Here is a 230686-nt window from a genome sequence, read left to right as displayed (position 1 = left end):
CAACCAGGACACGCTGAAGGAGATGGACCTGCTGGTCGAGGAGGGCGTCACCTCCTTCAAGCAGTTCATGGCCTACCCCGGCGTCTTCTACAGCGACGACGGCCAGATCCTGCGTGCCATGCAGCGCTCCGCCGAGAACGGCGGCCTGATCATGATGCACGCCGAGAACGGCATCGCGATCGACGTGCTCGTCGAACAGGCCCTGGCCCGGGGTGAGACCGACCCGCGCTTCCACGGAGAGGTCCGCAAGGCGCTCCTGGAGGCCGAGGCCACCCATCGGGCGATCAAGCTCGCGCAGGTCGCGGGGGCTCCGCTGTACGTCGTGCACGTCTCGGCGCAGGAGGCGGTCGCCGAGCTGGCACGGGCGCGCGACGAGGGCCTGAACGTGTTCGGCGAGACCTGCCCGCAGTACCTGTTCCTGTCCACGGACAACCTGGCCGAGCCGGACTTCGAGGGCTCGAAGTACGTGTGCAGCACCCCGCTGCGGCCCCAGGAGCACCAGGCCGCCCTCTGGCGGGGACTGCGCACCAACGACCTCCAGGTGGTGTCGACCGACCACTGCCCCTTCTGCTTCGTGGGCCAGAAGGAGCTCGGCCGCGGCGACTTCTCGAAGATCCCCAACGGCCTGCCGGGCGTCGAGAACCGCATGGACCTGCTCCACCAGGCCGTCGTCGACGGGCACCTCTCCCGCCGCCGCTGGATCGAGATCGCCTGCGCGACCCCGGCCCGGATGTTCGGTCTGTACCCGAAGAAGGGCACCATCGCGCCGGGCGCCGACGCCGACATCGTCATCTACGACCCGCACGCCGAGCAGGTCATGTCCGTCGAGACGCACCACATGAACGTCGACTACTCGGCGTACGAGGGCAAGCGGGTCACCGGACGGGTCGAGACGGTGCTGTCGCGCGGCGAAATGGTCATCACCGACCGGGAGTTCACCGGGCGGGCGGGCCACGGCGTCTACACACCCCGTTCCACCTGTCAGTACCTTCTCTGAGCGACCAGGAGTGGCGCCATGGACTTCGGACTCGTCCTGCAGACAGACCCCCCGGCCTCCCGTGTCATCGACCTGATGAAGCGGGCCGAGGCCAACGGCTTCACGTACGGCTGGACCTTCGACTCCGCCGTGCTGTGGCAGGAACCCTTCGTGATCTACAGTCAGATCCTCGCGAACACCGAGAGGTTGACCGTCGGGCCGATGGTCACCAACCCGGGCACACGTACCTGGGAGGTCACCGCCTCCACCTTCGCGACCCTCAACGACATGTACGGCAACCGCACGGTGTGCGGCATCGGCCGGGGCGACTCGGCGATGCGCGTCGCCGGACGCAAACCGAACACGCTCGCCCGGATCAGCGGTGCGATGAAGGTCATCCGGGCACTCGGCCGGGGCGAGGAGGCCGACCTCGGTGGCACGGTCGTCAAGTTCCCCTGGGTCAGGCCGGGTGCCGAACTCCCGGTGTGGATGGCCGCGTACGGTCCCAAGGCGTTGAAGATGACGGGTGAGGAGGCCGACGGCTTCATCCTCCAGCTCGCCGACCTCTATCTGACCGAGTACATGGTCAAGGCGGTGAAGACCGCGGCGGCCGAGGCCGGCCGGGACCCGTCCGAGGTCACGATCTGCGTGGCAGCGCCCGCCTACGTCACCGAGGACGACTCGCCGGAGGCGATCGCCCACGCCCGCGAACAGTGCCGCTGGTTCGGCGGCATGGTCGGCAACCACGTCGCCGACCTCGTCTCCAAGTACGGCGAGCACTCCGCCGCCGTGCCCGAGGAACTCACCGACTACATCAAGGCCCGCGAAGGGTACGACTACTCCCACCACGGACGCAGCGGCAACCCCGACACCACGTTCGTGCCCGACGAGATCGTCGACCGGTTCTGTCTGATCGGCACGGCCGAGCAGCACGTCGAGAAACTGAACGCGCTGCGCGAGCTGGGCGTGGACCAGTTCGCGCTGTACGACATGCACGACGCGCAGGAGGCCACCATCGACGCCTACGGGTCGAAGGTCATCCCGGCCGTCAACGACCGATGACCGCCTGAACAACCCCGGACACCCCGGACACTCCAGACACCCCGGACACCGCGAACAACCGCTGGAGAAGCGGCCGTCGAGGCCCCGCCCCTGTCGCGCCTCTCGCCCCGCATCTCCTCCCAGTCCCCCCTTCCCGCCGTCCCGGGAAGGGGACCAGGGCGCTCCCACCGCGCACCCCCCATGACGCCACCCGCACGGCCTTTCCCGTCACTCCTCAGTTGATTGGCCTGCCCATGACCGACACCGTCCCCACCGACAGCCCACCGACCGCCCAGGTCACGCTCCCCGACGGCCGGGTGGAGATCGCCCCCGGCGCTCCGGCACCCACCGGTCCCTACGCCAACGAGGACCTGCTGCCGGTCCCGGTCGCACGGCGGACCTGGACCACGTACAACTTCTCCGCGCTCTGGGTCGGCATGGCCCACAACACCGCGTCCTGGACCCTGGCCTCCGGGCTGATAGCCGTGGGCATGGACTGGAAACAGGCCGTGTTCACCATCGCGCTGGCCAACCTGATCGTGCTGGTCCCGATGCTGCTCACCGGGCACGCGGGGCCCAAGTACGGCATCCCCTTCCCGGTCTTCGCCCGCGCCTCCTTCGGTGTCCGCGGCGCCAACCTCCCCGCCGTCGTAAGGGCGTTGGTGGCGTGTGGATGGTTCGGCATCCAGACCTGGATCGGCGGCGAGGCGATCTACTTCCTCGCCGGGAAGCTCTTCGGGGACAGCTGGGCGAACGCCTCGCACATCGGCGGCTACGCGTGGACGATGTGGCTGTCCTTCGCGATCTTCTGGGTGCTGCAGGTCGCGATCATCTACCGGGGCATGGAGACCATCCGCCGCTTCGAGAACTGGGCGGCGCCCTTCGTGCTCGTCGGCGCCGGCGTCATGCTGTGGTGGATGAGCAGCAAGGCGGGCGGCTTCGGCCCGTTGCTCGACCAGCCCTCCAAGCTCGGCTGGGGCGGCCACTTCTGGAAGCTGTTCTGGCCCTCGCTGATGGGCATGATCGGCTTCTGGTCCACGCTGTCGCTGAACATCCCCGACTTCACCCGGTACGGCAAGAGCCAGAAGGCGCAGACCTGGGGGCAGGCGCTCGGTCTGCCCACCACGATGACGCTCTTCGCCTTCCTGTCCGTCATGGTCACCTCGGGATCGCAGGCCGTGTACGGCGAGGCGATCTGGGACCCGGTCAAGCTGGCCGCCAAGACGGACAACGTGGTCGGCATCGTCTTCGCGCTGGTCACCGTGCTGATCGCGACGCTGTCCGTGAACATCGCGGCCAACCTGGTCTCCCCGGCCTTCGACTTCTCCAACATCGCGCCCAGGAGGATCAGTTTCCGGGCCGGCGCCATGACCACCTGCGTCCTCGGTGTGCTGATCTTCCCCTGGAAGCTGTACTCCGACCCGCAGGGCTACATCTTCACCTGGCTCGGTCTGGTCGGTGGTCTGCTCGGCACGGTCGCCGGCATCCTCATCGCCGACTACTGGATCCTGCGCCGCACCCGGCTCGACCTCGCCGACCTGTACCGCACCGGCGGACGCTACTGGTACGACGGGGGCTGGAACTGGCGGGCCGTGGCCGCCTTCGTCACCGGCGGTGTCCTGGCCGTCGGCGGCGCCGACTTCCACCCGCTGATCGACGGGCGGCCCATCCCGGCGCTGTCGTCGCTCGCCGACTACGGCTGGGCCGTGGGCCTGGGCACGTCGCTGGTGCTCTACACCGGCCTGATGCTGCTGAGGGGCCGGCCGGAGGCCACCGCCTGACACCCGCTCGCGCGAGGGAGGACGGTCAGCTCTTGCGGCCGTTCTCCAGCGTGGCCACCACTTCCTTGGCGGCCTTGATGGCGCCCTTGTTGATCTCGTCGGTGCTGGGCGCCTTCTTCGTCTCGAAGTCGCTTCCGTTGTAGGTGACGGCCACCAGCGCGTTCGACACACGGGCGATCACCACACCCTCGCGGGTCTGCTGCTTGTCCTCGGTGGTGAGGTTCACGACGGAGTAGCCCGCGTCGCCGAGGCCGGGCACCGCGCCCCCGCCGCTCTTCTTCGCCACCCGCTCCTCGTAGGACTTCTGCGCCGCAGCGTCCGAGGCCATGATCTCGTAGGACACGTCGAGCCACCGGTAGTCGAACCCCTTGAGCGCGTTCCAGGAGCAGGTACGACGCACGGACCTGTCGGTCGAGGCGATCTCCTGGCCGGCCGTCTTGGTGCCCGGGACCAGGGACGTGATCGTCTTCGTCGTGACGCTGGTGCACGGCGCGGGCGCGGCCGTGTACGTCTTCACGACCGCCGTCGCCGAGGGCTGGGCGGGGCTCTGGTCGTCCTGGGCCGACCTGTGCTCGGTCCCGGTCGGGGTCGAGGGCGACGAAGACGAACCGGACGACATGACCCAGCCCGTGCAGGCGAGCACGGCGACCGGCAGCAGGCGCACGGTGAGGGCGAGCGGCAGAGGAAGAGAACGCACGGCGCACTTCTCGTGGGGGACGGTGCGGAGGAGTCCGCACTGCGGACGGGACGACAGTGTCACATGACTCCCTGTGGGGCGGAAGGGCGAACTCGCTCCGTGCCTGTGCGGTGACTGTGTCTCACGCCTGGAGGGAGGGGCTCCGTTTCGCCGTCACCAACCACACCGCCGCCCGGAGTCGCACACCCCGATCCGTCTCATAAGGGCGCAAAGTGTCCTCCAGGGTCGTGCGGGTGACCGCGTCGACCGCCCGTCCGGGCGTACGAGAGAGGATGAAGCCGACCGCGTCGGCGGCGTCCCGTCCCCACACCGTCTCGGTGCCGACCGGCGTCACGCTCACCTCGTCCCAGCCCTCCAGCACCTCGCGGATCCGAGCCGGGTCCGACAGGGAGGCCATCGCGGTCTGCGCCGCGGCGGTGTGGGCGTCCGGCGCGTCGAGAAGCCTCGCGAAGAGACTCAGGGCGCGCGACTCCTCCAGATGCGGACCGGCGGGCTGCGGACAGACGAACGCGAGCCGCCCTCCCGGACGCAGCGCCCGCGCCAGGTTCCGGAACGCGGCCGCGTGGTCGGCGAAGAACATCACCCCGCCCCGGCTGATCACCACGTCGTATCCGGCGGCCGGGAAGCGGTGGCTCTGGGCGTCGCCCCGTTGGTACGCGACGTTGGTGACGTCCTCCGCGACGGTGACGGCACGCGCCCGGTCCAGCAGAGGCGCCGAGATGTCGACACCGACCGCGTGTCCGTGCGCGGCCAGCCGCCCCGCGGTCCTGGTCGTCGCGCCGGCCCCGCAGCCGACGTCCAGCACACGGTCGCCCGCGGCGATCGCCGCACCCTCGAAGAGCGCGTCGTCGAGACCCGACACGAGGGCGTCGTAGCGGGCGTGATGGGTGGCCCAGTGGGTGCCGAGCGGCCCGTTCCACACCTGCGCCTGCACGGAGCCGGCGATCCGCGTCATGAGGTCTCCTTCGCCGCGCGCACGGGCAGCGCGCCCTCGATCCGGTCGACGGCGGCGAACGCGCCGTACGCGACGAGACGCACCAGACAGGCGTCGGTACGGTCGGGGGTGCGCCAGGCCGCCACGTCCTCGTCCGTGATCCGGTACGGGGCGAGCGCGGCCAGCAGCGCCAGGCGGGCCCCGGGGCGGCCGCGGCCGGGAAGGCCGTCCCACGCGAGCGGCGGGTGCGCGCCGTCCCAGGCACCGAGCGTCTCCCGTACGAGGGTCCGGTCGGCGGCGTCGAGAAGTCCCTCGCCCTCGCCGGCGGCGGCACGCAGCGCGGCGTAGGCGGGGCCGACGGTGGTCGTGCGCGCCCAGCCGGGGCCGGGACCCGCGTGGTCGAGGACGGTCAGACCCGCGCCGTCGAGAAGAGTGAGACCGGCACCGGGCACGGGATGCCGGCGCACCGTCCCGGCCAGGGACCGGCCGCCGAGGCTCCGTACGGCCCGGAACCGCTGAACGTTGCCCGGCAGCAACCGCTCGGTCAGCAGCGCCGACACCACACGGTTGATGAAGTGGAAGGCGAGCGCGGTGCCGATGTACGCGGGTGCGTGCGCGGCGGCGAAGGGGTACGGGACCAGTTCCGGTGCCCCGGGCGTCCGGGTCGCCCGGCCCCAGGCCAGCACCCGCGCCTGCCACTCGTCGGCGGGCGGCTCACCACGGGCCACCTTCTCCGCGAGCGCGTGGTCGCCGGTCGCGTGCAGCAGCATCCGGTGCGCGTCCACGCAGAACGGGCACCGATTGGCTTCGGACACCCCGAGCGCCGCGAGCTCCTTCCCGGTCCTGCCGCCGTCGCCCGCGATCAGCGACTCACGCATCAACGCCCAGGCGGAGGCCATGATCCCGGGCGCGGAGGACAGCACGACGAAGGTGGACGCCCGCGCGATGCCGAAGTCCCTGGCCAGCTGGGTGTAGACGGCGCGGACGGGGCCGGCGGCGGACGCGGGATCGGGCGGATCGGTGTGACGGAACGGACTGGGCACGGGGTTCTCCTATCCGGACGGGCGATGCGGTGCGCCGACGGCCACCGACACGGCAACCCTGGTCCACGGGCGGGTGCGCGGTCGTCGTACGCCCGAAGGCACTCCGGGCTACCCCACCCGGTCCGGACGCGGCCCGGCCTACTCCGCCGGGAGTAGGCCCGGCCCCCTCCACAGGTCTGACGCCACCGGCCGAACAGCCGTCTATCGTGCGGAACATGACGCTGGACCAGGCCGTGCGCCGACAGCTCGCCGACATCGCCCTCGCGATCGTCGTCGGCGCCCTCGTCCTGAGCGCGGCCGCCTTCGACAACGGCACCGCCCCCGCCGACTACGCCCTGACGGCCCTCGCGTCCGCCGCCCTCGCGGGCTACCGCCGGGCACCGCGCGGGGTCCTCGCGATCACCACGGTCACCACGACGGCGTACGTCCTGCACGCCCACCCCGGACCCCTCGCCGCGCTGCCCGTCCTGGGCGCCGTCCACACGGCCGCGCGCGCCGGCCACCGAGGCGTGGCCGCGCTCGCGAGCGCCGCGTTCCTGGCCGGGTTCCTCACGACGGGCCCCACCCGGCAGGAGATCGTCGAACGAACCCTCCTGCTGGCCGGCTGGTTCCTGTGTGCTCTGGTGACGGGCCTCGCCGACCGCAACTGGCAGGCGTATCTGCGCCAGACCGAACAGCGCGCGCTGGAGGCGGAACGCACCCGGGAGGAGGCCGCCCTGCGCCGGGCGGGCGAGGAACGGCTGCGGATCGCGCGCGAGTTGCACGACTCGCTCACGCACAGCATCTCGATCGTCAAGCTCCAGGCCGGTGTCGCCGTCCACCTGGCCCGTAAACGCGGCGAGGAGGTGCCCGCCGCGCTGCTCGCCATCCAGGCGGCGGGCGGTGAGGCGATGCGCGAACTACGGTCCACGCTGGAGGTGTTGCGCACCGACGAGCCGACCGGCACACCCGCGCTGCTCGTCGAGCGGGCCCGCGCCGCGGGCCTCGCGGTCGAGCTGTCGGTCCGCGGCGACGAGCGACCGCTGACGACGACGGTGGACCGCGCCGCCTACCGCATCGTCCAGGAGGCGCTGACCAACGCCGCGCGCCACGCGGGGCCGGCCGAGGTGACCGTCCGGCTCGACTACTCGGCGGCCGAACTCGCGATCTTCGTGGACGACGACGGCGGCGCCGACCCGTCCCGCCCGCCCGCACCCGGCATCGGCCTCACCGGGATGCGGGAACGCGTCACGGCTCTCGGCGGCACCCTGCGGGCCGCTCCACGGGCCGGGGGCGGCTTCTCCGTCCACGCCCAACTGCCCCTGGGAACAGCCGAGGACGCGTCGTGATCAGGGTCGCGCTCGTCGACGACCAGGCACTCATGCGGGCCGGATTCCGCGCCCTGCTGGACGCCGAGGACGACATCGAGGTGGTGGGCGAGGCCGCCGACGGGAAACAGGGCGTCGCCCTGGTGCGGGACCGGCGGCCCGACGTCGCCCTCGTCGACGTACAGATGCCGGTGATGTCGGGCATCGAGGCGACCCGGCGGATCGCCGCCGACCCGCACCTGTCCGCCGTGCGCGTCCTCATCCTCACCAACTACGGCCTGGACGAGTACGTCTTCGAGGCGCTGCGGGCCGGGGCGAGCGGCTTCCTGCTGAAGGACACCGAACCCGCCGACCTCCTCCAGGCCATCGAGGTCGTCGCCCACGGAGAGGCGCTGCTGTCCCCGTCCGTGACGCGCACGCTGATCGGGGAGTTCGTGGCGCGGCCCCCCGACCGTGCCACCGCGCCGGGCCTGGAGGGCCTCACCCGCCGCGAACGCGAGGTCACCGCGCTCGCCGCGCGCGGCCTCAGCAACGAGGAGATCGCCGCGCACATGGTCATCAGCCCGTTCACGGCCAAGACGCACATCAGCCGCGCCATGACCAAACTGGGCGCCCGCGACCGGGCCCAACTGGTCGTGTTCGCCTACGAGTCGGGCCTGGTGACGGCCAGAGGGGGCGCCCCGTGGCGGCGTGCGATGATCGGCGAATGACCATGCCGCACCCGAGACAGCCGTCCAGCGGACCGCTCGGCCGCGCCGTCCTCGCGGGTGCGCTGGCACTCGCCGTGAGCGGCTGCGGCTTCTTCACCGAGCCGGACCACCGGCCCGCGCCGGGCCCCTCGCCCGCCGTCGCGCTCCCCCCGGCCGGCGACTGTCCGCCGTCCGGTGTACGCGTCGACGCCGACCGTGTCGACGGTGCCATGGGGCTGCGGGCGATGACCCTCATCCTCACCAACTGTTCCGGGCGGCCGTACCGGGTGAACGGCTACCCCTCCGTCCGCGTCCTCGACGCGAAGGGCGCCCCGCTCACCGGCGTGCGCACCGTCCAGGGCACCGACCAGGTCCCCATGGCCCCGGAGGACCCCGGCGCCGAGCCGCTCACCCTGAGCCCCGGCGAGAGCGCGCGGTCGGCCCTGTACTGGCGGATGGCGGCCGAGAACGGCACGTACCTCCGCGTCGTCCCGCAGAAAGGACGGCCCGCGGTGAACGTGCGGCCCCCGGAAACCCTCGACATCGGACCGGAGAACACACTCGGCACGACGGCGTGGGCGTCACCGTCCCGACCGTGACGCCCACGACGGCTACGGCACCCGGGCCGTCCACGCGGCCGACCCGAACTTCGAGCGCGCCAGCTCCTCGGCGCGGGCCAGTTCCGCGGCCGTCACCCCACCGTCCGCCAGCCCGTAGCGGCCGCGGAAGGAGTCGATCATCCGCCCGATGACCTCCTCGCGCGCGAGCCCCGTCTGCCGACGCAGCGGATCCACCCGCTTCTTCGCACTCCCGATGCCCTTGCCGGAGAGCTTCTCCCGGCCGATGCGCAGCACTTCGAGCATCTTGTCGGCGTCGATGTCGTACGACATGGTCACGTGGTGGAGCACGGCTCCGGGGCCGCCGCCCGGACCCACCACCCGCTTCTGGGCGGCTCCCGCGATCTTCCCCTGCTCCGTCGCGATGTCGTTCAAGGGCTGGTACCAGGCCTTGATCCCCATGTCCCCGAGCGCGCCGAGCACCCAGTCGTCGAGGTAGGCGTAACTGTCCTGGAACGACAGGCCCTGGACGAGTGCCTCCGGCACCGAGAGCGAGTAGGTGATGGTGTTTCCCGGCTCCACGAACATCGCGCCGCCACCGGAGATCCGGCGCACCACCTCGATGCCGTGCCGTGCGGCGCCCTCGGGGTCGACCTCGTTGCGCAGCGACTGGAAACTGCCGATGATCACGGACGGGGCTCCCCACTCCCACACGCGCAGCGTCGGCGGGCGGCGGCCGGCGGCGACCTCCGCGGTCAGCACCTCGTCCAGGGCCATGTGCAGCGCAGGGGACTGCGGCCCCTCGTGGATCAGCTGCCAGTCGTAGTCCGTCCAGTCGGTGGCGTGCGCGAGCGCCCTGCGCACCGCGATCCCGACGCCCTCCGAGGTCAGGCCGTACATCACCGTGCCCGCGGGCAGCGCGGCCTCGACACGGGCGGCCAGGCCCGCGGCGTCGGTGTCGGCGGGAGCGCCCTCCAGCGCGTGGTTCACGGCGTCCAGCGCCTCGTCCGGTTCGAGGAAGAAATCGCCCGCCACGCGCGCGTGGCGCAGCACCCCGTCCTCGACGTCCAGGTCCACCACGACGAGCTTGCCGCCGGGGATCTTGTACTCACCGTGCACCGATCCGCCTCCGTTCGTTCCACCGACACCAACGCCGACCTGCGGTGATTGATTCCGTTCCGGCAGGGCGCGACGCGTGGCGCCCCGACCGAACGGGCGCCCTGCCGCCCGGGAGATCACGAGTGCCATAGTCGGGCCCGAAGTTGATCGCTCCGCACAGCGAGGTGACACGGCATGTTCACGACCCGACCGACACTCCAGGGCACCTTCGGCATGGTGTCCTCCACCCACTGGCTCGCCTCCCAGTCCGCCATGGCCGTCCTGGAGGACGGCGGCAACGCGTTCGACGCCGCCGTCGCCGCGGGCTTCGTCCTGCACGTCGTCGAACCGCACCTCAACGGACCCGCGGGAGAGGTCCCGATCATCCTCGCCCCGGCGGGCGGCCCGGTCCAGGTGCTCTGCGGCCAGGGCGGCGCGCCCGCCGGCGCGACGATCGCGCACTACAGGGGGCTCGGTCTGGATCTCGTACCCGGTACCGGCCCGCTCGCCGCGGCCGTCCCGGGCGCCTTCGACGCGTGGATGCTGCTCCTGCGCGACCACGGCACGAAGTCCCTCGCCGACGTCCTGAAGTACGCCATCGGATACGCCGAGGACGGGCACGCGCCCGTGGAGCGGGTCGGCGAGACGGTGGAGGCCGTCCGTGAGCTGTTCGAGACGGAGTGGACCTCGTCCGCGGAGGTGTACCTGCCGGGCGGGACGGCACCGCGCCCCGGCGAGCTCTTCCGCAATCCCGTGCTCGCCGCCACCTGGAAGCGGCTTCTCGCGGAGGTCTCCGCGGCCGGGGACAGGAAGGCCGAGATCGAGGCGGCGCGGGAGGTCTGGCGCACCGGGTTCATCGCCGACGCGCTGGTACGCCAGGCCGGACGGCCCGCCATGGACACCAGCGGCGAGCGCCACACCGGCACTCTGACGGCCGCCGATCTCGCCTCCTGGTCCGCGGCCTACGAGGCGCCGGCGACGTACGACTGGCGCGGCTGGACCCTGTGCAAGGCGGGCCCCTGGAGCCAGGGTCCCGTCCTCCTGCAGCAGCTCGCCCTGCTCCCGCCGGAGCTGCCGCCGCACGGCTCCGCCGACTACGTGCACCTGCTCGTCGAGGGCTGCAAACTCGCCATGGCCGACCGGGAGGCCTGGTACGGGGACGCCGGCGAGGTGCCGCTCGACGCGCTGCTGTCGGACGAGTACAACACGGCGCGCCGAGCCCTCGTCGGCGCCGAGGCCTCGTACGAGCTGCGCCCCGGAGCCCCCGGCGGACGCGCCCCGAGGATGAGCGGGCACGCCCGGCGGGTGGCCTCCGGGGAGCCCGGCTTCGACGCGCTGGCGGTACCCGGCGCGGGCGAACCCACCATGGCCCGGGCCGCCGCCGAACCCGAGGTGGCACCGGACGGCTCCACCCGCGGCGACACCTGCCACCTCGACGTCGTGGACCGGTGGGGCAACATGGTCGCGGCCACCCCCAGCGGCGGCTGGCTCCAGTCCAACCCGGTCGTCCCGGAACTGGGCTTCCCGCTCGGCACCCGGCTCCAGATGGCCTGGCTCGACGAGGGCCTGCCCAACTCCCTGACGCCCGGCCGCCGTCCGCGCACCACGCTGACGCCGTCCCTGGCGTTGCGTGACGGGGTGCCGGTCATGGCGTTCGGCACCCCGGGTGGCGACCAGCAGGACCAGTGGCAGACCCACTTCTTCCTGGCCGTGGCGCTGGGCGCCGAAGTACGCGGCGGACTCGACCTCCAGGGCGCGATCGACGCGCCGAACTGGCACAACGACAGCTTCCCCGGCTCCTTCCACCCGCGCGGCATGCGCCCCGGCAGCCTCACCGTCGAGTCCCGCACCGACCCCGCCGTGGTCGCGGAACTGCGCCGCCGCGGCCACGACGTCCAGGTCGCCGACGCCTGGTCGGAGGGCCGGCTGTGCGCGGTCGCCAGGGACCCGCGCACCGGGGTGCTGTCCGCCGCGGCGAATCCGCGGGGGATGCAGGGGTACGCGGTCGGACGGTGAGCCGGCTGCCGGCCCGGGCGCCCGTGGACGCGGGGCCCGGGACGGGGGCCCGGTGCCGGGACCGGGGCGAGGGTCGGGGCGCGGGCCGGGCGAGGGTCTCTACGAGGGCGGGGGCGAGGGCCGGCGCGAGGGCCGGCGCCCCGGGAATTCACGGCGATTCCACCTGAAGTGCACCGGACGGGTGGGGATTGTCAGTGCCGCGTGCTGTCATGGGGGACATGATCGGACACATCGAAACCATCGACGAGTTTCTCGCCCACCGCACGCCCGACGTCGAAAAGGCGGTCCGCCACGCGGCCGCCACCGAGATCATGCCCCGCTTCAGGCAGCTCGCCGCGCACGAGATCGACCAGAAGAGCGGCCCGCACGACCTTGTCACGGACGCCGACCGCAAGGCCGAGGAGTACCTCACCGAAGCGCTCGCCGAGCTGCTGCCCGGCTCCGTCGTGGTCGGCGAGGAGGCGGTCCACGCCGACCCCGCGACGTATCACGCGATCCAGGGCGCGGCACCGGTCTGGATCGTCGACCCGGTCGACGGCACCCGCCAGTTCGTCCGCGGCGAGTCAGGTTTCTGCACGCTCGTCGCCCTCACGCTGGGCGGCGTCGTCCACGCGTCCTGGACCTACGCACCGGCCCGTGACCAGCTCGCCGTCGCCCTCCGCGGCCGGGGCGCCCGCCTCGACGGACAGCCGCTGCGCTCCGGCTCGCCCCTGCCCGGACGCGACCTCGAGATAGCCACCTCGCACCCCGACTACACGACGGACGAGCAGAAGCGCGCCCTCCTCGGCCTGAACGCCGAGGGAGTCCGGCCGCGCCCGTGCGGTTCCGCCGGCCTGGAGTACCTGGCCGTCGCCCGCGGCGAGTTGGACGCGACGGCCTTCTCCTGGGAGGCGGCCTGGGACCACGCGGCGGGCCTGCTGCTGGTCGAGGAGGCGGGCGGCACCCACCTGACGCTGACGGGCGAACCGTTCCGTGTCACCGGCGGCAACGCGCTGCCGTTCACAGCGGCCCGGGACGAGGCGACGGCCCGCCGGGTGCGGGGGCTGCTCGCCGCCGGAGCCTGACCGGCAGCCGCGGGCGCCCCACACCGCACGACCCGTGACGGTCGCGTCCCGCGTGGCCCGTGGGGGTCAGGGGCCTTCGCCCGCGAGGTCCGTGACGGTCGCGCCTCGCGCCTCGCGTGGCTTCGGCCCCGGGCGGTCCGTGACGGTCGCCCCGTGTCGGCCGTGACGGTCGCGTCCCGCGCGGTCCCTGGGTGGTCCGTGGCCTTCGCGCCTCGCGTGGCGCGTCGCCTTCCGCCTCGCCCGGTCCGTGCCGGTCGCGTCCCGCGCGGTCCGTGGCCTCGGTCCCGGCGCGGTCCATCGCCTCGCCCCGCGTGGTCCGTGGCCCCGGCCCCGCGCGCTCCGTGAGCTGGAGGGGTTCCTGCGGGGCGACGTCATTCGGATACGACGGGACCCCAGGGCAACTCCCTTGCCCGTGTCCGACTTCTCGCAGGCACCCCCACCTTCCTGGGCGGCCGCCGAAACCGAAGCCGCCGAAACCGAAGCCGGGGCAACCGAAGCCGGGGCGGCCTTCCGCGCCGGCACTCCGCTCGCCCTCGGCCGGCCTTGCCCCCGTCGTACCCGGCGGACGCTCCTCCGCCTGTGCCCGCGCGGCCCTCGGCTGTGCACAGCGAGGAGGGTGACCGGATGACCGGTGCGGCGTGCCGAATCCCTCCGCGCGGTGAGGTGACGGAACGCGGAACGGGCGGCCCCCGAGGGCTGTAAAGGAGGTCGAGAGCCTCGGATAGTCCCAGCTCAGAGCCCATTTTCCGGCCGGATTCGGGGCTCGCGGCTCGCGCGGGGAAACCTCAGTGTTCCGTCTTCCTCCCGGGCGGAGGCAACCTCTCGTTCACGGGGCCGTCGCCGGGGGACGGCTTGCTATGGAGCGAAGTTATCTAGACAACTTTGCTCACCCGGGTGCCGCCGAGGCGGTACCCGGGGCGGAGAGGACCCAACACCGTGTCATCCCTCTCACAGGCCGCCACGTCCGGGAGCAGCATCGCGATCGGCTCCACGACGCCCCCGCCGCGCGGCACCGAACTGGCCCTGACCTGGGCGACGGACGCCCCCGACCCCAAGAACTGGATCGGCGTCTACCCCGCCGACCGGCTGCCCGCCAGCGGCAGCAGCTCTCTCGTGTGGGCGTACGTGCCCGGCACGTCCGGGCAGACCACCCTCGACACCTCCGGCCTGAGCGGCGGCCCGTACATCGTGTACCTGCTGGCCAAGGACGGCTACGGAGTCCTCGCCAGGACCGAGCCGTTCAGCTTCGCGGGCGCGCCCCTCGGCGACTTCGTCGAGCTGACGACCCCCGCCCCGCACGAGGGCGACAAGCTCTCCTTCCACTGGACGACGGGCTCACCGGACCCGAAGAACTGGATCGGGGTGTATGACGGCGACCGGCAGCCGGGCCACGGCTCCTCCCTCGCCTGGGAGTACACCCCGGCCGCCTCCGGTGACATCACCCTGGACACCTCCGGCCTGAGCGGCGGCCCGTACACCGCCTACCTGCTGGCCAAGGACGGCTACGGCATCCTCGCCGAGACCGCCGCGTTCAGCTTCGCCGTGCGCCCGGTGATCCCGCGCCCGCACGCGGTCGTGGACGCCGTCACCACCGAGCCGCAGACCGCGGGCAAGGACTTCGCGGTGAAGCTGGGCGGTCTGTGGATCAGGCCCGAGGGCAACCCCGCGGGCGGCGCGACCTTCGAACGGGTCGGTGGCGACTCGTGGCTGTCGGTGGCCGCGGACGGCACGGTCAGCGGCAGGGCCCCGCACATCGCGCCCCGCAGACCCGGCCGCCTGGTGGCCGCCGTCACCGACAGCGCAGCCGGCAGCGACACCGTGACCGTCCAGGTGCCGGTGCGCACCTCCCGGGAGCGGCTGCGGCTGAAGGTGGCCACGCTGAACCTCTGGGACGCCGGCACGCACGTCGACGGCTTCCTGGAGAAGCAGCTGCGACTGGTGCTCACCCAGGGCCTGGACGTCGTGGCGCTCCAGGAATGCGGTGACAAGGCGGCCGGGAACCTCGCGGGCGCGCTCGGCTGGCACGCGTACCAGGCCGGCGGCCTCGGCATCGTGAGCCGCCACCCGCTCGCCGACGTCGTCGCCCCGACCGCGACGCTCCCGGCCGCGGCGGCGACGCTGCAGCTGCCCGACGACCGCACCGTACGCCTGTGGACGGCCCAGTTGGACGAAGCCGGCTACGGGCCGTACACGCTGACGGCGGGCCGGACGCCCGCGCAGGTCGAGGCGGCGGAGAAGGGCACGGTCCGCTACCGGCAGGTGCAGGCGCTGGTGGCCGCCCTGCGGCCGGAACTCGCCTCCCGGACGCCCGTCGTGCTGGCGGCCGGACTCGCCTCGCCGTCCCACCACGACTGGACGAGCCGCACGGCGTCCGCGCACGGGGGAGCGGGCCGGCTCCGCTGGCCCGTCACCGAGGCACTGGAGAAGGCGGGCCTCGTCGACGCCTTCCGCGACGCCCACACGAACCCGGAGAAGGCACCCGGCATCACCTGGTCCCCCGTCAGGCCGCGCCGCGAGGGCGGTGACGGGGCCGAGCCGCAGGACCGGATCGACCAGATCCAGTACGCGGGCCGCCTCAAGGTCGTCGAGGCGCACAGCCTGTTCACCGGCTGGCCCCGGCCGGTCCCGGACACCGCCGCCAACGGCTGGCCGTCCGATCACGCGGCCGCCGTCGTCACCTTCTCCCTGCCCGCCCGCGGCTGACCGCGAACGATCCGAAGGACCTTCCTCCCATGACCGAGATAAGCCGCCGCACCTTCATCGGCACCACCGCGGCCGGAGCCGCGATAGCGGCCGGGCTCCCCGGCACGGCGCAGGCCGCGGGGCGCGGCACCGGCCACGGCAGCATCGAGGACGTCAAGCACGTCGTCGTCCTGATGCAGGAGAACCGCAGCTTCGACCACTACTTCGGCACCCTGAGCGGGGTACGGGGCTTCGGCGACCGCCAGGCCACCTCCCTCCAGGACGGCGAATCGGTGTTCCGCCAGCCCGCCACGGGCCGCAAGGAGGGCCACCTCCTGCCCTTCCGCATGGACACCACGAAGTACAACGCGCAGAACGCGGGCGGCCTCCCGCACGACTGGGACAGCGGCCACTCGGCCGTCAACGGCGGCGCCATGAACAAGTGGGTCTCCGCCAAGGGCGAGCGGACCATGGGCTACTTCACGCGGGCCGACATCCCCTACCAGTACGCGCTGGCCGACGCCTTCACCCTCTGCGACGGCTACTTCTGCTCGCTCAACGGCCCCACCGACCCCAACCGCCTCTACCTGTGGACCGGCACCGCCGGTCCCGGCGTGGACGGCACCACCGGCCCGTGGACGGACAACACACCGGTCACGGACAACCCGGTGGCGGACTGGACGACGTACGCCGAACGTCTGGAGGAGGCGGGCGTCACCTGGCGCGTCTACCACAACCCCGACGGCTCCGACGACCGTTACGGCGACTACGACGACAACGCCCTGTCGTACTTCAAGCAGTTCCACGAGTTCCCCAAGGACGACCCGCGCTACGTCAACGCGATGACGAAGTGGGACCTCACGGCGTTCGACCAGCACTGCAAGGACGGCACGCTGCCCACGGTCTCCTGGCTGGTGGCGCCCTACCTGTTCTGCGAACACCCGGACGCAAGCCCCGACTACGGCGCCCACTGGGTCGACACCGCGCTGCAGTCGCTGTTCTCCAACCCCGACGTGTGGAAGCACACCGTCTTCCTGGTCATGTACGACGAGAACGACGGCTACTTCGACCACGTCATCCCGCCGTTCCCCGAGCCCGGCACCAAGGACGAGTTCGCGAACGGCAAGCCCATCGGCCTGGGCAGCCGGGTGCCGCTGTGGGTCGTCTCGCCGTGGTCGCGCGGCGGCTGGGTCAACTCCCAGGTGTTCGACCACACTTCGGTGGTCCGCTTCCTGGAGCGCGTGACCGGTGTGCGGGAGCCCAACATCTCCGACTGGCGGCGCACCGTCTGCGGCGACCTCACCAGCGCCTTCGACTTCACCAGGCCCGACTACAGCATCCCGGCCCTGCCTGACACGGTCGCGCTGATGGCCAAGGCGGACGCCGGCGACTCGCTGCCGGCGGTCAAGGTGCCGGACCAGCAGTCCATGCCCGCGCAGGAGGAGGGTCACCGGCCGCACCGCGCCCTGCCGTACCGCCCGTGGGCCGACGTGGAGGTCGACCGGAGCACCGGCAAGGTCACCTGCGCGCTCACCAACGACGGCAGCGTCGGCTACCACTTCACCGTCCTGCCGAACACGGCCCTGCCCTTCGCCGGCACCCCCTTCACGGTTCCGCCGCGTTCGTCCCGCACCTATGTGTGGGACGGCGCCGACACAGACGGCCGCTACGACTTCTCCGTGTACGGCGCCGACGGATTCGTCCGCCGCTTCTCCGGCACCGTCGTCCGCACGGGCCAGGACGACGTGGCGGTGCCGTCGGTGACGGCGGCCCTGCGGCACTCCGGGCGCGCGGAACAGGCCTCGGTGGAACTGGAGTTGCGCAACACCGGTGGCACCGAGGCGGCGTTCACGATCACGCCGAACGACTTCGCCGGCGAGGAGCGGACGGTCTGGGTCGGGGCGGGCGACCGTACCCGCCTGACGTGGCGCACCGACGCGGGACGGTACGACTTCACGGTCACCGCGGGCACCGGCACCCGGTTCGCCCAGCGCTACGCCGGAACGGTCCACACCGTGTGAGTCACCGCCGGCCGGGACCGGGCGCCGACGACGGCCCCCGGTCCCGACCGGCGCACAGGGCGACGCCCGCCTCGCTCGGCCGCCCGCCCCGCCCCGCCCCGCTCGGCCGCCCGCCCCGCTCGGCCGCCCGCCTCGCTCGGCCGCGCGGTGTGCCGGCCCCGCGTGGTGCGGCGGTCGCGGGCCCCCGCGGCTCGCGGATTCCCACCCCGCACCGCCGGGACCGTCAGTCCTCCGGCATATCCTGGTGGTCACTGGCCGTGGGCCGACAAAGGAGTCCGAAAGTGCCGTCGATGCTCGATGCCGTCGTCGTGGGTGCGGGGCCGAACGGGCTGACGGCCGCCGTGGAACTGGCCCGGCGGGGCTTCTCCGTGGCCGTCTTCGAGGCGCGGGACACGGTGGGCGGCGGCGCCCGTACCGAAGAGCTGACCCTGCCCGGATTCCGGCACGACCCCTGCTCGGCCGCCCATCCGCTCGGCATCAACTCGCCCGCGTTCCGCGCGATGCCCCTGGAGCGCTACGGACTGGAGTGGCTGCACGCCGAACTGCCCATGGCCCACCCGTTCCCGGACGGCACGGCCGCGGTGCTCGCGCGCTCCGTCGCGGAGACGGCCGCCTCGTTCGGGCCGCGCGACGCCGGCACCTACCGCCGGCTGGTCGCCCCCTTCCTCCCCAAGTGGGACACGTTGGCACACGACTTCATGTCGCTGCCGCTGACCGCGCTGCCCCGCGACCCGGTCACCCTGGCCCGGTTCGGCCTCACCGGACTGCCACCCTCCACCTGGCTGATGCGGCGCTTTCGCGACGAGCGGGCCAAGGCCCTGTTCGCGGGGCTCGTCGCCCACGTCATCGCCCCGCTGGACGGCATCGCCACCGGCGCCGTGGGCCTGGTCTTCGCCCTGGCCGCCCACGCCCGCGGCTGGCCCGTGGCGCGCGGCGGCTCCCAGTCGATCTCCGACGCGCTCACCGCCTACCTGCGGGACCTCGGCGGCAGCGTCCACACCGACTACGAGGTCAAGCGCCTCGACGACCTGCCGCCCGCGCGCGCCTACGTCTTCGACACCTCGCCCACCGCGCTGTCCCGGATCGCGGGCTTCGGCCGGTACTACGAGAACTACCGCTACGGGGCGGCCGTCTTCAAGGTCGACTACGCGCTGGACGGGCCCGTGCCCTGGACGGCGGAGGAGGCCCGTACCGCCGGGACCGTGCAGATCGGCGCGAGCCGGGCCGAGATCGGCGCCGCTCTGCAGGCCGTCTCGCGCGAGGGCCGGGCGCCCGACGCGCCCTTCCTGATCACCGTGCAGCCCAGCGTCGCCGACCCCTCCCGGGCACCCGAGGGAAAGCAGGTGTTCTGGGCGTACGGGCACGTTCCCAACGGCTGGACAGGGGACCTCACCGACGCGATCGAGCGCCAGCTGGAGCGGTTCGCGCCCGGATTCCGCGACCGCGTACTGGCCCGCGCGACCGCCGGCCCGCGCGAACTCGCCGCGCGCAACGCCAACTACGTGGGCGGCGACATCGCGTGCGGCGCCGCCTCCGGACTGCGGCTCCTGCTGCGCCCCCGGCTGTCCCTGTCCCCGTACAACACCCCGCATCCGGCCGTGTTCATCTGTTCCTCGGCCACCCCGCCGGGTCCCGGCGTGCACGGCATGTCCGGGCACAACGCGGCGAAGGCCGTGTGGCGTCGCCTGCGACAGACCTGACCGACCGGGGCAGCGGCACGGACGGCGGCGGGCCGGCGACCGGGGGACAATGCGGTGAGGACCATCTACGAGGAGGCTGGCCCGTCATGACCGTCATCACTCTGGTGCGGGGCGACATCACCGGGCAGAGCGTCGACGCGATCGTCAACGCGGCGAACTCCTCGCTGCTCGGCGGCGGGGGAGTGGACGGGGCCATCCACCGCCGTGGAGGTCCCGCCGTCCTGGCGGACTGCCGCAGGCTCCGCGCCTCGCACTACGGCAAGGGCCTGGCCACCGGCAAGGCCGTCGCGACCACCGCGGGTGACCTGGACGCGCGATGGGTGATCCACACCGTGGGACCGGTCTACAGCGGCACCGAGGACCGATCGGACCTGCTGGCCTCGTGCTACCGCGAATCACTGCGGGTCGCCGACGAACTCGGCGCCCGCACGGTCGCGTTCCCCGCCGTCTCGGCCGGTGTGTACGGGTGGCCGATGGAGGACGCCGCCCGGGTCGCCGTGCGGACCGTACGGGACACGGAGGCGGCGGTCGAGGAGGTCAGGTTCGTGCTCTTCGACGACCGGGGGTACGAGGCGTTCGCCGCGGAGGTCGGCTGACGGCCGCGCCGGCCGCCGCGCCGCTCAGGCGGAGGCGGCGCGCAGCTCCGCCAGGGTGGCCGTGGTCAGCGGCCGGGGTGCGCTGTCGGGGTCGACGAGGACGACCGCGCAGGCCGCGGTGTGCGTGAGCGCGCTGGTGAAGCTCCCGTCGGCGAACTGGGCCAGCGGACCGCGGGGCGAGCGGCCCACGGCGACGGTGCCGGCGTGGACGTCGGCGGCATGCCGGGCCAGGGCCCGGCCCGCGGCGGCGTGGTCGCCGACGCTCGTGAGTATCTGGCCGACGGCGGGGACGCCGTGGGCCGCGAGCCGGTCGAGGTGGGCGGCGACGGCGGAGCGGGCCTGGTCGGCCGTCTCGACGTCCACGGCCTGTTCCTCGACCACGGCGGTCTGCTGGACGTGCACCACCTCCAGCGCCGTACCCGTGTCCCGGGCGAGCCGAGCCGCCGTGTCGACGATGGCGGCGGCCCTCTCGTGGGCGCCGACGGCGACGATGAGCGGCGGCCCGGCGGTGACCGCGGCACCGCCGACCGGAGTGAGCGTGGGTACGACGGACGCGCCCTCGCCGGCCGTCCGTTCGGCCCGGCGGAGCAGACCGTGGCCGCTCGCCAGGACCGGAATGGCCACGAGGAAGGTCGCGGCGCCCAGGTAGAACGGGACGCTGAGGTCGGTCGCGTCGGCGAGCTTGCCGGCGGCATAGGGGGCGAGGCCGCCGCCGATGAAGCGGAGGAAGCCGTAGGCGGAGGAGGCCACCGGCCGCTCGACGGGCGAGACGAGCATGACGGCCTGGGTGGTGAGGGTGTTGTTGATACCGATGAACGCGCCGCTGACCACGACCGCCGTGATCACCACGCCGGGCGAGTCGACGCCGGCCGCGATGACCGCCATGACGATCCCGAGGCCGAGCAGGTTGGCGTACAGCACCGGGGCGGTGCCGTACCGGGCCTGCAGACGCGGGGCGAAGAACACGCTGAAGGCGGCCACCAGCAGACCCCACCCGGTGAAGACCAGCCCGAGCTGGTGCGCGCTCAGCTTCATCGGGTACGGGGCGTAGCCCAGCATCGTGAAGAAGCCCCAGTTGTACAGCAGGGCCATGATGCCCATGGTCAGCAGGCCGCGGTGGCGCAGTGCCCTGAGGGGGGCGAGCGGCGAGGTGGGCCGCTCGGGCTTGGGCAGGGCGGGCACGAAGGCGACTGTCGCGGCGAGCGCGACGGCCATCAGGACGGCGACGCCGAAGAAGGGACCGCGCCAGCTGATGGCCCCCAGCTCGCCGCCCAGCAGCGGCCCCACGGCGATGCCGAGGCCGAGGGCGGTCTCGTACAGGATGATCGCGCCGCCGAAGCCGCCGCTCGCGGAGGCGACGATGACGGCGAGCGAGGTGGCGATGAACAGGGCGTTGCCCAGGCCCCAGCCCGCCCGGAAGCCGACGATGCCGTTGATGGAGCCGGAGGAACCCGCGAGCGCCGCGAAGACGACGATGACGGCGAGTCCCACGATCAGGGTGCGCTTGGCGCCGATGTGGCTGGAGACCCAGCCGACGAACAGCATGGCGACCGCGGTGACGATCAGATAGCTGCTGAACAGCAGGGAGACCTGGCTCGGTGAGGCGTGCAGGCCCTCGGCGAGAGCGGGCAGGATCGGGTCGACCAGACCGATGCCCATGAACGAGATGACGCAGGCGAACGCGACGGCCCAGACGGCCTTGGGCTGCTTGAAGGGGCCGGCGGCCCTTTCGTGGGATGCACTCATGCGCGGTTCTCCGTGGTGTCGCAGGGAACGGGGTCAGGAACGGGAATGGCGGTCGTCGATGACCCGGGCCAGGGCCGGCAGCGCGACCCGGACCGCCCGCTGTTCCGGTTCGGTCAGGTCCTCGATCAGCCGGTGCAGAGCGTCCGCGCGCTCGGCCCGTCGCCGGCGGAAGACGTCCAGGCCGTCGTCGGTGGCCTCCACGAGCACGCCCCGGCCGTCGCTGTGGTCGGCGGTGCGCCGGACCAGGCCCGCGCGCTCCATCCGGGTGACCAGCTGGGTCATGTTCGGCTGGGAGACGTTCTCGGCCCTGGCGAGTTCGGTGAGCCGCTGCGGTCCCTCCCGGCCGAGCCGGCTCAGTGCGGACGAGGCCGCCGTGCTCAGGCCACCGGTGACGGCGCTGCGGCGGACGTATCGGACCAGCCGCTCCACGGCGATCATCAGATCCTCGGCCGGAGTCGGTGGGTCGGTTTCCATAACCCGCTTATGCATAACCGCATTATGCATCTAGGTGTAGAGGGAAACAACATCGCGCCGCAGACGCCGGTCTCGCCGCGGGCCCTCCGGGGGCCCAGGCGTGGGCGCGGACGCGGAGGCGCAGACGTGGGCGCGGAGGGGCTGGGGCGCGGACGCAGGCGCGGGTGTGCGCGGCGCGGTGTGCGCGGCGCGGGTCCGCGCCGTCGTCGGTGCGCCGCGGGTGACGCCGGAAGGCGCCCACCGCGGCGCACCGGTCGGCTGTCAGCCGTCGATGCGGTGCTGGGTCCAGAACGAGGTCAGGTCCGTGGTCGTGGCGGCCTGGGCGGCTGCCTTGAACTCGGACGTGGTCGAGACCCCGTACCAGTGCGAAGTGGCGTAGTCCTTCAGGAGTTTGGCCATGACCGTGTCACCGAGGACGCGGCGCAGGTCGTGCAGGGCGCACTTGCCGTAGCCGTAGACGACCGTGGAGTACCGGGAGGAGTGGGCGTCCCAGTAGGCCATGGAGTTGGTGATCTTCTCCGCCGACGAGGCCCAGGAGACGCTGTTCCAGCAGCTGGTGCCGGTCTTGTTCTGCGCCAGGTCGGTGGCGTAGTCCGTGAACGCCTCGTCGAGCCACGGGCTGTTGTACTCGTCGTCACCGACGATCCCGTAGAACCACTGGTGGCCGATCTCGTGGGTGAGCGCCGTGGTGCTGACCAGGTCGAGGACGAAGCCGGGGTACTCCATGCCGCCGAACCAGTAGTTGTTGTCGATCACCGCGTCCAACTCGCCGTACGGGTACGCGCCGAAGCGTGCCGCGTGGGCGTCCACCGCGGACTTGGCGGTGGCGAGCATCGACTGGGAGTCGGAGGAGCTGATGCCCGAGACGGAGTAGATGTTGATCGCGGTGCCGGCGGGGGAGGTGCCGGAGATCTTGCTGAACGGCCCGGCGGCCCAGGCGAAGTCACGGACCTTGGAGGCCGTGGCCGTGGTGACCGTCCGGCCGCTCGATCCGGCGGTGTCGACCGAGGTGCCGGTGGCCGGGACGAGGAGGCTCGTCGGGTGGTCGAGGGTCACTTTGAAGTCGGCGGCCAGCGAGTAGAAGGACTCGCCGTTGTTGGTGTACGGGTCCAGGTGCCAGCCGGCCGCGTCCTTGACCGCCAGGACGGGCAGCGCGTTGCCGATGTTGACGAAGGCGCCGTCGGCGCCGAAGCGGTCGGCGCCGCTGGGCACGGTGATGGTCAGGTCGAAGCCGATCGTCGCGCTCTGGCCCTGCGCCAGGGGTGACGCCAGGCTGATCTGGAGGGCCGTGCAGCCGACCGAGAGGGCGCCCGCGGTGCCGCCGCTGACGTTGCTGACGGCGATGGGCATCGCGGAGCAGGTGCCGTGGTAGTTGTCCCACAGCCTCAGGTACACCTCGCTGAGCGCGGTGGAGGAGGCGTTGGTGAAGGTCGCGCTCTCGTGACCGGTCCAGGTGGTGCCGCTGGTGTTGCTGCTCAGGCTGACGGTGTACGCGGGCGCGGCCGGGGTCCGGGTGGAGTCCGCGGGCGGGGTGGTGGTGCCGGAGGTGGCGAGCGCGATGTCGTCGAGGACGAAGCTCGTCCTGAGACTGGAGTCCTCGGTGCCGGTGAAGGCGACGGTCACGGTCTGGCCCGCGAACGCCGAGACGTCGAAGGACTTCTGCGCGTAGCCGGTGTTCTTGTTGAGGTTCGAGTACGTCGCCAGCGTGGTGGTGCCGATCTTCGCCGTCAGCTTGTCGTACGCGGTGGACGTCGTCGTCTCGGTGGTGTCGATGTGCAGCCAGAAGGTGAGCGCGGCGGAGCTGCAGCCGGACGGGATCGTGACGCTCTGCGAAAGGGTGTCGGTGTGCGTGCTGCCCACACCGTCCAGCCAGGCGAAGGAGGTGCCGTCGTGGGCGGTCTGGCCGGCGCGGGAGGTGATCACGCTGGTCGACGACTGGGTCCAGGGCGAAGTGCCGCTCTCGAAGCCGCCGTTGGTGACCACCTGGGCAGGGGTGCAGGCGTCGGCCGAGGGGGCGGTGGGCGGCGCGGCGGCCGCCGGGGAGACGGGAAGCAGGGCGGCGGCCAGTGCGAGGACGGCGAGTGCCGCCGTCGCGAGGGCCTTGTGGGGGGTCGGTCTCACGCGAACTCCTTTGAGGCGGCCGGGATTCCGGCCTGCTCGGTGACCGCCCGCCCGGCTCGGGTGCGCCGGAGGGCAGCCGGGGGCTGCGCGCGTCGCTCGCGCGAGCGCGGGGGTGAGATGTCCGCCGCGTTCCCCTGGGGTCGGGGTGACGGCTGCCGGAAGCCTGGCAGATTTGACCAGGGCATGCCATCCGAGATGAGTAAAAGTGTTCCGAACGACGCTCGTCGGGGCCCCGAAGGGTCGTCGCACACACGAGTGCACCGTCCTGCCTGCTCGACAGGACGGTGCACCGGTGCCTCGGGTCCGGCCCGCGCCGGCGATCGCCGCCGCGGGCAGGGGACCTGAGGGGTCAGGCGAGTTGTGAGACCTGGTAGTGACTGATCCGCCAGCCCTCCCGCGTGCGCTCGACCAGTACGCCGAGCGTGACGCCGAGGGTGGGCCGGTCCGTGAAGGAGAAGTCCACCGCCAGGTAACCGAGGACGAGGTGGTCGGCGGGACGCCGGGTCTCGAGGATGCGGTACTCGGCCCGCAGCCCGAGCGGCTGGGAGTCGTAGTACGCGGCGATGCCCGGCCTTCCGACGCTGTAGGGGCGCAGTCCCTGGAAGACGGCGTCTTCGGTGAACTGGGCGGCGGCCTGCTCCGGTTCGTGGCCGTCCACGGCCGCCTTCCAGCGGTCGAGGACGTCGCGCAGGACCGCCTCACTGTCCGTCGTGCTGTTCATCAGGGTCCTTCCCTCGTCGTACGGACTCAGTGACCGGCGCTCATGCCGCCGTCGACGTGGAGGATCTCGCCGGTGACGAAGGGGGCGTTCTCCAGGTAGATGACGGCTTCGGCGATGTCGCTCTGCTCGCCCATGCGCCCGACGGGGTGCAGGGAGGCGAGGGCCTCGTGGGTCTCCACGGGGTGCATCGGGGTCTTGATGGTGCCGGGGGAGACGGCGTTGACGCGGATGTTGCGCGTGGCGTACTCGATGGCGAGCGACTTGGTGGCGGACTGGAGGCCGCCCTTCGTCAGGGAGGCGAGCACGGAGGGGACGTTCGCGTCGGCGTTGTCGACGAGGCTGGTCGTGATGTTGACGATGTGGCCGCCGCCCTGGGCGAGCATGTGCTCCACGGCGAGCTGGGTCAGGTGGAAGAAGCCCGTGAGGTTGATGCCGACCACCGTGGCGTAGTCGTCCGGCGTGTAGTCGGTGAAGGGCTTGGCGACGAAGATGCCGGCGTTGTTGACGAGGGTGTCGATGCGGCCGAAGCGTTCGATGCCGGCGGCGATGACGCGCTCGGCGGTGGCGGGGTCGGCGATGTCGCCCTGGACGGTCAGGATGCCCGCGTCGTGGGAAGGGGCGATGGTGCGCGAGGTGGCGACGACCGCGTAACCGAGCTTGCGGTACGCCTCGGCGATGCCGGCGCCGAGGCCCTGCGAGGCACCGGTGACGACTGCGACCTTCTGGTCCTGAGAGCTCATGATGACTTCTCCGAGATGTGGGGTGAGGGTTCCTCGACCGGATTCCGATGGCCAGCTGAGCTAGCCGACCGGTCGACTATTTGGACCGTAGGGTGCGCCGAGGGGGAAGTCAAAGTCCCACGAGGCCCCGGCCGGGACGGATTTCCTCCCAGTTGGTAGGCGCGGCCTCCCAGTCGAGGTCGGAGGCGAACGGTGGCGGCTCAGCGCCGGTGCGGATCGCCTTCGGGCAGCCAGGAGTCCGGGGCGCCGAGGCCCAGGTCGCCGACGTCGGCGCAGAGGGCTTCGGCGGCGGCCAGGACCGCGGGCCGGTCCTCGTTCTCGCGCCGGACCAGGGACCAGGTCCAGTGGATCCGCGGCGCCACGACGGGGCGCTGGACCAGGTCGGGCGGCAGCGGAGTGGTCTGGCCCTTGGGGGAGTTGACGACCGGAAGGCCGATGCTGCGGACGTGGTCGAAGAACGCGGGGCCGGTGATGCCCCCGTCGGAGATCCGCACCGCGCGGGCCCCCGTGTCGCGCGCCAGCAGTTCGGCGTACACGTTCCAGGACGACCAGGAGGTGGTGTCGGCGTCGAGGAGCACGGCGGTGTCCCGCGCGGCCACCTCGCTGGTGTCGTCACCGGCGGAGACGGCGTAGAGCCGGTCGGCGCCGAGGAGCCGGGCGTGCAGACCGTGCCGCTCCACGTCCTCGGTCCGCACCCAGCACACCGCGAGGTCCAGGCTGCCGGCGGCGACCCGGGCGGCCTGGGTGTGCGAGGGGGCGACCCACGCGTCGAGGTGGAGCCGGGCCACGCCGGCGGTGCGGGCGGTCAGGTCCGGCGGGAGCCAGTTGACGTAGCCGAGCCGTACCGATTCCGATCCGGAGAGCCGCTCGGCGCACCGCTGGAGGTCCTCGGCCCGCTCCAGCAGCGCGCGGGTGTGCGGGAGCAGGGCCGCGCCCGCCGGGGTCAGGGAGACCGAGCGACGGTCGCGATCGAACAATCGTACGCCCAAGTCGCGTTCGAGTGCCTTGATCTGCTGGGACAGGGAGGGGCCCGCGATCAGCAGGCGTTCGGCGGCCCGGCCGAAGTTCAGTTCCTCGGCGACGGCGACGAAATACCGCAGTTGGCGCAGCTCCACGTCCGTCATGCTACGTCGCTGCGAGGCCGCGCCTCCCAGCGGGGAGGAAGCCGGTCGTGGCGCCGTGCCGGGGCCGGACGGAGGATGGGGACAGGGAGGTCCGGGTTCCTGGAACCGCGGGCGCCCTCCACCCACGGCGTCGGGGCACCGGCCGGACGCCCCACCGAGCGGAGCGGCATCATGCGAGAGTTCCTGGTCGAGATCACCACCACGATCCCCGAGGGCACCAGCCAGGACGAGGTCGACAGCCGGCGCGCCGCCGAAGCCGTCCGAGCCGGCGAACTGGCCGCCACCGGTCATCTGGCGCGGCTGTGGCGCCCGGTCGGTGAGCTGCGCAGTCTCGGCATCTGGCGGGCCGCCGACGAGGACGAACTCCACGAGAAGGTGCTCGGCACCCTCCCGCTGCGCCCCTGGATGAACCTGAACGTCACCGCGCTAGAGTCCCACCCGAACGACCCCGGCAAGGCCGCCACCAGCTCCTGACGGCGGCCGGTACGGCGTCCAAGGGAGCGTCGACGCCGTGACGGGCCCACGCGGTGACGGGCCCACGCGGTGAAGGTGTCACGCGGTGACGGTCCCAGGCGGTGACGGCCCCCTGGGCTGTCGTGCTGCGCATCGGCTGCCCGCGCCACATGGTGGTAGTACGGTATGCCGCCCCGTAGCGGCCGGTGGGCCGGCGCGCACGCGCCGCCGACGCCCGCGGCCCGCCACCGATGTCTCTGACGTGGAGTCCGACATGACCACACCGCAGGACCTGCTGATCATCGCCATGGACGTCACCTCCGGCCGTGACATCGGGCAGGGCGACCTGTCGCTGGCCCTCGCGGGCGCCGAACTGGTCGACCTCATCGAGGCCGGGGCCCTCACCCTGGACGGTGACCGCATCGTGCCCGGCGCGTCGTGGACCCCGGACGATGCCCTGCTGGCAGAGGCGGTGTCGGCGCTCGTCCGGCAGGAGCCGTACGAGCCGGTCGAGGACTGGCTGTGGCGCCGGGGGCGTGACCTGTTCGCGGCCTACCGGGCGGCGGTCGAGGCGCAGGCGCCGGTCGCCCCGGCGCGCCGACGCTGGAATCCGCTGCGCGTCGGTCCGGCGGAACGGGTCGACTCGCCGGCCCGCCGCCACGCGGAGGACCGCTGGGCGAAGGGTGATCCCGTCCTCGTCGGGCTGGCGGCGGCCGTGGGCATCGAGCACCCGGACGGAGAGAGCGCCGCTCCCTCCGGCGAAGCGGTCGGGACCGTCCTGGACGCCGTGCACAACGCGGAGACGGAGCTCGAAGCGGTCCGCCAACGGCGCAGCATCGAGAACGCGGCCTTCGACAACATCTGGCGGGCCCCCTGACGACGAGGCGCTGTCAGGTCGAGGGGTCGGCCTGACGCCTGACGCCTGACGTCCGGCGTCTCGCACCGGCTGCCCGTCCAGGGACGCGGTGGTCGGCGGGTGGCCGCCGCCGTACTCGATGACCGCGGCGCACCCGTCCAAGACCGCGGCACCCGTCCAGCGCCGCCGGGCGTGAACGTGGACGGTCGGCGGACATGGGCAGGGCCACCCGGCGGGCACGCGTGCACGCGGCATGCCGCGTGCGGCGCGAGTGCGTGCGGCACGCGCCGCCGAGCGCCGCCGTACCGGGAGGCCGGGGCACCGCCCGTCCGCGGGCGGTGAGCGCGGTCAGACCGCGGCCACGGCCTCCCGCGACGGACGCGCGCCGAGCAGCGCCAGGCAGTTCGCCCACAGCGCGCCGAGCCGGTGCGTGTTGTTGTAGAGCTTGGCGAACAGCACCTGCCCCTCCAGCTGGGCGACCACCGCCCGCGCGGCTTCCCGGGCGTCGGGCACGGTGACCTCCCCGCGCCCGAGCGCCTCGCCGACGACCGAGGCGACCATCTCGACCTGCTCGTCGAAGATCTCCTGCAACCGGGTGCGGATGGCCTCGGTGTGGTTGCTCATCTCCAGGGTGAGGTTCCCGAACAGACAGCCCGAGACGGTCCCGCAGCTCTGCTGCCCGGCGAGCTGACCGGCCTCGGTCGCCTCGAACAGCAGGAACAGCCTGCGCAGCGGCTCCTCGCCGCCGTTCAGGATCTGCGCCCAGGCCCGCCGCTGACCGGTCCAGTGCTCGTCGATCACGGCCAGGGCGAGAGCCTCCTTCGACTCGAAGAAGTAGTAGAAACTGCCCTTGGGCACACCGGCCGCCTTGCAGATCTCGGCCACGCCCAGGGCCGAGTAGCCGCGCAGCTCGATGAGCGCTTGCGCGGTGCTGAGTATCTTCTCGCGGGCGTCGCTGGTCCGTCCCATGAGGTCAGTGTACGACCGGTCGTCTACTCCCGAGGGGCCCCCTCGGGAACGGGGCCGTCACCAGCCGGTCAGCAGCAGATGGTTCAGGAGCAGGGCGAGCACGGCCTGCGCGGCGAGCCAGGCGCGCGGCCGGGGCAGGAAGGCGCCGGCCGGGAGCAGCCACATCGCGAAGGGCAGCCAGATGCGTTCCGTCTCCGCCTTGCTCATTCCGGAGAGGTCGGCCGCGAGGAGGGCGAGCAGGGCGGCGAGCGCGAGCAGGGCGAGACGGGGTCCGGGGGCGGCCGGCCGCAGACGGCCGCGGACACCCCCGCGTACCGGCGCGGCGCCGGCCCGCCGCAGACCCGCCACCGTCGCCGGGCCCACGACCAGGACCGTGCACGCGAGGTTCGCCCACACCCAGTAGCTGTACGGTCTGACCCCGCCGACCCCCTGGTAGTAGCGCGTGACCAGCAGGCGGTACGCCTCCCACCAGTCGAAGCCGAGCAGGGTGAACACCACCGGCACCACGGCGGCTCCGGCGACGGCCCAGGGGAGGGGACGCAGCCGCCGGGAGCCGAGCAGCAGGACGGCGCCGGCGATCACCACGTACAGCACCAGCCCGTACGAGAGGTACGCGGTGAGGCCGAACAGGAGCCCGGCGACGAGTCCGGTCGTCCGCGGGCGGGGCCCGGTCACCGCGAGGGCGAGGAACGCGACGGCCCAGGTGGCGACGGCCGCGAAGTACCCGTCCGCGGAGGCGCCCACCCACACGGCGGTCGGCGCGAGGACGAGGAAGGGGGCGGCACGGCGGGCGAGGGCCTCCCCCGCCAGCGCACGCACGGTGACCAGGACCGCGACCCCGGCCGTCGAGCCGACGGTGACGCACCACACGCCCGCCCAGCCCCCACCGCCCAGACCGATCCGGTCCAGCAGCACGAAGGTGAGGGTGGCCCCGGGCGGGTGTCCGGCGATGTGCGCGGGCCAGGGGGCGGGGGACTGGCTCACGATGTGGTGGGTGAAGTCCCGCAGGGTGGCGGGGATGTCGTGGAAGCGGTCGATGACGGTGACGTACTCGTTCGTGGTCGTCAGCCGTCCCGCGAGGCCGCGCTGCCAGCCGTCGACCAGCGCGAGCGAGAACGTCCAGGCCGTCGTGGCGCCCCAGGCGACGCACAGCAGCGGACGCCAGGGCAGACGCGCGGCGAGGAGGGGGCCGTACGCCACCATGGCGACGGCGACCACGAGGGCGGCCGGGGTACCGGGGCCGACGTGCGGCTCCCACTGCGCGAACAGGGGAGGCCACCCCACGAAGAGCGAATGGTCACGGCGCTGGACGGCGGTGCCGACCAGGACGGCCGCCGTGACGAGCAGAGCGGCGGCGAGGACCGCCGACAGGTCGAGGAGAAGATCGCGGAACGGGCCGCGCGGACGGTCGGGGGAGAGATCGCGGGGACGGTCGCGGAGAAGATCGCGGTTCACACCGGCACGCTAGGCCGCGATCCTCCGGTGAGCGCCGCCGCAGGGATGGACGTCAGTGTTTCGTCATGGTTCGAAGACCCTTTTGGGGGCCTTCCGCGCCCTACGGTCGGGGCATGCCACGGCCTCCCCTCCTCCCCACCTCGCCCGCGTTCTGGCGCAGTCCCGTGCGCGGCCCCTGGTTCACCTCCGTGCTCGGCATCGTGCTGCTCGGCGGGATCACGGTGCTGTTCCTGACCGGACTCCTGTCGTACGCCGCCTACAACCCGGACCTGGCCGCGGTGAACGACCAGACCCCGGACAAGGGGCTCCTCGGCTTCTACCTCTTCTCCTGGCCGACGCACCCGTCGTGGCTCTACCGGCTCACCCAGGGCGTCCACGTCACGCTCGGGATCACCCTCGTCCCCGTCCTCCTGGCCAAACTGTGGTCGGTCGTCCCCAAGCTGTTCGCGCTGCCGCCCGCCCGGTCCCTGGCTCACGCGCTGGAGCGGATCTCGCTGCTCCTGCTGGTCGGCGGCGGGCTGTTCGAGTTCACGACGGGCGTGCTGAACATCCAGCTCGACTACCTCTTCCCCGGCTCCTTCTACCCGTTGCACTTCTACGGGGCCTGGGTGTTCATCGCCGCCTTCGTCGCGCACGCCGTACTGAAGACACCCGCGGCACTGCGCAACGTACGCCGGATGCGCGTCGCGCACGTCGACCCCGGGGACGGCGAACTCCCGCCCGAGCAGCATGAGTCGGTCTCGCCCGAGCAGGACGGGCTGGTCTCGCCGAACCCGTCCGCACCCACCGTGTCGCGACGCGGCGCCGTGGGGCTGGTGGGCGGTGGGTCGCTGCTCCTGTTCGTGACGACGGCCGGGCGCAGCTTCGACGCGCCGCTGCGGCAGACCGCGCTGCTCGCCCCGCACGGCGGCCCCGAACCGGGCTCGGGGCCCGGCGGGTTCCAGATCAACAAGACGGCCGCCTACGCCGGGATCGACAGGCGGGAGACGGACGAGGACGCCTGGCGGCTCGTCGTCGCCGGGCGCACCGGCACGGTCAGGCTGAGCCGGGCCGACCTGTTGCGGCTGCCCCTGCGCAGCTCGGCGCTGCCCATCGCCTGCGTCGAGGGCTGGTCCACCTCCGACCAGTGGTGGCGGGGTGTGCCGCTGCGGGATCTCGCCGCACTGGTCGGGTACGAGCACGGCACCGCGCCCGACGTCATGGTGGAGTCGCTCCAGCGGCACGGTGCGTTCCGCCGGGCCGCCCTGCGCGACAACCAGGTGCGCGACCCGCGTTCCCTGCTCGCCCTGTCCGTCAACGGCGAGGACCTGACCCCCGACCACGGCTACCCGGCGCGCGTCATCGTTCCCGCGGCGCCCGGCGTGCTCAACACCAAATGGGTGGCCCGGATGACGTTCGGAGACCTGTGATGAAGCGACACGTGTCCCTCGCCGGCCGGCTGCCCGCGGTCCGCCGGCCCCCTCTGGGCAGTCCGCCGCAGATCGCGCTGCTCGCCTGTTCCTTCGCGCTCGCCGGGTACGCGGGGGTGCGGCTGCTCGGAGGTGACTGGTTCGGAGTGACGGTGTGGTTCGTGGGCGCGGCGCTGCTCCACGACCTGGTGCTCGTGCCGTTGTACGCGGGCGCGGACCGGGTCCTCGCCCGGGGGCTGCGCGCGGTCGGCCGCCGGGAGTGGACGGTCCACGTCCGTGTCCCGGCGGCCCTCTCCGGTCTGCTGCTGCTGATGTGGTTCCCGCTGATCAGCGGAGAGATGGCGGACCGCTACCGGTCCGCCGCCGGCCTGGCGGGCAACGGCTTCCTGACCCGCTGGCTGGTGATCACGGCGGTGCTCTTCGGCGGTTCCGCGGTACTGCTCGCGCTGCGGCTGCGCAGGGCGACGAAGGAGCGGCCGCCGGTCGACCACTGACCGTCGGGGTGCCAGCCGGCGGGCCGCGCGTGCCGCAGCAGCGCCGGGGTGCCCAGGCGGGCCCAGAGGAAGGGTGAACCGGCGGCTCCCCGGCCGTCGGCGACCCGCACCCGCACCCGTTCGTCGACATCGACAGGCACTGTTTCGACGATCAACAGCCCTCCTGGTGACAGGAGTTGGTCCACCCGGTCGAGCAGGGCGGCCGGGTCGCCGCCGATCCCGAGGTTGCCGTCGATCAGGAGGGCGGTACCCCAGCGGCCCTCTCCGGGAACGGGGTCGAAGACCGACCGGTGCAGTGCCTGTCCGCCGAGCCGGACGGTGTGTTCGACGGCGGCCTCGCTGATGTCGATGCCCAGGGCCCGCCGCCCCTGCGCGGCGAGCGCCGCGATCAGCCGGCCGGGGCCGCAACCCACGTCGAGCACGGTCCCCTCGCAGCGTCGCAGCACCTCCAGGTCCGCGGTGTCGGCCCCGGCGCACCACCGCTCCACCTCCAGCGGCAGCAGCCAGCCGTCCGTACGGCTCAGATAGAGGGGGCCGCGACCGACGCGCAGCGCGTCGGCGTACGGATCGCTCGACCAGGGCGCGGCCTGCTCACCGGCCGCCGGCGCGGGGGAGACGCCCGCCGCGCCCCGCCGCGCGCGGCCCCGTCCGGGGTGCGCGGCGGGGCCGGGGCCTGGGTGGCGAGGGGGGCCTGTTTCGGCGTGCGGGGCGAGGCCGGGTCCGGGGTGCCCGGGCAGAGCGTGTTCGGGGCGTTGCGCGAGGCCTGGCGCGGGGTTCCTGGTGACGTCGTGTTCGGGCGGTCCTGCGGAGTCCGGTTCGGGGCGCGGGGCGAGTCCGGGTACGGGGTGCCCGGCGGGGCCGGGTTCGGGGTGGCCCGTGAAGTCAGGGTCGGGCCGTCCGGGGAGGCCGGGTTCGGGGTGGCCCGTGAAGTCAGGGTCGGGCCGTCCCGTGAGGCCGGGCTCGGGGCGCCCCGGCGTCGTGGCCGGCGCGCGACCCGTGGACGCCGCGGCCGTGCCCGGTGTTCCGCCCGTCGCCCCGCCCGCGGTCGCGGCCGTGGGCCGGCCCGAGCGGCCCGGGGCCCGGCTTCCCGCCGGGCCGGTCACGGCGGCGAGCTCGCGTGCGGCGCTCACCGCCGGGCCCCGGCTTCGACGCGGGCGAGTTCGGCGGCGAACCGTCCACGCGGTGCCGCGGCCGCGACGAGTCCGGCGTCGTACGCCGTGTCGACGTCCCGCAGGCGCGGCAGATCGCGGACCCGCAGCCCCGCGGCGGTCAGCCGCTCCCGCTGCGCGGCCCCGGTGGTGTCCGTGGACATCGGTACGCCCCGCACGAGATCCGGGTCCGGGACGGCGAGCCCGAGCGCCCAGAAACCGCCGTCCTCCGCCGGTCCGAAGTACGCGTCGCAGGCCGCGAAGTCCACGGTGAGGAGTTCGGGCGTCACCTGCGGCGTGTCCATGCCGATGAGCAGGGCGGGACCGGCGCAGCCCGCGAGGGCGGCGGCCAGACGTTCGTCCAGGCCGCCCGCGCACTGCGGTACGACGTCGACGCCGGGCGGCAGCCACGGACCCGGCGTGCCGTCGAGGACCAGCACCCGGCGCCGTGCGGGCGTCGACGCCACCGCGAGCAGGGTGTCCACGAGTGCCGCCTCGGCGAGCGACGCCGCCTGGCGGGGCGTGAACGGCGGGGTGAGCCGGGTCTTCACCCGTCCCGGCCGCGGTTCCTTGGCGATGACGAGCAGGGTGCACAGGGTGCTCACGAGGAGGTTCCTCCTGGGGACGGGGCGGGGGCGCGGGACGGGACGGGCGGCTCCGCCAGCACGCGGCGCATGTCCCGTACCGCCTGCCAGGTGCCGCGCCAGGTGCCGGTGACCTTGGAGACGCCGGTGCGCGGGAGATACGGCACGTCGTGCTCGGTGACGCGCCAGCCGGCGTCGGCGGCGCGCACGACCATCTGCAGCGGGTAGCCACTGCGCCGGTCGGTGAGACCGAGGGCGAGCAGCGGTTCGCGGCGCGCGGCCCGCAGCGGGCCCAGGTCGTGCAGGGCCAGTCCGGTACGGCGGCGGAGCATCCGGGCGAGCGCGACGTTGCCGGCCCGCGCGTGCGCGGGCCACGCGCGTCGCCCCTGCGGGCGCCGGCGCCCCAGCACCAGGTCGGCCGCGCCGTCGCGCACCTCGCGCACGAAGGGCACGAGCAGGGACGGGTCGAGGGAGGCGTCGCAGTCGCAGAAGCAGACGATGTCGGCGGTGGCCGCGGTCAGTCCGGCGTGGCAGGCGGCACCGAACCCGCGGCGCGTCTCGCGCACGACGGTCGCGCCGAGGCCACGGGCCAGTTCCGCCGAACCGTCCGTGGACCCGTTGTCCACGACCAGCGCGCGCCAGCCGGACGGAATGCGGGCGAGCACCCAGGGCAGGGCCTCGGCCTCGTTCAGGCAGGGCAGCACCACGTCGACTACGGGGTCCGCCGGGGGAGAGGTCGTCACGGCTCTCACCCTACGAACGCGAAAGGTACATACAGGGCTTCGGCTCCTTACGAAACGCGGACGTCGAGCGGGGGAGGTCCGCGCGGAGCCGGGACCGGTGGGAGGCTGAAGCCATGCATGAGCCGTACGAATCCGCAGGTACCGGACCGGCGACGGTGCGGGACGCCGCCACCGCCCCGGCCGGCGCCCCCGCCCCCGCCGGGCACGGGGGCGCGCGTGTCCTCGTCGTCGACGACGACCCCACCGTCGCCGAGGTCGTCTCCGGCTACCTCGACCGCGCGGGCTACCTCGTGGACCGTGCCGCGGACGGGCCCGCCGCGCTCGCCCGTGCCGCCGCGCACTGGCCCGACCTGGTGGTGCTGGACCTGATGCTGCCCGGGATGGACGGTCTCGAGGTGTGCCGGCGAATGCGCGGACGCGGTCCCGTGCCCGTCATCATGCTCACCGCGCGGGGCGACGAGGACGACCGGATCCTGGGCCTGGAGGTGGGCGCCGACGACTACGTCACCAAGCCGTTCAGCCCCCGGGAACTGGTGCTGCGCGTGGAGTCCGTACTGCGCCGCGCGCGCCCGGCCACCGCCGCGCACCCGTTGCACGCGGCCGGTCTCGGCCTCGACCCGGCCGCCCGCCGCGCCACCAAGGGGAGCGTCGAACTCGCGCTCACGACAAGGGAGTTCGATCTCCTCGCCTTCTTTCTCCGGCACCCGGGCCGGGTGTTCAGCCGCGAGGACCTGATGCGTGAGGTCTGGGGCTGGGACTTCGGCGACCTCTCGACGGTCACCGTGCACGTACGGCGGCTGCGCGGAAAGGTCGAGGACGATCCGGCGAGACCCAAGCTGATCCACACGGTGTGGGGTGTGGGTTACCGCTTCGACGCCACGACGTCCGGGGAGACGGTCTGACCGTGCGTGACATCCTGCTCATCGCCCTCTTCGCCTTTCTCGGCGCCGCGGGGGCCGGCCTGCTCGGCGCGGGCACGCTGTGGCTGATCCGGCGGCGCTCGCTGACGGCGTCCCTCGCCGTGGTCGCCGCGGTGGGGGTGACCGCGATGCTCGCGGGGACGCTCGCCGTGGCGTGGGCGATGTTCCTGTCCTCGCACGACCTGACCGTCGTCACGACGGTGGTGGCCATGGCGGCTGTCGTCTCGCTGGCCACCGCGCTGCTGCTGGGCCGCTGGGTCGTGGCCCGCAGCCGGGACCTGACGCTGGCCGCCCGCTCCTTCGGTGACGGCGGTGCCTTCGCGGCCCCCGACGGTCCGGCGACCGCCGAACTTGCCGCCCTGGCACGCGAGTTGGCCGCCACCAGTGTGAAACTCGCCGAGTCACGGGACCGCGAACGGGCCCTGGAGACCTCCCGCCGTGAACTCGTCGCGTGGATCTCGCACGATCTGCGCACCCCGCTCGCCGGGCTCCGCGCGATGTCGGAGGCGCTGGAGGACGGCGTCGCCGCCGACCCGAACCGCTATCTGCGGCAGATGCGTACCGAGGTCGAACGGCTCAACGACATGGTGGGCGACCTCTTCGAACTCTCCCGTATACACGCCGGGAGCCTCGCCCTGTCCCCGTCCCGCGTCTCCGTGTACGACCTGGTGGGCGACGCCCTCGCCGGGGCCGACCCGCTCGCCCGCGAGTACGGGGTGCGGCTGATCGGCGACCGCGTGGAACCGGTGCCGGTCGAGGTGGACGGCAAGGAGATGAGCCGGGTCCTGGGCAACCTCCTCGTCAACGCGATCCGGCGGACACCGGCCGACGGCACGGTGGCGATCGCCGCGGAGCGGTCGGACCAGGGGGTGGTGCTGTCCGTCACCGACGGTTGCGGAGGCATCCCCGAGGAGGATCTTCCGCGGGTCTTCGACACCGGCTGGCGCGGCAGCCACGCGCGCACTCCGCCCGCCGGGGCGGGTCTGGGCCTGGCGATCGTCCGCGGCATCGTGGAGGCCCACCAAGGACGGGCCGCCGTGCACAACGTCCCCGGCGGCTGCCGCTTCGAGGTCACCCTGCCGCTGGCCGGCCCGGCTCTGTCGGCGCGCTGACAGCGGGTATCGGCGGAGGGGTATGTCGCGGCGGCGGACAGGGAGTTGGTCTGGGCGTCCAAGCGCTACGGCGACGTCGCGTCCCTTCGTGGGCTGGCCGCCGAGAGCTACGACCGGGGCCACCACCCCGCCGGAGCCGGGCGCCGACTCGGTGCGATGATCCTCGGCGGCTCACGCGCCGACGCGCTCCGCGACCTCCGCGTACCGACTCGGGTGATCCACGGTCTGGACGACACCCTGATCGATCCCAGCGGCGGACAGCGCACCGCCGAACCGGTGCCCGGAGCGAAGCTGCTGCTGCTCCCCGACCTGGGACACGACCGCCCCCGCGAACTCTGGCACGAGATCATCGGCGCGCTGGAGGCGCACACGGGCTGACCACTCCCGAGGGTCCTTCGGCTCTCCGGTGCGGCACACGCCGACGGGACGCCGGCGAACCTGACGGAGCCGGCCGGGGGAGGGGCACGGCGGACGCAGCCGGTGTAGTGGTCGGGCGGTCGCGGCGGACGCTGTCGGCGTAGTGGTCGCGGGTCATGGCCCACGCCGTCGCCGTGGAGCCGGCGGTCATGGCGGGCGCCGTCGTCGTAGTGGTCAGGGGCCAGGGCGGGCGCCGTCGTCGTAGTGGTCCGGTGGTCGCGGTGGGCGGCGTCGCGTCACCAGTCCGGCAGTGACTCGCCCAACAGGCGCAGCAGATCGCCGGTGGCGTCCAGCGCGCCGAGCGCGGACAGGACGGCGAGTGCGAGCACCGCCACGCCGACGGAACGCAGGTTGGGCGGCGGAGCCGTCTGCAGCGCGGCGATCCGGCGGGTGACGGCGTGTTCGGAGAAGTTCAGGGCGCAGCCCGGCCGGGCCCGCTGGGCCACCAGGGCGGCCCTGGCGAGGGCGCGGGCGGTGGTGCGCCGGTCCCCGACGCTGCGCGCGGCCTCCTCGTCGGCCCAGCGCTCCACGAGGAAGGTGACGGTGGTGCGCACCGGCCCCAGTACGGGGTTGGCCGCGGCGGCCAGGGTCACGGCGGTCGACAGCAGCGAGTGCCGGTGGGCGAGATGGGCGCGCTCGTGGGCCAGCAGGACCCGTCGCTCGGCCGGTGCCAGCGCGCCGAGCATGGCGGACGTGACCAGGATCCGGCCCGGCGTCCCCGGGATCGCGAAGGCCCGCGGGGTCGAGGACGCGGCGACGACGAGTTCGCTGTCCGCCGGATGCCCCTCGCACAGTCGTTCAAGGACGCGGCGGGTCGCCCGGTGGGAGCGCAGGGCCCGTACGAGCCGGAAGGCGATCAGCCACAGGAGAGTGATCGCGGCGACGGCGATCGCCACCGGCACCGGTTCGGGCAGGCGCCGGCCCGTCTCACCGGTCTCCGCGGCCACGAGCGGCGCCTCGTTGACGAGGGTGGCCGCGAGCAGGAGCAGCGCCCAGGTGGAGGCGGCGGCGGTCAGCACGGCCGCGACGGTGAGGACGCGGGCGGCCGGCGCGGGGGAGATCCGCCGGCCCACGTGTGACGCGGCGGCCGTCAGCAGGAGCGGCAGGAACAGCGGGATGTAGACGTCGATCCTCACGGGCCGTTCCCCCCGAGGAGGTCGCGCAGGGCCTCTTCCTCCCGGGGGCTCAGTCCGGTGACGAACTGCTGGAGGGCCGCGATCGGGTCAGGCCCGCGGTCCAGTGCCTCGTGCATGGCCTCGGCGGTCAGCTCGGCCGCGTTCTTGGCGGGCCGGTACGCGCCGCGCCGGCCGTCGACGTCACGCAGCACCAGGCCCTTGTCGTGCAGGCGCTTGAGGATGGTGTGCACGGTGTTGTAGGCGAGACCGCCGTCGATGTCGCTCTGTATCTCGGCGGGGGTGAGGGCCTTGTCGGTGGCCCAGAGGGCGGCGAGGACCTCGCTCTCCAACGCGCCGGCGCTGCGCCGTTCCGCCCTCCCTTGGGGGCCTGTGCCAGCCATGTTCGCCACCTTACAGCGCGTAGGGGTGCGGACGGTGGTGAGGGCTGACGGAGTGCGCCCCCACCCTTTTCGTCGGGATCCGACCCATTTCCCTTGTCGGCTTCCGCCTTTCACCCTACGTCTTGTAGGGTGAAAACCCTACGCTCTGTAGGGTGAAAGGCGGACGATGGCCAGGACCGTGACACCGCTCGCCCCCGCCGTCCGAGGAGGCTGAGCGGCATGGCTTCCCTCCCGCCCGGCATCACCGGGGCGGCGCTGCACAGGCGCGTCCTTCCGCACACCGCGCTGACGCTCGCCGTCCTCGCCGGCGCGGTGTATCTCGCGCGGCGCCACTGGCCGGTGATCGAGACCGGGACCGACCGGCTGGCCGTCGCCGACCACGGCTGGCTCCTCGTCGCGGCCGTCGCCACCGCGGGGACCTGGGGCTGCTCGGCGCTCGCCCAGCAGGGCGCGGTGACCCGGCCGCTGCCCGCCGGGCGGCTGGTCGCCGCGCAGTTCGCCGCGTCCGCCGCCAACCACGTGCTGCCCGCGGGCCTCGGCGCGGGCGCGGTCAACCTGCGCTTCCTGACCCGGTGCGGACTGCCGGTCGCCCGGTCGGCGACCGCGCTCGGGGTGAAGGCCACGGCCGGAGCCGTCGCCCGCGCCCTCCTGATCGCCGTGCTCGCGTCGGCCTGCCCCGGCGTACTGCGCCCGCCGGACGCCCTCGTGAGCGCCGTCGTGGTCTCGGGTGCCCTCGCCGTGACCGCCCTCGTGTTCCTGCCGGGTCCGCCGCGGCGCGCGGTGCGGGCCGTCCTGGCGGACGTGCGCGCCGTGCACGCGATCCCGGTCCGCGCCGCCGCGTTGTGGGGTGGCTCGCTGGCCTTCGCCGCGCTGCACGCCACGGTGGTCGTCGCGGTCGCGCAGTCCCTCGGACTGCCGCTGTCACCGGCCCGCGTGGCGCTGGCCTACCTCGCCGCGAGCAGCGCCGCCGTGCTGCTGCCCACCCCCGGCGGAATCGGCGCGCTGGACGCGGCCCTCGGCCTGGCCCTCACCGTGACCGGAGCGCCGGGCGGCGCGGCGGCGTCGGTGGTCCTCGGCTACCGGCTCCTCACGGTGTGGCTGCCCCTGGTGCCCGGCCTGATCGTCCTGGCGGTACTGGCGCGTCGACGGGTGCTCTGAGCGATTCGGGCGGGCCGGCGGGGGCGGGCGCGCGGCGCAGTCAGGATGCTTTCAGGATCCCGCTGGCAGGGTCGGGCCCCATGACTGAGACTTCTGAGACGTCCGGGGCGTACGCGCACAGCGGTGCCGCCCCCGGCCACCGCCTGCGCTGGAACAAGGTTCCCGAGGTCACCGCGTACTTCTGGATCATCAAGGTGCTGTGCACCACGGTCGGCGAGACCGCGGCGGACCTCCTGAACGAGAAGCTGGGCATGGGCCTGACCGGCGTGTCGCTGCTGATGAGCGCGCTGCTGGCGGCTGTGCTCGTCGTCCAGTTCCGCACCAAGGCGTACAACCCCGGCGTCTACTGGCTCGCCGTGGCCCTCATCAGTGTCGTCGGCACCCTGATCAGCGACAACCTGACCGACAACCTGGGCGTCCCGCTGACCACCAGCACCGCCGTGTTCTCCGTCGCCCTCGCGATCGTCTTCGCCGTCTGGTACCGGCGTGAGCGCACGCTGTCCATCCACAGCATCGACACGGTGTCGCGTGAGGCGTACTACTGGCTGGCGGTGCTGTTCACGTTCGCGCTGGGCACGGCGGCCGGTGACCTGGTCGCCGAGAAGATGGCTCTCGGATACTGGGTATCCGCCGTCCTGTTCGGCCTCGCCATCGCCGCCGTGGCGGTCGCCCGCTTCGCGCTCGGCCTGAACGCCGTCCTGGCCTTCTGGATCGCCTACATCCTGACCCGGCCGCTCGGCGCCTCGATCGGCGACTACCTCTCGCAGCCCACCGGCGACGGCGGCCTGGGCTTCGGCACCGTGATCACCAGCGTGCTGTTCCTGGCCGTCATCCTGGCCCTGGTGGTGTTCCTCGCGACGACGCGCAAGGACGTCACCGAGTCCGAGCGGCCGCTCGGCCGTCGGGAAGCCTGACGTCCGTGCCGACGGGGTCCGCGGGGCGTCCAGGTCGTCCAGGTCGTCCAGGTCCTGCGGGTCCTGGGGGGCCCGCGGGAAGGCCGACCGCCGGCCCGCACCCGAGGGAAGGCGGACCCCGGCCCGCACCCGCGGGAGCAACGACCGCTCACCCCGCGGGCAGGCTGACCACGAACGCCGCGCCGGCGGTGTACCGGGGGTCGTGGTCCACCTCCCCGCCGGCGGAACGGGCCAGGCGCCGCGCCAGTGGCAGTCCCAGGCCCGCCCCGCCGTGTCCGTCCCCCGGATCGGCCCGCCGGCCCGGCTGGAACAGCTGTGCCACGAACGACGGCGGTACGCCGGGACCGTCGTCGGTGATCTCGACACGTACGCCGCCGGGCTCCCCATGAGCCAGGATCGCGACCCTGGTGCGCGCGTGCCGCAGCGCGTTGTCGAGCAGGGGGCTGACGATCCGCTCCAGGAGGGCGTCCGGCACCCCGGCCGACAGCCCGGCGTCCGGGGCGGTGACGACGACCTCCACCCGCTCGCGCGCACTCCCGAGACGGTCCACCAGGCGTCCCAGCACCGGTGCCACCGCGGCCGTGCCGGGCGCGGCGGACGCGCTGTCGCGGGCCTCGTCGAGCAGGGTGTCGCAGATCGTGCGCATCGACAGGGCCGCGTCGGCGATGGCCGCGTGGACGGCCAGGGTGTCCTCGGCGGAGCGCGGACGGGCCCGCCACCAGTCGAGCTCGGCGACGATGCGGGCGAGCGGATTGCGCAGCTCGTGCGAGAGCTCCCGGGTGAGCTGACGCTCGTGGCGCAGCAGCGCCCGGATGCGGTCGAGGAGCGCGTCCAGCGAACCGCCCAGCCGTGCCAGTTCGGTGGGGCGGTCCACGCCGCCGAAACGTTCCTCGGAAGTGATGGCGCTCCACTGGGTGGCCTGTTCCGTCATCGTGCGCACGGGACGCAGCGCGCGTCCCACCGCCAGCCGGGTCAGCCCGTAGGTGCAGGCGAGCATGGCGGCGTCGAGGACGAGTGAGGCGAGGAGCAGGGTGTCGGCCGAGCCGCGGTAGGGGGACAGGTCCAGCGCGGTGACGACGGCGGCGGTGCCGTCGCCGCCGGGCACCGGCTGTGAGCACAGCCGGACGGGGTCGTGCCCGGAGGCGGTCACGCAGTGCCGCCCGCCGCGCGCCGCGAGCAGGCCGGCGGCACGGGTCAGCGGGCCGGTGACGGTGGCGGACGAGGGCTTCTCGAGCAGCCGGCCGTCCGCGTAGATCCATACGTTCGTGTCGAGGAGTTCCTCACCGGGGGTCTCCAGGACCCGTACCCGCGAGGCGCTGGTGTCGACGGTCGCCGCGACGGCGGTGGCGCGGGTGCGCAGTTCGTCGTCCGCCTGGTGCTGGAGGTGATGTCGTACGACCGTGTTGAAGGCGACGGTCAGGATCACCATGAGGAGCGTCGCGGTGGTGAGCGCGACGAGCGAGAGCCGGCCGCGCAGGGTGCGCGGCCACCAGGGGGAAACGAAGTTCCTCATGACAGGCGGTGTCCGATGCCGCGCGCGGTGGTGACGGTCAGCGTGCTGCCGCCGTCCCGGAGCTTGCGGCGCAGCCGGGTCAGGTACTGGTCGAGCGTGTTGTCGCTGACCTGGGCACCGTCGGGCCAGGCCGCCCTGATCAGCTCCCGCCTGCGCACGATGTCCCCGGAGCCCGTCATCAGCGCCGCCAGCAGCCGGAACTCCGTCGGGGTGAGGGCGACCCGGGTGCCGTGGACGGTGAGACCGTGCCCGACCGGGTCGAGGGCGATGTCGCCGGTCGTGGCGGACGGGAGGGAACCGCCGCGTCTGAGCGCCGCCCGCAGCCGGGCGGCCAGCTCGGTCAGGTGGAACGGTTTGGGCAGGTAGTCGTCACCGCCGGCCGCGAAGCCGGCGAGCCGGTCCGTGAGGTGATGATGGGCGGTCAGGAAGATGACGGGCGAGAGGAAGCCGTTGGCCCGGAGCGCCTGGCACACGTCCCGTCCGTCGGCGTCGGGCAGTCCGACGTCGAGCACGGCCGCGCCGACGCCGGCCCCGGCCAGCCGCAGCGCGGTGGCGCCGTCCGGGGCGGGCAGCGCGTCGAAGCCCTCGTCGCGCAGGCCGCGCAGCAGGACGTCGCGCAGGGCGTGATCGTCCTCGACGACCAGGATCGTGTGACGCATGGTTCTCCTTCAGCCGTTTCGGGCCCGGCTCCGCCCACTTCCGTACGGGCTCCGCCCACTTCCGTACGGGCCCGGCTCGGCCCACTTCCGTACGGGCCCGGTTCCGCCCACTTTTGTAAGGGGCCGGTTCCGCCCGTGTCCGTACGGCGTCGGCCTCGCCCTCACTCGTAAGGCGCCGCAGCGGCGCCGCGCGGGTGTCCGGCGGGGTCGCGTGGGGTGTCCCGCGGTGCCGCGGGGGTGTCCGGGGAGGTCGCCCCGGGGCCAGGGCGAGTTCCGGGCCCGCGGCGTCCGACGGGCTACGCGGACACCAGCAGCGGTCGCAGCCGTGACCGCGTCAGGCGGCCCGCGAGCGGGTCGGAGACTCTGCCGAGGAATGTCGTCAGGGCCCTCGCGATCAGCGTGCCGACCAGGACGCCGGCCACCACGTCGTGCGGGTAGTGGGCGCCCACCCAGACCCGGGCGGCGGCCATCGCACAGGCCGCCACCAGGGCGACGGTGCCGAGACGCCGGGAGACGAGGAGCAGGGCGACCGCGGCCGCGGCGGCGATGACCGCGTGATTGCTGGGGAACGACCAGTCGCCCGGCGCCGGACACGCCTCCAGCGTCCGCACCCGCAGGCTCTGGCAGGGCCGGTCCTCGCGGACGAGCAGTTTGAACACCGAGTTCACCCCGTACGCCACCACGACGATCACCGGCACCACCAGCGCGATCACCGCGGCCCGCGGGCTCTGGTGCCGCGCCTGCCACCAGCCCACGAGCATCAGGACGGCGAAGACCGCGAGCCCGTACGTCGACCAGGCCCGCACCAGCGTGTCCAGCCACGACGGGGCGTCCTGGGCGAGGCCCACGACGTAGGTGTAGGAGGATCCGTCGATCGAGGACCCGTCGAACGCGAACGTCATCCCCGCACGCCCTTCTCCACGGCGGCGGCCCTGCGCGAGCGGCGCACCTCGGCGGCGAGCGGGATCAGCGACACGACGACGATCACGGCGATGATCGGCAGGAGGTACCGGTCGATGTTCGGAACGGACGAGCCCAGCGCGTACCCGGCGAGGGTGAGGCCGAGGCTCCAGACGAGACCGCCGACGACCTGCCACAGGGTGAACGTCCGGACGGGCACCTGGAGCGCTCCCGCCATCGGGTTCAGCACCGTGCGCACCACCGGTACGAAGCGGGCCAGCACGATCGCCCTCGCATGCCCGTACCGCTCCAGCAACTCCTCCGCGCGCCGCGCCCCCGCGTGCAGCCGGGGCGAGCCGTTGCGGGCCAGCAGGGCGCCGCCCGCCTTGCGCCCGATGAGATAGCCGCACTGGGCCCCGGCCAGCGCGCCGACGGCGGCGGCGACCAGGAGAGCGGGCAGCGAGAGCTTCAGACCGCCCTGGGCCGACCCCGTGCACAGCAGGCCCGCCGTGAACAGCAGTGAGTCACCGGGCAGGAAGAAGCCGATCAGCAGGCCCGTCTCCGCGAACATCACCACGCCCACACCGAGCACGCCGAAGGCGGCGAGCAGGGACTGGGCGCTGAGAACGTTCACCGCGAGCTCGGACCCCAGCCGCGATCCGAGATGTGTTCCGAACGGTGTTCCGAGCTGTGACGCTGCGAACAAAGGTGCGGCCATCGTCGCGAGCCCTCTCATACTGGACAGGGTCGGGTGTGGTCGTGACGACACCCGAATGACTACAATGTTGTAGACGGTCTACTGAACTGTAGACGATATCGGGGTGAGGATCGTTCCCATGACCAGCGCGAAGGACGAACGCCGGCCGGCGGGTGAGCTGGAGGCCTCCGTGATGGCCGCCCTCTGGGCCGCCGACGCACCCCTCACGCCCGGCGGGGTGCAGACGCGCCTCGGGGCGGGCCTGGCCCGCACGACGGTGACGACGATCCTGTCCAGGCTGCACGAGAAGGGGATCGCGGGCCGGGAACGGCAGGGCCGTGGTTTCGCCTACTTCCCGGTCCAGGACCCGCACGGCCTCACCGCGCGCCGTATGCACACCGAGCTCGACCGGGACGAGGACCGCGAGACGGCCCTGGCCCGGTTCGTCGCCCAGCTCAGCCCCGACGACGAGCGTCTCCTGCGCGGCCTGCTGGAACCGGACGGGCATCCGGCACCGGACGGACACCCGGCACCGGACGGCCCGTCGGCACTGGACGGGCATCCGGCCGTGGACGGACATCCGGCACCGGACGGACGCCCGGCGTCAGGTGGACGACCGGAACGCGGACGCGGCGAGTAGGACGAGCAACCGCAACCCGCACGCGACTACGATCGGTGGGTCATGACCGCTCTGCTGCTCATCCCGCTCCTGGTGCCCTTCGCGGTACCGGTGGCGGCGCGGCGCTGCCTCGACCGGCTCTCGCCGGTCGCCGCGCTGTGGGCGCTGACCCTCACGGTCCTCGTACTCGCGGGCTCCTCCGTGGCCGCCCTCGGCGCACTGGTCCTCACCGGTCTGCTCAAGCTGCCGTTCCTCGCGGGCCTCGGCGACCTCGTCCAGCCGCTGCGCACGCCGTCCGACCTGGTGATCCTCCCCCTGGCGACGGCCGCCACCGGTCTGCTGACCCTCGGCGCCGGAACACTCGTCCGCTCCGCCCTGCGGCAGTCACGGGCCTTCCGCGCGGCCCGCACCGAGGCCGACGGCCGCCCCGCCGCGGGTGACCTGTGCGTGATCGAGTCGCCCCACCCCGACGCGTACGCGCTGCCCGGCCGCCCCCACCGCATCGTGGTCACCACGGGAATGCTCCGCAGCCTCGGCGCCGACGAACGCGAGGTGCTCTTCGCCCACGAGCGGGCCCACAACGCCGGGGGCCACCACCGGTTCCTCGTCGTCGCCGAACTCGCGGCGCACTGCCATCCCGGGCTCCGCCCGGTCCGCGCGGTGATCGCGCTCGCCGCCGAACGCGCCGCCGACGAGGCCGCCGCCGCCGTGGTGGGGGACCGCCGGCTGACCGCGCGCGCCATCGCGCGTGCCGCCCTCGCCGCCTCCGCCGGCCGCTCCGCCCGCCCCGACTTCGCCCCGGCGGCGACCACCGGACCCGTGCCCCAGCGGGTCGCGGCCCTCCTCGCCGTTCCCCGGCGGCGCCGCCGTGCCGCGCCCTGGATCGCCCTCCTGCTGGCCGCCTGCGCGACCGTCTCGGCGGGTACGGCGGCCACCGGTGTCCTCGCCTTCCACCACGAGGTGGAGGTCGCCCAGGGCGAGGAGCCCCGCTGACCGTCCTTCCCGCGGACGCCGGTGCGCCGCGGGTGGCCGGGCACGGTGGGCGCGGCGGCCGGGGCGACGACGGGGACGACGACGGGGGAGACGGTCCGCCCGAGGCCCCGCGAGGCTGATGTCGGATTCCCGCCAGCCCCACCCCCGCGCGTGCCCGATCCTGGAGACATGCGGAACGGGATGCACACCGACACCGAGCGCTGCGTACGCGCCGTCCGGTCGAAGGACGCGCGCTTCGACGGCTGGTTCTTCACAGCGGTCCTGACCACCCGGATCTACTGCCGGCCCAGCTGCCCGGTCGTGCCGCCGAAGCCGGAGAACATGACGTTCCACCCGAGCGCGGCGGCCTGTCAGCAGGCCGGATTCCGGGCCTGCAAGCGCTGCCGCCCGGACACCAGCCCCGGTTCACCCGAATGGAATCAGCGTGCCGACCTGGTGGCCCGCGCGATGCGGCTGATCGGCGACGGAGTCGTGGACCGCGAGGGCGTCCCCGGCCTGGCCCGCCGGCTCGGCTACAGCACCCGGCAGGTGGAGCGGCAGCTGCTGGCCGAACTGGGCGCGGGGCCGCTCGCGCTCGCCAGGGCGCAGCGCGCCCAGACCGCGCGGCTGCTCATCGAGACCACCCCGCTCCCGATGACGGAGGTCGCCTTCGCGGCGGGGTTCTCCTCGATCCGTACGTTCAACGACACCGTGCGCGAGGTCTTCGCCCTCTCACCGAGCGAACTGCGCGAACGCCTCCCGAGGAAACGGGCGGCGGCCGTCGCGAGGACGAGCCGGGGAGCGGCGACGGGCGGGGTGGCCGGCCCGAAGGCGGGCGGCGGGAGCGGGGTGGGGACGACAGCGCCGGGCGTACTGTGCCTGCGCCTGCCGTTCCGCGCCCCCCTCAACCCGGACAACCTCTTCGGTCACCTCGCCGCGACGGCCGTGCCCGGAGTCGAGGAGTGGCGCGACGGCGCCTACCGGCGCACCCTGCGACTGCCCTACGGCCACGGCATCGTCGCGCTCACCCCGCACGCCGACCACATCGGATGCCGGCTCACCCTCAGCGACCCGCGTGACCTGACCGTCGCCATCAGCCGCTGCCGCCGCATGCTCGACCTGGACGCGGACCCGGTGGCCGTTGACGACCAGTTGCGCACCGACCCGTTGCTGGCCCCGCTCGTCGACAAGGCGCCGGGACGCCGGGTGCCGCGCACGGTGGACGAGGCCGAGTTCGCCGTACGCGCCGTGCTCGGCCAGCAGGTCTCCACGGCCGCCGCCCGTACCCACGCCGCCCGTCTGGTCACCGCGCACGGGGAGCCGGTCGAGGACTCCGAGGGCGGCCTCACCCATCTCTTCCCTTCCCCCGACGCGCTGGCCGCGCTGGACCCCGAGTCCCTGGCCATGCCGCGGACGCGCCGTACGACGTTCACCACGCTGGTCGGTCAACTGGCCGACGGGACACTTCACCTGGGGGTGGAGAGCGACTGGGCCGAGGCGCGGGCCCGGCTCCTCGCCCTCCCCGGCTTCGGCCCCTGGACGGTCGACGTCATCGCGATGCGCGCCCTCGGCGACCCCGACGCCTTCCTCCCCACCGATCTCGGAGTCCGGCGCGCCGCGCAGGAGTTGGGCCTGCCCTCGACCCCCGCCGCCCTCACCGCCCGCGCGGCGGCATGGCGTCCGTGGCGGGCGTACGCGGTCCAGTACCTGTGGGCGACGGACAGCCACCCGATCAACTTCCTTCCCCTTTGAGCCCGTCACGGGCCCGCACCGAGGACACGCAGTGAAACGACACACGATCACCGACAGCCCCTACGGCCCCCTCACCCTTGTCGCCGACGACGGCCTCCTGTGCGGCCTCTACATGGTCGGCCAGCGGCACCGCCCGCCCCAGGAGGACTTCGGCGAGCGGGACGACAGCCTGCTGGCCGAGCCGAAGCGTCAGCTGGCGGCCTATTTCGCGGGCGGCCTCAAGGAGTTCGACCTGCCGATGCGCCTGGCCGGCACGCCCTTCCAGCGCAGTGTCTGGGACCAACTGGTCCGCATCCCCTACGGCGAGATCCGCTCGTACGGTGAACTCGCCGACGCCCTCGGCAACCCCAAGGCCTCCCGCGCGGTGGGCCTCGCCAACGGCAGGAATCCCGTCGGCATCATCGTGCCCTGCCATCGCGTGGTCGGCGCCGACGGAAGTCTCACGGGCTACGGCGGCGGCCTGGACCGCAAGCGCCGCCTCCTGGACTTCGAGCGGGGCTCCGCCCTCTTCTGACCCGGCCGGCGGGACGCGTCACCGACGGGTCCCGCCCGTTGCGCCCACGCCCAGGGGCGTGGGGGCAGTCGCCCTGCCGGTACGGGCCGGTGTTGTGCGGCGAGCGGCAAGTTCCCGCCGCCGGGCCGCCGTTCGGCTCGGGCGGGGCGGGCGCCGTTCCAGGGACCGGTCTCGCGGAGCCGGCGCGGCAGTGCGGGCAGGGCGGTGCCGATCGGCTCCCGTACGACCTCGGCGGCACGGTCGTCGTAGGGGGTGGGCTCGGCGTCGACGACGACGAGTCGCGCGCCGTGGTCGGCGGCGACGCCCGCGAGTCCGGCGGCCGGCTGGACCCGGAGGCGGCTGCCGACGGCGATGAACACCTCACACGCCTCGGTGATGGCGGCGGCCTCGCCCAGCACCACGGGGTCGAGCCGCTCGCCGAACGGCATATGGGCAGGTGGACGCAGCGACGGCGCTGGATGGCTTAACCGCCCGTCACCCATCGGACAGCTGCGATCACACCCAACAGCACGGCGGGGCCCACCCACCACCACCCCATGATCCGTCGTACCGACGGCAGCAGCCACAGCACTGCCACCGCACCGGCAGCCCCGATGGTGAGGACGCACGAGAGAACGATGCCGGCATACGCGTCGTCGTCCCAGGGCCCGGACGGACGGATGGTCAGTGCCGTCCAGCAGAAGTACGCAGCGACAAGGGTGAGCAGGATCAGTGGAACGGCGAGGACCAGGCGCAGGCAGCCGCGGTCGTTGTCCACGTGGGAAGGGCTGGTCATCAGCGCAGTGCGTTCCTTGCCTCGTCCAGATTGTTCGTAAAGCCACGCCCGTAGGCCTGGGCGTCGCCGGTCCGCCAGTACGGGCCACCGTTGTAACGCGCGGCGAGCTCCTGATACTGGGCCGGCGTCATCTCCTCCGCGGGCACGTTGGCGAACTCGCTCTCCGCCTTGAGTTGGGCCAGGTACTCCGAGGCGATGAAGATGTTCTGCGCAGGGTCCTGGAGAGAATCCTCCACCATGCTGCGCTGCTGGTCGGTGAGGTGGTCGGGGTCGTAGCCGAGGACCTCGGCGCCGCGTCGCACCTGGATGGCAATGGGCCCCATGGACGTGTTGTCGGGATCGCCGCCGAGACGCCAGGGAAGGCTCTCGGGGGCGATCGGACTGAGTGGGGAGTCAGCCTGTTCGCGGATGGTGTCGGTGATGTCGTCCAGGATGCCCGGCTGTCCGCCGATCTCCTGCCATGCGATACCGGCGACCATGTCCGGCGGGAGCCCCGAGTTCTGTGCCGCCGCCTTGATGATGTCCTTGTTCGCCGCGATCCAGTCGGCGCGCTCCTGGGCGTTGGAGGGCGGACTCCAGTAACTGTCCTTCGCCCCGGGGAGGTTGGCGACCGCGAGGCGGATGTCGCGCAGCGTCGGGGAGACGATGTCGTTCCCGGCGATGGGGTAGTGGTCCTGCTTGGGTCCGCTGCCGGGCAGACGGGTCAGCGGATTCGTGCGCGCCTCGGCTGCCTCTCGCCGCAAGTCCGCGATCGCCGAGACGATGTCGACGCGTTGAACGAAGCCCATGCGGAAGTCCGGCAGCAGGTCGTACGCCTGCTTGAGCTGGTGGACGCAGATCTCCCGTGCCTCGTGTTCTGTGGCCTTCGCCAGATGGAAATCGCCGCCGGCGGCGTCGTGCAGCCGGTTCGCGTCGTCGCGGATGTCGTCGACATCCATGGTGAGTTCGGCGAAGAAGTCCATGACGCCGGTGGTGGCCCGCATGTCCTCCCACTGGCGCATCGGCTCAGCCTCCTGGGCCTCACGGGTGATCGCCGTGCCCTTGGTGTGGATCAGGTTTGCGAGGGACTGCTCGTTCGCCTTGCCGTTGGAGTAGTGCGCCTTGGCGACCTCCAGGGCGAACGCGTAATCGCTCAGGGCGCCGGCGGCCTTGTGGTAACCCTCGGCGAGCTGCGTGAGCAGCTTGCGCGCCTCGGTGAGCCGGGCTTCGTAGTGCCGGCTGCCTTCGCTCTTCCACTGGGTGTGCTTCTCGGCTCGCTCGGCGGACGGGTCGACCGCCACGAGCATGTCGTGCAGGCGCTTGAACTCGTCCGCGTTCCGCTCGACGAGGGGCGGGTTGCAGCCCTCCAGATATTCAACGTCCTTGCGGTGGCTGATCCCGCCGCTCATCGTGCCTCCGGAGCGACGTACTGGCCGTAGCGCAACATGTCGTCGAGGAAGCGCTGTGCCGTGTCGTCGTCGATCTTCACGAAGTCGCTGCCGACTGTCCGCAGGCGGGTGGAGAGTGCCGCGAGGAGAGCGACCGCGTCGAGGTACTGGTCATCCGCGAATCCGGCGAACCGGGCCACCTGCCTGGCGACGTCCTCGTGTGTTCGAGGCTCCCGGGCCATGGTGGTGAGTTCGGCGTCGGGCCGGCCCTCCTGGAGGAAGCCCGCTATTTCGATCAGCAGATTCGCGTTGCCGTTGATCGAGTCGGTCTTGGCCACCAGACTCCCGGCGACCGGTGCGCCGGGGCCACCGCTCGCGTCGGCCGGAAGCTGGTCGATCTGCATGCCGGTCGACCCGCGCGCCAGGGCGTCGGCCTTCAACCGGGCCCACTCCTCATCGAAAGACAACTCCGTTCCCCCTCCAGCTCGTTGTCCCGAACAGCCAGTCGATCATGCCATTGGGGGGGCTTTACCGAAACCTCGTCACGTCTTTGCGGAGTGACGGCACGTCGCTCCGCCCTGACGTGCCGTATGCGGGCGAGGTCCATCGTCGCTGCCGCCTCCGCCGGTACGCGGGATACGTTGACGGAATCCCCTCGTCGGTGGAGATGCCCGCACCACTGAGGACGGCGACGAGAGGCTTGGTCGTGATGCCGAGGGCAGGGCGCCCGTCCGGCCGGTGCGAGTGGATATAAGGTGCCCCGGAGCGAGGGGTCACGGGGCCGCGAGGCCGTGATCCATGGGTCATCGGGTATGAGACCGCTGTGAATTCCTGGGGCACTTGAACGCCCCTGGGTCCCTCTACGTATGGCAGGGGGGATTTCCATGCCGGGCCTGTTACGAGGCGTAGGAGTACACACGTGAGACGGAACACGCGCAGACGCCCCACAGGGGCACGGCGTGCGACATTTGCCGCAGCCGCGCTGATATTGGGCGGAGGAGGGCTGGTAGCGGTCAATGTCTACGCGTCAGCCACCGAGAGCTGGGGCGGTGCGTCCGGGCAGCAGAACGAGACCAAGGCGGCGGGCGCCGCCACGATCGACTGTCCGGACGTGGGCAGCAAGCTCACGGAGGTGCCGGAGGCCGCGAAGGCGGAGGTCGACAAGCAACTCGCCCTCCTCGACCAGCAGATCTCCGAGGCGTACGCACGCCTCGCCTCGGCGGAGCAGGCCCAGACGCAGGACCCGAGCTTCGTGCAGAACGCGGTCCTCGGTCCGCTGAAGGAGAAGCGGGCCGCGGTCATCGACCGCATCAAGATCGGTTTCAAGAACGCGGGCGCCGAACCGCCGGCCATGCTCGACGGTGTCGCCACCTGCACCGCGGTTCCCGCCACCCCGGCCCAGAACAACGCCGGTGACCAGAACGGCGGCGGACAGCAGCAGGGCGACAACGGCGGTGGCCAGCAGCAGAACGGCAACGGCCAGCAGAACAACGGCCAGCAGGGCGGCGGCGCGGCGCCCGTCAGCGGGCCTGTCGCCGCGGACTTCGTGGACATCACGACCGTCCAGCCGAACGTGCCGCAGAAGCCGGGCAACGGCGGCGACGCCTCCACCGGTACGTTCACGACCACGTGCGGTGTGAACGCCAACAAGAAGTTCAACACCGACAACGTGATCGTCGCCCCCGGTGTCGCCAACGGCGCACACCACCTGCACGACTACGTCGGCAACCAGTCGAACGACGCGTTCGCCAGCAACGACGACCTCGCCAAGGGCGAGACGACGTGCAAGAACCAGGGCGACAAGTCCACGTACTACTGGCCGGTGCTCCGCGTGCAGGACGGCACGCAGGAGTTCGACGCCGACAGGAACGGCGGTGGCCTGGAGGGCAACGTCGGCAAGGTCCTGCAGGCGAAGGAGGCCCAGATCGAGTTCGTGGGCAGCCCGCAGAGCAAGGTCGTCGAGATGCCGACGTTCCTGCGCATCATCACCGGCGACGCGAAGGCGTTCGTCAACGGCCCCGCGAACGCCAACGCGCACTGGAGCTGCACCGGCTTCGAGGACAAGGTGCAGCTGACGGACAAGTACCCGATCTGTCCCCAGGGTGCCAGCGTGATACGGAAGTTCGCCTTCCAGAGCTGCTGGGACGGCCAGAACATCGACAGCGCCAACCACCGTACGCACGTGGCCTTCGCCGACGCGGCCGGTAACTGCGCGAACGGTTTCAAGGCGATTCCGCAGCTGTCGATGCGGCTGGTCTACGACGTTCCGCGGCCGACCCTGGAGAACGGCCAGGTGAAGAACCCGTACGCCGTCGACGGGTTCCCCGAGCAGCTGCACAAGGCCATCACCGACCACGACGACTTCATCAACGTCTTCGACGCGAAGCTGATGCGCGAGATGGTGGACTGCATCAACACCGGTCAGAAGTGCGTCGACGGTGTCGGCAACGGTGGCGGCGACAACGGCAACGGTGGCGCCGGCGGCAATGATGGCAACGGCGGAGACAACGGCAACGGCGGTGCCGGCGGTAACGGTGGCGCCGGCGGGGACAACGGCAACGGCGGTGCCGGCGGCAATGCCGGTGGCGCCGGTGGTAACGGTGGTAACGGCGGGAACGGCGGCGGCGGTTCCGGTGAGCCGTCGAAGGACGCCCCGACCCCGAGTGCCGACCCCACCTCCGGTGGTGACGGCGGCGCCGACCCCGGTACCCCCGCGGCGACGCAGCGGCCGAAGCCCCCGGCCACCACGCGCGGTTCCGAACCGGACAAGGGTGGCTCGGGCGATGACCAGGGCGGAGTCGTGCCCAAGGCGGACACGACGACCCCGGCCGCCGGGAACGACGCGCCCGCGGCGAACCAGGGCGGCGCGGCGGACACCGGGCAGACCCCGGCCACGAGCGGGGACACCCCGGCCGCGCAGGTGTCGTCACAGGCCCAGGGGCAGACCGAACCGCAGACGGTCGCGACCGGCGACCTGGCCGAGACGGGCACGACCCTGTGGCCGGCCGCGGGCGGCGGGGTGCTCGTGATCGCGGGCCTGGTGCTCCTGCGCCGGATCAGGCGCAGCGCCGTGTGACCCGGTCCTCCTGAGCGACCGACCAGGACGACGCCCGTACCCGCGGCTTCGCGGGTACGGGCGTCGTCGCGTCGCGTGCCCGTCGGCGGACCGGTCCGATCGCACCTGACGACCGGAACACCCGCCTCGGCCGCCGGTCGGTGAGCCCTGTCGGCGGCCCCGGTCACCGGCCCGCCCGCCCGCACCGCCGCCCGCGTGTCCGGTGCGACCCGGCCCGTCCGCTAGCCCACCCGGTGGCCGTTCTCCAGCTCCGCCGTTCCCGAGCCCTCGGACAGGACGTCGAGCGCGACCAGGACCCGGCGGCCGAGCGAGCCCGGCAGATGTTCGGGCAGTTCGTCGCGCGGGACCAGCCGCCACGACAGCAACTCCTCCTCCTGCAACCGGATCGCCTTGAGCTGTCCCTCGTCGAGGACTCCACCGTCGTACAGATAGGCGACCAGCGGGGGCCGTCCGGCCCCGTGCACCCAGTCGACCGCCAGCAGCCGGCCCGGTTCGATGTCGAGGCCGATCTCCTCGGCGGTCTCGCGACGGGCACCCTGGCGCGGGGTCTCCCCGTCGTCCGACTCGACGGTGCCGCCCGGAAGGGCCCACCCCTCGCGGTAGTTGGGCTCGACGAGCAGGATCCGGCCGTCCGTGTCGCGGAAGAGCGCGGCGGCACCGGCGAGGACGCGGGGCAGACCCGCGATGTACGTGGCGAAGTCCGGAGTGGTCATCCGTGAAGCGTAACCAGCCCGCGTGCCCGTCCCCCCGTACGCGGTGACCGGTTCGGCCGGGGCCGCCGTCGCCCGTTTCGGAGCCGGACGGGTACCGAAGGGGACGACACGTGGGCGGGAGGAACGGCACGGACGCCCGCCCGTCAGGAGGGGACCGCCGCCGTCCCGGCTCCGGCCTCCGCGAGCGCGACCGTGCGCGCGGCCAGTTCGCTGATCCGTACACCGTCGAAGCCGAACACCGCGCTGCGCACCGTGTCCTCCAAGGGGTCCTTCCACTGTGCGGGAACGGCCCCGGCCCCGCACAGGACCCCGGCGACCGAGCCCGCCGTCGCCCCGTTCGAGTCGGTGTCCAGGCCGCCGCGGACGGTCAGCGTGATGGTGCGGGTGAAGTCCCCGTCGCCGTACAGGAGCCCGGCCGTGAGAACGGCGGCGTTCGGGATCGTATGGATCCAGCCGAGCCCGGAGGTCTCCTCGGACACCGTGCTCAGCGTGTCCTCCCAGGTCATCCGGGTCTCGTGGAGCGTGAGCACCCGGCGCACGGTGCGGGCGAGGCGGCTGCTCGCGGGGATGACGGTCAGCGCGGTGTCGAGCGCCTGCCGCACGGTGGTCGCGGTGAAGGCGGCGGAGACCAGCGCCGCCGCCCACATGGCGCCGTACACGCCGTTGCCGGTGTGGGACAGCACGGCGTCCCTGCGGGCCAGGGAGGCCGCCCGGCGCGGCATCCCCGGACAGGTCCACCCGTAGATGTCGGCGCGGATCAGGGCGCCGATCCACTCCTGGTACGGGTTGTCGTAGGTGGCCGTGAGAAGCGGTTTGATGCCGTTGGCGAGGTTGCGGTACGCCGCCCGTTCCGCGGTGAACGTCTGCAGGTAGGGCAGCCGCAGCAGCCACAGGTCGCCGACCTGCTCGGTGCTGAAGCCGAAGCCGTGCGTCTCCAGGAGGTCGAGGCCGAGGATCGCGTAGTCGACGTCGTCGTCCCGGCAACTGCCGTGGATACGGCCGCGCACGCACTGCCGCCACTCGGGCCGCAGCGCGAACTCGTCGCCCTCGCCCTGGTCGCTGTCGGCCGGTCCGGGAAGGTAGTCGGTGAGCGGCAGGGCCGCGGTCCGGCGCAGATAGCGGTCGATGCGGTCCCGCGTCCAGTGGTCGCCCTGCTCGACCGGTTTGCCGAGCATGTTGCCCGCGATCCGGCCCAGCCAGCCCCCCAGGACGCGGTCCGAGAGCTCGGTGCCCACAGGGGTCATGGTTCCGGTCTACCCGATTCCGGCCGTCGGCGTGCGGTGTTCCGGGGGCGGGCCGGAGCATGACGGCGGGGTCGTCCTCCGGTTAAGGTCGCAGCGGCGCGACTGCCTTGACGTGTGCGAGGCCGGAAAGCAAGGGGAATGCAAGGTGGCGGACTCTGCCGAGAAGACGACACGCACGGGCGGCCGGCGTGATCCGCGGGTGCTGATCGCCGCGGACAAGTTCAAGGGCTCGCTGACCGCCGTCGAGGTCGCGGAGCGGGTGACGGCCGGACTGCGCCGGGTGGCGCCCGGCGCCGGGATCGAGGCGCTGCCCGTGGCCGACGGCGGCGACGGCACCGTGGACGCGGCGGTCGCGGCCGGTTTCGAGCGCCGGGAGGTACGGGTCGCCGGGCCCCTGGGGGACGAGGTCACGGCAGCGTTCGCGCTGCGGGGCGACACCGCGGTCGTCGAGATGGCCGAGGCCAGCGGACTGCAACGGCTGCCCGCGGGGACCTTCGCGCCGCTCACCGCGTCGACGTACGGCTCCGGGGAACTGCTGCGTGCCGCACTGGACGCCGGAGCGCGGGTCATCGTGTTCGGTGTCGGGGGCAGCGCCACGACGGACGGAGGCGCGGGGATGCTGGCCGCGCTGGGCGCGCGCTTCCTCGACGCGGACGGCGAGCGGGTGGCGCCCGGTGGCGCGGCGCTCGGCGACGTGGTGACCGCCGACCTGTCCGGTCTGGACGCCCGGCTCGCCTCGGTCGACCTCGTCCTCGCCAGCGACGTGGACAACCCGCTGACCGGTCCCAAGGGTGCCCCGGCCGTGTACGGCCCCCAGAAGGGCGCGAGCCCCGACGACGTGGTGGTCCTGGACACCGCGCTCGCCCACTTCACCACCGTCCTGGAGAAGGCGGTCGGTCCGCGGGCCGCCGAGTACGCGGCCGCGCCCGGGGCCGGAGCGGCCGGCGGCATCGGGTACGGGGCGCTCGTGGTCGGCGCGCGTTTCCGACCCGGCATCGAGGTCATGCTCGACGTGCTCGGCTTCGCCCCGGCCCTCGACCGGGCCGACCTGGTCATCACCGGTGAGGGTTCGCTCGACGAGCAGACCCTGCACGGCAAGGCCCCGGCGGGCGTCGCGGCGGCCGCACGCGCGGCGGGCAAGGAGGTCGTCGCGGTCTGCGGGCGGCTCGCCCTGCCCCCGGAAGCGCTCGGGCGGGCCGGTATCCGGCGGGCGTACCCGCTGACCGACGTCGAGCCCGACATCGCGACGTGCATCGCGGACGCGGGTCCGATCCTGGAGCGCGTCGCGGAGAACATCGGACGCGACTTCCTCCTCTGAGCGACGGCGCCCGCCGGCCTGCCGGGCGATGCCCTCGCCCGGCAGGCGGCACCCGCGCGTCCGGCCGGCGTGACGTTCTCGTCCGGGCAGCGGCATCTGCCCGGACGAGCGGTGTGACGTCGTCGTCCGGCCGTTCACAGCCCGCCCGTCCACACGTCACCCGCACCGCGGGCCGCCCCTCACCCGGCCGTCCCGCCCCCCGACAACCGGTACGCGTCCAGGGCCAGCGTCATCTCGATCAGGTCCCGGGGCCGGGCCAGCGAGCGGGACGTCAGTTGTTCCAGCCGTCGCAGCCGGTTGAAGACCGTGTTGCGGTGGCAGTACAGACGCCCCGCGGCCCGCCCGGCGGAGCCCTCGCACAGCAGCCACACGTCGAGGGTCTCCAGCAGTACCGCCCGGTCGGCCGGCTCCAGCTCCAGCAGCGCCCCGAACACGTCGCCGACCAGCCGTCCCGCCAGCTCCGGCTGGCTCACCACCAGTGCCGTCGGCATCCGCTGGTCGAGACGTACGACCTCGGTCATGTCCGGCGTACAGGTGCGCAACGCCAGCTCCGCCAGCCGCCGCGCCCGCCCCAGTTCGCCGAGACCCGCCACCACCGGACTGACACCGCCCGGCCCCGAGCACCGTCCGTGCAGCATCCGCACCACCTGGTCGAGGTCCTGGTCGGCGCCCAGCGCCACCACGCCGATCTCGCAGTCCGCCCGCATCCTCCAGATGAAGCGCAGCCCCCCGCTCTGGACGGGCCGGGGGACCGCCTCCCGTAAGTCCCGGCGCTCGGGGCGCAGGACCACCACGGCGTACGGTCCCTGCTCGGGCAGGTCGAGCCCCGCCGCGGCGCGCGCCGCGAGTCCGGGGGCCTCCTGTCCCTCCAGCAGGGCGTCGAGCAGCGCCTGCAACTGTTCGTCCGTGCGCCGCCGCAGCTCCCGCTCGGTGGACCGGTACGCCTCCGACGCGGCGACCGTCTGGGCGTCGACGGCCGACCACACCATCGTCGCCGAACGCATCAGCACCGCCAGCCGCTCGGGCTCCCGGCCCACCGGGCCCTCCATGAGCGCGTCCCACACGAGATAGCCCGCGGCGCGGTAGGCGTGCACGAGCAGTTCCAGCGGCAGCCCCTGCAGGGCCCGCCGGCGCCCCGCCTGCTCGGCGTGCTCCAGATCCCGGCGAGGCGAGTCCCGTGGCGCCGAGATCGTCTCGATGCCGATGCGCATGGCCGTCTCCGCCTCCCGCCACTGCTGGTCGTGCGGCAGCACCTGCGCGTAGACGGGCGAGTGTTCGGCGAGCTGTCGCAGGTGCTGGTCGACGAGCTCGGGCAGTCGTTCCAGCAGAGCCCCGCAGGACTCCGCGAGCAGCATCCAGTCATGACCGGTCCGCGGTCTGCGCCCTCCCATGGCCGGAGGATGCCACCGTCGCACCGCCCCGCACAGGCCCCTGACACGCAGCGTTGTGCGCGCGCACAACGGGCGGCCACGACCTCTGGGCACCCGCCGCGATTCGCCCGCCCCCCGTGGACGGACGCTCCCCGCCGGTGCTGAGGTGAGCGCCACACCGAGCCACGACAAGCACCGAGTGACGACAAGTACCGAGTGACGACAAGCACCGAGTCACGACAAGTACCGAGTCACGACGAGCACCGAGTCACGACAAGTACCGAGCAAGGACAAGGGAGGTGCCATGGGCGGTTCCGCTCTGGTCGTACGCGATCTGTCGGTCGGATACGGACCCGTGCGCGCACTGCGCCAGGTGTCGCTGGACGTTCCGGAAGGTGCCGTGGTCACGGTCCTGGGCGGCAACGGCGCGGGCAAGTCGACGCTGCTGCGGGCCGTGTGCCGGACCCTCTCCTTCCACGGAGGAGCGGTCACCGGAGGGTCCGTCAGTCTGGGCGGCCGTCCTCTCGACCGGTTGCCGCCGGACCGGGTGGTCGCCGCGGGGGTCTCCCAAGTACCGGAGGGCAGGCGTGTGTTCGCCCGGATGACGGTCGCCGACAACCTGCGGGCCGGGGCGCTCGGCGCCACCGGGGGCCGGGCCGAGCGGTCCCGGGCGCTGCGCCGCGTGCACGACCTGTTCCCCGTGCTGGCCGAGCGCGCCCAGCAGCGCGCCGGGCTGCTGTCGGGCGGCGAGCAGCAGATGCTCGCGGTCGGGCGGGCGCTCATGGGCGCCCCGAAGGTGCTCCTCCTCGACGAGCCCTCGCTCGGACTCGCCCCGCTGATGGCCGCGCGGATCGCCGACACCGTACGGGAGATCAACGCCCAGGGGACCTCCGTCCTCCTCGTCGAGCAGAACGCCGCCCTGGCCCTCCGGCTCGCCACCCACGCCTATGTCCTGGAGGTCGGCGAGGTGACCCTCTCGGGTCCCGCCGACGAGCTCGCCGCCTCCGACGAGGTGCGCCGCCGCTATCTGGGCGTGGTGGACGAGGACGCCGCGGCCGACGCGTCACGAGCCCGCGGCGCGCTGCCGGCCCTGCCGCGCTGGAAGGGGTGAGCGCACCCGTGGAGAGACCCGAAACCGCGCCGACCACACCCACAGTGCCGGGAGTTGACGAAGACTCCGCCGTACCTCCGCTCCGGATAACGGAGTTGACGGTCAGGTTCGCCGGACTGACCGCTCTGGACGCGGTGAGTCTCACCGTGCGCCCCGGCACCGTGCACGCCCTCATCGGACCCAACGGCGCCGGAAAGTCCACCTGTTTCAACGTCCTGTCCGGTGTCTACCGGCCGGCGTCGGGAAGCGTCCGCTTCGGCGAGCACGAACTGACCGGCCTGCCACCGCACCGCATCGCGGCCCTCGGTGTCGCCCGGATCTTCCAGAACCTCGCCCTGCCGCCCCGCGTCACGGTCGAGGACAGTCTGCTGCTCGGTCGGCACCGGCTGACCCGTACCGGATTCCTCGCCGCCGGGCTGCGGCTGCCCGCCGCCGCCCGCGAGGAGCGTCGGCACCGTGAACGCGTCCGTGAGATCGCCGCGTTCGTCGGTCTGGAGCGGCAGCTCGACCGGCCCGCCGGCTCGCTCCCGTACGGGCAGCAGAAGCTCGCCGAACTCGCCCGCGCCCTGTGCATGGAACCCCGGCTCCTGCTGCTGGACGAACCCGTCGCCGGCATGACCGCCGACGAGCGGCGCCGTACCGCCGAGGTCGTCGCCGGCGTCCGCGACAGCCTCGGCATCTCGATCGTGCTGGTGGAACACGACATGGGGGTGGTGATGCGGCTCGCGGACGCGGTGACCGTACTCGACTTCGGACGCCGGATCGCCGACGGCGCCCCCGCCGACGTACAGAACGATCCCGCGGTCGTCCGCGCCTACCTGGGCGAACGCCTCGACGCAGAGGAGACCGACCGATGAGCACGTTCGCCGAGCTCCTCCTCAACGGAGTCTCGCTGGGCTCCGTCTACGCCCTGATCGCCCTCGGCTTCGTCGTGATCTTCCGGGCCACCGAGGTCGTCAACTTCGCCCACGCCTCACTGCTTCTCGCGGGCGGCTACATCACCGCGTCCCTGCACGACGACATCGGCTTCTGGCCCGCGCTGCTCGTCGGCATCGCCGGCGCCGCGCTGGTCGGCGCCGCCGTGGAGTTCCTGGTGATGCGCCGCTACCGGGGCACCGACCACAGTGTCCTCGCCATCGTCACCATCGGCGTCGACATCCTGCTCACCACCGAACTGACCCGCCGCATCGGCACGAACGTACTGAGCCCCGGCGATCCCTGGGGGGACGCCGTGCTCACCATCGGGCCGGTCTCCCTCGCGCACACCCGGATCGCCGCGTTCGCCGCCGCGGCCCTGCTCATCACGGTCTTCCTGCTGGCCTTCCGCTACACATCCTGGGGCGTGGCGATGCGCGCCGCCGCCGAGAGTCCCGAGACCGCGGCCCTGATGGGCGTCCGGCTGGGCCGGGTGTCGCTCGGGGCCTGGGCGGTCGCCGGGGGACTGGCCGCCGTCGCGGCGCTGTTCCTCACCGTCTTCCCGACGCCCGGCCTGGAACGCGCCACCTCCCTCGCCGCGCTCAAGGCGTTCCCCGCGGCGATCCTCGGCGGCCTCGACTCGACGACGGGCGCGCTCGTGGGCGGCCTGCTGGTCGGCATCACCGAGTCCTTCGCCACCGGCTACCAGAGCGACCTCAGCTTCCTCGGGCGCGGTCTCGGAGACCTCGCGCCGTACCTGGTCATGGTCGCGATCCTGCTCATCCGGCCCGCCGGGCTGTTCGGTACGAAGGAGCTCGCCCGTGTCTGAGGTCCTCGCCCGCGAAGAGACGGCCGGTGAGCCGCGGCCCACGCGCCGCCGCGCCCTGCGGCTGCCGCACGGCCGCGTGTACGCCGGGGCCGGATGCGCCGTCCTGCTGCTCGGCCTGCCCTTCTACCTCGAACGCTTCTGGCTCCAGGCGGGCCTGTTCGCGATGGCCGCGGCGATCGGCGCGATCGGCATCAACCTGCTGACCGGAGCGACCGGACAGCTCTCCATGGGCCACGCCTTCTTCCTCGCGGTCGGCGCCTATGGCTACTGCGTGTTCGCCGCCGACGGGAGCGACGGACTGACGGGTCTTGGACTGCCGACCTGGCTCGCCGCCGTGCTCGCCGTCGGCGTCTCCGGAGTCGCGGGAGGTCTCTTCAGTCCCATCGCCGGCCGGCTGCGCGGCGCCTACCTCGGCATCGCCACCCTCGCCCTGATCTTCATCGGCCAGCACGTGCTGTTCAACGCGCGGGATCTCACGGGGGGCTTCAACGGCCGTGACGTACCGCCGCTGAGCCTGTTCGGCCTCACCTTCGACGACCGCGAGACCGTTGTCGCCGCCGTTCCCTTCGGCTCCGCCGAGAAGCTCTGGTACGTGGGACTCCTGCTACTGCTGGGGGGCGCGCTCTTCGCCCGCGGCGTGCTGCGCGGCCGTCCGGGCCGGGCCCTGAACGCGATCCGCGACCACCGGATCGCGGCCGGGGTGATCGGAGTCCCGGTCGCCCGGTTCCGCGCCGCGGTCTTCGTCCTCTCCTCGATGTACGCCGGTCTGGCCGGGGTGCTGCTCGCGCTGATCTTCCAGCGCACGGTGCCCGACTACTTCGGGATCACGCTCTCGCTCGACTACCTCGCCATGATCGTCATCGGCGGCCTCGGTTCGGTGGCGGGCGCGGTGGTCGGGGCGGCCTTCGTCTCCCTGCTGCCCCAGCTGCTGACCCACTACAGCGACGCCCTGCCCCTGGTCTCGGACCCGGGTACCGGCGGAATCGCACCGGGCGAGGCGGCCCGGTACCTGTACGGCGCCGCCGTCGTGGCGGCGGTGCTCTTCCTGCCCGGCGGTCTGGTCAGTGTGGCCGCCCGGCGTCGCGGCAGGCCCAACCCAGGGGAGGAAAGATGACCATGCGCATGGTACGGAGGCCGGGGGCACCCGCGGCGAAGGCGGTCGCGGGCGCGCTCGCGGTGCTGCTCGTGCTGGCCGGGTGCAGTTCCAAGGCCAAGGACGGCAAGGAGAGCGACAAGGAGGGGGCGGGTGGCGTCAAGACCGGCGTGGGTGTCTCCGGGAAGACCATCGCGCTCGGGGTGCTCACCGACATGACGGGGGTCTACGCGACTCTCGGCAAGAGCGTCACACAGGCCCAGCAGCTCTATGTGAAGCAGACCAACGCCGACGGCGGTGTGTGCGGCCACCAGCTGGCGCTCACCGTACGCGACCACGGCTACGACCCGCAGCGGGCGGTCGCCGGGTACACCGAGCTGGAGCCGAAGGTGCTCGGGTTCACGCAGTTCATCGGCTCGCCGTTCGTGGCCGCCGTCAAGCAGCGCGTGGACGGCCGGGACAAGGGTCTGGTGCTGCCCCAGGCCTGGTCGGCCCACCTGCTCGGCAGCCCGTACATCCGGGTCATCGGCTCCACGTACGACATCGAGACGATCAACGCCCTCGACTTCCTGATGAAGAAGAAGGGACTGAAGAAGGGCGACAAGGTCGGCCATGTGTACTTCGAGGGCGACTACGGCGAGAACGCCCTGGCCGGTTCGAAGTACATGGCCGAGCAGTCCGGGCTGACCGTCGTCGAGCAGAAGATCAAACCGACCGACAACGACATGACCGCCCAGGTCGCCGCCCTGAAGCAGGCCGGAGTCAAGGCGATCGTGATCAGCGCGGGTCCACGCCAGGCGGCCTCGCTCGTCGGGGTCGCGGCGGCGGGCAGGTTCGACGTGCCGATCATCGGCAACAACTCGGCCTTCGCGCCGCAGCTGCTCGCCACCCAGGCGGGCCCCGCCCTGATGAAGAACTACTACGTCGCCTCGCCGTCGCTGCCCATCGGCGCGGACACCCCGCAGGCCAAGAAGCTCGTCGAGGACTACAAGGCCGCCTATCCGAAGGACTCGCTGGACAACGGCGTGGTGGCCGGTTGGACCGCCGCGCTCGCCTTCGGTGAGGCCCTCAAGAAGGCCTGCGCCGGCAAGGACCTCACCCGGGAGGGCGTCGACAAGGCGCTGCTGACGATCAACGACTTCGACGCGGGCTTCGGGATCACCCAGGACTTCACCGACCCGAAGGCCCCCTCCTCGAAGGAGAGCGTCATCCTGCAACCGGACAAGAACGCCGTGGGCGGGATGAAGGTCGTCCAGCAGGCCGCCGCCTCGGCCGTGGCAGAGGGCTACACACCGGGCGACTGACCCGGCCCGCTCACGGCGAAGGGCCCCGAACCGGACGGTTCGGGGCCCTTCGCCGTGAGCGGGCCGTCGTACGGGGTGCTACGGCAGCTGTGCCGCGCGCGCCTCACGCCGGTTGTCGCGGAAGTTGTTCACCCTCCGGGCCGTGGCGAAGAGGGGGATCACCGCACCGAGGACCAGCTGCAGCGCGCACCCGGTCTGGAGGAGCAGCTGCCCGCCCGGGGCGTCGAAGGCCCAGGCCGCCAGCATGCCCATGCTCAGCACGATCCAGGAGAGCATCGCCACCGCGAGACGTCCCCGCGGCTTCGGGTACTCGACCCGGCTCACCATCAGCCACGCGGTCCCGATGATCGCCATGAGCGTGGCGACGAAGGGAAGCTCCAGCAGCACGATCGAGACCACGGTCAGCGCGCCGAACGGCGACGGCATGCCCTGGAACGTGCCGTCCTTGACCGTCACGCAGGAGAAGCGCGCCAGCCGCAGCACGACCGCCAGCAGCACCACGATCGCGCCGACCGCGGCCACTCTCTGGTGCGCGTCGTCCGCGACCATGCCGTAGACCAGCACGAAGTAGGCCGGAGCGAGGCCGAAGCTGATCAGGTCCGACAGGTTGTCGAGTTCCGCGCCCATGGGGGAGGAGCGCAGTTTTCTCGCCACCAGGCCGTCGAACAGGTCGAAGACCGCGGCGCAGAGCATCAGGATGACGGCCGTGGCGGCGCTGTGCCGCGCCATGCCCGACTCCTGGCTGCCGGTGAGGTGCGGGATCAGGATGCCGGTGGTGGTGAAGTACACCGCCATGAAGCCGCACGTGGCGTTGCCGAGGGTGAGGGTGTCCGCTATCGAGAGGCGAAGAGAGAGGGGCATTTCCTCCTCGTCGTCCGCCTCGTCGGCCTCCGGCACCCAGCCGGCCTGTGTCTCAGGATCAATCACGGTCAATTCGAGTCACCCCAGCCACGGTCTTCTGACCGACTTCCACATCGACCTCGACGCCCTCGGGGAGGTAGATGTCGACGCGCGAACCGAAACGGATCAGGCCGATCCGGTCACCCTGCTCGACCTTCGTGCCCCGGGGGATGTAAGGAACGATACGACGGGCGACGGCGCCGGCGATCTGGATCATCTCGATGTCGCCGAGCTCGGTGTCGAAGTGCCAGACGACACGCTCGTTGTTCTCGCTCTCCTTGTTGAACGCCGGGACGAACCCACCCGGGATGTGCTCGACCGAGGTCACCGTGCCGGAGAGCGGCGCGCGGTTGACATGGACGTTGAGCGGACTCATGAAGATCGCGACGCGGGTACGCCCGTCCTTCCACGGCATGATGCTCTGCACCACACCGTCGGCGGGCGAGATGACACGGCCCTGGGCGATCTCACGCTCGGGGTCGCGGAAGAACCACAGCATGCCCGCCGCGAGCGCGGTGGCGGGTACGGCCACGGCCTTGGCCGCGCCGGAGCGGCGCGAGCGGGCCAGACTGAGTGCTGCGGTGGCGACGGTCGGGAGAAGCCACGGCGATGCTCCGCGCGCAAGGCGTACGCCGACCAGGCTGTCGCGAGGTGCAGAGGTTTGGCTGTGGGGCATGGATGACCTTCGTAGCGGATGATGCCGCGCTGGAACGGGGGACGGCGGCTTTCCCGGGATCGTACCGGTCGTGGGCCACAACTGGGCAAGCCAGGAAGCCGAGTCGGCGGCCGAAGAGTGTTGACGGGGTGTGATCTTCTTCTCGAAGAAAACACCCCGAACCAGGACATCCAACCCTGGCTAGCCCTGAAGTCGATACTCTTCGAGCAGTCGGCGCCCGATGATCATTTTCTGGATTTCGGCGGTGCCTTCACCGATCAACAGCATCGGCGCCTCGCGGTAGAGGCGCTCGATCTCGTACTCCTTGGAGAAGCCGTACCCGCCGTGGATACGGAAGGCGTCCTCGACGACTTCCTTGCAGTATTCGGACGCGAGGTACTTCGCCATGCCCGCTTCGAGGTCGTTTCGTTCCCCGGAGTCCTTTTTGCGTGCCGCGTTCACCATCATCGCATGCGCGGCCTCGACCTTGGTGGCCATCTCGGCCAGCTTGAACTGGATGGCCTGATGCTGTGCGATCGGCTTGCCGAAAGTGTGACGCTGCTGGGCATACGAGACACCCAGTTCGAAGGCACGCTGAGCGACACCGCAGCCACGGGCCGCCACGTTGACGCGGCCGACCTCGACTCCGTCCATCATTTGGTAAAACCCTCGGCCCGTGGAGCCTCCGAGCACCCGATTGGCCGGAACGCGTAGTCCGTCCATGATGAGCTCGGTGGTGTCGACACCCTTGTAGCCCATCTTGTCGATCTTCCCCGGAATCGTGAGGCCGGGGCGGACCTCACCGAAGCCGGGCTCCTTCTCGACCAGGAACGTCGTCATCGACTTGTGCGGCGCCGTCCCCTCGGGATGGCCCTCGTCGCTGCGCACGAGCACGGCCACCAGGGTCGAGGAGCCGCCGTTCGTCAGCCACATCTTCTGGCCGTTGAGGACGTACGAGTCGCCGTCCCTGACCGCCTTGGACGAGATCGCCGACACGTCCGAGCCGAGCGCCGGCTCCGACATCGAGAACGCGCCACGGACCTCGCCCAGCGCCATCCGGGGCAGGAAGTGGTCCTTCTGCTCCTGGGTGCCGTGCTGCTTGATCATGTACGCCACGATGAAGTGCGTGTTGATGATGCCGGACACCGACATCCAGCCGCGGGCGATCTCCTCGACGCAGAGCGCGTACGTCAGGAGCGACTCGCCCAGACCCCCGTACTCCTCGGGGATCATCAGGCCGAACAGGCCCAGTTCCTTCAGGCCGTCGACGATCTGCTGCGGATACTCGTCGCGGTGCTCCAGCTCGGTGGCGACCGGGATGATCTCCTTGTCCACGAAGTCGCGGACCGTGGAGAGGATCTCCTGCTGGACGTCGGTCAGACCGGCGGTCTGGGCGAGTCGCGCCATGGCTACTTCTCCGTCTTCTTCTCCGCGGGTGCGGTCGGCTCCGGGCGGCCGGGCTGCTCGCCGCCGCGCTCCTTGATGTACGTCTCGGTGGGGACCATCACCTTGCGGCGGAACACGCAGACCACCGTGCCGTCCTGCTTGTAGCCCCTGGTCTCGACGTGGACGATCCCGCGGTCGCTCTTCGACCGGGAGGGCGTCTTGTCGAGGACGGTCGTCTCGCCGTAGATGGTGTCGCCGTGGAAGGTCGGCGCCACGTGCTTCAGCGACTCGACCTCCAGATTGGCGATCGCCTTCCCGGACACGTCGGGGACCGACATGCCGAGCAGCAGCGAGTAGATGTAGTTGCCCACGACAACGTTCCGGCCGAAGTCCGTCGTCCTCTCCGCATAGTTCGTGTCCATGTGGAGGGGGTGGTGGTTCATGGTCAGAAGGCAGAAGAGGTGGTCGTCGTACTCGGTGACCGTCTTGCCGGGCCAGTGCTTGTAGACCGCGCCGACCTCGAACTCTTCGTACGTGCGTCCGAACTGCATGGTGCTCAGGCCTCCGGGGCTTCGAACTTGCTGGTGCGCCGCATGCCGGCCGCCCGGCCCTTGCCGGAGATCACCAGTGCCATCTTGCGGCTGGCCTCGTCGATCATCTCGTCACCGAGCATCGCGGAGCCCTTCTTGCCGCCCGCCTCGGACGTGTAGTACTCGTATGCGTCGAGAATCAGCTCGGCGTGGTCGAAGTCCTCCTGGGAGGGCGAGAAGATCTCGTTGGCCGCGGCCACCTGGTCCGGGTGCAGCACCCACTTGCCGTCGAAACCGAGGGCGGCGGCGCGCCCCGCGACCTCGCGGTAGCCCTCCTGGTTGCGGATCTGCAGGTAGGGGCCGTCGATCGCCTGGAGGTCGTGCGTCCGCGCGGCCATCAGGATGCGCATCAGGATGTAGTGGTAGGCGTCCGCCGGGTATCCCGGGGGCTGCTCGCCGACGACGAGCGACTTCATGTTGATCGACGCCATGAAGTCGGCCGGGCCGAAGATGATGGTCTCCACGCGCGGCGAGGCGGCGGCGATCTCGTCGACGTTCACCAGGCCCTTCGCGTTCTCGATCTGCGCCTCGATGCCGATCTTGCCGACCTCGAAGCCCATCGTCTTCTCGATCTGCGTCAGCAGCAGGTCGAGGGCCACGACCTGCTGGGCGTCCTGGACCTTCGGCAGCATGATGCAGTCGAGGTTCTGGCCCGCGCCCTCGACGACCGTGACGACGTCGCGGTACGTCCAGTGCGTCGTCCAGTCGTTCACCCGTACGACCCGCGTCTTGCCGGTCCAGTCGCCCTCGTTGAGGAACTTCACGATGGTGTGCCGTGCGTCGGGCTTGGCCAGCGGGGCGCAGGCGTCCTCCAGGTCCAGGAAGACCTGGTCCGCGGGGAGGCCCTGGGCCTTCTCCAGGAAGCGCGGGTTCGAGCCGGGCACGGCCAGGCAGGATCGCCGCGGACGAAGGCGGTTGACGGGCGTGGTCATGCGGGGACCTCCAGGGGGTCGAGCTTGTTCGCTTTCCGGATCTCGTCGACGATACGGCCGATGATTCCCGTGATGTCGAAGTCCTTCGGGGTGAAGACCGCGGCCACTCCGGCGGCGCGCAGCTGTTCGGCGTCGGCGTTCGGGATGATCCCGCCGGCGATCACCGGGATGTCGGCCGCGCCGGCCTCGCGCAGCCGTTCCAGCACGTCCGGCACCAGTTGGGCGTGCGAGCCGGACAGGATGGACAGGCCGACGGCGTGCACGTCCTCGGCGATCGAGGCGTCCACGATCTGTTCGGGCGTCAGCCTGATGCCCTGGTAGACCACCTCGAACCCGGCGTCGCGGGCCCGTACGGCGATCTGCTCGGCACCGTTGGAGTGCCCGTCCAGACCGGGCTTGCCCACCAGGAACCGGAGCTTGCCCACACCGAGTTCCCGGGCTGTGTCCTCGACCCGCCGGCGCACCAGGGCCAGCGCGGTGCCCTCCTCGGCGGTGACCGCGACGGGCGCCGAGGAGACGCCGGTCGGTGCGCGGAACTCGCCGAAGACCTCGCGCAGGGCCCCGGACCACTCGCCGGTCGTGACCCCGGCGCGGGCGCACTCCAGGGTGGCCTCCATGAGGTTGTCGGTGCCCTTGGCCGCCTCCTTCAGCCGCTCCAGCGCCTTGCACGGGCGCGGGTGGTTGAACGGCGGTTGGTAGCGCGTGTCGCGCCACTGCTGGAGGGCGGCGACGACACGGGCCTCGACCGCCGGGTCGACCGTCTGTATCGCCGCGTCCAGATCGGCGGTGAGCGGGTTGGGCTCCGTCGACTCGTAGATGTTGACGCCGACGATCTTCTCCGCGCCGCCCTCGATCCGGGCCCGGCGTTCGGCGTGCGAGGAGACGAGCTGCGACTTGAGATAGCCCGACTCGACGGCGGCCATCGCCCCGCCCATCTCGTCGATCCGGTCCATCTCGGCGAGCGACTCCTCCACCAGGGAGGCCACCTTGGCCTCGATGACGTGCGAGCCCTCGAAGATGTCCTCGTACTCCAGCAGATCGCTCTCGTGGGCCAGCACCTGCTGGATGCGCAGCGACCACTGCTGGTCCCAGGGCCGGGGCAGGCCCAGTGCCTCGTTCCAGGCGGGAAGCTGCACGGCCCGCGCGCGTGCGTCCTTCGAGAGCGTCACGGCCAGCATCTCCAGCACGATCCGCTGGACGTTGTTCTCCGGCTGGGCCTCGGTCAGCCCGAGGGAGTTGACCTGGACGCCGTAGCGGAAGCGGCGCTGCTTGGGGTCCTGGATGCCGTACCGCTCGCGCGTGACCTCGTCCCAGATGCGGTTGAACGCGCGCATCTTGCACATCTCCTCGATGAACCGGACTCCCGCGTTCACGAAGAAGGAGATACGGGCGACGACGTCACCGAACTTCTCCGGGGGCACCTGCCCCGAGTCGCGGACGGCGTCCAGCACCGCGATGGCCGTCGACATCGCGTACGCGATCTCCTGGACCGGCGTCGCACCGGCCTCCTGGAGGTGGTACGAGCAGATGTTGATCGGGTTCCACCTGGGGATGTGGGAGACCGTGTAGGCGATCATGTCCGTCGTCAGGCGGAGCGAGGGCACCGGCGGGAACACGTGAGTGCCCCGCGAGAGGTACTCCTTCACGATGTCGTTCTGTGTCGTGCCCTGGAGCGTGGTGATGTCCACACCCTGCTCCTCGGCGACGACCTGATAGAGCGCCAGCAGCCACATGGCGGTGGCGTTGATGGTCATCGAGGTGTTCATCTGGTCCAGGGGGATGTCCTGGAACAGCCGGCGCATGTCACCGAGGTGCGAGACCGGAACCCCGACCCGGCCGACCTCGCCGCGGGCGAGGATGTGGTCGGGGTCGTAGCCGGTCTGCGTCGGCAGGTCGAACGCGACCGACAGACCGGTCTGGCCCTTGGCGAGGTTGCGCCGGTACAGCTCGTTGGACGCCTCGGCCGTGGAGTGCCCGGCGTACGTGCGCATGAGCCACGGCCGGTCCTTCTGACGCTGACGCTCTGTCATCTGGGGACCTCAGACGTTCCGGAAGCGGTTGATGGCGTCGATGTGCTGCGCGCGCTTCTCCTCGTCGCGCACACCCAGGCCCTCACGGGGCGCCAGGGTGAGCACACCGACCTTGCCCTGGTGGAGGTTGCGGTGCACGTCGTACGCGGCCTGTCCGGTCTCCTCCAGGGAGTACACCTTGGAGAGCGTCGGGTGGATCTTGCCCTTGGCGACGAGCCGGTTGGCCTCCCACGCCTCGCGGTAGTTCGCGAAGTGCGAGCCGATGATCCGCTTCAGCGACATCCACAGGTAGCGGTTGTCGTACTCGTGCATGTAGCCCGAGGTCGAGGCGCAGGTGGTGATGGTGCCGCCCTTGCGGGTGACGTAGACGCTCGCGCCGAAGGTCTCGCGGCCGGGGTGCTCGAAGACGATGTCGATGTCCTCGCCCCCGGTGAACTCGCGGATGCGCTTGCCGAAGCGCTTCCACTCCTTCGGGTCCTGGGTGGACTCGTCCTTCCAGAACCTGTAGCCCTCGGCGTTGCGGTCGATGATCGCCTCGGCGCCCATCGAGCGGCAGATGTCCGCCTTCTGCTCGCTGCTGACGACGCAGACGGGGTTGGCGCCGCCGGCGAGTGCGAACTGGGTGGCGTACGAGCCGAGCCCGCCGCTCGCGCCCCAGATGAGCACGTTGTCGCCCTGCTTCATGCCGGCGCCGTTGCGGGAGACCAGCTGCCGGTAGGCGGTGGAGTTCACCAGCCCGGGAGCGGCGGCCTCCTCCCAGCTCAGGTGGTCCGGCTTCGGCATGAGCTGGTTGGACTTGACGAGGGCGATCTCGGCGAGGCCGCCGAAGTTGGTCTCGAAGCCCCAGATGCGCTGCTCGGGGTCGAGCATCGTGTCGTTGTGGCCGTCCGAGGACTCCAGCTCGACCGAGAGGCAGTGCGCGACGACCTCGTCGCCGGGCTTCCAGGAGTTCACGCCGGGGCCGGTGCGCAGGACGACGCCCGCGAGGTCCGAACCGATGACGTGGTAGGGCAGGTCGTGGCGCTTGCTGAGGTCGCTGAGCCGGCCGTAGCGCTCCAGGAAGCTGAAGGTCGACACCGGCTCGAAGATCGAGGTCCACACGGAGTTGTAGTTGACGGAGGAGGCCATGACGGCCACCAGGGCCTCGCCCGGGCCGAGCTCCGGCACCGGCACGTCGTCCAGGTGGATCGACTTGCGGGGGTCCTTGTCGCGGGTGCTGAGCCCGGCGAACATCTCCGTCTCGTCCTTGTGCACGGTGATGGCGCGGTAGGACTCGGGGAGGGGAAGAGCGGCGAAGTCGGCGGACGTGGAGTCCGGCGACTGGATCGCGTCCAGGATTTCCTTCACGGTGTTGCCTCCGGCGATACGCGTCCGAGGGAAGACGCTGGGGCTTACGTCGGTGCTGCTGCTGAGTGAGGGGTGTGCCGTCGGTTCGGCGGAGGTGGAGCTGTGGCAGCGCTTTGTCGGCGCGGGAGGGTGCCTGTGACGCAGGCGTCCGGGCGCGCTCACCAGTGGTGTGCGGGGACAGCCGGCGTACGAGGGATCTCTGCACGCCGGCCGCCCGGACAACATCAACGTATGGCACGCCGTGTCACCTGGCAAGGCACGGAGTGCCATGAGTTGCGCTCAGGTGAAATCTTTACGTAACACGTGAGCGATGATCGATCAGATCGACCGATGATCGATCAAAACCCCTGTTCGGAGGGGGTGCGACCGGCTCTCGCACGGGAATGGAGGGCGCGGTGGGGCGGCGGCGAGGCGGCCGACGGGTGATCCGGATGTCGCGGAGAGTCACATGACGCGTGCGGAGAGTGCCGTCGAGGGGGCCGGGGTGCCACGAAGGCGAGGGAGTTTCCACGGTGCGAGCGGCCCGGTCGCCCGCCCTGGGGCTCCGCCGATCGGGTGACGGTGGCGACACCTGTGTGGGGCGCACGCGCCGCGCGGGTCGCGGGGCGCGTGCGCGAGGTCATGGACCTCGGATCACGGGAGGCGGTGGGAAGGCCCGCTTCCGCAAGGAGCGGGGAGGCCCGCTTCCGGGTGGGGGCGGGGAAGCCCGTCTCCGGAAGGGGCGGGAACCCACGGGCCCGCGCCGGGACGTCCTGCCGGACGGCGGCGCGGTCCGCGCGTCCCACCGGTTCTGCGGGTTCTCTGGCTCTGCGGGTTCTCTGTTTCTAGGGGTTCTACGGGTTCTACGGGTTCTGCTGGTTCCGCGAACCCGGCGGGCGGTCGCGCAGCGCCTGTTCGATCGTGCGCATCACCTGGTCGAGCGGGGCGTCGACCCGGGCCACGGTCACCAGGACGTCCCCCTCCGTGAAGGAGCTCGCGGGTGCCGTGCGCGGCGCGGCGTCCCGCCCGGCGCCGATCCCGGACCCGAACGTCCGGCGGACGATGGCGAAGGCGTGGTCGAGCTGGGTCTCCACGTCTCCCTGGCCGCCGGCCCGCAGCCAGCGCCGCAGGACGTGGTTGTGCGCCGTGACCACGGCGGACGCGGCGACCTCCGCGAGCAGCGGATCGTCGTTGGCGTCGTCGTCGTGGGCGTGCTCGTCGAAGTGGCCGAGGAGGTAGCGGGTGAAGAGCCGCTCGTAGCGGGCCACGGAGGCGATCTCGGCCTCCCGGAGCGTGGGCACCTCACGGGTCAGTTTGTAGCGCGAGACGGAGATCTCGGGGTGGGCCGCGTACATCTTCATGACTTCCTTGATGCCGCGGCACACCGTGTCGAGGGGATGCTCGTGCGCGGGCGCGGCGTCGAGGACCGCCTCGGCGCGGATCAAGGTGTCGTCGTGATCGGGGAAGATCGCCTCTTCCTTCGAACGGAAGTGGCGGAAGAAGGTGCGGCGGGCCACCCCGGCCCGGGCGGCGATCTCGTCGACGGTGGTCGCCTCGTACCCCTTGGTCGCGAACAGTTCCATGGCCGAGGCCGCCAGTTCCCGTCGCATCTTGAGCCGTTGCGCGGCGGCGCGACCGCCCGCGGCACTCTCCGGTGCGTCGGGCGTGGCCGGTGTACGTGAGGACCTGGCGGGCTGGGACATGACCCGAACGTACTGCATGTACGCAGGAGGACGTGCAAGTCCGGGGATCCCCCCACCCTCGACGGGCGGGGGGTTTCCGACGGGTTCGAGCAGCCCGCCCCAGTCGGCGCTGTCCGCGGACCGGTCGCCGGGACGCTCAGCGGCGGGCATATTCGCGGAAGCCGCGTCCCGTCTTGCGGCCGAGGCAGCCCGCGGCCACCAGATGCTCCAGGAGCGGCGCCGGGGCGAGGCCCGGGTCACGGAACTCCCGGTGCAGCACCTTCTCGATGGCCAGGGAGACGTCCAGGCCCACCACGTCCAGGAGCTCGAAGGGACCCATCGGGTACCCGCCGCCCAGCTTCATCGCGGCGTCGATGTCGTCGAGCGTCGCGTAGTGCTCCTGGACCATCTTGATCGCGTTGTTCAGGTACGGGAAGAGCAGCGCGTTCACGATGAATCCGGCGCGGTCGCCGCAGTCCACCGGGTGCTTGCGGATCTTCTCGCACAGCTCGCGGACCGTGCCGTGCACGTCGTCCGCGGTCAGGACGGTCCTGACCACCTCGACCAGCTTCATCGCGGGGGCAGGGTTGAAGAAGTGCATGCCGATCACGTCCTGCGGGCGCGAGGTCGCGCGGGCGCAGGCCACGACGGGCAGCGAGGAGGTGGTGGTGGCGAGGATCGCGCCGGGCTTGCAGACCTTGTCGAACACGGCGAACAGTTGCTGCTTGACGTCCAGGTCCTCGGCCACCGCCTCCAGGGCGAGATCGACGTCGGAGAAGGAGTCGTAGGAGCCCGCCGGTGTGATCAGGTCCAGGGTGCTCGCGGCGGCCTCGGCGGTCAGCCGGCCCTTGTCGACCGACCGTGCCAGCGACTTGCCGATCCGGGCCTTGGCGGCCTGCGCCTTCTCCTCGCTGCGGGCGGCCAGGACGACCTCGTACCCGGCCTTCGCGAAGACCTCGGCGATGCCGGACGCCATCGTCCCGGAGCCGGCGACGCCGACCGAGCGCACCGTACGGCCCGGTGTGCCGGGGCCGCCGGAGAGCGGCGTCAGCGCGTCCCGCACGACGCTCGGGCTGCCGGGAGCCTCGTAGGAGTAGAAGCCGCGTCCCGACTTGCGTCCGGTCAGGCCCGCCTCGCTGAGCTGCTTGAGGATGGGCGCGGGGGCGTGCAGGCGGTCGCGGGACTCGGCGTACATGGCCTCGAGGACCGTACGGGCCGTGTCGACGCCGATCAGGTCGAGCAGGGCGAGCGGGCCCATGGGCAGGCCGCAGCCGAGCTTCATCGCGGCGTCGATGTCCTCGCGTGAGGCGTACTTCGCCTCGTACATCGCGGCCGCCTGGTTCAGGTAGCCGAAGAGCAGTCCGTCGGCGACGAAGCCGGGGCGGTCGCCGACCGCGACGGGCTCCTTGCCGAGGTCGAGGGCGAGGTTGGTGACGGCGCTGACCGCCGCGGGCGCGGTCAGCACGGAGGAGACGACCTCGACGAGTTTCATCGCGGGCGCCGGGTTGAAGAAGTGCAGGCCGAGGACGCGCTCGGGGTGGGCCGAGTCGGCGGCCAGACGCGTCACGGACAGGGCGTTGGTACCGGTGGCCAGGATGGTGTCCGGGCGCACGATGTCGTCCAGCGCGCGGAAGACCTGCTGCTTGATGTCGTACGACTCCGGGGTCACCTCGATGACCAGGTCGGCGTCGGCCGCGGCGGCGAGGTCGGTGGAGGTACGGAAACGGGCGAGGACGCCCTCGCGCTCCGCCCCGGTGAGCCGCTCGCGCCGCACGGCGCGGGCGGTGGAGGCTTCGAGCGCGGTGACGGCCTGGACGGCCGCGGCCTCGCTGACGTCGATGCCGACGACGTCGCGGCCGGCCCGGGCGAGCACCTCGGCGATACCGGTGCCCATGGTGCCGAGGCCGACGACGGCGACGGTCTGGAGAGGGGACAGGGGAAGGTCGGACTGGGGAGCGGCCATCGCGGGACTCCAGATGAGGGTGACGACTGAGGAGAGGACGCACGGATGCGCCGAGGAGCGCACGGGGTGCGGAGCATTACGGGTGCTGCCGGGCTGACGAGCGCACACGCCCGGTGCCGTCCGGGCCGGGAGGCCCGCGAGGGCGTACCCGGTGAACGGTGAAGCCGACCGGCTCTGTCCCGGAGCCATGTCGTACTGCGGTGCCTGAAGCACCGAACCGACTGCTCTCACGGCGGCTGCGTCACCAGGCCGCCCTGAGGAATGCACGAGTGGGTAACTCGCTCGTCTGAGCTTAACCCGCCGGTAACGAGCACGCCAGCCCCCGAGTTCGTGATGTACGTCCCCACGCGGCGGCACCGCATCTAGTCTCGGCGGCATGGACGAGGAGTTGCGATCACTCACGGAGCGTTTACGAAACGAGGCGGGGGCCTCGCCGGCGTACGACCGACTCGTGGCGACCGAGGACCTCGACGTACTGGCGGCGGCGCTGACCGAACCGGGGCAGCCGCTGTGGGCACGGGAGCTGGCGGCCTTCCGGCTCGGGGCCGCCGGGGACGGTCGCGCCTTCGAGGCGCTCGTCCTGCTGCTCAACCACCGCGAGCCACGACGCTGCGCGTCCGCGGCCCACGCCCTCGCGCGGCTCGGTGATCCGCGCACGGCCCGTGCGGCGGCCGCGCTCGCCACCAACGAACTGCGCGTCGCCTACGCGCTGCATCCGGTTCGGCTGCTGGTCGAGCTGCGCGCCCCCGAGGCCGTACCCGCGCTGGTCACCACGTTGCGGCGCAGGCTGCGCCCGCACGATCCGCACCGCACCGTCGCCCTGGCCTGCGTGACGGGACTCGGCGCGCTGGGCGACGCCCGGGCGAGACCCGTCCTGAACGACGCGCTCGCCCATCCCGTCCTCGCCGAGGAGGCGGTGCGCGCGCTGGCGCGGCTGCCCGACTGACGCGTGCCCCCCCGCCGACCGGATGTCCTGCCCGGTGCTCGCCCACCCGAACCGCCGCCGTCCGTTCCCGCCCGCGGGTGGGGGTCGCGTCCGGGGGCGGGTCGCGAGCGGCTGACGGTCGTGGGTCGCTGGTGTTCGGTGAGGGTCGGACGGCGGGCCGCCCCCCAGCAGTGCCGCGTCGGCCGCGCTCATCGCTCGGGTGTGTGGCGGAGGGGCGTTCCGGGCGTGGTGGGTGGGGTCCGCGCGGGAGCGCCCCGAACCGGCGAAGACAACCCGCGGAGCCGCTTCCCGGAAGGACCCGCCGGGGCCGACCGGCGGCAGACCGTTTCGGACCGCGTCAGGCCACGGAATCCGCCGCGCCGGCCGCGCCGACACCGACACCGGCACCGGCGTCGGCATCGGTGCGGGTGGTGGTGGGTGCAGGCGCGGGCGCCTCGGTGAGCGTGCGGGCGTAGCGGACCTCGGGCACCTCGACACCGCCCGCCTCGAACGGCTCCTCCGTACCGTCGGGGCGGAATCCGGCGTGCTCGTAGAACCCCCGGGCCCCCGTGTTGTCCTTGAGCACCCACAGCAGCATCCGCTCGTACCCCGCGGCGGCGCAGCGCCCGGCCGACTCCCGCAGCAGCGCGCGCCCCACCCCGGTCGCCGTCCGGTCCGGGTCGACGTAGATCGCGTACAACTCGACGTCCGTGGGGGCGACTTCGCCGTCCCGGTACGGGCCGTGGCAGGCCCAGCCGATCACCTCGCCCGCCACTTCCGCGACCAGGTTCACCACCGCGGCGTCACCCCGCGCGAAGCGGCGGCGCCGGCGCGCCGCGTCCTCCCGGGTACTGAGGGCGTCGAGGTACGACCGGGGCATCAGGCCCTCGTACGCGGTCCGCCAGCCGCGGACGCGGATCTCCGACACCCGGTCGCAGTCCGCGAGGGTCATCTCCCGGACCCGGATGCCGCTCATCCGCCCAGCACCGCGAACGCCTCGATCTCCATCAGGAACTCGGGGCCGATCAGCGCGGCGACCTGGACCGCGGAGGCGGCCGGCAGGCGGTCCGCGGGCATGTGGGCGTCCCGGGCCGCGCGGATGGCGGGCATATGGGCCATGTCCGTGACGAAGTAGGTGAGTTTGACGACGTCGTCGAAGGTCGCGCCCGCGGCGGCCAGACAGCGGCGCAGGTTCTCGAAGACCTGACGGGCCTGCGCCGCCGGGTCGCCCTCGCCGACGAGCCCGCCGTCCTCGTCCAGGGCGAGCTGTCCCGAGACCGCCACGAGGCGGCCCGTGCCGAGGACGACGTGCGAATACGCGGCGGCGGGGGCGACTCCGGCGGGGGCGGGAATGCGGGTCGGTTCACTCATGCGTCCATGGTGGACCATGGGTGTGACAGCGCCCCCGACGGGCGTCCGGGTGCGCTCAGCCGCGGGGGCCGAGCAGCCCGTGCAGGGTCGCGCCCTGCGAGGTGGCGGACACCGCCCTCGTGTTCAGCGGCTCCGGGTCGGGCAGTTTCTCGCACACCGCGTCGGCCTCACCGCTGCCGTGCGGCACCTTGCCGTCGGTGAGGTACGCCGCCAGGTACTTGTCCAGGCAGGCGTTCCCGCTCAGCGTGATGCCGTGGTTGCCGCCGCCCTGTTCGACCACCAGGCTGGAGCCGAGCAGCTGGTGATGGACCGTCACGCCGCCCTGGTACGGGGTGGCCGCGTCGTCGGTCGCCTGGAAGACCAGCGTCGGTGGCAGGGCCGTGTTGGAGATGTCCACCGGTCGCAGCGCGCTCGTCGGCCAGAACGCGCACGGCGCGTTGTACCAGGCGTTGTTCCAGACCATGAAGGGTGCCTTGCCGTACGCGGCCCAGTTGTCCCTGCGCCACTGGTTCCAGTCGCGCGGCCAGGACACGTCACGGCACTGCACCGCGGTGTAGATGCTGTAGCCGTTGCCGTCCGAGGCGTCCTTGGCGCCGATCTTCTTGTACGCCGCGAGCAGCGGGGTGGTCTCCTTCTTGTTCGTGTACGCCGCGAAGGCCTCGGCGAGGCGGGGCCAGTAACCGTTGTAGTAGCCGCCCGGGATGAAGGTGTCCTCCAGCTCGGAGGCGCCCACCTTCTTGTCCGCGGGCTTCTCGGCGAGCGCCCTGCGCATCGCGTACCACTTGGCCTCGACCGCGGCCGGGTCGGTGCCGAGCCGGTAGGTGGCGTCGTGCTTGGCGACCCAGGCGAGGAAGGCCCGATGACGGTCGTTGAAGGCGTAGTCCTGCCCGATGTTGTCCTCGTACCAGACACCGGAGGGGTCGACGACGGAGTCGAGCACCAGACGGCGTACGCGCTGCGGGTAGAGCTTGGCGTAGACGGCGCCCAGGTAGGTGCCGTACGAGTAACCGAAGTAGTTGATCTTCTCGGTGCCGAGCGCGGCACGGATCGAGTCCATGTCGCGGACCGCGCTGATCGTGTCGATGTACGGCAGCAGGCTCGCGTACTTCTCGCCGCACGCCGTCGCGAAGGACCGGGCGCGGTCGAGGTTGGCCGTCTCGATGGCGGGGGTGCTGGGCACGGTGTCCGGCCGGACCGGGGCGAAGTGGCCGGGCCTGCAGTCCAGCGCGGGCCGGCTCGCGCCCACGCCACGCGGGTCGAAGCCGATGACGTCGTACTGCGCCGCCACCGCCTTGGGCAGTGTGGAGGCGACGAACCCGGCCATCGTGATCCCGCTGCCGCCGGGGCCGCCGGGGTTCACCAGGAGCGGCCCCTGGTACGTCTTCGCGGTGTGCGGGACGCGCGAGAGGGCCAGCGTGATGAGCCGGCCGTCCGGCTTCGAGTGGTCCAGCGGCACCTTCACGGACGCGCACTGGAGGGCCGGGTAGGAACTGGTCCCGCACTTCTTCCAGGTGGGCTTCGCGGCCCGGACGGTGAGGGGTGCGGTCGCGGAGCCGGCGCTCGCGTCGGCGGGGATCGACGTGATCATCCCGGCCACCACGGCGGCAGCCCCGCACAGAGCAGCTGCGCGTTTCTTCACAAGGCCTCCCAGGACGGAGGATTTTGAGCCGTGCACGCCACGGCCTTCGCCGCATCGTCCCGGGGTGGGGGCCGGGAAGAACCCGTTCTGGCGAGACTTGACCCGATTGGGTCGCGGGATGCGCTCGGATGACGTCAGAGAGGTTTCGGACGCCGCGGTCCCGGAACGCCGGCGCTCGAACGCCCGTCAGAGCAACGTGAGCTGTGTCGGCACGGCCGGTTCGGCGGCGGTCCCGGCGGCGGTCCCGACGGCGGCCGACCCGGCGGCGGCGATCCTGCGCGGCACGCCCCCGTGCGCGGGACCGATGCCGTACTCCCGGGCGAGCTCGTGGACCTGACGGGTGATCCGGCGCTGGTACCACTTGGGCGCGTACGCCCCTTCCGCGTACAGCCGCTCGTAACGGCGGACGAGATACGGGTGGTGGTGCTCCAGCCAGGCCATGAACCACTCGCGGGCGCCGGGCCGCAGGTGCAGCACCAGCGGGGTCACGGAGGTGGCCCCGGACGCCGCGATCGCCCGCACGGTGGCGCGCAGTTGAGCCGGGTGGTCGCCCAGGAAGGGAATCACCGGAGCCATCAGGACCCCGCAGCCGATGCCGTGGTCCGTCACGGTGCGCACGACGTCGAGGCGGCGCTCGGGCGCCGGGGTGCCCGGTTCCACGGTGCGCCACAGCTCGGTGTCGGTGAAGCCCACGGAGACGGAGATGCCGACGTCGGTGACGTCCGACGCCTGCTTCAGGAGGTCGAGATCGCGCAGGATCAGGGTGCCCTTCGTCAGGATCGAGAAGGGGTTCGCGTGGTCGCGCAGGGCGGCGAGGATGCCCGGCATCAGCCGGTAGCGGCCCTCGGCCCGCTGGTAGCAGTCGACGTTGGTGCCCATCGCGATGTGCTCGCCGTGCCAGCGGTGGGAGCCCAGGTGGCGGCGGAGCAGGTCCGGCGCGTTGACCTTGACCACGATCTGGGAGTCGAAGTCGAGGCCCGTGTCGAGGTCCAGATAACTGTGCGTCCTGCGCGCGAAGCAGTACACGCACGCGTGTGTGCAGCCCCGGTAGGGGTTGACCGTCCATTCGAAGGGCATGCGGGAGGCCCCCGGCACCCGGTTCACGATCGAGCGGGCCCGGATCTCGTGGAACGTGATCCCGCGGAACTCCGGGGTGTCGAACGTGCGGGTGGTCACCGCGTCCGCGCCGAACAGCACGGCGTTGCGGGCGCGGTCCCCGGCGGGGTCCGCTGTGAGGTTCTCCCAGCGCATGAGGCCTCCTCGGTAGCACTGGCCACAGAATAGAACACATGTTCCCTTGATCGTGCGACCCGGTTTCCCCGGCCACGTCGCGGCCCCCTTCCGCGCCCCCCGTCCAAGGCCCTTCAGCGCCGGGTGGGGACCCCGATTTGAGGGCGCGGCCCGCGTGGTGGTTGGGTGGCCGCACACCCCGAGTCACCAAGTGCTGGAGGAAGTGCCATGGCGCAGGTCGAGGCCACGACGGAGCGGGTCATCGCGGCGGACGCGGAGGCGGTGTTCGACGCCCTGGCCGACTACACCGGCACCCGCTCGAAGCTGCTGCCCGAGCACTTCAGCGAGTACGAGGTGCGCGAGGGCGGCGACGGCGAGGGCACCCTCGTCCACTGGAAGCTCCAGGCCACCAGCAAGCGCGTCCGCGACTGCCTGCTCGAGGTCACCGAGCCCACCGACGGCGAACTCGTCGAGAAGGACCGCAACTCCTCCATGGTCACCACCTGGCGGGTCACCCCGGCCGGCGAGGGCAAGTCGCGGGTCGTCGTCAGCACCGTCTGGAACGGCGCGGGCGGCATCGGCGGCTTCTTCGAGAAGACCTTCGCGCCCAAGGGGCTCGGCCGGATCTACGACCTGGTGCTCGAAAGGCTCGCCACCGAGACCGAGAAGTAGCCCCGAGCGGGCCTCGGCGGCCCGCGGGCCCAAGAGGCAACCCCCCAGGGCGCGTTGCCGCCCTCACCGGTTCGAGTGCATCTCCTCGCGACGCGACGGTTCGCCGTAACTCGTCGCGCTTGCTCGCAGTTGTCGCGATAAGCGGGAATTGTGCGGTGAGTGCGACGAGGGGAACGGCACGTGGGCGGGATCACTCTGGTACAGGACGAACCGGCCGCCGCACCCCCGCGGCCCGCCGATTCCGACACGACCGGCCCCACCGGCCCCGACCGGCTGGGCCCGCGCCAGGTACGGCTGGTCTTCCTCGGGCTCATGCTCGCGCTGCTGCTCGCCGCGCTGGACCAGATGATCGTCGCCACCGCGCTCCCGAAGATCGTCGGCGAACTGCACGGCCTGGACCGGATGTCCTGGGCGATCACCGCCTACCTGCTCACCTCGACCATCGGACTGCCGGTCTACGGCAAGGTCGGCGACCTCTTCGGCCGCAAGGGCGTCTTCCAGTTCGCGATCGCGTTCTTCGTGATCGGCTCGGCGCTCGCCGGACGCGCGCAGACCATGGACCAGCTGATCGCCTTCCGGGCGGTCCAGGGCGTCGGCGCGGGCGGTCTCATGATCGGCGTGCAGGCGATCATCGCCGACATCGTGCCGCCCCGTGAACGCGGCCGGTTCATGGGCCTGATCGGCGCCGCGTTCGGCCTCGCCTCGGTCGCCGGACCGCTCCTGGGCGGCTACTTCACCGACCACCTCTCCTGGCGCTGGTGCTTCTACGTCAACGTGCCCTTCGGCCTGCTCACACTGGCCGTCGTCACCGTCGTCCTGAAACTGCCGAAGCCCGTCCGCCGGGGACGCGTCGACGTCCTCGGCGTGCTGCTGCTCGCCGCCGCCTCGACCTGCCTGGTCCTGCTGACCAGTTGGGGCGGCACCGAGTACGCCTGGGGGTCCGGGGTGATCCTCGGGCTCGGCGCGGGCGCCCTCGCCGGGACGGTCCTCTTCTTCGTCGTCGAGCGCTTCGCCGCCGAACCCCTCATCCCGCCACGGCTGTTCAGGGACGGCGTCTTCAACATCACCGCGCTGGTCGGACTGGTGATCGGCGTCGCCCTCTTCGGCGCCGCCAGCTATCTCCCGACCTTCCTGCAGATGGTCGACGGGGCCAGCGCCACCGAGTCCGGACTGCTCATGCTCCCGATGATGGGCGGCATCGTCGGCGCCTCCGTCGTCTCCGGCCAGCTCATCAGCCGCACCGGCCGCTACAAGGTCTACCCCGTGCTCGGCGCCGCCCTGTCGGCGCTCGGCATGTGGCTGCTCTCCCGGCTGGAGGTCGACACACCCCGGCTGACCTACAGCGTCTGGATGGCCGTCCTCGGCGCCGGTATCGGCATGGTCATGCCCGTGCTGGTCCTCGCCGTCCAGAACTCGGTGCGCCCCGCCGACCTCGGCACCGCGACCAGCGCCAACAACTACTTCCGGCAGATCGGCGGCAGCGTCGGCGCCGCGATCTTCGGCACGCTGTTCGCCCGCCGGCTCGCGGACGCGCTCGCCGAACGCGTCCCGGCGCGCGCGGGCACCGCCGTCCCGGACCCCGAGTCCCTGACCCCGCAACTCGTCCACGCGATGCCCGCGCCCCTGCGCGACGCCTACATCGCGGCCTACGCGGACGCCATGCCGCGGATCTTCCTCTACCTCGTGCCGGTGCTCGTCCTCGGCCTGCTCATCGCCTTCTTCCTCAAGGAGAAACCGCTGGTGTCCCACAACGCCCCCGCCGCCGACACCGATCCCGTCCCCCTCACGCAGGTCCCCCCGGCCCGCACCACGCACGCCGCCGGCATCCCCGTCTGCGGCACCGTGCAGCACCCCGACGGAACCGTCGTGCCACGCGCCGCGCTCACCCTCATCGACATCTCCGGCCGGCAGATCGGGCGAGGAGCGAGCGGTGAGGACGGGCGGTACGCGCTGTCCACCCCCGGATCGGGGTCGTACGTCCTGATCGCCGCGGCCGGCGGGCACCAGCCGCAGGCCGTCTCCGTGACGATCGGCGAGCGTCCGGTGGAACTGGACGTCGTGCTCGGCGGCGCCGGCCGGCTGGCCGGGAGCGTACTGACCGCGGACGGGACTCCGGTGCGCGACGCCACGGTCACGCTGACCAACGTCCACGGCGAGGTGGTGGCCACCACCCGCAGCGGGCGCGAAGGAGGCTACGTCATCACGGAGTTGGTGGCGGGCGAGTACACCCTCGCAGGCAGCGCGCCCGCGTTCCGGCCGGCCGCGCTCCCGGTCAGCGTGCAGGCCTCCCGCGAGACCCGCCAGGACGTCGAACTCGCCGGTGGCGCCGTCCTGCGCGGCACCGTGCGGGCGGGCGGCGGACGGCCCGTGGAGGACGCGCGGGTGACCCTCCTGGACGCGGCGGGCAACGTCGTGGACACACTCACCACCGGCGCCGACGGCACCTTCCGCTTCGTCGACCTGTCCTCCGGCGAGTACACCGTCATCGCGGCCGGCTACCCGCCGGTGGCCACCGTGCTCCAGGTGGCCGGTGGGGGCCGCACGGAACGCGATCTGCAACTCGGCCACGAGGACTGACCGGTGGCACCCGCCGCCGTGGGGACGGGTGGTGCGCCGGAGCGCCCCCGGGAAAGGTCAATTCCCCTATTGCCGCACACGGCGCCGCGCCGCGGTCGTACGGTGGTGGGTGCGGCACAGATCTTGCCGAGCCGCGGGGAGAGGGGCCAGGGCCATGGAGAGCGGCACTTCGCGTCGCACCGAAGTGGGCACACCCCTCAGCCGCACCGCCGGGAACGGCGTCACGGAGTACGCCGACGCCGGACGCGTCCCGCTGGCCGTGGTCGCCGTGGACCGTGACGGCCTGGTGTCCCACTGGAGCACCGGCGCCCGACGTCTGTTCGGCGTCTCCAAGCAGGACGCTGTGGGTCACCCGGCCGTCGACCTGCTCCCCGTCTCCGGTGTGCTGCCGGAGGAGGACGAGACCGCGTCGTACGCGGCGTACGCGGCGTACGACGGGCTCGGCCCCGACCTGGAGTCCTCGCTCGACGGGCGGCTCTCCTACCCGGCGGCCGGGCGCGCCCGGCTCACGGTGCCCGGCCGGGAGCGCGAAGCGGAACGGGACCGAGACCACGAGCACGACAGCGACCGCGACCGCGACCGCGTCGACGTGTTGTGGTGGGCGTACCCGCTGGTGGGTCCGGGGCGGGAGCGGCTGCTGGTTCTGGCCGCCGACGCGGGCGCGATGCGCCACGCCGACGACCGGGTGGCCGTCGAGCGCATCGCCCCCGCCTTCGCGCTGCACACCGACTTCCCCGGCGCCGAGGAACTGGCCCGCAGACTGCCCGAGATCCTGCCCAGCATGAGTGTGGACGAAGGCGCCCGCATCGTCGCGCAGATCCTCGAACTCGGCTATCCCGTGATGGAGTTCAGCCAGAACGACCGGGTGCCCGTCACCCCCGACTGGGGGGTGCCTCGGCGGGCCGGGCGCAAGGCCCGCCGCGAGCGGGCCGCCGGGGCCGCGGCGGCCGGCCTGCCGCTCCCGCCGGACGCACAGGACGACCCGTACGCGGGGGACGAGGGCGAGGACCTCGAGTACGTCGCGGTGCGCGAACGCCTGGAGTTCCTCAACGAGGTCAGCGGACGCATCGGCACCTCCCTCGACCTGTCGCGGACCGTCCTGGAGGTGAGCCGGGCCGTCGTACCCCGCTTCACCGACGTGGCGGGCACCTATCTGCGCGAACAGGTCGTCGCCGGTGAGGGGTTCCCCGACGGGGTGCCGGACACGACCACCATGTGGCACCGCGTCGCCCTCGAGCACACGGACGAGCCGGGCCGCTGGGACGACGTCGTGCCCGTCGGCGAGGCCATGCCGTTCCCCGCGCACACCCCGTTCTTCCAGTGCATGACCACCGGCGAGCCCGTCCTCGTGCCGCGCATCAGCAAGCAGATGGGGCACATGATCGCCGCGCAGTTCGAGAAGCGCGACATCAGGCCCCTCATCACCGGCCGCTCCATGCTGGTCGTCCCCCTGAAGGCCCGCAACGTGGTGCTCGGCTTCATGGTCCTGCTGCGTCACCCGGAGCGAGTCGAGTTCAACGACATGGACCGGGTCACCGGCGCCGAACTCGCCGCCAGGGCCGGGCTAGTGCTCGACAACGCCCGTATGTACACGTACCAGGAGAGCGTCGCCGAGACCCTCCAGGACAGCATGCTGCCGCAGATAGCGCCCCGCATGGCCGGTTGTGACATCGCCACCCGCTACCTGCCCGGCACGCTCCTCGGCCGCGTCGGCGGCGACTGGTTCGACTCCGTGAAACTGCCCGGCTCCCGCACCGCCCTCGTCGTCGGCGACGTGATGGGTCACGGCCTCAACTCGGCCGCGATGATGGGCCAGTTGCGGACCGCCGTGCAGACCATGGCGGCACTCGACCTGCCGCCGGCCCAGCTCCTGCGCAACCTCGACGACCTGGCCCAGCGGCTCGGCGAGCACTATCTCGCGACGTGTCTGTACGCCGTCTACGACCCCATCGCCGGTGAGCTGCACCTCGCCAACGCGGGCCACATCCCGCCCGTCCTGGTCCGCGCCGGGGACGGCCACAGCGATCTGCTCGACCTGCCCACCGGCGCGCCCATCGGGGTCGGCGGTGTCCCCTTCGAGGCGGTGCGCGTACCGGTGGCGCCCGGCGACCGGCTCGTGATGTGCACCGACGGCCTGGTCGAGGTGCGCGGCGAGGACATCGGGGTCGGCCTCGCCACGCTCTGCGAGTCCGCCGCCCACCCGGCCGCGTCCATGGACGACGCCTGCGACACGATCATCCGGGCCCTCAACACCCGCGGCGGCCGCAAGGACGACGTGGCTCTGCTGATGGCGCGGCTCAACGGCATCGAGTCCGAGGACATCGCCGAATGGCGGCTCGCTTCCGATCCGGCCGAGGCGGGCCGGGCCCGCGCCGCCGTCCGTGAGCAGCTGCACGAGTGGGGCCTGGGACGGCTCGCCGACCCCGCCGAGCTGATGGCCGGCGAACTGGTGGCGAACGCCGTACGGCACACGCGCGGCCGCCGGGTCGAACTGCGCCTCGTGCGCGGCGACACCCTGCTGTGCGAGGTGGCCGACGACGACCACAACCTGCCCACGCTGCTCAGCGCTGGCCCCGGCGACGAGTTCGGACGCGGCCTGCGTGTCGTCAGCACGCTGGCCCGGGAATGGGGCACGAGCCGCACCGGCGCGGGCAAGACCGTGTGGTTCGAACTGACGCTGCCGCGGCGCTGACACGCACCGGGGACTTACGTGCGCACTCCCGGGGCTCGTGGGGGCGCAAGGGGCGTGCGACGGCGTACACGGATCGAAATGACCGGTGAAGGAATGCGCCGCACGCTTGTCGGCGCACTCCAGGCGCGATAGACCGATCTCGCCCGTCGTGCTCGGCGGGCGGCGGCGCTACCTGGGGAGCGGGCATGAGCGTGACGAGTCGGTACAGGGGAGCCTGGGAGGGCTTCTGGCGCGAGGCTCCCGACGAACAGGGAGCCGTCTTCTGGGATGCGGAGCCCGCCCTCACCGCGGGCGTCCATCTCGCTCTCTTCGAACCGTACGTGACGTTCCACGGACTGCCTCTCGTCGACCTGGGCTGCGGCAACGGCACCCAGACCCGTTTCCTCGCCGACCGCTTCCCGCGTGTCGTCGGCACCGACATCTCGGCCGCCGCGCTGGACCACGCCCGCCACGCCGACACCGCGGGGCAGGCGACCTACCAGCTGCTCGACGCGTCGGAGAAGAGCGAGGTGCAGCGCCTGCACGCGGAGCTCGGTGACGCCAACGTCTATATGCGGGGCGTGCTCCACCAGTGCGAACCGGAGGACCGCCAGCCGCTGGTGGACGGCATCGCCACTCTGGTGGGGGAGCGCGGACGCGTGTTCCTCGTCGAGCTCTCGGAGGCCGCCCGCCCCGTCCTGATGGAACTCGCGCAGGGTGCCGACGGCCCTCCGGCCAAGCTGGCACCCATCCTCCGGCACGGCATCGCCCCCGGCGAGGTCTCCGACGAGTCCGTTCCCGACCACCTCGGCGCGGCCGGGCTCACCGTCCTCGCGAGCGGTGAACTCCCACTCGTCACCGCGGAGTACACCGCGGTCGGCACCCGGATCGAACTGCCCTCGAAGTGGCTGGTGGCGGGTCGCACCGCAGGGTGAGCAGGGCACGGGTACGGCGTCACCGGCCGGTCGGTGACGCCGTACCCCTCTCAGTGGCCCTGGGCGAGGGGGCGGTGGCGTGAGCCGACGGCCCCGCTCAACGGCCCCGCGCCGTCGTTCGGCGGCCTCACGTCATCGTCGCGCGAGAGTCTCGGGCGACGACGTCCGCCGGCGGTGTTCGCCGACGGCAGCGTGCGGCGGCCTTGTTCAGCGGCCGGGCCAGCCGTCCATGTGACGGTGCACCGCCACGGCCGGCTGGTCCGCGGCCTTGGGCGCGTCGGCCACCGCGTCGTGCAGGACTCCGGTGACCTCGGCGGCCAGCGCGTCGACCTTCGTCTTGAGGTCCACGGCCGGGATACCGGAGCGGCTCAACTCGTCGAGCCTGCGGTGGATGTCGGCGAGCCGGTTCCTGGTCGCACTGTCCAGAGTGATCGGACGCGCGGTGGAGACCACGAACTGGTAGGCGCCGGCCAGGGTCTGGCATCCGTCGCAGTGCTGGTTCGCCGCGTCGCTGAGGTTCACGGCGTTCAGGCGCGTGTGCTGGCCCGCGAGGGTGACGATCTGGAAGGACAGGGCCACCGACCGGCAGTGCGCGTCGACCGAGCAGCCGACGGAGACCGCGTTGGCCTGGTTGCGGATGCCCGCGGAGGTCACCGTGCCGAACTGCCGCACGGTGAAGGAGTCCTTGACCTGGGTCGGATGGGCCCGGTCGGCGTGGCTGAAGGTGTGGTCCTCGGCGACGGCGGCGTTGCGTCCCATGCCGCCGGCCGCCGCCGTGGCGGCCTGGGCCGGTACGGCGGCGGCGATACCGGCCGCGCCGGCCGCGAACAGGCCTATGCGCATGGCCTTTCGGCCGAGGGACGTGCCGACGGGATTCGGCTTTCGATGGGCGTTGACGTGTGTGCTCACATGGTTCTCCTGTGGTGTCGGTGCAGTGTGCGGCCGGTCACTGGGCGGCCGGGGGCGGTTCACTGGTCACGCTCGGGCTGTCGGTCGGGGTGGGCTGATCCGTGGTCGGCGCCGCCGAGGTCGGATCGTCGGACGGCGACGGTTCGGCGGACCCCTCGGAAGGACCGGCCGGCGAACCGGCCGTGGCCGAACCCGTCGTGTTCTGGCCGCCGGTGGGCTCGGCCGGCTTCTTGGACGGGCCCGCGCTGGGCGACGCGGAGGCCCCGGCGTCCGCGCTGGGCGAGGCCGAGGCACTCGCCGAGGCGGCGCCCGAGGCACCGGGGGACGCGGCGCCGGACGGCGGGACCGCGGCGGTGCCGGACGGCGACGCCTGCGGTCCGGGTGCGGTCGCCTGCCGGGCGGGCGGCTCCGCCGTGGACACACCGGGCTGGAGGATCGGGGCGATCGGCGGCCGCTTCGGCAACGGCTCGGGCGTCACACCGGAGACCCACGCGTAGCTCAGCGTGCCCAGACCGACCAGCGCCAGCGCGCACAGCGTCACCCTCAGCCGCGGCTTGTCGTCGGTCGAGCGCTTGGCGGCACGGAAGACCCGGCCGCCCATCTTCACCGACAGGTAGACCACACCGGCCATCGGGCACAGCAGCATGAAGCAGCCGATCACCCCGATCAGACCGGCGGCGATCTGGCCGTTGACGAAGGCGTCGCCCGTGCCCACGACCTGCGCGGTGAGCGAGCGGACCATCGTGGCGACGATCCGCGGCAGGTTCCACAGCGCGTAGCCGAGTTCACCGATCAGCAGCGGCACCATCGTGAGGACCCACGTGGTGATGATGGTGCGGGAGGACTTCTTGAGCCCGACGACCTCGGCGCGGGCCGCCTTCCCGCGCCGTCCGGGCACCGTGCTGAGCAGGATCGGTTTGATCTTGCCGTAGAGATCCGGGACGCCGGCCAGGTCGCCGAGGATGTAGTAGCCGTCCAGCCGGACGGCCGGCATCAGCTGCTCCAGGATCTCGAAGTGCCCGAGATACACCGTGGCCAGGAAGAACTGCTGACCGGTGGCGAAGTACGCGCCCGTCATGGCGAGCATGAAGACGAGGTTGAAGTACACCCCGCCCAGGTCGGTGCGGAGCCGTCCGGCCCGTCCGATCCGGTAGATGTCCGTCACGTCGGTGTACATGGACGGCCAGATGAGGAAGAGCCCGCAGCCGATGCACCCCGGCCGCGCGCCTCCGTATCTGCAGGCCGAGGCGTGACCGAACTCGTGGAAGACGAGTGAGGCCACGGTGAGTCCGAACACGACGAGCATCAGCACCGGCTGGTCGAGGACCTGCAGCACGGGTTCGACCGCGCCGAAGAAGCCGAACAGCCAGACGTCCATCGCCACGGCCGCCGCCAGCATCAGCACGACCACCGTGGGGCGGTGCAGCCAGGCCAGCGAGCGGGCGATCCGGCCCGCCCTGCGCTCGTTGAAGATGATCCGGTGCCCCTTCAGGGCGAGGAGCAGATCGGACCGCGGCGCGGTGATCTCCTCCTCGTCCTGCCCCTCCGGCACGGTGACGCCCAGCGGGTCGAGCTTCTCCTCGACCAGATAGCGCACGTTCTCCGCGCTGAGTTCGCGCCCGTAGCGGGCGCTCACCCGGTGCGAGATGGTCTCGATGTCGTGTACGCCGTCGATCGCGGAGGCGACCAGGTACAGCAGCCGGGACAGCTGCACGACCTGGCCGTCGCCGCGGCGCGCGATGTACTTCGGGTCGGTGAAGCCCGACCCCTGGTACTCCCCGTGCAGTTTGAGCCCGGAGCTGAGTCGGGGTACCGGCAGTACCTCGACGCCGGCGCCGACAACCGGCAGCGTCCCCGTGGCGAACTGCTCGTAGGTGACCGGGATTCCTCCCGGCCCCGGCACCGGCGACCCGGTGTCGTACAGCAACGCGGGCCCGTCCCCCAGTGCCGTCATGTGTGGTCCTTCCCCCCCCAAGGGCGGACCGCGCCCGCCCCGGGCGCGGTCCGCCGAACAGCCGTTGCGCGGCGGGTGTTACTGCGAGACGTTGATCGCCTGGCTGGCGCTGGACTCGGCCACCGACCAGCTGGAGTGGTCGTTGAGCGCGGCGGACTCGTTGTGGGCGCTGATGTTGGCGACGTGCTTGGTCACGTTGGTGGTACGGCCGAAGCTGAACTTCAGGCGTCCGAGGGCCTCGCGACCGGGCAGCAGCTCGGCGGACTCGGACTGCAGCTCGTTCATGTCCATGCTCATGGGATGTCCTTTCGGGACGTGGTTCGTTGAGTGGTCGTGGTGGTGACGCGAGGACGGACGCGGGCATGGCGTCCGGTGTCGCGGAGGTGGGCGGAGACGCGGGCGGGCGTCCCGTGCCGGACTACTGCGAGACGTTGATGGCCTGGGCGGCGCTGGACGACGCGTCCGACCAACTGGAGTGGTCGTTGAGCGCGGCGGACTCGTTGTGGGCGCTGATGTTGGCGACGTGCTTGGTCACGTTGGTGGTACGGCCGAAGCTGAACTTCAGACGTCCGAGGGCCTCGCGACCGGGCAGCAGCTCGGCGGACTCGGTGTCGAGTTCACGGTTGTCCATCATGATCAATTCCCCCTCAGGGATAGACATTTCCGATCGAACGAAGGCAGGTTCCCCCCAAACTTCGTCCAATCTTGTCGGACGTGCTGTCCAACGAGATTGGACAGTAGTAGCCCCAGAGCTCGCCGCGCAAGCGGTTCGGGGAAAGACTTCTGGGGCCTGAGCGAAGCCCCACGTAGAATCGATCCCGCTTGGAAGAGTTCCGCCCGGCGGCGAGCAGGAAGTGACCATCGGTGGCCAACGCACTGCAGCAGATCATCAGAGATCGCCTCGACCGTGAGGGCTGGTCCTACGGAGAAGTGGCACGTCGGGGCGGCATCCCGCGCTCCACGGTCCATCACCTGGCGACGGCCGAGCGCGTGGTGCGCATGCCACAGCCCAGCACGCTGGAGGGGTTGTCCAAGGGGCTCGGACTGTCGTTGGACACGGTGCGCCGTGCCGCCGCGGAGGCCTGCGGCATTCACGTGTACGCGACGGACCCGGCGTCCGCCGTGGTGGACACCGGCGTCTCGGCCGATCCCGAGGTGGACCTGCTCATCGCGAGCGTCCAGCAGCTCTCCGTCGACGACCGGCGCCATGTCGCCGCGCTCGTGGAATCCCTCCTGGGCCGCGACGCCCACCGGGGCTGACCATCGGCCTGACGCCTGACGCCTGACGCCTGACGCCTGACGCCTGACGCCTGACGCCTGACGCCTGACGCCGGGCTCAGGGGGCCGGCGTCGCGTCGGGTGGTCCGGGCGTCGTCGGGGTGCCGGACCCGTCGCGGTCGGAGCGCGTCCTGGGCCGCGGTGTGCGTCGGACGCCGGCACCGCTCGGGAGCGAAGGGCTTGGACGCCTGGACGCCCGCTCCGGTTCCGCTTCCCGGGGATCCCGGTAAAAGAATCCAGAACCGCCGAAACCGGCAAGATCCACAGCTAGTCTCTCATTCTGCTCGGGGCACGTGAGCCGCACGACCCCTGTGTCACCCAGGGGGACATGTGCTGTTCGTGCACGGAGGACCCACCACCGCCGTGGTCCGGGGCAGTACCGGCGAGTCCGTCGTCCTGCTCTCCGGCGAACTGCCCGACATACTGACCGAGACCGCGCTCGCCGAACTCCTCGACCTCGCCGCCGCCGTCCTCAGTGAGCAGGAGCTGAAGCTCTTTCGCCGCTGCCTGGACGCGCTGGTGCGAGGGGAGGGCGGGACGCCGCGCCGCATCGAGCTGGACGGCGTCGTCCTGACCGTCTACGAGGACTGATCCCGACCGCGTTCACGCCTCGCACCGGACCCCGCACTCCGGGCCCCCGCCCCCGTGACCGGCGGGCGGCGCGCGCGAGGTCGCCCCGGCGCCGGGGTCCGCCGAAGCGACCCCCTCCCCGCGGCTCTCCGCGGTCGCCGTGAAACCCTGACCGCCGAACGGTCGCGAAGCGTGCGACGGGACCGGTTCGGGCGGCTATGTCCATGCATGGCGTCCTGGCCCGGCGCCGTGTCGCCGCGTAGCGTGACCCGACATGAACAAAGCCGCTGACCTGTGCGAAGAGGGTGTGTCGTGAAGATCCTCATCAGCGCCGACATGGAGGGCGCCACCGGGGTGACCTGGCCGGCCGACGTGCTGCCGGGGACACCGCAATGGGAGCGGTGCCGCTCGATGTTCACCTCGGACGTGAACGCCGCCGTACTCGGCTTCCTCGACGGTGGCGCCGACGAGGTGCTGATCAACGAGGCGCACTGGTCCATGCGGAATCTCCTGCTCGAACGACTCGACGAGAGAGCCGAGATGCTCACCGGCCGGCACAAGTCGCTGTCCATGGTGGAGGGCGTACAGCACGGCGACGTGGACGGGATCGCGTTCGTCGGCTACCACACGGGCGCCGGCATGGAGGGCGTCCTCGCCCACACCTACCTCGCGAACTCGATCACCGGGGTCTGGGTGAACGGTGTACGGGCCAGCGAGGGACTGCTCAACTCGCACGTGGTCGCCGAGTACGGCGTACCCGTCGTCCTCGTCACGGGCGACGACCTGGCCTGCGAGGACGCGCTCGGATACGCGCCGGAGGCGCTCAAGGTCGCCGTCAAGGACCATGTGTCGCGGTACGCGGCGGTGTGCCGGACACCGTCCCGGACCGCCGCCGACATCCGGGCCGCGGCCAAGGAGGCGGCGGCGCTGGCGGTACGGCACGAACCGGTGGCGGGCGGCCCGTTCACGGTGGCGCTGGAGTTCGACGCCGAGCACCTGTCGATGGCGGCCACCGTCGTACCGGGTGTGGAACGCACCGGCGAGCGGAGAGTGGCCTACACCAACGACACCATGTACGAGGCAATCCGCACCTTCAAGGCGGTCACCACGATCGTCTCGGCCGCGGTGGAGGAGCAGTATGGCTGACGAACAGGCACTGGACGAGGTCGTACGGTTCACCTCCGACCTCATCCGCATCGACACCACGAACCGGGGCGGCGGCGACTGCCAGGAGCGGCCGGCCGCCGAGTACGCCGCCGCGCTGCTCGCCGAGACAGGCGTCGAACCCGTCCTTCTGGAACGGACCAAGGGCCGTACGAACGTCGTCGCGCGCATCGAGGGCACCGACCCCTCCGCCGACGCGATGCTCGTCCACGGCCATCTCGACGTGGTGCCCGCGCAGGCCGAGGACTGGAGCGTGCACCCGTTCTCCGGGGAGATCCGAGACGGCGTCGTCTGGGGACGTGGCGCGGTCGACATGAAGAACATGGACGCGATGATCCTCGCGGTCCTGCGGGGCTGGAAGCGCCTCGGAGTGCGGCCCCGGCGCGACCTCGTGATCGCGTTCACCGCCGACGAGGAGGCGAGCGCGGAGGACGGGTCCGGGTTCCTCGCCGATCACCACCCGGAGCTCTTCGAGGGCTGCACGGAGGGCATCAGCGAGTCCGGTGCGTTCACCTTCCACGACGGCGGGGGCCGGGAGCTGTACCCGATCGGGGCGGGGGAGCGCGGCACCGGGTGGCTCAAGCTCACGGCGCGCGGGCGGGCCGGCCACGGCTCCAAGGTGAACCGGAACAACGCCGTGACCCACCTGGCCGCCGCGATCGCCAGGATCGGCGCGCACGAGTGGCCCCTCCGGCTCACACCGACCGTCCGCGCGGCCCTCGTCGAACTCGCCGCGCTGTACGGGATCGACGCGGACCTCGACGACCTCGGCGACGTGGACGAACTGCTGCGCAAGCTCGGCCCCGGCGCCGCGCTGGTCGAGGCCACCGTGCGCAACAGCGCCAACCCGACGATGCTCAGCGCCGGTTACAAGGTCAACGTGATTCCCGGAGAGGCCACCGCATACGTGGACGGCCGCCATCTCCCGGGTACCGAGGACGAGTTCCGCGCCACCCTCGACCAGCTGACGGGACCGGACGTGGAGTGGGAGTTCCACCACCGCGAGGTCGCCCTGCAGGCGCCGGTCGACTCGGTGACGTACCGCCGGATGCGGGCGGCGGTCGAGGAGTTCGCGCCCGGAGGGCACGTGGTCCCGTACTGCATGTCGGGCGGCACGGACGCCAAGCAGTTCTCGCGCCTCGGCATCACCGGCTACGGATTCGCGCCGCTGAGGCTGCCCGAGGGCTTCGACTACCAGGCGCTCTTCCACGGCGTCGACGAACGCGTTCCCGTCGAGGCACTGCACTTCGGCGTCCGCGTTCTCGACCGCTTCCTGCGTACGGCCTGAGGGGGACGGAATGCGGACACTGGCATACGGATCATGGCCCTCGCCCATCGACGCGGCGCTCGCCGCGGCACACGACGGGCACCCGGAGTTCGCCGGGTTCGTCGGCGACGAGGCCTGGTGGACCGAACCCCGGCCCGCCGAGGGCGGCCGGCGTACCCTCGTCCGGCGGCGCGCGGACGGCACACAGGAGTCGGTGCTGCCCGCCCCGTGGAACGTGCGCAGCCGCGTCATCGAGTACGGCGGACAGCCCTGGGCGGGGGAGATGCGCCCCGAGGGTCCGTTCGTGGTGTTCGTGAACTTCGCCGACCAGCGGCTGTACGCGTACGAGCCGGGTGCCGAACCCCGTCCCCTCACGCCCGTATCCCATGTCGGTGGCGGACTGCGCTGGGTCGACCCGCGGTTGCATCCCGACCGGGGCGAAGTGTGGTGCGTGATGGAGGAGTTCACCGGCGAGGGACCCACCGACGTACGACGGGTCGCAGCCGCGGTGCCGCTCGACGGGTCGGCCGCGCGGGACCGCGACGCCGTACGTGAACTCGCCGACGCACGCCACCGGTTCGTCACCGGACCACGGCTGTCGCCCGACGGCGCGCAGGCGGCCTGGCTCGCCTGGGACCACCCGCGGATGCCCTGGGACGGCACGGAACTCATCTTCGCGGACGTCGCCGAGGACGGCACCCTGCACACCCCGCGAGTGGTCGCGGGCGGCCCGGAGGAGTCGATCGCCCAGGCGGAGTGGGCCGCCGACGGCTCCCTGCTGTACGCGGGGGACCGCACCGGCTGGTGGAACCTGTACCGGCTCGGACGGGAGACACCGGTCTGCACCCGCGAGGAGGAGTTCGGCGGCCCGCTGTGGAAGATCGGGTACCGCTGGTTCGCGCCGCTTTCGAGCGGACTCGTGGCCGTCGTGCACGGACGGGGTGCCACCCGGCTCGGGATACTGGACCCGGAGACCGGCGAGGTCGTCGACGCGGCCGGCCCCTGGACCGAGTTCACGCCGACACTCGCCGTGCACGGCAGCCGCGTCCTGGGCGTCGGGGCCAGCCCGCGCAGCGCCTACGAGGTCGTCGAGCTCGACTTCCGTACCGGACGCGCCCGGGTGGTCGGTGCCGCCCACGACGACCCGGTGGACCCCGCGTACTACCCGGAGCCGCAGATCCGGACCTTCACCGGCCCCGCCGGCCGGGAGATCCACGCCCACGTCTATCCACCGCACCACCCCGACCAGGTCGCCCCCGGTGACGAACTGCCGCCCTACGTCGTCTGGGCGCACGGCGGCCCGACCGGCCGGGCCCCCCTCGTCCTCGACCTGGAGATCGCCTACTTCACCTCACGCGGCATCGGCGTCGCCGAGGTCAACTACGGCGGTTCGGCGGGACACGGCAGGGAGTACCGCAACCGGCTGCGCGAGCAGTGGGGCGTCGTCGACGTCGAGGACTGCGCGGCCGTCGCCGCCGCCCTCGCGGACGAGGGCACCGCCGACCGGCGGCGGCTCGCCATCCGCGGCGGCAGCGCGGGCGGCTGGACCTCCGCCGCGTCCCTCACGGCCACCGACGTCTACGCCTGCGGCACGATCCTCTACCCGATCCTCGACCTCACGAGCTGGGGCTCGGGTGAGACCCACGACTTCGAGTCCCAGTACCTGGAGTCGCTGATCGGTCCGCTCGCCGAGGTGCCGGGACGGTACGTGGAGCGTTCACCCGCCGAGCACGCCGACCGGATCACCGCGCCCTTCCTGCTCCTCCAGGGACTCGACGACCCCATCTGTCCGCCCGCGCAGTGCGAACGGTTCCTGTCCAGGATGGCGGGGCGCCACGTCCCGCACGCCTACATCGCCTTCGAGGGCGAGGGGCACGGATTCCGCCGTGCCGACACCATGGTGCGCGCCCTGGAGTCCGAACTCTCCCTGTACGCGCAGGTATTCGGCCTGAACCCGCCCGGCATTCCCACCCTGGAGCTCCTCAAGTGAAGTCCCTGACCCGTCCCGCCCGCCTCGCACCCGGGGCACGCGTCGCCGTCGTCTCGCCGAGCGGTCCCGTGCCCGAGGAGCGGCTGGAGGCGGGACTCGACCTGCTGCGGGGCTGGGACCTCGATCCGGTGGTGGCTCCCCATGTCCTGGACCGGCACACCGAGTTCAACTACCTCGCGGGCACCGACGCCCACCGGGCCGCCGACTTCCAGGCCGCCTGGTGCGACCCGGAGGTGTCCGCGGTGTTCTGTGCCCGCGGCGGCTACGGCGCGCAGCGCATGGTCGACCTCCTCGACTGGGACGCGATCCGCTCGGCGGGCCCCAAGGTGTTCCTCGGCTTCAGCGACATCACCACACTGCACGAGGCGTTCGCGACCCGCGCCGGGCTGGTCACCCTGCACGGACCGATGGTCGCGGCCCTCGACTTCCTGAAGAACGCGCGGACACAGGAACACCTGCGGGCGACGCTCTTCGAGCCCGAGACCGTGCGGACCCTCACGGCCGGCACGGGGGGCGCGCTGGTGCCGGGACGGGCCCGTGGTGTCACCCTCGGCGGCTGCGTCAGCCTGCTGGCCGCCGACCTCGGCACCCCGCACGCCCGTGCCTCCGCCCGGGGCGGGCTGCTGCTGATCGAGGACATCGGCGAGGAGGCCTACCGGCTGGACCGGATCCTCACCCAGCTCCTGCGCGCCGGATGGCTCGACCGGGTCGCCGGCATCGCGCTCGGCTCCTGGGTGGACTGCGGCCCGTACGAGGGAGTGCGGACCGTCTTCGCCGACCGGCTGGGGGGCCTCGGGGTGCCGGTCGTCGAACACTTCGGATTCGGCCACTGCGAAGGGGCCCTCACCGTCGCGTTCGGCGTCGGGGCGGAACTGGACGCGGACGCGGGGACGCTCACCCTGGACGAACCGGCACTCGCCTGAGGGCGCTCCCGCCGGCACCCTTCCGTCGCCCTTCGCGGGGCGGCCCCGCCGCGCCGCGGGAGCGCGCCGCTCGGGGTGGAGCCCGGCCCGGGGAGCGCGGTGGCCTCCCGGGGTGACCGGGAGATGAGGACAGGGTCTCGCCGGTCACCCGGAGGAACCTCCCACCGAGCGGACCACGGGCACGCGGCCCATGCTGGGCGCATGAGTCCGAAGACCCCCGACGCCTCCGCCACGAGCGGCGCGAAGAGCCGCGCCGGGCTGATGACACCGGGCAGAACCACCGTCATGGCGCTGGTCCTGCTCGCCATGGTCTTCGTCTTCGAGAACACCCGGAGCACGAAGATCCGGCTGCTGATCCCGGAAGTGACCACACCCCTGTGGATGGCGCTGCTGGGCACCGGGGCGATCGGCGCGCTGTGCGGGGCGTACTCCACGAGGCGACGGCCGTGAGAACGTGGAGACCACGCGGCCGCAGAGCGGCGGCGGCGTACTGTGGCCGGATGCCTGAGAACGACTCCCCCTATCTGGCCCAGGGCCCCCGCGCGGGCATACGGCACTTCGCCTACGAGGACGCCGCCGAGTTCACCGCGCGGGTCCGCGAGAGCAAGGCCCTGCACCAGCCCTGGCTCTTCCCGCCGGGGAGCCCCGACGCCTACGCGGCGTACGCGGGACGGCTCATCAAGGACCCCACGAAGGCCGGTTTCCTCGTCTGTGAACGGGACGGCGGGGCCGTCGCCGGATTCATCAACATCAACAACATCGTCGAGGGCGGCTTTCTGAGCGGGGCGCTCGGGTACGGGGCCTTCGCGCACGCCGCGGGACGCGGGCTCATGTCCGAGGGGCTCGGACTCGTGGTCCGGTACGCCTTCACGACGATGGGGCTGCACCGGCTGGAGATCAACGTCCAGCCCGGGAACGCCGCGTCGATCGCGCTCGCCCGGCGCTGCGGATTCCGGCTGGAGGGCTTCTCACCGGCCTTCATCCACATCGACGGTGCCTGGCGCGACCACGAACGCTGGGCGATCACCGCGGAGATGACTGCCACCCCGTGACCCGCCCGCGCCCGGTACGGCCGCCGCGGGCCAGCCTGTGCCCCGGGCCGGGCGTCCCGGCCGCCTTTGCGCAATCCTGACCGTATCCTGACGAGCGGAACCCCTGGTCAGGTGGGCGATGTCGCGCTTCCATGGTCGTCGTGACGACGATCCGACGTGACGTAATGACGCTGCCGTCAGCGGAGTTGGGCCCCAGCAACCCGCTGCCGCCGCTGCGGCCACTCGACGAGGCGCATCGCGTCGACGACCGGGACCGCGAGGCACTTCCCCGCGACATGGCCCGGCAGATCGGCTACGAACCCCTGCGCGACGTCCTGCCGGAGCGCGTCCGGGACGGCTACGGCAGACACCGCACGTCCCGCACGACCGACACGATCGTGATCGAGAACGACCGGCTGCGGGTCACCGTGCTGCCGTCCCGCGGGGGCCGGGTCGCCTCCCTCTTCCACAAGCCCTCGCAGCGCGAACTCCTCTACCGCAACCCGGTGTTCCAGCCCGCCTGCTTCGCGCTCAACGGCGCCTGGTTCTCCGGCGGCATCGAGTGGAACATCGGCGCGACCGGCCACACCACGCTGTCCTGCGCACCCGTCCACGCGGCCCGGGTCACGGCCCCCGACGGCGGCGAGATGCTGCGCCTGTGGGAGTGGGAACGGCTGCGCGACCTGCCCTTCCAGGTCGACCTGTGGCTGCCGGACGGGTCGGACTTCCTCCATGTCGGTGTCCGCGTCCGCAATCCGCACGAGAAGCCCGCCCCCGTGTACTGGTGGTCCAACATCGCCGTCCCCGAGCGGCGCAGGGTGCTGGTCCCGGCGGACGAGGCCTGGCACTTCGGCTACGAGCGGCGGCTGCGCCGGGTGCCGGTACCGGAGCACGAGGGCGTCGACCGCACCCGGCCGCCGCGCGCCGACCTCCCCGCCGACTACTTCTACGAACTGCCCGACGGGCAGCGCCGCTGGATCGCCGCGCTCGACGACGCGGGTGAGGGGCTCGTGCAGACGTCCACCGACGTGCTGCGCGGACGCAAGCTGTTCGTCTGGGGTTCCGGTGCGGGCGGCCGGCGCTGGCAGGAATGGCTCACCGAGCCCGGCACCGGGGGCTACTGCGAGATCCAGGCCGGGCTCGCCCGCACCCAGCTGGAGCATGTGCGGCTGGACGCGGAGAGCGAGGTGACCTGGCTGGAGTCGTACGGTCCGCTGGCGGCGGACGACGCGAGCGCGCGGACGGTCCACGGGACCGACTGGGCGGCGGCGCGGGCGGAGGTGGAGGACCGGCTGGAGCGTGCCCTGCCACGGGCCGACGTCGAGGCGGCGTACGCGGCCTGGCTCCCGCACGCCGACACGGAACCCGGCGAGGTGCTCCACGCGGGGTCCGGCTGGGGCGCCCTCGAAGTGCTGCGCGCCGGCCACAAGCCCGCGGGGACGCCGTTCGACGAGTCCACCCTCGGAGAGGCGCAGGCGCCATGGGTGGAACTGCTCAGGACCGGTGCCTTTCCCGAGCCGCGACGGGTCGGGCCGCCGGGCGAGACGCTCGTCGCCCCGCACTGGCGCGACATGCTGGAGACGGCGCCCGCCAAGCCGCTCACCGAGTACCACCTCGGTGTCGCCCAGTGGCATGCCGGTGATGTCGCGCAGGCGGTGCGCAGCTGGGAACGCGCACTCGAACTCGCGCCGTCGCTCTGGCCGTTGTTGCGCTGCCTGGCCGTCGCGGACCAGCAGGCGGGCAACCGGGAGCGGGCCGCCGACCGGTACGCCGACGCCTTCGACGACCTGTGCCGGGAACGGCGTGACGACGGTGCGGTGTGGACTGCGGCCATGGCCGCGCTCGGCCGGGAGACGCTGGCCGCCCTGCTCGGGGTGCGGCGGACGGCGGAGGCGCGGACGGTCTGGCGGCGGCTGCGGCCCGTGATCCGTGAACGGGGCCGGTTCCGGCTGATCGAGGCGGAGTTGCTGCTCGCCGAGGGGGACCGGGAGGGAGCGCGGGCGGTCTTCGACGCGGGGTTCGAGGTGGCCGATCTGCGGGAGGGGGCCGAGGCGATCGGTGTGCTGTGGGCCCGGCTGACCGACGAGGCACTGCCCGCGCGGTACGACTTCCGGATGCGGCCGCCGGTGACGGAGTGGCGCGCCGATCCGGACTGAAGTCCCCTCGTCCGCCCTCGCGGGCCGGGGGGCCGACGCGGGCCGGTCCGCCCCGCTCCCCGGCCCGCCGGGGCGGGGCCACAGGAGGGACGGGTCAACGGTCCGTCCCGCGGTCCACGTACTCGTACACGACCCCGTCCGGATGCATGGCGATCAGATTGCGGCCCGCGGGCGTCCCCACGGGCCCCGCCAGAATGTGCGCGCCGAGCTCACGGAGTACCCGGCCGGCCTCCTCGACGTCCTTGACGGCGATGGTCGCGGCCACCTTGCGCAGGACGTCGAGCTCGGCCGCCGGTCCGCTCATCAGCAGGAAGCAGCCGACCGCGGCGACCGACACGCCCCCGCGCTCGAACCGCAGGGCACGTGTGCCCGCCAGTCTCTCGTAGAAGGGGACCGAAGCCTCCAGGTCGTCGACGCAGATACGCAACGTGGTTCCCAGAATCTCCATACGGGCGAGCCTAGTTGGGGCGACCCGGGGAGGAGATCGTTTCGCGCGCATCATCGAGCGGGCGGTTCGTCCGCCGCCGAGCGGGAGGTTCACCCGTCGCCGAGGGGGAGGTCCCGTCCCCTCGGCCGGGAGGTGCACCCGTACCCTCGGCCGGGAGGGTCACCTGTCCTTGCGGCAGAGGATCTCCCCGTGCAGCACGGAGAACCAGCCGTCCTCCCGTCGTCCCCACTCGCGCCAGGCCTCCGACACGGCCCGCAGTCGCCCGGTGGTCGCGTGGCCGCCCTCGGTGGCCCGGTCCGCGTACGCCGAGGCCAGGGTGCGATCGGCCCACAGCCCGCTCCACCACTCCCGCTCGGCCTCGGTGGCGAAGGTCCAGGTGCTCGACGTCGCGGTGATGTCCGTGATGCCGGCGGCCAGCGCCCACGACCTGAGACGGCGCCCCGCCGCCGGCTCGCCCCCGTTGGCGCGGGCGACGCGCAGGTACAGGTCCTGCCAGTCGGTCATGCCCGGGACCTCGGGATACCAGGTCATGGCCGAGTAGTCCGCGTCGCGCACGGCGATGAAACCGCCCGGCTTGGTGACGCGGCGCATCTCGCGCAGCGCCTGCACCGGGTCACCCACGTGCTGCAGCACCTGGTGGGCGTGGACGACGCAGAAGGTGTCGTCCGGGAAGTCCAGCGCGTGCACGTCCGCGACCCCGAAATCCACGTTCCGCAGGCCGCGGCCGGCCGCCGTGGCACGGGCCTGGTCCAGGATCCCCGGTGCGTGGTCGACCCCGGTGACCTGTCCGTCCGGAACCAGTTCCGCCAGGTCGGCGGTGATGGTGCCGGGCCCGCAGCCGATGTCCAGGATCTTCATGTGGGGCTTGAGCGAGTCGAGCAGATAGGCCGCGGAGTTGGCGGCGGTGCGCCAGGTGTGCGAGCGCAGTACGGACTCGTGGTGGCCGTGTGTGTAGACGGCGGTCTCCCGCGGTTTCGGCATGACCGTTCCCCTTCGTCTCTTCCCGTCGGTCATGGATCACCGTACGCCCGCGTGTCGGATGGTGAGACCTGCGTCTTACGATGTGGACCGCACATCCTCAGTGGCGGCCGTGCTCCGGGAGCAGCCTCCGTACCGCGAACGCGGCGGCCGCGCCCAGGGCCGCGCCCGCGAGGACGTCGCTCGGGAAATGGGCGCCGGTGTAGACGCGGGACAGGGCCACCGCGGTGGCGAGCGGTGCCACCGCCGCGCCCCAGCCGTGCGACTCCAGTGCCACCCCCGTCGCGAAGGCGGCGGCCGACGCGGAGTGTCCCGACGGGAACGAGGTGGTGATCGGCTGGCGCTTGAGCCGGCGCGCCTGGGGGACCGGGGCGAGTGACGGGCGGGGGCGGCGCACCGTGCGTTTGCCGACGGTGTTGATCGTGGCGGAGGCGAGACTCAGCGAGGCGAGACCCCGCGCCGCGGCACGGCGTGCGTGGGGGGTGCGGGTGGCGGCGAGGGCCGCCGCGGTGGCGAACCACAGCAGGCCGTGGTTCGCGCTGTGGCTCAGTTTCGGCAGGAAGCGGTCGCCCCCTGGCCAGTGACGGGACGCGACGGCCTCGAAGAGACGGGAGTCCGCCGTCAGGAAGCGGCTCCGGAGGGGGTGAGGGCCAGGGGGACCGGTGGTGAGGTCGATGTCAGGGGTGGTGGTCATGGGGTGCGACTACCCCCGCCGGGACGTTTTCCGCCCTCACCGCCCAGCACCGCCCCCGGTCGGCCCACGTCGGCCCGGAGACGGGGTGTGTTCCCGGCGGGGGCGGGGCGCGGACCCGGGCTTCGGCGGGCGTACGGGGATCCGTGGCGGGCCCCTCCGCCGAACGCGGTGGTCCACCCCTCGGATATGGGTTTGCCGGGTGGACCCGCCTCCACGGAGAATGCCTCACCATGGGACACCTCGAAGCCGCACATCTTGAGTACTACCTTCCCGACGGGAGGGCGCTGCTCGGCGATGTGTCGTTTCGGGTGGGGGAAGGGGCCGTCGTCGCCCTGGTCGGACCCAACGGAGCGGGCAAGACCACGCTGCTGCGGCTGATCTCGGGGGAGCTGAAGCCGCACGGGGGGACCGTAACCGTCGGTGGCGGCCTGGGTGTGATGCGCCAGTTCGTGGGCTCGGTACGGGACGAGACGACCGTGCGGGACCTGCTCGTGTCCGTGGCACCGCCCCGCATCCGGCAGGCCGCGAAGGCCGTCGACGCCGCCGAGCACGATCTCATGACCGTCGACGACGAGGCCTCCCAGCTCCGCTACGCGCAGGCGCTGTCCGACTGGGCCGAGGTGCGCGGATACGAGTCCGAGACGCTCTGGGACATGTGCACCACGGCCGCGCTGGGCGTCCCGTACGAGAAGGCGCAGTGGCGTCTGGTGCGGACGCTGTCCGGCGGCGAGCAGAAGCGGCTGGTGCTCGAAGCCCTGCTGCGCGGCACCGACGAGGTACTGCTCCTCGACGAGCCGGACAACTATCTCGACGTACCGGGAAAGCGCTGGCTGGAGGAGCGGCTCAAGGAGACCCGCAAGACCGTGCTGTTCGTCTCCCACGACCGGGAGCTGCTGGCGCGCGCCGCCGAGAAGATCGTCAGCGTCGAGCCCAGCCCGGCCGGTGCCGACGCCTGGGTGCACGGCGGGGGCTTCGCGACGTACCACGAGGCCCGCCAGGAGCGCTTCGCGCGTTTCGAGGAACTGCGCAGGCGCTGGGACGAGAAGCACGCCCAGCTGAAGAAGCTCGTGCTGAATCTGCGTCAGGCCGCCTCCATCAGCCATGAGCTGGCGTCCCGCTACCAGGCCGCGCAGACCCGGCTGAGAAAGTTCGAGGAGGCCGGCCCGCCGCCGGAGCCGCCGCGCGAGCAGGACATCAGGATGCGGCTGCACGGCGGACGGACGGGTGTGCGGGCCATCACCTGCCAGGGGCTCGAACTCACCGGTCTGATGAACCCCTTCGACCTGGAGGTCTTCTACGGCGAGCGCGTCGCCGTCCTCGGGTCCAACGGCTCGGGGAAGTCGCACTTCCTGCGCCTGCTCGCGGGCGGCTCGGTCGCGCACACCGGCGCGTGGAAACTCGGCGCGCGGGTCGTCGCGGGGCACTTCGCGCAGACGCACGCCCACCCCGAACTGGAAGGCCGCACGCTCCTCGACATCCTGTGGAGCGAGCACTCCCAGGACCGGGGCGCCGCGATGTCCCGACTGCGCCGCTACGAGCTGACCGCCCAGGCCGAGCAGAAGTTCGAGAAGCTCTCCGGCGGCCAGCAGGCCCGCTTCCAGATCCTGCTGCTGGAGCTGGAGGGCTCCACCGCCCTGCTGCTGGACGAGCCGACCGACAACCTCGACCTGGAGTCGGCGGAGGCACTCCAGGAGGGCCTGGAGGCGTACGAGGGGACGGTCCTCGCGGTCACCCACGACCGCTGGTTCGCCCGCTCCTTCGACCGCTACCTGGTCTTCGGTTCCGACGGCCGGATCCGGGAGACGCCGGAGCCCGTCTGGGACGAGCGGCGCGTGGAGCGCGCCCGCTAGAGCGCACCCGGCGGCCGGGGGCGGGCGCCTCCGGCGGTTCCGGGCCGCGCGGTCGTTCCCGGTGGTCGGGGGCGTGCCACCGTGGGCCCGGGACGCCCGTGGAATGCCCGGGACCCCGGATGTTCGTAGAGTGGAGGGAGGACGGCGAGATCCATGGTTCCCTCCCGGACGCCGCTCGGGTGCCGCTCGCGGGGGTGTGTGCCCGGCGGGCACCGGGACCACGCCGCAGGACACGACGAGCGGGGTACCACCATGACCGGAGTCGACCCGGACCGGCTGGACGACCAGCAGCTGATGAGAGAGCTGGAGACGATCCACCGGACGCGCCACGACACGCTGCTCCACGGCTCGAACGACGCGCTGCGGACCCACAACGTGCGCATGGCCCAGCTGGAGGGCGAGTACCTGCGCCGTCACCCGCGCCGTCCGGTCGCCCCGGGCCGGACCCGCGAGGGAGCCCGGGACCGGGTCTTCGGAAGCGCCGTCTGAACCCTCCCGGTGGCGTCGTGACGTCCTCCGGCGCACCGGGCGGTACCAGGGACTCCGTCGTACCCATGAGTTCCGTCGTACCCAGGGTCTGTGCCGTGCTCAGGGTCGCCGTCGCCGTCGTACCCGGTCGCGACCCTGGGCAGGTGTCCGGTGGCGACCTTGGGCAGGTCTCCGCCGAACCCGGTGGCGACGTGGCCGGGACCGAACGGTCCGACACGTGGTTGCCTCGCGCGTGTTGTGGCCCCTTCGTGCCGTGCGAGGGGCCGCCGCCTCCGACGACGCACCCGCGGCCGCGCCCCGAGTCACTCGCCGTCGTGGGCACCCGCGCCGACCGGCGCGCGGTCGCTCCACGTCCCCGGCGCGGGCCCGGTCGCTCCCCTCGCAGCCGCGACCGGACCCCCGCCGCGCCGGCGCCGGCGTCGCCGAGTCCGCCCACCCCGTCCGGACCGCCCGCCTGATCCGGCGGGCACCGAGCCGGGGACCGCGGACACCGCGAGGCTCCCGGAACCGTCCGGCCCGAAGGACGGACCGCGCTTCTCGTACGTCCCGCACTCGCCGTACTCGCCGCACGAATCCGCCATGGCCGTGGGCCCTGCCCGGGTTCCCGGTCGCCGGGCACGCCGCTGCGTCAGCAGTACCCCCGGGACCGCGGCCCATGCCCGACGCGCGAGGACCAACTCGCCCGGAGCATCGGGGGTTTGCCCCGACCGCGCAGGGGCAGGCGGAATCTCAGTGCTTCGGACAGGAGGCACGTCCGTGGGAGCCGTCAGGTTCTCGCCACGGGTGTGCCTGTCCGGCGCACCCCGCGCTCCCACGGTGACCGTCCAACCCAAAGCACTTTCAAGGGAGTTGCGACGCACCATGGGAAACCGAGTGAGCGCGAAACGCCACCCGCACGACGACGCCCCCGACACCATGGAGGCGTTCCGCAGGCTTGCCGCACTCCCCGCGGGGAGTGCGCGCGACGCGCTCCGCGAGGAGATCGTCGAGGCCTGGCTGCCCATGGCGGACCGGCTCGCGGGCCGCTTCCGCAACCGTGGTGAGAACCTGGAGGACCTGCGGCAGGTGGCGGCGCTCGGCCTGGTCAAGGCCGTCGACCGGTACGACCCCGAACTCGGGAACGCCTTCGAGAGCTACGCCGTGCCGACGGTGACCGGTGAGATCAAGCGCCACTTCCGCGACCACATGTGGACCGTCCATGTCCCGCGCCGAGTCCAGGACCTGCGCAACCGCGTGCGGTTCGCCCAGCAGGAACTGTCGGGGACCGTGTCGGGACACGCGCCCACCGTCGCCGAGATCGCCGAACACGCCCGGATGACCGAAGAGGACGTCCGGGCCGGACTGGAGGCGCTGGAGAGCTTCAGCGCGCTCTCCCTCGACGCCGAACTCCGGGGCAACGACGACGGGTACTCACTCAGCGACGCCCTCGGCTCGGCCGACCCCGCCCTCGACGTGGTGATCGACCGGGAGGCCGTCAAGCCCCGCCTGCGCGCCCTGCCCGAGCGTGAACGCACCATCCTCTACATGCGGTTCTTCGGCGACATGACCCAGAGCAGCATCGCCGAGCAGCTCGGCATCTCGCAGATGCACGTCTCCCGGCTGATCAGCCGCTGCTGCGCGCGGCTGCGCAACCAGGTCCTGCGCGACGCGGCGTAATCGGTCCGCCGGTCTGCCGTCCGCCGGTCCACCGGGCGCGGCCCGCCCGCACAGGGCGATGGGGGCGACGGGGGAGGGGGCCCGGCGTACCGCGCCCCGGCGCTCGCACAGGGGGCGCGCTCCACCGTCACGAGCTCCTTGAGACGCGCCTCCTCCCGAACCGACCGGCGCCGCGCCGCTGTCACCCGCTCGGGTGCCCCCGTCCCGCGAATGGTGTCCGGCCGCGCGCGCCCCGGGGCCGGGCGGGCTGTGATGGGCTCGGGGAGCACGACGGCCGTGCCCCTTCAGACGGAGCCGTTCCGAAGGAGCCCAGCCGATGCGCCGTACCGCCCGTGTGCTGTCCGCCACCGCCCTGGCCTGTACCGCGCTGGGCGCGGCCGCCTCGGCCGCGTCCGCGGATCCGGGCGCCGAGGCCGTGCCGCGTTCCGTGCGGCCCGGGGAACTGGTCACCGTCTCCGTCACCTGCGGCGCGACGGGCGGCGCGCCGCCCGGGTACGTCGACGGCCGCTCCGCCGGTTTCGCGGGGAGCGAGGTCCGGTTGCGCCGGGTGAGCGGCGGCGCGGACACGAAGGCCGTCACCTACCGCGGCACGGTCCGGGTTCCCTCCCGTGCTCCGGCGCGCGGCGGTTCCGGCGGGCAACTCGGCGAGCGGGCCGTGGAGGGCATGTGTCCCGCCGCGCCGGGTGGCCACGCGCGAGCGTGGAAGGCCACGTACAGGGTGTCCCGCGACGCCCCTCACACCGCGCACGGCACCTCTCGGGAGGCCGCGGGTAAGGGTGCGGTCGCTGCTGGGAAGGCCCCGGCTGAGATCGCGGTCGCTGCTGGGAAGGTCCGGAGTGAGGTTCCGGTCGGTTCTGGCAAGGTCCGGAGTGAGGTTCCGGCTGTTTCCCGGAAGGCCCCGGGTGAGGATCCGGCCGGTTCTCGGAAGGTCCCGGGCGAGGTTCCCGCTGTTCCTCGGGACGCCCCTCACACCCCGCACGGCGCTGCTCGGGAGGTCCCGGGTAAGGCCGCGGTCGTTCCCCCGGAGGTCCCGAGCGAGGTGCCGGCCGTCTCTCGGGAGGTCCCGCGTGAGACCTCGGCCGTCCCTCGGGAGGTCGGGAGTGAGGCCCCGGTCGCCGCACGGGAGGTCGGGAGTGAGGCTCCGGTGGTTCCCCGGGACGTCCCGGGTGAGGCCCCCGTCGTTCCCCGGGAGGCTCCGCGCGACGTTCCGGCTGCTTCGGGGAGCACCGCCGGCGAGGGTGTTCCCGGGGGTGTTTCTCCGGGGGCGGGGGGCTCGGGCAGTGCTCCGGTCACCCCCGGGGAGGTGGCTCGTCCAGGCGCGCCGGGCGCACCTCCGGAAGCCCCACGTGACGTCCCGGTGGTTCCCGGGAGCGCCGCGGACGAGGGTGCCCAGGACCAGCCCGCGGGTGTCGCGGGCGACAGCGCACCGGTCGTTCCCGAGGACGCGGCCCGTGAGGGCGTCCAGGACGTTCCTCCCGGAACGGCCGGCGACAGTGTCCCGGTCGCTCCGGTCGCTCCGGTCGCTCCGGTCGTCCCGGAGAGCGCGGCCCGCGGGGACGCCCGGGACGTCCCCGGCGGCGCGGGCCGCGACAACGCCCCCGGAACCCACCAGGCCGCCCCGCACGACAACGCCGCGGACTCCCCGAACGGCGCGGGGCGCGACACCTCTGAGGGCGGCGGTCGCGACGGTGAGGGTGACACGGCGGACCGCCCCTCGGGCGCCCAGCACGGGGTGCAGGCCGGTGAGGGCGGTGCCTTCACCGAGTCCGTCCCGGCCCTGATCCTCGGAGCCCTGCTCATCGCGGGCGCCCTGGGCGCGGCCGCCCACCGTCTGTTCCGCGAACGCCTGTTCGCCGGCCGCTGACGGTGTGACGGGCGCGACCCGGCCGGCGCCCATCGCGGGACCGGTCCGTGGGTACGGAGTCACCGAAGAGGATCACCCGGAGCGACGCGGCGGAGCGTACGGGCGGCGGAGCGTACGGCAGGTGCGGCGGAGACAGGGCACGGCATCACGGACTGCGCGGAGGCACGGATGCGGCGGACGGTACCGGAAGGGCATGGTCCGGTCCGCTACGGCCCGCCACTCCCCGATCAGGGCCTCCCGGTGCTGCCGGAACTGCGCGCCGTCCTGGCCGCCGCCGCGGACCACACCGGGGCGGAACCCCCCGGAGGCGGGCCCGCGCTCCTCGACGCCGCCCGCGGCTACTGGAACCGGCGTGGCCTGGCCGCCGAACGCGACCGGGTGGCCGCCGCCCCCGGCGCCCCCGCGCTGCTCCTCGCCCTGACCGGCGCGCTCGGGGGTGACGTCCTGGTGCCGAGGCCGTGCGCCGCCTGGTGGGCGCCACAGGTGCGGTTGCTGGGCCGATCCGTGTTCCACGTGGCGACGCCCGCGGAGTGCGGGGGCCTGCCGGACCCGTACGCGCTGCTGGAGACGGTCCGCAGGGTCCGTGCCGAGGGAGGTGATCCACGGCTGCTCGTCCTCTCCGTCGCCGACGACCCCACAGCCACCGTGGCGCCGCCCGAGGTGGTCCACGAGACCGTCGAGGCCGCTGTCGCCGAGGGACTGCACGTGGTCAGTGACGAGACCTGGCGCGACACCCTGCACCGGCCGCACGACACCGTGCTGCTCAGCCCCGCGGAGATGCTCCCCGACGAGGTCACCGTCATCGCCGACCTCTCCGGTGCCTTCCTGCCCCAGGGCTGGCCCGCCGCCGTGGCGCGCTTCCCGCTCACCGACGCGGGCGTCCTGCTGCGCGCCCGCGTCCTCGACGTACTCACCGTGCTCGGCGCGCGGGTCGCCCGACCGGTCGCCGCGGCGGCCTCGTACGCGCTCGGCGAGCCGGACGCGGTCACCGAAAGGCTCACGGCGGCCGTACGCCTGCACGCGCGCGTCGCCGACGCCGCGCACCGCGTGGTGACCGGCGCGGGCGCCCTCGCACGGCCGCCACGGGCCGGCCGGCATCTGTACGCGGACCTCGGCCCGCTGCGCGCCGGGCTCGCCGCCCGTGGTGTCGGCGACGCGCAGGAACTGGAGGACTTCCTCACCGCCCGGCTCGGCATGCCCGCGCCGGGCGGCCACCGCTTCGGGGACGACCTCGGGGCGCTGCGGGTGCGGCTGGGGACGGGACCACTGTGCGGCGCGAGCGACGAGGAGCGGGGGGAATGCCTCAGTTCACCCTCGCCGCTGGAACTGCCACACGTGCAACGTGCGTTGACCCTTTTGGGGTCGGCCTTCGACGATCTCCGCGACGACGCTCAGCGATGGGAGCCTCTTCGATGACGCAGCAGTCCCGGTCGACCACGAGCACCGACGCCGGCGCACCGGACACCGGCGCACCGGACACCGACGAGCCGGCGTCCTCCCCGGCTCCGGCGGCGCGTTCCTCGCCCGCCGCCCCACCCGTCGTACCGGCCCCGCCTGTTGTACCGCCGCCACCTCTCGTACCGGCCCCACCCGTCGTACCGCGCCTTCCCGTCGTCCCGCTCGCCGAGCCCAGACCGCTCGGCGAGCGGCGTGTGTGGCCGCGATCGTTCGTCGACCGGCTGACCGCGCCGCTGCCGGGACTGCGGGCCTTCGCGCGGTTCGCCCGCGAGGGCGCGCTGCGGCCCCGCCCCGAGGGGCTCGCCGACATCCCCGCACTGCCGTTCGCACCGGGTCCGCTGCCCCGGGTGGGTACGCGCACGGTCGCCGTCTCCTGGGCGGGGCACGCGAGTTGGGTGATCCACATAGGCGGGCTCACCGTCCTCACCGACCCGGTCTGGTCCCGCAGGATCCTCGGCACCCCGGCCCGGATCACACCCGTCGGCGTGGCCTGGAGCGCGCTGCCGCGTATCGACGCGGTCGTCATCAGCCACAACCACTACGACCATCTGGACGCTCCGACCCTGGGCCGTCTCCCGCGCCACACGCCGGTGTTCGTGCCCGCCGGACTCGGGCGCTGGTTCCGGCGCCGCCGGTTCACCCGTGTCACCGAGCTGGACTGGTGGGAGGCCGCCGAACTCGACGGCGTGCGCCTCGACTTCGTTCCCGCCCACCACTGGTCCAAGCGCGGTCTCACCGACACCTGCCGGACGCTGTGGGGCGGTTGGGTCCTGACGGAGTCCGGGGGACAACGGGTGTACTTCGCGGGGGACACGGGGTACGGGCACTGGTTCGAGCGCATCGGCCGGCGGTATCCGGGCATCGACCTCGCCCTGCTGCCCATCGGCGCGTACGACCCCCGGTGGTGGCTCAGCGACGTCCACTGCGACCCGGAGGAGGCCGTCCGGGCCGCCGTCGACCTCGGCGCCCGCCGGATGGCACCCATGCACTGGGGGACGTTCGTGCTCTCGGCGGAGCCGGTCCTGGAACCCCTGACCAGGGTGCGGGCTGCCTGGGAGCGGGCGGGACTCGAACGGGCGGACCTGTGGGATCTGCCGGTGGGGGGTTCCCGGGTGCTCGGGTGAGAACGCCCTGGGCGACAGCGGCGGGATGGCGACACCCCGGCGAAAGCGAAAGCGAAAGCGAGAGTGTGAGTGTGAGGGAGGGCGGGGAGGGCGAGGGAGGGGTGGGGTCGCGGGGAGTGCGGGACGTACGGGAAGGGTGAGGGCGGGGAAGGGGGGAGTGCGGGCGTGGTCGTTCGGGGGCGGGCCGTCAGCGGTTGCCCGGGTCGCCCGCGGGGTTCTCCGTGCCCCTCCCGGGACGCTCACGCGGCTCGGTCCCGCGCACGCGGCGCCACAGGCCCGGCGCCAGGCCGAGAGCCACCGTCAGGACGACCGCGGCCACCACTCCCTCCCAGGGCCGGTCGAAGAGGGAACCGCCCAGTATGCCGATGACCTGGTAGGTGGCCGCCCAGGCCAGGCACGCGGGTACGTCGCCGCGGGCGAACGTGCGCAGCGGCATCTTCGCCAGCAGACAGGCCAGCATCACCGGTATGCGGCCGGCCGGGACCAGCCGGGACAGCACGAGGACGGTGGCGCCGTGATCGTTCAGTTTCTCCTGGGCCTGGGCGAGACGGTCCTCGGGGGCGCGGACCCGGATCGCCTCCAGCCAGCGCGAGCCGTTTCTCGATCTCATGCCCCGCCGGCCGAGCCAGTACAGCGCCACGTCGCCGAGGAACGCGGCGAGGGAGGCCACCACGAACACCAGCAGCAGCGCGAACGGCGCCGTCTGGTGGAAGGCCACCACCGCCGCCGAACTCACCAGCGCGCCCGTCGGCACCACCGGCACCAGCGCGCCGATCAGCACCAGCAGGAACAGCGACGGATAACCGATCGCCTGCTGCGTGCTCTCCGGCGTGACAGCCGCACCCGTGGCGGCCAGGAACACCGTCACGGAGGCGTTCCGCGCGGACAGGAACAGCGCCGGGGCGGTGCCCACGGCGGACAGCGGTGTCACCGCGCGACCTCCGGCCGCACGCTCTGACCGTGGTCGAGCCGGTGCACCGCCACCTCGGGCGCGGACTCGGCGGCCAGGCGCACGAACTCATCACCCGGCGCATGGAATTCATGGGGGCGCACACCGTCCATGCCGATCGGCCAGTACGTGCCGTAGTGCACCGGCACGGCGCTGCGCGGCATCAGACGGGCCAGCGCCTGCGCCGCCCGCCCCGCGTCCAGATGCCCCTCGCCGAGGAAGGGCCCCCAGCCACCGACCGGCAGCAGGGCCACATCGACCGGCCCGACCTCCTCGGCCATGGAGTCGAACAGCCCGGTGTCCCCGGCGAAATACGTCCGCGCCTCGCCCTCGACCACGAAACCCAGCGCGGGCGAGCGGTGCGGTCCGACCGGCAGCCGTCGCCCGTCGTGCCGCGCCGACACGACACGTACCACCAGGTCACCGACGTCGATCCGGTCCCCGGGCGACACCTCGGTGAACCGCAGACGGTCCAGCCTGCGCAGCGTGGGCACCGCGCGCCCCGCCCCCTCGGGGACCAGCACCAGCGTCCCCGGCGCGAGCCGCTGAAGTGAGGGCGCGTGCAGATGATCGGCGTGCAGATGCGAGACGAGCGCCACATCAGCGACCGCCGCCTCGGGAGGGGGCGGCGCCCCGCGCCTGCGTCGTAGATGCGCGAGCCGGCGCGCGAAGAGCGGATCCGTCAGGACGCGTGTACCGGAGTCCTCCAGCGTGCAGGTGGCGTGCCCCCACCAGGTGATCTCCACCGGCACTTCTTTGCCTCCTTCGTGCGACTCCCCCCGAGCCTACGGGCAGGAGTAGGGTCGGCGGCGAAACCCGGAGGTGAGGGGGACGCCATGGGAAACGCGCGCAGTGCCTCCGCCGTGCCGGCCACGGTGCGCGTCACGGCCATCGCGAGCCTGACGCCCCTGGAGGAGCTCGAGGCGGACCCCTTCCTCGTGGACTCCCGCGGCCAGCACGCGATGTGCGCCCGCTGGGCCGCCGAGCACGGCTACGTCGTCACCCGGGAGCTTCTCGTCCGTGGACTGCGGCCGGACCACCGCACCCTGTGGGCCGACGTCGAGGCGGGCCTCGTCGACCTGTTCGTCGCGCCGAGCCACCGTGTCCTGGAGCGCGCCCTCGCCTCCGTCGACGAGTTCACCGCCGAATGCGCCCGCCGGGGCGTCCGGATCGAGACGGTCGGCAGCGCGGAACCCTCCTACGACGCCCAGATGAAGGCCCGGGTCCACCGCCGTCTGTCGATGCCGACCGCCGGGTACGACGGCCGCTGACCGGCGACCACGGCCGGACCGGGACCACGAGGACGGGCACATCCGGCCCTTCCCGCCCGTTGTGACAGGGTGGGAGCAGGCCTCGCGGACCGGGCGGGCCCGGGACGTGAGGTGGACAGGGCGTGGGTGGCGGACGGTGGCGACGGGTCCTCAGCGGGGTCTGGCGGAGCATCGCGGTGTGGGCCGTGTCCACGGCCACGATGCTGGTGCTGGCCGGCGCGCTGCCCGACTTCCAGCTGCAGTCGGACAACGGGGACAGCGCCACCCGCGTCGCCGTCACGGCGGCGGTCGGCGCGGGCGTCTTCGGTCTGCTGTCGTCGCTGGTGTGGCCGCTGCTCGTGCGGGCCCTGCTGCTCGTGCCCGCGCTGATACTCGGTCTGCTCGTCTTCTTCCTGAACGGGTCGCTGCTGCTGCTGGCCCTGCGCGTCAACCCCTCCGGACAGAGCGAGGCCGCGCCGGAGACCGCCGTGGTCGTCGCCGCCGTGATGTCCGCGGTCGCCTCCGCCACCGGGGGAGCCCTCGCCGTCCGGGACGACGACGCCTACCGGCGCAGGCTCTACCGGCTCGCGGCCCGCGGCCGGGGCCGGGGCCGGTCCGACAGTGACCGCGGCCCCTCGTTCCCCGGCGTCGTCTTCCTCCAGCTCGACGGTGTGGGCCACGACGTACTGGAGGAGGCGACCGGCAAGGGACTCATGCCGACCGTCGCGCGGTGGCTCGCCACCACCCACCGGGTCACCCCCTGGCGCACCGACTGGTCGAGCCAGACCGGCGCCAGCCAGCTCGGCATCCTGCACGGCAGCAACCACGACATCCCGGCCTTCAGGTGGTACGAGAAGGAGAGCCACGAGGTCATGGTCTGCAACCGGCCCAGCAGCGCCGCCGAACTCCAGCGCCGGGCCATCGGACACACCGGCGACGGAGGACTGCTCACCGTCGACGGGGCGAGCCGCGGCAACCTCTTCAGCGGCGGCGCCGACGAGCTGGCCCTCGTGCTCTCCATGGCCGCGCGCAGAGGCAGGGAGAACCGTTCCCGCTCGGGCTACTTCGCGTACTTCAGCGACCCCGCCAACGCGGTCCGTACGGCGATGTCCTTCGTCGCCGAGGTGTTCCGGGAGATCGGCCAGTCCACCCGCGCCCGTCTGCGGAAGCGGCGCCCGCGGGTCGGGCGCGGCGGCCTTTACCCCTTCGTCCGCGCCTTCGCGACCGTCGTCGAGCGGGACGTCGTCGTCGCCGCGGTGATCGGCGACATGCTCGCCGGGCGCAACGCGGTGTACGCGGACCTGGTGGCGTACGACGAGGTGGCGCACCACTCCGGGCCGCGCGGCCGGGACACGGAGAAGGTCCTGGAGCGCCTCGACCGCTCGCTCGCGCTGATCGAGAAGGTCGCCGAACACGCCCCCCGGCCCTACCGGATCGTCGTCCTGTCGGACCACGGGCAGAGCCCCGGCGAGACCTTCCTGACCCGCTACGGCCTCACCCTCGGCAATCTGGTCCGGGCCGGCTGCGGACTGCCCGTACCGCGCCGGGCACGCAGGACGCACAGCGGCGCCGAGGCGCGGGCGGCGGTCCGGGCCGCGCTGCGCCGGCCGGTCGAGGAGAGCGGCGAGCGGCACAGCCCCCCGCGCCGCTCCGAGCCCGTCGTCCTGGCGTCCGGAAACCTCGGTCTCGTCTCCTTCCCGGACGTGCCGCACCGGATGAGCCGCGAGGAGATCGACCGCCGCCACCCCGCGCTGCTGTCCACGCTCGCCAACCACCCCGGCGTCGGCTTCCTGCTGGTGCGCAGCGAGGAGCACGGCGGTCTGGTGATCGGCGCGCACGGCGCGGAGGCGCCCGTCGACGCGCTCGACGACGAACACCCCGGCCCGCTCGCCGACTTCGGCCCCGGCGCGGCCGACGCCGTACGGCGCACGCACACGTTCCCGCACGCCGCCGACATCATGGTCAACTCCTGGTACGACCCGGAGGAGGGCGAGGTGCTCGCCTTCGAGGAGCAGATCGGCTCGCACGGCGGTCTCGGCGGCGCCCAGGGACGTCCGTTCCTGATGTCGCCGCTCGCCCTGTCCGAGCCGGCCGGCGACGGCGGTGACCTGGTGGGCGCCGAGCGCGTGCACCGCGTCCTGCGCGGCTGGCTGCGCGAGTGCGACGGCCCCCAAGTGCCGTTGCCGATGGCCCGGAGCGAGCGCGCCGCCTGAAAATGGGCTGCGGTGAACGGACTCGCGCGCACACACTGGCCGTTCCGGACACCGCGCAGCCGCGCGCTCCACTCGAACACCCGCCAGGAGTCCGTGCGTGCACGCAGCCGTCACCGTCACCCCCGCCCGCCTCCCGGAGCTGCTGCTCGGTCTCGCGACCGTGCGGCCCGTCTTCATCTGGGGCGCTCCCGGCATCGGAAAGTCCTCTCTGGTGCGGGAGTTCGCCGAGTCGCTGGGACTGGAGTGCGTGAGCCTGCTCGGCACCCAGCTCGCGCCCGAGGACCTCATCGGCGTCCCGCAGATCCGTGACGGACGTTCCGTCTTCTGCCCGCCGGAGGCGATCGCCCGCGACGAGCCGTACTGCCTGTTCCTGGACGAGCTGAACGCGGCGACGCCCGACGTCCAGAAGGCCTTCTACTCGCTGATCCTGGACCGCCGCATCGGCACCTACGAGCTGCCCGCCGGGTCGATCGTCATCGGAGCGGGCAACCGCGCGACCGACAACGCGCTCGCCCGCCCGATCGCCTCCGCGCTCGTCAACCGCCTCGCCCATGTGCACCTGGAGGCCTCGCCGAAGGACTGGCTGGTCTGGGCGGCGGGCAACGGCATCCACCCCTGGGTCCTGGACCACCTCACCGACCGGCCCGACCACCTGTGGTCCAAGCCGCCCAAGACGGAGGAGCCCTTCTCCACGCCCCGTTCCTGGCACATGCTCTCCGACGCGCTGCACTCCTTCGGTCCCGCCCTCGACGAGGCCACCCTGGGCGTGATCGCGCACGGCACGCTGACGCCCGCGCACGCGGTCGCCTTCCGCGGCTACGTCAAGATCGTGCGCAGCCGGTTCGGCATCGAGGCCGTCCTCAAGGGCGACGCCCGCTGGCCGCACCGCCCCGAGGACCGCGACCTGCTCTACTACCTCGCCGAGTCCTTCCGCGGACGTCTGGTCAAGGAGCTGCCCGTGAGCAAGGACCACCTCTCGGCGGCCGGACAGCAGACCGCGTTCCGCGCCAAGTCGCTGCTCGTGCAGCTCGCCGAGATCTCGGTGGAGGTGGCGCAGAGCGTCATCTCCCCGGACGCCGACGGCAATCCCGTCCTGCCCGCGTGGTTCCTGGTCGAGGCCGCCCGGGACATGCCCCGACTGGTGGAGGCCCGCCGGTGAGCCGCGCGCGCCGCCGGGACCAGCCCAAGAAGGACCCGGCCGGGGAGGCGTTCGCGGAGGGCATGCGACTGGTCCGGGCCAACCGCGCGCTCGCCGCCATCGGGTTCAGCACCTGCCGCCGGGAGGACTGCGACGCGTCGCCCCGCGAGGGCCTCGTCCGGGTCGACTCCGGCGGCGTACTGCATGTCCACCCCACCCGCCGGGCCGAACCCGCCGAGTGGGCCTGGGCGGTCGCGCACGGCGTCATCCACCTCGGCTTCGGCCACGTCCCCGCGGCGACCGGCCCGCGCGAGCAGCCCGACCGGCACGACCTCGCCGCCCGCTGCGCCGTGGTCAACCGCTTCCTGCTCGGCTTCCCGGTCGGCAGCACCCCCGAGGACCTGCCGCCGTCCTATCCCGGCGGCGACGAGGAGCAGCTCGCCGCCCGCTGGCGCCGCGACGGGATCCCGGCCGCGTACGACCGCTGCGGTACGGCCGGCGCGGACCCGGACCAGCTGCTGGTGCCCTGGAACACCTGGAAGGGCGGCACCGCGCCGGACTGGCAGCTCGCCTTCGCGCACGCCCTGACGCGCACCGTGGCCACGGCGCTGGACGTGGCCGGCGGCCGCCGTTCCTCCATGCGCGGCGGACCCACCCGGCTACAGCCCTGGGAGCGCGCGCTGAGCTGGTTCGTCTCCTCCTACCCGCTGCTCGGCGGCATCGCGGCCGGCATCACCCTGGTCGCCGACGCCGAACTGGCGCGCGCCCACGACATCTCCGTCGCGGCGGTCGACGCGGAGTCGGGCGAGATCTACGTCAACCCGCTGCGCGAACTCGACGACGAGGAATGGCGGTTCGTCCTCGCCCACGAGATGCTGCACGCCGCCCTGCGCCACGGCGACCGGTGCGGCACCCGCGACCCGTACCTCTTCAACGTCGCCTGCGACTACGTCGTCAACGGATGGCTGTGCGCGATGCAGGTCGGCACGATGCCCGACGGGCTGCTGTACGACGCCGAGTTGACGGACCTGTCGGCGGAGGAGGTCTACGACCGGATCGCGACCGACCTGCGCCGGATGCGCCGCCTGTCCACCCTGCGTGGCAAGGGCGCGGGTGACATTCTCGGCGGACCGATCGGCTCCCCGCGCGACTACGTCGACCTCGACGAGCTGTACCGCCGGGGACTTGCCCGCGGCCTCGACCTGCACCAGCACCAGGAACGCGGCTTCCTGCCGGGCGGTCTGGTGGAGGAGATCCGCGCGCTCAGCCACCCGCCGCTGCCCTGGGACGCCCGACTGGCCCGCTGGTTCGACGAGTTCGTGCCGCGCCCCGAGCCCGTACGGACGTACGCGCGTCCGGCGCGACGGCAGGCCTCGACCCCCGACATCCCGCGCGCCGGACGGTACTTCCCGCCCGAGGAGATCGCCCGCTGCACCTTCGGCGTCGTCCTCGACACCTCCGGCTCCATGGACCGCACCCTGCTCGGCAAGGCGCTGGGCGCGATCGCCTCGTACGCCGAGGCCCGTGACGTACCCGCCGCGCGCGTCGTGTTCTGCGACGCCGCGCCGCACGACGCCGGCTATCTGCCGGTCACCGAGATCGCCGGCCGGGTCCGGGTGCGCGGACGCGGCGGTACGGTGCTCCAGCCCGGCATCGACCTGCTGCACCGCGCGGACGACTTCCCGCCGGGAGCACCGGTGCTGGTCATCACGGACGGCTGGTGCGACGTCCTGCGTGTGCGGCGCGAGCACGCGTATCTGATTCCGGACGGCGCGCGGCTCCCGTTCACGGCGCGGGGGCCGGTCTTCCGCGTGCGGTGAGCCGTCATTGTGGGTGAGCGGCCCGCGGGTGTGATCGGATGGTGCGCACGGACCCGGAACACGGGACCCACCGCCCCATCGAAGGGAATCATCGTGGCAACCACGCGCACCGCGCACACCGTGTGGGAAGGCAACCTGCTCGAGGGCAGCGGCGTCGTCACCTTCGACTCCTCCGGCATCGGCGAGCAGCCGGTGACGTGGGCGTCGCGGGCGCAGGACGCCAACGGAAAGACCAGCCCCGAGGAGTTGATCGCCGCCGCCCACTCCAGCTGCTTCTCGATGGCGCTGTCGCACGCCCTCGCGGGCGCGGGCACCCCGCCCACCAAGCTGATCACCAACGCCGACGTCACGTTCCAGCCCGGTGAGGGCATCACCGGCATCCACCTCACCGTGGAGGGCGCGGTACCGGGCCTCGACAACGACGGCTTCGTGGCCGCGGCCGAGGACGCCAAGAAGAACTGCCCGGTCAGCGCGGCCCTGACGGGTACGACGATCACCCTGACCGCCAAGCTGGCCTGACACCCCGTACGCCACGGTGCCGCGGTCCCCAGAGGGCCGCGGCACCGTTGTGTACGGACCCGCCGGAGAAGTACGCCCCATTGACAAGACGGCACTCAAGTTTTGTGCTGGAGTCCGGGCAGCACCCCGGCGGAAGGGGACGGACATGGCACGTGCGGTCGGGATCGACCTCGGTACGACGAACTCGGTGGTGGCCGTACTGGAGGGCGGCGACCCCACCGTCGTCACCAACGCGGAGGGCGCGCGCACCACTCCCTCCGTGGTGGCCTTCGCCAAGAACGGCGAAGTGCTCGTCGGTGAGGTCGCCAAGCGGCAGGCCGTGACGAACGTGGAGCGCACCGCCCGCTCGGTCAAGCGGTACATGGGCGCCGCGGACTGGCGCTTCCCGGAGCACGGTTCCGTCGACGGCACCCGCTACCGCGCACAGGAGCTGTCGGCGCGCGTGCTGCAGAAACTGAAGCGGGACGCGGAGGCGTATCTCGGCGAGGACGTCACGGACGCCGTGATCACCGTGCCCGCCCACTTCGACGACGCCCAGCGCCAGGCCACCAAGGAGGCGGGCGAGATCGCGGGACTGAGGGTCCTGCGGATCATCAACGAGCCGACGGCCGCTGCCCTCGCGTACGGGCTCGACCGCGGCGAGGAACAGACCGTCCTCGTCTTCGACCTGGGCGGCGGCACCTTCGACGTCTCGCTCCTGGAGATCGGCGACGGCGTCATCGAGGTCAAGGCCACCAACGGCGACACCCGGCTCGGCGGGGACGACTGGGACCAGCGGATCGTCGAACATCTCGCCCAGCGCTTCAAGGCCTCCCACGGCATCGATCTGGGCCGCGACAAGATGGCGTTGCAACGTCTGCGCGAGGGCGCCGAGAAGGCCAAGATCGAACTCTCCAGCTCCTCCGAGACCACCGTCAACCTGCCCTACATCACCGCCTCCGCCGAGGGACCCCTGCACCTGGAGGAGAAACTGACGCGCGCTCAGTTCCAGGAGCTGACCGCCGATCTGCTCGACCGCTGCAAGTCGCCCTTCCACCGGGCGGTCAAGGACGCGGGGGTGCGGCTCGCCGCGATCGACCACGTCATCCTGGTCGGCGGCTCGACCCGGATGCCGGCGGTGACGGACCTCGTCCGCGAACTCACCGGCAAGGACCCGCACAAGGGCGTCAACCCGGACGAGGTGGTGGCGCTCGGAGCGGCTCTCCAGGCGGGCGTCATCCGGGGTGACGTCAAGGACGTCCTGCTCCTCGACGTCACCCCGCTCTCGCTCGGCATCGAGACGAAGGGCGGCATCATGACCCGGCTCATCGAGCGCAACACGACGATCCCGACGCGCCGTTCGGAGATCTTCACGACGGCGGCCGACAACCAGCCGTCGGTCGGCATCCAGGTCTACCAGGGTGAGCGGGAGATCGCCGCGTACAACAAGAAGCTCGGGGTCTTCGACCTGACCGGGCTGCCGCCCTCGCCGCGCGGGGTCCCGCAGATCGAGGTCGCCTTCGACATCGACGCCAACGGGATCATGCACGTCTCCGCGAAGGATCTGGCCACCGGCCGCGAGCAGAAGATGACGGTCACCGGCGGCTCCGCGCTGCCCAAGGACGCCATCGACCGGATGATGCGCGAGGCCGAGGAGTACGCCGACGAGGACCGCGCGCGCCGCGAGGCCGCGGAGACCCGCAACCAGGCCGAGCAACTCGTGTACCAGACGGAGAAGTTCCTGCGCGAGAACGACGAGCGCGTACCGTCCGACACCAGGCCGGAGGTCGAGTCCGCGATCGCCGACCTCAAGCGGCTCCTGGTGGACTCGGCCGACGACACGACCGCGCTGCGGGCCGGCGTCGAGCACCTGGCCTCGGTGAGTCAGCGGATGGGCCAGGCGATGTACGCGCGGGCCGAGCGGACACCCCACGACGAACCGGCCGACGAGCACGCCCCGGCCGAGGAGGACGGTGTGGTGGACGCCGAGATCGTGGACGACGACAGGGAGGCGAGGGGCGGCGCGGCCTAGCCGAATCGTTCTGTGCGGCCGGAGTCGGGACTGAGACTGAGACTGGGACTGGGACTGGGGCCGGGGTGCGGGACCGCGGCTCCGGCGCGCCCCGCCTCACCGGGAACCCGTGGATGCGGGGCGCCCCGCCTCACCGGGAACCCGTGGATGCGGGGCGCCCCGCCTCACCGGGAACCCGTCGGTGCGGGACTTCCTCCTGCGGGACCTCCGTCAGTAGGAGTCCCGCAGTTCCCGCAGGATCTCCTTCGTACGGGGGACGGAGGCGGCCTGGGCCGACATGTGGTCCAGGACCTCCAGATGCGTCGCCACCTCACGCCGCGAGTCGAGGTAGACGGCGCCGGTCAGATACTCGCTGTAGACCATGTCCGGCAGTTCCGGCTCGGCGAAGCGGAACAGGGCGAAGGACGTGTACGTCCCCGGATGCGGCCCGCTCGCGTACTCGGCGACCTGGAGCGAGATGTCGTCACTCTCCAACTCCCGCAGCAGCCGGTCGATCTGGTTGCGCATCACCTCGCCGCGGATGCTCACGGGCCGCCGCAGCGCGGTCTCGTCCATGATCACCCAGAGGTGGGGCCGGTTCTCCCGCCCCAGCAGCAGCTGCTGCCGGGTCATGCGCAGCGTGACATGCCGCTCGATGGCCTCCGGACCCGTCTGCCCGACCGTCCCCGCCTCCAGGACGGCCCGCGCGTACTCCTCGGTCTGCAACAGCCCGGGCACGAAGTGCGGCTCGTACGACCGGATCATCCGGGCGGCGCCCTCCAGACTGACATGCATGCTGAACCAGTCCGGCAGCACGTCGTGGAACCGCTGCCACCACCCCGGCCGGTTCGCCTCCTCGGCCAGCGCGACGAAGGCCGCGACCTCTTGGTCGGCCACTCCGTACGTCGTCAGCAGCACCTGGAGGTAAGGGATCTTGAGGGCGACCTCGGCCATCTCCATGCGCCGCACGGTCGCCGGAGCCACCCGCAGGACGCGTGCGGCCTCCTCGCGCCGCAGACCGGTCGCCTCCCGCAACTCCTGCAGCCGCCGCCCGAGCACCACTTGCCCCACGGTGGGCGCAGCCCGTCGCTCACTCACGCCAGGCCCTCCCCACGCGCCGAAGCCCCCCGAGCAGTCTGTCATGCGACCCCTGGACCTTCACGGGGCCGACAGGACGGAACAGACTCAAACGGATCATTGACCGTTCGTCAAGACACGAGTGACTGGAGGTACTTGACCGTCGACGGGTCGGCGGGCAGGAACGTCTCGATGGCCAGCTCGGCGACCGTCACGTCCATCGGCGTGTTGAAGGTGGAGATGGACGACACGAACGACAGGATCCGCCCGTCGTGCTCGATCCGCATCGGCAGCGCGAAGTACGGCACCGGCTCGGCGGCCGCCCCGTCGGCCGGCTCCGGATCCGCGGGCGGGACCGGGTAGGCGGCCACCTCCTCGTACAGCGCGCGCAGCGGCTCGGAACGGTGCAGGGCGATCCGGCGCTCCATCTGCGCGAGCAGGTGAGTACGCCATTCCCGCAGATTGCGGATGCGCGGGGCCAGGCCCTGGGGGTGCAGCGTGAGCCGCATGGCGTTGAGCGGCGGCGTGAGCAGCGACTCCGGGACGCCGTCCAGGAACATGGCGATGCCCCGGTTCGCGGCGAGCACGGTGTACGTGGCGTCGACGACCAGCGCCGGGTAGGGCTCGTACGCCTGGATGAGCCGCTCCACGCCCTGCCGCACCGCGTCCATGGCGGAGTCGTCGAGGGGGGTCTCCGGGTAGCGCGGGGCGTAGCCGGCGGCCAGCAGCAGCACGTTGCGTTCGCGTACCGGTACGTCGAGGTGCTCGGCCAGCCGGAGCACCATCTCCTCGCTCGGACGGGAGCGGCCCGTCTCGATGAAGCTGATGTGCCGGGCGGAGGAGTCGGCGCGCAGCGCCAGCTCCAGCTGGCTGACCCGGCGTTGCTCCCGCCAGTCGCGCAGGAGTGGACCGACTCCCGCCCCGGCGTGGGGGATCGGGGGCGTGCTGGAACCGGGCGTGACCATGGACATGCGCCGACCGTAGCGGAGGCGAGGGGCGTGCGGGACGTCTTGAACGGGGGCGACGTGGGGGCCGGGCGTTCCTTCGCCGCCGCAGCCCCTACCCGACCCGTCCTTGGGGGCTGCCGCGCCCAGACCCCCGCGTCGGCCTGGACGGCCTCGTCCTCAAGCGCCGGACGGGCTGGAGATGCGGGCCCGCGCTGAAAGGTGCCGGTCCGCGCCGGATGGTGTCGGGCGGGCTGGAGATGTCGGCTCGCGCTGGACGGTTCCGGACCGGCTGGGGTGCGGGCCCGCGCGGGAATGCCGGCGGGGGGCATGTCTTTCAGCCCGTCCGGCGTTTGAGGACGAGCCCCTCGGGCGGTCGGGGGTCCAGGGGGCGGAGGCCCTTGGCGGGGGCTGGGGGCGGAGCCCTCAGGTACGGGACGGGCAGGGGCGGCGGGGGCGAGGAAACCGGGTGACAAGACCGGACGCGAGGAATGTGACACGCTGAGAAACACCCCACCGGTACCGAAGGAGCAACGCCATGCCCGTCGAACCCCTGCCGCAGAAGGAGATCGAGGCGCGCCTGCCGGCCCTGCCCGGCTGGTCGCTCGACGGCGACCACCTCACCCGCTCCTACCGCCTCGCCTCACACTCCGCCGCCACCGCGATGGTCGTGCACATCTCCCAGGTGCAGGAGGAACTCGACCACCACTCCGATCTCACACTCGGCTACGACACGATCACCCTCACCGTGAACACCCACAGCGTCGGCGGAGCCGTGACCGACCTGGACTTCGCGCTCGCCCGCAGGGTGGAGAACCTCGCCCCGGGCCACGGCGCCGTCTGACCGGCATGCTGGACTACGAGAAGGAAGCCGCCGTCTACGACGCCGGCCGCGGCGGCGAACCCCGCGCCGAGGCGGCCGCCAAGGCGGTGCTCGGCCTCGTCCCCGAGGACGCGCGCGACCTGCTCGACACGGCCTGCGGCACCGGAACGGTCACCCGCCGACTCGCCACCGCACGCCCCCGGCTGCGGGTGACAGGCGTGGACGCCGCACACAGCATGACCCGGATGGCCGCGGCACGGCTCCGGGGCCGCGTGGTGCGCGCCGACAGCCGCCGACTGCCCTTCGCCGACGCCTCGTTCGACGCCGTCACCAGCGTGTGGCTGCTCCACCTGGCCGACAACGCATCGGACGTCCGGGACATCGTCGCCGAGTGCGCACGGGTGCTGCGCCCCGACGGGGTGTACGTCACCACCGTCGACAAGGCCGCCGCGCACGACGTGGGCAGCGACATCGACGCCGTCCTCGCCCCGCGACCGCGTCGGTCCGCCCGGGACGCGGCGGACCGGGTGACGTCGTACGGAGGCGAGTTCGGCCTCGTCCCCGCCGGCCGTGGCCGGTTCCGAGGCCATGGACAGGGCCGCAGCCCCCGCAGCACCGCGGCGGACCTGCGGCGCGGCTGGTTCACCCGGCTGGCGCCCGGCGATCCGCTGACGGAACACTTCGTCACACTGCTCGAAGCGCTGCCCGACCAGGACGTCCCGCGCCCCGAACCCCGTTTCGAGCTGCGCGCGTTCAGGAAGTCGCCGGCCGGACGAACTCCATGACCCAGTTGGTCGCCCAGGTCGTCTCCCCGTCCACGGAGAAGGCCTGTTCCCAGCGGGCCGTGGTCGCGGAGATCCCCGACCACACGAACCGCACCCGCACGTCCTTCCCGTCGTGTGTGTCGTCGCCGTGGAACACCCCGCGTCCGTCGTTCCCGAACGCCCCCGTCATCGGCGGGAACAGTCTCCCGCCGCGGCTGGAGGCCCAGTTCAGCGACCACTCCCGCGCCACCGGGTCGAACAGCCGCAGCGTGAGCCCCTTCCAGCCCTGACCCGGCACCGCCAACTCGTCGATGTTCGCGGCCCCGTCGAAAAGGCTCCAGCAGCGGCTCGTCGCCGGGAACTCCTCCCAGCCGCTGCCCTCGTCGAGGAAGTCCTTGAGGCGCCGGTGGTGGACCTCCCAGTCGCCGTGCAGGAAGTCGAAGTCGTGCGGGCCGCTCATGAACGGTCTCCCGTCGTGCCCTCGGGAAGGGAGTCGGCGAGGTAGGAGGCGAGATCGGGGACCTCCGGCGCGAGCAAGTGCCGTACCCAGGCGTCCCGTTCGTGCAGGATCGGCGGCAGCTCCCAGACGCAGCCGATCCAGGGCATCGCGAGCGTCCCGAAGTGGGTGGGGTCCCGGTCCGGACAGCCCAGCACGGGCTGGCCCGCCGCCGCGCCCCGGAAGTGCAGGACGTTGTCCCACACCCAGCTGTACGCGTTGAGGTAGGCGCCGTCGTCGCCGCCCCGGTGCAGGACGACGAACGTCGCCGGCGGGGTGCCGTCCGGCTCCGGCAGCAGTGCCGGCAGCAGCGCGTACGCCGCCCTCTCGACCTCGGGCGCGATGCCCGCGGGGTCGGCGGTGACGTGATAGCGCTTGATCCACCGCCCCGCCACCTCGATGGGCGGCGGGACGGTCAGCAGCTTCTCCGCGAAGCCCGTGGGAGCCTCGGCGTCCGCGGGGGCCGACCGGGCGGCGGACGCCGAGGCCGCGGCGGAAGCCGACGCGTTGGACGCGGTCGTGGCGGTCGTGGCCGTCTTCGCGGTCGAACGGGTCGTGGGATGCGTGGAGTTCGCCGTACCGGTGGAGGTCACCGGACGCGCGGGGGTCGTCGAGGTCATGGGCAGGACGGTAGAGCCGCTCCCCTGACATCCTGTGTCAGTGAAGTCCAGCCGCCTGGTGTCCATTCTTCTGCTGTTGCAGACACGCGACCGGATGACGGCCGCCCAGCTCGCCGGGGAACTGGAGGTCTCGGTGCGCACCGTGTACCGGGACGTGGAGTCGCTGCACGCGGCCGGTGTGCCGCTCTACGGGGACGCGGGCCACGCGGGCGGCTACCGGCTCCTGGACGGCTACCGCACCCGCCTCACCGGACTCACCGCCGGCGAGGCCGAGGCCCTGTTCCTCGCGGGCGTGCCCGGCCCCGCCGCCGAACTCGGACTCGGCCGACTCCTCGCCGCGGCGCAGCTGAAGGTCCGGGCCGCTCTCCCGCGTGAACTGCGGTTCCACGCCGACCGGATCAGCGACCGCTTCCACCTCGACGCGCCGGGCTGGTACGCGGACGCCGACGACACCCCGTACCTCCCGGCCGTCGCGGACGCCGTCTGGAACGGCCGGGTGCTGAGCGTCCTGTACCGGCGATGGCGTGAACCCACCGACGTACGGCGCCGCCTGGAGCCGTACGGCCTGGTTCTGAAGGCGGGCCGCTGGTACGTGGTGGCGGGACCGGGGCCACGTACCTTCCGCGTCGACCAGATCCTCCGGCTCGACCCGTGTGATGAGGAGTTCACGCGTCCCGACGGCTTCGACCTGGCCGCGTACTGGACGACGTACCAACAGGACTTCCACGACCGTCTGCACCGGGGTGAGGCGGTGATCCGGGTCGCGCCGGGGACCCGGCTCACCGGCGCGGCGGGCGACGTTCTGGCGGGCGGCGGTGTGGAGGAGCCGGACGGCTGGACCCGGGTCACCGTCCCGATCGAGTCCGTCGACCGCGCCCATGACGAGTTCCTCGCCCACGGAGCGGGGATCGAGGTGCTGGAGCCCGCCGGACTGCGGGACCGGATCGCACGGACGGTGACCGCGCTCGCCCGCCTGTACGCGTAGAGCCCGCTTGCGCGGGTGGGCGTGCTGGCTCCGCCCTCTGGTCGTCTCCGCCACCGTAGAACCCGCGACCGCTGATCCGCCGGGGGTCAGGCCTCCTGGGCCAGCCCCCGGCGGATCGCGGTCTCCACCGCCGAGTAGTCGCCGTCCGCCCGCTCCAACTCGTTGGGGACCGCCGGGTACAGCGGGGGCTGCGCCATGAGGCGCGGGCGCGTGCCGTGGTGCGGCTGCGCCGCGTGCACCAGGAACGGGTGACAGAGGTACACGTCCCCGGGGCGGCCGGTGGCCAGCGTGAGCGGGCGGTGCGCGGACGCCCCGGCCACCTTCGGACCGAGTTCGAGGAACGAGGCACCCGTCTCGCCGTGCGGCGCCAGCACCGGGGGTACGTCGAGGTGCGAGCCCACCCTGATACGGGTCGGGGCGTCGTCCTCGGTCACTTCGCTGAACAGGAAGAGCATCAGCAGCGCCCGGCCCTGTGAGGAGAGGTTGGAGTGGTACAGCGACCGGCCGTCGGGGAGATAGCTCCCCTCGATGTGCCAGCCCGCGTCGTCCGGCTCGTCCGGGTGCGGGAACCGCAGCGGGAAGCTGCCCAGCGCGTACCGCGGCTGCCAGCGCCGCTCGCCGACCAGCAGGTCGAAGGCCCGGTGCAGCGCGGGGGAGTTGGCCGCCGCGGCGAACGGGCCCTGCTCCATGCTGCTCACCCAGCGCACGGGTTCCTCCCAGGTGCCGGGGTCGTCCGGGTCGTATCCCGTCTCCCTCCACAGCAGCCGCGCGGCGTCCTCGGCGACGCGCGGCGGGAAGGCGCCCTCGATCCGCACGAACCCGTCCTCGATGAACCGTTCCACCGTCTCGTCGTCCATGGGGTCATGGTCGGGGACCGCCCGTCCCGGGCGCACCGGGTTTTCCGACCACCGGTTTTGCTGTTCGCGCAACGCTGTTGGCCGATTCCGGGAGCCGTGCAGCACGCTGTGCACGAACCCGGACGAGAGGCCGACCACCATGGCGCACGATCACGACCACGAGAACACCCACCGGCAGGACCACGGGACGACTCCCCGGCACGCCCACGACCACACCCACATGGACTTCGCCGACATGATCCCCATGCTGGAGCAGGAGGCGGAGCTGTTCAGCCCGCTGTACGCCGAGGCGGCGGCCTGGCTGCGGGAGCGGCGTCCCGATCCCGGACTGATAGTGGACGCGGGCAGTGGCCCCGGCGTCATCTCCTGTCTCCTCGCGGACGCCTTCCCCGCGGCGAGGGTCGTCGCCGTGGACGAGGTGGAACCCCTGCTGGAGCGGGCCCGCGCCCGGGCCGGCCGGCTCGGCGTCGGTGACCGGTTCGGCACGGTGCGGGCCGACCTCGCCGACGGACTGGGGGATGTGGAGTACCCGGCCGACCTGCTGTGGGCCAGCAGGTCCCTGCATCATGTCGGGGATCAGGGCGCCGCACTCGCCGGGTTCGCGCGCGCCCTCGCGCCCGGCGGCACCCTCGCGCTCCTGGAGGGCGGTCTGCCCCCGCGCTACCTCCCGCGCGACCTCGGCATCGGCCGTCCCGGGCTCCAGTCCAGGATCGACGCGGTCCACGACGAGTGGTTCTACCGGATGCGGGCCGAACTGCCCGGCGCGGTCGCGGAGGCCGAGGACTGGCCCGCTCTGCTGACGTCGGCCGGTCTGCGTCACACGGAGACCCGCACCTTCCTCGTCGATCTTCCCGCCCCGCTGTCGGACGAGGCCCGGGGCTTCGTGGTCACGGCCCTGACGCGCCTGCGCGATTCCCTCACCGGAGGGCTCGACCCGGACGACGTCGCCACCCTCGGCCGGCTCCTCGACCCGGAGGACAAGGCGAGCGTGCACCATCGCACGGACGTGTTCGTACTGACGGCGCACACGGTCCATGTCGCGGTGAAACCGGAGTGACCCCGGCAGGCGCCGCAGGCGCCCGGCCGCACGGGGCACCGGTGTCCGGGGCGGTCGGGCGGCGGCCCGACGACCACTGCGGAGTCCGGCCGTCCCGCTCGCCGTGCCGGCACGGTCGTCCTTGACTTCGAGAGCGCTTCAAGTGGTGTACTCCCGCTGTCGATCGGATGCTTACGGGGGTACTCATGAACGACTCGCCTGTCGCGCTCATCACCGGTGGTGGCAGCGGCATCGGTGCCGCGGTCGCGCGACAACTGCTGGACACGGGGCACCGGGTGACGGTCACGGGGCGGGGCGCGGAGCGACTGCGTGCCTTCGCCGGGGAACTCGGCGATCCCGAGGGACTGTTGACGGTGGTGGGCAACGCGGCCGAGTACGACGAGGTGCGGGCGGCGGTCGAGGCGACGCTCAAGGAGTTCGGCCGCCTGGACACCGTGGTCGCCAACGCCGGTTTCGCCACGCACGACTCGGTGGCCGGGGGTGATCCGGCCGGCTGGACCGAGATGGTGCTGACCAATGTGCTCGGTCCGGCGCTGCTGATCAGGGCCTCGATCGACGCCCTGAAGGAGACGAGGGGCCGGATCGTGCTGGTCGGGAGTGTGGCGGGCCACGTCCACACGCCGGGCAACATCTACGGGGCCACCAAGTGGGCCGTGACCGGGCTCGCCGAGAACGCTCGCCGGGAGGTGACCGAGTTCGGTGTCGGCGTGACCCTGATCTCGCCCGGCCGGGTGGAGACACCGTTCTGGGACAGCAACGGGAGTCTGCCGCCCGGCGACCTCCTGACGGCCGATCAGCTCGCCGAATCGATCGTCTGGGCGATCGGCCGGCCGGCGGGTGTCGATGTGAACACCGTGGTCGTACGGCCGATCGGTCAGCCCAACTGACCGACGGTAGAGGCCTCTTCAGGGTGCGGACCGGTGATCCGCGCGCATCCGACGGGTGGGCGCCGCACCGGCCCACGACACCCGCGCCCACCCGTCGAGCCTGCGGGGGACCTCAGTTGTTCTGCAGGAACTGCTGTGCCAGGGAGTCTCCGAGCGACACGGCCGCCGTGTGACTCTCGATGGGTGACACCTGCGAGTTCTTGAACAGGATGTAGGTCACTCCGGAGTCGGCGCCGCCGGTCTCCGGGTCGGGATCGATACCGAGGGCCTTGGCCGTGGCGTACGAGGCCTCACCGATGATCTGTGTCGGTCCGGTGTCGCCCACGACGGCGTACTCGACCTTGTTGTTGTAGATCACCGCGACGACCCCGCCGCCCTTGATCCCGTAACTGGTGTACTTCCAGATGCTGCTGGTGCTGGGCACCACGACGTACGGCAGCGACTCGGCCCGCAGCGGCTTGCCGTCGGACTGGTGGAAGGCGGTGTCGTCCTGGAACCAGGGGTCGGCGTCGCCGTTGCACTGGGTGGTGACCTGGCCGTCGCAGTCGATGTCCATGTCGGCCTTCCAGAACACGGCGCCGTTCTTGCCGCACACCGGGACGGTGGCCGAGGTCTCGTCGTCCGTCTTGTACTTCCCGCTCGATATCTGCGAACAGGACGTCACCTTGGCGAGCAGCGAGGCCGCGCTGACCGAGCCCTCCTGGGCGGACGCGGGGGTTCTGGCACCGGACGGCGCGGCGGTGGCCGGGAGCGCGGCGGTGGCGAGGAGCGCGGCACCGGCGACGGCCGCGAGGGTCAGTGTTCGAGAGCGCATGTGTGGGGGACCCCTCTGTTAGGAAAGTTTCCTTACCGGGTTGCCGTACAAGGTGGCCCCGTTTACATGACCCCGTCAAGACCTTCGGCGGGGTTGGTCCGGTCCAGGAATCCGGCCGGGGTGCGTTCCGGGGGCTGACGCCGGTTCAGGGGGTCGGAGAACCGCCGGCCCGGACGCGCGGGGCGCGTCCGGGCCGGCGGATGGGTCGGGGCTGGTCAGCCCACGTCGAAGGTGGCCGGGTCGGGACCCAGGCGACGGTCCTCGTTCAGCGCGCTGATCGCCGCGATGTCCTCGGCGTCGAGGGAGAAGTCGAACACGTCGATGTTCTCCGCGATCCGGGCCGGGGTCACGGACTTGGGGATGACGACGGTGCCCAGCTGGAGGTGCCAGCGGAGCACGATCTGCGCCGGGGTGCGGCCGTGCTTCTGGGCGATGGCCACGATGGCGGGGACCTCCAGCAGGCCCTTGCCCTGGCCGAGCGGGGACCAGGCCTCGGTGGCGATGCCCTGCTCCGCGTGGAACTCGCGCGCCGCGCGCTGCTGGAGGTGCGGGTGCAGCTCGATCTGGTTGACGGCCGGGATGACGGACGTCGCCTCGATCAGCTTCTCCAGGTGTTCCGGAAGGAAGTTGGAGGTGCCGATGGCCTTGGCCCGGCCGTCGGCGTAGATCTTCTCGAAGGCCTTGTACGTGTCGACGTACTGATCCCGGGACGGCAGCGGCCAGTGGATCAGATACAGGTCCACGTATTCCAGGCCGAGCTTCTCCAGGGAGGCGTCGAACGCGCGGAGCGTCGCGTCGTACCCCTGGTCGCCGTTCCAGAGCTTGGTGGTGACGAAGAGGTCCTCACGGGCGATGCCGGAGGAGGCGACCGCCTTGCCGGTGCCCTCCTCGTTGCCGTAGATCGCCGCCGTGTCGATGCTGCGGTATCCGTTCCGCAGCGCCGTGGCGACGGCTCGCTCCGCCTCGTCGTCCGGGACCTGCCAGACGCCGAAGCCCAGCTGTGGCATCTCGACACCGTTGTTCAGGATGATCGGGGGGACCTTGCTCACGAGCTTTCGATCCTTCAGTCGTCGGGTGATGGGTACCCCCATCGTCAACGATCACCGGCCTCGATGCATTCCTGACCGGCTGATTCCCGGTGGATTGACGGCGGGGCCGGGAGAATGGCCGGAAATGGGCCCGCCGGAGCCGGAGCCGGAGCCGGAGCCGGAGCCGGAGCCGGAGCCGGAGCCGGTGGCAGTGGTGGAGGTGGCGGTGCCGTCGTCGACACGGGCGGGGTCGGGGTCGGCAGTCCGCTCCGGGTCGGAGACCGGGGGTCGCCCGCGTCGGGAGCGGGGCGGGACGGCCGGGTCTCCCTATGCCTGGTACAACGCCTCGACCTCCGTCGAGTACGCCTTCTCGATCGCCTTCCGCTTCAGCTTCAGCGAAGGCGTCAGCAACCCGTGTTCCTCGGTGAACTGGTGGGCCAGTATCCGGAAGGTGCGGATCGACTCGGCCTGCGAGACGAGGGTGTTCGCCGCCACCACCGCGCGCCGCACCTCGGTCTCCAGGTCCGGGTCGTGGACCAGGTCGCCGGTGGACAGCGGGGGCTTGCCCCGCATCTGGAGCCAGTGCTCGACGGCCTCCGCGTCGAGGGTGACGAGCGCCGCGATGTACGGCCGGTCGTTGCCGACGACGATGCACTGCGCGACCAGCGGATGATCGCGCACCCGCTCCTCCAGGACACCCGGCGAGACGCTCTTGCCGCCGGAGGTCACCAGGATCTCCTTCTTGCGCCCGGTGATGGTGAGGTAGCCGTCCTCGTCGAGGGAGCCCAGGTCACCGGTGGCGAGCCAGCCGTCGTGCAGGGTGGCGTCGGTGGCCTTGGGGTCGTTGAGGTACCCCTGGAAGACGTTCCCGCCGTTGAGCCAGATCTCCCCGTCCTCCGCGATGTGCACGGTGGTGCCGGGGATCGCCTGGCCGACGGTGCCGAACCGGGTGCGCTCGGGCGGGTTGGCGGTGGCGGCCGCGGTGGACTCGGTGAGCCCGTACCCCTCGTACACGACGACACCCGCGCCCGCGAAGAACAGCCCGAGCCGCCGGTCCATCGCCGAACCGCCCGACATCGCGTGTCTGACCCGGCCGCCCATCGCGGCCCGCACCTTGGAGTACACGACCTTGTCGAAGAACTGGTGCTGCACCCGCAGGGCCGCCGAGGGTCCCGGGCCGATGCCCCAGGCCTTCTCCTCGACCGCGTCCGCGTAGCGCACGGCGACCTCGACGGCCTTCTCGAACGGTCCTGACCTGCCCTCTTTCTCGGCCTTGCGGCGGGCGGCGTTGAAGACCTTCTCGAAGATGTACGGCACCGCGAGGAAGAACGTCGGCCGGAACGCGGCCAGGTCCGGCAGCAGGGCCGCCGCGTTGAGCTGCGGCTGATGACCGAACTTGACCTTCCCGCGGACCGCCGCGACCTGCACCATCCGTCCGAAGACGTGCGCGAGCGGCAGGAACAGCAGGGTGGCGGCCTCGTCCCCGCGCCGCGAGTGGAAGACCGGCTCCCAGCGTTCGATGACCGTGTCCGCCTCGAACATGAAGTTGGCGTGCGAGATGACACAGCCCTTGGGACGCCCGGTGGTGCCCGAGGTGTAGATGATCGTCGCGATGGAATCCGGCGTGACCGCGCGCCGGTGCCGGTGCACCACCTCGTCGTCGAGGTGCGCGCCCGCTTCGTAGAGCTCCTGCACGGCGCCGGCGTCGAGCTGCCACAGCTTGTGCAGCTGCGGCAGCCGGTCCACGACGGTGGCGACGGTCATCGCGTGGTCCTCGTGCTCCACCATCACCGCCGACACCTGGGCGTCGTGCAGCATCCAGAAGACCTGCTCGGCGGAGGAGGTCGGGTAGATGGGCACCACATGCGCGCCGATCGTCCACAACGCGAAGTCGAAGAGTGTCCACTCGTAGCGCGTGGGGCACATGATCGCGATCCGGTCGCCGAACCGGATGCCGTGGGCGAGCAGCCCCTTGGCCAGGGCGAGGACCTCGTCACGGAACTCGGCCGACGTCACGTCGCGCCACTGTCCCTGCTCGTCCTTGCGGCCGAGCGCGATGTGCAGCGGATCCTCCCGGGCATGGTCGAACACGACGTCGGCCAGGCCGCCCACCGGCGGCGCCGACGCCAACGGAGAGTTGGTGAACTCGCGCAATCCCGCTCCTAGTGGCGCTCCGCACAGCGCCGTGAAAGCTACCCCACCGGAAAGCCGGACGGGAGGGGCGCCGGAGCGGGGCGCACGCGGCGTCCGCACAGGTCAGTCACGGAAATGCCCGCACATGGGGAAGGGACGGACAGAATCCCTTACGGCTCCGTAGGTTTCGATCCCGTAATCTCCACGGAATCTGTACGACCCGACAGTGCCCGGCGACAGTGCGCCGGGTGCCGGATTCGCCCGACTCGCGCACCGCGTCGTGCGACCGCGTGTCCGGCGACGGAGACCCCGGCACCGTGCGGAATGCCGGCGACGCCGAGCGGGCATCCCCGAGGGTGCCTACCCCTGGAACTCCGTCAGGTCGATCCCGAAGATCCGCAGGTCGTACCCGTGGGCAGGGTCCTGCGCGGTGCCCTCGGGCCGCATGTCGAGCTTGCCCAGTACGTTCGTGGAGGCGGTGTCCCCGGTCCGGCACACGGCGACGACCCGGTCGAGCCCCCGGTCCTGCAGGGCGAACTCCAGCGCACCGTGGGCCGCCTCCGACGCGTACCCCTGCCCCCAGAACGCCCGCCCGAGCCGCCAGCCGATCGCCACCTCGCCCGCGATCCCGGGCGGGGTGTCGGCCAGGTACAGACCGACCGCTCCGGCCAGCTCCCCGGAGCCCAGGAGTTCGACGGCGAAGATCCCGAAGCCCTCCTCGTCCCACTCCTCCTCCCACGCCTCGATGTCCTCGGCGGTCTCCTCCAGGGAGCGGGTCGTGCCGTCGCCGATCCACCGCATCACCTCGGGGTCGGCGTGGATCTCGGACAGGGGGACAAGGTCGTCGTCCAGCCAGCGGCGCAGGAGAAGACGGGGGGTGTGGATCTCGCTCATGGCCCCCATCCTGCCGATGCGCGGGCGTGAGGGCGAATGACGGCGAATGACGGGGGACGACGGTGGAGTCAGCCCGGTGCCGGCAGCGGGCGGCCCCGGGGCCCCGGCTGTCCCCGGTGCAGCCGGTCACCACCGCCCAGGATCGCCGCCGCCAGCGCGTCCGCCGCCTCCTGCGCGGACGCCTGACGCTTCCCGTGCACCAGGACGAAGTCGACCTCGCCGAGCTCCGGCAGGCCCGCCCGTTCCGGGACCGGGACCAGACCGGGCGGTACGAGCCCCCGGGAGTGGGCCATCACACCGAGGCCCGCGCGGGCCGCCGCGACCAGGGCGTTCAGGCTGCCGCTGGTGCAGGCGATGCGCCAGGACCGGCCCTGGCGCTCCAGCGCCTCCAGGGCCAGGGCGCGGGTGATGCCCGGGGGCGGGTAGACGATCAGTGGGACCGGGCGGTCGGGGTCCAGGCGCAGGCGTTCCGCGCCGATCCAGACCAGGCGGTCGTGCCGGACCAGCTCGCCGCGCGGATCCTCGGGCCGCCGCTTGGCCAGCACCAGGTCGAGTCGGCCCGCCGCGAGCTGCTCGTGCAGCGTGCCCGACAGCTCGACCGTCAGCTCCAGATCCACTTCGGGATGGTCGTAGCGGAAACCCTCCAGGATCTCCGGCAGCCGGGTCAGCACGAAGTCCTCCGAGGCGCCGAAGCGGAGGCGGCCGCGCAGCCGGTTGCCCGTGAAGAACGCGGTCGCCTGTTCGTGCACCTCCAGGATGCGGCGCGCGAAGCCCAGCATCGCCTCGCCGTCCACGGTGAGCTCCACGGAGTGCGTGTCACGCGAGAACAGCTGCCGTCCGGCGGCGTCCTCCAGCCGGCGCACGTGCTGGCTGACCGTCGACTGGCGCAGCCCCAGCCGCCTGGCGGCCTGGGTGAAGCTCAGGGTTTGGGCCACCGCGAGGAAGGTACGCAGCTGGGACGGGTCGTACATGCCTTCAGGCTATCGCGGATCATGATGTCAGTCAGAGCCGTATGACGGATTCCCGATCACGGAGACGGGGAGGACGATGGAGAGGGCACGACCCGCCTCGGCGGACGATCTACGACAAGCGAGCAGTGGAGCACCGTGAAACGCCTGCAGTGGCCGAGTTGGATGCCGATCGACCCCTACATCCTGCTGCTGCTCGGGACGGTGGGCCTCGCGGCTCTCCTCCCGGCACGGGACGTGGGCGCCGATGTCGCCTCGGGCGCGTCGACGGCGGCGATCGCCTTCCTCTTCTTCCTGTACGGCGCCCGGCTCTCCACCCGGGAGGCACTGGACGGGCTCAGGCACTGGCGGCTCCACGTCACGGTGCTGGCCTGCACCTTCGTCGTCTTCCCGCTGCTCGGCCTCGCCGCCCGCGGACTCGAACCGGTGTTCCTGACGCACGACCTCTACACCGGCCTGCTCTTCCTGACGCTCGTCCCCTCGACGATCCAGTCGTCGATCGCCTTCACCTCCATCGCCCGCGGCAACGTGCCCGCCGCGATCTGCGCCGGATCGTTCTCCTCCCTCGCGGGCATCGTCGTCACTCCGCTGCTCGCGGCGGTGCTGCTAGGCAGCAGCGGCGGTGGGTTCTCCGCGGACTCACTGGTCAAGATCGTGCTGCAACTGCTGGTGCCGTTCCTCGCCGGACAACTGCTGCGGCGCTGGATCGGCGGATTCATCACACGGCACAAGAAGGTCCTCGGGTACGTCGACCGCGGCTCGATCCTGCTGGTCGTCTACACCGCGTTCAGCGAGGGCATGGTGCAGGGCATCTGGCACCAGGTCAGCGTGGTCCGGCTGGCCGGGCTGCTGCTCGTCGAGGCCCTGCTGCTCGCGGTGATGCTGGCGCTGACCTGGTACGGCGGGAAGGCGCTGGGGTTCGGCCGGGGCGACCGGATCGCGATCCAGTTCGCCGGGTCGAAGAAGTCCCTCGCCTCCGGGCTCCCGATGGCCAGCGTGCTGTTCGGCGCGCACGCCTCGCTCGCCGTGCTGCCGCTGATGCTCTTCCACCAGATGCAGCTGATGGTGTGCGCGGTGATCGCCAAACGCCGTGCCCGCGATCCCGAGGCGATCGAGGCAGCCGGGGACGCCGGGGACGCCCCGGCGGGACGGCCCGCCACGGATCGGACCCCGGGCGCCGGCCCGCGAACCGCGGTCGGTACGGCGCGACGTTCCGACTGAGCGCCATCCGTGCGATCCGGGCCCGGCCGTGTCCCGTCGTGCCCGGCCGCGGGTGCCGGACCCGGCTGCACCCGGCTGCACCCGGCTGCACCCGGCTGCACCCGGCCGTATCCGCCGGGACCGGTATGTACGGCCGTGCACGCGCCGCCGGCCTCCCCGTCGTGCGGGGGAGGGCGGCGAGCGGGACGCCGTGTACGGACCTGGGCCCCGTCGTCGTCGTGGTGCGGGCGGGGCGTCAGCGGCCGCCCCGCACATCGTCCATGGGCAGATACAGAACGGTGTCCCGGGTCACCTTCCGGCTCGGCGCGACGGACAGTTCCGCGTCGCTCAACGCCCGGTCGTATACCCGGACCTCGTCGATCGCGCCGGTGAAGTAGGCCCGGCTGTCCATTCGTTGCCCCACATGCACTCCGAACGGCGAGTTGAGGCTGACCGATCCGGGCACGTCCGCGGTGCTCACCGACGTACCGTCCACGAAGACCGTGAGCAGCCCGGCGCCCCGGTCGCGGCGCAGCACGAGATGGTGCCACCGGCCGTCGTTGCGGGCGCCCGGCACGCGTACCGACGCGGTGGCCGGGGCCGTCGCGCCGTCGCGGGTGGTGATCAGCGCGGTGATCCGGTCGGACGCGGGCTCGGCGCGCATCCACACCTGCGGCTGCGTCGTGCCGATCCCGCCCATCCACAGCAGCGGCTGCTCCCCGGTCGTGGCCGTGTAGCGGAACCACAGGGACGCCGTGAAGTCCTTGCTGCCGAGCGGCAGGCGGTCCTGGTACGGCAGGCGTACGGCGTCGTCGGCGCCGTCGAACTCCAGGGCGCCGCCCAGGACGCCCTCCGTCCCGTGGGCGCCGCCGAGCACCGCGGCCCGTGCGGTGTGCGGGGCGAGGTCGGCCGTCGTCGGGTCCGGTCCGCGGCGCGGCGTGAGCCGGCTCTCGGTGAATCGGGCGAAGCGGATCTCGTCGCGCGCGTCGACGGCGCCGCCCTCGTACAGCAGGCCCACGGTGCCGCCGTCGATCCGGGCCAGGTCCGAGTAGCCGGACCAGTCCGTGGTGACGACGGTGCCGCGGTCCATGCTGTCCCAGGTGCGGCCGCCGTCGTAGGAGGAGCGGATCATCATGGTCCTGCGCCGGTCGGGATCGCCGGGACAGGCCAGCAGGATCCGGTCGTCCAGGCGCAGGACGGAGCCCTGGACCTGGGGTGCGTACAGGTCCGGGAGGTCGCGGAAGGGGGCGGTGAAGGTGTCGCCGCCGTCACGGCTGACGGTCTGGGTCCGATGGCCGAGATCGGTGCCGTCCTGCTCGCGCCCGCTGACCAGGACGGCGCCGTCGGCGCGCTGGGTGAGCGTCAGCTCGGACGGCTTCTGCCGGAAGGTGCCGTCGGCGGCGACCGGCCAGGAGTCGGTCGCGCCGATCCTCCAGTGGTCGCCGCCGTCGTCGCTGGTGATGAGCGCGGCGTTGTTGGCGGTGACCCGACTGCCGTCCCAGGTCTCGGTGTTGACGCCGAAGACGAGGCGTCCGGTGTGCCGGCCGCGGGTCAGCTGGATGCCGTGCACGGGCCCGGTGGCGTACCAGGAGTTCCAGTCCGGCGGGAGGATCTCGTCGCTCAGGTCCCGTGGCGCGGACCAGGTGAGACCGTCGTCGTCGCTGTACTGCAGATGTGGGGTGCGATCGCAGGGGACGTCGCAACCGCGGCCGTCCGTACGGCCCGTGTTGTACGTCTCCGCCAGCACCACGCGGCCGGTCTCGCGGTCCACGACGGGTGCCGGATTGCCGTGCGTGTCGCCCGCGCCCTCGTTCACGACCTGGAGCGGGCCCCAACTGCGGCCGCCGTCCGCCGACCGTTTGACGACGATGTCCACGTCGCCCGCGTCGCCGCAGTCGTGGACCCGTCCCTCGGCGAACGCCAGCAGCGTGCCCCTCGGGGTCCGTACGACGGCCGGGATGCGGAAGCACGCGTAGCCGGGATCCTGGGAAGCCCTGAAGAGGACCTGTTGTTCGAACTCGGGCGGCGCGGAACCCGGTTGGGCTCCGGCCGGGCCGGGCAGCGCGATCAGCGCGGCCGCGGTGAGGGCGGCCGTGAGAACGGCCGCCGCGGTGGATCTCAGACGTGCGCGGAGGCTTGACGGCATGGTGCGACCTGCCCTTCATGCGTCTGGGCGACCCGGATGATTCCGGAGATCGGACATCCGACATCCGACGTCCGATGTGGGGGCCACAGACGCTACTTGGGCCCTCAGGCACCCCACAAGGACCATGTACCGGTCGTGTTCACGCCAGATTTATGGGGCTCGTCCCGTACGGTCCGCCGGCTGCCCGCCGTACGGTCCGGGCGTGCGGGCGTGCGAGGCGGGCCGCACCGCGGACCCCCGCGACGTGGGCCGAACGGGATCAGTTCACGGGTTCGTTGATCCGGATTTCCGGTACGGACGGCCAGGGACGGCTAACGTTCCGTCATGACCGCACCCGAAACCGCACCCCGTCTCGCCCTCGATCCCGCGCGCACCGCCCTGGTGCTCGTGGATCTGATGGACCGTATCGTCGGGCTGCCCGTGGAACCCCGCGACGGCACCGCAGTCCTCTCGGCCGCCGAGGAGCTGGCGACCGTCTTCCGCAAGGCGGGCGCGCTCGTCGTCCTGGTCCGGGTCGAACGGCCGGGGGTGGCCGAACAGCCGCCCGGCAGCGGCCTGGTCGCCGGACTCGCCGCGCGGGGCGACCTGGAGATCGTCAAGCGGTCGATCGGCGGATTCCAGGGCACCGGCCTCGACGCGCGGCTGCGGGAACACGGCGTCTCCACGCTGGTGTTCGGCGGGATCGCCACCAATCTGGGGGTCGAGTCCACCGCCCGCGCCGCCGGAGACCTCGGCTACGACCTGGTCTTCGCCGAGGACGCGATGGCCGCCCTCACCGCCGCCGAGCACGAGGCCTCCGTCCGCCTCGACTTCCCCCGGCTGGGCACCGTCGTCACCGTCGGGCAGGTGGGCTTCGGCGCCGGGTGAGTGAGGGGCGCGGACCCCGGCACCACGCGTACCGGCCGGGCCCCGCCGTGGCGGACCGGGCCCGGACAGGACACAGCGGGACCCCTTCGGCGCAGGGGGCGCTCCCCGCCGGTCGGGGCCCCGCCGCCGTGTCGCGGGGAGCCGGTCAGCCCTGGGCGGCCGCGGCCCGCAGGGCGATGCGGTGCTCGCCCGCGTACACGTTCATGGAGGCGCCGCGCAGGAAGCCGACCAGCGTCAGGCCCGACTCGGCGGCGAGGTCCACGGCCAGGGACGACGGGGCCGAGACCGCCGCCAGCACCGGGATGCCCGCCATGACGGCCTTCTGCGCCAGCTCGAACGAGGCCCGCCCCGACACCAGCAGGACGGTCCGGGAGAGCGGCAGCCCGCCGTCCTGCAGAGCACGCCCGACCAGCTTGTCGACCGCGTTGTGCCGGCCCACGTCCTCGCGTACGTCGAGGAGCTCGCCGTCCTCGGTGAACAGCGCAGCGGCGTGCAGACCCCCGGTCCGGTCGAAGACCCGCTGCGCCGCACGCAGCCGGTCGGGGAGGACGGCGAGGAGTGCGGGCTCCAGCCGGACCGGGGGAGCGTCGTCACCGTCGTCGATGGTCCAGCGCGCCGTCGTACGGACCGCGTCCAGGCTCGCCTTGCCGCACAGACCGCAGGACGACGTCGTGTAGACGTTGCGTTCGAGGGTGATGTCGGGCATGACGACGCCGGGCGCCGTCCGTACGTCCACGACGTTGTACGTGTTCGAGCCGTCCACCGTCGCTCCCGCGCAGTAGACGATGCTCTGCAGTTCGTCCGCCCTGCCGAGGACCCCCTCGCTGACCAGGAAGCCCGCCGCGAGCGCGAAGTCGTCGCCCGGGGTGCGCATGGTGATGGCGAGTGCCTTGCCGTTGAGGCGGATCTCCAGGGGTTCCTCGGCGACCAGCGTGTCGGGGCGGGTGCTCTCGGCCCCGTCCCGGATGCGGATCACCTTGCGTCGTTCCGTGACTCGTCCCATGTCCTGATCAGTCCCGGTTCTGTACGTGCTGGTAGCCGAAACGGCCCTTGATGCAGAGATTGCCGTGGGTCACCGGGTTGTCGTGCGGAGAGGTGACCTTGACGATCTCATTGTCCTGCACGTGCAGCGTGAGGTTGCAGCCCACACCGCAGTAGGCGCACACCGTGGTCGTCGCCGTCTGCGCCGACTCGTCCCACGTACCCGCCTCCCGCATGTCGAACTCGGACCTGAAGGAGAGCGCGCCCGTCGGGCACACCTCGATGCAGTTCCCGCAGTACACGCAGGCCGAGTCGGTCAGCGGGGCATCGTGCTCCACGGCGATCCGGGCGTCGAAACCGCGTCCGGAGACCGAGATCGCGAAGGAGTTCTGCCACTGGCCGCCACAGGCGTCCACGCACTTGTAGCAGAGGATGCACTTACCGTAGTCGCGCACGTACAGGGTGTTGTCGATCCGGGGTTCCTCGTCGACGCGGGCGGCATCGGGGCCGAACCGGTCCGGCTCGGCCCCGTACTCCTCGATCCACTCCGCCACCCGCGGAGTGGTCGAGAGATCCACCGAGGAGGCGAGCAGTTCGAGGACGATCCGGCGGCTGTGGCGGGCGCGCTCCGTGTCCGTCCGCACCCGCATCCCCTCCTCCGCCTCGCGCGAGCAGGCCGCAACGAGGGTGCGGGCGCCCTCGACCTCGACGACACAGACCCGGCAGGCGTTCTTCGGGGTGAGCGTGTCGCCCTGGCACAGGGTGGGGACGTCCTTGCCCGCGGAACGGCAGGCGTCGAGCACGGTCGACCCCTCCGGCGCGCGCACCGGTTCACCGTCAAGGGTGAATTCGAGCAGCCGGCGGGGAGTCCCGAGCGGTATCGCGGTCATTCGTAGGCCCCCAGACGATCGATCGCGGATTCCACGGCGTTCCACGCGGTCTGCCCCAGACCGCAGATCGAGGCGTCCCGCATCGCGCGGCCGACCCCCCTGAGCAGGGCGACGTCGTCCGCCGCTGCGGCGCCGGTGCGCTCGGCGATCCGGTGCAGCGCCTCCTCCTGGCGCACCGTCCCGACCCGGCAGGGCACACACTGCCCGCACGACTCGTCGCGGAAGAACGCGGCGATCCGCAGCAGCAGGCGGGGGAGGGGGACGGTGCCGTCGAAGGCCATGACCACGCCCGAGCCGAGGGTCGTGCCCGCCTCCCGGGTGCCCTCGAAGGTGAGCGGGACGTCCAGTTCGTCGGGCCGTACGAAGCCGCCCGCAGCGCCGCCGAGCAGCACCGCCCGCAGTCCCTCCCGCACGCCCGCCAGCTCCAGCAGCTCGCCCAGCGCCGCGCCGAAGGGCAGCTCGTAGACGCCGGGTCGTGCCACGCTCCCCGACACGCAGTACAGCTTCGGGCCGGTGGAGCCCGGGGTGCCGATCGCCGCGTACGCCTGAGCCCCCATGGTCAGGACCGGCAGGACGTTCACCAGCGTCTCGACGTTGTTCTCGGCGGTGGGTCCGCCGAACAGGCCCCTCTCCACCGGGAAGGGCGGCTTGGAACGCGGCTCCCCCCGGTACCCCTCGATCGAGTTGAACAGGGCGGTCTCCTCACCGCAGATGTAGGCGCCGGCGCCGCGCCGGATCTCGATGTCGAAGGCGTACCCCTGCCCGAGGACGTCGTCGCCGAGCAGCCCCCGCGCACGCGCCTGGCCGATGGCGTGCTCCATGCGGCGCAGGGCGCGCGGGTACTCGCCCCGCAGGTACAGATAGCCCCGGTGCGCGCCGATCGCGTATCCGGCGACCGTCATCGCCTCGACGAGCGCGTACGGGTCGCCCTCCATGACCACCCGGTCCTTGAAGGTGCCCGGCTCGGACTCGTCGGCGTTGCACACCAGGTAGTGGGGGGTCTCGGGCCGGGACGCCGTGGCCTGCCACTTGCGGCCGGTGGGGAACGCGGCGCCGCCCCGCCCGACCAGACCCGAGTCGGTCACCTCGCGGACGACTCCGGCCGGCCCGAGCGCGAAGGCCCGCCGCAGCGCGGTGTACCCGCCGTGCGCCCGGTAGTCATCCAGGTCGGCGGGATCGACCACGCCGACGCGGCCCAGCAGTACGAGGGAGGGGTCGCCGGCCTGCGGGAGGGCCCGCGCCGCGGGCGGCTCCCCGGCCGCCGAACCGGGCGCGCCGGCCGCCAGCACGGCCCGCTCGACGGTGGCGGGCGCCGCCACGGCCGTCCGCACCGGATCGCCCGCCCTGACCGCGAGCGCGGCCGGGGCCCGCTCGCACAGACCGAGGCAGGGGCCGCGCTCCACGCTCACCCCGCTGCCGGGGCCGAGCCGGGACTCGACCCCCTCGCACAGCTCCGGGGCCCCGGCCACCATGCACGCGAGGTCCGTGCAGACGTGGAGCACGGTCGCCGGGCGAGGCTTCACCGAGAACATCGCGTAGAAGGTCGCGACGCCGTACGCCTCCGCCGGCGGTACGGTCAGCCGCCGGCACAGATAGGTGAGCGCACCCTCGCTGATCCAGCCGATCCGGTCGTTGACGGCGTGCAGCCCCGGCAGCAGCAGGTCCCGGCGCGCGCGGGCCTCGCGGCCACCGCGGGCCCACCTGAGGTCTGCGTCGGACCGGTCGGCGCCCTCCCACGATGACTCCGGAGGGCCGAGCAGCGCGTCGACGGCCGCCCGCTCCTCGTCCGACGGCTTGCTGTCACCGAAGTGCAGATCCATGTCCCGCCTCAGCTCCCCACGGTCGCGACCGGCAGTCTGTCGATCCGGATCGCCGACGCCTTGAACTCGGCGGTCCCCGCGATCGGACAGTTCGCCTCGATCGTCAGCCGGTTGGTGTCCACGTCGTCCGGGAAGTGCATCGTCATGAACGCGAGTCCGGGGCGCAGCGCGGTGTCGATCCACACGGGCGCCCGTACGGAGCCGCGGCGCGAGGAGACCTGGACCTCCTCGCCCACCACGACGCCGTAGCGCTCCGCGTCCTCCGGGCACAGCTCGACGTACTCGCCGCGCCGCAGCGGGGAGGCGAAACCGCCGCTCTGCACACCGGTGTTGTAGGAGTCGAGGCGCCGCCCGGTGGTGAGACGGATCGGGTACGTCTCGTCCGTGAGGTCCACCGGCGGGTCGTGCCGGACGAGCCCGAAGGGTGCGCGCCGGCCGCGTTCGGCGGGGTCGTCGGCCCACAACCGGCCGTGCAGATAGGTCGGTTCGAGTCGATGAGGGTCCGGGCAGGGCCACTGGATGCCCTGCTCCTCCTCCAGACGCGCGTACGTCATTCCGTAGTGGTCCGGGGAGAGCGAGCGCAGTTCGTCCCAGACGGCCTCGGAACCGGTGTACTTCCACTCGTGCCCGAGGCGCGCGGCGAGGTCCCGGAGGATGTCGATGTCCTCGCGGGCCTCGCCGGGCGGGGTCACCGCCGCGCGCACCCGCTGGACACGCCGCTCGCTGTTGGTGGTGGTGCCCTCGGTCTCCGCCCATCCGGCGGTCGCGGGCAGCACCACGTCGGCGAGTTCGGCCGTCCTGGTGAGGAAGATGTCCTGGACGACGAGGAAGTCGAGGGCGCCGAGCCGCCGGACCGCCTGCTCGCTGTCGGCCTCCGACTGCGCCGGGTTCTCCCCGATGCAGTACACCGCCTTGAGCGTGCCCTCCTCCATCGCCTCGAACATCTCCGTCAGGTTCAGTCCGTAGTGCGGCTCGATGACGGTGTCCCAGGCGGACTCGAACTTCGTCCGCGCGTCCGGGTCGAGGATGTCCTGGAAGCCGGGGAGCCGGTTGGGGATGGCGCCCATGTCGCCACCGCCCTGCACGTTGTTCTGGCCGCGCAGCGGCTGCAGCCCGGAGCCGTGGCGGCCCACGTGGCCGGTCAGCAGGGACAGATTGATCAGCGCGCGCACGTTGTCGGTGCCGTTGTGGTGTTCGGTGATGCCGAGCGTCCAGCACAGCTGGGCGCGTTCGGCGCGGGCGTACGCGTGGGCCAACTCCCTTATGGCGGAGGCCGGTACGCCGGTCACCTTCTCCGCGAGGGAGAGCGTCCAGGGTTCGACGAGCCGTCGGTACTCCTCGAACCCGGTGGTCGCCCGCCGGATGAAGGCGTGGTTGGCGAGGCCCGCGCGGATGATCTCGCGGCCGATCGCGTGTGCCATCGGGATGTCGGTGCCGACGTTCAGCCCGAGCCAGCCCTCCGCCCACTCGGCCGTCGAGGTGCGGCGCGGGTCGACCGCGTACATCCGGGCGCCGTTCCTGATCCCCCTCAGCACGTGCTGGAAGAAGATGGGGTGCGCGAAGCGGGCGTTGGAGCCCCACATCACCACGAGGTCGGTCTCCTCGACCTCCGCGTACGAGGAGGTCCCGCCGCCCGAGCCGAAGGCCGCCGAGAGACCGGCGACGCTCGGGGCGTGACACGTGCGGTTGCAGGAGTCGACGTTGTTGGTGCCCATGACGACCCGCGCGAACTTCTGGGCCACGTAGTTCATCTCGTTGGTCGCGCGGGCGCAGGAGAACAGGCCGAACGCCCCGCGGGCCGCGCGCAGCCCGGCCGCCGTGCGGCTCAGGGCCTCGTCCCAGGTGGCCGGCCGGAAGGGCTCGTCACGGCTGTCCCGCACCAGCGGACGCGTGAGCCGTCGGTAGATCTTCGGGTCGCGTTTCCTCATGCGGCGGTCCTCGCTGCGAGCAGATCCGAAAGGGCGTGCACGGTACGGAGGGTGGGGACCGGGACACCGGTGATCTCCGCCAGCTCGACGACGGCCGCGAGCAGGACGTCGAGTTCGAGCGGCTTGCCGCGTTCCAGGTCCTGAAGGGTGGAGGTGCGGTGGTCGCCGACGCGTTCGGCGCCGGCCAGCCGGCGTTCGATGGAGACGCCGACCTCGCAGCCGAGGGTCTCGGCGACGGCGAGCGTCTCGGCCATCATGATCTCGATGACCTTGCGGGTGCCGCCGTGCAGGCACATCTGCCGCATGGTCGCGCGGGACAGCGCGCTGATGGGGTTGAAGGAGATGTTGCCCAGCAGCTTCAGCCAGATGTCGTTGCGCAGGTCCCGTTCGACGGGGCACTTGAGCCCGCCCGCCCGCATCGCCTCGCTGAACGTCCGGCAGCGAGTGGAGAGCGAGCGGTCGGGCTCGCCGATGGAGAACCGGGTGCCTTCCAGGTGGCGGACGATGCCCGGTCCTTCCAGTTCCGTCGCCGCGTACACCACGCATCCGACGGCCCGTTCGGGCGCGAGCACCGCGCTGACGGTGCCGTCGGGGTCCACGCTCTCCAGACGGTGGCCGTCGTGCGGGCCGCCGTGCCGGTGGAAGTACCACCAGGGGATGCCGTTCTGGGCGGCGATCACCACCGTGTTCCGGTGCAGCAGGGGCTCGATCAGCGGCCCGCACGCCGCGTACGAGTTGGCCTTCAGGCCGAGGAAGACGTAGTCCGCCGGCCCGACCTCGGCCGGGTCGTCGGTGGCGTGGGCGCGCGCGGTGAAGTCGCCGCGCGGACTGTGTACCTGGACTCCGTGCCGCCTCATGGCCGCCAGATGCGGTCCACGGGCGATGAGGTGTACATCGGCGCCTGCGCGGTGCAGCGCGGCCCCGACATAGGCGCCGATCGCACCGGCGCCGAGAACGGCGACTTTCACTGTGGCTCGCTCCGTTCGGTCGAGGGTACCGAGGAACTGCCGAACTCTGTCGACGAAATATTGTCTACAGTATGGAGGTTGAGGCGGCAAGGCTTCGCGCAGGACCCGGGGCGGCCCCGACCTCGTGGACGAGGGTCCCCGGTCCGGCGACCTGCTGGTGGACGCCTCGGACGCCCCGCCGGTGTCCTGAGTCCTTGATCCGTCGTTGATCAACGCATGGGACGTCCTGGGCCGAAGCCGGCCGAGCTGGTGCTGTCGGATCACGAGCGGCAGGTGCTCGGTGCGTGGGTGCGAGGCCAATCGACGCCGCAGGCCCTCGTGTTGAGAGCACGGATCGTGTTGACCTGCGCCGGGGTCGAGCCTGACGGGCTGCCCCGGTCGGCCGTTCGGTAGCCGTTGCCACCGGGGTGACCACGGAGACGGTCTCCCAGTGGCGGGGCCGGTTCCTGAAGGGCCGGTTGGATGGCCTGGGCGACGCACCCCGTCCGGGCCGGGAGCGGACGGTCACCGATGAGCGGGTCGCCGAGTCGGTCCGGATGACGCTGGAGGCGAAGCCGAGGAATGCCACGCACTGGTCGACTCGCTCGATGGCCCGCGGGTGGGCCTCTCGCAGTCGACGGTCTGATTGCCGGAGCCGCCGGACGTACCCTGCCGGCTGGACCGGTCCCAGCCGGTGCTGCCGATGATGCCGGGCGTCCCGGAACGGACGAGCCACGACTACGTGCGTGCGGGCACCACCACCCTGTTCGCCGCCCTGGACGCGGCCACCGGCAAGGTCATCGGGTCGCTCCACCGGCGCCACCGCGCGGCAGAGTTCAAGAAGTTCCCCGCCGAGCTGGACCGCGAAGTCCCGGCCTGCCTGGACGTGCACCCGATCTGTGACAACTGTGAGGATCAAGCTGTGCCGCAGGGGGCCTGAGCCTGACCCGTGTGACAACTGGCCGCAGCTGCCTTGGAGTAGAACTGTCGGCCCCTGCCTCCTGCGGTGCGTACTGTCGACGGATCAAGGACTCAGGACATCAGTCCCAGTCCTGCAGCTGCTGGAGCAGCCTGGCGTCGCCCTCCAGCCGCACCGCGTCCGCCGGGACGCGCATGTACATCAGCAGGGCCAGCTCGCTCGCCGTGCCGTGGAGGGCGGCGGTGGGCTTGCTGTCGGCGGCCTCCGCCGGGGTGAGGCGGGTGAAGCGGGAGCCGACGGCGTCCAGCGTCTGGCGCCAGGAGCGGCCCTCGACCGTGTGGTAGTCCATGGTGGCGGGCTCCCCCGGCCACGGAGTCGTGACGGTGCAGACGGTGGCGAGGAACTCCTCGGCAGCGTCGAGCGCCTCGGTCGTCGGCAACTCCTGCGGGGCGCCGGAGGCCAGCTGGGCGTCGTAGGTGTGAATCATCGACTCCGGGACACGGCGGCGGGCCACGGCGGCCACCGTGTGCGGCGAGGCCAGCGGCTCCCACCAGGCCCAGCAGGCCCGGTCCGGGCCGGCCTCGCGCAGGGCGGCCAGCAGCTGCTCCGTCGAGTCGGCCAGCCAGGCCACCAGAGCCTCGCGCTCCCCGGGCGCCGCCAGCCCGTCCTTGCTCGGCCGCTCGTCGCCCGGCGCGGTGTTCAGCACGATGTGGGCCCAGAAGCGGTCCCCCTCGCTGAGGTGGTTCGCCAGGTCGTACAGCTTCCATCCCGGGCAGGACGGGACGTCGGCGTCGAGGCTCGGGGCGGCGGTGATCGCGGCGCGGAACGCGGCGGACCGCTCGTCGATCATCTGCAGCAGGGTGGGGAAATCGAGATTCTCAGTCACGCGGGATCTTGTATCACCCGGCCGGATGCTCACGCACCCGATTAAGTCACGCCCCCAGTGTCCTGAGTCCTTGATCCGACAGCACCAGCTCGGCCGGCTTCGGCCCAGGACGTCCCATGCATTGATCAACGACGGATCAAGGACTCAGGACACTAGAATGGGGACCGATACATAAGCCTTCCCGGTGCGGACCGCACCGCCGGAAGGCTTTTTTCATGCCCGGATCCGGCCCGTCCCGGCCGTCCGGCCCGCCGTGGCACAGAGGGCCCGCCCCGAAGGCGGTCACCCGCCGAGCGGCCTGAACGCCCGTACACCGTCCGCCGGTTGCGGTTTCCCCACCCCCGAAAGAGGAGTTCCACGTCATGAGCGCACGAACGAACCCAGCGGCGGCCGAGGGTACTTGGCGGCTCGGCGACCTGACCGTCAACCGTGTCGGACTCGGCGCGATGCGACTGACCGGTACCGCGCCCTTCGACCGTGGCGTGCCGCGTGACCGGGAGCGGTCGATCGGCCTGCTCCGCCGGGCGGTCGAGCTCGGCGTGAACCACATCGACACCGCCGCGTTCTACTTCTCGGCGACGCGCTCCGCCAACGAGCTGATCAACCGGGCGTTGGCGCCCTACCCGGAGGACCTGGTCATCGCCACCAAGGTCTGGCCGGGCCGCGACTCCTCGGGCGCCTGGTGGTGGGCCACGCCGGCGCAGCTGCGCGGCCAGGTCGAGGAGAACCTGCGCCAGCTCGGCCGCGATCACCTGGACGTGGTGAACCTGCGGATACCGCCGAGCCGGCGAACCGGCTCGATCGCCGAGCACTTCGGCGCGCTGGCCGAACTGCGCGACGCAGGGCTCGTCCGCCACCTCGGTGTCTCCCACGTCACGTCCGGGCAACTGGCCGAGGCCCGGGCCATCGCCCCTGTCGTGTGCGTGCAGAACCCTTTCGGGATCGGTTCACCGGGGGAGGACAGGGCCCTCCTGCGGCTGTGCGGTGAACTCGGCCTCGCCTTCGTCCCGTTCTTCGCGATCGCCGGTTCCGGACGGGAGGCGGGTCCGGCCGCTCGTGACAGCGAGACGGTGTGCGCCGTCGCCCGCGCGCACGGCGTGCCGGTCGCGCGGGTCCGGCTGGCCTGGACCCTGCGGCAGGGACCGCACGTACTGGCGATCCCGGGCACCGGCGACCCGGACCACCTCGCGCAGAACATGACGGCGGCCACGTTGCGCCTCTCGGACGAGGAGTCGGCACGCCTCAGCTCACTGGGAGGGTGACACGCCGAGGCCCCACAGGGTCCGGCGGGCCGGTTCGACATCGCGTACGGCGCGTACGGTGCCTACGGCGTCCAGGGCGCGTACGGCGTGCAGGGCGCGCAGGGCGTGCAGGGCGTGCATCGTACGTATGTGGTGACGGGCGTGGTGACGGGCCGCCGGGAGGGCAGGTCCCGCCACGGCGGAGCCGGCCCCGGCCGGGGGCGGGGCGCTGCGCGGCGCGGGCAGCGAAGGGCGCCGGGCCAGGGCGCTGTGAAGGTCCGCTTCCCACCCCGGGACGGGCGGGGCGCTGTGACGGTCCGGTTCCGGCCGCCGCGGGCTCCCGGCCGACCGTTCGTCGCACCACGGATACCGTTCACCGCATACGGTCGACGAGTTGACGCCGTACGGCTTCCCAACCGGACAACCGCTTCCTATCGTCCGGGATCATGAGTCCCCCTGTCGCGCCACCCGGCTGGAGCCGCTGGCTCGTCCCGCCCGCCGCCCTGTCGGTCCACCTCTCCATCGGCCAGGCCTATGCCTGGAGCGTCTTCAAGCCACCGCTCGAATCCGCGCTCGGCCTCAGCGGCACCCAGAGCGCGCTGCCGTTCCAGCTCGGCATCGTCATGCTCGGGCTGTCCGCCGCGTTCGGCGGCACCCTGGTGGAGCGCAACGGGCCGCGCTGGGCGATGACCGTCGCCCTGGTCTGCTTCTCCACCGGCTTCCTGATCGCCTCGCTCGGCGCCGCCACCGAGCAGTACTGGCTGATCGTGTTCGGCTACGGCTTCGTCGGCGGCATAGGCCTGGGCATCGGCTACATCTCGCCCGTCTCGACGCTGATCAAATGGTTCCCGGACCGGCCGGGCATGGCCACCGGCATCGCGATCATGGGCTTCGGCGGCGGCGCGCTGATCGCCTCGCCGTGGTCCGCGCAGATGCTGAAGTCCTTCGGTTCCGACTCCTCCGGCATCGCCCTCGCCTTCCTGGTGCACGGTCTGTCGTACGCCGTCTTCATGACGCTCGGCGTGCTGCTGGTGCGGGTGCCGCGCAGCGAGAAGCCCGTCGTCGAGGCCCGCCCCGGACCCCTCGACGGGGTGCAGGTCTCGGCGAAGAACGCCGTGCGCACGCCGCAGTTCTGGTGCCTGTGGCTCGTGCTGTGCATGAACGTGACCGCGGGCATCGGCATCCTGGAGAAGGCCGCCCCGATGATCACCGACTTCTTCGCGGACACCTCCACCCCGGTGTCGGTCTCCGCCGCCGCGGGCTTCGTCGCGCTGCTCTCCGCCGCGAACATGGCGGGCCGCATCGGCTGGTCCTCCACGTCCGACCTGATCGGGCGCAAGAACATCTACCGCGTCTACCTCGGCGTCGGCGCGGTGATGTACCTGCTGATCTCGCAGTTCGGGGACTCCTCCAAGCCCCTGTTCATCATCTGCGCGCTGGTGATCCTCTCCTTCTACGGCGGTGGCTTCGCGACCGTCCCCGCCTATCTGAAGGATCTCTTCGGCACCTACCAGGTCGGCGCGATCCACGGTCGGCTGCTCACCGCCTGGTCCACCGCCGGTGTTCTCGGACCACTGATCGTCAACTGGATCGCGGACCGGCAGAAGGACGCGGGCAAGCACGGCGCCGCGCTCTACGACACGTCGTTCCTGATCATGATCGGGCTGCTGGTCGTCGGCTTCGTCGCCAACGAACTGATCCGCCCGGTCCACGTCCGCCACCACATCCCCGCACCGAGGGAGGCCACCGATGACGACTCCGTCCAGCCCCAGCGCTCCGCCTGACCGGCGGCCCCTGATCGCCTTCTCCTGGCTCTGGGTGGGGGCACCCCTCTGCTACGGCCTGTACGAGCTCGTCCTCAAGGTCAAACAGCTGTTCACGGGGTGAGGGCCGGGCATCCGTGCGGACCCTGCGCGCGCGTCCGAGGGTCTGACAGAAGCCGACAAGCCTGGCGCCGCTTTCCTGTGGCATCACCTGACGTCGTACCCATGGGTCACTGATCAGACTGGAGGATCTCGCTACCCAAGGCAACGAGGGAGACCCCCCATGAACGGCTCACGCATCGCGGCCGTCGGCCACTACCAGCCCGCCAAGGTCCTCACCAACGAGGACCTGGCGGGCCTGGTCGACACCAGTGACGAGTGGATCAAGAGCCGGGTGGGCATCCGTACGCGCCACATCGCCGGACCCGACGAACCCGTCGACGAGCTGGCCGGGCACGCCGCCGCCAAGGCGCTCGCGGCCGCCGGGATGACCCCGGGCGACATCGACCTCGTGCTGGTCGCCACCTCGACGGCCGTCGACCGCTCCCCGAACATGGCCGCCCGGGTCGCGCACCGCCTCGGCATCCCGTCTCCCGCGGCGATGGACGTCAACGTGGTCTGCGCGGGCTTCACCCACGCGCTCGCCACGGCCGACCACGCCGTGCGCGCGGGGGCGGCGACCCGGGCCCTGGTCATCGGCGCGGACAAGATGTCGGACGTCGCGGACTGGACCGACCGGACGACCTGCGTCCTGGTCGGGGACGGCGCGGGGGCCGCCGTGGTCGAGGCCGCGGCGCCGGGCGACGAACCGGGGATCGGCCCGGTGCTGTGGGGCTCGGTGCCCGAGATGGGGAACGCCGTACGCATCGAGGGCACCCCGGCGCGGTTCGCGCAGGAGGGACAGAGTGTCTACCGCTGGGCGACCACCCGGCTCCCGGCGATCGCGCGCCAGGCCTGCGAACGGGCCGGACTGACCCCCGAGGAGCTCGCCGGCGTCGTCCTGCACCAGGCGAACCTGCGCATCATCGAGCCCCTCGCGCAGAAGATCGGCGCCGTGAACGCGGTGGTCGCGCGCGACGTCGTGGACTCCGGGAACACCTCCGCCGCCAGCATCCCGCTCGCCCTCTCGAAGCTCGTCGAACGCGGTGAGCTCGGCACCGGCGACCCCGTACTGCTCTTCGGCTTCGGCGGCAACCTGTCCTACGCGGGTCAGGTCATCCGCTGTCCCTGAACGCCGTGACCTGCGGCGGAGGGCCGATGTGACGCGCGCTACCACCTCACCCCCTGGTTTTTGCGCGGCGTAGACTGTAGACGAAAGACAATTGATACTGGCTTTCCGAAGAATCTGGCTCACCGGTGGCCGCGGCATCCGGCGACGGAGACGTTCCGGTGACGCGGACGTTCAGGCGACGAGGACGTTTCCCGGACGGAGGCGTCTGTGGGACGGCGACGTTCCGGCCGCTGTGTCCACCGCTGCCCAGGAGGGGGACCGCGATGTTGTCGACAGGACTGCCGCAGGGGGCGGTGCCCAGGCTCGAGCGGCCCGGCCCGCTGCGTGACCGTGTCTACGAGGCGCTGCTCGAACTCATCACGACACGCGCCCTCCAGCCGGGCCAGCACCTGGTCGAGAGTGAACTCGCCGGGCACCTCGGTGTCTCCCGGCAGCCCGTACGCGAGGCGCTGCAGCGGCTGAACACCGAGGGGTGGGTCGATCTGCGGCCCGCCCAGGGCGCGTTCGTGCACGAGCCGACGGAGGAGGAGGCCGATCAACTCCTCACGGTCCGCACGCTCCTGGAGGCCGAGGCCGCCCGGCTCGCCGCCGCCAACGCGGGCTCCGCCGGCATCACCGCCCTGGAGGAGCTGTGCGCCGAGGGCGAGCGCGCGGTCGCCGCCGACGACGTGGACGGCGCGGTCGCGATCAACGCCCGTTTCCACACGAAGGTCATGGAGCTGGCCGGGAACACCGTCCTCGCGGAACTGGCCGCCCAGGTCGACCGGCGGGTGCGCTGGTACTACACGCCGGTCGCCCGGCAGCGTGGCGGACAGTCCTGGATCGAGCACCGCGACCTCATCGCGGCCATCGCCGACCGCGACGAACCCCGCGCCACCCAGGTCATGCGCGAACACACCGAGCACACGCGCAAGACGTACCACGAGCGCGAGAAGTAGCCCGCCCACCGGTACCGGCCCGGAGCCCGCCCACCGGCCGCCCGCCCACCGGTACCGGCCCGGAGCCCGCCCACCGGCCGCCCGGACCCCGGTACCGGCCCGGAACGCCGCCCCCCCGGGACACCTGTGCGTCCCGTACGCCCCGTGCTTTGTCCTCTCAGTGGAGAAAGTTGACGGCAATCTCTGCGCTACTTCTTCCCACTCCCGGCAGCCGCTGCTACGTTCCCCTCGAAAGCAAGCCACGGCGATGTGGCCAAATCCCGTTGGACACAGGCCGATCGAGGCGGGGAGGGGCTCGTGAGACGTATGACGGCTCGACCCGCGAACGCGCACCAGGCGCGACTGCTGCGCCTGTTGCGAGACGGCGGCCCCAACTCCCGTGCCCAACTGGGTGATCAGGTCGACCTCTCTCGGTCGAAGCTGGCCGTCGAGGTGGAACGGCTCCTGGAGACCGGGCTCGTCGTCGCCGACGGACTCGCCGCGTCCCGCGGCGGCCGCCGCTCCCACAACATCCGGCTCGCCCCGGCGCTGCGCTTCCTCGGCGTCGACATCGGGGCGACCTCGATCGACGTGGCGGTCACCAACGCCGAACTGGAGGTGCTCGGGCACCTCAACCAGCCCATGGACGTCCGTGAGGGCCCGGTCGCCGTGTTCGAGCAGGTACTCGCCATGGCGGCCAAACTGAGGTCCTCCGGACTCGCGGAGGGATTCGACGGCGCCGGGATCGGCGTCCCGGGTCCGGTCCGCTTCCCGGAGGGCGTCCCGGTGGCCCCGCCGATCATGCCGGGCTGGGACGGGTTCCCGGTCCGCGAGGCGCTCAGCCAGGATCTCGGCTGCCCCGTGATGGTCGACAACGACGTGAACCTGATGGCGATGGGGGAGCAGCACGCGGGCGTCGCACGCTCCGTGGGCGACTTCCTCTGCGTCAAGATCGGCACCGGTATCGGCTGCGGCATCGTCGTCGGCGGAGAGGTCTACCGCGGGACGACGGGCAGCGCGGGCGACATCGGGCACATCCAGGCGGTGCCGGACGGCCGCCCGTGCGCCTGCGGGAACCGCGGCTGCCTGGAGGCCCACTTCAGCGGCGCCGCACTCGCCCGGGACGCCACGGACGCCGCCCAGCAGGGACTCTCGGTGGAACTCGCCGCCCGGCTGGAGGCGGCCGGCACGCTCACCGCCGTCGATGTCGCCGCGGCGGCCGCGGCCGGCGACGCCACCGCCCTCGACCTGATCCGTGAGGGCGGCAACCGCACCGGCCAGGTCATCGCCGCTCTCGTCAGCTTCTTCAATCCGGGCCTGGTGGTGATCGGCGGTGGGGTGACAGGCCTCGGCCACACCCTGCTCGCCGCGATCCGAACCCAGGTCTACCGCCAGTCGCTGCCACTCGCCACGGGCAATCTGCCCATCGTCCTGGGGGAGTTGGGCCCCACCGCCGGAGTCATCGGCGCGGCCCGCCTCATCAGCGATCACCTCTTCTCGCCCGCGTAGCCGCACCCGCAGCCGTACTTGAGCGCACCCGCACCACCCGCAAGCGCACCCGCACCTGAGTGAACCCGCACCACCCGCAAGCGCACCCGCACCCGTAAGCGCACCACAGCCGTACCCGAGACCGCATCCGCACCCGCGCCACGTGTTCCGCCGTCGCCGCTCCACTCCACTCCGCCCCGCTCTCCGCGCTGCTCCGCCCTGCCCTGAAACCGGCCCGCACGCCCGCCAAGGGGAACCGCCATGGCACCAGAACCACCGCTGCTCACCATGTCCGGCATCACCAAGTCCTTCCCCGGCGTCCGCGCCCTCGACGGCGTCGACCTGGACGTACAGGTCGGCGAGGTCCACTGTCTGCTCGGCCAGAACGGGGCCGGGAAGTCCACCCTCATCAAGGTGCTGTCCGGCGCGCACCAGCCCGACGACGGCACGATCGGCTGGCGCGGCGAGCCCGTGGCGCTCCGCTCCCCGATCGCGGCCATGCGCCTCGGCATCGCCACCATCTACCAGGAACTCGACCTGGTGGAGGGCCTGTCGGTGGCCGAGAACGTCCACCTCGGACACGAACCCACCTCGGCCGGATTCGTCGTCCGGGGAAAGGCGGCGCGCGCGTCCACGGCCGCTCTCCTCGAACGGCTCGGACACCCCGAGATCGATCCGGCCCGGCTCGTCGGCGAACTCTCCGCCGCGCAGCGGCAGATCGTCTCCATGGCACGGGCGCTCTCCCACGAGGTACGCCTCATCGTCATGGACGAGCCGTCCGCGGCGCTGGACCCCGACGAGGTCGACAACCTCTTCCGTATCGTCGCCGGCCTCACCGCGGACGGCGTCGCCGTCGTCTACATCTCGCACCGGCTGGAGGAGATCCGCCGCATCGGCGACCGCGTGACCGTGCTCAAGGACGGCCGGGCGGTGGCGGTCGGACTGCCCGCGAAGTCCACGCCGACCCGCGAGGTCGTCGCACTGATGACGGGACGCAACGTCGAATACGTCTTCCCGGACCGGCCCACGCGGCAGCCCACGGCAGAACCCGTGCTGCGGGTCCGGGGACTCGCCCGCGCGGGCGAGTTCGCGCCGCTGGACCTCGACGTGCGCCCCGGCGAGATCGTCGGCCTGGCCGGGCTCGTCGGCTCCGGACGCTCCGAGATCCTGGAGACGATCTACGGCGCGCGCAGGCCGACCGGCGGCCAGGTCCACGTGGACGGAAGGCCGTTGCGGCCCGGCAGCGTCCGCGCCGCCGTCCGCGCCGGACTCGGGCTCGCCCCCGAGGAGCGCAAGGCACAGGCCCTGCTGATGCTGGAGTCCGTCACCCGCAACGTCTCCGTGTCCTCCATGTCCCGCTTCGCCCGCGGGGGCTGGATCGACCGGGGAGCGGAACGGGGAGCGGCGCGTGCGGCGACCCGTGAACTGTCGCTGCGCCCCGACAACCCCTCGGCCCCGGTCCGCACCCTGTCCGGCGGCAACCAGCAGAAGGCGGTCCTGGCGCGCTGGCTGCTGCGCGGCTGCCGGGTGCTGCTCCTCGACGAGCCGACCCGCGGTGTCGACGTCGGCGCGCGTGCCGAGCTGTACGCGGTCGTCCGCCGTCTCGCCGACGAGGGCCTGGCCGTCCTGCTGGTGTCGAGCGAGGTGCCCGAGGTGCTGGGGCTCGCCGACCGTGTGCTGGTGCTGCGCGAGGGCCGGGTCGTGCACACCGCCCCCGCCGGGGAGCTCGACGAACACCGTGTACTCGACCTCGTCATGGAAGGAAGTCCGGCATCATGACGCAGCCCGTGTCCCCGCCCCGGGGCAGCACCGGCAAGGTGCCACCGATGGGTGAACTCCCCGCCTGGCGCACGCTCGGCGCCCGCGCCGACGTGCGCACCCTCTCTCTCCTCGGCGTGCTCGTCGCCCTGATCGTCATCGGCGGCATCACCAAGCCCGACGAGTTCCTCGACACCCGTAACCTCCAACTCGTCCTCACCCAGGCCTCGGTGATCGGCGTGGTCACCGTCGGCATGACCTTCGTGATCACCTCGGGCGGCATCGACCTGTCGGTCGGCGCGATCGTCGCGCTCTCCTCGGTGTGGGCGACCACGGTGGCCACCCAGGAGTACGGCTTCGCGGGCATCCTCTTCACCGCGGTGCTGGTCGGTGTGGGCTGCGGCCTGGTCAACGGTCTGCTCATCGCGTACGGCGGCATGGTGCCGTTCATCGCGACCCTCGCCATGCTCGCCTCGGCCCGCGGTCTCGCGCTCCAGATCACCGACGGCAGGACCCAGATCGTCAGCGTCGACGCGATCCTGAATCTCGGCGAACGCGACTCGTACGTACTGGGCGTTCCCCCGCTGGTGCTGGTCTTCGCCGTCGTCACGGTCATCGGCTGGCTGATCCTCAACCGCACCACCTTCGGCCGCCGCACGGTCGCCGTCGGCGGCAACGCGGAGGCCGCCCGGCTCGCCGGCATCGACGTACGACGTCAGCGGCTGTACCTCTACCTGCTCTCCGGACTGTGCTGCGGCATAGCGGCCTTCCTGCTGATCATCCTGTCGGGCTCGGGCCAGAACACCAACGGCAACCTGTACGAACTCGACGCCATCGCGGCCGCGATCATCGGCGGCACGCTGCTGAGCGGCGGCCGCGGCACCATCACCGGCTCCGTGCTCGGCGTACTGATCTTCACCACGATCACCAACATCTTCGCGCTGAACAACCTGCAGAGCGACGTCCAGCAGATCGCCAAGGGCGCGATCATCGTCGCCGCGGTCCTGGTCCAGCGGCGCACCGCAAGCACGACCTGACACGGGAAGGGTTCACCGCCATGCCAGCACCCACGCACGTCACCAGCCGCCGAGGACTGCTCCTCGGGACCGCCGCCGTCTCGGCCGGCGCCCTCCTGACCGGCTGCACCAGCAACGACACCAAGGACGAGAAGCCGGCCTCGAACGACCGGCCGGCCGCCGACGACAAGCCCGGCAAGCACGTCACCATCGGCTTCGCGGGCCCGCAGGCCGACCACGGCTGGCTCAACGCGATCAACGACAACGCGAAGAACCGCGCGAAGAAGTACGCGGACGTGACCCTGGAGATCACCGAGGGCTCCAACGACACCGCCGCGCAGATCGGCCAGATCGAGACACTGATCAACAAGAAGGTCGACGTCCTGGTGGTGCTGCCCGCCGACGGCAAGGCGCTCACCCAGGTCGGACTCAAGGCGATGCGCGCCGGCATTCCCGTCGTCAACCTCGACCGGATCTTCAACTCCCCCCAGGCGTACCGCTGCTGGATCGGCGGCGACAACTACGGCATGGGCCTGAGCGCCGGTCACTACATCGGCGAGCAGCTCAAGGACAAACAGGGTGCCCGGGTCATCGAACTCGCCGGGCTCGACAACCTGGAGCTGACCAAGCAGCGGACCCAGGGCTTCGACGCGGCCCTGAAGAACTACCCGAACATCAAGAAGGTCGCCCGCCAGGCCGCCGAGTTCACCGTCGAGTCCGGTCAGGCCAAGATGTCCCAACTCCTCCAGGCACAGCCCAAGTTCGACGCCCTGTGGAACCACGACGACGATCAGGGTGTGGGCGCGCTGCGCGCGATCGACCAGGCCGGCCGCAGCGACTTCCTGATGGTGGGCGGCGCGGGCGCGCTCTCCGCCTTCCAGGCCATCGAGGCCGGCAACAGCGTCCTGAAGGCCACCGTCCTGTACCCGCCGACCATGGCTGCGTCCGCGATCGACCTGGCCCGAGCGCTCGGTCAGGGCAAGGGGGTGGGCGGCCTCGCCGAGTTCGAGATCCCGGCCTCGCTCACCCTCTACTCCGCCGTCGTCGACAAGGACAACGTCGGTCAGTACATGTCCACCGGCTTCAAGTGATCCGCCGCGCCCACATCCCCCACAGCGTCACGACGAGGAGGACATCCGTATGGGAGAGCCGCACCAGCGCGAGCAGGCCGGGGCGGAGGCGGCCCGAGTGGATCAGGCCGGGGCGGCGGCACCCGCGGGGGACGTCGCCGTGAGCGAGGCGGCGGCCGAGAGGGAGGCCGCACCGGGGGAGACCCCGGTGCGGGGGACGGCGGCCACGAGCACCCCGGTACGGGGGTCCGGGGTGCGGGAGGCCGACAAGCCGGTGCTCGGCGTGGGCATGGTCGGGTACGCGTTCATGGGCGCCGCCCACTCCCAGGGCTGGCGCACCGTGGGCCGCGTCTTCGACCTGCCGCGCCGCCCGGTCCTCGCCGCCGTCTGCGGCCGTGACGCGGAAGGCGTCCGCGCCATGGCCGACCGGCACGGCTGGGCGGCGGCCGAGACCGACTGGCGTGCGCTGATCGCCCGTGACGACGTCGACCTCGTCGACATCTGCACCCCCGGCGACAGCCACGCCGAGATCGCGCTCGCCGCCCTCGCCGCCGGCAAGCACGTGCTGTGCGAGAAGCCGCTCGCCAACACCGTCGAGGAGGCGGAAGCGATGACGGCGGCCGCCGAAGCAGCCGCCGCCCGCGGCCAGGTGGCCATGGTCGGCTTCAACTACCGTCGGCTGCCCGCGACCTCGCTGGCCCGGACCATGGTCGGCGAAGGGCGACTGGGCACCCTGCGGCACGTACGGGTGACGTACCTCCAGGACTGGCTGGTGGACCCGGAGTTCCCGCTCACCTGGCGACTGCGCAGAGAACGTGCGGGGTCCGGCGCGCTCGGCGACCTCGGGGCGCACATCATCGACCTCGCCCAGTACCTGGCGGGCGAACCGGTCATCGGGGTCTCCGCGCTCACCGAGACCTTCGTACGGCAGCGGCCGCTCCCCGCCGCCGCGTCGAGCGGTCTGTCAACCGTGTCCGACCGGGCCGGCCTCGGCATCGTGACCGTCGACGACGCCGCCCTCTTCACCGGCCGCTTCGCCTCCGGCGCCCTCGCCTCCTTCGAGGCGTCCCGGTTCGCGACCGGACGCAAGAACGCCCTGCGCATCGAACTCAACGGCGAGCGCGGCTCGTTGGCCTTCGACCTGGAACGGCTCAACGAACTCTCGTACCACGACCACACCGAGCCCGGCACCCACGCCGGCTTCCGCCGCATCCTCGTCACCGAACCCGACCACCCCTACCTGGACGCGTGGTGGCCGCCGGGCCACGGCCTCGGCTACGAACACACCTTCACCCACCAGGCCCACGACCTGGTGCGAGCGGTGGCGGCCGGCCGGCGGCCCGTGCCGTCCTTCGCGGACGGCCTACAGGTACAGCGCGTCCTCGCGGCGGTCGAGGAGAGCGCCGAGAAGAACTCCGTCTACACCCCCGTGGCCGTCACACCCGTGACTGCCGCCTCCCCAGCGGTTCGAGGAGACCTCTAGCCATGCCGCGCACCTTCACACTCTTCACCGGCCAGTGGGCCGACCTGCCGCTCGAAGAGGTCTGCCGGCTCGCCCGGGACTTCGGCTACGACGGACTCGAACTCGCCTGCTGGGGCGACCACTTCGAGGTCGACAAGGCGCTCGCCGACCCCACCTACATCGAGTCCCGGCACGCACTCCTCGACAAGTACGGCCTGAAGTGCTGGGCGATCTCCAACCACCTGGTCGGCCAGGCCGTCTGCGACGCCATCATCGACGAACGCCACCGGGCCATCCTGCCCGCCCGCATCTGGGGCGACGGCGAACCCGAAGGCGTACGGCGACGGGCCGCCGCCGAGATCGCCGACACCGCGCGGGCCGCCGCGGCCCTCGGGGTCGACACCGTCATCGGCTTCACGGGCTCGGCCATCTGGCACCTGGTCGCCATGTTCCCGCCCGCACCCGAATCGATGATCGCACGCGGCTACGAGGACTTCGCGACACGCTGGAACCCGATCCTGGACGTCTTCGACGCGCAGGGCGTCCGGTTCGCGCACGAGGTCCACCCCAGCGAGATCGCCTACGACTACTGGACCACCCACGAGGCCCTGAAGGCGGTCGGCCACCGGCCCGCGTTCGGGCTGAACTTCGACCCCTCGCACTTCGTGTGGCAGGACCTCGACCCGGTCGGTTTCCTCTACGACTTCCGCGACCGCATCTACCACGTCGACTGCAAGGAGGCCCGCAAGCGGCTCGACGGACGCAACGGCCGCCTCGGATCGCACCTGCCCTGGGGGGACCCGCGCCGCGGCTGGGACTTCGTCTCCGCGGGCCACGGCGACGTGCCCTGGGAGGACGTCTTCCGCATGCTGCGCTCCATCGACTACTCGGGTCCCGTCTCGGTCGAGTGGGAGGACGCCGGAATGGACCGGCTCCAGGGCGCACCCGAGGCCCTGACCCGCCTCAGGGCGTACGACTTCGAGCCGCCGTCGGCCTCCTTCGACGCGGCGTTCGGCGGCAACGACTAGCCCCGCGGCGGGCGGCGTCCGTCCCAGCCGGCGAACGCCGCCCACCGCGGCCCGGCCGCGGCACACGGTTCACACGCACACCCAGGACGGCATGGAGTACCTCGACCCGATGGCCTCCCGCGCCTTCGCGGTCGCCGACCACCAGATCGCCCACGTCTACGTGCGCCGGCCCGAGGACCTGGACGCCACCAGGGCCGCGCTCGCCGGCCTGGCCGGCATCGAGCGGCTCCTCGACGACGAGGGCAAGAAGGCCCACCACCTCGACCATCCCCGCTCCGGCGAACTCGTCGCCGTCGCCGAACCGGACGCCTGGTTCACGTACTACTACTGGCTCGACGACGCCCGCGCCCCCGACTTCGCGCGGCTCGTCGAGATCCACCGCAAACCCGGCTACGACCCGGCCGAACCGTTCACGGACCCCCTCGACGCCTACGTGAAGGTGAAGGCCGCCACGGCGCCGGCCCGCAAGAAGCTGGGACTGCGCTACCGCATGGCGGTCGTGCCCCTCGACCCCTCGGCTCTTCGCGGCAGCCACGGCCGCCTTCCCGCGAGCGACGACGAAGGTCCGCTCCTCATCTGCTCCACCCCCGCACCAAAACCGGCCGCATCGCGGCCACCGAAGTGAAATCCCTGCTGCTCGGCCTGGCCGGTCTCGCGTGACGCGGCCCGGCGAGCGACTACGGACAGTGAAACACGCGCCACTGACAACGCATCCCGCCGCGCATCCCGCCGCGCGCCTCGCCGCGCGCCTCGCCGCGCGTCCGCCGCGCCTCCCCGCACCTGTCCGGCACGCCCCCGGCCCGCGCCCTGGCAGCACATGCTCCGGCACCCGGCACCGCTGAACACCGACCCGAAAGAGGGAAACCGTGACCGCGTTCAACGACGAACCCGCAGTCGGCGACGCCCTGCGTCGCACGCTCGGACTCAACCGCCGCCGCTTCCTCAGCACCTGCACCGCCGCCGCGACCGCGGCGATCGCCGCCCCCGTCCTCGGCGCGTCCCCCGCCCTCGCCCACGACCGGGGCAGAGGCCACGACCACGGCCACGGCCACGGCGGTGACGTCCTCGTGCCCGCGAACCGGCGCGGCATCATCCTCTACACCGTCCGTGACGCGACGGGCCGTGACCCGCTCTCCACCGACCTGCCCTCCGGCTTCCGCGAGGTCTTCAAGCAGCTCTCGCGCTACGGCTACCGGCAGGTGGAGTTCGCCGGGTACGGCCAGCACGCCAACGCCCCCGGCGGGGCGAACCTGGAGTCCGTGGAGGGCGCCAGGCTGTTGCGCTCCTGGCTCGACGACTACGGGCTGCGGGCCCAGGGCAACCACGGATTCATACCGTCGTCCTGGCCGCTGACCACACCCGACCTGGACACCTTCAAGAAACACCTGGAGATCGCCAACATCCTCGGCATGGCTCACGTGGGTACCGGCGGCGACCCCACCGGCAGCGCCTACCGGGCCGACTGGGACGTCGCCGCGGACAAGTGGAACGCGCTCGGCGGGATCGCCCGCCGCGCCGGTCTCAAGCTGTACACCCACAACCACGACGCGGCGTACGGCTTCCTGCTCGACGGGGGGCCGCTGGACGACCAGGGCCGGCCGACCCGCGGTTCGGGCATCCGCAAACTGGAGTACTTCCTGAAGGTCACCGACCCGAAGGTGGTCTGGCTGGAGATGGACATCTTCTGGGCGCACGTGGCCCAGTACAAGTTCCGCACGTACACCGCCCACGACGGGTCCACCCGGGAGAAGGTCTTCGACCCCGCGGGGCTCGTCGTCCGCAACAACAAGCGCTACCCGCTCTTCCACGCCAAGGACGGCGTCGTCAACACCACGAACGGCATGGGGTACGACATGGTGCCCTTCGGCACCGGCGTCATCGACTACACCACGTTCTTCTCCCGTGTCGGCGACCGGAGTTACCACAACCCGATGGTCGAGCAGGACAACGCCCCGAGTGCCACGGACCCCGGGCAGTCACTGCGGCACGCGAAGATCGGCCACGACCGTCTCGCCGCCCTCCGCGAGAGGCGGCACTAGACCCGCTGCGCCACGTCAGGCGGCCCTCCCCACACGCGCCACGTGGGGAGGGCCGCCTGATGTCCGTACGACCACGCGAGTACCGCTCGGTGCGGTCCCGTTGTGTCAGCCGGCCGGCTGCGGGGTCCCGCTCACCCCGCCGTCGCGTCCCGGCTGTTTCAGCAGCAGCGCGATCGCCGCCGCCGCCATCGAGATGCCGCCGGCCAGCGCGTACGCGCCGTCGTAGCCCCAGGCGGCGACCACCATCGAGCCGAGTCCGCCGCCGAACAGACCGCTGACCAGCTTGCCGCTGTACACCAGGCCGTAGTTGGTGGCGTTGTAGTTCTCGCCGAAGTAGTCCGGGGTCAGAGCCGCGAACATCGGGTAGAACGCACCGCCGCCGAACCCGGAGAGGAAGGCGAAGAACAGGAAGAGCCACTCGCTCCTGACGTTCCCGGCCCAGATCACGCCGAACTGCGCGAGCCCCAGGACGACGATGACGAACACCAGGGTCGGCTTGCGGCCCCAGGTGTCGGACAGCCAGCCCACCACGGCGCGGCCGATGCCGTTGATGACGGCCATGATGCCCATCGAGGACGCCGCCACCAGAGGACCGAAGCCCACCTCCTTGGCGAAGTCGACCTGGAAGGAGATCCCGAAGATGGACACACCCGCGGTCATCACCAGAGTGATCCACATCAGGGGGAGCACGCCCGTCCTGACCGCCTCCTTCGGTGTGTACTGCTTCACCGCGGGAGGGTTCTTGGCGAGGCTCGCCGCGGTCTTGGTGTCGCCGCCGTGGGTCAGCGGGTCGATGTCCGCCGGCCACCAGTTCTTCGGCGGGTCCTTGAAGAAGAACGCGCAGGACAGCACGACGATCATCACGTAGCACCCGATGAGGTCGAGCACGCGATGGTAGTTCCCGGTGTCGAAGGCGTAGTTGAAGATGAAGATGAAGGGCAGCGAGCCGTAGGCGAATCCGCCGTTGACGAAGCCCGTCCTGGCGCCACGCCGTTCGGGGAACCACTTGCCGACCATGTTGATGCACGTCGCGTACACCAGGCCCGAGCCGATGCCGCCGATGACACCGAAGCCCAGGATGGCCAGCAGCACGTTGCTCAGGTGCGACAGGGCGAGGAAGCCGAGCACGCACATGAACGCGCCGGTGTACATGGCCCTGCGGGCGGTGAGAATGCCCTTCTCCCGCATCCAGCCCGCCGGGAAGGCTATGCCGGCCTGGAAGAAGACCCAGACGCTCAGGATCCAGAAGGTGTTGCTCTGCGTCCAGCCGTGCGCGTGGGACAGGGTGTCCTCCGCCGAGCCGTACGCGTACTCGAAGACGCTGATGGCCATCATGGCGATCCACGGCAGGTACACCATGAACTTGCGTGAGTGGCCCAGGATGTCCCGGTCCGTCTCGCCGATCCGGTAGACCCGGCCCCGGGAGTCGGTGACTTCGCGGTACGAGCGGTTCGGGGCGCCGGTTTCGGCCGACGCGCCCTCGGTGGCGATGGGGTCCGCCGTCATGTCACGCCATCTCCTCGCCGAGCGGTTGCGGGTTGGGGACGATGCTCCGGGCCTTGGGGGTGCCCGGTGATTTCAGGAACAGCGCCAGTACGGCGGAGGCCAGGCCGATGGAGCCCGCGAGCACGAAGGCGCCGTGGTAGTCCCACGCGCCGACGACGACCGCGCCCATGCCGGAGCCCACCAGGCCCGAGATCAGCTTCGAGCTGTAGACCATCCCGTAGTTGGAGGCGTTGTTGTTCTCGCCGAAGTAGTCCGCCGTCATGGCCGCGAAGAGCGGGAAGATCGCGCCGCCGCCGAAGCCGGAGACCATGGAGCAGAACAGGAAGAACGGCATGCTGCCCATCTGGCCCGAGACCAGCACGCCGAACTGCGCGGAGCCCAGCACCAGACAGACGATGATCAGCGTGTTGCGGCGCCCGAAGCGGTCGGAGATCCAGCCGATCACCCCACGGCCGGTGCCGTTGACGATGGCCTTCAGGGACATCGCGGTGGCCACGATCCCGCCCGCGAACCCCATGTCCTTGCCGAACGGCACCTGGAAGGCGATGCCGAAGATGTTGATCCCCGCGGTGCACAGCAGACAGAACCACATCATCCACAGGACGGGTGTGCGGGCGGCCTCCTTCGGGGTGTACTGCTTCACCGCCGGCGGGTTCTTCTCCAGCGCCCGCCGGATCCTGGGGTCGGACGACACCTTCAGCGGGTCCACGTGCGGCGGCCACCAGCCCTTGGGCGGGTCCTTGAAGAACCAGCCCGCGAACGCGACCACGGAGCAGCAGACCAGGCCCACCATCACCAGGACGGTCCGGTAGTTGCCCAGGTCCATGTACGAGGTGAACAGGAAGACGAAGGGCACCGAGCCGTAGGCGAAACCGCCGTTGACCAGGCCGGTCTTGCCGCCCTTGCGTTCCGGGAACCACTTGCCGACCATGTTCACGCAGGTCGCGTAGACAAGGCCGGCGCCGATGCCGCTGAACATCCCGAAGCCGAGGTACGCGACGATCACGTGCGGTGCGAACGCCAGCGAGATGTAGCCCAGCACCGTGCCCAGCGCGCCGAGCATCATGGCGTACCGCGCGGGCAGCCGTCCGCTCTCCCGCAGTTGGCCGGCGGGGAAGGCCACGGCCGCCTGGAAGAAGATCCAGACGCCCATCAGCCAGAAGATGTGCCCACTGCTCCACAGGTGGGCGTCGTGCAGGGTGTCCTCGGCGGAGGTGAACGCGTACTCCGAGGAACTGATGCCCAGCATCCCCATCCAGGGGAAGAGGACCATGGTCCAGCGTGGTCGCCCCATGATGTCCCGGTCGGTCTCACCGATGCGGTACAGGCGGCCGTTGCGATCCGTCACCTCCCTGTAGGGGACGGATGTCGATAGGTCGGTGGTCGTCATGTCGGTTCAGCACCCCTTGCGTCGAAAGATCTGGCCAGCGCCCCCTGTCCAAATGCCTTTCGTGTGCGCACGGGTCCTGGGGGCGGCCGACGCGCACCGTCGGCCGCTCCCGCCCTGGGTCACCTCATGAACCGCCCCCCAACAGGCCTGCCGCGCGCGCCCAGCGGTACTTGGCGCCCAGGACCGCCACCGGCGTCTCGGTCGTGTACGGGTACGCCACGACCCCCCGCTCGTACAGGTACTGGCAGGCCTCCTCGACCTCGACGTCGCCCGCGAGCGACGCCACCACCGGCTTCTCGACGCCCCGTTCCCGGAACTCGGCCACCACGCGCGCGGTGAGCTCGGCGAAGACCATGGGAGGGGTGACGATGGTGTGCCAGTAGCCGAGGACCAGGGCGTGGACGCGCGGATCCTCCAGGCCCAGCCGGATCGTCGCCTCGTACGTCGACGGCGGCTCGCCGCCCGTGATGTCGACCGGGTTGCCCGCGGCTCCGAAGGGCGGGATGAACGCCCTGAAGGACGCGTCCAGGTCCGGCGGGATCTCCATCAGGGTCAGGCCGTTGTCCGTCACGGCGTCGGAGAGGAGGACGCCGCTGCCGCCCGCGCCCGTGATGATCACCACGTTGTCGCCCTGGGGGGTGGGCAGCACCGGCAGTCCGCGCGCGTACTCCAGCATGTCGCGCAGCCCGGGAGCCCTGATGACGCCGGCCTGCTTCAGGATGTCCTCGTACACGGCGTCGTCGCCCGCGAGCGCGCCCGTGTGCGAACCGGCGGCCTTCGCCCCGGCGGCGGTGCGGCCCGCCTTCAGGACCACGACCGGCTTCCTGGGGACCGTCGCCCGAGCGGCCTCCACGAAGGCGCGGCCGTCCTTGAGGTCCTCCAGGTGCATCGCGATGCACTCGGTGTGCGGGTCCTCGCCGAACCAGGTCAGCAGGTCGTCCTCGTCCAGGTCCGACTTGTTGCCGAGCCCGACGATCGCGGAGACGCCCGTCCTCGTGGTGCGCGCGAAACCCAGGATGGCCATGCCGATGCCGCCGGACTGCGAGGTCAGCGCGACACCGCCCTTGACGTCGTACGGCGTGCAGAACGTGGCGCAGAGGTCCTGCCACGTCGAGTAGTAGCCGTAGATGTTCGGCCCGAGCAGCCGGACGCCGTGCCGCTCGGCGATGGCCACGATCTCGTCCTGGAGCGCCTGTTCACCGGTCTCCGCGAACCCGGAGGGGATCAGCACGGCGTTGGGGACACCCTTGCGTCCCACCTCCTCCAGGGCCGCGGCCACGAACTTGGCGGGGATCGCGAAGACCGCCACGTCCACCTCACCGGGAACGTCCGTGACACTCTTGTACGCCTTGCGGCCCAGGATGTCATCGGCCTTGGGGTTCACGGGGTGGATCTCGCCGGCGAAGCCGCCGTCCACGAGGTTGCGCATCACCGAGTTCCCGATCTTGCCCTGCTCGTTGGACGCGCCGATCACCGCCACCGAGGAGGGCTGCATCAGCCGGCGCATCGAGGTGAGGATCTCCGCGCGGGTGTACTTGCGGCGCTCTTTGGGGAGCGACTCGGCGAGGATCACCCGGATGTCCGCGGCGACGGCGCCCTCCGGGGTGGCGATCACCGGGTTGAGGTCGACCTCGGCTATCTCCGGGAAGTCCGAGACGAGTTCGGAGACGCGGCGGATCTGCTCGGCGATCGCCCACCGGTCCACCGGCGGCGCGCCACGCACCCCGCGCAGGATCTCGGCCGCCCGGATGGAGTCCAGCATGGACAGCGCCTCGTCGGCGCTCAGGGGGGCGAGCCGGAAGGTGACGTCCTTGAGGACCTCGACCAGTACACCGCCGAGCCCGAAGGCCACCACCTTGCCGAAGGTCGGGTCGGTCACCGCGCCGACGATGACCTCCTGCCCCTGGGGGAGCAGTTCCTGTACCTGGACGCCCTCGACGCGGGCCTGGGGGTCGTAGGCCTTCGCGTTCTCGACGATCCGGTGGAAGGCGGCGCGCACGTCCGCCGCGCCCTCGACGCCGACGACGACACCGCCGGCATCCGTCTTGTGCAGGATGTCCGGGGACACGATCTTCATCACGACGGGCCCGCCGAAGCGCGCCGCGTACGCCACCGCCTCGTCGACGTCCCTCGCCAGTTCCTCGCCCGGTACGGCGATCCCGTACGCGTCGGCGATCACCTTGCCCTCCGGCGCGGTGAGCGCGGCGCGACCCCCGGCGCGCACGGAGTCGAGGAGCGTGCGCACCCGCAGCAGCCGGTCTTCGGCCATCACTCAGATCACTCCGTTCGACTTGAGCAGGCGCAGTTCCTCGTCGCCGAGGCCGAGCTCGCCGATGTAGACCTCTTCGTTGTGCTCGCCGAGCAGGGGCGAACTGGTGACGTCCACGGGGGAGTCGGAGAGCTTCAGCGGACTGCCGACCGTCATGAACTCGCCGCGCTCGGGGTGCGGCACCGTCACGACCATCTCGTTGGCGACCAGGGACTCGTCCTCGACGATCTCCTTGGTGGACAGGATCGGGCCGCACGGGATGTTGTGGGCGTTGAGCCGCTCCAGCACCTCCCACTTGGGGAGGGTGGCCGACCACTCCTCGATGAGCTGGAACATCTTGGTGAGCTGGGGCAGCCGGGCCTCGGGGGTGGCCCACTCGGGGTCGTCGGCGAGTTCCGGCCGGCCGATCAGCTCGGTGATCGGCTTCCATCCGACCGGCTGCACGATGACGTACACGTAGTCGTTGGGGCCGCCCGGCGCGCACTTGACCGCCCAGCCCGGTTGGCCGCCGCCGGACGCGTTGCCGGACCGGGGCACCTCGTCACCGAAGTCCTCGTTGGGATACTCGGCCAACGGGCCGTGCGCCAGGCGCTGCTGGTCCCTGAGCTTGACCCGGCACAGATTGAGCACCGCGTGCTGCATCGCCACGTTCACGCGCTGCCCGCGCCCGGTGCTCTCCCGCTGGAACAGGGCGGCGAGGATGCCCGCCACCGCGTGGACACCTGTGCCCGAGTCGCCGATCTGCGCGCCCGTGGCCAGGGGCGGCCCGTCCTCGAAGCCGGTGGTGGCCATCGACCCCCCCATGGCCTGCGCGACGACCTCGTACGCCTTGAAGTTGGTGTACGGGCCGTCCCCGAAGCCCTTGATGGACGCGTAGACGATGCGCGGGTTGATCTCCTGGATGCGGTCCCAGGTGAAGCCCATGCGGTCGACGGCGCCCGGTCCGAAGTTCTCGACCATGACGTCGGAGCGCCGGATCAGTTCGGTCAGGATCTCCTTGCCGCGTTCGGTCTTGGTGTTGAGGGTGATGCTGCGCTTGTTGCAGTTGAGCATCGTGAAGTAGAGGGAGTCGACGTCCGGGAGGTCACGCAGCTGTTTGCGCGTGATGTCACCGGTCGGCGCCTCCAGCTTGACGACGTCCGCGCCCAGCCAGGCGAGCAGCTGGGTGGCGGAGGGGCCGGACTGGACGTGTGTCATGTCGAGGACGCGGACGCCTTCGAGAGCCTTGGCCGGCGTACCCGTGGTGGGGGGCGCCGCGGTCGTGGGGGTCGTCGGTGTCATCGGGGGCACCTCACTTGTACATCGTCTGGTTCATGGTTCCGGGGGCGTACGCGTCCGGGTCGACCCAGACGTTGATGAGCGACGGCTTGCCCGACTCGCGGGCCCGCCGCAGCGCCGGGGCGATGTCGGCGGGGTCGCGGACCTCCTCGCCGTAACCCCCCAGCATCTGGGCGAACTTGTCGTAGTGGACGTCGCCGAGGGTGTTGCCGACCCGCTCGCGCTCCACGCCGTACTTCTGGGCCTGGCCGTAACGGATCTGGTTCATCGAGGAGTTGTTGCCGACGATGCCGACGAAGGGCAGGTCGTAGCGGACGAGGGTCTCGAAGTCCCAGCCGGTGAGCGAGAAGGCGCCGTCGCCGAAGAGGGCCACGACCTCCTTGTCGGGGCGGGCCTTCTTCGCGGCGAGGACGAAGGGGATGCCCACGCCGAGCGTGCCGAGCGGACCCGGGTCCATCCAGTGGCCCGGCGACTTGGGCTGCACCACCTGCCCGGAGAAGGTGACGATGTCGCCGCCGTCCCCGATGTAGATGGAGTCCTCGGTGAGGAAGTCGTTGATCTCGCTCACCAGGCGGTACGGATGGATGGGCGAGGCGTCCGACCTGAGACTGGGCAGCCGCTTGTCGAGTGCCGTCTGTTCGGCGGCCCGCAGTTCGTCGAGCCACTCCTTGCGCCTCGAAGCGCCCCCGTTGACGCGCCCGGAGGCGGCGTCGGTCACCGACTTCAGGACCAGCCCCGCGTCCCCGACGATCCCCAGGTCGATGTCACGGTTCTTGCCGACGGTCCGGTAGTCGAGGTCGATCTGCACGACGGTCGCGTCGGGGGAGAGCCGTTTGCCGTAGCCCATACGGAAGTCGAAGGGCGTACCCACGATCACGATCACGTCGGCGTTCGAGAACGCGTACCGGCGGGAGAGCTGGAAGTGGTGCGGGTCCCCGGGCGGCAGGGTGCCGCGACCGGCGCCGTTCATGTACGCCGGGATGTTGAGGGTGCGTACGAGGTCGATGGCGGCCTCGGTGCCCCGGGTCGTCCACACCTGGCTGCCCAGCAGGATCGCGGGCTTCTCGGCGTGCACGAGCAGATCGGCGAGCTTCTCTATGGCCTCGGGGTCACCGGCCGAGCGGGTCGAGGCCCGGTACCGGCCGGCGGCGGGTATCCGGGCCCTGTCGAGCGGCACCTTGGCGTCCAGCACGTCGCGCGGGATCTCCAGGAAGGACGGCCCGGGGGCGCCGTGGTAGCACTCGCGGAACGCCATCGACACCATGTCGGCGGCGCGTGCCGTGTCCGGGACGGTCGCGGCGAACTTGGTGATCGGCGTCATCATGTCGACGTGCGGCAGGTCCTGGAGGGACCCCATCTTGTGCTGGGTGTGCGCTCCCTGGCCGCCGATCAGCAGCATCGGGGACTCGGCGCGGAAGGCGTTCGCGACGCCCGTCACGGCGTCGGTGGTGCCGGGGCCGGCCGTGACGACCGCGCATCCGGGCTTGCCGGTGATCCGCGCGTAGCCGTCGGCGGCGTGGGCGGCGACCTGCTCGTGCCGTACGTCGACGACCTCTATGCCTTCGTCGACACAGCCGTCGTAGATGTCGATGATGTGGCCGCCGCACAAGGTGTAGACGACCTCCACGCCTTCCGCTCTGAGTGCCTTGGCGACCAGGTGCCCACCGGAGATGAGGGTCGAGTTGGTGTCGCTGCTGCCGTCGGGCATGGCGAAGTCCTGTCCCTTCGTAGGGGGTTGGAACGCTCTCGCGGTACATTGCATACAGTCGACGAATACTGTATGAAACTTGTTATCCCGCATCCGGTGGGTGGTGTCCAGGGGGCGTGCGGCACTTTTAGACAGGAGTCGAGGTATGGACCTGTACGAGCACCAGGCAAGGGAACTCTTCGAAGAACACGGCATCTTGGTGCCGAGGGCCGAGGTCACCGACTCGCCCAAGGAGGCCCGTGGGATCGCGCGCAGGCTCGGCGGCCGGGCGGTCGTCAAGGCCCAGGTGAAGACGGGCGGCCGGGGCAAGGCCGGCGGTGTGAAGCTGGCCGCGGATCCCGCCGCGGCCGAACTGACGGCCCGCCAGATCCTGGGCATGGACATCAAGGGCCACACCGTCCGCAAGGTGATGCTCGCCCAACCCGTCGACATCGAGGACGAGTTCTACGTCAGCTACGTCCTCGACCGCGCGGCGGGGCACTTCCTCGCCATCGCCTCGGCCGAGGGCGGCATGGACATCGAGGAGGTGGCCGCGAGCCGGCCGGACGCCGTCGCGCGCATCCCGGTCGACCCCGCCGAAGGCGTCACCTCCGCCAAGGCCGCCGAGATCGCCGAGGCCGCGGGCCTTCCCCCGCAGACCGTCGACGTCCTGGTACGACTGTGGGAGGTACTGACCCGGGAGGACGCGCTGCTCGTCGAGGTGAACCCCCTCGTGCGCACCGCCCAGGGACGGATTCTCGCCCTGGACGGCAAGGTCACCCTCGACGACAACGCCCGCTTCCGGCAGGAACGCTGGGGGGAGAAGGACGCCCCGCACGACGACCCCCTGGAGGCGGCCGCCGCGGCCAGGGGCCTGAACTACGTCAAGCTGGACGGCGAGGTCGGCGTCATCGGCAACGGCGCGGGCCTGGTCATGTCGACCCTCGACGTGGTCGCCGGCTGCGGCGCCCGCCCCGCCAACTTCCTCGACATCGGCGGCGGCGCCTCCGCCCGGATCATGGCCGACGGCCTCTCCGTGGTCCTCTCCGACCCGGCGGTGAAATCGGTCCTCGTGAACGTCTTCGGCGGCATCACCGCCTGCGACGCCGTCGCCGAAGGCATCGTGCAGGCCCTGGAGAGCGTCCGGTTGACCAAGCCGCTCGTGGTCCGCCTCGACGGCAACAACGCCGTACGCGGCCGGGCCGTCCTCGACGACCGCGCGCACCCCCTGGTCCACCAGGCCACCACCATGGACGGCGCCGCCCGCCGCGCCGCCCGACTCGCCACCGCCGACTGAAGGAGTGGGACATGGCCGTCTTCCTCAGCAAGGAGAGCAAGGTCCTCGTCCAGGGCATGACCGGCGGCGAGGGCATGAAGCACACCCGGCGGATGCTCGCCGCCGGCACGGACGTGGTCGGCGGCGTCAACCCGCGCAAGGCGGGCCGCAGCGTCGACTTCGACGTCCCCCGAAGCACCGACGGGCAGGGCGGCACTCCCGTCACCGTGCCGGTCTTCGGGTCGGTACGCGAGGGGATGGCGGCGACCGGCGCCGACGTCACCGTCGTCTTCGTGCCGCCCGCGTTCGCGAAGGCCGCCGTACTGGAGGCCGCCGACGCAGGGATCGCGCTCGCCGTCGTCATCACCGAGGGCATCCCGGTCCACGACGCCGTCGCCTTCCACGCGTACGCCGCCGCGAAGGGCACCCGCGTCATCGGCCCCAACTGCCCCGGCCTGATCAGCCCCGGCCAGTCGAACGCGGGCATCATCCCCGCCGACATCACCAAGCCCGGACGCATCGGACTCGTCTCCAAGTCGGGCACGCTGACCTACCAACTCATGTACGAGCTGCGCGACATCGGCTTCTCGACCTGCGTCGGCATCGGCGGCGACCCCGTCGTCGGCACCACACACATCGACTGTCTGGCCGCCTTCCAGGACGACCCCGACACCGACCTCGTCGTCCTCATCGGGGAGATCGGCGGCGACGCGGAGGAACGGGCCGCCGCCTACATCCGCGACCACGTCACCAAACCGGTCGTCGGCTACATCGCCGGGTTCACCGCGCCCGAGGGCAAGACGATGGGACACGCCGGCGCGATCGTCTCCGGCTCGTCCGGCACCGCGCACGCGAAGAAGGCGGCCCTGGAAGCCGCCGGGGTACCGGTCGGCGGCACCCCCACCGAGACGGCCCGGCTGGTGCTGGCCCGGCTGGAGGCGGAGCGTGTCGCCACCGGCGGGTGAGGTGAGACGTCACTCATAGTCGAGGCGCGGTGACTGTCACAAACGGACCCGCCTCAGTACCTTCCTCGTACGGACGCGACCACCCTCCCGCGTACGCACCCCGGTCACCCTCTTCCGTACGGACACGGCCACCGCCGTCCTCCGTACGGACACGACCACTTCTCGTGCGGGCCGACGGACCATGCAGGTCCGGCACGAGCCAGGCACCTCCCGCCCCCGACTGTGCACCGAGAGCGGAGACATCCCCATGCCATCCACCACCGACACCACCCTGGTCCTGAAGTCCGGGACGTCCTGGACCGACGCCTGGCAGCGCTGCCTCGCCGTCGCGCCGGAGGCGTTCCAGGAGGACCGGGTCCTCAACCTGTGGGGCACCTCCTGGCGGGCCGACGGCCGGGCACTGCCCGCCACCAGCCCCGTCGACGGAAGCCCGATCGCGGGCCCGCCCCGCCTCGACGGCGCCACCGCCCAGCAGGCCGTACGCGCCTCACTCGACCGGCACCGGGCCTGGCGCCACGTCCCCCTTCCCGAGCGCCGCGCCCGCGTCGCCGCAACCCTCGACGCGCTCACCGAGCACCGTGAACTGCTCGCCCTCCTCCTGGTCTGGGAGATCGGCAAGCCCTGGCGCCTCGCGCAGGCCGACGTGGACCGGGCGATCGACGGCGTGCGCTGGTACGTCGACGGCATCGAGCCCATGGTCGAGGGCCGGACCCCGCTGGACGGCCCGGTGTCCAACATCGCCAGCTGGAACTACCCGATGAGCGTCCTCGTCCACGCCATGCTGGTCCAGGCGCTGGCGGGCAACGCGGTCATCGCCAAGGCCCCCACCGACGGCGGCGTCGCCTGCCTCACGCTGGCCTGCGCGCTCGCCGCGCGCGAAGGGGTCCCCGTCACCCTCGTCAGCGGCAGCGGCGGCGAGCTCTCGGAGGCGCTCGTGCGCGCACCCGAGATCGGCTGCGTCTCCTTCGTCGGCGGCCGCGACACCGGCGCCGCGGTGGCCACCGCCGTCGCCGACCTCGGCAAGCGCCACATCCTCGAACAGGAAGGCCTCAACACCTGGGGAATCTGGGAGTACACGGACTGGGACGCACTGACGGCCGTCGTCCCGAAACTCTTCGACTACGGGAAGCAGCGCTGCACCGCCTACCCGCGCTTCGTCGTCCAGCGCGCCCTGTTCGACGAGTTCCTCGCCGCCTACCTCCCGGCCGTCCGCACCCTGCGGATCGGCCACCCGCTCGCGGTCGAGAACCCCGACGACCCCTTTCCCGCACTGGACTTCGGACCCGTCATCAACGCGGCCAAGGCCAAGGATCTGGACGACCAGGTCGCCGAGGCCATCAGCCGCGGCGCCGTCCCGCTGCACCGCGGCAGACTGTCCGACACACGGTTCCTGCCCGGCCAGGACACCTCGGCGTACGTCCAGCCCGTCACGCTGCTCAACCCGCCGCCGTCCTCACCGCTGCACCACGCGGAGCCCTTCGGTCCCGTCGACACCATCGTCCTGGTCGACACCGAGGCGGAACTGCTCGCCGCGATGAACGCGTCGAACGGAGCGCTGGTGGCCACCCTGTCCACGGACGACGAGACGACGTACACCCGACTGGCGCCGCAGATCCGCGCGTTCAAACTCGGCCGTGGCAAGCCGCGTTCGCGGGGCGACCGCGACGAACTGTTCGGCGGACTGGGCGCGTCCTGGCGCGGGGCCTTCGTGGGCGGCGAACTGCTCGTCCGCGCCGTCACACGGGGGCCGGCGGAGGAACGGCTGCCGGGCAACTTCCCCGAGTACCAGCTCGCTCCGTGACCCACGGACAGCGACTCTCCGCGTGACGGGGGAGTGGGCGGGCCGGCGTCCGGCGACCGCCGGAGGCGAGCCCGTCCACTCCCCGGCACGTCCGCCGGCACCCGGGTGATGATCCCGTCCGCGGGGGACGACGGCCCGCACCGGCCGGGTGATCTCACACGGATCGCGTCCGATCTCCGCGCGGCGCGCGTCCCGTACCCGGCCGCGCTCGGTGCTCACTTCCACTCCGCCGCCGATCATCAGGGCGGCTGACCGTCCCTTCCGGCCACGCTCCTGCCGCGACCGGCGAGCAGCCCCTTGGCCCCGCGTGTCCTCCGGTCGGGGGTGCTCGTCCAGGCGCGTCGAGACGAGACGTGCGGACTTCTGGTGACTTTCCCGTCACCCGAGGTCACCGCGAGGATCGCCCCGCGTCCTGCCCCACCCAGCCGCTCCCAGGGCCCGGATACGCAGGTGAAAGGCACCCTGAAACCTTGGTATTGTTGTCCATGTCGCCGCGGGGAACACCCCCGGCCAGGCGACAGACACCTGGTCCGGGTGGCGGAATGGCAGACGCGCTAGCTTGAGGTGCTAGTGCCCTTTATCGGGCGTGGGGGTTCAAGTCCCCCCTCGGACACCAGCTCAGACCCCACTTCGTGTGGGGTTTTCTGCGTTCCGGGCCGGTGGACGCGCCCGCGGGGGAGCCGCGGGCGGTGGTCTCACCGGGTGCCGGCCGCGGTGCAGAGCCGGCGTTGCTCCTGGAGTTCGGTGGTGTCGGCGTCCGGCAGCGTGAGTGCCTGGTCGAAGTCCTGGAGGGCCAGGTCGGGGCGGTCGCCGGCCAGATGGGCGATGCCGCGGTTGAGCAGGATGTCGGGGTCGTCACCGACGGCCTCGAGCGCGGCGGTCAGGTCCGCGACCGCCAGCTCCGGGCGTGACTGCCGGAAGTGCACCACGGCGCGGTTGATCAGTGCGGCCGGGTAGCGCCGGTCCCTTTCGAGCGCTCCGTCGAAAGCGGCCAGAGCGCCGTCGAATCGTTCCCGTTGCAGCAGGACCGTGCCCTTCAGGCAGAGCAGTTGGAGTTCGCCCGGGTGGAGCGTCAGTCCGGTGGCCGTGTCGGTCTCGGCCGCGTCGAGATCGCCGGTCTCCAGCAGCAGTTCCGCGCGAGCGATCCGGCTGTCGAGGTCGCGCGGCTCCATCTCGAGCACGAGGGTGAAGTCCGCGAGCGCCCCTGTGTGGTCTCCGACCTGCGCGCGGGCGGTGCCACGGTTGTAGTGCAGCTCGGGGAACGGAGGCGCGAGTCGCACCGCACGGTCGTAGTCGGCCAGGGCGGCGTCGAAGTCGCCGCGGTCGCGCGAGATCCTGGCCCGCTCCGAGAGGTAGTCGGTGTAGTAGGGGTCCATGTCGACGAGTCGGGAGTAGTCGGCGTGGGCTTCGTCCGGCCGGCCGAGCGCCACCAGCAACCGGGCCCGGTTGTAGAGCAGTTGGGAGCGGTGCAGGCTCCACTGATCGTCATCGAGTCGCTCGTCGAGCCGGGTGATGCACGACTCCACGAGTGCCAGGGCGCGGTGCGGGTTGCCGCGGTGCATTTCCACGAGCGCCAGGCCGTTGTCGTGGAAGACGCTGTATGTCAGCCGTTCGGCCGGGTCCGGGAGGATGCCCGCGATGGCGACGGCGTTGTGCTGCCACTGGACGGCCAGTTCGTGGTCGCGAGGTTTCAGGAACCGGGTGTGGAGCATCGCGAGGGCGTAGCTGGTCATCATGTGGATCTTGGGGTCGGTGAAGCGGCGCAGCAGGCTCCGGTACAGCTCCGTCGACTGTTCCAGGCGTCCGATGGGGATGCAGGCCGCGGCCGCTTCGCGGGTGAACTCCCAGTAGTCGTGTTCGTGCGAGCCCGGGTCGGTCAGGCCTCGGCCGCGCAGGCCGAGGTCGACCACGGCGGCGGAGAACCCGGTGGCCACGGCGTGGCGCTGGGCCGCGAGAAGGGCGGTCCGTCCCGCCCCGGCGGGGTCGCTGCCGTGCTCGCGGTGGTGCGCGATGGCGCCCATGCGGATGCCCCAGGTGGCCGTCCGTTCGAGGGAGTCGGCACGCCGGTCGTGGAGGCGGGCGCGGGTCTGCGGGTCGGTCTGCTGGTACCCGTGGAGAGCGCGGGGGTCGTCGTCCGTGCAGTCGCCGTCCACATAGACCGCGGCCCATCCGTGAGGGGTCCGGTCCTCGACCGGATGCTCGGCGGTGCGCGGAGCGGACAGGAGGGGCACGTCGGTCAGGGCGTCCTGGAGTTCGCCGGAGAGCGTGCCGCCGGACACCGAGACCACCACACGCAGCCGGCGTGGGTCCGCCCGGCGCAGCAGCAGGGCGATCAGTTCCTGGGTGGTGGCCTCGGCGGCGTCCGCTTCCTCGAAGACGATCTCGAAGGCCGTCTCGCTGTGGATGCGCCGGGCGAATTCCAGCAGGAAGCCGACGACGCCCTGGCTCATGCACCGGACCCAGCCGGCACCGAAGAAGCGGGTGCGTTCCTCGTAGGGGGCTTCGTCGGCCAGGGTGCGCGGAGGCGGTCCGATGAGGTGGGCCATCTCGGGCATTCCGTACAGGAGTGCCACGCGATGGTCCTCGACAAGGTCCGGCCAGCGCCGGTAGGCCTCGGGCAGAACCGCTCGCAGCACCGTGTCCACGCCGGTGTAGGGACCGCGCAGCCGCTGGTGGCAGCGGACCACGAGGGCCTTGCCGGTGTGGGCCGTGATGGTGCGCAGGCGGTCGTCGCGCCTGTCTCCGACGATCCGCAGATGGCCCGTCATGAGAGTTCAACCTCCGGTGAAGAGGACGTGAGGGAGTGGGCGGAATTCTTGTTCCGGCGTTTCCTGCGGGACAGCACGACGAGTGCGGCGATCTGGGCCACGTTCATGCACAGGGACAGGACGGCGTCCCAAAAGGCGGCGTCCACGCCGCCGGAGCCGAGGGCGCGTCCGGCGATCCTGGCGTAGTTGACCGTCACGGGGATGCTGACGAAGACGGTGATTCCGGCGAACGCGCAATATCCCAGGGCGATGAAAGGCCCGTAGAATGTGCCGACCCGGCGGTCACGAGGCGTCCATTTCTCCTCGTCCACGATACGGTCCGGACGATTCGTTCGACGCCATACACGATTCTTGAGCAGGGTCATACCCGCGTCGTGAAGGTCGTAGCAGTTCCAGGCGGTGGCCGCCACATAATAGAGATCGGTTCGCAGATAGAGCTGGAGCTGCCACAGCATGCGCACCGCGACCGTGAATGCCAGACCGAGGCAGAGCCGGCCGGTCAACGAGAAAGATCCGCCCGGATTCCGGGTCAGATCGGCGACGAGGCCGAGCACCGAGAACACGACGCCGTCGCAGACCATGCCCGCGAAGAACGGAAGATAGCGTTTCGCCCGGGGAACACTGAGCAGCCCGTTGATCTGGGTTTCGGCGACGATGTACGTCAGGCGGTTGCTCACGCTCAGGCGTGTGGGCAGCCCGAGCCGGCGGCCGGCGAGGATGTGGAAGCCCTCGTGCAGCAGCAGGAGCGGCACCTGGCCGAGGGTGATGACCAGTTGGACCGCGAGCAGGGAGTGCGTGAAGAAGATCTGCCCGGGATGGGGTGCCAGGTCCGGCCGCGCGATCGCCGCCCACGTCCAGCCGCCGACCAGGGCGCCGTACAGCGCCCAGGCAGGCGGAGAGAACGCGGCTCGGCCGAGGCCGCGCAGTCGGACCTCCGGCGCGGGGGCGGCCGGCTGTGCCCGGTCCGCCTCGCTGACGAAACCGAGGTCGCGCAAGGTGGTCACGAAGTCCTGGAGGTCGGCCTCCTCCTCGAAAGTCGCTTCGTACCAGTCGGCGGCGGCACCGAGTGTCATTCCCCGCATGAGCTGTTGCAGCAATTCAGCGCCGTCGGCCGGGAAAACCGCGTAGGAACCGGTGTCCAGGCGGCCGACCACCACCTCGTCGCCTTCGGGAACGAAACTCAGTTCATGGAATACGAGGCCGTCACCGGCCACAGAACCCTCCTCCGACGGGATTACGGATAAAAGACCCGGGTGCGCCGGCAGGCGGCGCACCCGAGCGTGGTGGAGCGAAGTGATCAGGCCTGCACGGAGTACGGGCACTGACAGGCGGCCGACGTCAGGCGTACGTCGCCGGTGCGGCGCACCGCAATCTTCTTGGAGCCGGCCTTCTTACGCATGGCGACAGTCGACTTCATGACGGTCCTTTCTCGACGGTTTGCGCACCGACCGGCGGTCGGCGGCAATCAAAGATCTTCCAGCCGGACCGCCGGAGCAAGGTTCGATCGCGCCAATCAGATCACCCGGGACGTTCGGGCCGAGGTCAGGATGCGCGGGAAAGCGTTTTCGCTCTCCGCGTCACCGGCGATGCCGCTGTTCGCTGCTGATTCCGTCGCAAGGGGGCGTTCGACATCGTTGCCGAGCCGCACCGGGAACCTGTTTTCCCACTTGAGGTCACTGGAAGGGCAGGTGCGGAAACAGAACTCCACCGATCGTGCGACAGAAAACGGAGTGCGTTCCGCCGGATTCCGCTTTTTTCGAGCTCCGCTTTTCCCTGGCCTGGGGAGGGCAATGTAATCGTCAAGTTATCGCCCGGTCACCCTCTGTGCATGGTTTCTCCGGCCCTCTGTATCTGAGGAAGGACAACGCATTCCGAATATCGGACACGTCGACCGGACGGCAGGGGTCACCGCCAGTCGTGCCGCCGGTTCTTCCGCTTCGGCCGGAGGTGCGGGGCCGGTCCCGCCGCCTTGCCCGTATCCCGCCGGTCCCGCACCGTTCCTGGGCATGCCCCTGTCAGTTGACCGCTTTCGGGTTCCCGTCGTCGTCCGGGGGCGCGGATGAGGACAGCGGCGAGGAACCGGGCGTGCTGCACCTTCGCCGTTCGTGTCCGTCCGGGAGTGCGCGGGACGGGCTCGCCGGTCGTGCCCGATGTCCCGAGACGCCCAGTCCACGCACGCCCGAGCGCCCTGGCGGAGCCGGCCGTGCCCCTCGCCCCCGGTCGCTCCCGGCGCCGTGAGCGCCGGAGCGGTCGAGGGCGGCTCCCGGTCGAACCGGCGTGGCCGATACGAGTCGACGGAGGCGATATCAAACCCTCGCGGACCTGCCCGGTCTGACGGATCGTCCGTGTGGCGGCACGGGAAGCCTCGGGGAGGCCGTGGTGGCGGTCCCGTCGATGTCCAGGGACGCGCCGGGCGGCCCTCAGGACCCGGAACGGTCCTCTTCCTCCAGTACGGTCACCAGGCCGCCCCCTTCAAGGGGCTCGCCGCACCGGGCGCAGACCACGCGGGTCTCCACGTCGGCGCCGCACGTGTGCAGGAACCGCGGTGCGGGTGGCGGGTTCCGCAGATGCCGAAGGCCCCATTCCCGCAGACCGATCAGCACCGGTTCCAGTGCCTGCCCCGCGGCCGTCAGGTGGTACTCGAAGCGCGGAGGGCGGTCCTGGTACCGGCGGCGCTCCAGGATCCCCGCGGCCTCCAGGGACCTCAGTCGCTTGGTGAGAACGTCCCGCGGCGCTCCGGTGTTGGCGCGGATGTCGGCGTAGCGCCGGACTCCCATGAACACCTCGCGCAGCACCAGGAGCGACCAGCGCTCTCCTACGAGATCGAGGGTGCCGGCTATGGGACAGGCGCGTGGCCGGACGTCGGACATGCCGTGATCCTAGTTGGTTTGTTTTGCGAACTCACTGCGCATAGCATCGACGTTGTCCCCATGGCAGGTCCGGAGGCATTCGATGAACCACAAGCGCGCCGGAACCGACTCGCTCCTCGTGACGATCTTCGTCTTTCCCGGGGTCAGACTGCTGGATGTGACCGGCCCGATCGAGGTGTTCACCTCGGCGAACGACTTCGGCGGCCACTACCGGCTGAACATGGTCTCGGCCGACGGGAACGAGGTGACGACCGCGGCGGGGACCCGGCTCGGCGTCGACATGGCGGTGGCGGACGCGCGGGAGACCAGTGACGTCCTGGTGATTCCCGGCGGGCCGGACTGGGACCGGTTGATCAAGGACGACGCGCTGCTGGACCTCGTACGGGGGCTCGACGCGAACTCGCGCTGCACGGCCTCCGTCTGCACCGGGGCCTTCCTGCTGGCCGCCGCCGGTCTTCTGGACGGCCGGAGCGCCGCCACCCACTGGCGCCACTCACGGCAGTTGGCCCTGCGCTTTCCCGCCGTCCAGGTCAAGCCGGACGCGATCTTCGTGCGCGACGGCAAGGTGATGACCTCGGCCGGAGTCACCGCGGGCATCGACCTCTCGCTGGCGCTCGTGGAAGAGCACTACGGAGCCGAAGTGGCCCGCGCGGTGGCCAAGGACCTGGTGGTCTTCATGCAACGGCCCGGCGGACAGTCCCAGTTCAGCGTTCGCGCCCGCGCCGCACACACGCGCCAGGACATGCTCCGCCGGGTCCTGGACGCCGTCGCGGAGGACCCCGCCGCCAACCACACGCTGTCCGCGATGGCGCGCAGGGCCGGCGTCAGCTCCCGCCACGTGGCCCGGCTCTTCTGCGAGGAGTTGAGCATGACACCGGCCCGGTACGTGGAACAGGTCCGGCTGGAAGCGGCGCAGGTGATGCTGGAGTGCGGCGACGACCCCATGGCCGTGATCGCCCGCCGTACGGGGTTCGGCTCGCCCGAGTCGCTGCGCAGAGCGTTCGTACGGAATCTCAAGGTGACTCCGGGGGTGTTCAGGGCGCGGTTCCACACCACCGGGGTGGCGGACGCCGAGGCGCCCGAGGGGGCGCGGGTCGAGGGCTGAGCCGGCGGCACCCGGAGCGGTACGCGCCCGGAACCGTGAGCGGTCCGGCCGTCTCCGCACCGTGAGCGCCCCGGGTGTCACGGAGCGCTGAGCGGACCTCGCGGCGCCTGGCCGGTCCTCGTGGCGGGCGGGCCGAGGCGCGGCCGGCGACCCGCCGAGCGGTCGAATCCCGCAACGGGCCGTCGAGGTGGGCCCGTCGCACCTCTCGCCGGCCGCCGCACCACGGCACTCCTGTGACGCCACCGCCCGCCGGACCCGCTGTCCCGGCCGGACTCGCTGTCCCGGCCGGGCGTCCGCGGGCCTCAGGCGAAGGCCCGCCGTACGAGGTCACGCTGTTCGGCGGCGTGACGGTGGGCGGACCCGACCGCCGGCGCGGAGGCCGCGGGTCGGCTCACACACCCCACGGGGGCGGTGACCAGAGCGGCGACACGCGGCGCGACGAAGGTCCACGCACCCTGATTGGCCGCCTCCTCCTGAACCCAGCGCACGTCGACGCCGGACGGATACCGGGACAGTTCCGCCCTCAACTCGTCGGCCGGGAAGGGGTACAGCTGCTCCAGCCGCACGATGGCGGTGCCGTCCTCACCCGAGTCGCGCCGATGCGCGTCCAGGTCGTAGAAGACCTTTCCCGAACACAGCAGTACCCGTTCCGTCCGGGCGGGCTCGCGCCCGGTGTCCGGGACGACCGGAAGGAAGGAGCCTTCGGTGAACTCCTCCAGGCTGGAGGTCGCGGCCTTCGAACGCAGCATGGACTTGGGGGTGAAGACCACCAGTGGCCCGCGCCGCGCGTCGAGGCCCTGTTCCCTGAGCAGGTGGAAGTAGTTGGCGGGCAGGGAGGGGTTGGCGACGGTCAGGTTGTCGTCGGCGCACAGTTGCAGGAAGCGTTCCATGCGGGCGGAGGAGTGGTCGGGCCCCTGTCCCTCCAAGCCGTGCGGGAGCAGCAGCGTGACGCTCGACCGCTGCCCCCACTTCTGCTCCGAGGAGGAGATGTACTCGTCGACGACCGTCTGGGCGCCGTTGGCGAAGTCGCCGAACTGCGCCTCCCACAGCACCAGGGCATCGGGCCGGGCCAGCGAGTAGCCGTATTCGAAGGCGAGCACGGCGAGTTCGGACAGGAGGGAGTCGTACGGCGTGAAGCGCGCCGCTTCCGCGCCGAGCGAGTTCAAGGGCGTGTGCTGCCGCCCCGTACGACGGTCGGTGAGGACGGCGTGGCGCTGGCCGAAGGTGCCCCGGCGGGAGTCCTGCCCGGACAGCCGGACCGGCACTCCGTCCAGGAGCAGCGATCCGACCGCGAGCGCCTCCGCGGTGGCCCAGTCGACGTTCCCGCCGTCGAACATCGCGGCCCGCCGCTCGAGTTGGGGCAGCACGCGCGGGTGCGGGGTGAAGTCACGCGGCAGGTCGATCTGGGTGCCCAGGATGTGCCGCAACGTCATCTCGGCGATGGCTGTCCCGGCCCGGCGGACCGGGGGGTCCACGTCTTCGGGGGCCGGAGACGACGCACGGCCGGGTGAAGACGCTCCCGCCGTCTCGGTGAAGGCCCGCTGGAGCTGGTCGCGGTAGCCCTGCCGGGCGCTCTCGGCCTCCTGCTCGCTGATCACGCCGGTGCTGTGCAGCGACTCCGCGTACAGCTTCCGCACGGACGGCCTCGCGGCGATGCGGTCGTACATGGCCGGCTGCGTGATGGAGGGATCGTCGACCTCGCTGTGCCCGTGACGCCGGTAGCAGACCAGATCCACGACGACGTCCTTGTGGAACGCCTGACGGTACTCGAAGGCCAACTGCGCCACCCTGGCGACCGCTTCGGGATCGTCGCCGTTGACATGGAAGATGGGGGCCTCGACGGTCCGCGCGACATCGGTCGCGTACGTACTCGACCGGCCGACGGCGGGAGCGGTGGTGAACCCCAGCTGGTTGTTGATGACCAGGTGGACGGTCCCGCCGGTGGCGTAGCCCGGCAGCTGCGACATGTTCAGCGTTTCCGCGACCACTCCCTGGCCCGCGAGGGCGGCGTCACCGTGGACCACCACGGGCAGTACGGAGAACGGTCCGTGGCCCTCCTCCGCGAGATCCTGCCGCCCCCGGACGACCCCCTGGGTCACGGGCCCCACGATCTCCAGGTGCGAGGGGTTCGCCACCACGGAGACCGCGATCGCGTGACCGTCCGGGGTGTGGAACGTACCGGCGGCGCCGAGGTGGTACTTCACGTCGCCGGAGCCCTGCACGGACCGGACGTCGACCGCGTCCTCGAACTCGTCGAAGATCTGGGCGTAGGGCTTGCCCACGATGTTGGCGAGCACGTTCAGCCGGCCGCGGTGCGCCATCCCGATGACCACCTCGCGCATGTCCAGCCGCGCGGCGCGTTCGAGCACCGTGTCCAGCAGGACGATCGCGGACTCCCCGCCCTCCAGCGAATACCGCTTCTGCCCCACGTACTTGGTGTGCAGGAACGTCTCGAACGCCTCGGCGGATCCCAGCCGGTACAGAATCCGCAGCTGCTCGGCGCGTCCCGGCCCCGGCGGCGGAACCTCGACGCGCCGCTGGATCCAGAGCCGTTCCTGCTGGTCCTGGATGTGCATGTACTCGATGCCCATGGGGCCGCAGTACGCGTCACGAAGCGTCTGCCGGACGTCGCGGAGCGTCATGTGCTGGTTCCCCGCGAAACCGTCGACAGGGAATTCACGGGCGATGTCCGCGTCGTCGAGGCCGTGCCCCGACGGTTCCAGGTCGGGGTGGCCGGCGGACGGCCCGGCGGACAGGGGGTTGGTGGCGGCCGCGAGGTGTCCGCGGACGCGGTACGAGTGGATCAGTGCCGCGACGCGGACCGCCTTGACCACGAGGTCGGCGTCCGTCTCCGGCACCGTCGCCTGGTGCACAGCCGCTCCGGCACGGGCGGGTAGGACCTCCGACGCCGTCGTGGACGCCCGGAAGAAGTCCCGCCAGACCCGCTCGACGGAGTCGGGATCACGGAGATACCGCTCTCTGAATTCGTCGACGAGCCATTCGTTGATACCGAATTCCGCCTGGTGCGGGATGGAGAGAGCACTGCCTGATTGTGATGCCACGGCGTAGAACGCCTTCTTTCCACATACGGAGACCGTCGCGGGCGGCGTGGCCAGCCGACCACGCCGCCGTTGGGGCCGAGGTGGTCCGCGGCGATGAGGACCGTCGACCTCGTGCGCTGTCATCGAGGCTACGAGGGCTCCGCGGCGCGAGGGGATACGTGAGGGTGCCAGGACAGCGGCAGATCAGGACGTGTCCCCGCGCGGGTCCCCGGCATGTCCCGATGTGAGGGTCCGGTGTCCACCGGCACGGCCATGGCCGCCGCCCCGAACCGCGTTACCCGTCGGACATCCGTGTTCACCCGGACCTGGGAGGGACCAGTATGACCCCGAACGAGTACACCGGCGGCGTCGCCCCGGAACTGATCGTCATTCCCTGCGGAGCGCGCAAACTGGGCCATCGCGCCAGGGCGGCGGACATGTACATCGGCTCCTACCACCGCGCGTGCCGGAGGGCCGCCGAAGCGCTCCGCCCGGATCGGCTCGTGATCCTCTCGGCCCGCTACGGACTGCTCGACCTCGACGACGAGATCGACCCCTACGACACGCCGCACGGTGCCGCCGACGCGGTGACCGCCCGCCTGCTTGCGGACCAGGCGGCGGAACGCGGCATCACGGATCTCGACCCCGTGGTGGTGCTGGGCGGTGCCCGTCACGTCACTCTCGCCAGGACCGTGTGGCCGCACGCCCTGACCCCGCTGAGCGGAACGCGCGGCATGGGCGAGCAGGTGGCGCGACTCGCGGCGATGGCACGCTCGGCGCCCTGACGGATTCCGCGGGACGGATACGGCGGGACGAGACCGCGGGGCGGGTGGGGCGGACGGGCACGGCAGCGTGGTTCCGCGGCGTGGGTACGACGGGACGCGTACGGCGGTGCGGGTTCGGCGGGATGGATTCCGCGGGATGGACCGGACTCCGCGGGATGGACGGATTCCGCGACACGGGTTCCGTATGACGGGAGCCGTCATGGCGCGGGCTCGGGTGGCAGCGTTCGCCAGGCGTCCTGATGTGAGGGTGTTGTGGCGCTCGCTGCTGTGCGGTGGGGACGAGCGCCGGCCGTAGCCTCGTGAGGCCAACGGGCCGACGGACTTGGCCGCGACCCGCGTTCTGTTGGGCCGGGGCCCCGGTCGGCCGGTTCACGACGGTGATTCCCGAGTCGAGGAAAGAGGCGTTCCGCGCCGTGACACCCCATCCCAGCAGTGCCCGAACCGTCCCGACCGAGGACGAGGGGGCCCCGGGAGTCCCCCTTCCTGCCAGGCAGCGGCTGCCCGCGGCGAACGTGACAAGCCGGCCGCCGTTCGGCCCCAGTTGGTTCGCGGCCGTGATGGGCACCGGCATCGTCGCGAACGCGGTGGTCACCCTGCCCCGGAGCATCCCCGGGCTGCGGACCGCCGCCACGGTGGTCTGGGCGGGGGCCGCCCTGCTGCTCGTCGTACTGGCGGTCGGCTACGTACGGCAGCGGGCGCTGCGGGTGCATGTCGCCGATCCGACGCAGGCCCAGTTCTTCGGCGCGCCGGCCGTGGCCTTCCTCACGGTGGGCGCCGGGGCACTGCAGCTCGGCCGGCCTGTGATCGGTGAACGGGCCGCGCTGAACGTGGACTTGGCACTGTGGTCGATCGGTACCGTGCTCGGCCTCGCGACGGCCGCCACGGTCCCGTACCTGATGGTCACCCGGCACCGGTTCGCACCGGACGCGGCGTTCGGGGGCTGGCTGATGCCGGTGGTACCGCCGCTGGTCTCCGCCACGACGGGCGCGCTGCTCGTCCCGCACATGCCCGCCGGACAGCTGCGGCTGGACCTGGTGCTGGGCTGCTACGCGATGTTCGGGCTCGGACTGGTGGCCGCGCTGCTGGTGCTGGCCATGGTCTACAGCCGCCTGGTGCACCATGACGCGCCGACCGGTGCGATGGTGCCGACGGTGTGGATCGGACTGGGCGCGCTGGGGCAGATCGTGACGGGACTGGCCGCGCTGGCCACGGCGGCCCCGGGCGCGCTGCCCACGCCGTACGTGCACGGCACGGCGGTCCTCGCGCTGCTGGCCGGAGTCGGGGTGTGGGGCTTCGCCATGTTGTGGCTGGCGCTCGCCACGGCGCTGACCGTAAGGGAGTTCAGGGCGGGGCTCCCCTTCGCGCCCACTTGGTGGTCCTTCATCTTCCCCCTCGGCGCCTGCGTCACCGGCACCGCGGTCCTCGCGTCCCGCACCGGCTCGCAGGTGTTCGTCTGGACCGCGGTCGCCCTCTACGTACTGCTCGTCGCCGCCTGGATCGTGGTGGCCTACCGCTCGCTGCGGCACGCCGCCGCGCATACGGGCGCGCCGCGGGGCCGGGTGTAGGCCGGCGCCTCGGGCGGTGCCGTCGGCATCGCGCGTGGGCGGACCGGCTCGCGAGCGGATCCGTCAGTCGCTCAGGATCCTGCGCTTCTGGTCGGCGAACTCGCCTTCGGTGAGAACGCCTTGGGCCTTGAGTTCGCCGAGTCGCTTCAGTTGGTCGATCTTGTCGTTCATGTCGTCGGTCAGCGGGGCCGACGGAGGGAGCGGGGGAGTGTCGACCAGGGAGGGGGGAGGCGGGGCCTGTTGGGCCCAGCGGCCCTGCTGGCGGCGTGAGACACGGTTCGACACGGCCGTCGCCGTGCCCGCCACCACGGCTGTGCGGGCCACTCCGCGGAGGAGACCTGGCATGGCGGTTTCCTTTCTCGCGGGAGCCGTCGGGGATCGACGGCTCCGTCTGCCGGCGCGCGGCTCGGCGCGGGACACGTCCGTGCGACGCGTCCATAAGACACGTTCATTGGACCACCGCGGGAATTCCCGCGCACTTCCGTACCGGGCTTCCGTACCGGGCTTCCGTACCGCACTTCCGTACCGGGCTTCCGTACCGGGATTCCCATCGTGCGTCGGTGGCTCGTACGGGGCGTGAAGGGCGACGTTCTGCCGGTCGGTGATTCTCATGGCAAGCTGAAATGTGGCCACCGGCCGGTGACAGGTCGGTGGCGAGGCCTATGCGGGAGGAGCTCGAAATGGCCACGACCGGAATGCACCAGCACGACACCGGAAACCGCAGCGAAAGCCACGGTGGAGGAATCTGGGTGTCCAGCTGGACCGCCTTCGCCGCAGTCATGATGATCTTCGGCGGAGCGATGGCGATATTCCAGGGGATCGCCGCCATCGTCAAGACCGACGTCTTCGTCGTCACCCGCAACTACGCCTACACCTTCGACATGACGGGCTGGGGCTGGATCCACCTCGTCCTCGGTGTCCTGGTCGTCCTCGCCGGTGTCGCCCTGTTCCGCGGGGCGATGTGGGCCCGCGTCACCGGAATCGTGCTGGCCGGCCTGTCGATGATCGCCAACTTCGTCTGGCTGCCGTACTACCCGGTCTGGGCCATCGTGCTGATCGCCGTGGACGCCTTCGTCATCTGGGCGCTGTGCATCGGGGCCCGGGACAGCCGGGACGCCACGGACACCGGGACGCCCGCATCCCGTAGGTGACCGGCCCGACCGGCCACGCGTACCGCGCCGGAGACGGGACCGCCGAACGGCCCGACGACCCCTTGGAGGGACGTTGGGCCGTTCGGCTCGGTCAGGCGGCCCCGACCGGCTGACCGGCGACGCGGCACCGGGACGTGCCGGACCACCGGTGCTTTCGTTGCAGGCGCGGTTCGGCGTGGCCCACCGCGGTGTCCCGCGGATTCGCGGATGCCGCCGGCGGTCCACGGACGACAGCGTTCAGCATCGGTACCCACAAGGAGAGACGCGTGGAGAACAGCGGCAGTGACGGTCGCCCGCCTTTTGCCCACCAGCTCCTCAAGGGGCAGAAGGCGCTGGTGACGGGCGCCAATTCCGGTATCGGCAAGGCCACGGCGATCGGCCTGGGACGGGTCGGCGCCGACGTGGTGGTGAACTACGTGGCCGGGCGGGACGCCGCGGAGGAGGTGGTGCGCGAGATCGAGTCCTTCGGCGTCCGCGCCTACGCGCACGAGGCGGACGTGTCGCGGGAGGACGAGGTCGCCGACATGGTGTCGCGCATGGTCGGGGAATTCGGGACCATCGACGTCATGGTCGCGAACGCCGGACTCCAGCGCGATGCCGCCCTCGTGGACATGACCCTGGAACAGTGGCAGAAGGTGCTGGACGTCAATCTGACCGGACAGTTCCTCTGCGCCCGTGAGGCGGCCAAGGAGTTCATGCGCCGGGGCGTCGTCCCGGAGGTGTCCCGCTCGGCCGGGAAGATCGTCTGCATGAGCTCGGTCCACCAGATCATTCCCTGGTCGGGCCATGTGAACTACGCCTCCTCCAAGGGCGGAGTCCAGATGCTCATGGGGACGCTCGCGCAGGAGCTGGCCCCGTACCGGATCCGGGTCAACGCCGTTGCCCCGGGAGCGATCCGCACCCCCATCAACCGCAGCGCCTGGGACACCCCCGAGGCCGAGGCCGACCTGCTCCGGCTCATTCCGTACCGCCGCGTCGGGGACCCGGAGGACATCGCCAACGTGGTGGCGGCGCTGGCCTCCGACCTCTTCGACTACGTCGTCGGTACCACGATCTACGTGGACGGCGGGATGACCCTGTTCCCCGGGTTCGCCACGGGTGGCTGACCCCGTCGGCGGCGGCGCTCCGCCCCTGGTACGGAGGCCGCCGATCGTCGTGGTGCTGGGGGTGTCGGGTTCCGGGAAGTCCACCGTCGGCAGGGCGCTCGCGGGGGAGTTGCGCGTGCCGTTCGTCGAGGGCGACGACGCCCATCCCGCCGCGAACATCGCCAAGATGGCCGCCGGCCACCCGCTGGACGACACCGACCGCGAGCCCTGGCTGCGGACCCTCGCCGCGCGTGTCCGCCGGTCGGCCGAGGCCGGGGAGGGGCTCGTCCTCGCCTGTTCGGCGCTCAAGCGCGCGTACCGCGACGAACTGCGGGCGGCCGCGGGCCTCGGGCACGGGCTCTGGTGCCTCTACCTCGCTCTGGACCGGGACACCGCACGGGACCGCGTGGCCCGGCGCACCGGTCACTTCATGCCCGCCCGGCTGGTCGACTCCCAGTTCGAGGCGCTGGAGCCGCTGGAACCGGACGAGTCGGGCCTGACCGTCGACGCCACCACCGCTCTTCCGGTGAACCTCGCTGTGGTGCGGGCGGCCGTCGAGCACCTCGCGGACCGAACGGCCGGCTGATCCGACTCGTTCGACCGGCCCGTTCGACCGATCCGGCTGACCGATCCGGATGACGGGTCAGGTCAAGGGTCTCCACGACCGGCTGACGGGGCTGCCGCTCGTCAGGGCCCAGGTGATGTCACCGCGGGTCGATTCCGGGCCGAACCCGGGCCGAACCCGGTCGATTCCGGGTCGATTCCAGGCCGGACTCGGTACGCGCCCGGTTCCGGCCCGGTCCGGCGCCGTGGAGGAGGGCCGCGCGGCCGCTAAGCCCTCGCAGGCCGCACAATGTCGGTCGCGTCCAGCGCGGCCAGGACGGCCGGCATCGGGATCCGCCCGGAGGCCACCATCTGCGCGCCGCCGCGACGCAGGGCGGCGGCGAAGGGCGCGGCCCACAGGTTCTCGTAGACCAGGATTCCGGCGGAGTTGCCCGGTTCCAGGGCGTGGCCCGCCTCCTCGATGTCGTCCTCGTCCAGCAGACCGGAGGACACGCCCTCGAAGACGGCGAGGTCCAGCGCCCCGTCACCGGTGAGATCGGCGATCTCCAAGCCGGTCACCGACCCGTCGTCCTCTTTTCTGACGAACATCAGATCGAGGATCCGGATGAGGCCGCGGTCCACCAGGTCGACCAGCAGCGGAAATCCCTCGCCGGTCATGCGGCTGCCGGGGAACTCGACGACCACGTAGTCGATCGGCCCCATTTCGATGAAGTCATCGCGCACGGACTCGCTCACGGCGTCACCCCTGGATGGTCATGGAGTCCCCCGGAATTCCCGCTGTTCCCGCATGCCATTCCAACATCGGACGGAACCGGTCGCACCTCGGTGCGGCGTTCACCCGCCGGACCCGTCCGGGTCGCCGGATCGGGGCCGCGGGGCTCTCGTGGATCCATGACCAGCAGCGCGCCTCCGCCCGATCCGGGCCGGCATCCCGTTCCGCCCGGCGGCGAGTCACGGCTCTCGGCGGGGGAGCGCACCGAACTGGACGAACTACGGCACCGGGTCGCCGCTCTCGAGGGCGCCGGGCCGGCGGGGGCCGCGCGGCACCACTGGCTGCGGTCGACGGGCTCGGTGCTGCTGATCCTCCTCGCCTCGCTGCTGTCGCTGCTGTCCGTCGTCGCGGTCTGGGCGGACAGCATCGTGCGGGACACGGACCGCTACGTCGCCACGGTCGGCCCGCTGGCACGGAATCCCGCGGTGCAGAAGGCGGTCACCAACCGGGTCACGACCGTGGTCCTGGACCAGATCGACGTGGAGAAGCTGGTCAAGGACCTGGAGCGGGCGGCTTCGCAGAAGGGGGCCCCGGACGCGGCGGCCAAGCTGCTCGGCGGTCTGACCGGCCCGATCACGGGTGGCCTGAAGAGCCTGGTCGGCGACACCGTGGAGCGGGTGGTCTCCAGCAGGGTCTTCGACACCGTCTGGGTGGACGCGAACCGCAGGGCCCACTCCGCCCTGGACAAGGCACTGACGGGCGAGTCCGGAGGCGCGGTGTCCGTCGAGAACGGCCAGGTCGCCATCGACGTGGCACCCCTCGTGAAGGAGGTGAAGGACCGGCTGGTCAGCGCCGGTCTGGGGCCGGCCGCACTGATCCCGGCCGTGCACACGGACTTCGTGGTGTTCGCGTCGAAGGACATCGGCAGGGTCAGGACGTATCTGAGGGTGCTGGAGATCATCGGCAACTGGCTGCCGGTCGTCGCCGTGCTGATCGCCGCCCTGGGCGTGTACCTGGCCGTCAACCGCCGCCGGGCCCTGATCGGGGCCGCCCTCGGGGTGCTCGCCGCCATGGTGGTGCTCGGCGTCGCGCTCACCGTGATGCGGGCGATCTACCTCGACCATCTGCCCGTGGGGGCGTCGCGAGCCGCCGCCGCTGCCGTGTTCGACGCGCTGGTCAGGTTCCTGCGGGCCGGCGTACGGGCGGTCGGCGCGCTCGCGCTGGTGACGGCCGCCGGTGCCTTCCTCGTCGGCCCGTCCCCCGTCGCCGTCCGCGTGCGCACCGGATGCGGCAGGGGAATCGGGGCCGTGCGCGACGTCGCCGTGTCCGCCGGGCTCCCGCTGGGCGCGGTCGGCCGGTTCGTGCACCGTTTCAAGCGGTGGATCGGCGTCGTGATCCTGGCGGTCGCCGCGATCGTCCTGTTCACCTGGAGCTACCCGACCACGGCGGTCGTGGTGTGGACGCTGGTGATCGTGCTGGTCGCCTTCGCGATCCGCGAGTTCCTCGACACCGGTCCCGGTTCCGCCCGGTCCGCCGCACCTTCGGCCACTCCATCGGCCTGACGCCGCGTTCGAGCCGCTCGCGCGTTCGAGCCCCGCGGGCGTCGCGCCCACGACGCGTTCGAGTGGACGTTCGGTGATCCGCGACCGGTTCGCGCGCCGGCGCTCGACCGGGCCCCACGACCCGCACGGCATCCCGCTCGCGCCCCCGGTCACGACGGCGCACTCGACGACGCCGCCCCCACCTCCGCGGGCCCCGGGGGCGCGCCGGCGCACCGCCCGACAGGTCGCTCCCGCGCCGACGCGGTGGTCACAGGGCCCGGCAACTCGGCGTGCCGGACTCCGGCAGCTGTCGGATGGTGGGGACATGCGGACGTCCGACGAGCTCAGCGAGGCCGAATTCCGGTCGCTCCACCGACACCTGCGCGCCGTGGCCCCCGGCGCCTCCACACCCCGGGGCGCCCTGGACATGATCACAGAGGAGCAGGTGCTGGCGGCGGTCGCCGAGGTGCGGTCGGGGCGTACGGTCTCGCTCGCCGCCCCCGTGGAGACCCGTACCGAACCCGACGACGCCGATCCGGCCGAGCATCTGCTCACCGCTCCACCCGACGGCAAACCGGCGCCGAGCGGCCTGGACTTCGCGCGCGACCGCATCTCCATGAACGTCCACGGCGATGTGGACAGTCACCTCGACGCGCTGTGCCACGTCATCTACGACGGCACCCTGCACGGCGGCATACCGGCGACGGACGCGCTGTCGCCGGACGGATCGAGCGCCCTCTCCGTCGAGCTGGCCCGCGACGGCATCGTCGGACGCGGTGTCCTCCTGGACATCCCCCGGCTGTACGGCCTCTCCTGGCTCGAACCAGGAGCGAACGTGACCTGCGACGACCTCATCGCCGCCGAGTCACGGCAGGGGATACGGGTGCGCCGGGGAGACATCGTCCTCGTACGGGTGGGGCACCGCAGGCGCCGCGAAGAACTGGGCCCTTGGGACGTGGCCCGCGCCCGTGCCGGTCTGCACCCGACGGCCCTGGAGTTCCTGGCCTCGCGGCAGGTGGCCGTCCTCGGCAGCGACGGCAACAACGACACGGCCCCGAGCGCGGTACAGGGGGTCGCGTTCCCCGTGCATGTGCTCGCCGTCCACGCGATGGGGCTGCAACTTCTCGACTATCTCCGGTTCGAGGACCTCGCGCCGATCTGCGCGCGGGAGGGCCGCTGGACGTTCCTGTGCGTGATCGCGCCCCTCAGGCTGCCCGAGGCGACCGGCTCACCCGTCAACCCGCTGGCGATCCTGTGACGGGGCGACCCGCTCGGACCGCAGCGCCTGCCCCGTTCGGACGCCCGGCCCGCGCAGGCCGGCGCCCGGCCCGCGGAAGCCGGCGCTCGGCGCGCTGATGCCCGCGCCCGGCCGGAGGGTGCTGAAGCCCGGCGCGCGGAGGCTTCAGGACCGGCCCGCACCCGCGTGTCCGCCCCGGCATTCGCCGCGCGCTCCTCACCCGTACGGCGCAACGGCGCTCGCGCCGCGGGCCCGCCGGGCGCGGCGGGCGGCACCCTGGTGGCGCGGTCGCGCCGTCGGGCGTGGGGGGCAGGCCCGACCCGGGGAGCAGGATGCGCGCAGGCAGAGGATCCGGCCCGTCGACGGGTGACGGGGAGAGCGGCCGGCGCGGACGGCCGGCGGATCTCGGGCTCCGGCTGCGGCGGCTGCGGCAGACCGCCGAGACGCGGTTCCCGGTGATCATCCGTCTCACCTCCCATCTGATCGCGGTCAACCTGCTCGACTCCGCGACGCGGTTGGCGGCCCAGGCCTTCCTGACCGCCGTCCCGTTGCTCTTCATGGTCGCCGCGTTCGCCCCGCAGTCGGTGCGCGAACAGATCCTCGTCTCCCTGGAGGACGTCCTCGGCATCAACGGCGTCGCCGACCAGCAGCTGAAGAAGGTGTTCGACGCCGACCCCGGAAGCCTGCGGCAGAGCACCGGTGTGGTCAGCGGACTGATGGTCCTGATCTCCGCCACCGCGTGCAGCCGCGCCATGCAGCGGCTGTGCCAGCGGGCCTGGCGGATGCCGGGCGCGGGCACCCGGATCGCCGCCTGGAGGTGGCCCGTGTGGATCGCGGCCTGGCTGGCCATGCTCATCCTGCAGGGACCCCTGCGGGGCGGATTCGGCGTGGGGATCTGGCTCGGGCTGCCGCTGCTGCTGGTCACCGAGGTGGGCATGTGGTGGTGGACCCAGCGCCTGCTGCTGGCCGCACGCGTCCCCTGGGCCCCGCTGCTGCCCGGCGCGCTCCTCACCGGCGCCGCCGTCACCGCGCTGACGCTGACCGCCAAGCTGTACGTCCCCGCGGCGCTCAACCGCAGCCTGGACAAGTACGGGTCGCTGGGCGCCGTCTTCACGCTGCTGTCGTGGCTGATCTCGCTCTGCGTCGTCGTGGCCGTCGGTATCACCGCGGGGGCGGTCGTCGCCCGGGAACCCGCCGTGTCCCGGCGGCTCGGCTCACCCGACTAGCCCAACTCGCCGAGACCATCACCCAGGGATACCTTGGTCGTCGAGGAAGTCGTCGAGGAAGTCGTCGAGGAAGTCGTCGAGGAAGTCGTCGAGGAAGTCGCGGAAGAAGGCCTCGGGGATTTCTTCGGTTTCTTCGAGTCGTACGAGTTCTCCGCGGAACGTCGGGTACTTCCCCCCTCTCGAACCGCCCGGCAGGACCGGACCATGTTCCGAGGACGGTGGCCGGTATGACCGATACGCATTACGACGTCATTGTCGTCGGAACCGGCGCGGGTGGAGGCACCCTCGCCCATCGACTGGCGCCCACCGGGAAAAGAATCCTCCTTCTCGAAAAGGGCGGCTATCTTCCTCGTGAACGCGACAACTGGGATTCCACCGCGGTCTTCGTCAAAGGAAAATATCGGGCTCCGGAGTTCTGGTTCGACAAACACGGGGACCGGTTCCCGCCCGAGGTCAACTACTACGTGGGAGGCAACACCAAGTTCTACGGCGCCGCTCTCTTCCGGCTGCGCCCCGAGGACTTCGGTGAACTCCGCCATCACGACGGTGTCTCGCCCGCCTGGCCACTGCGCTACGACGACCTGGAGCCGTACTACACCCAGGCCGAACACCTCTACCGCGTGCACGGCCGGCACGGCGAGGACCCCACCGAGGGCCCGGCCGGCGCCCAGTACGCGTATCCGCCCGTCCAGCACGAGCCGCGGATCCAGCAGCTCAGCGACGACCTGGAGAAGCAGGGACTGCACCCCTTCCACCTCCCCGTCGGGGTCGACCTCACCCAGGACGACCGGGGCGGGGCCGCACACGGCAGCGCCTGCATCCGCTGCGACCGGGTCGACGGCTTTCCCTGCCTGCTCGGCGCGAAGTCCGACGCGCAGGTCATCTGCGTCGACCCCGCCCTCGCCCACGCCAACGTCGAGATGGTCACCCACGCGGACGTGCGGCGCCTCGGCACCACCCCGGACGGCCGGAGCGTCACCCGGGTCGTCGTGACGCTGGGCGACGGCTCCACCGCGGAGTTCAGCGCCGACATCGTGGTCGTCGCCTGCGGGGCCGTCAACTCGGCCGCCCTGCTGCTGCGTTCGGCCGACGACCGGCACCCACGAGGCCTGGCCAACAGCTCCGACGTGGTCGGCCGGTACTACATGCGGCACAACAACCTTGCCCTGATGGCGATTTCCAGGGAACCGAACGACACCACGTTCCAGAAGACCCTGGCACTGAACGACTGGTACCTGGGATCCGACGACTGGGACCACCCCTTGGGCGGCATCCAGATGCTAGGCAAGTCCGACTCCGCGCAGATCCACGGCGAAGCGCCCCGCTGGGCCGGTGCCGTCACCCCCGACCTGCCGTTCGAGGTGATCGCCCGTCACGCCGTCGACTTCTGGCTGTGCGGAGAGGACCTGCCCGTCGCGGACAACCGGGTCACCCTGGACCGGGACGGCGGCATCCACCTCGCCCTCGACGAGAAGAACAACATCGCCGGACTCCAGCGGCTGCGGCACAGGCTCCAGGGCATGCTCGGCCACCTGGGCATGCACGAGCACCAGTTGCTGTCACACAGCATCTACCTGCACAAGGGCATGCCCATCGGCGCCACCGCGCACCAGGCGGGCACCGTGCGCTTCGGCACCGACCCCCGCGCCTCCGCCCTCGACGTGCACTGCAAGGCCCACGACCTCGACAACCTCTACGTCGTCGACACGAGCTTCTTCCCGAGCATCGGGGCGGTCAATCCCTCACTGACCGCCATCGCCAACGCCCTGCGCGTCGGCGACCACATCGCGGAGCGACTGCGGTGAACTCCCTTCCCACGGCCGACAGCGGGACCCGGCACCGTACGCCGCGGGAACGAGCGGCACTCGGCAAGGACGCCCGCTCCCGCGCACCCCGCTCCAGCCACGCCGAGTTCGCGCCGACGGCGAGGCGGCCGGACCCGGTGGACGTCATCGAGGCCCAGTCGGCGACGAGGGTGCCCGAGCTCGTACCGATCCGCTACGGCAGGATGACCGAGTCGCCGTTCCGCTTCTACCGAGGCGCGGCCGCCGTCATGGCCGGGGACCTCGCCGGCACCCCGCGGACCGGCATCAGGACACAACTGTGCGGCGACGCACACCTGCTGAACTTCCGGCTGCTCGCGTCGCCCGAGCGGCGCCTGATGTTCGACATCAACGACTTCGACGAGACACTGCCCGGCCCCTGGGAATGGGACGTCAAACGGCTCGCCGCCAGCTTCGTCGTCGTGGGCCGGGCCAACGGTTTCAGCACCGCGGAACGGGCCGGCGTCGTACGGGCGACCGTACGGTCCTACCGCGAGTGGATGCGGCACTTCGCCGAGATGGGCAATCTCCCCGTGTGGTACGCCCAGTTCGACGAGAACTGGGTGTGGACGCACTTCATCCAGGACGTGGACGCGCGGGCCCGCGACCGCTGGACACGGTCGGTGCGCAAGGCGCGCACCCGCGACAGCCTCCAGGCCTTCGGGAAACTCACCCACCTCGTCGACGGGAAGGCCCGCATCGCCGCCGGCCCGCCCCTGATCACGCCGTTCGCGGACCTGCTCGCCGACGTGGAACGCGGCGTGCTGGAGAAGCAGATCCGCCGGATGATCGAACGGTACGGCCAGAGCCTCCAGCCGGACCGGCGGTTCCTGCTGGAGCAGTACCGCCTCGTCGACATGGCCCGCAAGGTGGTGGGCGTCGGCAGCGTGGGCACCCGCTGCTGGATCGTGCTCCTGCTCGGCCGCGACGACAAGGATCCGCTGCTCCTCCAGGCCAAGGAGGCGGGCGAGTCCGTCCTCGCGCCCTTCGTGGGCAGCGGCGGCCACCGGACACAGGGCGAGCGAGTGATCTCCGGCCACCGGCTGATGCAGGCCACGAGTGACATCTTCCTGGGCTGGGAACGGGCCGACGGTATCGACGGGCGTCGACGGGACTTCTACATACGGCAGTTGCGTGACTGGAAGGGCATCGCCGAGCCCGGGACGATGGTGCCGACCGGGATGCGCGCCTTCGGCGAACTCTGCGGTGCCACGCTGGCCCGCGCGCACGCGAGATCGGGCGACCGGATCGCCATCGCCGCCTACCTGGGCGCGGGCGACGTCTTCGACCGGGCACTCGTGGCGTTCGCCGAGCGCTACGCCGACCAGAACGAGAGGGACCACCAGGCACTCGTGGACGCCGTCCGTACGGGGCGGGTGACGGCCGAAACGGCCTGAGAACGGAGACCGGCATGGACCGATACCCGCCCATCGCCGACCACGGTCTGATCGGGGACCTCCAGACCGCGGCGCTGGTGTCCTCCCACGGCGTGATCGACTGGTTCGCGGCGCCGCGCTTCGACTCGCCCAGTGTCTTCGCGGCCCTCCTGGACCACGACGACGGTGGTCACTTCCTGCTCGCCCCCCAGAGCCCCGGGGGAACCTGGAAACAGCTCTACTACCCGGACAGCGCCGTCGTGGTGACCCGCTTCATGTCAGCCGACGGGGTCGGCGAGATCATCGACCACATGCCCGTCCGGCCCGGCCCGGCGCCGACCGACCGGCACAGCATCGTCCGGGTCGTGCGCGCCGTGCGCGGCACCGTGCGCTTCGCCCTCGAATGCCGGCCGCGGTTCGACTACGCGCGGCTCCGCCACGAACTCGACCTGACCGCCGACCGGGCGACCTTCCGCGCCCCCGGCGTGAGCGCCCACCTGCAGGCCACCATGCCGCTCGAACGGGACGGCCACGACGTCCGGGGCGGCGTCACCCTCAGCGACGGAGAGACGGCGGCCGTGGTGTTCAGCATGTGCGCGCCGGGCGGCGAGGCGCCACCACCCCCCACCGACGAGGGGGTCACCGAAGGGCTGTGGGAGACCGTCGACTTCTGGCAGAAGTGGGTACGCACCTCGCGCTACCGCGGCCGCTGGACGGAGATGGTGCACCGCTCCGCGATCACCCTCAAGCTCCTCACGTACGCCCCCACGGGCGCGCCGGTCGCCGCCGCCACCATGGGACTCCCCGAACAGGTCGGCGGAGAGCGCAACTGGGACTACCGGTACACCTGGGTGCGGGACGGCTCCCTCTCGGTGCGGGCCCTGCTCGACCTCGGCTTCGTGGAGGAGGCCACCCGCTTCACCCGCTGGCTCGGCGACCGCCTGGAAGCCCGGGAGGGCCCGGACGGCGAACCCCTCCAGATCATGTACCGGGTCGACGGAGACCCCCGGCTGACGGAGGAGATCCTGCGGCACTTCGAGGGCTACCGGGGTTCCTTCCCGGTCCGGGCAGGCAACGCGGCCTCGGACCAACTGCAGCTCGACATCTACGGCGAGGCCATGTACGCGCTGTCCGAGAGCCGCTCCGTCGGCGAACAGGCCGGCTATCACGGCTGGAAGAGCCTGGCCCGCACCCTGGACTGGCTGGCCGACTCGTGGGACCGGCCCGACGAGGGCATCTGGGAGACCCGCGGCGGGCGCAAGGACTTCACCTACAGCCGGGTGATGTGCTGGGCCGCCTTCGACCGCGGCCTGAAGCTGGCGGCCGAGTTCAGCAGGCCGGCCGACACCGCGCGCTGGACCCGGGCCCGGGACGAGATCCTCGAACAGGTCATGGTGCGCGGCTGGAACGAGCGGGAGCAGGCCCTGGTCCAGCACTACGGCGGCGACGTCCTGGACGCCTCACTGCTGCTGGCCCCCCGCGTCGGATTCCTGGCCCCCAGGAGCCCCGCCTGGCTCAACACGCTCGACGCCATGGACCGCGTCCTCGTCTCCGACAGCCTCGTCCACCGCTACGACCCCGAGGCGTCCCCCGACGGACTGCGCGGCCGCGAGGGGACGTTCAGCCTGTGCACGTTCCTGTACGTCGACGCCCTCGCCCGCGCGGGACGCCTCCCCCAGGCCCGCTACGCCTTCGAGAAGATGCAGACGTACGCGAACCACGTCGGCCTGTTCGCCGAGGAGATCGGCCCCAGCGGGGAGCAGCTCGGCAACTTCCCGCAGGCCTTCACCCACCTCTCGCTCATCATGGCCGCGACGACGCTGGACGAGGCGCTCGACGCCCTCCACCTCCGCCGCTGAACGGCCGGACACGCCGCGGTCCCCGGGCCGCGGCGACACCGTCGTGATCGGCGTTGTCAGTGGTCGCCAGTAGGTTCGTTCGTGTCCCCGCCGTTGTGGCGCGGGCGTCCCCTGGCGCAGAGGAGATGGTGAGTTGTCGGACTGGGAGAGGTCGAGCACGGCCCGGGTGACAGCACCCGTGCGGCCGCGCAAGCTCGCCAAGGTTCCGTTCGTCGAGCTGGCCGACGGACGCCTGCAGGGTGTGGTGTCCAGTGGCTCCGACATCGAGCGGGTCTATGTCTCGTCGGTCGCGGCGGGCACGTACACATTCGCCTGCAGCACCAACAACAACCGGCCCTGCGGCGGGGCCCGCGGCGGATTCTGCAACCACATCAAGGCCCTGATCAACGAGGCGGTGCTGCAGTACGGACCCGAGCGCGTCGCCCGCTGCCTCAGGGCCGAGAGCGCGGACGGGGAACCGAGCGCGCAGAGCATCACCGACGGCATGAGCGCCACCCGTCCCGCGCAGGGGGACACCAAAGCCGCCGCTCCCGTCTTCAGCCGGTTCCTGCGCCACCTCGCCTATCTGGAACTCGCCCCGACCACCGCGCCGTTGCCGGAGATGCAGTGGTTCCCGCCGACCAGGGCGGTGGCGTGATGCGCGCCGACCTGCTCGCCGGGACCGTCCCCGGGCTCGACGAGGTCCTGACGGCCGTCGACGCCTTCGACCGGGCGCTCGTCGGCGGTCTGCTGCGACCCCAGTCCGCCCAGGCCGCCGGCCTGACGGAGCTCGCGGACGCCGTCGCGGGAACGCCACTGGCCGCCAGGGCCGCCGAGGCGGCCGGGAAGGCGGCGGCCGGAGCCGCGAGCGAGGACGACCTCGTCGCCCTCGCAGCCGCCCGCGCCGCCCTGCTCGGCTCCGTCCACGACGCGCTCGTGAGCCGCCTGGACGAGGCGACAGGCCGTGACCGTGTCCAGGAGACGCCGCCACCGCCCGCCGACCCGCGGCCCGCGAACCTGCTCGCCGCCGCCCGCTCCTGGCTGTCCGACCTGGCGCGCTGCGGGTGGCGGGGCATCGACCACGAAGTGGTGTCCGGGGTGGCGCCCGCCGTCTCCGCGATGCTTCCGGACCCGGCGCTGCGCCGCCTGGCGACGCTCCTCGACGGCTTCGCCGCCGAACTCGCCGCGTCCTGCCCGGGCGCGTCCCTGGACCGTGTCCCGGTACGCCGCTGGGGCGACCTGTGGTCACGCGCGATGCTGCTGACGGTGCCCGGCGCGGCGGGGTCGCCCGCGACCGGCACGGCCACCGGCCGTCTGCTGCCCCTCGGCGTCGACGTGCAGGAACACGCGACCGCCGTGCAGGCCCAGGTGCACGCGGTGTTCGAGCCCGCGGACGGCACCGCGCCCCGGCTGGTGCGGGCCGCGGTGTCGGTGCCGAAGCCGGACACGGTCGTCGGAGCGGGTCTGTGGCAGCTGCTCCGCCCGCACATGTCGCTGCTGGCGGCCGTCAGCGAGGGCCGCGCGATGGACCTCGCCGACATGCCGGTGACCGCCGAGGGCGACCTGCTGTGGAGCGACGAGCGCGCACGTCCGGGGGAACCCGCCGACGCGTTCGCCACCGCCCGGGTCGTCCTGCCCACCGCGACCGACGCGGCGACCGCACCCCTGGACCGGCATCCGACGCGCGTCGCCGCCCCCGTTTTCCTGGAGGGCTACACGGTGCGGAAGGCCGACGACACGCTGACGTTCACCGTCGCCGGACACACCCTCGCCGTCGACACCGACCGCGTACCCGCCGCCGGGCCGCTCACCCCCGAGGCGGTCGCGGCGTCCGGGGCGTGCATCGGACTGCTGCGCTGGGACGCCGGAGCGTTCGGTGTCCAGCCGCTGGCCGTCGAGACGACGGTCCGGAAGAAGGCCGTCGCCATCCACGCCGGGGGATGGGCCGGAGGCACCACGGACAAGGCGGGGGTCCGGGCCGAGAAGGCCGCCACCGACGCCGTGGCCGTGCTGCGGGAGCGCGCGGGAAGGCTGCTGCGGAAATGACCGATCACACGGCCGATCACACGGCCGGGCACGAGAGCGGGCACAAGGCTGGGCACTTGACCGGGCACGCGACGGATCGGACGCCCGCATCGGAGACGGCCGACGGCGCCGCGCCCGGAGCGGACCCCGACGACAACCGCCGTCAGGTTCTGTACTGGCGGCTCCTCGCCCGGCTCTTCGACCACGAGGAGCAGGCCGCGCTCGAATCCGCGAGCCTCGCCGTCGTCGAGGACATCGGGCTGCCGTCCGGGCTGCTGGACCCGCAGACCTCCGTCGACTCGATCGTGCAGCGCCACCCGGCACTGGCGGCCGAGTTCGACGGCCTGATGACGCCCGGGGCCGGGGCCGGGGCCGCGGCCCGTTCCGATTCTGGTTCCGATGCCGGTTCTGATTCGCACGGCCGGGACGGGGACGCCGACGGGGGTGGGGACGCCGCCGAGAGTGGCGGCCGCGACCGGCCCGCCGAAGTGCGCCGGGCCGCGCTCGTGTCGAAGGTGCTGCTGAACGTCTTCGCCTCCGGCTCCGGCACCGTCACCGCGGGGCAGCTGGCGCGCTGGCAGTCGGACGCGGGCTGGCTGGAGCGGGCGCTCGGCTGCAAGCCGGGTGACCTGCGCGGCGGACGCGCGGCAGGCGGTGCCGGGACGGCCGCGGGCGGGCCCGGAGTCAGCCCGACCGGGACCGGCGGCCACGGTACGACACCCGACCTCAGCCGGCTGATCCCGGCGATCGGCCCGGAACTGGGCGCCATCGAGGCCGACCTCGTCAAGCGGATGCGCCTGCGCGAGGTACTGGCGGACCCCGCGCTCGCCGCCCGGCTCACCCCGAGCATGTCGCTCATCGAGCAGTTGCTGCGGGACAAGGACAACCTCTCGGGCGTGGCCCTGGCCAACGCCAAGGCCCTGATCCGCCGCTTCGTCGAGGAGGTCGCCCAAGTACTGCGCACCCAGGTCGAGAAGACCTCGGTCGGCGCCCTCGACCGCTCCGTGCCGCCCAAGCGGGTGTTCCGCAACCTCGACCTCGACCGCACCATCTGGAAGAACCTCACCAACTGGAGCCCGGAGGAGGAGCGGTTGTACGTCGACCGCCTCTACTACCGGCACACCGCACGCAGGACGACCCCTCAGCGGCTGATCGTCGTCGTCGACCAGTCGGGTTCGATGGTCGACTCGATGGTGAACTGCACCATCCTGGCGTCGATCTTCGCCGGGCTGCCGAAGGTCGACGTCCACCTGATCGCGTACGACACCCAGGCGCTCGACCTCACACCGTGGGTGCACGACCCCTTCGAGACCCTGCTGCGCACCAACCTCGGGGGCGGTACCGACGGCACGGCCGCCATGACCCTCGCGCAGCCGAAGATCGCCGAGCCGCGCAACACCGTCGTGGTGTGGATCTCCGACTTCTACGAATGGCGGACCGACGAGCTGTTCGCGAGCATGGCCGCCGTGCATCGCTCGGGCGCCAGGTTCATCCCGGTCGGGTCCGTGACCAGCTCCGGGCGCGGCAGCGTCAACCCGTGGTTCCGGGAGCGCTTCAAGGATCTCGGTACACCCGTGCTCTCCGGCCACATCCGCAAACTCGTCCACGAACTCAAGACGTTCCTCGCCTAGTGCCGCGGCACGGGCCACCTGCCCAGCAGACCTTGAGAAAGGCCCTCACATGTCCGAGCTGTTGCGCGCCCCCGCGGAGATCAAGTACGCCGAGGAACTCGACTGGCTGGAGTCCGTCGACGACAACCCGAAACCGTTCTCGTGGCGGCTGTCCCCGAAGATGGTCCGCCTGTTCGTCCTCGGCTCGGAGCGTTCCGACGGCCTGGACCGGGAGATCTCCCCGAAGTGGTTCGGCGACCGCAGCTTCGTCGAGCGCTCGATCGTCACGCTGGCCTCCGACCGCGGACTGCTCCTCATCGGCGACCCCGGCACCGGAAAGAGCTGGCTGGCGGAACTGCTGTCCGCCGCGATATGCCGTAGCTCCACCCTGGTCGTACAGGGAACGGCCGGTACCACCGAGGACCACATCAAGTACTCCTGGAACGTGTCCATGGTCATCGCCAAGGGCCAGTCACGGGAGTCGATGATCCCCTCACCGATCATGACCGCGATGGAGACCGGCGCGATCGGCCGCTTCGAGGAACTCACCCGCTCCACCAGCGACGTCCAGGACGCGTTGATCTCCATCCTGTCCGAGAAGTACATCTCGGTTCCCGAACTCGACAGCGACGGCATCGTCTTCGCCAAGCCCGGCTTCTCGATCATCGCCACCGCCAACAGCCGCGACCGGGGCGTCAACGACCTGTCCTCGGCCCTCAAACGCCGCTTCAACTTCGTCCGCATCCCGGTGGTGACCAACAAGAAGAGCGAGGCGGAGATCGTGCGCTTCCGCACCGAGGAACTGCTGCGCCGCCACCGGATCGAACTGGACGTACCGCCCACGCTGCTCGACGTGCTGCTGCAGAGCTTCGCCGACCTGCGCGCCTCCGCGGCCGCGGCCGGCAGCGACGACGAGAAGCTGGAGTCCGCGCTGTCCACCGCCGAACAGATCGGCGTGCTCGAGGACGCCATCCTGCACGGCAACTTCTTCGGCGAACGCTCCCTGACCGCCCACACCCTGGCCTCCTCGCTCGTCGGGTCACTGGCCCGGCGCGAGCCCGAGGACCTGGCCATCCTCAACAAGTACCTGCACGGCGTCGTCGAGCCGCGCAGCAGGGAAGAGGGCGGTTCCTGGCCGGAGTTCCTGGAGGGCGGCCGCGAAGCGATCGCCACCCTGTCATGACCGGCACCACCGAGGGGACCTTCGCGGCCCTGCGCACACAACTGCGGGAGGCCGCCGCGACGTTCGCCGACGGCCCCGGCGCCCTGGAGGGCATCCTCCTCGGCCTCGTCGACGACGTCGACCGCGCGGTGCGCGAACCGCTGGAGATCTTCCCCGTCTGCCACCACTCACCGGCCTCGGCGATCGCGATGGCGCGCCGCCTGCGGGAGAAGCAGCCGAAGGTCGTGTACCTGGAGCTGTGCGAGGACATGGCGCCGCTCCTGACCGAACTGCGCAACTGCCGGCTCCCCGTGGCGGTCCAGGCGTTCGCGACCGAGACCGACGGCTTCCCGGCCGAGTGGTCCCCGCTCTCCGTGGTCGCCCCGATCACCGAGGCCTCCGCCGAGTACCAGGCGATCGCCTACGCCCTGGACACCCCGGGCGTCGAACTGGTCCTCGTCGACCGCTCCTCCGACCACGTCTTCCAGTGGGACGAGCGCGGGACCCGGGACGCGGAGCCGGCCGAGACGGACGCACCACCCGCCGAGGAGGCCGCGCTGCACGGCGACGCGGTCGGCGTCGAACTGGGAGACCTGCGCCCGCGCTTCGCCGAACTGGAGGAACACCTGCTGCGCCACGGCAGGGTGCGGCACTGGTCGGAGTGGTGGCACCAGTACGTCGAAATGCCGCTCGGCGACAGCGATCACGACACCTACCGCCAGGTCATGCTCCTGATCGGCAGCCTCTTCCGACGACTCGCCCCGGGTGATTCCCACCGGGTCCGCGTCGACGAGGACCGCGAGCGCCACATGTGGACGAGGATGCGCGAACACCTCGCCGCGACCGGCACCGACCCCGCGGACTGTCTGTACGTCTGCGGCGCGTTCCACGCGGCCAGCCGGGTCGAGGAGTTCGGGGTCCACGGCACCGACACCTTCGAGATCGGCCCGCGCACCGCCACCAAGTGGCAGCACGGCCTGATCCCGTCCAGTCACGCGGCGATCGAGGCGCATTTCGGCCTCGCCACGGGATCGGTGTCGATCGCGGCGACGCTCTGGGCGAAGAACGTCGGGCGCACCCGTGTCCGTCCGTACCGGCTGGCCGGACAGTCCGGCGCGGGCGGACCGCGGGCCAGGAAGACGGTGGCGGCGACGGCTCCCGTACCGGAGCTCCCGGCCGCGGACAGACTGACCGGCTTCCTGGGCCGGCCACCCGTCCTGGACCGGCTGGACGAGGCCGAGCTGCTCGGCTGGTCGGTGGAGGTCGTACGCGCCGCGCGCCGCAACGGCTACCTCGCCTCCACCGCCGACGCCATCGCCGTGTTCGAGACGTCGATCCTGCTGGCGGGGATGCGCGACCGGGCCAAGCCGACGCCGTACGACTTCCAGGACGCGGCCGTCACCTGCATCGAGAAGGACACCGTGCCGGGCCGCCGGGACGTACGCCACATCGTGGCGATCATGATGGGCGGCGACCGGATCGGCCAGGTCGGCTACGACGCGCTGCCGCCCCTGGCCCGCGACGTGCACGACCGTCTCGCCCCCCTGAACCTGAGACTCCAGCAGCGCGGTGTGCAGCGGGCGTTGCTGGACATGACGGGACGGCCCGAGCTGGAGCGGTGCTCCGACGTGCTGTGGATGCTGCGCCGTCTGCTGCCGCAGGGTGCCGCACGGCCGATCATGGGCGAGCGCAAACTGGGGGAGCGATCGATCCAGGAGTCGTGGGACCTGGCGCTCGGTACCCACCAGCGGGCGCTCATCGAGCTCGGGTACGAGGGTGTCAGCATCGAGCAGGTCCTCGAACAGCGGCTGCGCCGCACGGCGTACGCTCCGCGGGCCACCACGGCGACCGTCCTGGAGGCCGTCGAGGACGCGACGCTGTATCTGCGCGGCCGCCGCCTCCCCGACGAGCTGGGCACCCACGCCCTGGAAGTGCTCTCCGCCGAGCGCGGCGTGGACGGGGCGCCGGAGGTGCTGCGCCGGGTACGGCGGCTGCTGGCGTACTACCGCACCGGCGAGCCCGTGCTGCCGCCGTGGATCGAGTCGTTCGTCAAGGCGGGATACGCGCACTACTGCACGCTGCTGCCGACGGCGTTCACCGACGAGGACGCCACCGTGCGGCAGGTGGCGGCGATGCTGGGCTTCCTGTTCAGCATGGAGGGCCTGGCGCTGTCGCTGAGCTGCGACCGGACCCAGCTGGAACTGGCGGTCGCCCAGTCGCACCCGCGAGATCCGTCCAGGACGGCGCTGTTGTGGGCGGCCCGGACGCAGCTGGGGCACCTCTCGCGCGCGGACCTGCGCGCGCGGTGCGACGAACTGCTCGGCAATCCCCTGGTGGTGCCCGCGTATCCGCGCTACCTCAGCGGCTTCGTGCACGCCCTGGAGCCCGTCCCGGGCCTCACCGACTTCGTCGTGGAAGCGGTGTCGAACGCGTTCGGACGGCTGCCGGACCCGGTGCTCCTGCCATGGCTGCCGACCCTGATCACCACCCTGCGCTCGGGCGGCGCGGAACTGGCCCCGCTGCTGATCCGTGAGGTCGGGCGGATCTTCCCCGGGCGGCTCGCGGAGCTGGACGCGTGGGTGCCGCCGTGGCAGGCACAGCCGCAGGCCGATGCCGAGGCCGGGCGTACGGCACGGCGCGCGGGCGCGGGCGGCGGCGCCCATGCCCTGCTCGTCACCCACCCCGCCACCTGCGACGCGTTGGCGAACCTGCTGGGCTGCGAGGGGACGTGGCGCACGGCCGCCCCCGGTCCCTCGGGCGCCGCACTGGCCGCACGTCATCCGGACACGGCGGTGGCGCTGGAGGCCCTGCTGGCGAGCGGCTGACGCGAGGGCGCGAGGGGAGACGGACCAGAGGGGACGGAGGGGCGGGTCGGCCGACCGGGACGCCTCTCCGTCGATGGCGCGCGGTCCCGGGACGTCGAGGGTCCCCGCCGTGCGGGCGCGGGCACCCTCGACGTGTTCGGCCCGGAGGACGGCCGTGTTCAGGGTGTCGGGATGCCCGCGGGCCGCGCCGGGCGGCCGAGCCGGACCGGCACACCGGGGGAGTACAGCACGCTCACCGGTTCCCCCTGGGGCGCGGCTACACCGGCGGCTTCGAGGAGGTTCTCCTCGCAGGCGAGCAGCCGGGCGCGGTGCAGGGGCCAGCCGGGGTGGTCGTTGGGCAGGTATCCGGTCCTGCCGAAGAAGGCGTTGTGCATGCCCCAGCGGGCGGTCAGGAAGTGCTCCAGCCCGGTGGGTTCGCCGATCGGTGCGCCCCTGCGCAGGACGATCCGGCTGTGCGCGCCGCGCGGTCCCGGCCAGCGCCGTGAGCTGGTGTAGGTGATGACGTCGTCCTCGGCACGGACGTCCATACGGGACCACGTGTACGGAAGCCGGAAGGCGGCCCGTCCCATCAGCACGGGCACCAGCCGGGCGGCGTCCATCGACCGGAAGACCACGCCGCGCCGCCCGTGCGCGTCCACCGAGTACAGGCGCACGTTCGTCTCCGGGAACGTCCCCAGGTAGGGCACGCCGGGGGAGTGGAGCCAGCCGACGCGGTGCATCCGGAAGGCGACCAGGCCGACGTAGGTGACTCCGTCGAGCACGTCGGGGACGGTTCCCTCGGGCAGCAGACCGGCGACGGCGTCAGGGGCGACCGCCCAGTGGACGAACGCGAGGTCGAGCCACTGCTGGGTGAGCAGCGGTCTCGGCAGGGCCCTGGGCGCGTGCGGGGTGACGGGCTCCGGCGGCTGCGGCGTGGTCGGCACGTGGCCAGCATCCCAGACGGGCGCGGACCCGGGCGGGCGCGGACCCGGGCGGGCGCGGACCCGGGCGGGGCCGACGGGAACGGCGTACGGCCGCGCGTACCGCACCAGTGCCTCGGTGGGCCCGGACACCGGGTGGTGCCGGCGGGCGGACGGGCCTGCCGGCGGCGGTGCCGGGCGTCAGGGCGCCGAGTCCTTCTTGGTGGTCGCTGCCGCGTAGGCCTGGGACGGGGTCATGGCGACGCCGTCGAGGCTGACCGTCCTGTACGTGCTCACCTTGGCGCAGGACTTCGACTCGTTCGCGGTCTGGGAGTGGGCGTCGGCCTTGGCGGCCTTGGCGTCGGCCGGAGCGCCCGAGGTCGCGGAGCCGCCGGGGAAGGTGGTGCCGCTGGTCCAGTCCGTACCGATCACCAGGGTCACGCCGCCGCCGCCCTGCTGGAGGTGGGCGGAGGAGAGTCCCAGCGTGCGGGCGACGGTCTGGGCCTCCGCCTTCTTTCCGGTGCCGTAGGTGAGTGTGGTCGTGGCCGCGCCGCCGGGGGCGTTGCCGGTGGTCGTACCGGAGTTGTAGCCGTGGTCGATCAGCGCGCCGGCGACGGCGGAGGCTCGGCCGGCGATGCCCGTGCCGTTCTCCACCGTCACCGCGATCCGGGCGGCGGGTACCGGGGAGGCCGTGGCGGTCGCGGTGGCCGCGGCGGACGTCTTGCCGGAGGTGCCCGTCAGCGACTGGTCGTCCGCGATGGTGGCGAACAGGCTCCGGGCGGCCGGGGCGGCCACGACCCGGTCGCTGTTGTTGGGGTCGGGCGCCGTCTGCATGGTGGCGAACGTGATGCGCTCGGCCGGGACCTTGTCCAGGTCGGTGGCGAGCCCGACCAGCTTCTTGACGCTGCCGAGGCCGGTGTCCACGGTGAGCGCCTTGGAGGCGGCGTCGGCCAGCTTGTAGACGGCCGCGGGGTTGGTGAGGGTGCCGGCGCTCTTGAACTTGCGGATCATGGAGCTGAGGAAGATGTGCTGGGCGTAGGTGCGCCCCAGGTCGCTGCCGTCGCCGAAGCCGTGTCGTGAGCGGACGAACTCCAGCGCGGCGACACCCTTGAGGGTGTGCGTGCCCTTGGCGAGCTTCAGGTGCGAGTACGTGTCGTAGACGTTGGAGTCGACACACGCGGACACCCCGCCCACCGCGTCCGACATCTTCACCACGCCGGAGAAGTCGAGCTGGACGAAGTGGTCGATGGGGATGCCGGTGAGCTGGTGCACGGTGGCCACCTGACACGCCGGACCGTACTGAAGAGCGCTGTTGACCATGCCGGAGTAGCCGCCGGTCGACGTACCCGTCGCGCTGTTCTTGCAGGCGGGGACGCTGGTCACGGTGTCACGGGGGATGCTCATCACCGTGGCGTTGGACCGGTCGGCGGAGATGTGCAGCACCATCTCCACGTCGGCGTTGCCGCTCCCCGACTGCACGCCCGTCTGCGAGCAGCCGCCGCCGAGTTTGCAGTCGCTCGCGCTGGTGCGGCCGTCGCTGCCCATCACCAGGATGTTGATCGGCGTGCGGCCGAAGGAGTCCGCCTTCTCCTTGCCCGCGCTGTCGCTCGCCGTGCCGTCGGTCAGCGGGACGCTGTGGAGGTTGCCGTTCAGGTGCTCGTAGAACCACCATCCGGCGCCCGCGGTGACCATGAGCAGCAGCGACAGGGATATCGCGGCCGTCCGCAGGATCCGTCTGCCCTTTCCGGCGGCACGGGCGCGGCGCCGTGACGTGCCCCGGCGCGCGCGGCCGCGCGCCCCGGCCCCGGCAGGTGTCGCGGAGCGCGAGTCGGCCCGGCCACCCGTCCGCGGTGCGGCGGAGTCCTCTTCCGCGCGCTGCCGTGGCACCGCCGGCGCGCGGCGGCGCGTGGCCCGGCCGACGGGGCCGTCCCCTGGGTCAGTCATCTCGCACTCCCACGAAACGGTCGGGCCGCTCAGGCCTCGGTGCTGTGGCGAAGGGGGATTCCCACCTTGCTTGCGTGGTTGCGCAATATAGCAATCGCATATGACAACTCTCGGGGCGACCGGCTTCTCCACCGTGAACGGCGGCGCTCCACCCCCCTCGGCCGCCGATACAAGCACTGATTCCTGTGGGCGGGCCGGGAGGGGTGGAGCGGTGGGGCGGTTCGCGGCGGAGAGGCGGAGAGGCCGGGAGGCCGGCGCCGGGTGCCGGGGCGACGGGGCGGCGCCGGCCGGTTCTAGAACGGTTCCGGAAGGGGCTCGGGGACGGACAGGGACACCCGGCCCGCCCCGCCGCCGACCCGCTCGACGAGTCCGGCGTACGCGGCGATCATGCGGGTGCGGCTGAACCGTTCGCGGCTGAGGGCGAGGGCCGGGGCGAACTCGGCACCGCGCTCCACCGCCTCACACCAGGCCCGCGCCACCGCCTCGGCGTCGAGCGGGGTGAGGAAGCCGTGCCCGGCGACGATCGAGGCGCAGTCGCCGACGTCGGTGGCGACCGGGACGGCGCCGCACATCATGCCCTCGATGAGCGACAGCGGGGCCGCCTCGCCGCTGGAGGAGGTGAGGGACACCACGTCGGCGGCGGCGTAGACGATCTCCATGTCGTCGCGTACGCCGAGCAGCGATACGCGGTCGGTGAGCGAGGCCTCGTCGCCGAAGGCGGTGGCCATGTCCTCGCGCAGAGCGGCGTTGGCCCGCGTCATCCCGGCGCCGCACATCAGGACCTGGCCTTCGGGGCGGCGGCGCAGCCAGGCGCGGGCCGCCCGCAGGAAGAGCGGCACGTTCTTCATCTCCGCGTAGCGGGCCGCGAAGACGATCACGGGCGCGTCCGCCGGTATCCCCAGCGACGCCCGCAGCAGCGCGCGCCTGAAGGGGTCGGGGCGGAACCGCAGCAGGTCCACACCGTTCGGGATCACGTGCAGCAGCTCCGCGGGGATCCCGGCGGCGGCGTACGCCGCTCGGGTCGACTCGGCACAGCAGATCGCGGCGGCGATCCGGCCGTCGGCGACCGCGGTCCTCAGTTCGTCCAGGGCCGCTCCCTGGTTCTCGGGATCGGAGCGGTGCAGGCACACCACGACGGGCCGTCGGGGCAGGCCCGCCTGGTTGAGCAGGCCGAGCGGCTGCTCCTTGAGCGACAGGATGACGTCCGCGCCCGCCATGGCCCGGGCGGCGGCGGCCAGCTCCGGTCCGGTGAAGGCGTTCGCGGCGTCGGACGCCCCGTGACCGCGGCCCAGGGAGGTGACCGGAACGCCGGCCCCGGTGAGGGACCGGAAGCAGACGTCGTCCTCCATCCGCTGCCGGGTCGCCTCCCGATACATCTCGCCATTCAGGCTCAGCACCGAGTGGCGCTGACCACCCTCATGGAGCCCCATCACGACATCGCTGTGCACGATCCGGGCCCCGCCCGAAAAGAATCCCTCATAGATCGACAGCACACGCAGTTCGTCCATCACGCGCACCTCACGGCCCGTCTCGCAGAAAGGGAGGAAACCATTTCAACCCCTGTGATCTGCGGGTTAGCCGCTATGGACACAAGAGAAACTTGCGCGCCCGTGAACTCGTCGTTTCAAATTCGGACACGTTCGGTTACGTCGCACCGCAGGGCCGGACGAGAGGGAAAAGGGCGGGAGGTGCGGAAGGGCGCGGCCTCCCCACACACACTCGATGGCAAAGAACAGGCCAGTGTTTTCGTGGCCCGGAAACGCGTGGCGAGGGCGCGGAAGGTGGCGAGGGTGCCGAGGGTGCGGGTGCCGCTCAGTGCTCCGTGACGTTGGCGGTGAGCAGGCGCAGGAGGTGTTCGGCCGTGGCGTCCTGCTCCGGGGTCAGGCCCATGGCGTCGCCGATGGCGAGGGGAACCGTGTCCGCGCGCTCCCGCAGGCGGGTCCCGGTCTCGGTGAGGCGGATGGCCACGGACCGTTAGTCCTCCGCGCGGCGCTCACGGCGGAGCAGAGGCCCGCTGTCCGGTCGCCATCGAGCAGAACTACGCCGTCGCCCGCTGGGTCGTCACCGAAGGTGCCGAGCACGGCTTCGACGCGTCGCGTGTCGCGGTGGCCGGTGACTCGGTCGGCGTCAACATGACCGCGGCGCTCACCCTTGATGGCCAAGGAGCGCGACGATGTCCCGCTCGTCCAGCAGGTGCTCTTCTACCCGGTCACCGACGCGAACTTCGGCACCGGCTCCTACCACCAGTTCGCCACCGGCTGCTTCCTGCGCCGCGACGGCATGCGGTGGTTCTGGGACCAGTACACGACCGACCCGAGCGAGCGCGCCCGGATCACCGCGTCCCCGCTGCGCGCCACCACCGAGCAACTCACCGGTCTGCCCCCGGCGCTCGTCATCACCGGTGAGGCCGACGTCCTGCGCGACGAGGGCGAGGCTTACGCCAACAAGCTCCGGGAGGCCGGCGTCGCCGTCACCGCCGTCCGCTACCAGGGCATCATCCACGACTTCGTGATGCTCGACGCCCTGCGTGGCACGCATGCCGCCGAAGCCGCCGTCGGCCAGGCGATCAGCACCCTGCGGGCCGCCCTCGGTACGGCCTGACGTGGGGGAGTCGGCCGTCCGTCCCTTGCCGTAGGTGCTCAGGCGGTGGGATGGCCGTCGGTCTGGAACAGTCGCGAGAGCAGGCCGTCGAGGGTGGCCCGCTCGGCGTCGCTCAGTGCGCCGAGGGCCTGGTGGGTGGCGTGCATTCCGTCGCGGACGCGAACCACGACGGCGGCGCCCTCCTCCGAGAGGACGACGTTCTTCACGCGGCGGTCGGTGGGGCTGGCCTCGCGGTGGACGAGACCGCGTGCCTCCAGTCGGTCGATGATCCCGGTGATGTTCGACGCGTCGCAGCGGAGCGTGTCCGCGAGGGACCGCATGGGGACGGGACCCTGACGCAGCACGTTGAGGGCCTTGGCCTGGCTGTAGGTCAGACCGTGCGCGGCGGCGGCGGTGGTGAGATCCGCGTAGAGGCTGACCATGGACGCCCAGAGGGTGTCGAGCAGTACGGCATGGGAGACGCCGGGGTGCCCGCCGTCCGGTACCTCGGCGGAGCGGCTCGTTCCAGGTGTCACGGACATGGGCCCAGCGTAACCCGAAACTTGACTACCTCAACCTTCGGTGCTTTCCTCTCTCCGGTTACTTGAAGACCTCAACCTTCAAGAGCATGCAGTTTTCCGGGCTCCTAAGGAAAGAACACCGTGACACCCTCCGATCGCGGGGCGCAGACACGCCCCGCAGGCGATCTCTCGCTCGTCCTGGTCCTCGGCCTCGCGGCCATGATCGTCTCGATGATGCAGACCCTCGTCGTACCGATCCTGAGCATCATCCAGAGCGACCTCGGCACCAGTACCGCGAACGTCAGCTGGGTCACCACCGCGACCCTGCTGTCCGCCGCGGTCTTCACCCCGCTGCTCGGCCGCTTCGGCGACATGCACGGCAAGAAGCCCACGCTGATCGGGGTTCTGCTGCTGATGATCGCCGGATCGGTGCTGGCCGCGACCACCACGTCACTGCTGTGGCTGATCGTCGGCCGGGTGCTCCAGGGCGCGGCGACCGCGATCTTCCCGCTCGCCCTCTCGGTGCTGCGCGAGGAGATGCCGCCGGCGAAACTGCACGGCGCGATGGCGATGGTCAGCGGAACGCTCGCCGTCGGCAGCGGGTTCGCCCTGGTGGCGGCCGGACTGCTCACCCGCGGCGCGGATCCCGACTACCACCGGGTGTTCTGGCTCGCCGTGGCCCTCGCCGCCGTGGCCCTCGTCGGCGTCCTCGTACGTGTTCCCGCCTCGCGCTCGACGACCGGTGGCCGTACCGACTGGCTCGGCGCGGTGACGCTCGCCGCGCTGCTCGTCCTGCTCCTGCTGCCGATCTCGCAGGGCCACGAGTGGGGCTGGGGCTCCGTGCGCACCTTGGGTCTGTTCGTCGCCGCCGTGGTCATGGCGGCCGTCTGGGTGTTCGTGGAGCGGAGCGTCCGCGGGCCGATGGTGGACATGCGGATGTTCGTCCACCGTCCGGTGCTCTTCACGAACCTCGCCGGTCTGTTCCTCGGGTTCGCGATGTTCTCGCAGTTCATCGGCGTGGCCTATCTGGTGCAGATGCCGAAGGAGCTGACCGGGTACGGATTCGGCGCCTCGGTCCTGCGCGCCTCGGTCGAGTACCTGCTGCCCACCACGGTCGTCTCGCTGCTCGCCGCGCAGCTCGGCGGGATCCTGGTCGGGCGGATCGGGGCGCGGTTCACCCTGGTCGTCGGCGCGGTGTTCGGCGTCGCCGGATTCGCGTGGCTGACCCTCGCGCACGGCAGCTCCGCCTCGATCATCCTCGCGGGCCTGCTGATCGGTGTGGCCGTCAGCTTCGGGTACGCGGCCATGCCCGCCCTCATCGTGGCGAGCGTTCCGCACCACCAGACCGGCATCGCCAACGGGCTCAACTCCATCTCCCGTTCCGTCGGCAGTGCGATCGCCAGCGCGGTGATCACCTCGCTGCTGGCGTCCAGGACGATCGCGCACCTGCCGGCCGGAGTGCCCGCGCTGCCCGCCGAGAGCCAGTTCACCCTGAGCTTCGCGATCGCCGGTGTCGCGTTCGTGATGATCGTGGCGGTCGCGCTGGTCGGTCTGACCCGGGGTGCCACGCCCGCGTACGCGGCGGCCGGCGAGAGCGCCTCCCCGGCGGAAGCGATGACCGGACCGGCCGCCGGTGGGGTCGCCGAACTCGCGGGGGACAGGGCGGAGGAGAAGGCGGCCGCCGCGACGGCCTGACCACCAGGGTCCTCCCCGCGTTCGCGGCGGTCCGGGGGGACCGGGAACGGCCGGGAACGCCTCGCGCCGCCCGTCGGCGGGCGCGAGACGTTCCCGGCCGTCGCTGTGTGCGGACAGGTACGGAGAGGTGCGGCCGGGTTCGGCTTGCCCTTGGAAACCGATCGGTTTACGCTGACCTCAGTTGGTAAACCGATCGGTTTCTCATTGTGGGGAGTTCTCATGACATCCATCGAAGGTTCGGTCGCTCTGGTCACCGGCGGCAGCCGGGGCATCGGCAGGGCGCTCGTCCAGGGCCTCTACGAGCGCGGCGCCAAGAAGGTGTACGCCACCGCACGCGACCCGCGGACCGTCACGCACCCCGACGCGGTGCCGCTGGCCCTGGAGGTGACCGATCCCGCGTCCGTGGCCGCGGCCGCCGAGCAGGCGCAGGACGTCACGCTCCTGATCAACAACGCCGGTGCCTCCGTGAACGCGAACTTCCTGGAGTCCCCCGTCGAGGACGTCCGCCGCGAGTTCGAGACGAACTTCTACGGACCCCTCCTCGTCACCCGCGCCTTCGTCCCGGTCATCGAGCGCAACGGCGGCGGCCACATCCTCAACGTCCACTCGGTGCTGTCCTGGATCGGTGTCCTCGGCTCCTACAGCGCCTCCAAGGCCGCCTTCTGGTCGCAGACCAACTCCCTGCGCCTGGACCTGAAGCCGCGCGGCATCGAGGTCACCGGACTCCATGTCGGCTACGTCGACACGGACATGGCCGCGCACGTCGACGCGCCGAAGTCGTCCCCGGACGCCGTCGCCGCGCAGGCCCTCGACGGCATCGCGTCCGGCGCCTTCGAGGTCCTGGCCGACGACCTCACCCGGCAGGTCAAGGTCCAGCTCTCCGAGGACATCGCCGTGATGTACCCGCAGCTGACGGCCTAGGCCGGCGGACGCGCCCCGGGCGCACGAGACCCGGGCGGGTCGCGCCCCGTGCGGCGCGACCCGAGCGCGCGCGACCGGGGCGGACACGGGCCCGGGGGGCCACGGGCCCGGACCGTCGCTCAGACCGGACGGACACGGCCCGGACGGAGATGGCCCGGGGAGGACGTGACCCGGACGGACATGGCCCGGGCCGTCGCTCAGACCGGCAGCAGGCGGCCGATGAGGTCGCCGAGCTGCCGGGCGTTGCGGCACTCGTGCATCTCGACGAGTCCGGCGTACTCGGGCGCGGCGGAGTCGCCGGTGCCCCACTGGGACCGGGGTTCGGGGTTCAGCCAGTAGACGCGCCGGGCCCGTTCGCACAGGTCCCGTACGGCCGGCAGGTTCGGGTCGCCCATGTTCGTACGGGCGTCACCGAGGACGAAGACCGTCGAGCGCGAGCCCGCCGCGTCGGCGTAGCGCTCGGTGAACTCTCCGAACGCGACACCGTAGTCACTGCTGTCGTGCCAGCCGGTCAGCGTGGCCTCCGCCCGGATCCGGGCGCCCAGCCCCGCCGGATCGGCCGCACCGCGCACCAGCAGCCCGGTCACCTCGTCGACGCGGTTGACGAAGGCGAACACCCGTACCTTGCTGAACTGGTCGTGCAGCGCCTGCACCAGCAGCATCGTGAAGTCCGAGAAGCCCGACACCGACCCCGACACGTCGCACAGCAGCACCAGTTCGGGCCGGACGGGCCGTCGCCGGCGCAGCACGGGCCGCATCGGCACCCCACCCGTCGACAACGACGCGCGCAAGGTCCGCCGCAGGTCGATGGTGCCCCGGGCGGCACGGCGGCGGCGGGCGGCGAGCCGGGTGGCCAGCTTGCGCGCGAGAGGCTGAACCACCCCGCGCAGCTCCGCGAGCCGGTCCCGGCCCGCGAACAGGAAGTCCACCCGGTCGACCGTCGGGGCCACCGCCCTCCGGGCGATCTCGTCCCGGCCGCGCCGCTCGGCGACCCGGCGCCGCGCCTCCGTGGCGACCAGGGCCCGGAAGGTCTCGATGCGCCGCCGGATCTCGTCCTCCAGCAGCCGGTCGGTGAACCCCGCTGCACCGTTCCGTGCCCGGACGTCGTCCCGGGCGCGCGCCAGCAGGGTCTGCGGCCGCAGCCGGTCGAGCGTCTGGTACGAGGACCAGCCGTCCGACCCCGGCGAGGAGCCGTATCCGCCGAAGCCGTCCACCGCCTCCACCGCCAACCGGGCCAGCAGCGCGGTGTCGTCGCCGGCGAGCGCGGCCGCGAGCCGGTCCCGCAGCTCCGCCCGGTCGGCGGCGGGCGCGCCGGCGCCCGCCGCGCCCGTTTCCGGCACCCCGGCCAGCCGCGGGAAGTACAGGTCGAAGGCCGGATCGAAGACCCGGCGCTGTGCCGTACTGTGCAGCAACGCGGCGGCGAGTCCCTCGCGCAGCCGTTCCCGGTCGGTGAGGCCGAGCGCCTCCATGGCGTGGGCGGCGTCCACCGTCTCACCGGTGCCGATCCGTACGCCGTGCGAGCGCAGCGCGCCGACGAGTTCCGTCAGCCGTCGCGTCACTCCGGCCGGCGCGTTCACATGGCGTCCAGATCGAGCTTGGCGGCCGCCTTGAGCACATCGTCCTGGTGCTTGAGGAGGACACCGAGGCTGTCGCGTACGACCGACTCGTCGAGGGTGCCGGCGCCGAGCGCGAGCAGGGTGCGCGCCCAGTCGATGGTCTCGGCGACCGACGGGACCTTCCGCAGATCCATCTCGCGCAGCGCGCCGACCACCCGGACCACCGACCGGGTCAGCGCCTCGTCCAGGCCCGGCACCTTCAGCCGTACGATCCGGCGCTCCAACTCCTCCTCGGGGAAGCCGATGTGGAGGAAGAGGCAGCGGCGGCGCAGCGCCTCGGACAGTTCACGGCTCGCGTTCGAGGTGAGCACCACGAAGGGCCGGCTGGTCGCGGTGATCGTGCCCAACTCGGGGACGGTGACCTGGAAGTCGCTGAGCACCTCGAGCAGCAGGCCCTCCACCTCGACGTCGGCCTTGTCGGTCTCGTCGATCAGCAGCACCTTGGGGCCGTCGCCGCGGATGGCGGTCAACAGCGGCCGGGGCAAGAGGAATTCCTCGCTGAAGATGTCCGTGCGGGCCTCGTCCCACGTCTCGTCGCGGCCGGCGCTGATCCGCAGCAGCTGCTTGGCGTGGTTCCACTCGTACAGCGCCCGGGACTCGTCGACCCCTTCGTAGCACTGCAACCGGATCAGCCGGGCCCCGGCCACCTCGGCGACGGCCTTGGCGAGTTCCGTCTTGCCGACCCCGGCGGGGCCCTCCACCAGCAGCGGTTTGCCGAGCCGGTCGGCCAGGAAGACGGTGGTCGCGACCGCGGGCGACGCCAGATAGCCGGTCTCGGCGAGGCGCGCGGAGACGTCGTCGACGGATGTGAACAGCAACGGGGCCTCCAGCGCGGTGCGGGTGAGGGCGGGCGGGCGCACTCTGTGAACGTCACTATCCAAGCGCTTGTTCAGTGACCTGTCACGAGTGCCCCGTCGCATGTGACGACGCCCACTCACGTGCGGTAGACCGATCGGTTTCCCCGTGGCGTTCCCGCGCGGTAACCTTCCCGTATGGCCACTACAGACAAGGCGTCCACGAGGGACCGGCTGCTGGACGCCGCGGCCGACCTCTTCTACAGTCAGGGCGTCTCCGTGGGCATCGAGGCCCTGTGCAGGACGGCCGGCGTCTCGAAGCGGTCGATGTACCAGCTCTTCGCCGGCAAGGACGAGGTCCTGGCGGCGAGTCTCGAACGCCGGATCCCGCTCTACGAGGAGCAGCTCTCGCCCGCTTCGGCGGCCGACGCGACGCCCCGCGAGCGCGTCCTGCGCGTCTTCGAGCGCGTGGAGTACTTCTCCACGCGCCCCGAGTACCGCGGCTGCCCCTTCCTGGCCGCGCTGGTCGAGCTGAAGGACCCCGAGCACCCGGCGAGCGTGGTGGCAGGCACCGCCAAGGACCGTCTCGAGGAGATGTTCCGGGCCGAGGCCGAGCTGGGGGGCGCACGCGACGCGGGGCTCCTCGCCCGGCAGCTGATGCTGGTCTTCGACGGCGCGAGCGCCCGCGCCGGGTCCCGGATCGAGACGCTGGACGACGGACTGGCGACGACGACCGTCACCCTGCTTCTGGACGCGGCGGGCGTCGCCTGACCCCGGCGGCGGGGTGCCCACGGGGGCGGTTCCGGTGTCACCGGCGGCGCTCCGGCGGGTGCGCGGCCCCGGACGACCGTCACGGTGATCACCGTGACGACGACGCCGGGTCGCGAGGCGCGGTCCGGCGGGCGTCCCGGGGGAGCGCGCCCCGCCCCGCACCGGCAAGGGGGCCACGGGCCGGAGGGGCTTCCCCGGATGCGACGGTGACGGTGGGTCAGACGACGCCGTCGGCCCGCAGGGCGGCGATGTCGGCCGAAGCGTGACCGAGCGCGGTGAGGATGTCCTCGGTGTGCTCGCCGAGGGCGGGTACGGCGTCCATGCGGGGGTCGACTCCGGCGAGGTCCACGGGCGGCAGGAGCGCGGGCACCACGGCTCCGGGCACCCGCACGTCGCGCCAGCGGCCCCGTTCACGGAGGACCGGATGGGCGAGGAACTCCTCGACGTCGTTGACGCCGGCGTTGGCGATGCCCGCCGCGTCCAGCAGTTCGCGCACCTCCTGACCGTCCAGCGCGCGGAACCGCTCGGCCACGATCGCGTCGAGCGCGTCGCGATGGGTCACCCGGTCCGGACCGGTGGCGAAGCGCGGGTCCTGGACGAGGTCCGGCCGCTCCAGGAACCGCTCGCACAGCGCGACCCATTCGCGCTCGTTCTGGATGGAGAGCAGCACGTCCTTGCCGTCCGCCGTCGGGTACGTGCCGTAGGGGGCGATGGTGGCGTGCCGGGTGCCGATCCGCGGCGGCTGGGTGCCGCCGTGGCGCGTGTACAGGGCGGGCTGGCTCATCCACTCGGCCAGCGCCTCGAAGAGCGACACCTCCACGGCGCGGGCGACGCCCTGGGTGGCGCGGGTGAACAGGGCGGTGAGGACGCCCGAGTAGGCGTACATGCCCGCGGCGATGTCGGCGACCGACACCCCGGCCCGGGCGGCGCCGTGCTCGTTGCCCGTCAGGGAGACCAGGCCCGTCTGGCACTGCACGAGCAGGTCGTACGCCTTGCGGTCGGCCCACGGCCCGTCGGAGCCGTAACCGGTGATGGCGCACGGGATCAGCGACGGGTGCCGTTCCTTCAGCGACGCGGCGTCGAGGCCGAGCCGGGCGGCCGCTCCGGGGGCCAGGTTCTGTACGAACACGTCGGCGCCGGCCAGCAGTTGCTCCAGGATGTGGCGTCCCCTCGCCGACTTCAGGTCCAGGGTCAGTGACTCCTTGGAGCGGTTGAGCCAGACGAAGTAGCTGGACTCGCCGTGCACGGTGGTGTCGTAACGGCGGGCGAAGTCGCCCTCTCCCGGACGTTCCACCTTGATCACCCGAGCGCCGAGGTCGGCGAGTTGACGGGTCGCGAAGGGCGCCGCCACCGCCTGCTCGACGCTGACGACGGTGATGCCGGCGAGGGGAAGCTCGGTCATCGGACGGACCTCCGGAGAGCTGGCCGGGAGAACATGGCGACGCGGGTCATGCTGCCATCATGGGCACGCTCGCGGTGTCCGCGGTGACCGGGCCGTGGTGACTGCCGTGTCCGCGGTGACCGGCCCGGACTGTACGCGGACGCGGCCCCCCCACAGGTCCGGGTCGCCGCCCGCCCGGGTATCCCGGACAGGGTGTGGTAGGCCGGTGCCGGGGAGTCCAATACTCGGGGCATGGACGGAAAACGACAGCTCGGCGAGTTCCTGCGGGCACGCCGCTCCCAGGTGCGGCCCGAGGATCTCGACCTGGTGACCTACGGCGACCGACGCCGTGTGCCCGGGCTGCGGCGCGAGGAACTGGCCCAGCTGGCGGGTGTCAGCCAGTCGTACTACGCGCGGCTGGAGCAGGGGCAGTCCAACGCCTCCCCGGAGGTCCTGGAGGCGATCGCGCAGGCACTGCGACTCGGCGAGGCCGAACGCCGGCACCTGCTCGAACTGGCCGCGGGCGCGCGTCGCCGGACCCGCGCACGCCGGCCGGAGCCGGAACGGGTGTCACCGGCCCTCGCGCGGCTGACGGCCGCGCTGGACGACGTACCCGTGGTGGTGCTGGGGCGGCGCGGTGATGTCCTGGCCTGGAACCGCGCCGGGCACGCGCTGTACGCCGGTCACCTCGACCCGGAGGGACCGGAACGGCCGGGGGAGCGGCCGAACATGGCGCGCCTGGTGTTCCTCGACGAGCACACCCGTGATCTCTACGTGGACTGGCCGGCCAAGGCCAGAGCCGTGGTGGGTGCCCTGCGGCTGGCGTCCGGCCGGTTTCCCGACGACCCGGCCCTCGCCTCACTCGTCGGTGAACTGACTCTCGGCAGCGAGGAGTTCGCCTCCATGTGGGCGGACCACCGGGTCAAGACGAGTGAAGCGACCGGCTACGGGATGCGGCATCCGCTGGTGGGTGCCATGGATGTCACGCAGCAGACGCTGCACGCCGAGGACGGCCTGACCGTCGTCATCGCGACCACCGAGGCGCACTCACCGTCACGGGCCGCCATGACGCTCCTCGTGCACAGCGCCGGCGCCGACCGGCAGGGCGTGCGACCGGCCAGGTCCCCGGGGCGCGCCCCCGCCTAGCACGAGCCTCCCCTCCCCTCGGCACCCCCGGACGCCCGCGGTTCCCGGCGTCCGGCAACCCGGCAGTCCGGCAGTCCGGCAGTCCGGCCGTCCGGACACATCCGGAGAATCCGTCCGCCCCGCACCGCGCACGCGATGCCGTGCGCCCGAAAACCCTTGTGAAGGAAACAGAAGGACATGAGAAACAAACTGGCCGTACTCGCCTGTGCCGTCACCCTCGCCGCGACGACCGCGGTCACGGCCTTCACCGAGATCTCCGCCACGGCGGCGACGGGACCGGCCGTGACAAGGCCGGTCGCGACGCCCCGTATCGCCGCGCACTTCGACCTCGCCCGGGGACAGATGCCGGAGAACATCGCGCTGGAGCCCGACGGCACGGCCGACGTCACGTTCGCGGCCGCCCGTCAGGTGGCCGCCGTCAGCCCGGCCGGCGCGATCCGCGTCCTGGCCACCCTGCCGGCACCGGCCGACGGCGGCGTCCACACCCCGGCCCTCGGCTTCGCCCTGACCACGGGCATCGTCCGGGCCCACGACGGCACGCTGTACTTCCTCTACGCCAGCGGCACCCCGGACCTGACCGGCGTGTGGCGGCTGCGTCCGGGCGGCACCCCGCACCGCATCGCGGCACTCCGCGCCGACGGCCTGCCCAACGGACTGGTGCTGGACGAGCGCCACCACAGGCTCTACGCCGCCGACTCCGTACGGGGAGAGATCCTCACCGTGCCGACCACGGGCGGTGACCCCACCACCTGGTCCGCCGCTCCCGAACTCGCCGCGACCGGATTCCTCGGCGTCAACGGCCTGAAGATCCACCGCGGCGCGCTGTGGGCCACCAACCTCGACGGGGGCACCGTGCTGCGCATCCCGTTCGGACCCGGGGGCCGGCCCGGACCGGTCCGCACCACGGCGACGGGTCTGACCGGCATCGACGACTTCGCCTTCACCGGCCGCGGCGACGAGATCCTGGCCGCGCTCGACGGGCCCGGCACGGTCGTGCGGATCCGGCGCGACGGCACCTCCTCGACCGTGCTCACCGCGGCGGACGGACTGCAGAACCCGACCTCGGTCGCGCTGCGCCGCGGCACCCTCTACGTCCTCAGCGCCGCGTACACGACGGCCACCGACCCCAACCTCCTGCTCGCCCCCGTACCGGGCCGGGTGACGGGCGCGGGGAACACGCCCGGCGACCACCGATGACAGGCGCGGGGCGCCGGGCCGGCTGTTCCGGCCCCGGCGCCCCGGCCGCGCAGGTCCGCACCCGTACGCGGTGCTCGTGATCACCCGTACACGGTGCCAGGGACCTCGGGGGTCCTCCGGGTGCTCGTGTCCGCGTGCCTTCCCGAGCCCGCTCAGGCCGGCTGCGGGGTCAGGCGGTGCAGGCCCCTGCGGTCGTAGTAGCGCGTCATCGCGAGCCCGAAGAGCAGGGCGACCGCCGTGCCGACCGCGATCATGAGCCAGGCGCGGGCGAGACCGGCGTCGGCGCGCGCGTCGAAGAAGAGGATGGAGCGGACGCCACCGCCGAGCTGGCGCATCGGTTCGAAGACGCTCAGGAAACGGTAGAAGCCCGGGACGGCCTGCAGCGGGACGGTCGATCCGGACGAGGGGAGGCCGAGCACGATGAACACGAACATGGACACGAGCTGGCCGATCCCCCCGAAGGCCGCGTTGATGGCCTGGACGCCCAGGCCGACCGCGACGTTCGCGCAGTAGGAGTAGATCCACAGCAGTGGCAGGTGGGAGGCGTCCATGCCGAGGATCGCGATGGCGGCGACCATCACCAGCGTGGTGGTCAGCACGGAGATGCCCGCGGTCATGCCCATCTTCAGCAGCAGCGTCTGGGTACGGCTGATCGGCACGGTGGGGCGGCGGGTGTGCCAGGGGCCGATCTCGGTGTCGGCGTAACCGAGCGCGGTGTCCACGCCGTTGTTGATGACGTTCGCTCCCAGGAACCCGGCCAGGACCAGCAGCAGCGTGTAGTAGAAGGCGGTCAGGCCCAGGCCGCTGTGCTCACCGATGGGGTGGCCGACCTCGGTGGTGACCGTCACCGGGTCGGCCAGCAGCAGACGGGTCGTGGAGTCGGCGTCCGCGGCCGCGGGGGAGGCCGTGAGCCGCTTGCCGACGGTGAGCGAGGCCTGCTGGGCGGTCTGCTGGGCGATCCGGCTCGCCAGTGAGGAGCCGAGGCTGCCCAGACCCGGGTTGGTGAGGACCGTCAGTTTCGGCCGGGCCGTCGCGTCCGAGGTGGTGAGCGCGGTGACGGAGGCCGTGAAGTCGGCGGGGACGACCAGCGCGCCGAAGATCTTTCCGGCGGTGAGTCTGTCCTGGAGCTGGGCGCGGGTGAGCCGTTGCCAGCGGGCCTTGCCTGAGGTGTCGGCGACGATCGCGCGGGTGAGCTGTGCTCCCAGGTTCGTCGTCTGTCCGGGCATCGGTCTGCCCTGGTCGGTGTCGACGATACCGATGGGCAGGTCGCGCAGGGCGCCGTTCGGATTGAGGATGCCGCCCATGTAGAGGAGGGCCAGCAGCAGTGAGAGCAGCCCGCTCAGCACGGTCGGCAGCAGCCACAGCCTGGGGCGCCGCAGGAGGGCCGCCGCACCGGCCGGGGCAGGGGCGTGGTCGGGAGCGGGCGTGCCGTCGGCGGCCATGGTCCTCCGTGGTTGGGGGTCGGGCGCGGGCGGGACGGGGCGGGCGGGACGCGCCCGCCAGGCCAGGATGCGGGGTGCGGCGCCACCGTGTTCAGCGACTCGCCGGGTGCGGGACCGGGGCGAGCGGAGGGCGCCCGCGCCCCGGCGGTCGTATCCGCGGTCGTCGTACCGGTCGTACCGGTCGTATCCGCGGTCGTCGTCGTACTCGTCGTACTCGTCGTACTCGTCGTACTCGTCGTGCGAGCGCGCCATCACGCGGCCCGCGGACGACCATCCCCATGGCCGATCGCCGCCCCTGTCACCCCCCACCCCCTTGGACACCGTGACCGTCCTGGGTACGGTTCCCGCACCATCCCACCCCTCCCCGGAGCCGAGACATGACAGACCGTGCCGACCAGACCATCGCCGCGCTGCGCGGCGGACACGACTACCTGACCTCCGTGGTGCACGGGCTCGCCACCGCCGACCTCACCCGGCGCTCGGGCGCGTCGGAGTGGGACGTGTCCCAGGTCCTCAGCCACCTGGGCAGCGGCGCGGAGATCGGCCGCGCGACCCTGGAGGGCGCGCTGAACGGCACCGGACCGCGGGACGGCGATTTCAACAAGTCCGTGTGGGCGCGCTGGGACGCGATGTCCCCGGCCGAGCGCGCCGAGGGATTCGTGCACGCCGACGAGCGGCTCGTACGCGCTTACGAGGCGCTGGACGCGCGGGCCCGTGAGGAACTCCGCGTGGACCTCGGCTTCATGCCGGCACCCGTGGACGTCGCGACGCTGGCGGGCCTGCGGCTCAGCGAGTTCACCCACCACACCTGGGACGTCGAGGTCGCCTTCGACCCGACGGCGGTGCTGCTGCCGGTGGCGACCGAGCCGCTCCTCACCCAGGCCGGCCTCCTCATAGGGTTCCTCGGCAAGGCGGACGCCCTGGGCGGCCGCCACGCCCGTATCGCCGTGCGGACGGTCTCTCCGACGCGTTCGTTCGGGCTCGACCTGGGTGACTCGGTCGCGCTCGTCGACGAGCCCGCCGAGCCCGACGCCGTACTGAGCGCCCCGGCCGAGTGGTGGCTGCGTCTCGTCTCCGGCCGCCACGCCCCCGCCCACACCCCGGCCGAGGTGAACCTGAAGGGGGACGCCCTCACGCTGGACGACCTGCGACGCGTCTTTCCCGGCTTCTGACCCGCGAGGCCGTCCGGGGGAGGCTTCGCGCGCTTCCGGGCCGTGGCGCGGGCGGGTGCGCCGTGTCACGGCCCTGCAGCCGGTCCCCGGGGCCGTCGCTCACGGTCCTGCCGGGCCGCCCGCCGCACGTGAACCGTCATGGGGGGCCTCTGGGGGCGGCAGCAAGTCGTGCAGCTGCTCGTACCGCTGCGCGCAGGCCGTTCGGGCGATGGCCTGCGAGACGGCGTCGGCCAGCGGGCGCGAGGACTCGCTCAGCAGCGTGCGCGCCTTGTCCGTGAGCGCCACCTCGATACCCCGTTTGTCCCCGCACGCCGAGCGCCGCGTGATCAGGCCCGCGTGCTGCAGACAGGCCACCTGATAGGTCAGCCGTGTCTTGGGGCGGCCCAGCAGTTCGGCGATCTGTGTCATGCGCAGGCTGGAGCCGGGCTGGTCGGCCAGCAGGCACAGCACCAGGAACTCGTCGTGCGAGACACCGAGGGCGTCCTTGACGTGAGCGCGCAACTGCTGCTCGATCGCCCCGGCCGCCGCCAACAGCCGCATCCAGGACCGCAGTTCGCTCGGCAGCAGGCCGTCGTCGGCCGCCTGCTCGTGTTCGGGCAGGTCAGCGGGGGCGAGGAAGTCGGCCATGGTGTCACAGTCTACCGGTTGTCCAAATTTGAAGAACGGGCTAGCCTGTGATCGTCCAAATTTGGATGACTCCTGGTTGTCCCACGGCCCGTGCGCCACCTCTCATCGTTAACCGTCTGGAGAACTCTCATGACCGTCGCCGTCGAAACCGGCCTGTGGCAGCTCGACCCCGCCCGCACCAGCGTCGTCATCCGGCACAAGACGATGTGGGGACTGGTGACGGTGAAGGGCGTCTTCGCCGCTGTCGCCGGGGAGGGCGAGGTGCGGTCCGACGGGACCGCCCACGGCACCGTCACCCTGGACGTGGCGTCCCTCGACACCAAGAACGGCAAGCGGGACAAGCACCTGCGCTCGGCCGACCTCTTCGACGCGGAACGGCACCCCACGATCACCTTCGCGGTGGACGACGCGGTGGTCGCCCAGGACGACACCGTCGCGGTGACCGGGCAGTTGACCGTGCGCGGCGTCACCAGGCCGCAGCCCGTCGTCGCCCGTGTCACCGCGGCGAGTGCCGAAGACGTCACCCTCGTCGCGGAGTTCACCGTGGACCGCGACCAGTTCGACATGGGCTGGAACCAGATGGGCATGCTCCGCGGCCTGACCACTGTCGTCAGCACCCTCGTCTTCACCCGCGTCAAGGGCTGAGCCGGCGGATCACCGCCCGCCGTCCGTGCGGCGGCGGGCAGTGGCCGTCCCGGGTCCGCGTTCTGCCGGGCAGGCGGACGACGGCGTCCGGCGAGAGAGTCTGACGAGCCGTCAGACCAGTTGCGTCGCCTCACGGAAGACCGGATGGGCGCCCAGTCGGCGGACGTAGTCCCGCAGACGGCCGTACGGGGAGAGCGCGTCCTCCGCGCCGAGGCGCGTGAGGGCCACCCACAGGTCGACGTCCGCGGCCGTCAACTCGCCACCCAGCACATGTGTCCGCGCGGCGAGCCGCTGATCCAGCGAACCGAGCGCGGCCGACCGTGCCGTCGGCGGGGCGTCCGGGGTGAGGCCGCGGTCCAGGAAGGCGCGGAACGTGTCGATGTCCGCGGCGAGGGACGGCGGATGCAGCCGGGGGAGCCCGGCGGCGTCGCGGCAGCCCGGAAGTTCACCGAGGTCGCGCAGGATGTCGGGGGTGTGGTTGCTGACGATGCGTCCGCTCCAGCGGTCGCACAGTGCCGGCGCGGTGAGCGGACCGTCGTAGTGGTGCCAGGTGGCCTCGTACGCCGCCCGCAGCGCGACGCGGGCGTCCGGTGTCCCGGAGGGCCCCGTCAGCAGCGTGGTGGTGACCGAGTCACGCAGTCCCAGCAGCCCGAGGGTGATCGAGACGCGCAGCGAGCGCGGACAGCCCTCGGAGAGGTACAGCTGATAGCGGTGCGGCGCGGGATAGAAGCCGCCGGCCGGACCGACACCGATGCGGCTGCGGATGCGGTGTCCACGCGAGGGTGCGGCGGCCCGGGGGGACGCGGCGGCGACCGCCCCCGTGGCGGGTGAGGCCGGGGCGCGGCGGGTGGAGGCGGGGGCGGCCGGACTGAGCGAGGCTGTCTCGGGCATGACTCTCCAGGGGGACGACGAAGCCCTGCCACCCGGGGCGGCAGCGGCGGGACGGGGTGACTGCGCTGACGTACCGTCCGGACCGCGGACCAGGGCGTGTCACGAAAGCCGCGGATGCCTCACGACTCCTGGTGCGCCCTCTCCCCGCACCGGGCGGAACCCCGGTCACGTCCGGTACACGGACTTCCGTCCGGCACGCCGAGAGCACGCACCGGACTCCGCGAGGCCCGCCCTCCGGGCGGCCGACGGGACTCTCCCCACCCGCCTAGCAGGCGCTGGAGACCCGCTGCAGATCGATGTGCAGGCGCCTGGTGAGACCGCTCGTGCCCTTTCCGGTCATTCCTGTCGCTCCCGTGTCCGGGGCTCGCGAGAGGCGAGACCACGCTTGCCCCACCGCTCCGGCGGGACCCGGTCGTCACCCGGGGCACCCCGTCGCGGTGGAAGGGTTGCCTGTCAGCGGGCCGGGGCCGATCAACCGCGACGCACGGAGGGAACCGGGCGAAGGGCGCTGACAATCGTGACCGTCCCCGTCAGTCTCGGTCCGCTCCGTGGGCTCGTCAAGAAGGCACCCGCGCGGTCTCACCACGTGGTCGTCCGGGCTTCCGAGCGTCGACACCCGTTCCTGGCCGTGCCTGACCCACGCCGGATCGGACCGGAGCAACTCCGGTGAGCACGAGGCCCCATGGGCCGGAACGGTGACGGTGACCGCGATGCACGCGGGCCAGGGGAAGACCGCCTCCCGCTCCCGTGGCCGAGCCGAGGCCGGCCGGGCCGCTGGATCGTCTCGGCGATCGTGCTGGCCCTGGTCGCCCAGATCGTCCACGGCCTGGCGACCCACCCGTTCTTCGAGTGGGACAGGTTCCAGTACTGGTTCCCGCGTCCCGACCGGCAGGCGTTCGCCGGCTCCCCGGCCACCGCCGCCGAGACGATCAACGACTTCGTGCAGGCCGACGCCTCCGACGGCTTCATCCTCGTCCCGCACATCACCCCCGGCGGCCTCGACGCCTTCGCCGACACCGTGGTCCCGCTGCTCCAGGAGCGCGGTGTGTTCCGTACGGAGTACGAGGGCACCACCCTCCACGACCACCTGGGCCTCGCCCACCCCGACACCGCGGGCACCCGGGGACGGCCGGGTCCGCCGGTGATCAGCTGACGTCGAGGTAGTCCCGGAGGGCCTCGGAGCGTGAGGGGTGACGCAGCTTGGACATCGTCTTGGACTCGATCTGGCGGATGCGCTCGCGTGTCACCCCGTACACCTGCCCTATCTCCTCCAGCGTGCGGGACTGGCCGTCCATGAGGCCGTAGCGCAGCGAGATGATTCCGGCCTCACGCGCGGTCATGTTCGCCAGGACGGCCTGGATGGCGTCCTTGAGGAGCAGGAAGGTGACCATGTCCGCCGGCGAGATGGTCTCGCTGTCCTCCAGTACGTCACCCAGTTCGGTACCGCCCTCCTCGCCGAGGGGGGTGTGGAGGGAGACCGGCTCCTTGGTGTAGTTCTCGATCTCGGTGATCTTCTCCACGGGCACGTCCAGCTTCCTCGCGAGTTCCTCCTGGGTCGGATCGGCCCCCGTGTCCTGGATGAACTCCCTGCGGACCTTGGCCATCCTGTTGATGACCTCGACCATGTGGACCGGAATGCGGATGGTCCGGCTCTGGTCCGCCAGAGCACGTGAGATCGCCTGCCGGATCCACCAGGTCGCGTAGGTCGAGAACTTGAACCCCCTGGCGTAGTCGAACTTCTCCACCGCGCGGATGAGACCCGTGTTGCCCTCCTGCACCAGGTCCAGGAAGAGCATCCCGCGCCTGCTGTAACGCTTGGCGATGGAGACGACCAGACGCAGGTTCGCCTCCACGAGATGGGACTTCGCCCGGTGCCCGTCAGCGGCCAGGATCTCCAGCTCCCGCCGGAACCCCGGGTCGATGCCCGGCTCCTCCAGGAGCCTGCGCTCGGCGAACAGGCCCGCCTCGATGCGCTTCGCCAGGTCCACCTCCTGCGCGGCGCCGAGCAGGGGGACCCGGGCGATCTGCTTGAGGTAGTCACGTACCTGATCGACCGAGGCACCGGAGGAGGTGAGCCGGGGACCGGGGGCGTCGTCGTCCTCCTCCGTGTGCGCCACGGGCCGGGGCGGCTCCTCGTCCCACGCCTGGGAGTCCGTCTCCATGGCCCTCAACTCCTGTCCGGAAGCGGTCGGAGGAACTGCCCGGCGCGGGGCTGCGGCTGGGCCGTCACCCGTTCGGGATGGCCGCGGCGATCACGCCGCCGAGGCGACCGCCTTCGGGGCCCGTGTCGACTGGCCCGTGCAGGAGGGCGAGCAGGTGGCGCACGTCGTCGTGGTGCAGACCGTGGCCGGCTCGCCGAGGACAGGGAGCGTCGTGGCGGGCCGACCGGAATTCCCGTACCCCGGTCCGACGTGATGGAGCGTCCCGGAGTGCCGGAGGACGATCGCGCGCTGCGCGAGGAGGTCCGGGCGTACCCCGAAGGTCGTGGACAGGACGTCGGCGAGGGACTTGCCCTTGAAGTGTACGTCGGGGGCGTCGCGGTTGTACTGCGCTCCGTGACAGACCCGGCACGCCGCGCGGCGCCCGGCGGATCGCGCCGGGCGGCGGCCCGCACGGCGGGCACGCGTCCTTCCGGAGTGACGCCGTCGGTGGACGCGAGGAGCGCGCGCGGGCGGTGAACGCGACGCGTGCACCCGAGGAGTGGACCCGTGTGGCGGACGCGAGGAGTGCACGCGTGCGGTGGACGCGCCCCGATGCGTGCGGGGGCGCCGGCGGCCCGGTCCGGCGGTACGAAGGTCCGGCCCGGTACGCAACTCGGGAGAGTGCGGGGCCGGGT

General features: G+C 72.0%; 190 protein-coding genes, 1 tRNA gene, 11 pseudogenes and 1 riboswitch (1 of these 203 cut by a window edge). Of the genes and pseudogenes, 110 read left to right on the top strand and 92 right to left on the bottom strand.

Annotation, left to right across the window (positions count from 1 at the left end; translation table 11 throughout):
- The 3 genes from hydA to GFH48_RS09815 form a co-directional block, all read left to right on the top strand.
- Window positions 1-997, top strand: partial view of a dihydropyrimidinase gene (gene hydA, locus GFH48_RS09825; protein ID WP_153287893.1) — the 3' portion only. Its footprint begins 404 nt before the window's first position; the window shows 997 of its 1401 coding nt (coding positions 405-1401); its start codon lies off the left edge, out of view; it ends in the stop codon at window positions 995-997.
- 18 nt (window positions 998-1015) lie between these two features.
- Window positions 1016-2038, top strand: coding sequence for a TIGR03842 family LLM class F420-dependent oxidoreductase (locus tag GFH48_RS09820; protein ID WP_153287892.1), 1023 nt, complete (start codon window positions 1016-1018; stop codon window positions 2036-2038).
- Between the two features lie 233 nt (window positions 2039-2271).
- Window positions 2272-3798, top strand: coding sequence for an NCS1 family nucleobase:cation symporter-1 (locus tag GFH48_RS09815; RefSeq protein ID WP_194280541.1), 1527 nt, complete (start codon window positions 2272-2274; stop codon window positions 3796-3798).
- A 25-nt stretch (window positions 3799-3823) separates the two neighbouring features.
- Here the strand turns inward: GFH48_RS09815 and GFH48_RS09810 are convergent, their stop codons facing one another.
- The 3 genes from GFH48_RS09810 to GFH48_RS09800 all read right to left on the bottom strand — a co-directional run bounded on the left by GFH48_RS09810 (window position 3824) and on the right by GFH48_RS09800 (window position 6472).
- Window positions 3824-4495: a hypothetical protein gene (locus GFH48_RS09810; protein ID WP_153287890.1), complete on the bottom strand. Its 672-nt coding sequence runs from the start codon at window positions 4493-4495 to the stop codon at window positions 3824-3826.
- 121 nt (window positions 4496-4616) lie between these two features.
- The gene (locus tag GFH48_RS09805) at window positions 4617-5450 is read right to left on the bottom strand and encodes a class I SAM-dependent methyltransferase (protein ID WP_153287889.1); all 834 of its coding nucleotides are present in this window, start codon (window positions 5448-5450) and stop codon (window positions 4617-4619) included.
- Entirely contained in the window at window positions 5447-6472 is a 1026-nt protein-coding gene (locus tag GFH48_RS09800; RefSeq protein WP_153287888.1) for a carboxymuconolactone decarboxylase family protein, read from the bottom strand. Before GFH48_RS09800 ends, GFH48_RS09805 begins: the two co-directional genes overlap by 4 nt.
- A gap of 215 nt (window positions 6473-6687) precedes the next feature.
- Between GFH48_RS09800 and GFH48_RS09795 the strand changes: the two genes are divergently transcribed.
- The 3 genes from GFH48_RS09795 to GFH48_RS09785 are packed head-to-tail and all read left to right on the top strand — an operon-like array spanning window position 6688 to window position 9067.
- Complete coding sequence (locus GFH48_RS09795; RefSeq protein WP_153287887.1) at window positions 6688-7800, top strand: sensor histidine kinase; 1113 nt, start codon at window positions 6688-6690, stop codon at window positions 7798-7800.
- On the top strand, window positions 7797-8489 hold the full coding sequence (locus GFH48_RS09790; RefSeq protein WP_153287886.1) for a response regulator: 693 nt from the start codon (window positions 7797-7799) through the stop codon (window positions 8487-8489). The genes GFH48_RS09795 and GFH48_RS09790 overlap by 4 nt, the downstream gene beginning before the upstream one ends.
- On the top strand, window positions 8486-9067 hold the full coding sequence (locus tag GFH48_RS09785; protein ID WP_153287885.1) for a DUF4232 domain-containing protein: 582 nt from the start codon (window positions 8486-8488) through the stop codon (window positions 9065-9067). The genes GFH48_RS09790 and GFH48_RS09785 overlap by 4 nt, the downstream gene beginning before the upstream one ends.
- 12 nt (window positions 9068-9079) lie before the next feature.
- Here GFH48_RS09785 and GFH48_RS09780 read toward each other — a convergent pair whose 3' ends face one another.
- Complete coding sequence (locus tag GFH48_RS09780; protein WP_153287884.1) at window positions 9080-10144, bottom strand: lipoyl protein ligase domain-containing protein; 1065 nt, start codon at window positions 10142-10144, stop codon at window positions 9080-9082.
- 174 nt (window positions 10145-10318) lie between these two features.
- Between GFH48_RS09780 and GFH48_RS09775 the strand changes: the two genes are divergently transcribed.
- The 6 genes from GFH48_RS09775 to GFH48_RS09750 all read left to right on the top strand — a co-directional run bounded on the left by GFH48_RS09775 (window position 10319) and on the right by GFH48_RS09750 (window position 20202).
- Window positions 10319-12139 carry a gamma-glutamyltransferase family protein gene (locus GFH48_RS09775; RefSeq protein ID WP_153287883.1) on the top strand — a complete coding sequence of 607 codons (1821 nt, stop codon included), beginning with the start codon at window positions 10319-10321 and terminating at the stop codon, window positions 12137-12139.
- 218 nt (window positions 12140-12357) lie between these two features.
- A complete protein-coding gene (locus GFH48_RS09770) occupies window positions 12358-13203 on the top strand; it encodes an inositol monophosphatase family protein (protein ID WP_153287882.1) in 846 nt (281 codons plus the stop codon).
- Window positions 13204-14139: 936 nt separating this feature from the next.
- On the top strand, window positions 14140-15906 hold the full coding sequence (locus GFH48_RS09765) for an endonuclease/exonuclease/phosphatase family protein (RefSeq protein ID WP_153287881.1): 1767 nt from the start codon (window positions 14140-14142) through the stop codon (window positions 15904-15906).
- A 29-nt stretch (window positions 15907-15935) separates the two neighbouring features.
- A complete protein-coding gene (locus GFH48_RS09760) occupies window positions 15936-17906 on the top strand; it encodes a phosphocholine-specific phospholipase C (RefSeq protein WP_153287880.1) in 1971 nt (656 codons plus the stop codon).
- 290 nt (window positions 17907-18196) lie between these two features.
- Window positions 18197-19606, top strand: a complete 1410-nt coding sequence (locus GFH48_RS09755) for a phytoene desaturase family protein (RefSeq protein WP_153292825.1) — start codon at window positions 18197-18199, stop codon at window positions 19604-19606.
- A gap of 86 nt (window positions 19607-19692) precedes the next feature.
- Window positions 19693-20202, top strand: coding sequence for an O-acetyl-ADP-ribose deacetylase (locus GFH48_RS09750; protein ID WP_153287879.1), 510 nt, complete (start codon window positions 19693-19695; stop codon window positions 20200-20202).
- Window positions 20203-20226: 24 nt separating this feature from the next.
- Here the strand turns inward: GFH48_RS09750 and GFH48_RS09745 are convergent, their stop codons facing one another.
- From GFH48_RS09745 to GFH48_RS09720, 6 genes are all read right to left on the bottom strand, one after another.
- Window positions 20227-21948: an MFS transporter gene (locus GFH48_RS09745; protein WP_153287878.1), complete on the bottom strand. Its 1722-nt coding sequence runs from the start codon at window positions 21946-21948 to the stop codon at window positions 20227-20229.
- Between the two features lie 33 nt (window positions 21949-21981).
- Window positions 21982-22437 (bottom strand): MarR family winged helix-turn-helix transcriptional regulator, encoded by a 456-nt coding sequence (locus tag GFH48_RS09740; protein WP_153287877.1) that lies wholly within the window; start codon window positions 22435-22437, stop codon window positions 21982-21984.
- A gap of 246 nt (window positions 22438-22683) precedes the next feature.
- A complete protein-coding gene (locus GFH48_RS09735; RefSeq protein WP_153287876.1) occupies window positions 22684-24543 on the bottom strand; it encodes a M1 family aminopeptidase in 1860 nt (619 codons plus the stop codon).
- A 349-nt stretch (window positions 24544-24892) separates the two neighbouring features.
- Window positions 24893-25264 carry a YybH family protein gene (locus GFH48_RS09730; protein ID WP_153287875.1) on the bottom strand — a complete coding sequence of 124 codons (372 nt, stop codon included), beginning with the start codon at window positions 25262-25264 and terminating at the stop codon, window positions 24893-24895.
- 26 nt (window positions 25265-25290) lie between these two features.
- A complete protein-coding gene (locus GFH48_RS09725; RefSeq protein WP_153287874.1) occupies window positions 25291-26004 on the bottom strand; it encodes an SDR family NAD(P)-dependent oxidoreductase in 714 nt (237 codons plus the stop codon).
- A gap of 200 nt (window positions 26005-26204) precedes the next feature.
- The gene (locus GFH48_RS09720; RefSeq protein ID WP_194280540.1) at window positions 26205-27128 is read right to left on the bottom strand and encodes a LysR family transcriptional regulator; all 924 of its coding nucleotides are present in this window, start codon (window positions 27126-27128) and stop codon (window positions 26205-26207) included.
- A 171-nt stretch (window positions 27129-27299) separates the two neighbouring features.
- Between GFH48_RS09720 and GFH48_RS09715 the strand changes: the two genes are divergently transcribed.
- Together GFH48_RS09715 and GFH48_RS09710 are read left to right on the top strand one after the other, a co-directional pair.
- Complete coding sequence (locus GFH48_RS09715; RefSeq protein WP_153287873.1) at window positions 27300-27602, top strand: muconolactone Delta-isomerase family protein; 303 nt, start codon at window positions 27300-27302, stop codon at window positions 27600-27602.
- A gap of 253 nt (window positions 27603-27855) precedes the next feature.
- A complete protein-coding gene (locus tag GFH48_RS09710) occupies window positions 27856-28458 on the top strand; it encodes a GOLPH3/VPS74 family protein (RefSeq protein WP_153287872.1) in 603 nt (200 codons plus the stop codon).
- Window positions 28459-28785: 327 nt separating this feature from the next.
- On the opposite strand, the gene GFH48_RS09705 is transcribed toward GFH48_RS09710, so the two are convergent.
- Together GFH48_RS09705 and GFH48_RS09700 are read right to left on the bottom strand one after the other, a co-directional pair.
- Window positions 28786-29406, bottom strand: a complete 621-nt coding sequence (locus tag GFH48_RS09705) for a TetR/AcrR family transcriptional regulator (protein WP_153287871.1) — start codon at window positions 29404-29406, stop codon at window positions 28786-28788.
- A 57-nt stretch (window positions 29407-29463) separates the two neighbouring features.
- Complete coding sequence (locus GFH48_RS09700) at window positions 29464-30861, bottom strand: hypothetical protein (protein ID WP_407698621.1); 1398 nt, start codon at window positions 30859-30861, stop codon at window positions 29464-29466.
- Between the two features lie 113 nt (window positions 30862-30974).
- On the opposite strand from GFH48_RS09700, the gene GFH48_RS09695 reads away from it, so the two are divergent.
- Window positions 30975-32270, top strand: coding sequence for a molybdopterin-dependent oxidoreductase (locus GFH48_RS09695; protein ID WP_153287870.1), 1296 nt, complete (start codon window positions 30975-30977; stop codon window positions 32268-32270).
- Window positions 32271-32619: 349 nt separating this feature from the next.
- Here GFH48_RS09695 and GFH48_RS09690 read toward each other — a convergent pair whose 3' ends face one another.
- The 3 genes from GFH48_RS09690 to GFH48_RS09680 form a co-directional block, all read right to left on the bottom strand.
- Window positions 32620-33501 (bottom strand): class I SAM-dependent methyltransferase, encoded by an 882-nt coding sequence (locus GFH48_RS09690; RefSeq protein ID WP_153292822.1) that lies wholly within the window; start codon window positions 33499-33501, stop codon window positions 32620-32622.
- 389 nt (window positions 33502-33890) lie between these two features.
- Window positions 33891-34508 (bottom strand): TIGR04282 family arsenosugar biosynthesis glycosyltransferase, encoded by a 618-nt coding sequence (locus GFH48_RS09685; protein ID WP_153292821.1) that lies wholly within the window; start codon window positions 34506-34508, stop codon window positions 33891-33893.
- Window positions 34509-34513: 5 nt separating this feature from the next.
- The gene (locus GFH48_RS09680) at window positions 34514-35248 is read right to left on the bottom strand and encodes a glycosyltransferase family 2 protein (protein WP_153287869.1); all 735 of its coding nucleotides are present in this window, start codon (window positions 35246-35248) and stop codon (window positions 34514-34516) included.
- A gap of 104 nt (window positions 35249-35352) precedes the next feature.
- Between GFH48_RS09680 and GFH48_RS09675 the strand changes: the two genes are divergently transcribed.
- From GFH48_RS09675 to GFH48_RS09665, 3 genes and pseudogenes are all read left to right on the top strand, one after another.
- Window positions 35353-36141, top strand: coding sequence for a response regulator transcription factor (locus tag GFH48_RS09675; RefSeq protein WP_153287868.1), 789 nt, complete (start codon window positions 35353-35355; stop codon window positions 36139-36141).
- Between the two features lie 2 nt (window positions 36142-36143).
- The gene (locus tag GFH48_RS09670; RefSeq protein ID WP_153287867.1) at window positions 36144-37271 is read left to right on the top strand and encodes a sensor histidine kinase; all 1128 of its coding nucleotides are present in this window, start codon (window positions 36144-36146) and stop codon (window positions 37269-37271) included.
- A 15-nt stretch (window positions 37272-37286) separates the two neighbouring features.
- Window positions 37287-37649 (top strand): annotated as a pseudogene (locus GFH48_RS09665) (alpha/beta fold hydrolase); the annotation flags it as partial.
- A 275-nt stretch (window positions 37650-37924) separates the two neighbouring features.
- Here the strand turns inward: GFH48_RS09665 and GFH48_RS09660 are convergent.
- Both GFH48_RS09660 and GFH48_RS09655 read right to left on the bottom strand, forming a co-directional pair.
- A complete protein-coding gene (locus GFH48_RS09660; protein WP_153287866.1) occupies window positions 37925-38824 on the bottom strand; it encodes a M56 family metallopeptidase in 900 nt (299 codons plus the stop codon).
- On the bottom strand, window positions 38821-39204 hold the full coding sequence (locus GFH48_RS09655) for a BlaI/MecI/CopY family transcriptional regulator (RefSeq protein ID WP_153287865.1): 384 nt from the start codon (window positions 39202-39204) through the stop codon (window positions 38821-38823). Before GFH48_RS09655 ends, GFH48_RS09660 begins: the two co-directional genes overlap by 4 nt.
- Before the next feature lie 219 nt (window positions 39205-39423).
- On the opposite strand from GFH48_RS09655, the gene GFH48_RS09650 reads away from it, so the two are divergent.
- Both GFH48_RS09650 and GFH48_RS09645 read left to right on the top strand, forming a co-directional pair.
- On the top strand, window positions 39424-40362 hold the full coding sequence (locus GFH48_RS09650) for a lysylphosphatidylglycerol synthase transmembrane domain-containing protein (protein WP_153287864.1): 939 nt from the start codon (window positions 39424-39426) through the stop codon (window positions 40360-40362).
- Between the two features lie 80 nt (window positions 40363-40442).
- Window positions 40443-41276, top strand: a complete 834-nt coding sequence (locus GFH48_RS09645; RefSeq protein WP_153287863.1) for a COG4705 family protein — start codon at window positions 40443-40445, stop codon at window positions 41274-41276.
- A gap of 148 nt (window positions 41277-41424) precedes the next feature.
- Here GFH48_RS09645 and GFH48_RS09640 read toward each other — a convergent pair whose 3' ends face one another.
- The 4 genes from GFH48_RS09640 to GFH48_RS09625 form a co-directional block, all read right to left on the bottom strand.
- Window positions 41425-42789, bottom strand: coding sequence for a sensor histidine kinase (locus GFH48_RS09640; protein ID WP_153287862.1), 1365 nt, complete (start codon window positions 42787-42789; stop codon window positions 41425-41427).
- Entirely contained in the window at window positions 42786-43448 is a 663-nt protein-coding gene (locus GFH48_RS09635; protein WP_153287861.1) for a response regulator transcription factor, read from the bottom strand. Before GFH48_RS09635 ends, GFH48_RS09640 begins: the two co-directional genes overlap by 4 nt.
- Before the next feature lie 296 nt (window positions 43449-43744).
- Window positions 43745-44350 carry a phosphatase PAP2 family protein gene (locus GFH48_RS09630; RefSeq protein WP_153287860.1) on the bottom strand — a complete coding sequence of 202 codons (606 nt, stop codon included), beginning with the start codon at window positions 44348-44350 and terminating at the stop codon, window positions 43745-43747.
- Complete coding sequence (locus GFH48_RS09625) at window positions 44347-45066, bottom strand: DedA family protein (RefSeq protein WP_407698704.1); 720 nt, start codon at window positions 45064-45066, stop codon at window positions 44347-44349. Before GFH48_RS09625 ends, GFH48_RS09630 begins: the two co-directional genes overlap by 4 nt.
- A gap of 118 nt (window positions 45067-45184) precedes the next feature.
- Here GFH48_RS09625 and GFH48_RS09620 point away from each other — a divergent pair.
- From GFH48_RS09620 to GFH48_RS09605, 4 genes and pseudogenes are all read left to right on the top strand, one after another.
- Window positions 45185-45547: pseudogene (locus GFH48_RS09620) on the top strand (BlaI/MecI/CopY family transcriptional regulator); the annotation flags it as partial.
- Between the two features lie 180 nt (window positions 45548-45727).
- A complete protein-coding gene (locus GFH48_RS09615) occupies window positions 45728-46657 on the top strand; it encodes a M48 family metalloprotease (protein WP_153287857.1) in 930 nt (309 codons plus the stop codon).
- 168 nt (window positions 46658-46825) lie between these two features.
- Window positions 46826-48388: an AlkA N-terminal domain-containing protein gene (locus tag GFH48_RS09610; RefSeq protein ID WP_322746984.1), complete on the top strand. Its 1563-nt coding sequence runs from the start codon at window positions 46826-46828 to the stop codon at window positions 48386-48388.
- Between the two features lie 31 nt (window positions 48389-48419).
- On the top strand, window positions 48420-48902 hold the full coding sequence (locus GFH48_RS09605) for a methylated-DNA--[protein]-cysteine S-methyltransferase (RefSeq protein ID WP_153287856.1): 483 nt from the start codon (window positions 48420-48422) through the stop codon (window positions 48900-48902).
- A 176-nt stretch (window positions 48903-49078) separates the two neighbouring features.
- Here GFH48_RS09605 and GFH48_RS09600 read toward each other — a convergent pair.
- The 4 genes and pseudogenes from GFH48_RS09600 to GFH48_RS09585 form a co-directional block, all read right to left on the bottom strand.
- Window positions 49079-49336: pseudogene (locus GFH48_RS09600) on the bottom strand (hypothetical protein); the annotation flags it as partial.
- A 29-nt stretch (window positions 49337-49365) separates the two neighbouring features.
- Complete coding sequence (locus GFH48_RS09595; RefSeq protein WP_153287855.1) at window positions 49366-49677, bottom strand: hypothetical protein; 312 nt, start codon at window positions 49675-49677, stop codon at window positions 49366-49368.
- Complete coding sequence (locus GFH48_RS09590; RefSeq protein ID WP_153287854.1) at window positions 49677-51065, bottom strand: hypothetical protein; 1389 nt, start codon at window positions 51063-51065, stop codon at window positions 49677-49679. The genes GFH48_RS09595 and GFH48_RS09590 overlap by 1 nt, the downstream gene beginning before the upstream one ends.
- Entirely contained in the window at window positions 51062-51511 is a 450-nt protein-coding gene (locus GFH48_RS09585; protein ID WP_228120482.1) for a hypothetical protein, read from the bottom strand. The genes GFH48_RS09590 and GFH48_RS09585 overlap by 4 nt, the downstream gene beginning before the upstream one ends.
- A gap of 452 nt (window positions 51512-51963) precedes the next feature.
- On the opposite strand from GFH48_RS09585, the gene GFH48_RS09580 reads away from it, so the two are divergent.
- Window positions 51964-54120 (top strand): DUF1996 domain-containing protein, encoded by a 2157-nt coding sequence (locus tag GFH48_RS09580; protein WP_194280538.1) that lies wholly within the window; start codon window positions 51964-51966, stop codon window positions 54118-54120.
- Window positions 54121-54341: 221 nt separating this feature from the next.
- Here GFH48_RS09580 and GFH48_RS09575 read toward each other — a convergent pair whose 3' ends face one another.
- Both GFH48_RS09575 and GFH48_RS09570 read right to left on the bottom strand, forming a co-directional pair.
- The gene (locus GFH48_RS09575) at window positions 54342-54833 is read right to left on the bottom strand and encodes an NUDIX domain-containing protein (RefSeq protein WP_153287853.1); all 492 of its coding nucleotides are present in this window, start codon (window positions 54831-54833) and stop codon (window positions 54342-54344) included.
- Between the two features lie 143 nt (window positions 54834-54976).
- Entirely contained in the window at window positions 54977-56077 is a 1101-nt protein-coding gene (locus tag GFH48_RS09570; protein ID WP_153287852.1) for an ADP-ribosylglycohydrolase family protein, read from the bottom strand.
- A gap of 199 nt (window positions 56078-56276) precedes the next feature.
- On the opposite strand from GFH48_RS09570, the gene GFH48_RS09565 reads away from it, so the two are divergent.
- Window positions 56277-57395, top strand: coding sequence for a glycerate kinase (locus GFH48_RS09565; RefSeq protein WP_153292817.1), 1119 nt, complete (start codon window positions 56277-56279; stop codon window positions 57393-57395).
- A 179-nt stretch (window positions 57396-57574) separates the two neighbouring features.
- On the opposite strand, the gene GFH48_RS09560 is transcribed toward GFH48_RS09565, so the two are convergent.
- Window positions 57575-58786, bottom strand: a complete 1212-nt coding sequence (locus GFH48_RS09560; RefSeq protein WP_153287851.1) for a PucR family transcriptional regulator — start codon at window positions 58784-58786, stop codon at window positions 57575-57577.
- A 283-nt stretch (window positions 58787-59069) separates the two neighbouring features.
- Between GFH48_RS09560 and GFH48_RS09555 the strand changes: the two genes are divergently transcribed.
- The 5 genes from GFH48_RS09555 to GFH48_RS09535 are packed head-to-tail and all read left to right on the top strand — an operon-like array spanning window position 59070 to window position 64017.
- Complete coding sequence (locus GFH48_RS09555) at window positions 59070-59876, top strand: ABC transporter ATP-binding protein (RefSeq protein ID WP_153287850.1); 807 nt, start codon at window positions 59070-59072, stop codon at window positions 59874-59876.
- Window positions 59877-59920: 44 nt separating this feature from the next.
- Window positions 59921-60733: an ABC transporter ATP-binding protein gene (locus tag GFH48_RS09550; protein ID WP_153292816.1), complete on the top strand. Its 813-nt coding sequence runs from the start codon at window positions 59921-59923 to the stop codon at window positions 60731-60733.
- Window positions 60730-61620 carry a branched-chain amino acid ABC transporter permease gene (locus GFH48_RS09545; protein ID WP_153287849.1) on the top strand — a complete coding sequence of 297 codons (891 nt, stop codon included), beginning with the start codon at window positions 60730-60732 and terminating at the stop codon, window positions 61618-61620. Before GFH48_RS09550 ends, GFH48_RS09545 begins: the two co-directional genes overlap by 4 nt.
- Window positions 61621-61675: 55 nt before the next feature.
- Window positions 61676-62734: a branched-chain amino acid ABC transporter permease gene (locus GFH48_RS09540; RefSeq protein WP_228121293.1), complete on the top strand. Its 1059-nt coding sequence runs from the start codon at window positions 61676-61678 to the stop codon at window positions 62732-62734.
- Complete coding sequence (locus tag GFH48_RS09535; RefSeq protein WP_228120480.1) at window positions 62731-64017, top strand: ABC transporter substrate-binding protein; 1287 nt, start codon at window positions 62731-62733, stop codon at window positions 64015-64017. Before GFH48_RS09540 ends, GFH48_RS09535 begins: the two co-directional genes overlap by 4 nt.
- 78 nt (window positions 64018-64095) lie before the next feature.
- On the opposite strand, the gene pssA is transcribed toward GFH48_RS09535, so the two are convergent.
- The 9 genes from pssA to GFH48_RS09490 all read right to left on the bottom strand — a co-directional run bounded on the left by pssA (window position 64096) and on the right by GFH48_RS09490 (window position 75481).
- Window positions 64096-64914 carry a CDP-diacylglycerol--serine O-phosphatidyltransferase gene (gene pssA / locus GFH48_RS09530; RefSeq protein WP_148013295.1) on the bottom strand — a complete coding sequence of 273 codons (819 nt, stop codon included), beginning with the start codon at window positions 64912-64914 and terminating at the stop codon, window positions 64096-64098.
- A gap of 22 nt (window positions 64915-64936) precedes the next feature.
- Window positions 64937-65593: a phosphatidylserine decarboxylase gene (locus tag GFH48_RS09525; protein WP_153292814.1), complete on the bottom strand. Its 657-nt coding sequence runs from the start codon at window positions 65591-65593 to the stop codon at window positions 64937-64939.
- Between the two features lie 180 nt (window positions 65594-65773).
- Window positions 65774-66979, bottom strand: a complete 1206-nt coding sequence (locus tag GFH48_RS09520) for an acyl-CoA dehydrogenase family protein (RefSeq protein WP_153287847.1) — start codon at window positions 66977-66979, stop codon at window positions 65774-65776.
- A 2-nt stretch (window positions 66980-66981) separates the two neighbouring features.
- Window positions 66982-67509: a MaoC family dehydratase gene (locus tag GFH48_RS09515; protein WP_153287846.1), complete on the bottom strand. Its 528-nt coding sequence runs from the start codon at window positions 67507-67509 to the stop codon at window positions 66982-66984.
- 5 nt (window positions 67510-67514) lie between these two features.
- Entirely contained in the window at window positions 67515-68480 is a 966-nt protein-coding gene (locus tag GFH48_RS09510; RefSeq protein WP_153287845.1) for an HpcH/HpaI aldolase/citrate lyase family protein, read from the bottom strand.
- Window positions 68477-70510 (bottom strand): protein meaA, encoded by a 2034-nt coding sequence (locus GFH48_RS09505; protein WP_153287844.1) that lies wholly within the window; start codon window positions 70508-70510, stop codon window positions 68477-68479. The genes GFH48_RS09510 and GFH48_RS09505 overlap by 4 nt, the downstream gene beginning before the upstream one ends.
- A 9-nt stretch (window positions 70511-70519) precedes the next feature.
- Window positions 70520-71857 carry a crotonyl-CoA carboxylase/reductase gene (gene ccrA / locus GFH48_RS09500; RefSeq protein ID WP_153287843.1) on the bottom strand — a complete coding sequence of 446 codons (1338 nt, stop codon included), beginning with the start codon at window positions 71855-71857 and terminating at the stop codon, window positions 70520-70522.
- Window positions 71858-72699: 842 nt separating this feature from the next.
- Window positions 72700-73539, bottom strand: a complete 840-nt coding sequence (locus GFH48_RS09495; protein WP_194280537.1) for a TetR/AcrR family transcriptional regulator — start codon at window positions 73537-73539, stop codon at window positions 72700-72702.
- A gap of 136 nt (window positions 73540-73675) precedes the next feature.
- A complete protein-coding gene (locus GFH48_RS09490; RefSeq protein WP_153287841.1) occupies window positions 73676-75481 on the bottom strand; it encodes a 3-hydroxyacyl-CoA dehydrogenase family protein in 1806 nt (601 codons plus the stop codon).
- A 376-nt stretch (window positions 75482-75857) separates the two neighbouring features.
- Between GFH48_RS09490 and GFH48_RS09485 the strand changes: the two genes are divergently transcribed.
- Window positions 75858-76427, top strand: a complete 570-nt coding sequence (locus GFH48_RS09485; protein ID WP_153287840.1) for an adenylosuccinate lyase — start codon at window positions 75858-75860, stop codon at window positions 76425-76427.
- Window positions 76428-76866: 439 nt separating this feature from the next.
- Here GFH48_RS09485 and GFH48_RS09480 read toward each other — a convergent pair.
- The 4 genes and pseudogenes from GFH48_RS09480 to GFH48_RS09465 all read right to left on the bottom strand — a co-directional run.
- Window positions 76867-77382 (bottom strand): annotated as a pseudogene (locus GFH48_RS09480) (N-acetyltransferase family protein); the annotation flags it as partial.
- Window positions 77379-77777 (bottom strand): RidA family protein, encoded by a 399-nt coding sequence (locus tag GFH48_RS09475; protein WP_153287838.1) that lies wholly within the window; start codon window positions 77775-77777, stop codon window positions 77379-77381. The gene GFH48_RS09475 and the pseudogene GFH48_RS09480, both read right to left, overlap by 4 nt.
- Before the next feature lie 55 nt (window positions 77778-77832).
- Window positions 77833-79416, bottom strand: coding sequence for an alpha/beta hydrolase (locus GFH48_RS09470; protein WP_153287837.1), 1584 nt, complete (start codon window positions 79414-79416; stop codon window positions 77833-77835).
- Window positions 79417-79602: 186 nt separating this feature from the next.
- Window positions 79603-80667 (bottom strand): Rv2578c family radical SAM protein, encoded by a 1065-nt coding sequence (locus tag GFH48_RS09465; protein WP_153287836.1) that lies wholly within the window; start codon window positions 80665-80667, stop codon window positions 79603-79605.
- A 207-nt stretch (window positions 80668-80874) separates the two neighbouring features.
- Here GFH48_RS09465 and GFH48_RS09460 point away from each other — a divergent pair, with 207 nt between their 5' ends.
- The 4 genes from GFH48_RS09460 (at window position 80875) to GFH48_RS09445 (ending at window position 87501) form a co-directional block, all read left to right on the top strand.
- A complete protein-coding gene (locus tag GFH48_RS09460) occupies window positions 80875-81318 on the top strand; it encodes an SRPBCC family protein (protein WP_153287835.1) in 444 nt (147 codons plus the stop codon).
- Window positions 81319-81498: 180 nt separating this feature from the next.
- Window positions 81499-83895, top strand: a complete 2397-nt coding sequence (locus GFH48_RS09455; protein WP_153287834.1) for an MFS transporter — start codon at window positions 81499-81501, stop codon at window positions 83893-83895.
- A gap of 154 nt (window positions 83896-84049) precedes the next feature.
- Complete coding sequence (locus GFH48_RS09450) at window positions 84050-86587, top strand: SpoIIE family protein phosphatase (RefSeq protein ID WP_153287833.1); 2538 nt, start codon at window positions 84050-84052, stop codon at window positions 86585-86587.
- A gap of 185 nt (window positions 86588-86772) precedes the next feature.
- On the top strand, window positions 86773-87501 hold the full coding sequence (locus GFH48_RS09445) for a class I SAM-dependent methyltransferase (protein ID WP_153287832.1): 729 nt from the start codon (window positions 86773-86775) through the stop codon (window positions 87499-87501).
- Between the two features lie 207 nt (window positions 87502-87708).
- On the opposite strand, the gene GFH48_RS09440 is transcribed toward GFH48_RS09445, so the two are convergent.
- The 4 genes from GFH48_RS09440 to GFH48_RS09425 all read right to left on the bottom strand — a co-directional run bounded on the left by GFH48_RS09440 (window position 87709) and on the right by GFH48_RS09425 (window position 90998).
- The gene (locus GFH48_RS09440) at window positions 87709-88410 is read right to left on the bottom strand and encodes a hypothetical protein (protein WP_228120478.1); all 702 of its coding nucleotides are present in this window, start codon (window positions 88408-88410) and stop codon (window positions 87709-87711) included.
- A gap of 37 nt (window positions 88411-88447) precedes the next feature.
- Window positions 88448-90364: a zinc metalloprotease gene (locus GFH48_RS09435; RefSeq protein WP_153287831.1), complete on the bottom strand. Its 1917-nt coding sequence runs from the start codon at window positions 90362-90364 to the stop codon at window positions 88448-88450.
- A 78-nt stretch (window positions 90365-90442) separates the two neighbouring features.
- A complete protein-coding gene (locus tag GFH48_RS09430; RefSeq protein ID WP_148013015.1) occupies window positions 90443-90661 on the bottom strand; it encodes a hypothetical protein in 219 nt (72 codons plus the stop codon).
- A 121-nt stretch (window positions 90662-90782) separates the two neighbouring features.
- Window positions 90783-90998 (bottom strand): hypothetical protein, encoded by a 216-nt coding sequence (locus tag GFH48_RS09425; protein WP_228120476.1) that lies wholly within the window; start codon window positions 90996-90998, stop codon window positions 90783-90785.
- A 230-nt stretch (window positions 90999-91228) separates the two neighbouring features.
- Here GFH48_RS09425 and GFH48_RS09420 point away from each other — a divergent pair, with 230 nt between their 5' ends.
- From GFH48_RS09420 to GFH48_RS09380, 9 genes are all read left to right on the top strand, one after another.
- Window positions 91229-91624 carry a helix-turn-helix domain-containing protein gene (locus GFH48_RS09420; protein ID WP_153287830.1) on the top strand — a complete coding sequence of 132 codons (396 nt, stop codon included), beginning with the start codon at window positions 91229-91231 and terminating at the stop codon, window positions 91622-91624.
- A 348-nt stretch (window positions 91625-91972) separates the two neighbouring features.
- The gene (locus GFH48_RS09415; protein ID WP_228120474.1) at window positions 91973-92233 is read left to right on the top strand and encodes a hypothetical protein; all 261 of its coding nucleotides are present in this window, start codon (window positions 91973-91975) and stop codon (window positions 92231-92233) included.
- 291 nt (window positions 92234-92524) lie between these two features.
- Window positions 92525-93358 carry a M55 family metallopeptidase gene (locus GFH48_RS09410; RefSeq protein ID WP_153287829.1) on the top strand — a complete coding sequence of 278 codons (834 nt, stop codon included), beginning with the start codon at window positions 92525-92527 and terminating at the stop codon, window positions 93356-93358.
- Window positions 93351-94664, top strand: coding sequence for a M20/M25/M40 family metallo-hydrolase (locus tag GFH48_RS09405; protein ID WP_153287828.1), 1314 nt, complete (start codon window positions 93351-93353; stop codon window positions 94662-94664). The genes GFH48_RS09410 and GFH48_RS09405 overlap by 8 nt, the downstream gene beginning before the upstream one ends.
- 10 nt (window positions 94665-94674) lie before the next feature.
- Window positions 94675-96633: a S9 family peptidase gene (locus GFH48_RS09400; RefSeq protein WP_153287827.1), complete on the top strand. Its 1959-nt coding sequence runs from the start codon at window positions 94675-94677 to the stop codon at window positions 96631-96633.
- Window positions 96630-97556, top strand: coding sequence for a S66 peptidase family protein (locus tag GFH48_RS09395; protein WP_153287826.1), 927 nt, complete (start codon window positions 96630-96632; stop codon window positions 97554-97556). The genes GFH48_RS09400 and GFH48_RS09395 overlap by 4 nt, the downstream gene beginning before the upstream one ends.
- A 201-nt stretch (window positions 97557-97757) precedes the next feature.
- A complete protein-coding gene (locus GFH48_RS09390) occupies window positions 97758-98006 on the top strand; it encodes a DUF1049 domain-containing protein (RefSeq protein WP_153287825.1) in 249 nt (82 codons plus the stop codon).
- Between the two features lie 50 nt (window positions 98007-98056).
- Entirely contained in the window at window positions 98057-98608 is a 552-nt protein-coding gene (locus tag GFH48_RS09385) for a GNAT family N-acetyltransferase (RefSeq protein WP_153287824.1), read from the top strand.
- Window positions 98609-98739: 131 nt separating this feature from the next.
- Window positions 98740-100743, top strand: coding sequence for a DUF5107 domain-containing protein (locus GFH48_RS09380; protein WP_153287823.1), 2004 nt, complete (start codon window positions 98740-98742; stop codon window positions 100741-100743).
- Between the two features lie 94 nt (window positions 100744-100837).
- Here the strand turns inward: GFH48_RS09380 and GFH48_RS09375 are convergent, their stop codons facing one another.
- The 3 genes and pseudogenes from GFH48_RS09375 to GFH48_RS09365 all read right to left on the bottom strand — a co-directional run.
- Window positions 100838-101191, bottom strand: a complete 354-nt coding sequence (locus tag GFH48_RS09375; protein ID WP_153287822.1) for a VOC family protein — start codon at window positions 101189-101191, stop codon at window positions 100838-100840.
- A 159-nt stretch (window positions 101192-101350) separates the two neighbouring features.
- A complete protein-coding gene (locus GFH48_RS09370; protein WP_153287821.1) occupies window positions 101351-102172 on the bottom strand; it encodes a class I SAM-dependent methyltransferase in 822 nt (273 codons plus the stop codon).
- Window positions 102173-102275: 103 nt separating this feature from the next.
- Window positions 102276-102863, bottom strand: a pseudogene (locus GFH48_RS09365) (phosphatase PAP2 family protein); the annotation flags it as partial.
- A 230-nt stretch (window positions 102864-103093) separates the two neighbouring features.
- Here GFH48_RS09365 and GFH48_RS09360 point away from each other — a divergent pair.
- The 6 genes from GFH48_RS09360 (at window position 103094) to GFH48_RS09335 (ending at window position 111304) form a co-directional block, all read left to right on the top strand.
- The gene (locus tag GFH48_RS09360; protein ID WP_153287819.1) at window positions 103094-104713 is read left to right on the top strand and encodes an ATP-binding cassette domain-containing protein; all 1620 of its coding nucleotides are present in this window, start codon (window positions 103094-103096) and stop codon (window positions 104711-104713) included.
- A gap of 252 nt (window positions 104714-104965) precedes the next feature.
- Window positions 104966-105202 carry a DUF6158 family protein gene (locus GFH48_RS09355; RefSeq protein ID WP_153287818.1) on the top strand — a complete coding sequence of 79 codons (237 nt, stop codon included), beginning with the start codon at window positions 104966-104968 and terminating at the stop codon, window positions 105200-105202.
- Window positions 105203-106063: 861 nt separating this feature from the next.
- Window positions 106064-106858 (top strand): RNA polymerase sigma factor SigF, encoded by a 795-nt coding sequence (locus GFH48_RS09350; protein ID WP_153287817.1) that lies wholly within the window; start codon window positions 106064-106066, stop codon window positions 106856-106858.
- Window positions 106859-108215: 1357 nt separating this feature from the next.
- The gene (locus tag GFH48_RS09345) at window positions 108216-108722 is read left to right on the top strand and encodes a hypothetical protein (RefSeq protein WP_153287816.1); all 507 of its coding nucleotides are present in this window, start codon (window positions 108216-108218) and stop codon (window positions 108720-108722) included.
- A gap of 168 nt (window positions 108723-108890) precedes the next feature.
- A complete protein-coding gene (locus GFH48_RS09340; protein ID WP_153287815.1) occupies window positions 108891-110138 on the top strand; it encodes an aminotransferase class I/II-fold pyridoxal phosphate-dependent enzyme in 1248 nt (415 codons plus the stop codon).
- A complete protein-coding gene (locus GFH48_RS09335; protein WP_228120472.1) occupies window positions 110135-111304 on the top strand; it encodes an MBL fold metallo-hydrolase in 1170 nt (389 codons plus the stop codon). Before GFH48_RS09340 ends, GFH48_RS09335 begins: the two co-directional genes overlap by 4 nt.
- A gap of 187 nt (window positions 111305-111491) precedes the next feature.
- Here GFH48_RS09335 and GFH48_RS09330 read toward each other — a convergent pair whose 3' ends face one another.
- Both GFH48_RS09330 and GFH48_RS09325 read right to left on the bottom strand, forming a co-directional pair.
- Window positions 111492-112193, bottom strand: coding sequence for a DedA family protein (locus GFH48_RS09330; protein WP_403238006.1), 702 nt, complete (start codon window positions 112191-112193; stop codon window positions 111492-111494).
- 38 nt (window positions 112194-112231) lie between these two features.
- Window positions 112232-113005 carry an MBL fold metallo-hydrolase gene (locus GFH48_RS09325; RefSeq protein ID WP_153287814.1) on the bottom strand — a complete coding sequence of 258 codons (774 nt, stop codon included), beginning with the start codon at window positions 113003-113005 and terminating at the stop codon, window positions 112232-112234.
- Between the two features lie 84 nt (window positions 113006-113089).
- Here GFH48_RS09325 and GFH48_RS09320 point away from each other — a divergent pair, with 84 nt between their 5' ends.
- From GFH48_RS09320 to dnaK, 6 genes are all read left to right on the top strand, one after another.
- A complete protein-coding gene (locus GFH48_RS09320) occupies window positions 113090-113524 on the top strand; it encodes a recombinase family protein (RefSeq protein ID WP_153287813.1) in 435 nt (144 codons plus the stop codon).
- 122 nt (window positions 113525-113646) lie between these two features.
- Window positions 113647-115716, top strand: a complete 2070-nt coding sequence (locus tag GFH48_RS09315) for a phage holin family protein (protein WP_153287812.1) — start codon at window positions 113647-113649, stop codon at window positions 115714-115716.
- 97 nt (window positions 115717-115813) lie between these two features.
- The gene (locus GFH48_RS09310; protein ID WP_153287811.1) at window positions 115814-116875 is read left to right on the top strand and encodes an ATP-binding protein; all 1062 of its coding nucleotides are present in this window, start codon (window positions 115814-115816) and stop codon (window positions 116873-116875) included.
- Between the two features lie 62 nt (window positions 116876-116937).
- Window positions 116938-118674, top strand: coding sequence for a vWA domain-containing protein (locus GFH48_RS09305; RefSeq protein WP_153292809.1), 1737 nt, complete (start codon window positions 116938-116940; stop codon window positions 118672-118674).
- Between the two features lie 93 nt (window positions 118675-118767).
- Window positions 118768-119193, top strand: coding sequence for an OsmC family protein (locus GFH48_RS09300; protein WP_153287810.1), 426 nt, complete (start codon window positions 118768-118770; stop codon window positions 119191-119193).
- A 145-nt stretch (window positions 119194-119338) separates the two neighbouring features.
- A complete protein-coding gene (gene dnaK / locus GFH48_RS09295) occupies window positions 119339-121204 on the top strand; it encodes a molecular chaperone DnaK (protein ID WP_153287809.1) in 1866 nt (621 codons plus the stop codon).
- A 210-nt stretch (window positions 121205-121414) separates the two neighbouring features.
- Here the strand turns inward: dnaK and GFH48_RS09290 are convergent, their stop codons facing one another.
- Window positions 121415-122281, bottom strand: a complete 867-nt coding sequence (locus GFH48_RS09290; protein ID WP_153287808.1) for a helix-turn-helix domain-containing protein — start codon at window positions 122279-122281, stop codon at window positions 121415-121417.
- 110 nt (window positions 122282-122391) lie between these two features.
- A complete protein-coding gene (locus tag GFH48_RS09285) occupies window positions 122392-123225 on the bottom strand; it encodes a helix-turn-helix domain-containing protein (RefSeq protein WP_456114897.1) in 834 nt (277 codons plus the stop codon).
- 517 nt (window positions 123226-123742) lie between these two features.
- On the opposite strand from GFH48_RS09285, the gene GFH48_RS09280 reads away from it, so the two are divergent.
- Both GFH48_RS09280 and GFH48_RS09275 read left to right on the top strand, forming a co-directional pair.
- Window positions 123743-124048 carry a 4a-hydroxytetrahydrobiopterin dehydratase gene (locus GFH48_RS09280; protein ID WP_153287806.1) on the top strand — a complete coding sequence of 102 codons (306 nt, stop codon included), beginning with the start codon at window positions 123743-123745 and terminating at the stop codon, window positions 124046-124048.
- A gap of 5 nt (window positions 124049-124053) precedes the next feature.
- Window positions 124054-124812 (top strand): class I SAM-dependent methyltransferase, encoded by a 759-nt coding sequence (locus GFH48_RS09275; protein ID WP_153287805.1) that lies wholly within the window; start codon window positions 124054-124056, stop codon window positions 124810-124812.
- On the opposite strand, the gene GFH48_RS09270 is transcribed toward GFH48_RS09275, so the two are convergent.
- Window positions 124781-125251 (bottom strand): hypothetical protein, encoded by a 471-nt coding sequence (locus GFH48_RS09270; protein WP_153287804.1) that lies wholly within the window; start codon window positions 125249-125251, stop codon window positions 124781-124783. The two genes, GFH48_RS09275 and GFH48_RS09270, sit on opposite strands and share 32 nt — an antisense overlap.
- On the bottom strand, window positions 125248-125709 hold the full coding sequence (locus tag GFH48_RS09265) for a hypothetical protein (protein ID WP_153292808.1): 462 nt from the start codon (window positions 125707-125709) through the stop codon (window positions 125248-125250). The genes GFH48_RS09270 and GFH48_RS09265 overlap by 4 nt, the downstream gene beginning before the upstream one ends.
- Before the next feature lie 238 nt (window positions 125710-125947).
- On the opposite strand from GFH48_RS09265, the gene GFH48_RS09260 reads away from it, so the two are divergent.
- Complete coding sequence (locus GFH48_RS09260; RefSeq protein WP_153287803.1) at window positions 125948-126892, top strand: helix-turn-helix transcriptional regulator; 945 nt, start codon at window positions 125948-125950, stop codon at window positions 126890-126892.
- Window positions 126893-126978: 86 nt separating this feature from the next.
- Here GFH48_RS09260 and GFH48_RS09255 read toward each other — a convergent pair whose 3' ends face one another.
- On the bottom strand, window positions 126979-127749 hold the full coding sequence (locus tag GFH48_RS09255) for a phytanoyl-CoA dioxygenase family protein (RefSeq protein WP_153287802.1): 771 nt from the start codon (window positions 127747-127749) through the stop codon (window positions 126979-126981).
- 139 nt (window positions 127750-127888) lie between these two features.
- Here GFH48_RS09255 and GFH48_RS09250 point away from each other — a divergent pair, with 139 nt between their 5' ends.
- Together GFH48_RS09250 and GFH48_RS09245 are read left to right on the top strand one after the other, a co-directional pair.
- Window positions 127889-128806, top strand: a complete 918-nt coding sequence (locus GFH48_RS09250; protein ID WP_153287801.1) for a class I SAM-dependent methyltransferase — start codon at window positions 127889-127891, stop codon at window positions 128804-128806.
- A gap of 185 nt (window positions 128807-128991) precedes the next feature.
- A complete protein-coding gene (locus tag GFH48_RS09245) occupies window positions 128992-129693 on the top strand; it encodes an SDR family oxidoreductase (RefSeq protein WP_153287800.1) in 702 nt (233 codons plus the stop codon).
- A 112-nt stretch (window positions 129694-129805) separates the two neighbouring features.
- Here the strand turns inward: GFH48_RS09245 and GFH48_RS09240 are convergent, their stop codons facing one another.
- The 5 genes from GFH48_RS09240 to GFH48_RS09220 form a co-directional block, all read right to left on the bottom strand.
- Window positions 129806-130507: a glycoside hydrolase family 75 protein gene (locus GFH48_RS09240; RefSeq protein ID WP_153287799.1), complete on the bottom strand. Its 702-nt coding sequence runs from the start codon at window positions 130505-130507 to the stop codon at window positions 129806-129808.
- A gap of 215 nt (window positions 130508-130722) precedes the next feature.
- Window positions 130723-131514 carry an aldo/keto reductase gene (locus GFH48_RS09235; protein ID WP_228121290.1) on the bottom strand — a complete coding sequence of 264 codons (792 nt, stop codon included), beginning with the start codon at window positions 131512-131514 and terminating at the stop codon, window positions 130723-130725.
- A 348-nt stretch (window positions 131515-131862) separates the two neighbouring features.
- Entirely contained in the window at window positions 131863-133689 is a 1827-nt protein-coding gene (locus GFH48_RS09230) for an AMP-dependent synthetase/ligase (protein WP_153287797.1), read from the bottom strand.
- A 339-nt stretch (window positions 133690-134028) separates the two neighbouring features.
- The gene (locus GFH48_RS09225) at window positions 134029-134562 is read right to left on the bottom strand and encodes a GNAT family N-acetyltransferase (RefSeq protein WP_153287796.1); all 534 of its coding nucleotides are present in this window, start codon (window positions 134560-134562) and stop codon (window positions 134029-134031) included.
- Window positions 134563-134630: 68 nt separating this feature from the next.
- Complete coding sequence (locus GFH48_RS09220) at window positions 134631-135533, bottom strand: LysR substrate-binding domain-containing protein (RefSeq protein ID WP_153287795.1); 903 nt, start codon at window positions 135531-135533, stop codon at window positions 134631-134633.
- Between the two features lie 135 nt (window positions 135534-135668).
- Here GFH48_RS09220 and GFH48_RS09215 point away from each other — a divergent pair, with 135 nt between their 5' ends.
- On the top strand, window positions 135669-136751 hold the full coding sequence (locus GFH48_RS09215) for a bile acid:sodium symporter family protein (RefSeq protein ID WP_153287794.1): 1083 nt from the start codon (window positions 135669-135671) through the stop codon (window positions 136749-136751).
- A 235-nt stretch (window positions 136752-136986) separates the two neighbouring features.
- Here GFH48_RS09215 and GFH48_RS09210 read toward each other — a convergent pair whose 3' ends face one another.
- Complete coding sequence (locus tag GFH48_RS09210; protein WP_153287793.1) at window positions 136987-138876, bottom strand: sialidase family protein; 1890 nt, start codon at window positions 138874-138876, stop codon at window positions 136987-136989.
- A 324-nt stretch (window positions 138877-139200) separates the two neighbouring features.
- On the opposite strand from GFH48_RS09210, the gene GFH48_RS09205 reads away from it, so the two are divergent.
- Window positions 139201-139743: an isochorismatase family protein gene (locus GFH48_RS09205; RefSeq protein WP_153287792.1), complete on the top strand. Its 543-nt coding sequence runs from the start codon at window positions 139201-139203 to the stop codon at window positions 139741-139743.
- A 145-nt stretch (window positions 139744-139888) separates the two neighbouring features.
- Here GFH48_RS09205 and fdhD read toward each other — a convergent pair whose 3' ends face one another.
- The 5 genes from fdhD to GFH48_RS09180 are packed head-to-tail and all read right to left on the bottom strand — an operon-like array spanning window position 139889 to window position 146330.
- On the bottom strand, window positions 139889-140746 hold the full coding sequence (fdhD, locus tag GFH48_RS09200; RefSeq protein ID WP_153287791.1) for a formate dehydrogenase accessory sulfurtransferase FdhD: 858 nt from the start codon (window positions 140744-140746) through the stop codon (window positions 139889-139891).
- 7 nt (window positions 140747-140753) lie between these two features.
- Window positions 140754-141614: a 2Fe-2S iron-sulfur cluster-binding protein gene (locus GFH48_RS09195; protein WP_153287790.1), complete on the bottom strand. Its 861-nt coding sequence runs from the start codon at window positions 141612-141614 to the stop codon at window positions 140754-140756.
- Entirely contained in the window at window positions 141611-143434 is a 1824-nt protein-coding gene (locus GFH48_RS09190; protein ID WP_153287789.1) for an NAD(P)H-dependent oxidoreductase subunit E, read from the bottom strand. The genes GFH48_RS09195 and GFH48_RS09190 overlap by 4 nt, the downstream gene beginning before the upstream one ends.
- Before the next feature lie 8 nt (window positions 143435-143442).
- Window positions 143443-145362: a molybdopterin oxidoreductase family protein gene (locus tag GFH48_RS09185; RefSeq protein ID WP_153287788.1), complete on the bottom strand. Its 1920-nt coding sequence runs from the start codon at window positions 145360-145362 to the stop codon at window positions 143443-143445.
- Window positions 145359-146330, bottom strand: a complete 972-nt coding sequence (locus tag GFH48_RS09180) for a 2-dehydropantoate 2-reductase (protein ID WP_153287787.1) — start codon at window positions 146328-146330, stop codon at window positions 145359-145361. Before GFH48_RS09180 ends, GFH48_RS09185 begins: the two co-directional genes overlap by 4 nt.
- 407 nt (window positions 146331-146737) lie before the next feature.
- Here GFH48_RS09180 and GFH48_RS09175 point away from each other — a divergent pair, with 407 nt between their 5' ends.
- A complete protein-coding gene (locus GFH48_RS09175) occupies window positions 146738-147016 on the top strand; it encodes a helix-turn-helix domain-containing protein (protein ID WP_153287786.1) in 279 nt (92 codons plus the stop codon).
- Window positions 146956-147249 carry a hypothetical protein gene (locus tag GFH48_RS09170; protein WP_194280924.1) on the top strand — a complete coding sequence of 98 codons (294 nt, stop codon included), beginning with the start codon at window positions 146956-146958 and terminating at the stop codon, window positions 147247-147249. Before GFH48_RS09175 ends, GFH48_RS09170 begins: the two co-directional genes overlap by 61 nt.
- Before the next feature lie 100 nt (window positions 147250-147349).
- Here the strand turns inward: GFH48_RS09170 and GFH48_RS09165 are convergent, their stop codons facing one another.
- Entirely contained in the window at window positions 147350-148114 is a 765-nt protein-coding gene (locus GFH48_RS09165) for a maleylpyruvate isomerase family mycothiol-dependent enzyme (RefSeq protein WP_153287784.1), read from the bottom strand.
- Window positions 148115-148476: 362 nt separating this feature from the next.
- Between GFH48_RS09165 and GFH48_RS09160 the strand changes: the two genes are divergently transcribed.
- Window positions 148477-149376, top strand: a complete 900-nt coding sequence (locus GFH48_RS09160) for an aldo/keto reductase (RefSeq protein WP_153287783.1) — start codon at window positions 148477-148479, stop codon at window positions 149374-149376.
- On the opposite strand, the gene GFH48_RS39695 is transcribed toward GFH48_RS09160, so the two are convergent.
- A complete protein-coding gene (locus GFH48_RS39695; protein WP_265590172.1) occupies window positions 149362-149496 on the bottom strand; it encodes a hypothetical protein in 135 nt (44 codons plus the stop codon). The genes GFH48_RS09160 and GFH48_RS39695 overlap by 15 nt on opposite strands.
- Window positions 149497-149801: 305 nt before the next feature.
- On the opposite strand from GFH48_RS39695, the gene GFH48_RS09155 reads away from it, so the two are divergent.
- The 12 genes and pseudogenes from GFH48_RS09155 (at window position 149802) to GFH48_RS09105 (ending at window position 163127) form a co-directional block, all read left to right on the top strand.
- Window positions 149802-151139, top strand: coding sequence for an OFA family MFS transporter (locus tag GFH48_RS09155; protein ID WP_153287782.1), 1338 nt, complete (start codon window positions 149802-149804; stop codon window positions 151137-151139).
- A complete protein-coding gene (locus GFH48_RS38505; protein WP_194280534.1) occupies window positions 151105-151242 on the top strand; it encodes an MFS transporter small subunit in 138 nt (45 codons plus the stop codon). The genes GFH48_RS09155 and GFH48_RS38505 overlap by 35 nt, the downstream gene beginning before the upstream one ends.
- A gap of 159 nt (window positions 151243-151401) precedes the next feature.
- Window positions 151402-152349 (top strand): beta-ketoacyl-ACP synthase III, encoded by a 948-nt coding sequence (locus GFH48_RS09150; RefSeq protein ID WP_153287781.1) that lies wholly within the window; start codon window positions 151402-151404, stop codon window positions 152347-152349.
- Window positions 152350-152612: 263 nt separating this feature from the next.
- Window positions 152613-153287 (top strand): GntR family transcriptional regulator, encoded by a 675-nt coding sequence (locus tag GFH48_RS09145; protein WP_153287780.1) that lies wholly within the window; start codon window positions 152613-152615, stop codon window positions 153285-153287.
- A gap of 306 nt (window positions 153288-153593) precedes the next feature.
- Window positions 153594-154775, top strand: coding sequence for an ROK family transcriptional regulator (locus GFH48_RS09140; protein ID WP_153287779.1), 1182 nt, complete (start codon window positions 153594-153596; stop codon window positions 154773-154775).
- A 240-nt stretch (window positions 154776-155015) separates the two neighbouring features.
- Window positions 155016-156533, top strand: a complete 1518-nt coding sequence (locus tag GFH48_RS09135) for a sugar ABC transporter ATP-binding protein (RefSeq protein ID WP_153287778.1) — start codon at window positions 155016-155018, stop codon at window positions 156531-156533.
- Complete coding sequence (locus GFH48_RS09130; protein WP_153287777.1) at window positions 156530-157549, top strand: ABC transporter permease; 1020 nt, start codon at window positions 156530-156532, stop codon at window positions 157547-157549. The genes GFH48_RS09135 and GFH48_RS09130 overlap by 4 nt, the downstream gene beginning before the upstream one ends.
- A 20-nt stretch (window positions 157550-157569) precedes the next feature.
- On the top strand, window positions 157570-158619 hold the full coding sequence (locus tag GFH48_RS09125; RefSeq protein ID WP_153287776.1) for a substrate-binding domain-containing protein: 1050 nt from the start codon (window positions 157570-157572) through the stop codon (window positions 158617-158619).
- A gap of 268 nt (window positions 158620-158887) precedes the next feature.
- The gene (locus tag GFH48_RS09120) at window positions 158888-160081 is read left to right on the top strand and encodes a Gfo/Idh/MocA family protein (protein WP_194280836.1); all 1194 of its coding nucleotides are present in this window, start codon (window positions 158888-158890) and stop codon (window positions 160079-160081) included.
- A 2-nt stretch (window positions 160082-160083) separates the two neighbouring features.
- Window positions 160084-161088, top strand: a complete 1005-nt coding sequence (locus GFH48_RS09115) for a sugar phosphate isomerase/epimerase family protein (protein ID WP_153287774.1) — start codon at window positions 160084-160086, stop codon at window positions 161086-161088.
- A 73-nt stretch (window positions 161089-161161) separates the two neighbouring features.
- Window positions 161162-161748, top strand: a pseudogene (locus GFH48_RS09110) (alkaline phosphatase family protein); the annotation flags it as partial.
- A 206-nt stretch (window positions 161749-161954) separates the two neighbouring features.
- Window positions 161955-163127 (top strand): sugar phosphate isomerase/epimerase family protein, encoded by a 1173-nt coding sequence (locus GFH48_RS09105; RefSeq protein ID WP_153287773.1) that lies wholly within the window; start codon window positions 161955-161957, stop codon window positions 163125-163127.
- Between the two features lie 105 nt (window positions 163128-163232).
- On the opposite strand, the gene GFH48_RS09100 is transcribed toward GFH48_RS09105, so the two are convergent.
- The 5 genes from GFH48_RS09100 to GFH48_RS09080 all read right to left on the bottom strand — a co-directional run bounded on the left by GFH48_RS09100 (window position 163233) and on the right by GFH48_RS09080 (window position 171278).
- Window positions 163233-164633, bottom strand: coding sequence for an OFA family MFS transporter (locus GFH48_RS09100; protein WP_194280533.1), 1401 nt, complete (start codon window positions 164631-164633; stop codon window positions 163233-163235).
- 1 nt (window position 164634) lies between these two features.
- Window positions 164635-166023 carry an OFA family MFS transporter gene (locus GFH48_RS09095; protein WP_153287772.1) on the bottom strand — a complete coding sequence of 463 codons (1389 nt, stop codon included), beginning with the start codon at window positions 166021-166023 and terminating at the stop codon, window positions 164635-164637.
- Window positions 166024-166147: 124 nt separating this feature from the next.
- Window positions 166148-168292, bottom strand: a complete 2145-nt coding sequence (locus GFH48_RS09090) for an acetate--CoA ligase family protein (RefSeq protein WP_153287771.1) — start codon at window positions 168290-168292, stop codon at window positions 166148-166150.
- Between the two features lie 3 nt (window positions 168293-168295).
- Complete coding sequence (frc, locus tag GFH48_RS09085) at window positions 168296-169573, bottom strand: formyl-CoA transferase (RefSeq protein WP_153287770.1); 1278 nt, start codon at window positions 169571-169573, stop codon at window positions 168296-168298.
- A gap of 10 nt (window positions 169574-169583) precedes the next feature.
- A complete protein-coding gene (locus GFH48_RS09080) occupies window positions 169584-171278 on the bottom strand; it encodes a thiamine pyrophosphate-binding protein (protein WP_153287769.1) in 1695 nt (564 codons plus the stop codon).
- Between the two features lie 145 nt (window positions 171279-171423).
- Between GFH48_RS09080 and sucC the strand changes: the two genes are divergently transcribed.
- The 4 genes from sucC to GFH48_RS09060 all read left to right on the top strand — a co-directional run bounded on the left by sucC (window position 171424) and on the right by GFH48_RS09060 (window position 175915).
- Window positions 171424-172554, top strand: a complete 1131-nt coding sequence (gene sucC / locus GFH48_RS09075; protein ID WP_153287768.1) for an ADP-forming succinate--CoA ligase subunit beta — start codon at window positions 171424-171426, stop codon at window positions 172552-172554.
- Window positions 172555-172565: 11 nt separating this feature from the next.
- Window positions 172566-173498 carry a succinate--CoA ligase subunit alpha gene (sucD, locus tag GFH48_RS09070; RefSeq protein ID WP_153287767.1) on the top strand — a complete coding sequence of 311 codons (933 nt, stop codon included), beginning with the start codon at window positions 172566-172568 and terminating at the stop codon, window positions 173496-173498.
- 247 nt (window positions 173499-173745) lie between these two features.
- Window positions 173746-175299 (top strand): aldehyde dehydrogenase family protein, encoded by a 1554-nt coding sequence (locus GFH48_RS09065; protein WP_153287766.1) that lies wholly within the window; start codon window positions 173746-173748, stop codon window positions 175297-175299.
- A 528-nt stretch (window positions 175300-175827) separates the two neighbouring features.
- Window positions 175828-175915, top strand: a tRNA-Leu gene (locus GFH48_RS09060).
- A 79-nt stretch (window positions 175916-175994) separates the two neighbouring features.
- Here GFH48_RS09060 and GFH48_RS09055 read toward each other — a convergent pair.
- The 3 genes from GFH48_RS09055 to GFH48_RS09045 form a co-directional block, all read right to left on the bottom strand.
- The gene (locus GFH48_RS09055) at window positions 175995-178067 is read right to left on the bottom strand and encodes a tetratricopeptide repeat protein (RefSeq protein WP_153287765.1); all 2073 of its coding nucleotides are present in this window, start codon (window positions 178065-178067) and stop codon (window positions 175995-175997) included.
- Window positions 178064-179281 carry a hypothetical protein gene (locus GFH48_RS09050; RefSeq protein WP_153287764.1) on the bottom strand — a complete coding sequence of 406 codons (1218 nt, stop codon included), beginning with the start codon at window positions 179279-179281 and terminating at the stop codon, window positions 178064-178066. The genes GFH48_RS09055 and GFH48_RS09050 overlap by 4 nt, the downstream gene beginning before the upstream one ends.
- Window positions 179282-180487: 1206 nt before the next feature.
- Window positions 180488-180937 (bottom strand): winged helix-turn-helix transcriptional regulator, encoded by a 450-nt coding sequence (locus GFH48_RS09045; RefSeq protein ID WP_153287763.1) that lies wholly within the window; start codon window positions 180935-180937, stop codon window positions 180488-180490.
- Window positions 180938-181019: 82 nt separating this feature from the next.
- Here GFH48_RS09045 and GFH48_RS09040 point away from each other — a divergent pair, with 82 nt between their 5' ends.
- Complete coding sequence (locus tag GFH48_RS09040) at window positions 181020-182042, top strand: GlxA family transcriptional regulator (RefSeq protein WP_153287762.1); 1023 nt, start codon at window positions 181020-181022, stop codon at window positions 182040-182042.
- Window positions 182043-182344: 302 nt separating this feature from the next.
- On the opposite strand, the pseudogene GFH48_RS09035 reads toward GFH48_RS09040, so the two are convergent.
- Window positions 182345-185092: pseudogene (locus GFH48_RS09035) on the bottom strand (multifunctional oxoglutarate decarboxylase/oxoglutarate dehydrogenase thiamine pyrophosphate-binding subunit/dihydrolipoyllysine-residue succinyltransferase subunit); the annotation flags it as partial.
- A 332-nt stretch (window positions 185093-185424) separates the two neighbouring features.
- Here GFH48_RS09035 and GFH48_RS09030 point away from each other — a divergent pair.
- Window positions 185425-185868 (top strand): DUF6884 domain-containing protein, encoded by a 444-nt coding sequence (locus GFH48_RS09030; protein WP_153287760.1) that lies wholly within the window; start codon window positions 185425-185427, stop codon window positions 185866-185868.
- 413 nt (window positions 185869-186281) lie between these two features.
- Window positions 186282-187433, top strand: a complete 1152-nt coding sequence (locus GFH48_RS09025; protein ID WP_228120469.1) for a TDT family transporter — start codon at window positions 186282-186284, stop codon at window positions 187431-187433.
- Window positions 187434-187496: 63 nt separating this feature from the next.
- On the opposite strand, the gene GFH48_RS09020 is transcribed toward GFH48_RS09025, so the two are convergent.
- A complete protein-coding gene (locus tag GFH48_RS09020; protein WP_153287759.1) occupies window positions 187497-187778 on the bottom strand; it encodes an SHOCT domain-containing protein in 282 nt (93 codons plus the stop codon).
- 335 nt (window positions 187779-188113) lie between these two features.
- Here GFH48_RS09020 and GFH48_RS09015 point away from each other — a divergent pair, with 335 nt between their 5' ends.
- The 3 genes from GFH48_RS09015 to GFH48_RS09005 all read left to right on the top strand — a co-directional run bounded on the left by GFH48_RS09015 (window position 188114) and on the right by GFH48_RS09005 (window position 190255).
- Window positions 188114-188584, top strand: a complete 471-nt coding sequence (locus GFH48_RS09015; RefSeq protein WP_228120467.1) for a DUF7144 family membrane protein — start codon at window positions 188114-188116, stop codon at window positions 188582-188584.
- A 266-nt stretch (window positions 188585-188850) separates the two neighbouring features.
- Window positions 188851-189690, top strand: coding sequence for an SDR family oxidoreductase (locus GFH48_RS09010; protein ID WP_153287758.1), 840 nt, complete (start codon window positions 188851-188853; stop codon window positions 189688-189690).
- A complete protein-coding gene (locus tag GFH48_RS09005; protein WP_228120465.1) occupies window positions 189683-190255 on the top strand; it encodes a gluconokinase in 573 nt (190 codons plus the stop codon). Before GFH48_RS09010 ends, GFH48_RS09005 begins: the two co-directional genes overlap by 8 nt.
- Window positions 190256-190500: 245 nt before the next feature.
- Here the strand turns inward: GFH48_RS09005 and GFH48_RS09000 are convergent, their stop codons facing one another.
- On the bottom strand, window positions 190501-190935 hold the full coding sequence (locus GFH48_RS09000) for a DUF6325 family protein (protein WP_153292803.1): 435 nt from the start codon (window positions 190933-190935) through the stop codon (window positions 190501-190503).
- A gap of 189 nt (window positions 190936-191124) precedes the next feature.
- On the opposite strand from GFH48_RS09000, the gene GFH48_RS08995 reads away from it, so the two are divergent.
- The 12 genes from GFH48_RS08995 (at window position 191125) to GFH48_RS08940 (ending at window position 207608) form a co-directional block, all read left to right on the top strand.
- Window positions 191125-192507: a hypothetical protein gene (locus tag GFH48_RS08995; RefSeq protein ID WP_228120464.1), complete on the top strand. Its 1383-nt coding sequence runs from the start codon at window positions 191125-191127 to the stop codon at window positions 192505-192507.
- Between the two features lie 304 nt (window positions 192508-192811).
- Complete coding sequence (locus GFH48_RS08990; protein ID WP_153287757.1) at window positions 192812-193744, top strand: cyclase family protein; 933 nt, start codon at window positions 192812-192814, stop codon at window positions 193742-193744.
- Window positions 193745-194055: 311 nt separating this feature from the next.
- Window positions 194056-194949 (top strand): YhjD/YihY/BrkB family envelope integrity protein, encoded by an 894-nt coding sequence (locus tag GFH48_RS08985; RefSeq protein ID WP_153287756.1) that lies wholly within the window; start codon window positions 194056-194058, stop codon window positions 194947-194949.
- A 33-nt stretch (window positions 194950-194982) separates the two neighbouring features.
- Window positions 194983-195180 (top strand): hypothetical protein, encoded by a 198-nt coding sequence (locus tag GFH48_RS08980; protein ID WP_153287755.1) that lies wholly within the window; start codon window positions 194983-194985, stop codon window positions 195178-195180.
- A complete protein-coding gene (locus GFH48_RS08975) occupies window positions 195177-196754 on the top strand; it encodes a GMC oxidoreductase (protein WP_153287754.1) in 1578 nt (525 codons plus the stop codon). Before GFH48_RS08980 ends, GFH48_RS08975 begins: the two co-directional genes overlap by 4 nt.
- Window positions 196751-198169, top strand: a complete 1419-nt coding sequence (locus GFH48_RS08970; protein ID WP_153287753.1) for a DUF2252 domain-containing protein — start codon at window positions 196751-196753, stop codon at window positions 198167-198169. Before GFH48_RS08975 ends, GFH48_RS08970 begins: the two co-directional genes overlap by 4 nt.
- Before the next feature lie 14 nt (window positions 198170-198183).
- Entirely contained in the window at window positions 198184-200007 is a 1824-nt protein-coding gene (locus GFH48_RS08965) for a glycoside hydrolase family 15 protein (RefSeq protein ID WP_153287752.1), read from the top strand.
- A 166-nt stretch (window positions 200008-200173) separates the two neighbouring features.
- Complete coding sequence (locus GFH48_RS08960) at window positions 200174-200644, top strand: hypothetical protein (RefSeq protein ID WP_228120462.1); 471 nt, start codon at window positions 200174-200176, stop codon at window positions 200642-200644.
- Complete coding sequence (locus GFH48_RS08955; RefSeq protein WP_153287750.1) at window positions 200614-202032, top strand: hypothetical protein; 1419 nt, start codon at window positions 200614-200616, stop codon at window positions 202030-202032. The genes GFH48_RS08960 and GFH48_RS08955 overlap by 31 nt, the downstream gene beginning before the upstream one ends.
- The gene (locus GFH48_RS08950) at window positions 202029-203642 is read left to right on the top strand and encodes a vWA domain-containing protein (RefSeq protein ID WP_153287749.1); all 1614 of its coding nucleotides are present in this window, start codon (window positions 202029-202031) and stop codon (window positions 203640-203642) included. Before GFH48_RS08955 ends, GFH48_RS08950 begins: the two co-directional genes overlap by 4 nt.
- A gap of 49 nt (window positions 203643-203691) precedes the next feature.
- The gene (locus GFH48_RS08945) at window positions 203692-204804 is read left to right on the top strand and encodes an ATP-binding protein (protein WP_153287748.1); all 1113 of its coding nucleotides are present in this window, start codon (window positions 203692-203694) and stop codon (window positions 204802-204804) included.
- Window positions 204801-207608 carry a DUF5682 family protein gene (locus GFH48_RS08940; protein WP_153287747.1) on the top strand — a complete coding sequence of 936 codons (2808 nt, stop codon included), beginning with the start codon at window positions 204801-204803 and terminating at the stop codon, window positions 207606-207608. Before GFH48_RS08945 ends, GFH48_RS08940 begins: the two co-directional genes overlap by 4 nt.
- A gap of 158 nt (window positions 207609-207766) precedes the next feature.
- Here GFH48_RS08940 and GFH48_RS08935 read toward each other — a convergent pair whose 3' ends face one another.
- The 4 genes and pseudogenes from GFH48_RS08935 to GFH48_RS08920 all read right to left on the bottom strand — a co-directional run.
- Window positions 207767-208531: a YqjF family protein gene (locus tag GFH48_RS08935; RefSeq protein ID WP_153287746.1), complete on the bottom strand. Its 765-nt coding sequence runs from the start codon at window positions 208529-208531 to the stop codon at window positions 207767-207769.
- A gap of 177 nt (window positions 208532-208708) precedes the next feature.
- Entirely contained in the window at window positions 208709-210451 is a 1743-nt protein-coding gene (locus GFH48_RS08930; protein WP_194280532.1) for an LCP family protein, read from the bottom strand.
- A gap of 293 nt (window positions 210452-210744) precedes the next feature.
- Window positions 210745-211944, bottom strand: a complete 1200-nt coding sequence (locus GFH48_RS08925) for a glycosyltransferase (RefSeq protein ID WP_153292800.1) — start codon at window positions 211942-211944, stop codon at window positions 210745-210747.
- Window positions 211945-212263: 319 nt separating this feature from the next.
- Window positions 212264-212461, bottom strand: a pseudogene (locus GFH48_RS08920) (MarR family winged helix-turn-helix transcriptional regulator); the annotation flags it as partial.
- On the opposite strand from GFH48_RS08920, the pseudogene GFH48_RS08915 reads away from it, so the two are divergent.
- Window positions 212458-213052 (top strand): annotated as a pseudogene (locus tag GFH48_RS08915) (alpha/beta hydrolase); the annotation flags it as partial. The pseudogenes GFH48_RS08920 and GFH48_RS08915 sit on opposite strands and share 4 nt — an antisense overlap.
- Window positions 213053-213090: 38 nt before the next feature.
- Here the strand turns inward: GFH48_RS08915 and GFH48_RS08910 are convergent.
- Window positions 213091-213573 (bottom strand): MarR family winged helix-turn-helix transcriptional regulator, encoded by a 483-nt coding sequence (locus tag GFH48_RS08910; RefSeq protein ID WP_407698620.1) that lies wholly within the window; start codon window positions 213571-213573, stop codon window positions 213091-213093.
- 120 nt (window positions 213574-213693) lie between these two features.
- On the opposite strand from GFH48_RS08910, the gene GFH48_RS08905 reads away from it, so the two are divergent.
- Together GFH48_RS08905 and GFH48_RS08900 are read left to right on the top strand one after the other, a co-directional pair.
- Window positions 213694-215247, top strand: coding sequence for an MFS transporter (locus tag GFH48_RS08905; protein WP_228120460.1), 1554 nt, complete (start codon window positions 213694-213696; stop codon window positions 215245-215247).
- Between the two features lie 219 nt (window positions 215248-215466).
- Window positions 215467-216168: an SDR family oxidoreductase gene (locus GFH48_RS08900; RefSeq protein ID WP_153287745.1), complete on the top strand. Its 702-nt coding sequence runs from the start codon at window positions 215467-215469 to the stop codon at window positions 216166-216168.
- 197 nt (window positions 216169-216365) lie between these two features.
- Here GFH48_RS08900 and GFH48_RS08895 read toward each other — a convergent pair whose 3' ends face one another.
- Together GFH48_RS08895 and GFH48_RS08890 are read right to left on the bottom strand one after the other, a co-directional pair.
- Window positions 216366-217745 (bottom strand): VWA domain-containing protein, encoded by a 1380-nt coding sequence (locus GFH48_RS08895; RefSeq protein ID WP_153287744.1) that lies wholly within the window; start codon window positions 217743-217745, stop codon window positions 216366-216368.
- Entirely contained in the window at window positions 217742-218599 is an 858-nt protein-coding gene (locus GFH48_RS08890) for an AAA family ATPase (protein WP_153292797.1), read from the bottom strand. Before GFH48_RS08890 ends, GFH48_RS08895 begins: the two co-directional genes overlap by 4 nt.
- Window positions 218600-218776: 177 nt before the next feature.
- Between GFH48_RS08890 and GFH48_RS08885 the strand changes: the two genes are divergently transcribed.
- On the top strand, window positions 218777-219349 hold the full coding sequence (locus GFH48_RS08885; protein ID WP_153287743.1) for a TetR/AcrR family transcriptional regulator: 573 nt from the start codon (window positions 218777-218779) through the stop codon (window positions 219347-219349).
- Window positions 219350-219566: 217 nt separating this feature from the next.
- On the opposite strand, the gene GFH48_RS08880 is transcribed toward GFH48_RS08885, so the two are convergent.
- Complete coding sequence (locus GFH48_RS08880) at window positions 219567-220751, bottom strand: CaiB/BaiF CoA transferase family protein (protein ID WP_153287742.1); 1185 nt, start codon at window positions 220749-220751, stop codon at window positions 219567-219569.
- A 231-nt stretch (window positions 220752-220982) separates the two neighbouring features.
- Between GFH48_RS08880 and GFH48_RS08875 the strand changes: the two genes are divergently transcribed.
- Complete coding sequence (locus tag GFH48_RS08875; protein WP_153287741.1) at window positions 220983-221876, top strand: helix-turn-helix domain-containing protein; 894 nt, start codon at window positions 220983-220985, stop codon at window positions 221874-221876.
- Between the two features lie 177 nt (window positions 221877-222053).
- A complete protein-coding gene (locus tag GFH48_RS08870) occupies window positions 222054-223073 on the top strand; it encodes a hypothetical protein (protein ID WP_153287740.1) in 1020 nt (339 codons plus the stop codon).
- A gap of 152 nt (window positions 223074-223225) precedes the next feature.
- On the opposite strand, the gene GFH48_RS08865 is transcribed toward GFH48_RS08870, so the two are convergent.
- Window positions 223226-224515, bottom strand: coding sequence for a YhgE/Pip domain-containing protein (locus GFH48_RS08865; protein ID WP_153292796.1), 1290 nt, complete (start codon window positions 224513-224515; stop codon window positions 223226-223228).
- A 377-nt stretch (window positions 224516-224892) separates the two neighbouring features.
- On the opposite strand from GFH48_RS08865, the gene GFH48_RS08860 reads away from it, so the two are divergent.
- Complete coding sequence (locus GFH48_RS08860; RefSeq protein WP_153287739.1) at window positions 224893-225687, top strand: maleylpyruvate isomerase N-terminal domain-containing protein; 795 nt, start codon at window positions 224893-224895, stop codon at window positions 225685-225687.
- 99 nt (window positions 225688-225786) lie between these two features.
- On the opposite strand, the gene GFH48_RS08855 is transcribed toward GFH48_RS08860, so the two are convergent.
- Window positions 225787-226314 carry a MarR family winged helix-turn-helix transcriptional regulator gene (locus GFH48_RS08855; protein ID WP_153287738.1) on the bottom strand — a complete coding sequence of 176 codons (528 nt, stop codon included), beginning with the start codon at window positions 226312-226314 and terminating at the stop codon, window positions 225787-225789.
- 129 nt (window positions 226315-226443) lie between these two features.
- On the opposite strand from GFH48_RS08855, the gene GFH48_RS08850 reads away from it, so the two are divergent.
- Window positions 226444-226959 carry a YceI family protein gene (locus GFH48_RS08850; protein WP_153287737.1) on the top strand — a complete coding sequence of 172 codons (516 nt, stop codon included), beginning with the start codon at window positions 226444-226446 and terminating at the stop codon, window positions 226957-226959.
- Between the two features lie 111 nt (window positions 226960-227070).
- Here the strand turns inward: GFH48_RS08850 and GFH48_RS08845 are convergent, their stop codons facing one another.
- Together GFH48_RS08845 and GFH48_RS40095 are read right to left on the bottom strand one after the other, a co-directional pair.
- The gene (locus GFH48_RS08845) at window positions 227071-227850 is read right to left on the bottom strand and encodes a glutathione S-transferase C-terminal domain-containing protein (RefSeq protein ID WP_153287736.1); all 780 of its coding nucleotides are present in this window, start codon (window positions 227848-227850) and stop codon (window positions 227071-227073) included.
- A 265-nt stretch (window positions 227851-228115) separates the two neighbouring features.
- Window positions 228116-228190, bottom strand: coding sequence for a putative leader peptide (locus GFH48_RS40095; RefSeq protein WP_381922322.1), 75 nt, complete (start codon window positions 228188-228190; stop codon window positions 228116-228118).
- Window positions 228191-228226: 36 nt separating this feature from the next.
- Window positions 228227-228373, bottom strand: a riboswitch (SAM riboswitch).
- A gap of 360 nt (window positions 228374-228733) precedes the next feature.
- On the opposite strand from GFH48_RS40095, the pseudogene GFH48_RS08840 reads away from it, so the two are divergent.
- Window positions 228734-229003, top strand: a pseudogene (locus tag GFH48_RS08840) (F420-dependent methylene-tetrahydromethanopterin reductase); the annotation flags it as partial.
- Here GFH48_RS08840 and GFH48_RS08835 read toward each other — a convergent pair.
- Window positions 228996-230033, bottom strand: a pseudogene (locus tag GFH48_RS08835) (RNA polymerase sigma factor); the annotation flags it as partial. The pseudogenes GFH48_RS08840 and GFH48_RS08835 sit on opposite strands and share 8 nt — an antisense overlap.
- Window positions 230034-230686: the final 653 nt, after the last annotated feature.

The organism is Streptomyces fagopyri (genome assembly GCF_009498275.1).
Classification (GTDB): Bacteria; Actinomycetota; Actinomycetes; order Streptomycetales; family Streptomycetaceae; genus Streptomyces; species Streptomyces fagopyri.
Note: the sequence above shows the minus strand (reverse complement) of the source record. Positions and strands in the feature narration are given on the sequence as shown.

Coding starts and splice junctions, on each gene's coding strand:
- GFH48_RS09820 (WP_153287892.1), top strand. CDS start 1,016: ATGGACTTCGGACTCGTCCTGCAGACAGACCCCCCGGCCTCCCGTGTC.
- GFH48_RS09815 (WP_194280541.1), top strand. CDS start 2,272: ATGACCGACACCGTCCCCACCGACAGCCCACCGACCGCCCAGGTCACG.
- GFH48_RS09805 (WP_153287889.1), bottom strand. CDS start 5,450: ATGACGCGGATCGCCGGCTCCGTGCAGGCGCAGGTGTGGAACGGGCCG.
- GFH48_RS09795 (WP_153287887.1), top strand. CDS start 6,688: ATGACGCTGGACCAGGCCGTGCGCCGACAGCTCGCCGACATCGCCCTC.
- GFH48_RS09785 (WP_153287885.1), top strand. CDS start 8,486: ATGACCATGCCGCACCCGAGACAGCCGTCCAGCGGACCGCTCGGCCGC.
- GFH48_RS09775 (WP_153287883.1), top strand. CDS start 10,319: ATGTTCACGACCCGACCGACACTCCAGGGCACCTTCGGCATGGTGTCC.
- GFH48_RS09770 (WP_153287882.1), top strand. CDS start 12,358: ATGATCGGACACATCGAAACCATCGACGAGTTTCTCGCCCACCGCACG.
- GFH48_RS09760 (WP_153287880.1), top strand. CDS start 15,936: ATGACCGAGATAAGCCGCCGCACCTTCATCGGCACCACCGCGGCCGGA.
- GFH48_RS09755 (WP_153292825.1), top strand. CDS start 18,197: ATGCTCGATGCCGTCGTCGTGGGTGCGGGGCCGAACGGGCTGACGGCC.
- GFH48_RS09750 (WP_153287879.1), top strand. CDS start 19,693: ATGACCGTCATCACTCTGGTGCGGGGCGACATCACCGGGCAGAGCGTC.
- GFH48_RS09745 (WP_153287878.1), bottom strand. CDS start 21,948: ATGAGTGCATCCCACGAAAGGGCCGCCGGCCCCTTCAAGCAGCCCAAG.
- GFH48_RS09740 (WP_153287877.1), bottom strand. CDS start 22,437: ATGCATAAGCGGGTTATGGAAACCGACCCACCGACTCCGGCCGAGGAT.
- GFH48_RS09730 (WP_153287875.1), bottom strand. CDS start 25,264: ATGAACAGCACGACGGACAGTGAGGCGGTCCTGCGCGACGTCCTCGAC.
- GFH48_RS09725 (WP_153287874.1), bottom strand. CDS start 26,004: ATGAGCTCTCAGGACCAGAAGGTCGCAGTCGTCACCGGTGCCTCGCAG.
- GFH48_RS09720 (WP_194280540.1), bottom strand. CDS start 27,128: ATGACGGACGTGGAGCTGCGCCAACTGCGGTATTTCGTCGCCGTCGCC.
- GFH48_RS09715 (WP_153287873.1), top strand. CDS start 27,300: ATGCGAGAGTTCCTGGTCGAGATCACCACCACGATCCCCGAGGGCACC.
- GFH48_RS09710 (WP_153287872.1), top strand. CDS start 27,856: ATGACCACACCGCAGGACCTGCTGATCATCGCCATGGACGTCACCTCC.
- GFH48_RS09705 (WP_153287871.1), bottom strand. CDS start 29,406: ATGGGACGGACCAGCGACGCCCGCGAGAAGATACTCAGCACCGCGCAA.
- GFH48_RS09695 (WP_153287870.1), top strand. CDS start 30,975: ATGCCACGGCCTCCCCTCCTCCCCACCTCGCCCGCGTTCTGGCGCAGT.
- GFH48_RS09675 (WP_153287868.1), top strand. CDS start 35,353: ATGCATGAGCCGTACGAATCCGCAGGTACCGGACCGGCGACGGTGCGG.
- GFH48_RS09655 (WP_153287865.1), bottom strand. CDS start 39,204: ATGGCTGGCACAGGCCCCCAAGGGAGGGCGGAACGGCGCAGCGCCGGC.
- GFH48_RS09650 (WP_153287864.1), top strand. CDS start 39,424: ATGGCTTCCCTCCCGCCCGGCATCACCGGGGCGGCGCTGCACAGGCGC.
- GFH48_RS09645 (WP_153287863.1), top strand. CDS start 40,443: ATGACTGAGACTTCTGAGACGTCCGGGGCGTACGCGCACAGCGGTGCC.
- GFH48_RS09640 (WP_153287862.1), bottom strand. CDS start 42,789: ATGAGGAACTTCGTTTCCCCCTGGTGGCCGCGCACCCTGCGCGGCCGG.
- GFH48_RS09635 (WP_153287861.1), bottom strand. CDS start 43,448: ATGCGTCACACGATCCTGGTCGTCGAGGACGATCACGCCCTGCGCGAC.
- GFH48_RS09630 (WP_153287860.1), bottom strand. CDS start 44,350: ATGACGTTCGCGTTCGACGGGTCCTCGATCGACGGATCCTCCTACACC.
- GFH48_RS09625 (WP_407698704.1), bottom strand. CDS start 45,066: ATGGCCGCACCTTTGTTCGCAGCGTCACAGCTCGGAACACCGTTCGGA.
- GFH48_RS09615 (WP_153287857.1), top strand. CDS start 45,728: ATGACCGCTCTGCTGCTCATCCCGCTCCTGGTGCCCTTCGCGGTACCG.
- GFH48_RS09610 (WP_322746984.1), top strand. CDS start 46,826: ATGCGGAACGGGATGCACACCGACACCGAGCGCTGCGTACGCGCCGTC.
- GFH48_RS09595 (WP_153287855.1), bottom strand. CDS start 49,677: ATGACCAGCCCTTCCCACGTGGACAACGACCGCGGCTGCCTGCGCCTG.
- GFH48_RS09590 (WP_153287854.1), bottom strand. CDS start 51,065: ATGAGCGGCGGGATCAGCCACCGCAAGGACGTTGAATATCTGGAGGGC.
- GFH48_RS09575 (WP_153287853.1), bottom strand. CDS start 54,833: ATGACCACTCCGGACTTCGCCACGTACATCGCGGGTCTGCCCCGCGTC.
- GFH48_RS09570 (WP_153287852.1), bottom strand. CDS start 56,077: ATGACCCCTGTGGGCACCGAGCTCTCGGACCGCGTCCTGGGGGGCTGG.
- GFH48_RS09560 (WP_153287851.1), bottom strand. CDS start 58,786: ATGGGAGGGCGCAGACCGCGGACCGGTCATGACTGGATGCTGCTCGCG.
- GFH48_RS09555 (WP_153287850.1), top strand. CDS start 59,070: ATGGGCGGTTCCGCTCTGGTCGTACGCGATCTGTCGGTCGGATACGGA.
- GFH48_RS09545 (WP_153287849.1), top strand. CDS start 60,730: ATGAGCACGTTCGCCGAGCTCCTCCTCAACGGAGTCTCGCTGGGCTCC.
- GFH48_RS09535 (WP_228120480.1), top strand. CDS start 62,731: ATGACCATGCGCATGGTACGGAGGCCGGGGGCACCCGCGGCGAAGGCG.
- GFH48_RS09525 (WP_153292814.1), bottom strand. CDS start 65,593: ATGCCCCACAGCCAAACCTCTGCACCTCGCGACAGCCTGGTCGGCGTA.
- GFH48_RS09520 (WP_153287847.1), bottom strand. CDS start 66,979: ATGGCGCGACTCGCCCAGACCGCCGGTCTGACCGACGTCCAGCAGGAG.
- GFH48_RS09515 (WP_153287846.1), bottom strand. CDS start 67,509: ATGCAGTTCGGACGCACGTACGAAGAGTTCGAGGTCGGCGCGGTCTAC.
- GFH48_RS09510 (WP_153287845.1), bottom strand. CDS start 68,480: ATGACCACGCCCGTCAACCGCCTTCGTCCGCGGCGATCCTGCCTGGCC.
- GFH48_RS09505 (WP_153287844.1), bottom strand. CDS start 70,510: ATGACAGAGCGTCAGCGTCAGAAGGACCGGCCGTGGCTCATGCGCACG.
- GFH48_RS09495 (WP_194280537.1), bottom strand. CDS start 73,539: ATGTCCCAGCCCGCCAGGTCCTCACGTACACCGGCCACGCCCGACGCA.
- GFH48_RS09490 (WP_153287841.1), bottom strand. CDS start 75,481: ATGGCCGCTCCCCAGTCCGACCTTCCCCTGTCCCCTCTCCAGACCGTC.
- GFH48_RS09485 (WP_153287840.1), top strand. CDS start 75,858: ATGGACGAGGAGTTGCGATCACTCACGGAGCGTTTACGAAACGAGGCG.
- GFH48_RS09475 (WP_153287838.1), bottom strand. CDS start 77,777: ATGAGTGAACCGACCCGCATTCCCGCCCCCGCCGGAGTCGCCCCCGCC.
- GFH48_RS09465 (WP_153287836.1), bottom strand. CDS start 80,667: ATGCGCTGGGAGAACCTCACAGCGGACCCCGCCGGGGACCGCGCCCGC.
- GFH48_RS09460 (WP_153287835.1), top strand. CDS start 80,875: ATGGCGCAGGTCGAGGCCACGACGGAGCGGGTCATCGCGGCGGACGCG.
- GFH48_RS09450 (WP_153287833.1), top strand. CDS start 84,050: ATGGAGAGCGGCACTTCGCGTCGCACCGAAGTGGGCACACCCCTCAGC.
- GFH48_RS09445 (WP_153287832.1), top strand. CDS start 86,773: ATGAGCGTGACGAGTCGGTACAGGGGAGCCTGGGAGGGCTTCTGGCGC.
- GFH48_RS09435 (WP_153287831.1), bottom strand. CDS start 90,364: ATGACGGCACTGGGGGACGGGCCCGCGTTGCTGTACGACACCGGGTCG.
- GFH48_RS09430 (WP_148013015.1), bottom strand. CDS start 90,661: ATGAGCATGGACATGAACGAGCTGCAGTCCGAGTCCGCCGAGCTGCTG.
- GFH48_RS09425 (WP_228120476.1), bottom strand. CDS start 90,998: ATGATGGACAACCGTGAACTCGACACCGAGTCCGCCGAGCTGCTGCCC.
- GFH48_RS09405 (WP_153287828.1), top strand. CDS start 93,351: ATGGCTGACGAACAGGCACTGGACGAGGTCGTACGGTTCACCTCCGAC.
- GFH48_RS09400 (WP_153287827.1), top strand. CDS start 94,675: ATGCGGACACTGGCATACGGATCATGGCCCTCGCCCATCGACGCGGCG.
- GFH48_RS09390 (WP_153287825.1), top strand. CDS start 97,758: ATGAGTCCGAAGACCCCCGACGCCTCCGCCACGAGCGGCGCGAAGAGC.
- GFH48_RS09385 (WP_153287824.1), top strand. CDS start 98,057: ATGCCTGAGAACGACTCCCCCTATCTGGCCCAGGGCCCCCGCGCGGGC.
- GFH48_RS09380 (WP_153287823.1), top strand. CDS start 98,740: ATGGTCGTCGTGACGACGATCCGACGTGACGTAATGACGCTGCCGTCA.
- GFH48_RS09375 (WP_153287822.1), bottom strand. CDS start 101,191: ATGGAGATTCTGGGAACCACGTTGCGTATCTGCGTCGACGACCTGGAG.
- GFH48_RS09370 (WP_153287821.1), bottom strand. CDS start 102,172: ATGCCGAAACCGCGGGAGACCGCCGTCTACACACACGGCCACCACGAG.
- GFH48_RS09360 (WP_153287819.1), top strand. CDS start 103,094: ATGGGACACCTCGAAGCCGCACATCTTGAGTACTACCTTCCCGACGGG.
- GFH48_RS09355 (WP_153287818.1), top strand. CDS start 104,966: ATGACCGGAGTCGACCCGGACCGGCTGGACGACCAGCAGCTGATGAGA.
- GFH48_RS09350 (WP_153287817.1), top strand. CDS start 106,064: ATGGGAAACCGAGTGAGCGCGAAACGCCACCCGCACGACGACGCCCCC.
- GFH48_RS09340 (WP_153287815.1), top strand. CDS start 108,891: ATGCGGCGGACGGTACCGGAAGGGCATGGTCCGGTCCGCTACGGCCCG.
- GFH48_RS09335 (WP_228120472.1), top strand. CDS start 110,135: ATGACGCAGCAGTCCCGGTCGACCACGAGCACCGACGCCGGCGCACCG.
- GFH48_RS09320 (WP_153287813.1), top strand. CDS start 113,090: ATGGGAAACGCGCGCAGTGCCTCCGCCGTGCCGGCCACGGTGCGCGTC.
- GFH48_RS09305 (WP_153292809.1), top strand. CDS start 116,938: ATGCGACTGGTCCGGGCCAACCGCGCGCTCGCCGCCATCGGGTTCAGC.
- dnaK (WP_153287809.1), top strand. CDS start 119,339: ATGGCACGTGCGGTCGGGATCGACCTCGGTACGACGAACTCGGTGGTG.
- GFH48_RS09285 (WP_456114897.1), bottom strand. CDS start 123,225: ATGGTCACGCCCGGTTCCAGCACGCCCCCGATCCCCCACGCCGGGGCG.
- GFH48_RS09280 (WP_153287806.1), top strand. CDS start 123,743: ATGCCCGTCGAACCCCTGCCGCAGAAGGAGATCGAGGCGCGCCTGCCG.
- GFH48_RS09275 (WP_153287805.1), top strand. CDS start 124,054: ATGCTGGACTACGAGAAGGAAGCCGCCGTCTACGACGCCGGCCGCGGC.
- GFH48_RS09270 (WP_153287804.1), bottom strand. CDS start 125,251: ATGAGCGGCCCGCACGACTTCGACTTCCTGCACGGCGACTGGGAGGTC.
- GFH48_RS09255 (WP_153287802.1), bottom strand. CDS start 127,749: ATGGACGACGAGACGGTGGAACGGTTCATCGAGGACGGGTTCGTGCGG.
- GFH48_RS09250 (WP_153287801.1), top strand. CDS start 127,889: ATGGCGCACGATCACGACCACGAGAACACCCACCGGCAGGACCACGGG.
- GFH48_RS09245 (WP_153287800.1), top strand. CDS start 128,992: ATGAACGACTCGCCTGTCGCGCTCATCACCGGTGGTGGCAGCGGCATC.
- GFH48_RS09240 (WP_153287799.1), bottom strand. CDS start 130,507: ATGCGCTCTCGAACACTGACCCTCGCGGCCGTCGCCGGTGCCGCGCTC.
- GFH48_RS09235 (WP_228121290.1), bottom strand. CDS start 131,514: ATGCCACAGCTGGGCTTCGGCGTCTGGCAGGTCCCGGACGACGAGGCG.
- GFH48_RS09225 (WP_153287796.1), bottom strand. CDS start 134,562: ATGAGCGAGATCCACACCCCCCGTCTTCTCCTGCGCCGCTGGCTGGAC.
- GFH48_RS09220 (WP_153287795.1), bottom strand. CDS start 135,533: ATGTACGACCCGTCCCAGCTGCGTACCTTCCTCGCGGTGGCCCAAACC.
- GFH48_RS09210 (WP_153287793.1), bottom strand. CDS start 138,876: ATGCCGTCAAGCCTCCGCGCACGTCTGAGATCCACCGCGGCGGCCGTT.
- GFH48_RS09205 (WP_153287792.1), top strand. CDS start 139,201: ATGACCGCACCCGAAACCGCACCCCGTCTCGCCCTCGATCCCGCGCGC.
- fdhD (WP_153287791.1), bottom strand. CDS start 140,746: ATGGGACGAGTCACGGAACGACGCAAGGTGATCCGCATCCGGGACGGG.
- GFH48_RS09195 (WP_153287790.1), bottom strand. CDS start 141,614: ATGACCGCGATACCGCTCGGGACTCCCCGCCGGCTGCTCGAATTCACC.
- GFH48_RS09190 (WP_153287789.1), bottom strand. CDS start 143,434: ATGGATCTGCACTTCGGTGACAGCAAGCCGTCGGACGAGGAGCGGGCG.
- GFH48_RS09185 (WP_153287788.1), bottom strand. CDS start 145,362: ATGAGGAAACGCGACCCGAAGATCTACCGACGGCTCACGCGTCCGCTG.
- GFH48_RS09160 (WP_153287783.1), top strand. CDS start 148,477: ATGAGCGCACGAACGAACCCAGCGGCGGCCGAGGGTACTTGGCGGCTC.
- GFH48_RS39695 (WP_265590172.1), bottom strand. CDS start 149,496: ATGCACGCCCTGCACGCCCTGCGCGCCCTGCACGCCGTACGCGCCCTG.
- GFH48_RS09155 (WP_153287782.1), top strand. CDS start 149,802: ATGAGTCCCCCTGTCGCGCCACCCGGCTGGAGCCGCTGGCTCGTCCCG.
- GFH48_RS38505 (WP_194280534.1), top strand. CDS start 151,105: ATGACGACTCCGTCCAGCCCCAGCGCTCCGCCTGACCGGCGGCCCCTG.
- GFH48_RS09150 (WP_153287781.1), top strand. CDS start 151,402: ATGAACGGCTCACGCATCGCGGCCGTCGGCCACTACCAGCCCGCCAAG.
- GFH48_RS09145 (WP_153287780.1), top strand. CDS start 152,613: ATGTTGTCGACAGGACTGCCGCAGGGGGCGGTGCCCAGGCTCGAGCGG.
- GFH48_RS09140 (WP_153287779.1), top strand. CDS start 153,594: ATGACGGCTCGACCCGCGAACGCGCACCAGGCGCGACTGCTGCGCCTG.
- GFH48_RS09135 (WP_153287778.1), top strand. CDS start 155,016: ATGGCACCAGAACCACCGCTGCTCACCATGTCCGGCATCACCAAGTCC.
- GFH48_RS09130 (WP_153287777.1), top strand. CDS start 156,530: ATGACGCAGCCCGTGTCCCCGCCCCGGGGCAGCACCGGCAAGGTGCCA.
- GFH48_RS09125 (WP_153287776.1), top strand. CDS start 157,570: ATGCCAGCACCCACGCACGTCACCAGCCGCCGAGGACTGCTCCTCGGG.
- GFH48_RS09120 (WP_194280836.1), top strand. CDS start 158,888: ATGGTCGGGTACGCGTTCATGGGCGCCGCCCACTCCCAGGGCTGGCGC.
- GFH48_RS09115 (WP_153287774.1), top strand. CDS start 160,084: ATGCCGCGCACCTTCACACTCTTCACCGGCCAGTGGGCCGACCTGCCG.
- GFH48_RS09100 (WP_194280533.1), bottom strand. CDS start 164,633: ATGACGGCGGACCCCATCGCCACCGAGGGCGCGTCGGCCGAAACCGGC.
- GFH48_RS09095 (WP_153287772.1), bottom strand. CDS start 166,023: ATGACGACCACCGACCTATCGACATCCGTCCCCTACAGGGAGGTGACG.
- GFH48_RS09090 (WP_153287771.1), bottom strand. CDS start 168,292: ATGGCCGAAGACCGGCTGCTGCGGGTGCGCACGCTCCTCGACTCCGTG.
- frc (WP_153287770.1), bottom strand. CDS start 169,573: ATGACACCGACGACCCCCACGACCGCGGCGCCCCCCACCACGGGTACG.
- GFH48_RS09080 (WP_153287769.1), bottom strand. CDS start 171,278: ATGCCCGACGGCAGCAGCGACACCAACTCGACCCTCATCTCCGGTGGG.
- sucC (WP_153287768.1), top strand. CDS start 171,424: ATGGACCTGTACGAGCACCAGGCAAGGGAACTCTTCGAAGAACACGGC.
- sucD (WP_153287767.1), top strand. CDS start 172,566: ATGGCCGTCTTCCTCAGCAAGGAGAGCAAGGTCCTCGTCCAGGGCATG.
- GFH48_RS09065 (WP_153287766.1), top strand. CDS start 173,746: ATGCCATCCACCACCGACACCACCCTGGTCCTGAAGTCCGGGACGTCC.
- GFH48_RS09055 (WP_153287765.1), bottom strand. CDS start 178,067: ATGACGGGCCATCTGCGGATCGTCGGAGACAGGCGCGACGACCGCCTG.
- GFH48_RS09045 (WP_153287763.1), bottom strand. CDS start 180,937: ATGTCCGACGTCCGGCCACGCGCCTGTCCCATAGCCGGCACCCTCGAT.
- GFH48_RS09040 (WP_153287762.1), top strand. CDS start 181,020: ATGAACCACAAGCGCGCCGGAACCGACTCGCTCCTCGTGACGATCTTC.
- GFH48_RS09030 (WP_153287760.1), top strand. CDS start 185,425: ATGACCCCGAACGAGTACACCGGCGGCGTCGCCCCGGAACTGATCGTC.
- GFH48_RS09020 (WP_153287759.1), bottom strand. CDS start 187,778: ATGCCAGGTCTCCTCCGCGGAGTGGCCCGCACAGCCGTGGTGGCGGGC.
- GFH48_RS09015 (WP_228120467.1), top strand. CDS start 188,114: ATGGCCACGACCGGAATGCACCAGCACGACACCGGAAACCGCAGCGAA.
- GFH48_RS09000 (WP_153292803.1), bottom strand. CDS start 190,935: ATGGGGCCGATCGACTACGTGGTCGTCGAGTTCCCCGGCAGCCGCATG.
- GFH48_RS08995 (WP_228120464.1), top strand. CDS start 191,125: ATGACCAGCAGCGCGCCTCCGCCCGATCCGGGCCGGCATCCCGTTCCG.
- GFH48_RS08990 (WP_153287757.1), top strand. CDS start 192,812: ATGCGGACGTCCGACGAGCTCAGCGAGGCCGAATTCCGGTCGCTCCAC.
- GFH48_RS08985 (WP_153287756.1), top strand. CDS start 194,056: ATGCGCGCAGGCAGAGGATCCGGCCCGTCGACGGGTGACGGGGAGAGC.
- GFH48_RS08975 (WP_153287754.1), top strand. CDS start 195,177: ATGACCGATACGCATTACGACGTCATTGTCGTCGGAACCGGCGCGGGT.
- GFH48_RS08965 (WP_153287752.1), top strand. CDS start 198,184: ATGGACCGATACCCGCCCATCGCCGACCACGGTCTGATCGGGGACCTC.
- GFH48_RS08950 (WP_153287749.1), top strand. CDS start 202,029: ATGACCGATCACACGGCCGATCACACGGCCGGGCACGAGAGCGGGCAC.
- GFH48_RS08945 (WP_153287748.1), top strand. CDS start 203,692: ATGTCCGAGCTGTTGCGCGCCCCCGCGGAGATCAAGTACGCCGAGGAA.
- GFH48_RS08940 (WP_153287747.1), top strand. CDS start 204,801: ATGACCGGCACCACCGAGGGGACCTTCGCGGCCCTGCGCACACAACTG.
- GFH48_RS08930 (WP_194280532.1), bottom strand. CDS start 210,451: ATGACTGACCCAGGGGACGGCCCCGTCGGCCGGGCCACGCGCCGCCGC.
- GFH48_RS08910 (WP_407698620.1), bottom strand. CDS start 213,573: ATGTCCGTGACACCTGGAACGAGCCGCTCCGCCGAGGTACCGGACGGC.
- GFH48_RS08900 (WP_153287745.1), top strand. CDS start 215,467: ATGACATCCATCGAAGGTTCGGTCGCTCTGGTCACCGGCGGCAGCCGG.
- GFH48_RS08885 (WP_153287743.1), top strand. CDS start 218,777: ATGGCCACTACAGACAAGGCGTCCACGAGGGACCGGCTGCTGGACGCC.
- GFH48_RS08880 (WP_153287742.1), bottom strand. CDS start 220,751: ATGACCGAGCTTCCCCTCGCCGGCATCACCGTCGTCAGCGTCGAGCAG.
- GFH48_RS08875 (WP_153287741.1), top strand. CDS start 220,983: ATGGACGGAAAACGACAGCTCGGCGAGTTCCTGCGGGCACGCCGCTCC.
- GFH48_RS08870 (WP_153287740.1), top strand. CDS start 222,054: ATGAGAAACAAACTGGCCGTACTCGCCTGTGCCGTCACCCTCGCCGCG.
- GFH48_RS08865 (WP_153292796.1), bottom strand. CDS start 224,515: ATGGCCGCCGACGGCACGCCCGCTCCCGACCACGCCCCTGCCCCGGCC.
- GFH48_RS08860 (WP_153287739.1), top strand. CDS start 224,893: ATGACAGACCGTGCCGACCAGACCATCGCCGCGCTGCGCGGCGGACAC.
- GFH48_RS08855 (WP_153287738.1), bottom strand. CDS start 226,314: ATGGCCGACTTCCTCGCCCCCGCTGACCTGCCCGAACACGAGCAGGCG.
- GFH48_RS08850 (WP_153287737.1), top strand. CDS start 226,444: ATGACCGTCGCCGTCGAAACCGGCCTGTGGCAGCTCGACCCCGCCCGC.
- GFH48_RS08845 (WP_153287736.1), bottom strand. CDS start 227,850: ATGCCCGAGACAGCCTCGCTCAGTCCGGCCGCCCCCGCCTCCACCCGC.